Below are 230,686 nucleotides of genomic sequence, written 5' to 3'. Positions count from 1 at the left end.
TCTCGCGCGCGTTCCTGAATGCTGCGCACGGAGTCGCCCACCTGCTTGGTGGCGACCATGGTCTTCTCGGCCAGCTTGCGCACTTCGTCGGCCACCACGGCGAAGCCGCGCCCGGCGTCGCCCGCGCGGGCGGCCTCGATGGCGGCATTGAGCGCCAGCAGGTTGGTCTGGTCGGCGATGTCGGAGATGACGCCCAGCACCTGGCCGATGCCCTCGGCCTGGTTGCCCAGGGTGGTCATGGTCTCCTTCAGGGCCAGAATGCGCTCCTTCACGCGGCCGATGCTGGCCACGGCCTCGCGCACGCCGCTGGCGCCCGCCAGGGCGTTGCCCTTGGAGCGCTCCGCGCTTTCGGCCGCGCTGCCGGTGTTGCGGGCGATTTCGAGAATGGCCTCGTTCATCTGCTCCATGGCCATGGTGGTGCTGGCCACGCGCTCGCGCTGCACCTTCACGTCCTTGCCCACGTGCTCCATGTTCTCGTTCAGCTCGCGCACGGCGCCGAAGATGCGCGTGGCGGCCTCCTTGGCCTTTTGCGAGGCCGCGTTCATGTTCTCCAAAAGGTCGCGCACGTTGGCCTCGGCCGTGCGGCTTTCGCTCAGGGCGCGCTCCACCTCGGCGGAGCGGCGTTCGGCCTCGGACTCCTTTTCGCGCGCGGCGGCTATGGCCCCGTCCAGGTGCTGCACCATCAGGCACATGGCGTCGCGCAGGGCGGCGTATTCCTCGGGCATGGCGGTCATGGGGCAGGCGCCGTCCTTGCCGGTGGAGACCGCGCGGGCATAGTCGCCCAAGGCGGCCAGCGGCAGCATCATCTGGGCGTGCACGGTCCACAGCAAAAAGCCGGCGCCGAGCATGGCCAGGACAAAGAGCAGGGTATGCACCCAGGACGAGGAGTCGGACATGAGGCCGTAGGTGAAGGAGGCGGCACCGCCGCCCAGCAGCACGGCGGCGGAGATGATGATCCGGATCTTGATGCTGGAGCTTGGGCTTGGCGCCTGTGGCATGGAAGAATCTCCTTGGCGGATGGGGAACGCAATGCCGCTTGCCGAAACCGGGCGGCGGTTACGAACGGGGGTAGTAACCCCTATCATTTCGGTAGGCGGACCACAACACATTACCCCTGGCCCCCCTTGCGCGATGATTGCGCTTGCTGTACGGGATTATTGGTAGAACCAGCAAAAGTCGTCGTCCCAAGGGGTTGCGCTCATGCGGGCAGTGCTGTCCATTCGCCTCAAGCTGCTGTTTTTGGCGGTGCTGGCCTCGCTGCCGGCGCTGGCGCTGGTGCTGTACACCGGCATCGCCGAAGAACGGCAGGCCCTGCGCGAGGCGGAAACGCGCGCCGCGCACATCACCAGCGACCTGGCCCAGCGCCAGCAGCAGCTCATCGCCAGCACGCGGCAGTTTTTGGCCACCCTGGCCCTTTTGCCCTCCGTGCGCGCCCTGGACGGCAAGACGAGCGCACAGCTGTTCCGCGAGCTGCTGGGCGCGAACCCCATCTACAGCGACATCATCCTGAGCACCCCCCAGGGCGCGGTGCTGGCCTCGGCCCAGAACCACACGCCCAATTTCAGCCTGCGCGAAGCCCCGTACTTCGCCGAGCTGTTCAAGACCAGGGCCTTTGTCCTTGGCGGCTACCGCAAAAGCCTCTCCACCGGGCTCGACGTGCTGGTCTGCGCCACGCCCGTGCCGGGCCCGCGGGGCGAGGTGCTGGGCATGGTCTCCACCGGCGTGCGCCTGGACATCATCGGCGACATGGTCCGCGACATCCAGCTGCCGCCCGGCTCCACCGTGTTCATGGCCGACCGCGAAGGCCGGCGGCTGTTCAACCGCCACTACCCGGACCCCAGGCCGGACCTCTACCCCCTGGGCGGCAAGGTGACCCTGAGCCAGCGCCGGCTGCTGGCCACCGCCGCGGCCGAGAGCCCCTTCTACGCCCTTGACCTCACCGGCCTGCGCCGCCTGTACGTCGTGCAGGAGTCCCGCCTGCGGGCGGACGAGCCGCCGAGCATCTACGCAGGGATCAGCCTGCCGGAAAACACCATCATCGCCGAGGCGCGCCAAGCGCTCCTGTCCGGTCTGGCCATTCTGGCTTCGGCTGCGTTTCTGACCGCCCTGGCCGCATGGCTGGCGGGCAAGAAGATCTTCGTGGAGCGCATAGAACGCCTAGCCATGGTGGCGGGCCGCTTCGCCGAGGGCGACCTTGCCGCCAGAACCGGCTACGCCGAAACGCAGACCGGCGGCGACGAGCTGGGGCAGCTCGCCCAGGCCGTGGACCGCATCGGCGCGGAGCTCTCCGCGCGGGAGGCGGAGCGCGAGGCCACCCTGGAGCGGTTGACGCGCACCCAGTTCGCCGTGGACAACGCCGGCGACGACATCTACTGGACCGACGAGCAGGGACGCTTCCTGTACGTGAACGCGCGCGCGGCCAAGAGCCTGGGGTATGCGCCGCAGGAGATGCAGGGCCTCACCGTGTTCGATGTGGACATGGACCTGGACCCCGCGCGCTGGGCGGAGATGCTGGCCCGCCTGTCGGCCACCAGCCCCATCAGCTGGGACACGCGCCAGCGCACGCGCCAGGGCGCCACGCTCAACAAGGAGATCACCATCAGCCTCGTGGAGGGCGGCGCCTCCCGCGTCGTCTTCGCCACCGGGCGCGACATCCGCGAGCGCCAGCGCCAGGAGGCCGTGCTGCGCTCCCTGCTGGACGAGACCGCCGCCGTCACCGGGCAGGAGTTCTTCCAGGCCTTCACCGCCAGGCTCGTGTCCATCCTCGGCGTCTATGCCGCCTTCATCGGGGAATACCTCGACACCCCGCCCACGCGCATGCGCACGTTGTCCATCTCAAGCGCGGACGGAAAGGCCATGTCGCGCGACTTCTCCCTCGCCGAGACGCCGGGCCGCGACATTCCGGACAACGGGTATTTGCTGGTGCGCAGCAATCTGCTCCAGCGCTACCCGGACACGGTGTTCTTCACGGAGGTCGGGGTGGACAGCTACCTCGGCGTGCCCATGCACAATGCCGACGGGCTCAGGATCGGGCACCTGTCCATCATGGACCGGCGGGCCATGCCCGATGACCCCTCGATCATCGCCACCCTGCGGCTGTTCGCCCTGCGCGCCAGCGCGGAGGTCATGCGCCTGCGCGCGGAGCGCGACCTGCGCGCCTCGCTGCGGGAAAAGGAAGTGCTGCTGAAGGAGATCCACCACCGGGTCAAGAACAACATGCAGATCGTCTCCAGCCTGCTCAGCCTGCAGGCGCGCGACGTGCAGGACCCGGCCGTGCTGGAGCTTTTGGCCCAGAGCCGGGCGCGCATCCTCTCCATGGCCCTGGTGCACGAAGACCTCTACCAGACCGGCAACCTGGCCCAGGTGGACTTCCGCCACTATCTGGAGCGGCTGGCCCAGCGCGTGGGCGCGGGCATGGCCGGGGCCCCCGGCATCAGCATCGAGCTTGAGCTGGACGAACTCTCCCTGGGCATCGACCAGGCCATACCCCTGGGGCTTTTGTGCAACGAGCTTTTGACCAACGCCCTGAAGCACGCCTTCAAGGGCCGCGAGCAGGGCACTGTGCGGGTGCTGCTCACCCACGGACCGGGCCAGGCCCAAATCACCGTGCGCGACGACGGCCAGGGCCTGCCCGCAAACTTCCGCCCCGGCGAGGGCAACACCCTGGGGCTCGAGCTCGTGTGGTCCCTGGCGGAGCAGCTGCACGGCGCGGCCGAGGCCAAAAACGACGGCGGCGCGGTCTTCACCGTGCGCTTTCCCCTGAGTTGACAATCTGTTGCGCTCGCGACAGCTCCCCCGTGCCCACCAAGCGCAAGGCCGCTCCCAGGCCTCGCGGCGGATTTTTGTTCAGTGTCGACTCCAGGACTCGCAGCCTCCCCCGCGTTGACGCCTTGCCGCCCTCCACGTAGAATCATCCAATGAGCACAATCACCCCCGGAACAGAGGCCCTGGCCCTGCGCGAAAAGCATTCCGCCGCCCTGGCCTCGGTGTTGGCGGCCCTTGCGCTGACGGGCATGAAGCTCGTGGTGGGCATAGCCTCCGGCAGCCTGGGCATTTTGTCCGAGGCCGCCCACAGCGCCCTGGACCTTGTGGCCGCCGGCGTCACCTTCTATGCCGTGCGCATCTCCACCCTGCCGCCGGACCGCAAGCACCCCTACGGCCACGGCAAGGTGGAAAACCTCTCGGCCCTGGTCGAAACCCTGCTGCTTCTGGGCACCTGCGTGTGGATCGTCTTCGAGGCCGTGAACCGCCTGCTGCACCCCAAGCCCGTGGAGGCCACGCTTTGGGCCGCGGGCGTCATGGCCGTGTCCATCGTGGTGGACTTCACGCGCTCGCGCATGCTGCTGGCCGCGGCCAGAAAGCACAACAGCCAGGCCCTGGAGGCCGACGCCCTGCACTTCTCCACGGACATCTGGTCGTCGCTGGTGGTGCTGGCGGGCCTGGGCGCGCTGGCCCTGGCCGACAGCCTGGACCCGGCCACGCCCCTGGCCCAGTGGCTGCACCGGGCCGACGCCCTGGCGGCCCTGGCCGTGTCCGGCATCGTCCTGTGGGTCAGCATCCGCCTGGGCCGGCAGGCCGTGGACGTGCTGCTGGACGCGGGCGTGCAGGAGGCCCAGGACGGCATAGAAAAGCGCGTGGCGCATCTGCCGGGCGTGCTCAGCGTGCGCCGGGTGCGGGTGCGCCAAAGCGGCCCGGCCAGCTTTGTCGACATGCTGCTGGGCGTGCGCGCGGGGCTGGAGCTGGAGGACGGCCACCAGGTGGTGTGCCAGGCGCGCGATGCGGCCCAGGCCGTGCTGCCCGGCGCGGACGTGCTGGTGGAGCTGCGGCCGGAGGAAGACGGCGCCGCGGGGCTGCTGGACCGCGCCAAGGCCGTGGCCGACACCTACGACCTGGGCGTGCACGACCTGGATTTGCGCCACGCCGACGGCGTGCTGCTGTTGAACCTGCACGCCGAGGTGCCGGAGTCCCTCTCCCTGGCCGAGGCGCACAAGCGCATCAGCGGCATGGAGGCCCAGCTGCGGGCCGAGCTCGGCGGCGCCTGCCACGTGGTGACGCACATAGAACCGCAGGGCGCGCACCCGGAGCCGGCCCTGGACGACCCGGAGAGCGCCGAGACCCTGCGCCTGGCCATCAAGGAGGTTGTGGACGAGACCCCCGGCGTGTGCGACCTGCACGGCCTGGTGCTCTTGCGCTCCGGCGCGCGGGTGTCCGCCTCGTTCCACTGCCGCATGCACCCGCAAACGCCCATCACCCAGGCCCACGACCGCACCGTGGCCCTGGAGGCCAGCCTGCGCGCGCGTCTGCCCCAGCTCATCCGCATCACCATCCACATGGAGCCGGACGAATCCGTGCCCGCCGCACTGGAGCAACCCATCACCTGACTTGTCGGTGTCTGGCCTGCCGGAGCGTGATCCGTCAGAGCCTCGCCTCTCGACTTCCAAACAGGCGGCGTCCAAACAGGCGGCGTCCAAGCGGACAACCGTTTGACCGCGCCTCGTCCCAGCGCTCGCAGTCCGACAGCCCAGCGCCTGGAACCGCCAAGCCTCTAACCCGCCGCCGGGGCAGCCATTTGAAGCCACGCCAAGGCAACGCCAAGCCAGCGCAGGAGCACGGCAAGGCCAGCGCGCGCCCTCACGCCGAAAAACCGCCCGCTCCCCCGGCTTGACAGCCATGCCCGCGCGGGCTAGCCAAACAATAGCTCAACACTCGCCAGAAACCCATCGGGTAACGGAAGACGGTGCAAATCCGTCGCAGACGCGCTGCTGTAACCGGGAAAAACGCCGGTCGCGCCCACTGAACCGCTCGCGGTTCGGGAAGGACGCGGCCACCAAGGCCGGGGGACGTGCCCCCGCCCGGAAGCCAGAAGACGACCCGAAACGGACGATAGTGCAGGCCTCGCGACCTGGGCCGCAGGACATTGAACGCCCCCCCGTCGGCGTTTCCGCTGGATTGTTCAGACAGACGGCTCAGCGCGCTCCCGCCCCCTCCAGTCTCTTGCGCCCTCGCTTCGCCTTGTGGTTCTGGCCAAAATCGGACGACCGGAGGTTACCGCATGTTGACGCACACTTTGGGCTTTCCCCGCATGGGCGCGGCCCGCGAACTCAAAAAGGCGCTGGAGGCGTTCTGGACAGGCGGCCCGCTGCGCGACGCAGGCCGCGGAGCGGAACGCGACGCCCTGCTCGAAACCGCGCGGAACCTGCGCCTGCGCCACTGGACCAGCCAGGTCCAGGCGGGTATCGACATCGTGCCCGTGGGCGACTTTTCCCTGTACGACCACATGCTCGACATGACCCTGCGCCTGGGCGCGGCGCCGGGCCGCTTCGGTCCGGCCGATGCGGACGGCGGCCTGGAGCGGTACTTCCGCATGGCCCGGGGCGGCGGCGAGGGCCAGGACCACGCGGCCATGGAGATGACCAAGTGGTTCGACACCAACTACCACTACATCGTGCCGGAGCTCACGCGCGGGCAACGCTTCGACCCCGACGCGCGCGACCTGCTGGACCAGCTGGCCGAGGCCCAGGCCGCGGGCTTCCGCGCCAAGGTGGTCTTGCCCGGCCCCTGCACCTTTTTGCACCTGAGCAAAAGCGTGGACGCGGGCTTTGACCGCTTCGAGCTTCTGCCCGCCCTCACCGAGGCCTACGCCAAGCTCATCGGCCAGCTGGCCCTGCGGGCGGAGTGGATACAGATCGACGAGCCGGTGCTGGCGCTGGACCTGCCGCAGCACCTGCCGCGCCGGTTCCGCAGCGCCCTGGTGCGGCTCACCCAGGCGGCCAAGCCCGCCAAGCTCATGCTCGCCACATACTTCGGCGGCGTGGCTCAAAACGCGGATGTCTACTCCGGCCTGGATCTGGACGCCCTGCACCTGGACCTGACGCGCGCGCCGGAGCAGCTTGCGGGCATATACGCCCACCTGGCCCCGCGCACGGCCCTATCCTTGGGCGTGGTGGACGGCCGCAACATCTGGCGCGTGGATGCGGACAAGGCCCTGGCCCTGCTGGACCACGCGGCGCGGGCCATAGGCCCGGAGCGCCTGCTCGTGGCGACGTCCTGCTCGCTGCTGCACTGCCCCGTGGACCTGGAGGGCGAAACGCGGCTGGCTCCGGAGCTGCGCGGTTGGATGGCCTTTGCCCTGCAAAAGTGCGGCGAGGTGCGCAAGCTGGCCGACTGCGCGGGCGGACTGGACCGCAGCCTGGGCCGCTCCTGCGCGGACTGGCTGGCCGAGAACCGGGGCATCCGCATGGCCCGCGCCCACAGCCCGCTTCTGAACAACCCGGACGTGGCCCGGCGCATGGCGGCCGTCGGCCCGGACATGCTGGCCAGGCCCCTGCCCTATGCCGGTCGGGCCGGGCTGCAGCGCGCGGCCCTCGGCCTGCCGCCCTTGCCCACCACGACCATCGGTTCCTTTCCACAAACCAAAGAGGTGCGCTCGGCCCGCGCCCGGTTCAAAAAGGGCGAGCTTTCGCCCGAGGGCTACAAGGCCTTCCTTGAGGACACCATCCACGACGCCGTGGGCACGCAGGAGCGTCTGGGGCTCGACATGCTGGTGCACGGCGAGCCGGAGCGCAACGACATGGTGGAGTACTTCGGCGAACAGCTGGCCGGCTTCTGCTTCACCCAGAACGGCTGGGTGCAAAGCTACGGCTCGCGCTGCGTCAAGCCGCCGGTGATCTACGGCGACGTGAGCCGCCCCGGCCCCATGACCGTGGACTGGAGCCGCTTCGCCCAGTCCCTGACCAAGAAGCCCATGAAGGGCATGCTCACCGGTCCGGTGACCATCCTCTGCTGGAGCTTCGTGCGCGACGACCAGCCCAGGGCCGAGACCTGCAGGCAGATCGCCCTGGCCCTGCGCGACGAGGTCTGCGACCTGGAGGCCGCGGGCATCAAGGCCATCCAGATCGACGAGCCCGCCCTGCGCGAGGGCCTGCCCCTGCGCCGCGCGGACTGGGACGCCTATCTGCTCTGGGCCGTGGACGCCTTCCGCCTGGCCGTGGGCGGGGCCGCGGCGCAAACGCAGATCCACACCCACATGTGCTACTGCGAGTTCAACGAAATCGTGGAGTGGATCGCCCGGCTCGATGCGGACGTCATCAGCATCGAGGCCAGCCGCAGCCGCATGGAGCTCTTGGAGGCCTTCCGCCGCTTTGAATATCCCAACGAAATCGGCCCCGGCGTGTACGACATCCACAGCCCGCGGGTGCCCGGCACGGCGGAGATGCTGGACCTCTTGCGCCGCGCGGCCGAGGTCATTCCGGCCGGCCGCCTGTGGGTCAACCCGGACTGCGGGCTCAAGACCCGCGCCTGGCCCGAGACCCTGGCCAGCCTGACGAACATGGTCGAGGCCGCGCGCCTGGCCCGCGCGGAGCTGACGTCCCGGTAGAGCGACACCGCCCGGCGCCGCCGCCTCGGCTTGGGGGGGCTGCGCCGGGCTTCTGCGGGGCGAACTTGAATAATCGGTCAACGCCCTGCCAAGGCGCCTTCAATCAGATTGCCATGCCCGGCAAACTGCTATAAGCTTTGGCATACAGTGGCAGTATTTCCCGCAGCCGCCTCCCCACTGCGACGGAGGAAGACATGGCCAAGAAGGACACCGAGGAAAAGCCCCTCTGCGACGCCACGGAACTGGCGGGCTTGGCTCCGGTCTCCATCATGTGCTTCAACTGCCAGGGTGACATCACCTTCGTCAACGACTGGCACATCCACAACTTCGCCAAAGACAAGCGCCAAAAGGAAGACTACCTCGGCAAGTCCATCTTCGACCTGCCGGGCATCGTCAGCTCCGGGCTGGCCCAGCACATCGAGGAAGTCTTCACCGGCCAGCCCATCCAGGTCGAGAACATCTTCACCTCGGAATTCAGCGGCGGGCAAAGCGGCTATCAAAGCATGCGCGCCATCCCGGTCAAGAAGGACGGCCGGCTCATCGGCGGCATCGTCATCCGCGAGGACGTGACCAAGTACGTGCTCTCCGAAAAAAAGGTCATCGACTCCGAGCGCAAGATCAAGGCCCTGCTCAACGCCAGCCAGGAATCGGCCATCCTCGTGGACAAGCAGGGCGTGTTCCTGGCCCTGAACGACGAGGCGGCCAAACGCCGGGGCAGCACGGTGCAGGATCTCATCGGCACCTCGTCCTACGCCTGCCTGCCCGAGGAAAGCGCCGCCCAGCGCCGCGACAAGCTGCGCATGGCCCTGCGCGAAAAAAGCCCCATCTGCTACCAGGAAGACCTGGAAGACCGCAGCAGCACCGTGTGCATCTACCCCGTCATCAACGACTCCGGCGAGGTGGACGCCCTGGCCGAGTTCTCCCAGGACATAACCCAGCAGATACGCCGCGAAAAAGAGCTGGTGAACGCCAGGATCATGGCCGAGAGCGCCAACGTGATGAAGTCGCAGTTTTTGGCCAACATCAGCCACGAGCTGCGCACCCCGCTCAACGGCATCCTCGGCATGGCCCAGGTGGGGCTCGCGAGCGACCCCGACGAGGAGCAGCAGGACTGCCTGGAGGTCATTCGCGACTCCGCCGTGCGCCTCACCAACGTCATCAACAACCTGTTGGATTTGGCGGACATAGAGGCCGGAGCCATAGAACCCATCATCAAGGAGTTCGACCTCGCCGAACTCATGCGCTCCATAGCCAACAACTTTTCCGTGCAGGCCAAACTCAAGGGGCTGGTGCTGGAGCTGAGCCTGCGCCAGGGCGTGCCCCACCGCGTCTGCGGCGACGAGTTCCGCGTGCGCCAGGTGCTGGTCTGCCTCATGAGCAATGCGCTCAAATGCACGGGCGCCGGGCGCATCGAAATGGGCGTGTCCCTGGCGGAGCAGCCCGGATCCGGGCAGACGCCGGACAAACGGCCCGGCGACCAGCCGGACGAGCACGCGCCGGACGGGGTGGACCTGGTCTTTCATGTGGAGGACACGGGCGTCGGCATCGAGGCAGAAAAGATGGAATGCATCTTCGACAGCTTCACCCTGGCCGAGGACGTGCTGACCAAGCGCCGCAGCGGCGTGGGCGTGGGGCTGTGCATCGCCCGCAACCTCGTCAACCTCATGGGCGGAGAGATTGCCGCCACTTCCTCGCCGGGCCGGGGCAGCCGCTTCTACTTCCGCCTGCGCCTTGCCCTGCCCCAGACCTGCGCCCAGGACGCCAAGCCCGCCAGCCAGCCGACGCCGGAGACCGAAGGCACGCGCATTCTGCTGGTGGAGGACGAGGTGATAAACCGCATGATGACCACCACCCTGCTGCGGCGCATGGGCTACACCGTGTTCCTGGCGGAAAACGGCGTGGAGGCCCTGCGCGCCCTGGACAAGGACAAGGTGGACGCCATCCTCATGGACATCCAGATGCCGCTCATGGACGGCATCGAGGCCACGCACCACATCCGCCGGGGCGAGGTGCCCGGCCTGGACAAGAGCGTGCCGATCATCGCCCTGACGGCCTACGCCCGCGAGAAGGACCGGAAGCGCTTCCTAGAGCTGGGCATGGACGACTTCGTGCCCAAGCCCCTGGTGGCGGAGGAACTGTTCCGCGCCCTGGAGCAGTGCCTGCTGCGCCGCAAGACCGCCCCCGCAAACTGAGAAGCCGCCCGGCGGCGCAAGGCCCGGAACGAAACAGCCCCGCTAGCGGCCCACGCTGCGCTGCAAAAGCACGAAGTCGGCCAAGGTCAGCAGCAGCATGGCCTTGAGCACCGGCACAATGCGCGGAATGGCGCAGATGTCGTGCCGCCCGCCGATGGTGATGCGCGCCGCCTCGCCCTTGCTGTTCACGGTCTGCTGCTCCCGCGAGATGGAAGGGATGGGCTTGACCGCCACGCGCACAATGAGCTCCTGCCCGCTGGCCATGCCGCCCAGAATGCCGCCCGCGTTGTTGGACAAGAACCCGTCCGGGGTCATGGGGTCGTTGTTCGCGCTGCCGGTGAGCCGCGCGGCGGCGAAGCCCGCGCCCACCTCCACGCCCTTCACCGCGCCCACGCCCATGAGGGCATAGGCCAGGCGCGCGTCCAGCTTGTCGAACACCGGCTCGCCCAGGCCCGCGGGCACGCCCGCGGCGCGCAGCTCAACAATGCCGCCCAGGGTGTCGCCCTCGGCCTTCACCGTGCGCACGCGCTGCTCCCAAAGGGGCACGCTCTCTGCATCGGCGCTGAAAAACGGCCGCAGAAGCGCGCCCGCAAAGTCGCGCCCGGCGGCCGGAATGCCGCCCAGCTCCACCGTGGCCGCGCCCACCGTGATGCCCTCGGCCTTGAGCAGCTCCTGGGCGATGGCCCCGCCCGCCACGCGCGCAACGGTCTCGCGCCCGGACGAGCGTCCGCCGCCCCGGTAGTCGCGCCGGCCGAACTTGGCGTCGTAGCCCAGGTCCGCGTGACCCGGCCGGTACACGTCCATGATGGCCGAGTAGTCGCGCGAGCGCTGGTCCTCGTTCATGACGATGAAGCCGATGGGCGTGCCCGTGCTCAGCCCCTCGAACACGCCGGAGAGCAGGCGCACCGCGTCCGACTCCTTGCGCGCCGTGGCCGCGACCCCGCCCTGGCCGGGTTTGCGGCGGTCCAGCTCCCGCTGGATGAGTTCCTCGTTGATGGCGATGCCCGGAGGACAGCCGTCCACGACGCCGCCCAGGCCCACGCCGTGGGACTCGCCAAAGGTGGTGAGCCGGAAAAGGGTGCCGATGCTGTTGCCGCTCATGGTTCCGTCCTTGTGCTAATCGTCCAGAAAATTCAGGCAGGCCGTGGCTCCGGCCGCAAAGTCCGAGCCGCCCGCAAGCTCCAGCACGGGCACGCCGCAAAGGGCCTCCAGGCACTGGGCCGCGGTGAGCCGCGCGGTTTTGAGCGCGCCGGGCAGATAGAACGCTCCCGGCGGCTTGCGCAGGGCCTCCAGCAAATCGGGCCGCTGGGCCAGCTCCACCCGGCGGGCCTGCATGGCTCCGCCGCCGTGCCGCCAGTTGAGCACCACCAGCCCGGCCAGGGGGGCCGCCAGGCGGAAGCGCGAAGGCCCGCCGGAGCGCGCTCCCGGCGCGGAGTCTGCGGCAAGACCGGAGCCCCCGCCGCAGCCGGAGAACTCACGGGAAGGACCACCGGCCAAGTTGCCGGGTGCATTGCCCGACGGACGGGCGCTTGGCGCGCTCGCCGGATTCTCACGAAGCTGGCCTCCGCGGGGCGGACCAAAGCAGGCGTCGATGATGGCGTCGTACTTGTCCTCCACGGCGTACAGCGCGGCGGCGGGCAAATCCGCGTAGGCCCGGCGCGAGGCCTCGGGCAGGGCGCGGGCCAGCAGCGGCGCCAGCTCCGGGTTGCCCAGCGCCGTGCCGGGGTTCAGGCGCGGATGCTTGGGAATGCCGTGCAGCACGGGTCTGCCAATGCTCCCGCAAGCGCAGCGCGGCTCCACCAGCACCCGGTCGTTGCTCAAAAAATCGCAGCCGCGCGCCACCAGATGCAGAGCCAAGGTGCTTTTGCCCATGCCCGCGAACCCGCACAGGGCCAAGGCGCGGTCGCCCGTGGTGTTGAGCGGGCCCTCATCAGCCAAAACGGCGCGAGGCAGCGGCACGCCGGGAAGGACCACCCCCGCCGCGTGGCCCAGCACCCAGCCCTGGGCCACGCGGCGCTCCATGTAGCGCGCGCAGATAAAATTCACCAGCTGGTTGCGGTTTTGGGCGCAGGGGCCCAGGGCGATGTTCCAGCCGCCGCCGAAGGCGAAGAGCATGCCCGTGGCCTGCTTGCGCACCAGGCGGCCGCCGCCGCCCTCTCCGGGCAGGTCCGCGGCGCGCTCCTTGTCCGGCCTTTTGCCGGGCAGGTGGGGCCGGGCGGCCAGCGCCACGGGCGGAGCCGCAACCGGGCCGTCGAGCAGCAGAAAGTTCAGGTCCGCCTGAGCGTCGTCCGCAGCGCCGTCCGCATTGCCTGCCGCGGCGAGAAACGGCGCAAAGTACCCGCGCAGATCGTCGATGACCGCCGCCGAGTTGGAGCGCACGCGCAGGGTCAGCTCCTCCAGCCCCAGGCAAAGGCTGTGGGGCGCGGGTTCGCGCGCGGCCAGCGCGCGGGCCGTGGCGTCAAACGACGGCACAGAGGCCAGGGACGGGCTCACCGCGCAAGCTCCTGCAGCACATGGGCCGCGAACAACTGCGCCACGTCGAGCCCGCGCGCCTGCAACAGCCCCCGGAACCCGCCAAAGGCCGAGACCTCGAAGATGTACGGCCCGGCCTCGGTGAGCGCCACGTCCACGCAGGTGAAGTCCAGACCGAAGGGCTCCTGCGCCCGGTGCGCCAGGTCGATGATCTCCTGCGGCGGGTCGAAGGCGGCGTAGCGGCCGCCGCTGGCCGTGCTGGTGCTCCAGGCGGCCTCGGCCCCGGCCGGGCCGCCCGCGCCTTTGCGCCGGGCATAGGTGCCCAGGTACTCGCCGCCCAGAAAGCACACGCCCAGATCCTGCCCGCGCAGCTCCACGGCCTGCTGGATGTACATGACCGGATTGCCGGCGCGGAAACCCGCCAGGGCCGTGGCGATCTCGCTGGGGTCCAGGGCTTCGGCGTCCAGAAGCGCCATGCCACGGGCCTTTGAGGTGAAAAGCGGCTTGAGCACGGCGCGGCCATAGGCGCGCACGGCGTCCAGGGCCTGGTCCGGGTCCTCGGTGATGGTGGTGGGCGGCAGGGGCATGCCCGCGTTGGCCAGGGTCACGCTGCAGGCCAGGCGGTCCACCAGGCGCAGAATGCGCGAAGGGTCGGAGAAGCAGCGCACCCCGTGCGCGCTCGCCACGCGCAGCATCTCCAGCCGGTCGATCATGTGCGGCGAGTAGCCGCGGGCGACCTTTTTGACGCACAGGGCGTCGAGCCCGCACAGATCCACGTCGCGGCCGTCCTGGTCCGGGCACCACAGCTTGCCTGCGCCCAGGTCGAGCCGTGCGCGGTCCAGGTCCACCAGCAGGCGCCGGCCCGTGGCCTGGCCCACGGCGTCGGCCAAAACTTCGGAGGACCAGCCCCCAGCGATTCCCACGACGGCGATGCGCACGGCGTTCTCCCCCATGCCCTAGTAGAACAGGATGGGCCTGGGCAGGCGGTAGGTCTCCCAGGGTTTGCCCGCATGGGCCACAAGGCCTTCCATGAGGTAGTGGGCGCGCAGGAACATCTCCCGCGCGAAGTCGTAATTGAGCTCGAAGCGCGTGCTGGTCATGAGCGAGCGGCCCAGGCCCAGCGCCAGCCGGGCCTGCCAGGCCTCGTCGCCGATGTCGTCGGCGAAGGCGCGCGAATGGTCGTAGAACGAGGCGATCATGTGGTTGATGCGCCGCCTGAGGCCCGGCTCGAAAATGGGCATGCGGAAGAAGGACACCAGAAACACCGAGGCGTCCTGGATGAAGTCTCCCCTATGGGTGCGGTGCAGGTCCACGTAGTGCACGCGCGGCGCGCCCTGGTCGAAGACGATGTTGTTGGCGTTGAAGTCGCCATGCAGAAGCACGGTCATGGGCGCGCGCAGGGTGGACTCCACGGCCCGGCACTGGGCGATGAGCTCTTCCGTCGAGGGAATGGCGGCCGCGCCCAGGCTGCGCTCCTGGCGGAAGAAATCCGGATGCACGTGGCGCACGGCGGGCATGCGCCGCTCCAGCTGCTCCATGTAGTCCACGGGCGTTTCGCCGCGCTCCAGCGTGGAGCGCCAAATGTCGCCCACGGTCTGCTCGAACACGAAGATGGCGTCCTCAAGCATCTCGGCCTCGGCCGTGAGCACAACCTCGGTCCAGGTGCAGCCGGGCAGAAACTCCACCAGCATGGAGGCGCTGTCGCCTTCCTCGTGGTAGCTGAAGATGCGCGGCCCGGTGCCGGGCGAAACCTTGGCCCAGTATTCCAGATTCTCGCGCTCGCGGCGGATCTTCTTGAGGTTGCCCTCCTTGAACACGCCGCCCTGGGTCGGATCGTCCAGGGCGTCCTGGGGCGCGTCCTTGGGGCTCACCCGGCCGATGCGGCAGCCGGAGCGCGTGCCCCAGATGGAGCGGAAGTCGATGTCGGCCACGTCGCCCTCGAACCCGGCGGTGGAGAGGGTTTGCTGCAGGGCCTGGAACTGCTCGATCTTGATCTTTTCGCCGATGACCGAAAAAAGCAGCGCCTCGCCGATGTTCAAAAGCGAGTCGCCGATGCGCTCCAGGTAGCGGAAGATGAAAATGGCGGTGACGCCGTTCTGCACGTCGCGCCCCTGGCGCAGCTCCTCCATCAGCGCGTCGAAGGCGTCCTTGTACAGCCGGTCCAGGTCGAACTCCGCCCGGCAGATGCCGAGAGCCCCGTTCACGTCCGCGCGGGAGCGTACTTCAAGAATGCGCGAGAGCCCCTCGTCGATGATGTCGAACAGCGGGCCGGGGTCCTGGCGCGAAAGCACGCTCAGGTCCTTCAGGTAGCGCATTTGCCCGGCGATGTTCACGCAGTAGTCGGCAATGCGCTCCAAATTGGCGGAGATGATCTGCAGGCCGCGGATGCGGTCGATGTCGCGCTTGGAGAGCCCGCGCGCGCTGTGGATGCGCGAGTAGCAGGCGTCCTCGACGATGTTCTTCAGGTTGTCGATGTAGTCGTCGCGCGAGACGACCTTGTCGTAGCCCGCGTGGGTGGGCGCGGCCACAAAGGCGCGCGTCTCGGCCATCTGGCTCGTCACCTCGAGCACGAGAAAGCGGAAATTCTCCTCCAACCCCTCCAGACCGCTCATGTCAGGCCTCGATCTTCAGGGTTTCGCCGGCCTTGGGCGCGTCCTCCTCCGGGCAGCGCCAGGAGATGGTGAGGGAAAGCCGGCCGGAGCGCCCGCGCTTTCTGGCCTTCACGGTGAAGGTCAGCAGGTCCGTGGGCTGCAGCACGAACTGCTCCTGCCCGGCGGCCACGGCCAGCCGCCCCTTGCTCAGGCCGTCCATCACGGCCTCCAGATACTTGCGGATGCTCTCGGCGTCCTGCATGGATTCAAACACGAACTTCTGGTCTGTGCCCATGAGCCCCCCTTGGCCTGATCGTCCAGACATGATCGTCCGGCAGCTGTGCGGCCTAGCCGTCCAACCGGGCGGAATATTCTTCAATGACGCGCGCGCGGTCCATGTCCGCCACGATGAGCTTCTTGCCGATGGAGAGGTCGTCCCAGGCGGGCTGCAGGCCGATTTCGCGGCTGGCCTTGGCCGGGTCGCTCACGGGCAGGGTCTTTTCGCCCATGTGGGTGTCGTCGCCCATGAACACCAGCATGCGGCGTTCGCCGTTGCCGCGCCTGCGGTTCTTCTCGTACAGCACGGAGATGAGGAACTCCGTGTAGCGCTGCGACTGCGGGTTCCACACCTCGTAGCCGTCCACGTCGTAGCTGGCCAGCAAAATGGGCCAGAACTGCTCCGGGTGCGGAATGACCACGCCGCCGCCCAGGGCGCGCGCTTCCTCGATGAATTCCGTGGTGCGGTAAAAATACGTGAGCGGGAACTGCGCCTTGACCACGGCCTTGACCTCTTTCAAGAACACCTGCACGCGGTTGGCCGCGGCCTCGCCCAGAAGCGGGCGCAAGCCGTCCACAAAGTTGCGCACCAGCTTGTTCTTGATGGCGTCCACGGGCATGTCGCCCGCGTGGCGGTTCATGAGCGCCTCCAGCTTGAGGCAGCAGGCCCGCGCCAGGTCCACCAGCTCCGGCTCGGCGCCGGCCTCCTTGGCCGCCTGGGCCAGCCGGGCCTCGTCCGGCCGGGTGACTGTGGTCAAATAGTCGAAGAGCTGGCTTTGGCGGTAGGCGTGGGTGTGCGCCAGCATGCTTTTCAGCACATGGGCCTCGCCCAGCTTCTCGGTGCGGAAGTGCAAAAGCAGCTGCACCTTCTGGTTGAACCCGCGCGAGTAGCAGTCCACCTCCACCCCGGTGTACGGGCCGTACTCCAGCAGCTCGTTGTGCTGGGTGGGAATGATGAGGCTTTTGCGCATGGCCGGGTAGCTGGCCTCTATGCGCCGCTTGATGAGGGCCAGGGGCACGTGCTCCGGGTGCCAGTGCACGGCCAAAACGGAGTCCTGCGCGGGCTGCACCGCGCCGGGCGTCAAAATGCGCGCCTCGGCCTTGGCGTCAAGCTTCGTGTCGATGAGCCGGGCGAAAAGCCGCTCGTCGAACTCGGTCACTTCCGGCGTGACGGGTTTGACCGTCAGGGCGTTGCAGCCCTCGTGCTGTTGCTGGCGCGTCATCCGTGCTCCTTGCCCGCAATGCCTGGGTGAAATCGCGGGGTGAAATTTTCGTTGCCGGACCTTAGCGGAACTGGGCGTGGCAGGCCGACTTGCGCCGCTCCAGCCGCGCCAGCACCTCGGCCAGGGCGGCGGCATCGCGCGCGGATGCCGTCCGGCGCAGGGCCCGCGCGTCCTCCATGAACACCTGGTTGGCCCGGGCCAGCTCGGCGGCCTCCGGTCCGTGCGGCGAAAGCAGCGGCTGGGCCGTCTCGGTCATGGACTCGCACAGGGCCAGAAAGGACTCCAGCACGTCCGGCGCGGGCAGCGCTCCGGCCTGGGCGGCCTTCTGCAAAGCCTTGTAGTCCGCCTGCATGAGCTTCTTGAGCTGGCGGTACTTCTCCCGCCCGCGCTCCGCGGAGTCCGCCTCGCGCGCGCCGCCGCCCTTGCCCTCAATCCTGCGGCCCACGGATTCGTCGTCCGGCGCTCTGTCCTCGTCGCGCCGGGCCTTGAGCTTCACCGCATAGCCCGCGCCGCCGCGCAGGACCTCAAGCTCCAGCTCGCGCGGCTCGCGCGGGAACCCGGCCAAAAAACCGGCGGGCCTGCCCTCCAGGGCGTCCGCCAACTGCCGCAGCAGTCCGGGCAGGTCGGCCGCGGCGATGTTCTTCTCAAGCTTCCAGGCGCCCATGGGAACTCCTTGCCGTGGCCGGCTTCGCTATGCCGTGGCGCGCCGCATGTGGACGCGCGGTCGCACGGCGGTCCTCGTCAGGCCGCAACATGCGGTGTCCGCCGTTTCCGTGTTCCGCCCCTGCGCTGCGTGCGCCGGACCATCCGGCGCCTTCTTGACGCCCCAAGGTCCCCATTCAAGCGGGCTGACGCGCACAAGCCTCGCGAGCCGGCGCGCGCCCGCTTTCAGACACGCCTTCGGGCGCGCCTTTTGGCGCAAATGACATCCTATGAAATTCGCCCGCGTCCGGCAACAGCGGGCGTGATTCCGCCCAGGCGCGTTATCTCGGCCAGGGCCAGCTCGACCAGCTCCGGCAGGGGCGTTTCCGCCGGGAGCACGGCATGGGCGCAGGCCAGGTAGAGGGCGCCGCGCTCGGCCAGCACCTGGCGCACCTCGCCTGCCACGCCGCCGCCGGTGAGGGAGGGCCGCTGGGCCTCGAGGGGATCGCGCGCGAGCCGCCCGGCCAGCACCTCGGCCGGGGCCTTCAAATACAGCACGACGCCGCGCTCGAGCATGTCGCGGTTGTCCTGCATGAGCACAATGCCGCCCCCGCACGAAACCACCTGGCCGGAGAACACGGCCACCTCGGCCAGGGCCACGCTTTCGGCCTCGCGGAAGGCCTCCCAGCCGCCGGCGTCCACCAGGTCGGCCACGGTTTTGCCCGTGCGCAGGCGCACGCGCCGGTCCGTGTCCACAAAGGGCCGCTTGAGCCGCGCCGCCAGCTTGCGGCCCAGGGTGGTCTTGCCGCTGGCCCGCGCGCCGATGAGATATATGTTCCGCTCGCCCGACATGCTTGCGCCTCCCGCCTGTTCTTCGCCGCTCCGGAGACCGGCGGCAGCGCCGGCCTTCCGCCGGTCCGGCCACGGCTTGCCGCCGCGCCGCGCCGCCGCCTCCGGCGAGCCGCCACTGTAAGGCAAATCGTTGCCGGAGACAAACGCCTGCGCGCACCGCAAAGGGCCGCGCGCGCCCGCTCCTTGCATCCGGGCGCGCTTCAGCCTAGAATGGTCGCCTTCCGGGCTCCGCCGGACCTATTCCACACGCAAGGAACACCAATGAAAACCGCTATTTTTGGATTCTCCGGCTCCGGCAAGACCGACATGTTCGCCGCCCTGGCGGGCGAAAAGGCCGCAGTCGCCGGCAACCGCGCCATGGTCAAGGTGCCGGAGCCCCGCCTCGACCCGCTCATCAAGCTCTTCAACCCCAAGAAAATCACCCTGAGCGAGATCGAATACCTGGACGTGACCGGCGGCGGCGGCAAGGCCGGCGGCCTGGGCGAGCGCGTGCTGAACGAAATCCGCCCCTATGACTGCCACCTGTGCATGCTCGACGCCTTCACCGGCCTCTCCGATCCCAAGGAGCAGTACGGCGCGGTGGAGGCGGACCTGCTGGTGAGCGACCTGGCCGTGGTGGAAAAGCGCCAGGAGCGCATGGCCAGCGACAAGAAGAAGAACAAGGACCTTGTGGACAGCAAGGAAGAAGAGTGCCTGGCCAAGGCCCGCGCCATGCTGGAGGACGAAAAGCCCCTGCGGCTCGACCCGGCCCTGTGCGCCGAGCCCTCCATGCGCGGCTTCCGCTTCCTTTCCGCCAAGCCGATCCTCTACGTTTGGAACGTGGCCGAGACCGCCATGGACACCTACCAGGTGCCCGCCGACGGCGACGGCCAGATGCACATGATGGTCTCCGCCCGGCTGGAGCGCGAGCTCGCCGCCATCGAGGATCCCGAGGAGCGCGCCATGTTCCTCACCGACCTGGGCCTCACCGAGTCCGCCCTCGACAAGGTCATCAGCCGCACCTACAAGCTGCTGGGCCTCATGAGCTTCCTCACCGCCGGCGACAAGGAAGTGCGCTCCTGGCCGGTGCGCGTGGGCGCCACCGCCCCGGAGGCCGCGGGCGTCATCCACACGGACTTCCAGAAGGGCTTCATCCGCGCCGAGGTCATCGGCTACCAGGACTTCCTCAAGGCCGGCGACTTCAAGAAGGCCAAGGAGCTGGGCCTGGCCCGGCTGGAGGGCAAGGACTACATCGTGCAGGACGCCGACATCATCGAGTTCCGCTTCAACGTGTAGCCCGGGCGCCAGGCCCGCAACGTCCAACCCCGGAGGCCCCTATGCCCGGCGACACCTTGCACGAAGTGCTCCTCGACCTCTCGCGCTGCAACGCCTGCTCCGGCTGCGCCGAAATCTGCCCGGAAGTGTTCGGCTGGGACGAGGACATGGCCCGGCCCTACCTCAAGCGCACCTTCGCCACCCACGACGAGGTGCGCGAGGCCATCGCCCTGTGCCCCAAGCGCTGCATCAGCGCCGAGGGCTGGGAAGAGGAAGACTATTAGACAACGGCGCGCGCGCCCAATCCGCTTGCCCGTCCCCAACGAAAAAAGTCCTCCCGACGCCGCGGCGCCAGGAGGACTTTCTCGTTTCAAGGCCGGCCCAAAAGGCGGCGAGGCCTGCTCGGTCTAGTTCACGCGCTTCCAGGCGTTCAGCTCCGAAGGGCCCATGATGCGCGGGCCCATGGTTTCGCGGAAGGTGGAAAGCGGCTCGGCGGCGCTGTGCACGTCGAGGGCGGCCTGATTCTGCCAGCGCTCGTAGAAGAGCACCCGGCGCGGGTCTTCGGCGTGGACGTGGGCGGAGTACTCCAGGCAGCCCGGCTCCTGGCGCACGGCGGCAACGAGCTTGGCCAGGGCCTTCAGCACGGTGTTGTCCACGGCTTCGTGAAAGGTCATGGCGGCCGAAAGGGTGACGATATTCTGCTCCAGCATGACATTCTCCTGCTTGTTCATTTGATTTTTTCCAGGCGGCGGGAGACTACGCCCGGCCCGCGGGCAAGGCAATTCCCGTCTGGCCCTGTTGCCGAATTGTCACAAAACAAGAGGGTTCCTCCCGGCGCTTTCGCCACCGGGAAGAACCCTTCTCGTTGCACTCGTTTTTCACTTGCGGGCCGCCGCCGCAACGCGGTCCTGCCCACCCCTCCGAGTGGGCCGAGGGGCGAGGCCGGAGGGGCAGACGCTCTTCGTCTTTGCCCTACTTGCTCTTGGCGTACCAGCCGCTGGACTTGGTCAGCAGGTCCTGCACGCGGCCCACAAGCGCGTGGGGATCGGTCAGGTAGCCCTCCAGCAACAGTGCGGACTCGAAGAGCTGGCGCGCGGCCTGCTCCACAAAGGCGTCGCTGCCGTCGGCCTGGTTCAGGTCGGCCAGGTTGCGGATGAGCGCGTGGGTCGGGTTCAGCTCCAGCACCTTCTTGGGCACGGAGTTGTCGTGGTTCATGGAACGCATGATCTTGTCCATGCTGGAGGTGGTGTGGCCGTCCGGGTTCACCAGGCAGCAGGGGCTGCCCGTGAGGCGCGAGGACGCGCGCACGTCGGCCACGCCGTCGCCCAGCACGGCCTTGACGCGCACGAGCAGGGCCTCGAGGGCGTCCTTTTCCGGGGCCGGGGCGCTGTCGGCCGGGGCTGCGGTCTCCACGTCGGGCAGTTTGGCCAGGTCCTCGGGCTTGGCCACCTCGGCGGGCACCAGCTCAAAGTCCTTGTGGGTGTGCAGGGCGTCCATGACGAACTCGTCGATGGGCTCGAAGAGGTAGAGCACCTCGACGCCCTTCTTGCGGAAGATCTCCAGGTGCGGATTGAGCTTGAGGGCCTCGCGGCTGGGGCCGAAGGCGAAGTAGATCTTCTTCTGGTCCGGCTTGGCGCGGGCAATGTAGTCCTCGAAGCCCATGAGCTCCTCGGCGCTTTCGCAGGCGCTGGAGTTGAAGCGCAGCAGGCTGGCGAAGGTCTCGCGGTTCGCGAAGTCCATGTAGCCGGCCTTGAACACGCGGGCGTGCTCGCGCCAGAACTTGGCGTACTTGTCCTTGTCCTCCGCCATTTTGGAAAGCTGGCCCAGCAGCTGCTTGGTGAGGGTGGTGTTGATCTTGCGGATGAGGCGGTTGTCCTGCAGCGTCTCGCGGCTGATGTTCAGGGGCAGGTCCTCGGTGTCGACCACGCCGCGCGCGAACATGAGGTACTGCGGGATGAGGTCCTTGTTCTGGCGCTGGATGAGCACCCGGCGCACGTAGAGGTCGAGGCCCCAGTCCTCGCGGTCGAAGCCCATGAAGTCCTTGCTCTTCTCGGGGATGAAGCACAGGGCGTTGAACTGCACGGGCGCGTCCACGGAGGTGTGCAGCACATCCATGGGCTCATCCAGATCATAGGTCAAAAAGGAGTAGAACTCCTTGTACTGCTCCTTGGTGATCTGGAACTTGGGCTCGCGCCACAGGGCGGGCACGGTGTTGGCGCGCTCGCCGTTGACCATGATGGGAAAGCCGATGAAGTTTGAGTGCTTGCGGATGATGTGCTTGAGGCCCTCCACATCGGTGAACTGCTCGGCCTGGTCGTCCTTCAGGCGCACCTCGATGGACGTGCCGCGGCTGATGGCCTCGGCGCCGTCGCAGGGGGTGATCTCGCTGATGGTGTAGGCGCCCTGGCCGTCGCTGGTCCACTCCACGCCCACCGAGCCTTCGCGGTGGCTCCTGGTGCGGATGCGGACGCTGTCGGCCACCATGTACACGGAGTAGAAGCCCACGCCGAAGCGGCCGATGATGCCGTCCGCGCTGCCGCCGGACTCCTTGAGGGCCTTGAGGAAGCTGGCCGAGCCGGAGTGGGCGATGGTGCCGATGTTCTCCACCAGTTCGGCCTCGGTCATGCCGATGCCGTTGTCGGAGATGGTCAGGATCTTCTTGTCCTTGTCCGCCTCGATGCGGATCTCCAGCGGCGCGTCGTCGCCGGAGTCGGAGTCGGCGGTGGTGATGCGCAGCTTGTCCAGCGCGTCGGAGGCGTTGGACACCAGCTCGCGCAGGAAGATTTCGCGCTCGGTGTACAGGGAGTGGACGAGGATTTCGAGCAGCTGCTTGATTTCGGCTTTGAATTCGTAGGTTGCCTGTGCGGCCATGGGCGACTCCTTTCTGCTTGTGTCGATGAAACCTGCAACATTTAGCCGTCAACCGCACAAGGCCCCGCAAGAAGCGGGGCCTTGGCTGGGCTGATGGAGGATTCGAGCCGTTTGCGGGGAGGAGGATCCCCGCTGACGAAAGGTGTGGCTCTTCCGTCTTGGCCTTAGGTAGTCACGGCCTTGATCTTGTCAAGAAGGTACTTTTCCATCTCGCGGCGGTCTTTGCGCAGGCGGATGAGCTCGGACTCCAGCACGGTGAGCTTGGCCTTGAGCTCCGCGTTTTCCGCGGCCATGCGCGAAACCTCGTCCGCGCTCGCGTCCAGCCGTCCGCAGGTGTCCTGCACCACGGCCTTGATGGCGTTGAGCTCCTCGGCATCGAGCCCCGGCGGCAGCGCGCCCAGCTCTTCGCCGGGGGCCAGCGCCGCGCGGCCGGAAAGATGCTGGCGCAGGCCCTCGCCTATGCTTCGGGCGATCTCCTGGCCCATCTCCTTGCCCATGGCCGCGGCCATGCGCATGGCGGTTTCGGCCAGGGCGGCGTCGGAGGCGGCCTCACGCGGGTTGCGCGAACCACCGCGCACGGAGAACGGGGCCTCGCCGCCGGGAGCCAGCGGGTCGCCGTCCATGGACGCGGTGAGGGGAAAATTCTTGCCCAGGGTCTCCATGACATCCTGGGCGCTGTGCCCCAGGCTGAACATCTCGGCCACGACGCGGAACACCTCCACGGCCTCGGGCCGGAAGCGTTTCTGCCGTCCCGAGCCGGAGCTGGGCAGATGCTGGGCAAAACGGTTCTTCCAGTAATGCACCGTGGACTCGGGAACGCCCAGCTTACGGGCGATTTCGGCCACGGAGAGCAAGCGTTCGTCCGGCGACACTGGCAGCCTCCTCAAGAAAAATGGGCGCGAACCGGCAGGGACGGGGGGTTGGTTCCTGCAAACGCATACATCAAGCGGGCGCTGCCCACAAGAGAGGGCGGGTCGCGGCGGGAAAAAAGCCCGGCGGGCCGGGAAAAATCCGCAGCCGGAACAGGAAAAAGAGCGGCGGATGCTTGACAAGTATTTTGCTTTTGCAATATTTCTTACTTATAAATTTTCGAAACAGAAAATTTCAGGCAGGAAAATCCACCAATGAAAAATGTTCTCGATGTCGCCGACCGCAAGCTAGTGGCCGCCCTTGCCAAGGACGGACAGGCCTCGTCCGCCGAACTGGCCGAGAGCCTCGGCGTCACCGCGCCCACCATCCGGGCGCGCATGAAGAACCTCATCAGCCAGGGGCTTTTGCGCGTGGCCGGGCTAGTGGACCCCTTCCAGGTCAAGGGCCTTTCCGTGGCCCTGGTCGGCATTAAGCTCCAGACGCAGATGCAGCTTGACGAGAAGCTTGAGGAGATTTCGCTGCTGCCGGACGTGAACTGGGTGGCCGCGGTCACCGGGCGCTACGACATTTTGGTTGAGGTTGTGACCAGCGAGGACATCGCCGATCTGTACAACTTCCTCGACCAGGCGCTTTCCGGCGTGGGGGGCATCGCCTCCAGCGAATCGTTTGTGGTCATGAAGGCCAGGCGCAAGTGGATCCCACTGCCCAAGGGCGCGCGCACCTGGTTCAGCGAGTAGGCACCAACTTTTACCCACCCCAAAAGGAGCATCCCATGATCATCGGCATCCCGAAGGAAATCAAGACCCTGGAAGATCGCGTCTCCATGACCCCCGGCGCTGTTGAGACCCTTATCCGCCGCGGCAACACCGTGCTGGTGGAAAAAGGCGCGGGCGTCGGCTCCGCCCTGTCCGACGACGAGTACATCGCCGCTGGCGCCAAGATGGTTTCCGCCGCCGAGGCATGGGCCGCGCAGATGGTCATCAAGGTCAAAGAGCCCATGGCCGCCGAGTACAAGTACCTGCGCGACGACCTGCTGCTCTTCACCTACCTGCACCTGGCCGCCGACGAGGCCCAGACCAAGGCCCTGCTGGCCGCCGGCACCATCGGCGTGGCCTACGAGACCGTGCAGCTGCCCGACCGCACCCTGCCCCTTTTGCAGCCCATGAGCGAAGTGGCCGGCCGCATGGCCACCCAGGTTGGCGCGCACCTGCTGGAGAAGACCCAGGGCGGCCGCGGCATGCTGCTGGGCGGCGTTCCGGGCGTGGCTCCGGCCAACGTCATGGTGCTGGGCGCCGGCATCGTGGGCACCAACGCCGTCAAGATCGCCGTGGGCATGGGCGCGCGCGTCACCGTGTTCGACCTGAACCACGCCCGCATGCAGTACCTGGATGACATCTTCGGTTCGCGCATCGTCACCATGACCTCCAACGAGGCCAACATCCGCGCCGCCGTGAAAGAAGCCGACCTCGTCATCGGCTCCGTGCTGATCCCCGGCGCCAAGACCCCCAAGCTCATCACCCGCGACATGCTCTCCATCATGCGCCCCGGCTCCGTCATCGTCGACGTCGCCGTTGACCAGGGCGGCTGCATTGAGACCACCAAGGCCACCACGCACAGCAACCCCACCTATGTGGTGGACGGCGTGGTGCACTACGGCGTGGCCAACATGCCCGGCGCCGTGCCCCGCACCAGCACCTTCGCCCTGGTGAACCAGACCCTGCCCTACGCCCTGAAGCTGGCCGCCAAGGGCCTGGACGCCCTGCGCGAGGACGCCTCCCTGCGCCACGGCCTGAACACCTACAAGGGCAAGCTGACCTTCCCCGCCGTCGGCGAAGCCCTCGGCATGCCCGCCATCACCGCTGAAGAAGCCCTGGCGTAGTCCCCCTCCGCCAAGGCTTGCGTCTCAAGCCCCCGTCTCTGCGATGAGGCGGGGGCTTTTTCGCGTCTGGCGGCAATGGAGGCTTGCCGTGGCGGCGCCCGCGGGGGTAGAAACGCTGCCGGCGCCCGCCCCGGCATGGGGCAAACCCGCAATGAGCGCCACCACGGGACCAACGCATGCAGATCATCACCACTGCGGCCAAGCGCGCCGCCCTCATCATCACCGTCCATGTGCTCGGGCTTTTGGCCTGCGGCTGCGTGCCCAAGCAACCGGCCCAGCCCGCGCAGCCGGCGCCCCAGGCGCAGGCCCAGGCCGCGCCGCAAACCGGCCTCGCCTTCCTCGGCTATTTTACGGACAAGCACGGCAGGCAGCTCTCCGGGCACGACATCCGCAACACCCCGCCCTTCAGCACCGCCTACCGGGCGCTCCTGCGGCGCAACAAGCTCAGGGACGCCTGGCTGACGCACTTCGACGCCCCGGCCAAGCTGGTGTGCAAGGTGCGCATCAACGGCGCGGAATACCTGCACGTGGAGGGCTGCAAGGCGCACAGCTGCGGCGCGAACAACATCACCGTGCTGTACAGCCACGACGAAAAGGCCATCTACGCCAGGCTGACGCAGAACAACGAGACCCTGTGGCTGGGCGAGCCGCCGGACGACATCAAGCAGGCCTTCGGGCAGCTGCAAGGCATCGAACCGCCGAAGTAGGCCAAGCGGGAGAGGGACAAGAGAAAGCCCCCGGCTCAAGTGTGAGACGGGGGCTTTTTGCGGTGTTTACGCTGTGACTTCTGGACCGCTGTAGAACCCTACTGTTTCCCTCAGCCTATCTGTATACGTGTAGATATCGTCAATCGAGGCGATGGGGAATCGTTCTTCGACTTTGCTGGCGTTGAACAACCCAATATATTTTTGCTTGCCGTTGAAATGGAGACGGCAAATAGGCTTGCGGTTATTATCATCGAGAATCACACCGCAATAGCTCTGCGTGTCGCGCATGACTATGCGCTTTGGATCAACCGTCCGCCGCAATATCGCCTTCACTAAATAGTATCCCTCGTGCTCTTCTTCCGTTGTAACAACCTTGACAACTTGCTCGTCAGCTACTTGGCTGGCCTGCTCCTTCGCCTCTTCTAGTTCCTGTTGTTGCTGCGGAGCAATCATTGCCGAAGTCAAACGTTCATTAATCATGTCGTTTACAAGTTGCTGGAACGCTCGCCGCACTAAACCGGAAAACATTTCGCGGACTTTTGCCGTAAACGTTCCTTCATAAACCTTGCTTGCCAATTGGCGCACAAGATCATCACTTGGCTTTTGCAGTTCAGCTGCGAGAACACCCTTCAGAGCTCGAGTATATTTCAATTCTGTTGCCCCAGAAAGCGTCGCGGCCATGTCCCAGTTGGTTTTGGAAATTTTGAGCAGCTCAGGAATCAGGCTCTTGTCCGGTGCCAGCATGTCGAATTCCATAAACGGACGCTGATCCATGACATTCGGTTTGTCCAAGTCTGTAAAGAATAAATATTGTATGCCGTTTGTTAGTATTCCTATGCGGGCAGTTGTCAGTGTGTGGAAATAGCGGAACAATTGACTGCACTTCCCCGCATCAAGCTTCGCCCCACAACCTTTGCACTCGATGAGCACGACAGGCTGTCCTTCTCTAAGAACTGCGAAATCGACTTTCTCACCTTTTTTAATCCCAACATCCGCTGTATATTCGGGAACAACCTCCGCAGGATTAAATACATCATAGCCCAGCGCATGCAAAAAAGGCATAATAAAGGCACTCTTCGTCGCCTCCTCAGTCTGAACGTAATCTTTGGTTTGCCTCATTTTTTCAGACAGTTCCTGAACACGAGCCGAAAAGTCCATACGCCCTCCAGAGATTCTGTGTTTCCCTATCGATACTTTTACTTGTCGATATTGCTTCGTACAAAAACACGCATTTTATTGCAACGTCTGAGCGCCCCTTCTCTCCACCTCTCCCCTTGCCATCCCCCCCAGGGGTGGCTATAGCCTGCCCCATTATGACAAAAGATCTCATCATCGTTGAGTCACCGGCCAAGGTGAAGACCATCGGCAAATTCCTCGGCAAAGACTACGCCGTGGAGGCCTCCGTGGGTCACGTGCGCGACCTGCCCAAAGGCGACATGGGCCTGGACGAGGAGCACGGCTACGCCCCGCGCTACGAGATAATAAAAGGCAAGGAAGACGTGGTGGGCCGCCTGCGCAAAGCCGCCAAGGCCGCCGGAAAAGTCTACCTCGCACCCGACCCCGACCGCGAAGGGGAAGCCATCGGCTGGCACGTGGCCGAGCTCATCAAAGGGCAGAACAAGAACGTCAGCCGCATCCAGTTCAACGAAATCACCTCCCGCGCCGTGCACGAGGCCCTGGAGAATCCCCGCCCCATCAACCAGGACCTTGTGGGCGCGCAGCAGGCGCGACGGGTGCTGGACCGCCTGGTGGGCTACAAAATTTCGCCCATACTGTGGAAGCACGTGAAGCGCGGCATCAGCGCCGGGCGTGTGCAGTCCGTGGCGCTCAGGCTCATCGTGGACCGCGAGCGCGAGCGCCGGGCCTTCCAGGCCGTGGAGCACTGGGCGCTCAAGGCCAAGCTCGCCGGAGCCAACCCGCCGCCCTTCCGCGCCGATTTGTGGAAGGTGGGGACCAAGGCCGTGGCCCCGGGCATGAAGGACATCGGCAGCAAGGACGCGGCGGACGCGCTGGTGCAAAACGTGCGCGCCGGGCAGTTCGTCGTGGAGGCCGTGGACGAGAAGGAGCGCAGCAAAAGCGCGCCGCCTCCGTTCACCACCTCGAGCCTGCAGCAGGTGGCCAACCGGGCCCTGGGCTACCCGGCCAAAAAGACCATGGGCACGGCGCAGAAGCTGTACGAAGGCGTGGAGCTGGGCGACCGCGGCACGGTTGCGCTCATCACCTACATGCGTACCGACTCCGTGCGCATCGCCGACGAGGCGAAAAAGGCCGCGCACGACTTTATTTTGTCCGCCTACGGGCAGGACTACGCCCCGGCCAAGGTGCGCGCGTACAAGACCAAGGAAGGCGCGCAGGACGCCCACGAAGCCTGCCGTCCTGTCGATGTGACCCTGACCCCGGAATCGGTGAAGCAGTTTTTGCCCGCCGACCAGTTCAAGCTCTATCAGCTCATCTGGCGGCGCTTCGTGGCCTCGCAGATGAGCCCGGCCAAGTTCCACGACACCACGGTGACCGCCAAGAACGGCGCCACCCTGTGGCGGGCCAAGGGCGAGCGTCTGCTTTTCCCCGGCTTCCTCAAGGTGCAGGGCCTGGAAGCCCCGGACCCGGACGCCGAGACCGAGGACGGCAGCGAGCAGTTGCCCAAGCTGACCATAGGCGAGCCGCTGGAGCTGCTGGACCTCACCAGCGAGCAGAAGTTCACCCAGCCGCCCCCGCGCTTCACCGAAGCAACGCTCGTCAAGGCGCTGGAGGAGGAAGGCATCGGCCGGCCCAGCACCTACGCCGCCATCATCAGCACCCTGCAGGACCGCGAGTACGTGGCCATGGAGGAGAAGCGCTTCGCCCCCACCGAGCTTGGCAGCACCGTGAGCGACAAGCTTGTGGCCCACTTCGCCACGCTCATGGACATCGGCTTCACCGCGGGCATGGAGGCCAAGCTCGACGAGATCGCAGCGGGCGGCCGCGCCTGGGAGGCGGTCATCGAGGAGTTCATGACCGAGTTCATCCCCGCGCTGGAAAAGGCCGGGGCCGAGATGCAGCGCGCCACCATCGACTCCGGCGTGGCCTGCCCGGACTGCGGCAAGCCCATGCACGTGAAGTTCGGCAAGAACGGCGAGTTCCTGGGCTGTTCCGGCTACCCGGAGTGCAAGGCCATCCGCGAGTTCACCCGCGACGAACACGGCAACATTCTGCCCCAGGACAAGGCGCGCGACGAGATCACGGACATCATGTGCCCCCTGTGCGGCAAGCCCTTTGCGGTGAAAACCCCGCGCAAGGGCCGCTCGCACGATCCTTTCCTGGGGTGCAGCGGCTACCCCAAGTGCAAGAACATCAAGAACTTCAAGCGCGACGAATTCGGCAAGATCATCGTGCTCGAGGCGCCGGAGGAGATTCCGGCCGGCACCTGCCCGGAATGCGGCAAGCCCATGGTCATCAAGACCGCGCGCCGGGGCACCAAGTTCATCGCCTGCACGGGCTACCCGGCCTGCAAGCACACCGAGCCGCTGCCCACGGGCGTGGCCTGCCCGGAGCCCGGCTGCACGGGCCAGATGGTGGAGAAAAGCTCGCGCCGGGGCAAGGTGTTCTACTCTTGCTCGCGCTACCCGGACTGCACCTTCTCGCTGTGGGACCGCCCCCAGCCCGGCCCCTGCCCCAAGTGCGGCTTCGCCCTGCTGGTGGAGAAGCACAGCAAGGCCAAGGGCTCGTTCATCGCCTGCGGCAACAAGGAATGCGACTGGGTGAAGGACGGCGAATAGCGCGGCCTTCCAACCGCTTGCACATCACGAAAGGCCCGCTTGCGCGGGTCTTTTTTTTCGCCGCATGACCGGTGCGCGTTTGCGCGCAAAGCGCAGGAGGGGCTTGGAGCATTTGGCCGATGGGGACCTGCGGGGACGCTGCGCGGCGGCAGGACCGCGAAGCGATGGAAGGCCTGCCGGATGAAAACCGTGGACGAGAGAGTCGAGGCAAAATCCCTCGCCTGCCCTGCGGATCCGCGCGCCAAGCGCTACCGCGCAACGCACGCGCCAAACGACAAAAAGGCCGGAGGGACACGCATCCCCCCGGCCTTTCGATTGTTGCTGCGGTCGGCGGCCCGCTCTCGGGCTACAGCAGGCCCTTGGCCGATTCGAACAGCACGCCGCCGCTGCGCTTCAGGGCGGCCTCCTCGTCGGGGGCCAGGGGCGCGTCGATGACCGCCTCCACGCCGTCCGCGCCGACCATGCACGGCAGCGAGAGGCACACCCGCGGCAGGCCGTAGCGGCCCTCGGCGTCGGTGGACACGGTGAGGATGGACTTCTGGTCGTTCACCACCGCCTCCACGATGCGGCACAGGGCCACGCCGATGGCCGTGGCCGTGTAGCCCTTGCGGTCGATGATCTTGTACGCCGCGCCGCGCACGTCCAGGGCCATCTGGTCCTTGAAGGCGGCGTTGAGGGTGAGCCCCTGGGCGCGCATCACATCGCCCACCGGAATGCCCGAGACATTGGCCCGGCTCCAGATGCAGACCTCGGAGTCGCCGTGCTCGCCCAGCACCGAGGCGTGGATGCCGCGCGGGTCCGCGCCCATGACGCGCGACAGCAGGTGGCGGAAGCGCGAGCTGTCGAGCACCGTGCCCGAGCCGAACACCCGTCCCGCGGGCAGGCCCAGGGGCACGGCCACGTCCAGGGCCACGCGCGTCAGCACGTCCACGGGGTTGGTGGTCATGATGATGACCGGCTTGCCGCCCGCGGCCAGCACGTTGCGCACAATGTCGGCGGCGATGCCCGCGTTCTGCTTCAGCAGTTCAAGGCGCGTCTGGCCGGGCTTTTGGTTGGCCCCGGCGGTGATGACCACCACGTCCGCGTCGGCGCAGTCGGCGTAGGTTCCGGCAAATACGTTCATGGGGCCCACCAGGGGCAGGCCGTGTTTCAGGTCCAGGGCCTCGCCCTCGGCCCGGCGCTGGTCCACGTCGATGAGCACGACGTCCGTGGCGAGGCGGCGCAGCATGAGGGCGTAGGCAAAGGCGGAGCCCACGTTGCCCATGCCCACGATGGCGATTTTCTTGGCGTAGCAGCGGTCTTCCATATGATGGCATCCTTGTGTTGCAGCGTGATGGCGTTGCCCGGGCCGCACGCCCGGTGAACAGCACCCACCGTAACAGGAACCCGCCGCCGGGCAAGCGCAAAATGCCGAAGTTCACGCTCACGATTTTGCTTTAAACCGTGGCGCCGGGCGACGTGCGCAGGCGCGTCGGAAGGGCGCGGCGAGCGCCGGGCGCAAAAAAGGCCCGCGCTGGGGCGGGCCTTTCGCTTGCGGCAGTCGGACCGGAAGCTACAGCGTGATGCCCTGCTTCTCGGCGATGAGTTCAAAGGCGCGCTTGGTCAGGTCGGTGATGTTCGGCTTGGAGATCTGGTCGTCCGCGCCGACGCTTTCGCCCTTGTGGCGCAGCCGGTCGGTGATGAGCGAGGAGAACAGGATCACCGGCAGGTCCTTGAGCACCGGGTCGTCCTTCACGCGCTTGGTCAGGTTGTGGCCGTCCATCACCGGCATTTCGATGTCGGACACCAGGATGTCCACCAGCTCGGTCAGGGCGATGCCCTCCTGCGCGGACTTCTGCTTCAGGGCGGCCAGGGCGTCCCAGGCCTCCTGTCCGTTGACGGTCTGGGTCACCTCGAACCCGGCCTTCTCCAGCATGGTGCCGATCATGCGGCGGATGCTCGTGGAGTCGTCGGCGATGAGCGCGCGGTAGTGCTCTTTCTTCACCGGCTTCTTGGTCTCCTCGATCTCGTCGAGGGCGGACTGCTCGATCTTCATGGCCAGGCCGGGGTTCAGGTCGGCCAAAATCTTTTCCATGTCGAGGATGAGCAGGATGCGGTCATCAAAGCGCACCACGCCGGTGACGCTTGAGCCGGAGTATTCGTTGAGGTGCTTGCCCGGGGGCTCCACCTGGGTCCAGCTCAGGCGGTGGATGCGCGTGACGCCGGAGACCATGAAGGCCGAGGTGATGCGGTTGAACTCGCTCACGATGACCTTGGTGTCTTCCTTTTGCGTATTCATGGTTTTGCCCAGCCACAGGGCCAGGTCCACCAGGGGGATGATGCGCGAGCGCAGGTTGAAGGCGCCCAGAACGGAGGGATGCGGAATCTCCGGCAGCTGCGTCACCGTGGGCATGCGGATGATCTCCAGCACCTTGGCCACGTTGACGCCGTAAAAGCCGCGATATGTCTGGCCCGTCACGGGGTCCTTCTCGTCGATGAAGAACTCCACGAGCTCCAGTTCATTCGTGCCGGACTCAAGCAGGATATTCGTCTGGCTCATGGATCCTCCGCAGTGTGCGACTCAAACTTCTTATCGGAATAAAACCTATCCGACTTTACTGGGGCTGTAAACTGCGTAGTCGCAAACGATGAGAAAATTTCGGCACATGCTTGAAACAATAGCGGCACGACCCCGAAACAGGCATGGGGCATTTCCTTTCCATGCGCGCATTATCTATGTTTTCAGGAATTTTTATCCTTGACTTTAGGCGCGGCATGATTCTAATCGGTACTTGCAAACATTAAATACTTTAGATTTTTTCAAGCCAATCTTTTGCGTATTGTTAGGCTTTCCGGACCACAGCCCCCCCTGTGATGCCCGGCGCATTAAATTTCCGCACTATTTCAACCTGGTGCCGACATGGGGGCAACAGGGGCGCATGTGAATCTGAAGGAACGGCTCACCTCCACGGAAAATCTTCTGCGTTCCATACGCAGCGGGGAGGCCTTTACACCCCAAGGATCAGAGGGGCTTGAGCCAGCAAAGACCGCCAGCCAGGGCTCCATCTGGACCCGGCGCATTTCCCTGGGCGATGTTTTCACCGGTCTCACCCGGCGTTCCGGCGGCGGCAAAACGCCCGCCGCGTCCTCACCGCCCGCGTCTTCTCCCGCCGCAAGCATTGCAGCCCCGCAGGCTGCGCCCGCACCCCAGCCCTCCGCAGAGACCCCTGCCGCGGCTTCCGCCGCGCCGTCTCCCAAGCCCGCCGCAACCCCCTTCTGGGACCGCCAGATAGGCTTCCGGCACACAGGCAAGGCGCTGAGCATCGGCATCAGCACCTCCGGCCACAGCCTGTGCATCGCGGTTGTGCGCAACCCCTCCGGGGTCATTTCCTGCGCGCGCCGCTTCCCCATGGAGCCGAGCCAGGCCCCGGGAGAAAAAGGCTTCGCGGCGCTGTTGCGCTCAAGCCTCTCCGCCATGGGCCACGCCGACGCCAACGCCGACGTGTGGGCCATACTGCGTTCGCCCGACCTTGATCTGAACGTGCTCAGCGTGCCCAAGCTCTCCGGTGGCAAGCTCGACGCCGCGGTGTACTGGACCCTGCAAAAAGAAAAGAAATTCGCCGAGGCCGAGTACATCCTCGACTACCTGCCCCTGGGGCCCACCGCGGACTCCAAGGACGCCAAGCTGGACGTGCTGACCTGCCTGGCCCGCCGGGCCGACGTGGACCGCCTGCGCACCAGCTTCCGCGAGGCGGGCTACCCGCTGACAGGCATCACCGCCATTCCCAACGCATTCCTGGGGCTGTACCGTCTGCGCGGCGCCCCGGCCGGGTTCGGTCTCGCCGCCAACATCCATGTGGAGCCGGACTTCTCGGCCATCGGGCTGTACACCAAGGACCGCCTGCTGTTCAGCCGCTTCATCCGTTCCGGCGGCGTCAGCATGGCCGAAACCCTGGTGGAGCACTTTCAGGAGCTGGCCAAGCCCCGCACGCCCGACCTGGACGAGCTGGAGCTGCCCCTGCCCGGCGCAACCGCGCCCGCCCCGCCGCCCCAGGACCACGCGGCCGTGGAGCCCCTGGACGCCGAGCAGGCCCAGGCCCTGCTGCGCCACGTGCTGCTGGGCGCGCCCAAGCCGGACTTCGCCTCCCCGGCGCACCTCATGAGCCCGCTGGAGATGATCGACATCGTCGCCCCGGCCATCGAGCGGCTTTCGCGTCAGGTGGAGCGCACCCTGGACTACTTCGCCAGCAGCCAGCAAAGCCGCTGCGACGCCCTGCACCTGAGCGGCGACATCTTCGGGTCCGAGGCCATAGCCCAGGCCCTGGCCGGGCAGCTTGGCTTCCCGCCGGTCGTGTTCGACCCCACGCACATCATGAGCGGCGGCGAGCTTGTGGTCCCCCACGACCGCATGGTCATGGCCCCGGCCCTGGCCGCGGCGCTTTCGCAGCCGGGCAAGGGCATCAACCTCATCGCCAACTACAAGGTGCGCACGGCCCAGGAGGCCAAGCGCGCCGTCACCAGCCGCCTGGTGATGGGCCTTGCGGCGTGCATGGTGCTCATCGGCTGCGCCGGGTTCGTCATGGAGCGCAGCGTGGCGGCCAAGCGCCAGGCACTCGCCCAGATCAAGAGCCAGATAGCGGCCATGGGCCCGGCCTTGGACGACAAGACGCTGCAGGCCACGGCGAATCTCTTCAAGCAGCGCCAGGACTCCCTGCGCGAGGCCTCGGCCCGGCTGCTGGCCCCGGCCGCCCTGGCCGAGATCGCCCAGTGCGCCCCGGAGCGCGTGCGGCTTTTGACCTTCGCGGCGGACTACCCCGCGACGGAAACCGGCAAGGCCAACCAGCCGGCCCTTCCCGGCCAGCCCCCCGCGCCCGGCCAGCCCCAGCCCGCGCCCAGCGCCCAGGCAGGCCAAAAGGCCGGCCCCACCAACGGCGTCATCACCATCGAGGGCGTGGTCATGGGCGACAGGGCCGAGTTCGACGCCAACCTGTCGCGCTTCATCCTGGCGCTTCAGGCCTCGCCCATGTTCTTCATGCCCGTGGTCAACGAATCGGGGCTGAAAGAGCTGGGCAACGGCGGGCAGGTGCTTTATTTCAGCATGCATCTGGGGGTGAAGTGATGGCCCTCAAGCTCGACCTGAACATCACCCTGACCCCGGAAATGCGCCAGCTAGCCATACGCATCGGCGCCGGTCTCGCGGTGCTGCTGCTGACGGCCTACGCCTTGGTGGGCATGCCCTTTTTTGAGGGCCGCAAGCTCGACAAGGACATCGTCCAGGAGAAGGCCCGGCTGGAGCGGCAGCAAAGGCTCATGCCCGCCATCGCCAGCCTCACCTCCGGCGCGGGCAACGCCACCCTGACCGATTTCGCCGCGCCCAAGGCGGAGCCGCTGCCCCGCGCCCAGGCCTATCTTTTGACCGAACAGCTTTCGCACATGGGCACGGCCGCCGGGCTGGAACCCCTGGACGTGACCCTGAACACGTCCACCATGGCCCAGGACCCGGACACCATCCAGGCCCAGGGCGTGTTCTCCGGACAGATTGACGGCGTGCGCGCCATGCTTGTGGCCATAAGCCGCATGCCGAGCCTCTCGCGTCTGGAGCGGGTGGAGATACGCGCCGTGGACGGACGGCTTGAAATGATGGTGCAGATGCGCGTGGCCCTGGGCAACTAAGGCATGCGCGGCAAGGACATGGACAAAATTTTCATGATGCGAAGCGGCGGACGCGGATAAGGCATGGAGAAACGGGAAAAAATAATGCTCGGCCTCATGGCCGCCACCCTGGTGGCGGCGGGCGGCATGTATTTCTCCAGCCCAAGCACGCCCCCCGGCCCCGCGGGGCAGGCCGCGCCCGTGGTCAACATGGACGAGGTGGGCAAGTCCGTGGAGCAGGCCAAGCTGGCGCCGGAGCAGATATACCGCCTGACCCTGCTGGCCCAGAACGCCACCGGCGACCCCTTCTACGGCGGCGCCTCTGGCCTCACCCAGGACGACCCGCAGGGCGGTTCGGACGAGCAGGTCTACAGCGGCTTCATCAAGGTCGGCCAGCGCGTGCTCGCCGTCATCAACGGCATCGAATACGCCTGCGGCGACAAGCTGGCCGACGGCGGCTACGTGGTGCAGGCCATCGACAAGAGCGCGGTCGTGCTGGAGCGCACGGACAGTTCGAACGGCCGCAAGTACACAAAACGCGTCCCCCTGGTGGAGGACGACGCGGATAAAATCCGCATACGGGTGGTCAAAAAACGATGAACCGAAAGCCAACCACAATCCTGGGACTCTTGGTCGCGCTTTTGGCCGTTCTCGCCATGGGCTGCGCCGCGCAGAACAAGCCCTCCTCGCCCGTCGAGGACGCCGCCGACACGTGGAAAGCCATGGAGAAGCAGTCGCAGGGGCATTCCCCCCGCGGCAAGTTCCTGCTGGCCGAGCCGCCGGTGGTCATCGACACGCCCGAGGGCGCGGGCAAACCCGCCGCACAGCCCAAGCTGCCCACAACGCGCATGAGCCTGCGCATGCACAACGCCGACGTGGTGGCCGTGCTGCAGGCGCTTTCCCGCGCGGCGGCCCGAAGCGTCGTCATCAGCCCGGGCGTCGTCGGCACCATCAACGTCAACATCGTGGAACGCCCCTGGGATGAGATCTTCACCGGCATTCTGGCCGCCAACAGGCTGACCTACAGCTTCGACGGCGAGACCATACGCGTCATGGCCGCGGAGGACCTCAAGGGCGCCCTCGACCTGGAGACCATCCGCCGCAAGACCATTGCCGAGCGCAGCGCCGCCATGAAGGAGGAGCCGCTGGTGACCAGCGTGGCCAAGGTGCGCTTTGCCGACGCCAAGCAGCTGCAAAAGACCGTGGAGGCCACGCTGACCAAGGACAAGGACGGCAAGCCCGTGGGCAACATCCAGGTGGACGAGCTGACCAACGCCCTCATCATCCAGAGCGTCGCCCCGGACATCTCCAAGGTCAGCAAGCTGCTTTCCCGGCTGGATGCGCCCCGCGCCCAGATCAAGCTCAAGGCGCACATCGTGGAGACCACCAAGGAAGTGGCCCGCGACCTGGGCATCCTTTGGGGCGGCAGCTACACCGGCCGGGTGCGCAGCGGAAACAACGTGGGCATCAGCGGCGCAAAGTCGGTGGACACCAGCAGCACAACAGGCACCTCGACCGCAACCGTGGGCACCGGCAACCTGGGCGCCCTGGGCGTGAGCCTGCCGGCCTCGGCCGTCACCTCCAGCAGCTCCGGCGCGGCCCTCGACCTGTCCTTCGGCAAGGTCGGCGGCAACATTCTGGAAACGCAGCTGCAGGCCCTGGCCACCGAGAACAAGCTGAACATCATCTCCAGCCCGTCCATCTCCACCATGGACAACCAGAAGGCCTACACCGAGGCGGGCGAGCGCGTGCCTTACCAGACCGTCACCGGCACGGGCACCAACGTCACCTACTCCGTGAACTTCCAGGACGCCGTGCTGCGCCTGGAGATCACCCCGCACATCATCGACGACGAGTTCATCAAGCTCACGGTGCTGGTGCAGAAGGACGAGGTGGACACCTCGCGCACGGTTTCCGGCAACCCGTACATCGTGAAGAAGAAGACCGAGACCACGCTCATCGCCCGCAACGGCGAAACCGTGGTCATCTCCGGCTTGTCCAAGCTGCGCAACAAGCTCACCGAAGCCGGCGTTCCCGGCGTCATGGACATTCCCGGCGCCGGCTGGCTGGCCAAGAGCCAGAGCAAGGACGATCTGAAGGACGAGTTCATGATCTTCATCACCCCGGCGGTGCTGGCGGACTGGAAGCAGGACGAGCGCCAGAAGAGCTACGAAGAGCTGGAGCAGGAGCTCGCCTCCATCAAGAAGGCCAAGGCCGAGGCCAAGGACGGCGGCCAGGGCCAGAATGCGCGCGGCACAAGCGGGCGCACGGTCATCCAGGAGTCGCCGCTCAGCGACGAGCCCGTCATCGTGCCCCAGGCCGCGCCGCGCTCCGCGCTGGACAACGGCCCGCTGCCGCTGGCGGCCCTGCCGCAGGAGCTCCCGGCCGCGCCTTTTGCGCACAACGATGCCAACATCATCTGCGCGGCCATGGCCGGGATTGACGCGCCGCGCAAGGCCAGAGCGGCCAAGCCCGCCCTCGGAGGCCTCTTATGAGCCACTATGCCGGGCAAGAGTTCGAGCGCGAGCCGTTTTCCAGCTCGCCCGACCCCAACTTTCTGCTGGCCACGCGCCAGCACGCCACCTGCCTGCAGGAGCTGGAGATCTCGCTGCGCCTGCGCCGCGGGCTCAACGTCGTCACCGGCGACATAGGCACCGGCAAGACCACCCTGTGCCGCAGCCTGCTGCGCACCTTCGCCGAGGATGCCGCCACGGACGTGCACCTGCTGCTCGACCCGCACTTCGAGACCTGCGAGGAGTTTCTGCGCGTCATCCTGGCCAGCGTCTCCGGCCTGACGCCGGAGCCCGGCCTGGGCCTGTGGGCCATGAAGGAGGCGCTCAAGCAGCAGCTCTTCCGCCTTGGCCTGGTGGAAAAGCGCCTGGTCATCCTGGTCATCGACGAGGGGCAGAAGATTTCTCCCGCGAACCTCGAAATTCTGCGCGAGATGCTGAACTACGAGACCAACACCTCGAAGCTCCTGCAGATCGTCATCTTCGGCCAGCGCGAGCTGGAGCCGGTCATCGCCTCCATGCCGAACCTGGCCGACCGCATCAACGTGCGCCGCAGGCTCAAGCCCCTTTCCTTTTCCGAGACCCGGCGCATGATCAGCCACCGGCTGGCGGTGGCCGCGGGCGAAACCGGCCCGGCGGTGCGCTTCAGCCTGGCGGCGGTAACGGCCATCCATCTGGCCTGCGGCGGCTCGCCGCGCAAGACCGTGCGCCTGTGCCACATGGCCCTGCTGGAGATGCTGGTGCGCGGCCATGCGCGCGTGGGCCTAGCCGAGGTGCGCGCCGCGGCCCGCCCGGAGACCGAAATCGTCAAGAACCCGCGCCTGAAGCCAGGCCTGGCCGCCATCGCCGCCATCTGCATCGTCTTCGGCGGGCTCTGGTTCTCGCTCAAGGCGCAGGGACCGGTGCTCAGCCCGGGCGCGGCCATCGAGTCCGCCCTGCCCGGAGCCCAGGGAACGCAGCTGGGCGCCAACCCCACCGGATTGACGCAGAGCGCGCCGGGTCAGAATGGGCAGGGCCAGACGGGACAGGAGCAGACCGGGCAGGATATGGCCGGGGCGAGCTCCCTGCCGCAAACCCGCGACGCCAGCCTGAGCGGCGAAGGCGTTTCGCTGCGGCCCAACGCCGAGCCCGGCGCGGAAGGCGCGGCCGGCCGCGTGACCCTGCTGCCCCAGCGCGACCAGGGCCCAAGCGTGCGCAGCAAGGTCGAAACGCCGCGCCCGCCGCTGATCCAGGTGGAGACGCAGGAGCCCAAGGCCGCCACGCCGCACGCCGTGTTCGCCACGGACAAGGCCAGCCGCCTGGCCCAAAAGGTCAGCTTCACGCCGGAAAACCAGTAGGGAACCGTCGGCGCACTCCGACAGGACAGACACGTGAGACGGGAACGCAAACGACTGGGTGAACTGCTTATGGAAGCCGGGGCTCTGACAGAGGCCCAGCTCGAGACCGCGCTTTCCGGACAGAAGAAGTCCGGCATGCGTCTTGGCCAATATCTCGTCCAGTCCGGCCTCCTGAAAGAAAACATCATCATCGACTCGGTGAGCCAGCAGCTGCGCATAGAGCGCTACACGCCGGACAAACACCCCTACGACGACCGCATCGACGCCTTCCTTTCCGAGGAGCTGGCCCAAAAGTACCGCCTTGTGCCCCTTTCCAAGCGCGGGCATCTTTTGACCATCGCCATGACCGACCCCATGGACATCAACGCCCTGGACGCGGTGGAGATCGCCACCAACTTCGAGGTGGAGCCGGTCATCTGCTCAGAGAACGACTTCGACCTGCTCTTCAGCGCCATTTACGGCCGCGGCGAGCAGCCCAAGGATCTCTTCGGCGGCATGGCCGCGGTCGAGGAAGATGGCGACATCACCACCCAGGCCGGCGGCGACGAGCGCGAAGACATCGCCATCGACACCCTGCAGGACCAGGCCTCACAGGCCCCGGTCATCCGCATGGTCAACTCCATTTTGAGCCAGGCCGTGCGCGAGCACGCAAGCGACGTGCACATCAGCCCGGAAAAAGACAGCATCCAGCTGCGCTTCCGCGTGGACGGCAAGCTGCGCATGATCCCCGCGCCACCCAAGGCCAGCTTTCTGCCCCTGGTTTCGCGCCTCAAGATCATGGGCAACATGGACATCGCCGTGTCCAAGATCCCGCAGGACGGCCGCTTCACCTTCGTCACCCAGCGCCGCGAGTTCAACGTGCGCGAATCCTCCCTGCCCACGGTACACGGCGAGAACATCGTGCTGCGGCTTTTGGAGCGCAACGCCAGCGGATTGAACCTCTCCGAGCTGGGCCTAGCCTCCACGGACCGCCTCAAGGTCGAATCGGCGGTGCAGAAGCCTTACGGACTCATCGTGGCCGCCGGCCCCACCGGGTCCGGCAAGAGCACCACGCTCTACGCCCTTTTGAAGCACATCAACACGCCCGACATCAACATCGTCACCCTGGAAGACCCCGTGGAATACCGCATGCCCACGGTGCGGCAGGTGCAGCTGAACCGCAAGGCGGGCATGACCTTCGCCTCCGGCCTGCGCAGCATTCTCCGCCAGGACCCGGACGTCATCCTGGTGGGCGAGGTGCGCGACGCCGAAACCGCGGGCATCGCCGTGCAGGCGGGCCTCACCGGCCACCGGGTGCTCACCACCCTGCACACCAACGACGCGGCCACGGCCATCACCCGGCTCATCGAAATGGGCATACAGCCCTTCCTGGTCAGCTCGGTGCTGCTCGCCTCCATAAGCCAGCGCCTGGTGCGCAAGAACTGCCCCCACTGCTCCGAGGCCTACATGCCGCGCCGCGAGCTGCTGGCCGCCTTCAGCCTCAGCGAGCATATTCTGCCGCGCTTCAACTTCCAGCGGGGCACGGGCTGCCGCACCTGCCACCAGACCGGCTACTCCGGCCGCATAGCCCTGTACGAGGTGCTGCAAAACGACGAGATGGTGCAGGACATGATCATGCGGGGCGCCACGGCCAAGGACATCGCCAAGGCCTGCGTGCAGGCCAAGACCCTGCGCACGCTGAAGACCGACGCCCTGGCCAAGGTGGCCAAGGGGCTGACGACGCTGGAAGAAGCCGCCAGCGCCGTCATGATCTAGCAAGGGAGTGCGTTCGTGCCCTATTACAAATACACCGCCATAACCTCCACCGGCGCCAACACCAAGGGCATCCTTGAGGCGGTGAACCCGGAAACGGCCGAGGACATCCTCGCCGCGCGCGGGTTCATTCCCACCGGCGTGGTGGAGACCAACGCCCCGGGCACGGCCTCAAGCGGCAGTTTTCTGACGGACCTCTCCAACAGGATGCAGTCCATCAAGCCCCAGGACCTCATTCTTTTCACCAAGCAGCTCAAGACCATGCTGAATGCGGGCATCCCGGTGCTGCAATCCCTGGAGGTTCTGAAGGACCAGACCGAGAACCCCCGCCTCAAGAGCGCCATCATCAGCATCGGCGCGGACATCAAGAGCGGCGGCAGCATGTCCAAGGCTTTCGCCAAGCATCCCAGCATCTTCCCCGAGCTTTACTGCAACATGATCCGCGCGGGCGAGGTCAGCGGCACGCTCACCGAGGTGCTGGAGCGCCTCATCTACATCGTGGACCACGAGTTCAAGGTCAAAAAGGACATCAAGAGCGCGCTCACCTATCCCATCGTGGTGGTGGTCGCGCTGGTCATCGCCTTCTTCGTGCTCATCCTGTTCGTGCTGCCGCAGTTCGTCAGCCTGTTCACCAAGGCCAACATCGAGCTGCCCCTGCCCACCCGCGTGTGCCTGGGCATCTACGAAGGGCTGACGCACTACTGGTACGTCGGCCTGGGCCTGGTGGGCGCGGTGGTGTTCTCCCTTTCCGCCTTCTTCCGCACCGAGGCGGGCAAGATCGCCCGCGACGGCTTCTTTTTGCGCCTGCCCATCCTCGGCCCGGTGTTCCAAAAGGCCGCCATGGCGCGCTTCGCCAGCATCTTCGCCATCCTGCAGGCCAGCGGCATCACCGTGCTGGAGGCCATGGACATTTTGGCCGGCACCATCGGCAACGCCTACATCGCCAATGATTTCCAGCGGCTGCGCGTGATGCTCGAGGAAGGGCGCGGTCTCTCCGGCCCCTTGCGCTCCACCAAGTCCTTCACGCCCATGATGATCTCCATGGTCACCATCGGCGAGGAGACCGGCAACATGGAGGAGATGCTGCGCGAGGCCGCCAAGCACTATGATTATGAAGTGGAATACGCAGTGAGCAAGATGAGCGAGCTGCTTGGGCCTGTGCTGGTGGGCGGATTGACGGGCGTGGTTGGTTTCTTCGCCCTGGCCATTTTCCTGCCATTGGTGGAACTGATGCAACATTCCATGGCTGGGGTCAGATAAATTTTGTAACATTTTAGCAAGATAAATCGTCATAATAACATTTCGCTAGACGGCATGGAACGGCATTTGCTATTGATTTACCGCACACCCTGGGGCACTTCCCGGGAGCGGAAACTGGAACAATTTTCCGGCCAAGGCCGGGACACACCCCCAAGGAGGCTACGTATGGCGTTGAAGAAAAAGAACAAAGGTCAGGGCGGCTTCACCCTTATCGAACTCGTGTCCGTGGTCATCATCCTCGGCATTCTGGCCGCGGTCATCGTGCCCAAGTATTTTGACATGACCAGCCGGGCTCAGGACGGCGCGTACAAAGGCGCCCTCAACGAAGGCATGGCCCGCTTCAACCTGGCCTATGCCCAGTACATCATGACCACCAACCAGAAGCCCACCAGTCTCACCAACCTGGCGGATTCGGCCTACCTTGGCACCGACCTCACGAAAGTCAATATTGGCGACTACAACGTCGGGTATACCCTTGCCTCTTCAACTGTGACCATCAAGCTGGCCGACTCGGCGGGCGCGGCCGTGACCTTCACCGGCGGTTCCGCCGCCCAGATCAATGTGCCCTGGCCCCAGTAGCCGCGCACCGCATTTGACGACACGAGGGGGACGCAAGTCCCCCTTTTTTTTATGCCCCATGCTGTTGCGGCGGCTCTGTTCTCCGTGCTACGCATAGCATCATGATGGACCCAAGCGGCCAGCCTGAACCCCGGCGTCAAAACGCCGCCACTTCCGCCCCATGCTCCGGCTCCGGCATGCGAGCAATCGGCACGTCGGCAGTCAACACAGCGGCACCCGGCACCCAGCCGTCCGGCACGCGGCGCGGCGCGGCGGGCTTCACGCTCATGGAAGTCATCGCCGTGGTCATCATCCTGGCCATTCTGGCGGCGGTCGTTGTGCCGCGCTACCTGGAGTTCGTCGGCAAGGCCACGGAGAGCGTGGCCCAAAGCGTGGCGAGCGAAGGGTTGACCCGCTTCAAGAACGCCTACACCCAGTACCTGCTCGACACGGGCAAGAAGCCCTCCTCCCTGACCGACCTGACCCCGGCCGCCTATTTGAACCTCGACGGCGACGGCAAGGTGAACGTCGGCGGCTATGACCTGGCCTACACCGCCAGCAGCAGCGCCTTGACGGTCTCCTCCTACACGGCCAACGCCACAACGCCCCTGGCCAGCGCCACCATGCCCTGGCCCTAGCAAGCCACCCATAGCCAAAGCCGATACCCCAATTTCCCTCTTTGATTTCCGCAATTCCCGGAGTATAGTCCGGCACATGGCGTGGACCTTCAGCCCGGCCCGCGCTGGTGCGCGCCTCAGACGCCCGATTTCCACCCCGGAGGTCTCCGCATGGCCCAGATCAACGCCTTCTTCAACATGCTCCACGAATACGGCGGCAGCGACCTGCACCTTGCCAGCGGCTCGCAGCCGCTCATGCGCCTGCGCGGGCAGCTCACGCGCATCAAGTACAAGGTGATGGAGCATGAGGACCTGAAGACCATGCTCTACGAGATCACCCCGGAGGCCAAGGTCAAGCAGTTCGAGGAGACCGGCGACGTGGACTTCGCCCACGAGCTGCCCGGCGTGGCGCGCTACCGCGTCAATTTCTTCATGCAGCACCGGGGCATCGCCGCCGTGTTCCGCGAAATTCCGCAAGAGATCTTGAGCGTGGAGCAGCTGGGCCTGCCCGTGCGCCTGCGCGACCTGGCCATGCTGAACAAAGGCCTGGTGCTCGTCACCGGTCCCACGGGCAGCGGCAAGTCCACCACGCTGGCCGCCATCATCGACCACGCCAACAAGAACCGGCGCGACCACATTCTGACCATCGAAGACCCCATTGAATTTGTGCACCAGCCCCAGGGCTGCCTGGTGAACCAGCGCGAGGTGGGCCGCGACACCCACAGCTTCAAGGCCGCCCTGCGCGGGGCCCTGCGCGAGGACCCGGACATCATCATGGTGGGCGAAATGCGCGACCTGGAGACCATCCAGCTGGCCCTGGAGGCCGCGGAGACCGGGCACCTTGTCTTCAGCACCCTGCACACCCAAAGCGCGCACAAAACCGTCGACCGCATCATCGAGGTGTTCCCCGAGGACGCCCAGGCTCAGGTGCGCACCAGCCTGGCCGAATCCCTGCGCGCCATCGTCTCGCAAACGCTGTTCAAGCGCATCGACAAGCCCGGCCGCGTGGCCGCGCAGGAGATCCTCATGGGCATCCCCAGCGTGCGCAACCTCATCCGCGAGGGCAAGACGCACCAGCTGCCAAGCGTGTTGCAAACAGGCCGGGAGTTCGGCATGCAGACCCTGGACGACGAGATCTGCCGCCTGCTCGAAAGCGGCATAATCGCCCCGGACGACGCCCTGGTGCAGGCCCAGAACAAGGAAAAGGTTCAGGCGGGAATCGACAAGAACGGAGGCGGCCAATGAACATGACGCGCCCTCAGTTCGACGCCCTCATGGGACAGGTGCTCGACCTGCATCCCGGTGTGGCCGACATCATCATCACCACAGGCAAGCCCATCCAGGCCGAGGTGGACGGCGAGCTCAAGGACGCCGTGACCACGCCGGACCTGGGCCGGCTCTCCGCGCTCATCACCAAGGCCATGGCCCTGGCGCTGATGGGCGAGAACGCCCGCCTGCAAAAGGCGCTGGCCGCCAAGGGCTCCTGCGACCTTTCCTACGCGCTGCCCGGCCGGGGCCGCTTCCGCGTGAACATCTTCAGCCAGCGGGGTTCCCTCGCCCTGGTGCTGCGGCGTCTGCCCTCGCGCATTCCCACCATGGACGAGCTGGGCCTGCCGCAGGCCTTTCAGGAAATGGCCAAGGAGAAGAACGGGCTCATCCTCGTCACCGGCGGCACGGGCTCGGGCAAGTCCAACTCGCTGGCCGCCCTCATCGACAGCATCAACGAAACCCGCGCCGGGCACATCGTCACCCTGGAGGACCCGGTGGAGTTCACCCACCCGCACAAAAAGGGCACGGTGAACCAGCGCGAGCTGGGCATAGACTTCGACACCTTCGCCTCCGGCCTGCGCGCGGCCTTCCGCCAGGGGCCCAAGGTCATCCTGGTGGGCGAAATACGCGACCCCGAAACCATGGAGATAGCCCTGCAGGCGGCCGGCACCGGGCATCTCGTGCTTTCCACCCTGCACACCACGGACGCCGGGTCGACCATCAACCGCATTCTGGGGCTGTTCAGCCCGCAGGAGGAGCGGCTCATCCGCATGCGCCTGGCCGAGTGCCTGCGCTTCGTGGTTTCGCAGCGCCTGCTGCCCAAGGTCGGCGGGGGGCGCGTGGCGGCCTTCGAGGTCTTGAAGAACACCCTGCGCATCAAGGAGCTCGTCCTCCAGGGCGAAAGCGCGGAGCGCAGCTTCTACGGCGTGCTGGAGTCCAGCTCCACCTACGGCATGCGCACCTTCGACCAGCACTTCCTGGCGCTCTTCGAGGCCGGGGTCATCACCGAGGAGACCGCGCTGCTTTCCGCCACGGACCGCGCGCGCCTGGGCCAGATGATCGACAGGACCAAGGCCTTGCACGGCGACAGGGGCACCAGCCTGACCCTGGAAGGCATTGAGGACGACGCGCGCAAATAGCTTTGCTCTTTTTTTCTCAATCGCGGGCCGGAACCTGTTCACACCCTGTTTGTTTTGCGCTATTGAGGAGTTGAAAGACACTCCCGGCGGTCGGTCATGGCCGCGGAACCCTCAATGGAAGGAGGAATTCTCATGGCGGACTACAAGCAGGCGGATTTGCCCGTGCAGCTGCACCCCGACGACCTCTTGCGTCTGGACGACGGCACCTCCGTGCGCTGGGAATCCAGCGGCGAGGCCAAGGACATCATGCTGAACGACGATTTCAACGCCGCGGCGCAGCTTTTTCCCGGCTGCGACTACACCCTCTCGGCCAGCGGCAGGGATTTCCGCATCAGCACCGGCTACGAAGAACACATCACCGTCGAAGCCATCTAAGCACACCCGTTCCGGCGGCCGCGCAAGCATGAGCGGCCGCCGGAACGTCCCAGCAGCACGGAGCGGCAATGAACAAGCATCTGCTCGTCACCATCACCGATGATCCCAGCGCCCTGCGAGGCCTGCGCTTCGTCTGCGCCTTCTTTCAGAATAAAGAAGACGTCCGCCTGACCCTGTTCAACACCGCGCCGCAGCCGCCCGCCGTTTGGGGCGAGGAAAAGAACTTCGAAAGCCTGCGCGACAACGAGGCCAACGCCGAGACCATCATCCAGAACGGCAAGAAGGCCATGGACGCCGCCCGCGCCGTGTTCGTCAACGGCGGCTTCAACCCCGCCCAGGTTGATGACAAGATCATCGCGCGCAACTTCTCCCGCATCGACGACATCATCAAAGAAGGCGAAAGCGGCCTGTACGACGCCGTGGTCTTTGGCCGGCGCGCCATGCTCAAGCTAGAGAACTTCCTGGACAAAAGCGCCAGCGAGGAGATGCTGCAGGCCAAGTTCAACTTTCCCCTGTGGCTGTGCCGCGACGTGGAGTACGGCCGCAAGGGCGTGCTGCTCTGCGTGGACGACTCCGAGGCCTTCCGCCGCATGGCCGACCACGTGGGCTACATTCTGCAGGGCGAAACCCAGCACACGGTCACCCTGCTGCGCGTGGTGAAGAAGTCCGACCCGGCCGAAGCGCCGGAAGGGCTGTTCAGCAAGGCCATCAGCGTGCTGGAGGACAACGGCCTGCCCACCCGGCTCATCCGCACCCGCATCGAAGTGGCGGACGACGTGCCCGAGGCCATTCTGCGCGAGGCGGATCGCGGCCGCTACGCCGCCGTGGCCGTGGGTCGCACCGGCATCAAGAAGGGGCCGCTGGCCCGGCTCTTCGCCACCTCGGTCACCGTGGCCCTGTTCCACCGGCTCAAGGGCGCGGTGCTTTGGGTCAGCAGGTAGCGGCTAGCGCCCGCAGGCGCGGGCAACTACTCCCTGCTTGACCTGCGGCCGCGGCAAGGCTAGGCGCATGCCCACGGGCAAACCGCCCGCGGAGCCGCAATGACCCCGCCCCGCCCACCACTATTCACGTTCCGCTTCCTGGCCTTGTGCCTGTTCATGCTGCTGGCCTACTGCAACATCTCCGTCTTCTACAATCTTTACCCGTACCTGGAGTATCTGGGCGTGCCGCAGCAGTTGCGCGGCCCCATCATCGCCTCGTCCTCCCTGGCCACCATCGCCGGCTTTCTGCTCCTCACGCCGCGCCTCAGCGTCAAAACCGCGCCCTACGCCATCTTCGCGGGCATCGCCATGCTCATCCTCTGCGGCGTGGGCTATCTGTTCGAGCGCGACGTGCCCGGCCTCTTCGCGCTCCGGCTCATCAACGGCGCGGGCATCGCCCTCATGAGCGGCTCGGCCACGACGCTCTTGGTGGCGCACATAGCGCCGGAGCGCAGCGGCCAGGCCTTCGGCGTCTATTCCGTGGCCGCCCTGCTGCCCTACTCCATCGTGCCCAGCCTGTTCGACCACATCGGCGTTTTTCTGCCCTCGCCCGCCTGGGGCTACGCGGCCATGTCCCTGGCCCTTGTTCCCGCGGCCGTCATCAACCTGGTGCTCCTGCGCCAGCACCGCGCCGGCAGAGCCATGGAGCCCGGCAAGGGCGGCGCGGGCTACGCGGCCATGCTGCAAAGCCTGCGCACGCGCAAGACCGTGCTCATGCTGCTCCTCAACATGGTGTATTACCTCAATTTCGCCGCCCTGTTCTTCCTGTCCAAAAGCCTCTTCGCCAGCCGGGGCCTGGGCAACGTGGGGCTCTTCTTCAGCATCCAGACCGTGCTCATGCTCCTCATCCGGGTCTTTGCCTCGCGCCTGTTCGACGAGGTGAAGAAGCCCCTGCTGATTTTGTGGTGCTATGTGCTGACCGCGCTGGGCTTCGGCATGCTCTGGGCCGCCCACAGCCAGCTCATGGTGGTGGCCACGGCGCTGATGCTGGGGCTGGGCATGGGCGTGGGGCCGCCCTCACTCAACGCGCTCATGTACGCGCTTTCCGAGCAGCCCCTGCGGGCCGTGAACTCGAACCTCATGGTCATGTCGTTGCAGGCGGGCAGCTTTCTTGGCCCCATTCTGGGCGGCGTGGCGGTGGGCATGCTGGGATACCCAGGCTTTTTGGCCGTGGGCTTGGCCGCCAACCTTGGCGGCATATGGCTTTCGGTGCAGTTTCTGCGCTGGGGCTGGACAGGCGGGGCGAAGCGGGAAGCATAAGGCCCGGACACGAGCGGACAAGAAATGGCGCGGCGCGGGCGGAGTTGAATTCTCGCGGTTCGGAGCGGAAACGGCGCCGAGGGAACGCTCGCCGGAGAAGCCATGCCCGACGGGACGCCGGAAAAGGCGCACCGCTTCTCCCTCCGGGGGGTCAAGCGGGGGCGGCCAATCCGCCCCCGCAACCCCGGATGATTCCTGAGTCGGCGCTACTGACCCAGGAGGTCCTTCTTTCCTTCCACCAGGCTGGTGATCACGGTCGGATCCGCCAGCGTGGAGGTGTCGCCGAAGTCTTCAATCTCGCCCGCGGCGATCTTTCGCAGAATGCGCCGCATGATCTTGCCCGAACGGGTCTTCGGCAACCCGTCGGTGAACTGGATGACTTCAGGCGTGGCGATGGGGCCGATCTCCTTGCGCACATGGGCCACAAGCTCCTTGCGCAGCGCGTCGGACTCCTCGATGCCGCTCTTCAGGGTCACGTAGGCATAAATACCCTGGCCCTTGATGTGATGCGGCATGCCCACCACCGCGGCCTCGGCCACGCTGGCGTGGGCCACCAGGGCGGACTCGATTTCCGCCGTGCCCAGGCGGTGGCCGCTGACGTTGATCACATCATCCAGTCGACCCATTATCCAAAAATAGCCGTCCTTGTCTACCCGTGCCCCGTCTCCGGCTTCATAGAAACCGGGGAAGCGGTCGAAGTAGGTCTTGCGGTAGCGCTCCGGGTCGCCAAACACGCCGCGCAGCATACCCGGCCAGGGCTTCTTGATGACCAGATGCCCGCCCTCGTCCGGGCCGGCGTCGCTGCCGTCGTTGCGCACGATGGCCGCGGCCACGCCGGGCAGGGGCCGGGTGGCGCTGCCGGGCTTCAGCGGCGTGGCACCGGGCAGTGCGGAAATCATGATGCCGCCGGTCTCGGTCTGCCACCAGGTGTCCACAATGGGCGTGCGCTTGCCGCCCACGTGCTCGAAATACCACATCCAGGCCTCGGGGTTGATGGGCTCGCCCACGCTGCCCAGAATGCGCAGGCTCGTGAGGTCGTGCTTCTTGGGCCAGTCGGTGCCTTCGCGCATCAGCGCGCGGATGGCCGTGGGCGCGGTGTAGAAGATGTTGACCTTGAACTTGTCCACGATCTTCCAGAAGCGGTCCGGCTTGGGAAAGCTCGGCACGCCCTCGAACATGACGCTGGTGGCGCCAAGGGCCAGCGGGCCGTACACGATGTAGCTGTGGCCGGTGATCCAGCCCACGTCGGCCGTGCACATGTAGACGTCGTCGTCGTGCACGTCGAACACCCACTGGGTGGTGTGCGCGGCGTAGGTCAGGTAGCCGCCGGTGGTGTGCACAACGCCCTTGGGCTTGCCGGTGGAGCCGCTGGTGTAGAGGATGAACAGCGGGTCCTCGGCGTCCATCTTCTCATAGGGGCAGTCGCCGGTGATGTCCTCGGCCGCCATGGCCTCGTGCCACCAGATGTCGCGGCCTTCGACCATGCGGATCTCGTTGCCGGCGCGCTTGACCACCACGCACTGCTCAATGGTCGGGCAGGTCTTGAGGGCCTCGTCCACGTTGCCCTTGAGGGCGATGGCGCGCCCGCCGCGCAGCACGGCGTCGGCGGTCAAAAGCACCTTGGCCTGGCAGTCGTCGATGCGGTTTTGCAGGCTCACGGCGGAGAAGCCCGCGAACACGATGGAGTGTGTGGCGCCGATGCGCGTGCAGGCCAGCATGGCGATGGCCAGCTCCGGAATCATGGGCAGGTACAGGGCCACGCGGTCGCCGCGCTTGACGCCGAGTTTTTTCAGCAGGTTGGCGCAACGGCAAACCTCGGTGTGCAGCATCTGGTAGGTGTAGACCTTGACGTCGTCCTCGGGCTCGCCCTGCCAGATGAGCGCGGCCTTGTTGCGGCGGCCGTCGGTCAGGTGCCGGTCCAGGCAGTTGGCGGAGACGTTCAGCTTGCCGTCGCCGAACCACTTGATGACCGGGGTGGCCATGTCGGCCTCCAGCACCTTGGTGAAGGGCTTGTCCCAGGACAGGAGCTCGCGGGCGCGGTCGGCCCAGAAGCCCTCGGGGTCTTCGTCGGCGCGTTTGTAGATGGCCTCGTAGTCGGCCATGCTTTTGACGTACGCCCCGGCCGTCACGGCCTTGGGGGGATCAAAGACAAGCCCGGCCTGCTGCAAGCTTTCGATCTTGATGTCTTCGCTCATGTGCCTCACTCCTGCCTTTCGTTGGTGTGCCCGCCGCTTCACGGAACGCTCATTCCGTCGCGCCCGGCGTGCTGTGTTTCGTGCCCATTTCCTACGTAAGGTTGCAAGCCCTTGGCCCGCGTTCTTCGGTGAACGGCGCAAAAGGCGAAGTGAACGGCGCAAGCGGGCGGGTGGGGCCCAGGGGTATGCGGGGATGTCCGGATATGTTCGATTTTTCACGAAAAGCAGAACCGCCCGCGGCCCTGGTCAGGGGCGGCGGGCGGAGGCGTGGCGTGTGGCGTTCCGGTGTCTTGGCGAAGGCGGCTAGGTCAGGCTGCTGGCCATGCCCTCGGCGCTGGTGCCGCCGCTGGAGCTGGCGCTGGAGCCGGAGCTCTCGGCCTGGGCCTCGGCGAGCTGCGACTGGTACATCAGCAGCTGGGATTGCAGCTGCTGCACCTTGGCCTGCTTCTCGTCCGCGGTCAGGCTGGAGTCGCTCTTGGCCTGCTCGATCTGCTGTTGAATCTCCTTGATCTGCTTCTGCAGCTTCTCCGTGGTGCTTTCCGAGCTGCTGCTGGAGCTGCTGCTCGAACTGGAGCTGGAGCTGCTGCTCGAACCGCTGCTCGAACTGGAGCTGCTGGAGCTCTTGCCCATGGTGAGGGTGGTGCCGGCATTGCTTGTGGCGCTGCTGGCGGCCAAAGACTTGGCCTCGTCGGAGATGCTCACCGTGTCGCCGGAGTCGGACGAGCTGGAGCTGTCCGAGGCGGTGTTCAGGGTGCTCTTCGCCGTCTTCGACATGGAGCTGAGGGTGACGCCGCTTGTGGAGGTGCCGTCTGTTAGTGTGGAAGCCAAATTGGTGTAGCCGGAAATGTCCATTGCTCTTCTCCTGTGTTTCAGATGGGGGGGACACAAAAGTTTGCTTGGGTGTTGTATCGGTGTTCCGCGGCAATACCTTAAGGGCTGCCACGTATTTATTTTTTCGCTTCACGGTGTTCGAAATCATCTCTCAACATATCAATTTAAAACGATAAATTATCGTAGCATGCCTTCCATGGCATTTCCGGCCAGCAGAAATATCAATGCCGGACACGCCGGGCGGGCGTTGCTCCCACGTCCAAACAACGGCCGCAGGGCAAAGGCGCGCCTGTTGCCACCAACCCCTTGTTCGGGCTATTGGAAGCCATGTCCGGCGTTCCTGCCGGTTCATCACCGCCACTTCCGCACCCGGGGGCCGCATGAGCCTGACCAACCTCGATTCCCTCTTCAGCCCCAAGGCGGTGGCGGTCATCGGCGCGGCCAACAACCCGCAGAACATCGGCCACCTGGTGATGAAGAACCTCATGGGCGGCGGCTTCACCGGGCCGGTCATGCCCGTGAGCTGCGAGGCCGAGGCCATCGCCGGGGTGCTGACCTACGCCACCGTGGCCGACCTGCCCAAAACGCCGGACCTGGCCATCGTCTGCCGCCCGCTCATGGAGGCCCCGGCCATCATCGACGCCCTGCGCGCGCGCGGCACGCGCTCCGTTGCGCTCATGGGCCCCGGCTTCGCCCGGCTGGACGAAAAGAGCCGCCTCAAGCTGCGCGCCGAAATTCTGGAGGCCGCAAAACCCCCGGCCCTGCGCATTCTCGGTCCCAAGAGCATGGGGCTCATCGTGCCCTCCCTGAACCTGAACGCCAGCCTGGCCCACACCAAGAGCCTGCCCGGCAAAACGGCCTTCCTGTCCCAGTCCGACAGCCTGTTCACCACGGTTCTGGACTGGGCGGGCAGCCACGGCATCGGCTTTTCGCACATGATTTCCCTGGGCGCGCAAATCGACATCACCTTTGCCGACATTTTGGACCACCTGGGCGCGGACCCGCTGGTGCGCTCCATCCTCTTATATGTCGAGTCCATCCACGACGCGCGGGGCTTCGTCTCCGCGGCGCGGGCCGCCTCGCGCAACAAGCCGGTTCTGGCCCTGCGCCCGGGCCAGGCCCTGCACGCGGCCCTGGCCGAGCTGGCCAAGGCCACCAGCGCCCGCGCGGCCGAGGCCCTGGAGATCAACGCCTCCACCGACGAGGTCTACGACGTGGCCTTCCGCCGCGCGGGCATGCTGCGCGTGGGCAGCATCGACGGACTCTTCGACGCGGCGCAGACCCTTTCCGGCGGGCGGCCCGTGCGCGGCGACAAGCTCGCCATCCTGGTCAACGGCGCCTCGGCGGGCATCATGGCGGCCGATGCGCTCTTGGCCGGCGGCGGCAGGCTGGCCCAGTTCTCCGACGACACCACCCAAGCCCTGGACAAGCTGCTGGGCGGCGCGTGGGACGGCGGCAACCCCGTGGGCCTGCGCTTCGACGCGCCCGCGGCCGACTGGGTGGAGGCGCTCAAAATCCTGTTCTCCGACCCTGGCGTGGACGCGGCGCTGTTGCTGCACGTGCCCTTTGCCGGGCTCTCGGAAATCGAGGTGGCCGCGGCCGTGGCCCTGCAGGCCAAGCGCGCCAAGCGCATGGTCCTCACCTCGTGGATGGGCTCGGACTCGGCCCTGAAGGCCCGCGCGGTCTTCGCCGACGCGGGCGTGCCAACCTACGAGACGCCGGAGCAGGCCATCCGCGCCTTTCTGTACATGGTGCAGTTCCAAAAGAACCAGGAGCTGCTCATCCAAACGCCGGACTCCCTGCCCTCGGACTTCTTCCCCGACACGGAAACCGCGCGCGGCCTGTGCGCCCGGGTCCTGGCCGAGGGCCGCAGCAGGCTCACCAGCGCCGAGGCCAAGGACGTGCTCACGGCCTATGGCATTCCCGTGGTGGAAACGCGCCACGTGACCAGCGCGCGCGAGGCGGTCATCGCCGCCGACCAGCTGGGCTACCCCGTGGCGGTGAAGCTCAAGAGCCCGCAGATCAGCCGGCCGCAGGAGGTCGGCGGCGTGGCCCTCGACCTGGAAGGCCCGGACAAGGTCTGGGAGGCGGCGGCGAGCATTCTGGCCCGTGTTTCGCGCCAAAGGCCCGACGCCTACATCGAGGGCTTTTCCGTGCAGAAGATGGGCCGCCGCGCGGGCGCCCACGAGCTTTTCCTCACCGCGCACATCGACCCGGTGTTCGGCCCGGTCATCGCCTTCGGCCACGGCGGCATGGCGCGCGACCTGATCCGCGACCACGCAGTGACCCTGCCCCCGCTGAACATGAGCCTGGCGCGGGAGCTCATCTCGCGCACGCGCATCGGCGGGCTTTTGTCCGGCTCGCCGGAGCGCCCCGCCGCGGACATCGACGACATCTGCCTGACCATCATCCAGATGGCGCAGTTGCTGGTGGACGTGCCGCAGATCGCCGGGCTCGACATCAACCCGCTCTACGCCGACGAGCTGGGCGTGCTGTGCCTGGGCGCGCGCGTGCTGGTGGCGCCGGAGACGCGCGCGGGCGCGGAGCGCCTGTCCATCCGCCCCTATCCCAAGGAGCTGGAGGAGGCCGCCGTGCTCAAGACCGGGCGCAAGGTCTCGCTGCGGCCCATCCGGCCGGAGGACGAGGCCGCCCACCGCGACTTCATCAACAAGCTTTCCGACGACGACCTGCGCATGCGCTTCTTCGGCACCGTGCGGCGCGACTACGATCACAAGGAAATGGCGCGCTTCACCCAGATAGACTACGACCGGGAGATGGCCTTCATCGCCAGCGCCCACACCGAGGGCGGCCTGCCCGAGACGCTCGGCGTGGTGCGCTCGTCCACCAAGCCGGACAACACCGAGGCCGAGTTCGCGGTCATCGTGCGCTCCGACCAGAAAGGCACGGGCCTGGGCAGCATGCTCTTCCGCAAGATGATCGACTACACCAGGGGCCGCGGCACCCGGCATCTCGTGGGGCAGACCATGGTGGACAACAAGGCCATGCAGGGCCTGGCGCGCAAGTTCGGCTTCAGCATCAAAATCAACTCCGAGGAGGAGCTGGTGGATATGGAGCTGGACCTCGCCAAAGAACCCGCCGGCACGTAGCCGCTCTTCCCCGTTCCCCCAGAAAGCGCTTTTCCGCTGTGCCGCCGCCATTGCGCGGCGCGCCCGCGTTTATGCCATTTCAAACATAAAGGCGGCTTTGCAGCGGCCAGGCTATACGCCCTATAAGTAGTGCATAAAAAATATGGACCAAAGCACATCACATTTGATATTTCCCGCAAGAGTGCATGAAGGGCCATCGATAACACCTCTCACTACAGGCTGCCCACAATGAAAACCCTCACCGCCGCACGCATGGAACGCTGCATCGGCTGCCAAAGCTGCTCGCTGGCTTGCGCCCGGCTGGTGCACGGCCGCTTGTCCTGGTTCACCGCGGGCATCCGCATCGGCTCCTCCGGCGGCATCTCCACCGGTTTCGAGGCGCGCGTGTGCCTGGCCTGCGACCCGCCCCCGTGCGCGGCCGCCTGCCCCACGGGCTCCCTTTCGCCCCGCAAGAGCGACGGCGGCGTGAAGCAGGACAAGAAGCTCTGCATCCGCTGCGGCAAGTGCGTGGCCGCCTGCCCGGTCGAGGCCATTGTGCAGGACGAATTGCAGAACCCCTACGTGTGCATCCACTGCGGGCGCTGCGTGCCCTATTGCCCGCACGACTGCCTGGAGCTGGCCGAAAAGGGCAAGGCCAACGTGGTGCAGGAGGTGGCCGAATGATCCGCCAGCATTTCCGCGTGGTCGTCGTCGACCTCTCCACCCGCAAGACCCGGGCCGAGAACATCCCCGGCCGCGTCCAGTGGCTCGGCGGCTCCGGCCTGGCCGCGCTTTTGTTCGAGAAGTACGGCGACCCGGGCGCGCCCTGGACCGACCCCGCCCAGCCCCTCATCTTCGCCATCGGCCCGCTCACCGGCTATTTCCCGCTCATGAGCAAGACCGTGTGCTCGTTCCTTTCGCCCTACCACGGCCAGTACACGGAGTCGCACGCGGGCGGGCGCAGCGCCCTGGCCCTGCGCTTCGCGGACATGGACGCGCTGGTCGTGGTGGGCAAGGCCCAGCGCCCCAGCGTGCTCAGCGTGGGCTCGCAGCACATGGAGATCATCGACGCGCCCTTCTTGTGGGGCAAGGACGTGTTCACCACGGGCAAAATGCTGCGGCACATGCTGCCGGGCAGCGGCACGCGCAGCATTCTGCGCATAGGCCCCGCGGGCGAAACGGGCTGCGCCTACGCCTGCATCAACGTGGACACGTACCGCCACTTCGGGCGCATGGGCTCCGGCGCGGTCATGGGCGCCAAGAACCTCAAGGCCATCGCCATTCTGGGCGACGCATCCTTCCCCCTGCCCGAGGGCAAGGCCTATGCCGCCGCCTTTAAGGAAATCTACGGGCAGCTCACCGAAACCACCATGATGAGCAAGTACCACGACCTGGGCACCGCCGGAAACGTGGCCGCGCTCAACGAGCTGAAGAGCCTGCCCTGGCGCAACCTGCAGGCCACCACCGACCCCGGCATCGAGGGCATCAGCGGCGAGCGCTTCGCCGACGACATGCTGCTGCGCAACGCGGCCTGCGCGGGCTGCCCGGTGGGCTGCATCCACGTGGGCTTCCTGCGCGAGAAGTTCATGGCCGACCACCGCTTCCTCTACCGCCAGGTGGCCTACGACTACGAGCCAATCTTCTCGCTGGGGTCCATGCTCGGCATGACCGACGGCTTCGCCGTTTTGGGCCTCATGGACAGCGTGGAGCGCGAGGGCCTGGACTGCATGAGCTCCGGCGTGGCTTTGGCCTGGGCCACGGAGGCCCTGCAAAAGGGGCACATCACCGAGGCCGAGACCCTGACCCCGCTCACCTTCGGCGAGGCCGAGGGCTACAAAACGGCCATCCACCACCTGGGCTGCGGCACCAACGAATTTTACCGCCGCCTGGCCCAGGGCACCATGAAGGCCGCCAGCCACTACAACGGCGAGGACTACGCCTGCGTGCTGGGCCAGGAGATGGCCGGCTACGCCACGGGCGAAAGCTTCTTCGTGTCCGAGTCATTGAGCTTCCGGCACTCGCACCTGGACTCCGGCGCATATTCCGCCGACCAGAAACCCCAGGACAAGGACGCGGACAAGACCGTGGCGGGTTTTGTGAAGGACGAGGCCGGGCGCTGCGTGCTCACCAGCATGGTGGGCTGCCTGTTCGCCCGCGGGGTGTACAACGCGGAGCACCTGGGCCTGGCCCTCACGTCACTGGGCTACCAGGACGTGGCCGCCAACCTCGACGCGGCGGGAGAGGCCATCCAGCGCCTGCGTTGGCGCCTGCGCATGCGCTCCGGCTACGCGCCGCTCAAGGCCAAGATCCCCAAGCGCTACACCGAGGTCGTCACCTGGAAGGGGCCCATCGACGCGGAGTACATGGAGACCCTGCGCCAAGCCTACGCCAAGAAGCTCATGGAGCTGGGGCAGGAAGTCTAGCCCTCCGCCTCCCCGGTCAACGCCGCGCCCGCACGAAAAAAGCCGGAAGGAATCGCTCCCTCCGGCTTTTTCGCAATGGGGACAAGCCCCTTGATTCCGTTCTCAGCCTTGCTGTCCCTCGGCCCGCAGCTGGTCCGTCAGGGCCTTGAGGTTCTGCGCCTGGCGGGCCAGTTCGGCCACGGCGTCGGCGGAGCGATTCATGGCCTCGGCCGTGTCGTTGGAGATGCGGCTGATGTCCTCCACGCTGCGGTTGATCTCCTCGCTGGTGGCGGACTGCTGCTCCGCGGCGGTGGCGATGCTGCGCACCTGGTCCGAACTCGCCTCCACCAACCCCACGATGGTGTGCAGGGCCTGGCCGGACTGCTCGGCCAGGGAGGTGGCCTGCTGGATGGTCGAAACCGAGCGGTCCACGCTCTCGATGCTCTTGCGCGTGCCGTCCTGAATGCCGCGTATGGCCTGGCCGACCTCCTTGGTGGCGGTCATGGTCTTCTCGGCCAGCTTGCGCACTTCGTCGGCCACGACGGCGAAGCCCCGCCCGGCGTCGCCCGCGCGCGCGGCCTCGATGGCGGCGTTGAGCGCCAGCAGGTTGGTCTGGTCGGCAATGTCGGTGATGACGGAAAGGATGTTGCCGATGCCGTCGGCTTGGCGGCCAAGGGACGACATGTCCTGCTTCAGCTCCTCGCTGGTCTTCTGCACCAGGGTTATGCCGGTGACGGCCTGGGCCACCACCTGCGCGCCCTGGGCGGCGTTCTTACGGGCGGATTCGCTGGTCTCGGCCGCGCGCCCGGCGTTCTGCGCCACCTCCAGCACTGTGGCGTTCATCTCCTCCATGGCCGTGGCGGTTTCGGTGACGCGCTGGGACTGGTGCTCCGTGCCGCGACGCGACTGCTCGATCTGCGAGGCCAGGTCCTCCGCCGCGGAGGAGACCACGCCCACGACCTGCTCCAGCTTGCCCGCGGCCTGAAGCAGACCCTCGCGCTTGGCCTGGGCGGCCTGCTTAAGGGCGTCCTCGGCCACGGCCGTGGCGCGCCGGGCTTCCTCGGCCAGGCGCGAGGCCTCCTCGCTCTTCTGGCCGCTTTCAAGGATCATCTGCTTCAGCTTGTCCACCATGTGGCGCAGGGTCTCGGCCAGGGTGCCTATCTCGTCGGCGCGGTGCACGTCGAGCCTCTCGTCCAGATCGCCCTCGGCCACCTTGGTGGCGAAGTCGGCCGTGCGCTTGAGCGGCGTGGCCAGCGTGCGGGCGAACCACAGACCCAGCCCGCCCATGATGGCGCAGATGACCACCGCGCCCAAGGACATGGACCAGTTGATGCCGCTCTTGGTCTGCTCAATGACCTTGCGCTCCTTGCCGATGAAGAACATGCCCTCGGTCTTGCCGTTCACGTCCTTGAGGGGCCAGTAGGCGGTCTCAAAGGGCTTGCCCAAAATGACGTTGCTGGCGTGGAACGCTTCGCCCTTCTTCAACACGGCTTCAAGCACGGCCGGGTTGTCCATCTTGGTTCCCACGGCGCGCTTGCCATCGTTCAGCACCGTGGTGGAAACACGGGTGTCCTGATCGAAGATGGTCATCTCCATGCCGGTCAGGTCCTTGATGCCGTCCACGAACTTTTCGCCGGTGAGGCTGTTGCCCACGGCGATGGCGCCCACGATCTCTCCGTTCACCTTGATGGGCTGCGCGCCGCGCACGCCGAACTTGACCACGTTGCCGCGTTCGATGCCGACCACGGGCTTGTCCTTCAGGGCGCTGGCCAGGCTGATGAGGTTCAGGCCGGAATCGCCGGCCTTGTTGTCGTGGGCCCGCACAAGGATGATGCCTTTCGCGTCGGACACCAGGATGGAGTCCACCTGATTTATTTCCAGCTCCGGCTTGAGCAGGGCCTTGAGGGCCTTGGCGTCGCCCTTGCTTGTGGCCTCGATGACGGCGGGATTGTGGGAGAGCGAGGTGGCCAGTTGGAAGAGGTCGGTTTTCTGTGCCTCTATCTGCTTCTCCACCACTCCCTGGAACAGGGCGATATTGTCGCGGGCTTCGGAGTCGAAGCCCTTGCTCACGAAATAATTGGCGACGAGAAACATGCCCAGCGCCGTAGCCAAAACAGCAGCGACGACCATGGAGGTGACTTTCACGAAAATATTCAGTTTCATTGGTCCTCCTGCACTCATTGTCATAAGACTTGTTGTCCGGGGGAGTCCTGACACTTATACGTACACTATCGGAACATAATTGTTACAGCAACAGGGAAGACTGCGAGAAATAGTTCCATCAGTCATGGATATCCTCCGGTCAAAATTCCTGAATTACGCACATACAAGACCGTTTCGGGAGCAATTGCCCCCGCCGCCATGCAGCCCAGGCGCCGGGGATTGTGACGCGGGCAACTACTTTGCCCCAGCCCGGTTCTTGACCACCCTGGTCTCATTCCATATCCTCGCCACTGTCCCAATCCCGTCCCGCACCCGAACCCCGGAGGGACCATGCGCCATCGTTGTTTTTCCATTGCCCTCGCCATCGGCCTCTGCTGTTTTTCCTCCACCCCCGTCCACGCGGCGGATGCCCGCACCCAGGGCAAACAGGCCCCGAGCGCCCAGGCGGAGTCCCTGCGGCAAACCGGGGACCTGGTGCCCTACGCCCCGCCCAAGGACGTTTTGCAGGCATACTTCACCGCCAGCGAAAACGCGCCCAAAGACGTTTACGGGCCCATCGCCCTTTACGCCAAAACGCGCGCGTGCCCGGCCGCATGGCTCATAGAGAAGGGCGAGCTGGCGCGGGTGGAGCGCCTCAAGGGCTTGAAGGACATCCCGCCCTTCGAGTTCAGCGTGACCCTGGAGGAGGACTGCCCCGGCAAGGTGACGCACGCGGTGTTCGTGACCTCGCCCGGGAGCACGCCGGAGACCTGGCTCAAGTGGCGCAGCCAGTTCCACGGCGGCAAGGCCCAGGGCTACTACGGCGCGGCCCTGGCCGGGCTCAAGCGCGCCGAGGCCGCCGGGCTGGCCCCCACGGCCGAGCTGCGCTTCCTGTCCGTCAACGGCGAACTGGTGACCACGAATCTTGAGCAGGCGCTCCAACGCGAAGCACGCCTCGCCCCGGTGTTCGATCTGGAAAAGGGCGAGCGGCCGGGCAAGTAGCCCAGGAGCGGACATGGCAGGAAAGAAGATGGTCAGCCCGGCGCAGAACGCGGCCTCCTTGGCCGTGCTGGCGCTTTTGTGCGCTGTTGCCGCGTGGGTGCTGACAACACGCCAGCAGCTGAACCCGGCCGTCGAGGTGGCCCTGCGCGCCCCGGCGCTCAAGGCCGGGCAACCGGCCGGTTCGAGCGCGAACCCCGCCGCCTCCGGCGCGGAGAACGCAACCGAGGCCGGAGCCCCTGGCGCGGCGAAATCCGGCGCCCTGGCCTCCCTGCTGCCGGAGAGCGGGCCGGGTCTCAAGCCTCTGGCCCAGGCCGAATCCTTCACGCCGGTCACCCTCTCGGACAAGATCGACGGCAAGGCCGAGCTGTATTTGAGCGCGGGCTTCGCGGCCATGGCCTGCCGCAGCTACCAGGCCGGCGGCGCGCGCATCGAGGTCTATCTCTACCGCATGAAGTCTGCGGACGCGGCCTTTGCCGTGTTCAGCGGCCAGCGCAGGCCCGGCGCGGCCCAAAGCGCGTTGGCCAAAAACGCCTACCTCACGGAGAACGCGCTGTTCCTGACCAGCGGCGCGCACTACCTGGAGGTCATCGCCGACCGCGCCGGGGCCAAGGCTCCGCTGGAGGCCCTGGCCAAGGCCGTGCTGGCGGGCGTGGGCGAAAGCCCGGCCGACGCCAGGAAGACCGGCGGCGCGGCGGCGCAGCCCCAGGACCTCTTCCCCAAGGCCGGGCTCAAGGCCGACAGCGTGCGTTTGGCCGTGGCCGACGCCTTTGGCTGCCAAGGGCTCACCAGCATGTACACGGCGGAATACGACGCCGGCCCGGCCAGCGCGGGCGGCGGCGCCACGGCCTTTGTCTCGCGCCGCAAGACCCCGGCCGAGGCCCAGGCGACGGCGCAGCTGTATCAACGTTTTCTCACGGACAACGGCTACGCCGTGGCCGCCCAGGCGGGCGCTCCGGCAGGTTCCGTGGTGCTGAGCATGACGGGCAGCGTGGAGTTGCTGTTCGTGCGCGGCGCGTTTTTGCTCGGCGTGCACGACGCCGCAGACCTGTCCACAGCCCTCAAGCTGGCCGCCGCCCTGGACGCCGAACTGAAAGCCAAGGGCCTGGAGAAATAGCATGGCCGACGCGCACGAGAAATCCCCGGACCTTTCACGCCGCGACTTCCTGCGCCGGGTGGCCGGGGCCTCGGCCATCGCCCTGGCCGGGGGCGGCCTGGCAGCCGCCCTGCTGGACAGAAGCGGCCCGCCAGCGCAGCCCAAAACCGCGGAGGCCAAGGGCCTGGGCGATTATTCCATCGAGGCCCTGCGCGGCAAGCCCGGACGCATGGCCATTGTGCGCGCCGACCCGCAGGCCGCCGCAGGCCAGGCGGGACAAGTGGCCCGCAAGGCCATGCTGGAGCGCGCCCTGGCCGCCCTGGGCGGTCTGGAAGCCTTCATCAAACCGGGCGACAGCGTGCTGCTCAAAGTCAACGCGGCCTTCGCCACCTCGTCCACGCTGGGGGCCACCACGCACCCGGACCTCGTCTCGGCCATGGCCGCCCTGTGCCTCAAGGCCGGAGCCGTCCGGGTCGCCGTCACGGACAATCCCATCCATAGCCCGGAAAGCTGCTTCGCCCTCACCGGCATCACCGAGGCCGCGACAAAAAACGGCGCCAGGGTCATTCTGCCCAACGAGGATCTCTTCGCCCCGGTGAGCGTGCCCGACGGGCGGCTCATCCGCGACTGGCCCGCCCTGGCCGGAGCCTTCAAGGGCGTGACCAAGCTCGTCAACCTTTCCCCGGTGAAGGACCACCACCGCGCCGGGGCCTCCATGTGCCTGAAGAACTGCTACGGCTTTTTGGGCGGGCGCAGAAACGTGTTCCACCAGGACATCAACGGCATCATCGCCGAACTGGCGCTCTTGGCCACGCCCACCCTGTGCGTGCTGGACGGCGTCACCGTGATGATGACCAACGGGCCCACGGGCGGCTCGCTCTCCGACCTCAAGGCCGCCCACGTGCTGGCCGTCTCCACGGACCCGGTTGCGGCCGACGCCTTCGGCATGGAGCTGCTGGGCCGGGCCCTCACCGAGGCCCCGTACATCAAGCTGGCCGAGACCGCGCGGGCAGGCACCGCGGACTACAAATCCCTGAACCCGCACTTCTTGGACCTGGGGGCCTGAGCCATGCGCCCCATCCTTCGCATCGTCGCCGCCCGCCGCATCAGCCAGGTCTTCTTCGTCCTGCTCACGCTCTGGCTGTGCGCCGTCAGCACGCTGGGGGCGGGCTTCTTCCGCCTCTCCGGCTGGCCGGTGAACTTCATCCTGTCCCTTTCGCCCCTGACGGCCCTGGGCACGCTGCTCGCCACGCGCACGTGGTACGCGCCGCTCTTGTGGGCCGTGCCGGCGATTCTGCTCACGGCCTTTTTGGGGCGCTTCTTTTGCGGCTTCGCCTGCCCGCTGGGCGCGCTGAACCAGGCCGCCGGCTGGCTGGCACGGCGCGTGGGCGCGCATGTTCCCGGCGCGCGCGGGGCGGCTTTGCGCGCCCGTCTGGCGGACAACGGCCACAGCCCCTGGCAGGCCGCCAAGTACTATCTGCTGGCTTTTCTGCTGGCTGCGGCGTGCTTCGGCAGTTTGCAGACCGGGCTCTTCGACCCCCTGCCGCTGGTCTTCCGCTCCCTGAACATGACCGTGGCCCCGGTGGTCGACGCCGGGTTCCAGGCCCTGTTCACCAAACCCCGGCACTATGCCTCGGCATGGCTCCTGTTCACCGTGTTCGCGGGCGTGCTGGCGCTGAACATCCTGCGGCCCAGGTTCTTCTGCCGCTATGTGTGTCCGCTGGGCGCGCTGTTCGGCATGTTGAACCGCTTCGCGCCCTGGCGCATGGGCAAAAAGGACGACCAGGCCCACGGCGCGTGCGGCAGCTGCACCCTGTGCGACACCTACTGCGAAGGCGCGTGCCGCCCCTCCGGCGAGATCATCGGCAGCGAATGCCTCATGTGCATGAACTGCCTGGACGCCTGCCCGCAAGGCCGCATGACCTTTGCCCCGCGCGCCTCTGCCGGGGGCGAAACGCACCTGCCCGAGCCCACGCGCCGGGGCTTCGTGGTCTCCCTGACGGCCGGGGCCCTTTCCGCGCCTTTGTGGACCATCGGCGGCCTGGCCGAGACGGGCAAGAATCCGCTGCTCATCCGCCCGCCGGGCGCGCTTGACGAAACGCGCTTCCTGTCGCGCTGCATCCGCTGCGGCCAGTGCATGCGCGTGTGCCCCACAAACGTCATCCAGCCCGCCCTGGGCGAGGCCGGCCTGGAGGGCCTTTGGACCCCGGTGCTGAACTACCGCCTGGGTTCGAGCGGCTGCCAGGTGCAGTGCGTGGCCTGCGGGCACGTGTGCCCCACCGCGGCCATCCGCCCCCTGAGCCTGGACGAGAAGCTGGGGCAAGGGCCGTTTGCGGCCAAGGGCCCCCTGCGCCTGGGCACGGCCTTTGTGGACCGCACGCGCTGCCTGCCCTGGGCGTCCGACAGGCCCTGCCTGGTCTGCCAGGAGCTGTGCCCGGTGAGCCCCAAATCCATCTACACGCGCACCACCTTTGAGCCCATACGCTTCGGCCAGGCGCAGTATGTTCTGCACCAGGACGCGCGGGTGTCCCTGTCCGGCCTGGCCAAGCCCGTGGTGAACCTGGGCAGCGGCGACTACTACCTGCGCCCGGCCGCGGCTTCGGGCGCGCAGCCCATGACCGCGCCCGAGCAGGGTCTGCGGCGCATAAACGCCTGCACCTGGGCCGAAAGCGGCCAGACCCTGACCCTGGACGCCACCCCCGACCCCAAACAGGGCTGGAAGCTCACCAGCGGCGACACGCTGGAGATTCTGGTGCGGCTGCAAAAGCCTTACGTGGACCCCGCGCGCTGCATCGGCTGCGGCGTGTGCGAGCACGAATGCCCCATCGCCGGCCTGCGCGGCATCCGCGTCAGCTACGAGAACGAGTCGCGCTCCGGTCCGGGGCGCATGCTGGTCTGAGCCACATCCGGTCACAACACGCCAAAGGAGGCGCGCCATGTCCGATTCCGACACGTCCCGCAGAGCATTCCTCAAGACCCTGGGCCTTGGGGCGGCAGCCGTCGCCGCCGCTCCGGCCGCGGCGGCATTATCCGCCGGCGAGGCCCTGGCCGCGGCGCCCGCCGCCATGCCCAAGCGCATGCTGGGCAAAACCGGCGTCGAGGTGCCCGTGCTGGCCCTGGGCGGCATGTTCGACACCATCAACAACCAGCTGCTGCTGCGCCAGGCCCTCAACTGGGGCGTAACCTACTGGGACACGGCGGAGTATTACGGACGCGGCCAGTCCGAGGAGGGCTTCGGCCGGTTCTTCGGCAAAAATCCGGACCGCCGCAAGGACGTGTTCCTGGTGACCAAGCTGACGCCCAAGGGCGGCGACTTCCCGGCCCGCTTCGAAAAATCCTTGGCACGGCTGCAAACAGGCTATGTGGACCTGTTCTTCGTCCACGGCATCGACTCCATGAGCCAGCTGACGCCGGACATGCGCGCCTTTGCCGCGCAGATGAAGGCGGCGGGCAAGATCCGCCACTTCGGGTTCAGCACCCACGCCAACATGGAGGACCTGCTGCAGGCCGCGGCCAAGGAGGGCGGCCCGGCCGCCGGGTTCGACGTCATCATGCACACGTACAACACCACGGTGATGCACAAGCCCGCCATGCAGGCCGCCATCGACGCCAGCACGCGCGCGGGCATAGGCCTGGTGGCCATGAAGACCCAGGGCATGGGCCCGGCCACGGCGCCCACCCCGGCGGAGATCAAGGTCTCGGAGCAGTTCCTGAAGCGCGGCTTCACCGACAAGCAGGCCCGGCTCAAGGCCGTGTGGGAGGAAAAGCGCGTGGCCAGCATCTGCTCGCAAATGCCGTCCATCAGCATCCTTTCGGCCAACGTGGCCGCCGCGCGCGACCAGACCGCCCTTTCCAGCGCGGAGCGCGGCGCGTTGTTTGAGCTGGCCAGCGCCGAGTGCACGGGCTATTGCGGCGGCTGCGGCAGCATCTGTCAATCCGCCACGGGCGGGCTGCCGGTGAGCCACGTCATGCGCAGCCTCATGTACCACCGCGAGTACGAGGAGCCGGGACTGGGCCGCGCCACCTTCGCCGAACTGCCGGAGGCCGTGCGCGGACGCCTGGCCCAGGCGGACTACGCCAAGGCCGAGGCCGCGTGCCCGCACAAGCTCGCCATCGCCAAGCTGATGCGCGAGGCCGTGGAGACCCTGGCCTAGAGGTGACGTCGCAAGACGCCGCGCCCGGTCCTTCCGGCCGGGCCGAATGGCGGTTTGCCCGCCGCGCGGAATGATTGCTTCGAGAAGTTGTGCTTATGGAGCCGGCGGGGAGACCTGCCGGCTCCCTGCGTTTGCGGGGTGGGGCGTCAGACCAGGCGCGGCCGGGTCCAGCGGTCGATGAAGGCGCGGGTCTCGAACTTGCGCGCCGCGCCGCTGGCGGTCATGGAGCGCACGGTGCCGAACACGGCGCGTTCCGGCCAGGGCCGGTCGTGCACGCCGCCGATGCTCCAGGCGGCCCCGGCGTAGCCGTTCACGTCCCGGCCGTCCAGGGAGAGGGTGTCGTTCAAGCGCAGCACGCGGGCGAGGGCCGTGGCCGCGTCCGGCGACCAGAGCAGGATCTGCTTGGCCCAATACATGCGCAACCAGCCGTGCATGTGCCCGGTGGCGAGCAGCTGCCGCTGGGCCGCGTTCCACAAGGGATCGCGCGTCTCGCCCGCGTCCAGCTGGCCCTCGGTGACCAGATAGGGCCGCACGTCGGCCTTGTGCTTGGCCAGGGTGGCCCGCGCCCAGGCCGGAAACGCCTCCGGGGTGTCGTAATGGGGCGTATGCAGGCAGAAGTTCTCGGCCAGTTCGCGCCGCACGATGAGCTGCTCGAGGAAGGCCTCCCGCGCCTCGCCGGGGGTCTCCGCCTCGGCCAGCACGCGCAGGGCGATGCGCTGGGCCGAAATCTGCCCGAAGTGCAGATAGGGCGAGAGCAGCGACGCGGCGGGCTCCACGGGCGTGTTGCGGTCATCGGCGTAGCGCGGCAGACCGCTGGTCACAAAGCGGTCCAATGCGGCCAGGGCAGCGCTTTCGCCCGGGGGAAAATGCTCTGGCGGCGGGCCGAACTCGGCCAGAAGCGCGGGCCAGTCCGTTGCGGGCAGCGCCGCCGGCCAAGCCGTGGCCTGGGGGGCGACGGGCGGAAAGGGGTCGAGAAATTCCGGCAGCCGCCGCTGTATCTTGGGGCGGATGGTGCGGGCCATGTACTCGGCCTTGTCCGAGGCCGCGCGCGCGGGCACGACGTTGCGGGCGTCCACCTCGATGGCCGGGCACGAGAGCTTGGCCAGCAGGTCGGCCAGCCAGGCGCGCTTGGGCTTCGTGGGGTCGGCGTCTGTGACCAGGAGCCCGGCGCGGACCTGGCGGGCGTAGTCCGCCACGGCCTGCCCCGGCTCGCCGCGCAAGATCACCAGGGGAATGCCCAGGTCCGCAAGGATCGCCTTTGTTTCCGCAAGGCCGTGGACCATGAAGGCGAAATGGGCCAGGGCGGCCAGGGGGTAGTGCCGGGCCAGGCAGAACACCACGGCCAGGGGCTGGCCGCGCTCTGCGGCCAGGGCTCTGGCGTGCAGCAGGGCCCAGTTGTCCGCCGCGCGCATCTCCCGGTGCATCCAGTAAAGCACCGGGCCGGGGTGTTCCAAAGTGGTGTGGATGAGCCGGGCGCGCGCTGGATGCATGGGGTGCCTCCCTTAGGTTGTGCGCGCCACGGCCTGGCGCTGGCGCAGAATGGACAGGCCCCAGGGAACGGCCAGCAGCAGCAGGGTGCCGCCCCAGGCCAGGGCGGCGGGGTTCATGAGCCCCTCTTTGAGGGGAATGACCACGGCCCCGATGACGAAGCTGGCCACGAGGAGCCATTCCTCACGCGGGGAGCCCACGGGGCGCGGCAGCTCGCGCGTGGCGAAAAGCCGCAGGGTGAGGCACAGGGCCACGGGCAGGAACTGGGCCACGCGAAAGTCGCGGTAGCGCGGGTCCACAAGCAGCCCGAAGGTCTGGGACAGCGCGGCCAGACCGAACATCAGGTCCAACAGGCCCACGAGCTCGACGCGGCTTTTGAGGTTGCAGCGCCAGGAGCGCAGCGACTCCAGCCGCGCGATGACCGGCAGAAGCGGCTGCGGGCCAAGCCGCGGGGCAGGCTCTTTGCCGGGGCCAGCCGCGCGGTCGGCCAGTTCGGTGAAGACCAGAAAGCACAACAGCGCGCCGCCGCCGGTCATGAGCACGCCGCTGGCCGCGCCGATGGGGCCGAAGGCCAGGCGCAGGCTTTGCTCCGCGCTGGCGGCCAGCAGCGTGGACAAAAACTGCGCGGCCAGACAGATGAGCGCGGTTTTGCCGAAGCCGCGCGGCGGGCGCAGGGCCAGGGCCAGCCCGGCCAACAACGCGGCCAGGCCGGTGGAGGCGATGAAGGCCATGAGCCAGTAGGGCTTCTCGCTCACCGGGCCGGTCAGGGGGAACTTCATGTGCCGGTCCACGTCGATGAGGCCCCAGTTGCCGCCCACGGTGCCTTCCTGGTTGGCCTTCCAGGGCTCGTCAAAGAGCTCGAAGATATTGAAGTCGATGCCGCGCTCCTCGGCCGTGTTCATGATCTGGCGCACAAAGGTGGCCTGGGCCACGCGGCCGGGCACGGCGCCCTCGCGCACGCGCCCCGCGCTGGGCCAGCCTATTTCGCCTATGAGCACGGGCTTGCCGGGGTAGGCCTGGCTGATCTTGGCGTGGGCCTCCAGCATATGGCCGATGGTGCGGTCCAGCGGCGTGGGCGTGTTTTCCCAGTAGGGCAGCACGTGGATGGTGATGGAGTCGACCTCTTTGGCCACCTTGGGATACAAAAGCCAGTATTCCCAAACATCGGCGTAGGTCACGGGCTGCTTGATGGCCGCCTTGACGCGCCGGATGTAGTTGATGAGCAGGTCCGGGGTGACCTCGCCGCGCAGCAGCACCTCGTTGCCCACCACCACGCGGTCCACGGCCTCGGGGTAGTCGTTGGCGGCCTTGATGGCCCCGGCGATCTCCTCCTCGTTGTCCTTGAGGTTCGCGCCGATCCAGGCTCCCAGAATGACCTTGAGGCCGTATTTTTGCGCCAGCTCCGGCACGGGGGCGAACTGCCCGCCGTTGGAATAGGTGCGGATGCGCGTGAAGTGCTGGGCCGCCACGGCCAGGTCCTCCTCCAGCTGCTCCCGCGTGAAGGGCTGGCCAAAGGGGCTCTGCCCGGTGCGATACGGGCTGAAGGAGGCGCTCTTGATGCGCGGGGTCTTGGCGTCGGGTACGTCTTGCGGGCGGCCCTGCACCCACCAGAAGGCGAAATTGAGGGCCGCGGCCAGGGCCAGGGCGACGAGGGCCGTGGAGAACCCGGCCAGAACTTTGAAGATGGGACGCATGAAACCTCCGCAGGGGGACGTGGCTCCGTCCTCCGGTGGACGGGAGGCTTTTGCCTACCCGTTCCCGCCCGGGGATTCAAGCCCCAGGGGACAGGCTGGGCCGTCCGCGCCGGTGGCGAGGACGAAGCGGTTCTTGCCGCTGCGTTTGGCGCTGTACATGGCCTGGTCGGCCAGGGCCATGAGCTCCGCGGGCGTTTTGCCCGCCAGGGGCGCCAGGGCTATGCCCACCGAAGCGCCCACGCGCACCTCGCAGCCGTTGACGCGCACGGGCTCGTTCACGGCGGTGATGACCCTGGTCGCCAAGTCCTCCGGGGCGTAGGCCTCGCAGGGCCAGGTCTCCATGAGCACGAATTCGTCGCCGCCCAGACGCACGCAGTTTTCCGGCCGCGAGATGCACAGCCGCAGGCGGCTGGCCACGGTTTGCAGCAGAATGTCGCCCGCCTGGTGGCCCATGGTGTCGTTGATGGCCTTGAAGCCGTCGAGGTCGAGGAAAAAAAGCGCCAGCACATGGCGGAAGTCCAGCGCGCCGGCCACGAGCTTGGGCAGGGCGTCGGTAAGGAAAAGCCGGTTGGGCAGGCCGGTCAGGGTGTCGTGGTAGGCCGCGTGGTGCAGGTCGTGCACGTTGCTCAGGTCTTTGACGATGCAGTAGAATATTTCCGTGTCGGGCGAGAAGAGCACGTTCCAGTTGAAGCGCTTGTACTGCCCTTTCTCGCAGCGGAAACGAAAGTCGAAGGTGGTGCTGGCCGTGTCGCTGGTGATGAGGCTTTGCAGGGCGGCCAGGGAGCGTTCGCGGTCTTCAAATTCCATGAATTCAAGGAGGTACTTGCCGCGCAGCGCCTCGGGCCAGAAGCCCGTGGCCCGCTGCCAGGCGGAGTTGACGGCCAGGATGCAGCCGTCCATATCGAGCGCCAGGGCCATGTCGTAGGACAGGGCCATCCAGGCGTAGCGCTCGATGTCGAAGAGCCCGGCAACCTGCTCGCTGCCTGCGCCTTCTTCCATCAGTTCCTTTACATTCATAGAAGGAGTCGCTAGCATTTGTCCCTACATAAGTCCATGTCCAGACGAGTGTTACGAAATTTGTCACCGTTGCCAAGGGGCCAGGCCATGACCCGCCAGTCCAACTACGAGACCCTGTTTGTGGCCCGCCAGCCCGTGCTGGACGCCAGCCTGAAGACATGGGGCTATTTTCATTATTATCGGCGCTGTTTGGAGCACACCTACTCGGAATTCTCCGACCCGCTCCAGGCCACGCTTTCCGTCATCCAATGCCTGCCCGCCTGCATGGACACCTGCAGCGGCCCGCACAAGTCCCTCATCCACCTGCCGCCCCAGGCGCTCATGACCGGCATTCCCAAGGCCCTGGGCCCGGCGTGCGTCATGCCCGTGCTGGACTTCTATCCCGGCGACGAGCCCACGTTCCTGCAAGCCCTGCGGGGCCTCGTCGCAGAAGGCTACGAGCTGGCCCTGGACCTGCCCCTGTCCTTCGACCTGGACTCGCAGGTGCTCGACGTGTGCGGCACGGTGATTCTGGACATGCGCACGCCAAGCGCCCAAAACGGCGACCTCAAAACCGTCGTTGCGGTGCTGAAGGCCCGCGGCAAAAAGCTTTTGGCCAAGCGCGTGGAGACCCACGAAGCAGCGGACCTTGCGCGCGAACTGGGCTTCGACCTCTTTGCCGGGCATTTCTTCCGCGAGCCCGTCACCCTGACGCAGCGCAAGATCTCCGCCGCGGAGTCCACCCGGCTGACCCTGCTCGACGTGCTGGCCAAGGGCGAGCCACCCACGGACATGCTCGTCGCGGCCATCGAGGCCGACGCCTCGGTGTCGTACCGGGTGCTCGCCCTGCTCAACTCGCCGCACTTCGGCCTCATCAAGAAGGTCTCCAGCGTGCGCCAGGCCGTGCTGCTTGCCGGCTGGGTGCAGCTTTCCGCCTGGCTCCGGGTCATGGTCATGGGCGATGTGACGCCCTCCAGCAAGGCGCGCGAGCTTTTGCACCTCTCCGCCCAGCGGGCCAAGTTCTTCGAGCTTCTGGCCGTGGCCTCCGACCGGCGCGAGCAGGCCGACAGCCTGTTTTTGCTGGGGCTGTTCTCCCTCTTGCCCGCCATGCTCGACATGTCCATGGAGACCGTGCTGGAGAAGCTGGCCCTTACCGACGACCTGCACGCCGGCCTCTGCGGCAAGCAAGGCCCGTACGCCCCGTGGCTCGGCATGGCCCAGGCCATAGAGGACACGCGCTGGGACGACATGGCCCAGTACGCCCTGGAGCTGGATCTGCCCACGGGCTCCGTGGCCACGGCCTACAACGCCTCGTTCCAGTGGGCCGACACGCTCCTGGTGGCCATTCCCGAAAACGGCCGCCACAACGGAAACGGAAACGACGGAGTTTGACCCCCGGCGCGGCAGGCGCCGCACGCGCATTGGAATAAAGCTTGAGGCGAAACCCGAAGGGATTAAAATAAAGACCGCCGCATTGAGTGCCGTTTTCACTCGTTGAGCAAACGCCGAGAGGTGCCCATGCCCCCGCCCCCGGACAACGCCACCATGACCCTGGCGGGCTTGGCAGCCGCCAACCGCCCGTGGCTGTCCGTACGGCTGGGGCGTCTGGCCGAACTTTCCAACCTGCCGCTGCCGCGCGATCTGGTGGAAAGCGCCGTGGTGGGCTCCTCCAAGGTCCTGGCCGAGGTGCTGAACGCCGAAGGGCACCTGTCCCTCAACGCCGCGGCGTCCGATCCCGTCGTTCAGCTCGGCCGCGAACAGGCCGAGACCCACCAGCAGGCCGGGCTCTCCATGCCCGCCTCCCTCAAAATGCAGCGCCTGCTGCGCCGCGCCTACGACGATCTCGTCCGCGAATCCTGGGTGGAGCGCGACTCGCGCGCCCGCGCCCACGAGGACGTGGAGCATTTTTTCGAGCGCGCCCTGGCCGGTCTCGTGGCCACCTGGACCGGGCACGCCGCCGCCCCGCCCGACACCGCCCTGGCCGACCTCGTGGCCCAGCGCGAGGACGAGCTGCGCCGCGCCCTTGTGGCCGCCAAGAAAATCACCGTCATGATGCACCAGGCCCGGGCCGACACCGAAGCCGCCGCAGCGGAGCTGGCGCGCGTGCGCGAGGGCGAGGCCGGGCTGACGCGCGAGCGCGGGCAGCTCAAGGCCGCCCTGGACAAGGCGCGCACCGAGGCCCAAGCCCTGGGCGCGCGCATCCGCGAGCTGGAGGACGAGCGCACCGCGCTGGGCGGCCGCCTTGCGGACCTGGAGATGACCCTTGCCGCCCACGGCGACGCCGAACGCGCCCGCAAGGACGCGGAGAAGGAGCTGGCGCGGGTGCGCGCCGAGGCCGACAGCGCGCGGGACAAGGCCGAGCGCGCGCGCTTCGAGCTTTCGCAGCTGGAGCAGACCGCGCAGGACTTGCGGGGCCAGGCGGAGCAGCGCGGGCAGACGGCCCAGGCCGAAACCGCGGCCCTGCGCGCCGAGCTGCGCGCCCTGCGCGAGGCCCACGCCAATCTGGCCTCCGAGGCCGAGGCCATGCGCGCCCGCTTGAGCGAAACAGGCTCGCGCCTGACGGAGATGCGCCAGGCCGAGGAGCGGGAGATTCAGGCGCGCCTGGATCGGGCCGCGGAGGACCTGACCAGGGCGAAGGAGCGCATCGCCGCGCTGGAGGCGGACCTGCGCCAGGCAGGACAGGAGAGCCGCACCGCCAAGGCCGCATGGCAAGAGCGCCTCGGCCAAGCCCAGGCGGAGCTCGCCAAGGCCAAGGCCGCGCAGCAGGATGCCGCGGCCAGCGGCGCAGCCCTCATGGCCGAGCGCGACGCCCTGGCCGAAAAATTGAATGGACAAGTGGCCGGGCAACTGGACGCCCTGCGCCAGGAGCTGGCCCAAGCCCTGGCCGAGCGGAACGAAGCCGTCTCCGCCGGGCAGGCCCTGCGCGCGGAGCGCGACGCCCTGGCCGCGCGCCTCAAGGACGCCGAAACCCAGCTCATCCGCATGACCGAGGATTTCAGCCGCACGCAAGTGGAGCTGCTGAACACCCGCGCCGAGCTTGAAGCCTCCGGCAAGCAGGCCGAAGAGGCCCTGGCCCGTTGCGCGGACCTGGCCTCCGGCCGCGACGCCCTGGCCCTGCGGCTCAAGGCGGCCGAGGACGAGCTCGCCCTTGCCCGGCAGCGGGAAGCGGAGCAAAAGGCCGCGCCAACGGGCGACCAGCCTGCGCCCATGGCCGAATTCCCCGCGTTCATGCGCCATGCGCCGAACCGGGTGCCGGTTTCGGGGCAGAGCACGCCTGGAGTGGACGGCTATGTGTTCGACGGCCAGGACGAAACCCAGATGGCCTTTTGGACCTGCGCCGAGGATGCGCGCTCCAACGAGCATGTCCATGACTTCGACGAATACATGGCCGTGGTGGCCGGACGCTACACGCTGCTCATGCAGGGCCAGCGGCTGGTGCTGCTGCCCGGGCAGGAGGTCGTCATTCCGCGCGGCGTGCCCCACGCGGCCGAGGTGGCGGCCGGAACCCGGACCATCCACGCCTTTGGCGGCGCGCGCGTGCGGCGCGAAAGCTAGCCGCCGCAAGACCGCCCGCTTCGCCGCGCACGCTGGCGAACGTCAAAGCCTCATCCCTAGCCGTCAGGCTCGCGGAACCACCCGTCCCGTTACGCCCGCAGGCGCACCGGCTTCGCCAGTTCCGCCAAACCTTCGGCGCGGGTCCGCGCCCTCCGGAACGATTGGCAGCAGCCCACCGAAACCGTCAAGGGCGGGATCACCGTCCCGTGCTCCGGGCTAGGCCAGGCGGCTGCGCGTCCAGTCGACGATTTCGTTGGCGGGGCGGGCGCCCGGCAGGCGGGCGATCTCGCGTCCTTCACGGAAGAGGATGAGCGTGGGGATGGACTGCACCTGGAAGCGCGCGCCCAGGGCCTGCTCCTGTTCGGTGTCGACCTTGGCCAGGCGCACATGGGGCGCCAAAAGCCGCGCGGCCTCCTCGAAGGCCGGGGCCATTGCCCGGCAGGGGCCGCACCACGGGGCCCAGAAGTCCACCAGCAGCGGCAGGCCGTCGCGGTTCAACATGTTCTGCAAAAGCGGCGCGTCGAGGTGCGCCACGCCGCCCACCAGGGGCTGGGCGCACTTGCCGCACACGGCTTGACCCAGGCGGGTCTCATCCACACGGTTCACGGCATGACAGGCGGGGCATAGGATGTTCTTCATAACGCAGAAGGATAGGTTCTTTTCCGCCGCAGGCAAGGCCCGCCCGCGACAAACACACCGGAAGCGTATTTTCCTCAGTATTCTTGCAAGGCCATCGTGCCGCGTCCGCGCGGCTATTCTTCCGGGGTCAGCGCCTCTATCTCCGCCGCGGCCTGGGGGTAGGCGCGCTGGAGTTCGGCGCGCACGCCGTGCTCGTAGTCGGCGAAGTCGAACCCGGGGCTCACGGTGCAGCCCAGCAGGGCGAAGCGTCCGCCCGGAGCCAGCCGGGTGCCCTGCCACACGCCGCGCGGGGCCACCACCTGGGGCCGCTGCCCGGCAAGGATGTCGGTGCCGATGACATGGGTGCTGGCGTGGCCGTCCGGGTGCAGTTGCAGCATGGTCACGGGGTCGCCCAGGTAGAAGTGGAAAATCTCGGTGCTGGCCACGCGGTGCAAGGCGGAAAAGCGGGTGGGCGTGACCAGGTAGTAGATGGCCGTGGCGCAGGCGCGCGGCCCGGTCTGCTCCGGCCCGGCGGCGTATGCGGGCAGCACGCGCGCGGAGCGGTAGGTCTCGGCGTAGAGGCCGCCCTCTTGCGGCAGGGGCACAAGGCCCAGGGCGCGCACAATGGCTTCGATCTCCGGGTCGGTGGGCAGTTGGCCGCGATGCGTCATGACTTCTCCTCCTCTCCATATCCCCAGGGCAGGTCCTGGCGCAGATGCTCGCCCAGGGCGCTCAGTTCCTCCTGCAGGGCGGCGGCCATTTCCGCATAGCGCGCCCAATCCTCTTTGGCGGCGGCGTTCTCGGCGGCGGCGGCAAGGTTCATGCCCCGCGCGGCGCCGATGGAGGCCAAGGTGCCGCGGGTGCGGTGGGCCACCTCGCGCGCGCGGCGCAGGTCGCCCCCGGCCAGGCTGTCCTCGATGCTCCGCGTTATCTCCGGCAGGCTCTTGTCCTGAAACTGGCGCAGCAAAAGCGCAAGCAGGTCGTGGTTGTCGCCAAAGGAACGCGAGAGGTACTCCTGGTCCAGGCGCTCGGGCTTTTTCGCGGCCGGAGCGCTGTGCGCCGGGGCGTGCGCGGCATATACGGCCTTCGGTTCCGCAGCGGCCTGGGGCCGCCCGGCGTTCTCGCAGCGGGCGCGCCCGGCGGCCGCGGCCAGGGCCCGCTCCATGGCCTCGAACAGCGGCCGTTCCTCGGCCGGTTTGGACACGGCGTCGTCCATGCCCGCGTCGATGAAATTCTGGCGGTCCTCCCGCGAGGTATAGGCCGTGAGCGCCACCACGGCGATGTTGCGGTTCTCCGCCCCGGCCTCGCCCATGCGGATTTGCCGCGTGGCGGTGAGGCCGTCCATGCGGGGCATCTGCACGTCCATGAGCACCAGGCCGAAACGCTCGCGGCGCAGGGCGCGCAGCACCTCGCGGCCGTCGGCCACGCAGGCCACGTCGTATCCGGCGTTCTTCAGCACATGCTCCATGAGCACGCGGCCGATGGCGTTGTCGTCGGCCAGGAGCACGCGCACGGCGGCGGCGGTCGATGAGCCCGCTGCCTCACTCGCTGCCTGGCCCGCTGCCCCACTCGCTGCCTGGTCCGCTGCCGGAGGGGCGGTTTCGGCTGTGGGCAAAGCGGCCGGCGCTGTGGCCGGCGAAGCGGCAGCCGGAGAAGCCGTGGTCGACAAGGCAGGCGCGGCGGCCGGGCCCGATGCGGGCTGCCGGTCTTGCCCGGCGTTTTGCGCTGCCGCCGGTCCGGTGTTTTGCGCTGCCGCCTGCACACTGTTTGATCCGGCTGGCTGCGCGGGCGAATCTGTGTCCGGGCTGGCGTCATGCCCGGCGCCCTGCCCGGCGCCCTGGCGGACGGCGGGCCCGGTGGGCGTGGCCTGCGCCTGGGGCTGCACGTCCTGGCCAAAGGGCAGCGTGACGGTGAACGTGCTGCCCTTGCCCAGGCTGCTGCGCACCTGGATGGAGCCGCCCATCTGCTCCACAAGGCTTTTGCAGATGGCCAGCCCGAGGCCGGTTCCGCCATGGCGCTTGCCGTAGGAGCTGTCGCTCTGGCTGAAGCTGTCGAACAAGCGCGGCAGGTAGCTGGGCTCGATGCCGATGCCCGTATCCGTGACGCTGAAGAAAAGCCGGACCTCGTCGCCGCTCCTGGGCTCCGGCTGCACGGCCAGGGTCACGCCGCCGGCGTCGGTGAACTTGATGGCGTTGGTCAGCAGGTTGCGCAGCACCTGGCCCAGGCGGGCCTCGTCGCCCACAAGGGAGTCCGGCGCGCCGCGGGCCACGTCCACCTTGAGATAGAGCCCGCGCTCGCGGCCCAAAATGGCCATGGGGCCGACGAGGCACTCCAGGGTGTGCCGCAGCGAGAAAGGCGCGCTGCGCAGCTTGAACTGCCCGGCTTCGATCTTGGAGAAGTCCAGAATGTCGTTCACCACGTCGAGCAGGGCCCGGCCGGAATCAACGGCCATGTCCACAAGCTGGCGCTGGGCCTCGTCGAGGCGCGACCGGGACAAAAGCTTGGTGGTGCCGATGACCCCGGAGAGCGGCGTGCGGATCTCGTGGCTCATGTTGGCCAGGAACAGCGCCTTGGCCTCCGTGGCGGCCTCGGCCTCGGCCTTGGCCTGGCGCAGGGCAACTTCGGCCCGCTTCAGCTCGGTGATGTCCGTCACCGCGCCGACAAAGCCGGTGAAGCCCCCCTGCGGACCGCGCTCCGCCGCGGCGCGCACCAGCACCCAACGGCCCTCCTGCTGCCCCTGCGCGGGGCGGAAGCGCAGCTCGGTGACGAAGTCGTCGCCGGTGCGCGCGGTTTCGCGGAAGCCGCGCAGAATGCCCCTGCGGTCGGCGGTGTTCAGGGTGCGCAGCCAGCCCATGCCCAGGGCGGCAACCTTGGGATAGCCGCTGATGCGCGCCCACTGGTCGTTGACATAGGTGCAGCGGCCTTTCGTATCTGCCTGGAAGATGCCCACCGGCGACACCTGGGCCAGGGTGCGGAAGCGTTCTTCGCTTCTGGCCAGGGCCTCCTCGGCGCGCTTCTTCTCGGTTATGTCGCGCGCGGAGCCCACCGTGCCGATGACCACGCCCTGCCCGTTCACGAAGGGCGCCTTGCGCACGTCGAAATGCTTGATCTGACCCAGACAGTAGCCGACTTCCTCATACTGGCCGCGGCCGCGTCCATCCAGGGTCTCCAGGTCGGAGCGCAGGCACGCCTCCCACAAGGTGTGCCAGTTGGGCTCCTCCGGGTGGGCGGCCTGCTCGCGCTTGGCGTAATATTCCTCGGTCTTGCCCAGGGGCTGTTCGCCCTCCCGCAGGCACAGCAGCTGCTCGCACATGGCCTTGTTGGCGAAAAGGTAGCGGTTCTCCATGTCCTTGGCCCAGATCATGTCCGGCACGTTGTCGCACATGAGCTGCAGCATGACGGCCAGCTCGCGGTAACGCAGCTCGCCCAGGCGCAGGGCCATTTCCGCAGCCTTGCGCTGGGTTTCGTTCACGGCGTAAACATTGACGTAGCCCTTGTCCACAAAGGGGGCGACCGTGAAGGAGTACACTCCGCTGGCGTAAGAGCGCTCCGAGGTGCGGGATTGGCCGGAATCAAGCGCCAAACGCAGTTCGTGGCGCAGTTCGCGGGGGAGCCTGCCGCCCACCTTCTGCCCCCAGCTGCTCAAAAGCGGCTCGGCCGAGGGGTTGGCGTAGAGCAGCACGCCCTTGGCGTCGGCGCGCAGCACGGGGTGCGGGTTCTCCACCGGGAAGCGGGCCACCAGGGCCAGGCGCTCCTCCGTCGACTTGCGCGCGTCGATGTCGCTGAGCGCGCCGGACATGAGCAGGGGCTGGCCTTCCTGGCCGCGCTTGAACACCCTGCCGCGCACATGCACCCAGACCCAGCGGTCCTCCACATGGCGCATGCGCAGCTCCACATCGAAAAACGGCGTTTCGTCGGAGAAATGCCGGGCCAAGGCCTCGTTGCACAGGGGCACGTCTTCCGGATGGGTCACGTCCAGCAGGCTGTCCATGGTGGAGGGGAAATCGGCATCGAGGGTGCGCCCCAGGATTTGCGCCAAGCGCTCGTTGCATAAGAGCGCGCCGCTTTCGAGGTCCCACTCCCAGGTGCCGGTGTTGGTGCCTTCGATGACGTCCGTGAGCCTGCGCCGCTCCTCGCGCAGGGCTTCCTCGGCCTGCTTGCGCTCGGTGATGTCGATGGCGATGGCCGCAACGCCGGAGCCGCCGTCGGCCAAGTGCAGGTGCGACTTGAACACCAGCCAGTGGCGCTGCCCCTCGTCCGGCGCGGCAAAGGTCTCCTCATACTGCGCGCAGTCGCCGTCCTGCCGCGCAAGCACCCTCTCGTCTATCAGGCAATGGCGCTCCGCGTTGTCCAGCGGGCCGAACTCGCGCAGGGTGCGGCCAAGCACCTGGTCCTTGGCCAGGCCGTACAGCCGGGTGAACGACTCGTTCACCAGCAGGTAGCGGCCCTGGCTGTCCTTGCACACAAAGGGCACGGGCAGCGTGTCGATGAGGTTTTGCAGGAAGCGGTGGTTCCGCGCCAGCTGCTCTTCCGCGGCGCGGCGTTCGGTGATGTCGGTGAAGGTGCAGTGGGTGCTCTGGAAACGGCCCTGGGCGTCGCAGGCCACGCGGCCGTTGACGCTGACCAGATGCGTGCCGCCGTCCTTGCTGCGCAGCAGGTACTCTATGCCGCCCACGTGGCCCCGCACCTTGAACTGGGCGAACTGCTCGCGGAAATAGGCCAGGGAGTCCGGGTGCAGGAACTCCTCGAAGTTGCGGCCCAGAACTTCCTCGGCCGCGTAGCCCATGCTGTCGAGCCAGGCGGCGTTGACCAGCAGCAGGTTGCCGTCCGCGTCCAGGGACTGGTAGGGGATGGGCGCGTTCTCGAAGAGATGCCGGAAACGCTCCTCGCTCTGGGCGAGCCGCAGCTCGGCCTCGCGCAGGCGGCTCACGTCGATGTTCACGCCGACCAAGCGCAGGGGGTCGCCCTTTGGGCCCACCTGGGCCACGGCCGAGGCCTCGATGTGCGCCACGCCGCCATCGGGCCGTTGCACGCGGAACGAGGCGGCGAAGCGCTCGCCTTTGGACGCTGCGTCCACAACGGCATCGCGCACGGCATCGCGCTCCTCCGGGGCGACGCGGGAGAGCCAGTCCTCGGGCGTGCCCGTGCGGTTCTTGTCGTCCAGGCCGAAAAGCTCCTCCATGACCTTGTCGCAGTGCGCGGCGCCGCTCTTGAGGTCCCACTCCCACAGGCCCACGCGCCCGGCGCGCACGGCCCGCTGGAAGCGCTCCGTCACCTCGCGCAGCTCCTGCTCGGCGTCCTGGCGCTCCAAAATGCCCCACAGCCCGTCGGTGAAGAGCTTGAGCTGCGTGATGTCCTCGTCCGTGTAGAGGGTCTTCTTGTTGGCCACGCCCACCACGGCCCGCACCCGGCCCGCGCGTATAACCGGCACGGAAAGGAAGCGATCCAGGGCGACGTGGCCCTCCGGCTGGCCGCCCTTGCCCGGATGCGGGGCGGAGAAGTCGTTCAGCAGCACCGGTTCGCGCAGGCGCACGGCGTCGCCCCACACGCCGGTCTCGTCCAGAAGATACCGGTTCTGGCACGGCTCCACGCGGCACTGCGGCATGACATCCTTCGACCAGGCGTGCAGCGTGAACTGGCGGGAGCCGTCATCGTAGAAGCATATGTAGCCGTGCTGGCTGGAGGTGATTTGGAGCACCTGCTCCAGGGCGTAGTCCAACAGCTCCTGGCGGGGGGTGTGCTGCATCTCGTGCAGATGCAGCAGGGCCGCGCGCCGCCGTTGCCGCCGCTGCTCTATCTCCTGGGCCGCGTGCTGGGCGGTTATGTCGACCACGAGCCCGCAGGAGCCCTGGAACTCGCCGTTCGCGTCGTACAAGGGGAAGGGCATGACGCGCGCCATGAGCTCAGAGCCGTCCGCCCGAGTCAGTTTGGTCTCGTAGGCCTCGCGCGAGCCCTGGCGCCGGGCGGCGACCTGCAACGCCCGGGTCTGGGCCGCTCCAGGCATCATGACCGAGGCGGCAAGCCGGCCCACCAGCTCCTCACCGGCATAGCCCAACATGCGCGCAAAGGCCGGGTTCACGTAGGTCAGGCGGTCCTCAGCGTCGTTCAGCACCACGCCCTGGTCCGTGGACTCCACCAGATTGCGGAAACGCTCCCGGCTTTCGGTAAGGGCCGCCTCGGTGCGCACCTGATCGGTGACGTCCTGCACCGTGGACAAGATCAGCGCGCCGCCGCCGGTGTCGAAGGGACCGGAATGCACGCGCACGTTGCGCAGGGAGCCGTCCTTCAACCTGTGCACAAAATCGAACACGCCGCCCTGGGTTCCGGCCTCTCTCAAGGCCTGGACCATTTTCTCCGGCGACAGCGTGTTCAGGTCGCCCGCGTTGAGCTCCAGCAGCTCTTCAAGCGGATAGCCATAAAACGCCGCGGCGGCGCGGTTGGCGTCCACGATGCGGCCGTCGCGCGGGTCCACCAGCAGGCAAACGGAGCGGTTGCCCTCGAACATGACCTGATACAGGGCGCGGCGCGCGGCCTGGGCCTCCTCGGCCGCCTTGCTCTCGGAGGCGTCCTTGAACGCGCCGATGAGAAACAGCGCCCGGCCGTCCTCATCACGTGCAAGGCCCACGCTCAAAAGCCCGCTCACCGGCTGGCGGTCCTTGCGCAGGGCCCGCAGCTCGATGCGGTAATTCTCGCGCTCGCCGGCTATTGCTTCCTTGGCCAGGCGCGCGTGCTCCTCCCAGTCGTCCGGGTGGATGACGTCCTGCCAGAACATTTGCAGGAACTCCTCGCGGGTGTAGCCAAGCAGGTCGAGCATTGCGGGGTTGGCGTCCAGAAAGCGGTCGTCCAGGCCGCAAACGGCCACCGGCAGGATGGAATAGTGGAACACCGTGCGGTTGTAGGCTTCGCTCTGGCGCAGCTCCGCGGTCATGCCCGCGGCCAGGGCCTCGGCGCGGGCGCGGGTCACGTCGATGTTGCGGCCGATGAGCAGCACCGCGGCGGCCAGCACGCCGCCGAGGAACAGCAGCACCAGCGGTTCGCGGCGTTCGGGCGCAAAGGGCGAGAGCTGCGGGCGGCTGAACACCAGCGTCCACTTCTGGCCATAAAGGTCCAGCGTGGCGACATGGCTGGGCCCCCCCGACTCGAAGGGGCCGGAGGTGAACAGCAACGTCTCGCTGCTCCTGACGGCGCCGTCGTAAACGGCCACGCCCAGGCCCTGGCCGCCGGCGCCAAGAATGCCCAAAAGCAGGCTTTCCACGCGGAAGGGGGTGCTGAGGATGCCGCGCAGGGCGGCGCGGCGCTCCGCAACGGTGCCCGTGGGCGCGCCGGGCCGGTAGACCGGCACGATGAGCAGACAGCTCGGCTGCGCATACTCCCCCGTGGCCTTCACCAAAACAATCTTGCCGGTGAGGGAGGCCTCGCCCGTGTCGCGGGCGCGCTCTATGGCGGCGCGGCGGACGGGCTCCGAGCCCATGTCGAAGCCCAGGCCCCGCCTGTTGCGGACATTGGCGGGCTCCAAAAAGTTCAGGGGGAAGTAGTCCGGGCGGGCGCCCGAAGGAAAGACGTCATACCCCGGCGATTCGGCCCGGCGCTCCCGCTTGTGCCGGGCAAGGTCTTCGCCAGGCACATAGGGGGCGTAGCCCAGGCCCAGGGCATCGGGAAAGTAGCTGGCGTAGTCCAGCCCCTGCACATAGTCGCGCCATTGCCCGTCGCTGATGCTGCGCGCATTGTGCAGCAGGCCCTGGCCGCCGCGCAGCACGAACTCGTAGTCGCGCAGGCGCTCGGCTATGCCGGATTTGACGCGGGCCGACTCCTGCACGCAACGCGCGCGCTGGGTGCGTTCGTAGTCCAGGAACGAGGCCAAGGCCAAGCTGGCGGCCGCGCAAAAGATGAGCAGCGGCGGCAGCCAGACCTTCCACAGTGGCAAAGGCTTGATCGGTGTGACGGAACCGCCCGGGGATGACGGTTGGTTGTACGGCATGGAGCGCCCCGAACAACGCGGCCGTGGCCGCGCCGAAGGTGCTAAATGGTTACGTAAATCAAGTTCCGAATCCCACCTAGCAGGATACGTACTCCGGGGCAAGCGGCGCTACTGCGCCCACCCCGGCGTCCACAGATAATACAGCCCGGCGTGGGGCGGCATAAGGCTCTCCAACCCCAGGTTGACGACCGTGGGGCTCGGCCCGGCGAACTCGGCCCCCGGCTGATAGTACGTGGCGTTCGGGGCCGGGCGGCTGCGGTAGGCCACCACGCGGGCATCCCGCGGCAGTCCGGCCAGGCTTGCGGCCGTGGCCAGGGCGTCCTCCAGGTAGCCCACGCTGTCCACCAGTCCCAGGTCCTTGGCCTCCTGCGCGGTGAACACGCGCGCCGTGGACACGATGGTGAGCGCGGCCGGGTCAAGCTTGCGGCGCTCCTGCACCAGGCCGATGAAGCGCGCCGCCTGGGCCTTGACCATGGAGTCCGTCAGCAGCCGCTCCTCCGGGGTGGCCGCGCGGAAGGGCGAGCCCATGTCCTTTTGCGCGCCGGACTTGCTCACGTCCACGCCCACGCCGATCTTCTCCAGAAGCCCGGCCACGCGCGGCTGCAGAAAGATGACGCCCACGCTGCCGGTTATGGTGGTGGGCAGGGCGCAAATGTGGTCCGCCGGGAGGGAGACGTAATACCCGCCCGAGGCGGCCAGGCCCATCATGGCCACCACCAGCTTGTTTCCGGTCTCGGCCTTGTAGGTCATGAGCTCGTGGTAGATGATGTCGCTGGCCGTGGTGGTGCCGCCCGGGGAGTCCACCTTCAGCACCACGGCCTTGATGTCCTTGTCCTTGCGCGCCATCTTGAGCTGCGCCGCCACGTCCTCCACGGTGCTGGGCCGGGTGCGCACAAGGCCTTCCTTGCCGCGCTCGCTGATGAGCCCGTCAACGGAGAGGAGCAGGATCTTGCCCTGCCCCTTGCCGGAAAGGGTCTGCTCGCGGAAGGGCGCGGCAGGCCCGCCCAGCATGTTGAAATTGGCGGTGCACCCCCCAAGGCAAAGGGCCGCGAGGACAAGGACGGTAACGGCGGCGGTGCGGATGCGAAGCATGGGGCCTCCAGACAAGCGGGGGTTCAGGGTGCGGGCCAAAGGGGCCCGGCGGAAAGCACAAGTCCGGCCGCGGCGGCCACCTCGCCCATGATGATGGACGCGCCGAGGAAATCGCCGTTGACCCCGGCCACGGCGCGCACCAGGCGGTACAGCGGCGTCAGCAAAACCAGCGCGGCCAGCACGGCCAGCACGGCGGCCAGGGGCCACAGCCACAGGGCCGGGGCCAGGGCCAGCACAAGGGCCCAGCCAACGGCCTTGCCATCCGCGCCGGCAAGAAACAGCCCGCCCAGACCGGGACGCCCGTAGGCCTTGGCCGCCCGGCCGAAGCACACGCCGCAGGCCCGGCCGAACACAAACACCCAGGGCAGGGCCCAGGCCCGGGCATGGCCCAAAATTTCAGAAAACAGCGCCACCTGCCCCAGCAAGGCCAGCACCACGGCCACCACGCCAAAGGTGCCGCAACGGCTGTCCTTGACGATGGTCCAGAAGCGCTCCGGGCTGGTGTGCGCGGCCGCGCCGTCCATGACGTCGGACAAGCCGTCCAGGTGCAGGCCCCGCGTCAGGTAGGCGGACAGCAGCGCCACGGTCCAGGCCTGGACCAGGGGCCGCCCGGCGAAAAGTCCGGCCAGGGCCGGGGCGCAGGCCGCCGCGCCGATGACCAGCCCGCACAGGGGCAGGTGGAACATGGTGCGGCGCATGTCCGCCTCCGCGATGACGCGGGCCGGGGCCAGGCGCGAAAGGAACCCCAGGGTGGCGAGAAAACGTCCGAACACGCCGGGCTACTCCGTCCAGGCCAGGCGCAGGGCGTCGCCCCGGCGCAGGCCCAGGGCCACGGCTGCGGAGGCCTGGTTGGCCGCCAGTTCGAAAAAGCCCTGGCTGCCGGCCAGAAGGCCCACGGTCCCGGCGGGAATGTCCGCGTAGGTGCGGGCCATCTGCACCTCGCGGCGCTGGCCCCAGGGCATTTTCAGCGCCGTCACCGGTCGGGGCGGCGGCGTGCCCGCCCGCAAGGAGAGCAGGCAGTTGCCGTAGCGGTCCACATGCAGCACATGCACGTCGATCTCGCGCGGGTTCTCCGGGCGGATCCTCGTTCCGGCCCAGTCCGGCCGCGCCAGTTCATCCTGGGGCAGCTCCCGGCCCATGTCCTCCAGCGCCTCCCCGGCGGCAAGCCGTCCGGCGAGCGGCGCGAAAATATCACGGCCATGGAACGTGGCCGAGGCCGCATAGGACGAAGCCGGATCGGTGAGGTCGAACACGCGCGGCGCGGCGGGCCCGGTTTCCGCTAGGCCGGGGGTGGACAACAGCAGGCAGAGCAGGCCGTTGTCCGGGGCCAAAAAGTCTTGGCCGCCCTTGGGCGTGGGCACGTGCGCGCCCACGATGCGCCGGGTGGAGCCCACGCCGGGGTCCACCACGCAGACGAACACCGCCGAGGAGGGGAAGTGCGGGGCGCTGGCGGCCAGAAAAAACGCCGCCTGCGACACGGCAAAGGGCTCCACGCTGTGCGAAATGTCGAGCAGGGTCGCGCCGGGTGCCTGCCGCGCCAGGGCGGCGCGCAGCTGCCCGGCGTAGGGGTCGGTGAGGCCAAAGTCGGTCAGCAGGGCAATGGCGCGCATCGTCGGCACCTAATAGGCCTTGCGCTCGGAAAAGCCCTGGCCCTGCACATTGAAGCCCGAGCCCATGATGAGGAACGCGCCGGGATCGATTTCGTACACCAGCTCCTCCAGTCGTTTCAGTTCGATGTTGTTCAGCATGGTCAGCACAACCTCGCGCGGTTCTCCGCTCCAGCCGCCGCGCGCCTCCAGCAGCGTGGCCCCGCGGCCCAGGCGGTGCAGCACGGCCTGCACTATGGCGTCCGGCTGGGTGGAGATGACAAGGGCCATGCGCCGCTCGCTGAACATGGACAGACAGGCGTCCGTCACCCAGCCCACCAGAAAGTTCATGGCCACGGAGTACAGCACGATCTCCAGCTTGAGGGTGGCGAAGCCCACGGCGAACACCAGCAGGTTGAACAGAAACTCGAAGCGGCCGATGGGAATGCCCAGGCGCTCGCGGCAGACCACGGCCAGAATGTCCGCGCCGCCGGTGGAGCCCATGGACCGGAGCGCCACGCCGATGCCCGCGCCGAGCGTGACGCCGCAGGCCAGCACCGCCAGCCAGGGGTCCTCCACGGGCAGCACGTAGCTTATCTGCCCGATGAGCACGCTGGTGGCGGCCATGCCATAGAGGCTGTAGAGCACGAAGCGCCGGCTGACCATCTTGAGGCCCACCAGCATGATGGGCACGTTGAGGGCGAAATACCAGGTGCCGGTGTCGAGGGAGGGAAACACGTAATAGCCCAGCAGCGCCAGGCCCGAGACCCCGCCCGTGAGCAGCCCGTGGGGCGCGGCCACGCTCTTGATGGAAAAGGCCACCAGAAGCGAGCCCGCGGTGAGCAGGAACAGGTTCCAGGGAACCGTGAAGGCGTAGCGGCGCAGGCTGCGGCGCAGAGTGGTGGCGTGGGTTGACGTCATGGCGGGTACCTGGGGAGCTACCTACAGGATTCCTTCGCGCAGGGAAAGGGTCGGGCGCACGATTCCCCCGGCGCGCAAAGGTCTGCGCGCCCACGGCGACAGCAAAGAGACCGACGGCGCAAAGACGGCGGACCGCCCCCCTGCCGCCAAGGGCTACACGCTATGCAGCAGTCCGGAAACGCTCATGCATTCCGCGTGGTAGGCGCACTCACCCTGGTCGCAGTACCCCTGGTCCGCGCGGCCGAAGCAGTCGAAGTGCCCCTCCGTCCGCTGGGACAGGCGCACGGACTCCACACGGGCCAGCATGGCCTCGCGGCTGTTCTGCCCGCGCTTGGGCGCAACCTTGGCCGCAACCTTCGCCGGAACCTTGGCCGTTGTCTTCGTCGCCGGAACCTTGGCCGCCACAGCCTTGGCCGGAACGTTCGCCGTGGCCTTGGCCACCGCCTTCTTGGGCGCTGCTTTTTGCGCCGTCTTGGGCGCTGTTGTGGTTTTCTTCTTGGCCGGTGCGGCGGTGGGCTTCCTGGTGCTGGTACTCATGTTACTCCCAACTCCTGATTGTCTGACCCCTTTTGAATTTCAAGCCCATCCTATCCAATTGAACGCGAGACGCAAGCCCCGGGCCCCGGAAATATGCGTTTAAAATGCCGCCAGCCCGCGCGCAACCGGGCCGCCTTGCCAAAACCCCCTCTTTTCACTATCCCTGGGGCACGTAACCGCAACGTGGAGTAAGCCCGCATGAATGTGCTCGTCATCGGCTCCGGCGGCAGGGAACACGCCCTGTGCTGGAAGCTGTCGCAAAATCCCAAGGTGGACCGCGTCTTTGCCGCGCCCGGCAACGGCGGCACCAACGAAGTGGCCCGGAACGTCCCGCTGAAGGACGACGACATCGAGGGCCTGCTGGCCCTGGCCAAGGCCGAAAAGATCGGGCTGGTCGTCGTCGGGCCGGAGGCCCCGCTGGTCAAGGGCATGGCCGACGCCTGCGCCCGCGCGGGCATCCCCTGCTTCGGACCCGATGCCTTTGCCGCGCAGCTTGAGGGCAGCAAGGCCTTCGCCAAGACCATCATGCGCGAGTCGGGCGTGCCCACCGCCGCCTTCGAGGTCTTCGACGACGCCGAGGCCGCGAAAACGTATATCAGGGCCCACGGCGCGCCGCTGGTGGTCAAGGCCGACGGCCTGGCCGCGGGCAAGGGCGTGGTGGTGGCGGCAACCGTGGACGAGGCGCTTTTGGCCATCGACGACATGATGGTCAAGAGAAGCTTCGGCGCGGCGGGCGCCCGCGTGGTGGTCGAGGACGCCCTGGCCGGCGAGGAAGCCTCGTTTCTGGCCTTTTGCGACGGCGAACATTTTGCGCTGCTGCCCTCGGCCCAGGACCACAAGGCCGCGCACGAGGGCGACACCGGCCCGAACACCGGCGGCATGGGCGCTTACAGCCCGGCCCCTGTTCTGCCCCAGGACAAATACGCCGAAACCGCCGAGCTGTGCATCCGCCCCATTTTGAAGCGCCTGGCCGAGCTGGGGCACCCGTTCAAGGGCGTGCTGTACGCCGGGCTCATGTTCACCAAAAGCGGCCCCATGGTGCTGGAGTACAACGTGCGCTTCGGCGATCCCGAGTGCCAGCCGCTGCTCATGCGCCTGGACGCGGACCTGCTGGAGATCTTCTTCGCCTGCGCCGAGGGCCGCCTGACCCCGGACATGGTGCGCGTGCGGCCCGAAACGGCCCTCTGCGTCGTGGTGGCCGCGCCGGGCTACCCCGGCAGCTACCCCAAGGGCATGGAGATCACCGGACTGGCCGGAGCCGACGCCCTGCCGGACGTGAAGGTGTTCCAGGCGGGCACGGCGGCCAAGGACGGCAAGACCGTCACCAGCGGCGGCCGGGTGCTCGGCGTCACCGCCCTGGGGGCCACCCTGGCCCAGGCCAAGGCCAAGGCCTACGAGGCCGTGGCCAAGGTTCATTTCGAGGGCTGTTATTTCCGCCGCGACATCGGCGACAAGGGCATTGCCCGCAGCAAATAGGAGAGCGTCATGATCAAGGTCGCCGTCTTCATGGGCAGCGCTTCCGATGAAGACTTGATGAAGCCCTGCGCCGAGATTCTCGCCAAGCTGGGCATAGAGTATCTGTTCACGGTCACCAGCGCCCACCGCACGCCGGAGCGCACCGAGCGCCTGGTGACGGAGCTGGAGGCCCAGGGCTGCCAGGTGTTCATCTGCGCCGCGGGCATGGCCGCGCACCTGGCCGGAGCCGTTGCCGCGCGCACCACCAAGCCGGTGCTGGGCGTGCCGCTGGCCGCCTCGCCCCTGTCCGGCATGGACGCGCTTTTCGCCACGGTGCAGATGCCGCCGGGCTTCCCCGTGGGCACCCTGGCCCTGGACAAGGCCGGCGCGAGAAACGCCGCCTGGATGGCCGCGCAGATCCTGGCCCTTTCCGACTCCGGCCTGGCCCAGCGCCTGAAGGACGAGCGCGCCGGGTTCATCGCCGCCGTCGAAAAGGCCGCCGTGACCGTGGAGGAAGCCGACACCGCGCGGCGCGCCAAGAGCAAAGGCCAGTAAAACCGCCCAGACCCAGCCCGGAGCGCCCATGCCCCAGCCTCTGCTCGCAGACGACAAAGGACGCGCGGTCAGCTATTTGCGGCTTTCCGTAACGGACCGCTGCAACCTGCGCTGCCTGTATTGCGACGGCCGCATGAGCACGCGGCTCACGCACTTCGACGTGCTGCGCTACGAGGAGCTGCTGGACCTCATGGGCCTTTCGGCCAAGCTGGGCATCCGCAAGGTGCGGCTCACCGGCGGCGAGCCCTTTGCCCGCAAGGACTTCATGGAATTCGTGGAGCACGTGCGGGAGCGCTTTCCGCAGCTCACCCTGCGCCTGACGACAAACGGCACCCTGCTGGCGCCCTTTGCCCAGCGCCTGGCCGTGGCCGGGGTCGACCGCGTCAACATCTCCCTCGACACCCTTTCTCCCGCCACCTTTGCTCGCGTCACCGGGCAGGACCTTTTCCACGAGGTGCGCCGGGGCATAGACGCCTGCCTGGATGCCGGGGTGCGGGTCAAGATCAACGCCGTGGCCCTGCGCGGCGTCAACGACCGTGAGCTGGCCGGGTTCCTCGACCTCGCGCGGCAACAGCCCATCGACGTGCGCTTCATCGAGTACATGCCCATGGGCGGCGCGGACTGGAAGCCCGAGCAGGTGTGGAGCGCGGCGGACATTCTGGCCGAGGCCCAGGCGCTGGCCGCCCTCTCCCCGCTCCCGCGCGACGACGCCGACGCAGGTCCGGCCCAGATGTTCGCCATCGAGGGCGGCAAGGGCCGCTTCGGGCTCATCACGCCCCTTTCCAACCACTTCTGCGGCACGTGCAACCGCCTGCGCATCACCAGCGGCGGCGAGCTGCGCACCTGCCTGTTCAGCGACCGCACCTACCGCCTGCGCCCGGCCCTGCGCCACAAGAAGCTGGGCCTGCCCGCGGTGGAGCGCATTGTGCGGCTGGCCCTGCGCAAGAAGCCCGTGGGCGCGGAGCTCCTCGCCGCGCGGCGCGCGGGCCAGGGCGTCTCGGCCACGTCCATGTCGTCCATCGGGGGCTAGGCGGCGGCTAGGCGGCGGCCAGGCGGCGGCCAGCCGTCTGCAACGGACGGGCGGCAGGACGGCGGAAGCGCACGCACGCCACGGGTCTGGAAAACAAAGCAGTCTCAAGGGCGCATGCGCAACAGTTGCGCTGCAACGCCGCGTTTGCGGAGGATTGCGCCCTCTCCACAGCGCAACAGCTCCCCCCTGCATGGCCAAGAGCGCCGCGAGACCATGAAGAGACATGAGTGAAGGGAATAGTGCAGGGCTTTCGGCCTTGCCGCGCACAGGCGCAATCGCTGAGGCTGCTTGAAGGGTCCGGTCCTGGGCGGATGAAGTCATGCGTCTGGCGATCTGTTCGAAAGGGCCAGGGATGCGCCGCCGCCCCGGTCCAGGTGTCGGAGGATGGTTCGGGAGTAGGCTAGTTGACCGGCGCGCCTGCGATGGGAGCGCGCCCCCCGGGCGCCTTGCGCAAACGCACCACCTGTGTGCTGAAGCTCTGCTGGCCCGGCTGGCAGGCCGGGCACCCCTCGGAAACGATCATGCACTTCTCGTCCAGGGTCTGGGCGTCTATGCCCGCCCAGGCGAGAATCCTCGTCGTGTCGCCGGGGCTCCAGATCACAGGCTGTCCACACTTGGCGCATTCCACATACAAGAGTTCCGGGTCGAACTTCGTTGTTGCCATTTCCGGTTTCTCCTTGCTGCTTTCGCCCGCACGCGGCGCCCTGAACCATTCGGCCGCCTGTGCCGGAGCCTGTGTCGCTACTTCTCAAAGATAATCTTCTGCGCGCAAAGCGCAACCCCTCTTTAGAAAACCATTGCAGTATTCATATTTCAACTTGGTACCTGGCCATCGGACTCTACGTAATATTTCGTGTATGTTTTTTCCTGTTCCTTCTTTACTTCCCGCTGCCCCTTCAGTATTTTGATGCCGCAGTGCTGTTTTGAGGTCGCCAATTCGCTGCACCATGCGCCAAGACGAACGACAACCCCCTTTGAGGAGAACGCGATGGATGATTTTCTGAAGGAAGCACTGGACATCGTTAAGGCTCAGGCCACTGTGCGAACCATGACGGAGGAAGAGATTCTGTCCATGGTCCGCAGTCTGTGCAACGGCATCCGCTCCATCGGCGAGGCGACGGCTGAGGAGGAGGATGTTGCGGCTGTGCCCACCACGGACCCCAAGAAGGCTGTCCGCGAAAAGAGCATCATCTGCCTGGAATCCGGCAAAACGTTCAAGGTGCTCACCAAGCGCCATTTGGCGAAGTTTGGCCTGACTCCCGACGAATACCGCGAAAAGTGGGGCTACCCCAAGAAGATGCCCCTGGTCTGCAAGGAATTGCAGCGCCAGCGCCGCAAGAAGATGAAGGACATGAAGCTGTGGGAGCGCAGGATCAAGAAGTAGCTCCTGCTTGAGCGGCAAGCAAAAAAAGGGGGCCTGGAGGCCCCCTTTTTCGTTGCGTCGCGCCAGCGCGGCTAGTGCGCGTGGCGCTTCTGCAGCCAGGCGCGCAACAGGATGGCCGCAAGGTTCATGCCCAGCACAAGGGCGATGAGCACAAGGGACGTGCCGTACTGGATGGGCCGGGTCTTCTCGATTTCCGTGCCCGCGGTGGCCAGCACGTAGATGTGATAGGGCAGGGCCATGACGTCCGAGAAGATGCTGGTGGGCATCTTGGGCGTGTAGAACACCGCCGCGGTGAACATGATGGCCGCGGTTTCGCCCGCGGCGCGGCCCACGCCCAGAATGGTCCCGGTCAGAATGCCCGGCAGGGCGCTTGGCAGCACCACGCGCCAAATGGTCTGCCACTTGGTGCCGCCCAGGGCCAGGGAGGCCTCGCGGTAGGTGGCGGGCACGTTGCGCAGGGCTTCTTCCGCGGTGCCGATGACAACGGGCAGGCACAGCACGCCCAGGGTCAGCCAGCCCGCCGCCAGCGAAACGCCCAGCTTGAGCACCGTGACGAAAAGCCCCAACCCGAACAGTCCGAACACCACGGAAGGCACGCCCGCCAGGTTGTTCACGCCCAGGCGGATGATGCGCATGAGCGTGCCGGGCCGTGCGTACTCGTGCAGGTAGATGGCGCTGGAGACGCCCAGGGGCACGGCCACGGCCATGGCCCCCAGGGACAAGAGCAGCGTGCCCACGATGCACGGCCACACGCCGCCCTCGGTCATGTAGTTCTTCGGCGCTTCGGTCAAAAATTCCCAGCTGATGGCCGAGATGCCGTTCTTCACCAAAAAGCCGACGATGATGGCCAACGCCGCGGCCACCACGAGGATGGCCCCGCGCAGCAGCATGAACACGAACCATTCGAGCCCGTTGCGGCGCATGTCGCGTCCCTGGGCCACGCTTAACGACACAGAGGGGGCCACGGGCTGGCCAGGGGCGAGGGCGGAGGTTGCCGGAGGAGTCATGGGCTTGTTCCTCATGCTTACAGGGAGGCCGAGCCAACCTGGCGATGCTTGTGGGAAATGTAGTCGGCCAGAATGTTGAAGCCGAGCGTCACCAGAAAGAGCACCATGGCGATGGCGAACAGCGCATGGTAGTGGTTGCTGCGGAACGGCGCCTCGGCCATTTCCGCCGCGATGCTCGCGGGCATGGGCCGCACGGGGTCGAAAAGCGATGTGGGCAGCACGGCCGCGCCGCCCGCCACCATGAGCACCACCATGGTTTCGCCTATGGCCCGGCTCATGCCCAGAATGACCGCGGTGCCGATGCCGGAGAGCGCGGCGGGCAGCGTGACGCGCACCAGGGTCTCCAGGTGCGTGGCGCCCAGGGCCAGGCTCGCTTCCTTCAGCTCGCGCGGCACGGCGTAAATGGCGTCCTCGCTCACGCTGGCTATGGTGGGCACGCTCATGAAGGCCAGCATGAGCGCGGCGTTGAACAGGTTCAACCCCACCTCAATGCCCAGGAAATCTTGCAGAAACGGAGCCATGACCACCATGCCGAAGAAGCCGATGACCACCGAGGGCAGGCTCGCCAGCATCTCGATGACCGGCTTGGCCACGGCGCGCACGCGGGGGTTGGCTATCTCCGCCAGGTACACCGCGCTCATGACGCCCAAAGGAATGGCCAAGATGGACGACAGGGCCGTCACCGCGCCGCTGGCGCCGATGAGCGGCAGAACCCCGTAGTCGGGCCGGGCCTCGTCCGTGGGGTACCAGTCCATGCCGGTCAAAAAGCCCTTCACGCTCACGAAGGAGAAGGTGGGCAGCCCCTCCATGAACAGAAAGATCATGATCAGGGCCAGCACGGCCAGCGAGGTGACGGCCGTGCCCAGAAACACCTGCTTGATGAGCGCTTCTTTGGTTCGTCTGTGCATGGTTTCCTTTTCCTGCCTTTTTGCGGTCACCCGCCCCCTCCGCCCTGATGGGCTGGGGCGGAGGGGCGGGGCGCAAAGGAAGGTCTTCTTGGCGCTTTTCTTATGGAGGAGTGCCGCTTGCTACTTCTTGCCCTTCTTGGCCGGGGCGGACTTGAGGCTCTTCAGGGGAATGTAGTCCACGGAGGCCACGATCTTCTGGCCGGCGGGAGAGAGGATGTATTCAACGAGCTTGGCCACGTCGCCGGTGGGCTCGCCGTTGGTGTACAGGTACAAGCCGCGCGAAACGGGATAAGTGCCGTTCAGGGTGGTGGCGATGCTGCCGGCCACGCCGTCGACGGTCAGGTCCTTCAGGCCGGGAGCCTTGGCGTAGGCCAGGCCCACGTAGCCGATGGCGCCCTTCTGCTTGGAGACGACCTGCGCCACGGCGCCGTTGCTGGCCTGCATCTGGGCGCGGGCGAAAACGCGTTCCTTCTTCAGAACATGCTCGCCCCAGTACTCAAAGGTGCCGGAGGAGGAGTCGCGGGAGATGACGGAGATGGGGCCGGCAGCGCCGCCCACTTCCTTCCAGTCGGTGATCTTGCCGGTGTAGATGTCCTTCAGCTGGGCCATGCTCAGGTTCTTGACCGGGTTGGCGCTGTTCACCACCGGGGTGATGCAGTCATAGGCGATGACGATCTGCTTGGGGTTCACGCCCTTTTCCTTGGCCTGCTTGATCTCGGACTCCTTCATCTCGCGGCTCATCATGGCCAGCGGGGTGGAGCCGTCGATGAGGGCCTTGGCGCCGTCGCCCGAGCCCGAGGCGGAAATGGAGATGGACACGCCCTTATGCTGGGCCATGAAGGCTTCCACGGCCTTCTGCATGATGGGCTGCACGGTGGTGGAGCCCTTGACGGCGATTTCGCCGGCGAACGACGTTGCGGCAAGACCCAGGACCAGCATGGCGGCGAGGGCGAGACTTAAGCGTTTCATGGATTCCTCCGAAAGGGTTGATGTTCATGTCCGGTACGGGCATCATATAGCTGCGCCATGTGACGGTTGTGTGACGGCGGGGAGAAAGGTGGGTGACGCGAAGGCCGCGCCCCGGCCCCGCAAAACCGGCGCGCCGGGCCGGCCAATGCGGGAGGAAGCCAGCAATGCAGGTTGATTACGCCATCATCGGCGCGGGACCCACGGGCCTGGGCGCGGCGCGCAGGCTGGACGAACTGGGCTGCGGCTCCTTCGTGGTGCTGGAGAAAAACGCCTACGCCGGGGGCCTGGCCGCCAGCTTCAAGGACCCCCAGGGCTACACCTGGGACATCGGCGGGCATGTGGTGTTCTCGCACTACGAGTACTTCGACCGCATGCTCGACGACCTGCTCGGCGCGGACCAGCTGCACCACCAGCGCAAGGCCTGGGTGCGCGCCTGCGGCACCTGGGTGCCCTATCCCTTCCAGAACAACGTCCGCCACCTCCCGGCCGAGGCCAAATGGAGCTGCGTGCGCGGGCTGTTGCCCGGCCACCGGCCCGAAGCCGCGCCGCGGAATTTTCGCGAGTGGATCCACAGCGTCTTCGGCCAGGGCATCGCCGAGGTGTTCCTGTGGCCCTACAACTACAAGGTCTGGGCCATCGACCCCGCGCAGATGAACACCTCCTGGATGGGCGAGCGCGTCAGCGTCATCGACCTGGAGACCGTGCTCAAGAACATCATTTTGGAGCAGGACGAGCTTGGCTGGGGTCCCAACCGCACCTTCGCCTTCCCGGCCCACGGCGGCACGGGCGAGGTGTTCCGCCGCCTGGCCGAGCGCCTGGCAGGCAACATCCGCTACGACTGCGCCGTGACCACAATCGACGCGGCGCAAAAGACCCTCACCACGGCCGAGGGCGAGAGCATCACCTACAAACATCTGCTGAGCACCGGCCCGCTGGACCTGCTGATTGCGAATCAGCTGCTCTTTGCGCCGGAGGCGATGCGCGAGGCCGCGGCCAAGCTGAAGCACAACGGCGTGTTCGTGGCCGGGGTGGGCGCGCGCGGCCGGGCCCTGCACAAAGGCCAGGCCGACGACCGCTGCTGGATGTACTTTCCGGAGAGCGACTGCCCCTTCTACCGCGTGACGAACTTCCACAACTATGCGCCCGCCAACGTGCCCGGCGCGGACGAGAACCGCGCGGCGCTCTTGTGTGAAACAAGCTTTTCGGCCCACAAGCAGGAGGACATCTCCCGGCTCATGGACCGCACCGTGAAGGGGCTGGACACCGTGGGCCTTTTGGCGAAGGATGCGGCGGTTGAAAGCCGTTTCGAGCTCACCGTTGATTACGGCTACCCCGTGCCCTGCCTGGAGCGCGACCAGGCCCTGCGCACCCTGCAGCCCTGGCTGGAAGCCCAGGGCATTTTCTCGCGCGGGCGCTTCGGCGGCTGGAAGTACGAGGTGAGCAACATGGACCACAGCGTCATGCAGGGCGTGGAATGGGCCGAACGCATGATGCAAAACGAACCGGAGAAGACCTACCAGTGGAGCTGACCGATCCCGCCGTATTCGCCGCCAGGCGCGAACGTTTGCGCGCCAGGATGGCTGAGGAGAATGTTCCCGCGCTCTTGGTGACCCACGCCGCCAACCGCTATTACCTGTCCGGCTTCGAACTTTGCGACTCGCAGTGCAACGAGTCCGTGGGCTGGCTTGTCATTTTGCCCTCCGGGCGCGACCTGCTCATGACCGACGCGCGCTTCACCGACGCGGCCAAGCGGCTTTGGCCCGTGGAGGACACGCTCATCTACGGCGGCGGCAAGCACGCGGCCATGGCCGAGGTGCTCAAGGGCCAGGGCGTCACCGCCCTCGGCTTCGACCCGCGCGCGGTCAATGTCTTCGACTATGAGGCCCTGCGCGAACACTTCGCCCTGGCGCCGTGCTCCGGCCTGGTGGAAGACCTGCGCCGCATCAAGGAGCCCGCCGAGATCAATCTTCTGCGCGCCGCCTGCGGACTGAACCACCACGTCATGCGCGCCTTGACCGATGTCCTCGTTCCCGGCATGACCGAGGCCGAGGCCGCCTGGCAGATAGAACGCCTGTTCCGCGAGGCCGGAGCCGAGGGCCTCTCGTTCCCGTCCATTGTGGGCGTGAACCAGAACGCCGCCCTGCCCCACGCCATTCCCGGCGAGACCAGGATTCCCGGCGAAAGCCTGGTGCTGGTGGACGCGGGCTGCCGTCTGGACGCCTACTGCTCGGACCAGACGCGCACCTTCTGGGTGGGCCGCAACCCGTCGGAACGCTTTCAGGACACCAAGCGCCTGGTTATGGCCGCGCAAAAGGCGGCCATGCAGGTCATCCGCCCGGGCGTGAAATTCGCCGATGCGTACAAGGCCGCGCGCAGCGTCTTCGAGGACGCGGGCGTGGCCGGCCAGTTCACGCACTCCCTCGGCCACGGCATCGGCCTGGAGACCCACGAGGGCCCAAGCCTCGCCCCCCGGGCCGAAGGCGTCTTCGCGCCCGGCATGGTCGTCACCGTGGAGCCCGGCCTGTACGACGCCTCCTGGGGCGGCGTGCGCTGGGAGTACATGGTCGTGGTGACCGAATCCGGCTGCACAGCACTTTAACCGACAAGGACCGCATGACTACCCATCGCTTCGGCCATGTGGCCCTCATGGGCCCGCCAAACGCAGGCAAAAGCACCCTTCTGAACCACCTTTTGGGGCAGAAGCTGGCCATCGTCTCGCCCAAGCCGCAAACCACGCGCAACGCCATCAGCGGCATCCACACCACGGACGACGCGCAGATCGTGTTCCTCGACACCCCGGGCGTGCACCGCATGGCCGGACGCATGAACCGCCTGCTGCTCGAGGCGGCCTGGGGCGCGCTTTCCCAGGCGGACGCCGTGGTGCTCATCATCGACGCCCAGCTCTACGCCAAAAAGCCGCAGCTCTTTGACGGCGAGATACGCCCCCTCACCGATCCGGTCACCCGCGTGGGCAAGCCGGTGTTCATCGCCGCCAACAAGGTGGACGTGCTGCGCCCCAAGGAAAAGATGCTGCCGCTCCTGCTGCGCATCGGCCAGGCCTTTCCCCAGGCCGAGGTGTTCCCCATCTCCGCCTCCACGGGCGAGGGCGTGCCCGACCTGCTCGAAGCCATCACCAAAATTCTGCCCGAAGGCGCGGCCCAGTACCCGGACGACCAGCTCTCCACCGCGTCCCTGCGCTTCATGGCGGCGGAGATCATCCGCGAGAAGCTCTTCCTCGAACTGGAGCAGGAGCTGCCGTACAACACCATCGTGGAGATCGAGAAGTGGGAGGAGCCGGAAGCGGGCGCAGTGCGCATCAACGCCTGCATCCACGTGGCGCGCAGCACCCACAAGGGCATGGTCATCGGCAAGGGCGGCCAGATGCTCAAAAAGATCGGCACGGCCGCGCGCATCGAGCTGGAAGTGCTGCTGGAGCATCAGGTGCTGCTGGAGCTGTGGGTCAAGGTGCGCGAGGACTGGACCGAGGACACCGCTTTCCTGCGCGAGATGGGCCTGGGCGAATAACCGGCCGGCTTCCCGCGAGCCTGCGCTTCGCGCCGATGCTTCGCGCCGGCATTTCGCGCCGATGTTTCGAGCCGATGTTTCGAGCCGATGTTTCGAGCCGATGTTTCGAGCCGATGTTTTGCGCTGACGTTCGTTGCGCTGACGAGTTTTTTGCACTGGCGGTCTATTTGAATTGGCGGCTTTTCGGGCTGGCAGGCCGTACCGCTGGATTCTTCGGCCAGAACACACCTTCAGTTTCAAAATCACACCGGCCGGGGCGGAAGCTCTGGCCGGTTGTTTTTTGCGCCAAACGCCCCCTCAAGGCTGCTCAGACCATGCCGCCGATGCTCCCAGACGGGGCGCCCCCTCGACCACATTCAAAATCACATCAGCCAAGCCCACGCTCCGGCCGGTTTTCATGTGGACGACTTCCGCCAGGAGCATGCGATGAAGCATGACGCCAGTGCGGGGCGATTCCCGCCGGTGCGGCGTTCCGACGTTCTGAACGGCGGGCTGAACGGCGGGAGGATTGGCGAGGAGGATTGGCGAGTGGGTCGTCGAGCGGAAGGTCACCCAGGCGTTGCTACTCCTCGCCGGGCTGCACCTCGCGCGGGGCGATCTCCAGCGGCTCCATGGCGGGCAGTTCCTTCTCGGGCGCGGCGGCAAGCTCCTTGAAGCGCCGGGCCTGCACCAGCACCCGCGATTCCAGCGAACTCACAGTTTTGTTGTAGGCATCCACCGCGCCGGAAAGCCCCTTGCCCACGCGGGCGAAGTGCTCCGACAAGGTGACGATGCGCTTGTACAGCTCGCGCCCAAGCTCGCTCACCTGCTGGGCGCTCTCGGCCACCTTCTCCTGCCGCCAGCCATAGGCCACGGCGCGCAAAAGCGCGATGAGCGTCGTGGGCGAGGCCACGATGACGCCCTTTTCCACGCCCTCCTCAATGAGCGCGGGGTCGTGTTCCAGGGCGGAGCTGAAGAAGATCTCGCCGGGCAGGAACATGACCACGAACTCCGGCGTGGGTTTCAGGTGCTCCCAGTAGGCCTTGTTGCCGAGCTTGGTCAGGTGGTCGCGGATCTGCCGGGCGTGGCTCTGCATGTTGTGCTTGCGCGCGTCCTCGTCCGTCGATTCGTAGGCGTTCAGATAGGCTTCCAGCGGGGCCTTGGCGTCGACCACCACGTTCTTGCCGCCGGGCAGGCGCACCACCATGTCCGGCCGCAGGCGTCCTTCCTCGGTGCTGACGCTGGCCTGCTCCGTGAAGTCGCAGTAGTTGATCATCCCCGCCAGCTCGACCACGCGCCTGAGCTGCATTTCGCCCCAGCGGCCGCGCACCGTGGGCCGGCGCAGGGCCTCCACCAGCTTGCGCGTCTCCTTCTTGAGGTCCACCTGATCGCTGGCCAGAAACTTCACCTGCTGGCACAGCTCCACGTAGGCGTTCTGGCGGCTCTTCTCCATGTCCTGAATGCGCGCGTCCACCTGGGTGAGCGAGTCCTTGATGGGCTTCACCAGGCCCTCGATGCTCTTCTGGCGCAGCTCCAGGTCGCCCTTGGCCGCTTCCTGGAAGGTGGCGAGGTGGGACTTGGCAAGCTCCACGAAGCTCTGGTTGTTGTGCTTCAGCGCATCGGCGGAAAGGGCCTTGAAGGTGTCCTGCAACTTGGCCTGCAAATCTTCGAGGATGGCCTGCTTCTCGCTCGCGGCCTTGCGCTCCTCCTCCATGCGGGCGGCCAAATCGCCCTCGCGCACCTTGAGGGCCGAAAGCTCGGCGGCGGATGCCGCAAGGCGGGCCTCCAGCCCAGGCACGCGGGCGGCGGATTCCTCGGCGCTGGCGCGGCGGCCGGTCTCCTGGCGCAGCACGACGGCGCTTTCGGCGGCGGCAAGGCGCAGGCCGTCCAGCTCCGCGCGCAGGGTCTGGGCCTGGGCCATGGCCCCGCGCAGGCGCTCCACCAGGGCGGACTCGCCGCTGCGGGCCTGGGCCAGCTGGGCCTCGGCCTCGGCGCGCAGGCGCAGCGCCTCGGCGGCGAAGCGGCTTTTGAGCAGCAGGGCGGTGACGACCGCGCCCAGCGCGGCCCCAAAAACAAGGGCCAGAACGCCCAGCAGCGTCTCCATGGGCTAGTCGGCCAGCTTCTTGAGCAGCCAGGCCATGTTCTTGCCCAGCACGTGCATGGTCCGCAGGCCTTCGTCGTCGCCATTCACCTGTCCGGGCTCGCGGCCATAGCCCATGTTCCAGTAGCTGGAGCCGGGCACGATCATTTGGCTGATGAAGAAGAAGTGGTTCAGGGTGTCGAAGGTGTGGATGGCCCCGCCCCGGCGCGCGGTGACCACGGCGGCCCCGGCCTTGCGGCTGAACATGTCGTCGTTGGCTCTGGCCACCATGCCCGCCCGGTCCATGAGGGATTTGATGTTGGTGGTGACATCGGCGAAATAGGTGGGCGAGCCGAGCAGGATGCCGTCGGCCTGGCGCATCTTCTCAATGTAGCCGTTCATGTCGTCGTCGACGGCGCAGCGGCCGTCCTTGTTCTCGAAGCACTTGTAGCAGGCAATGCAGCCTTGCAGGGCCCTGGGGCCCAGCTGCACCAGCTCGGTGTCGATGTCCTCGGCCTCCAGCTCGGCCAGAGCGACCCTGAGCATGATGGCGGTATTGCCGTTCAGCCGCGCGCTGCCGTTGATGCCAAGCACCTTCATCTGCCCTCTCCTTAGGTTTCGGTGGTGACCCGCGCCGTCCAGTCCACGCCCTGGGGGGCGGCTTCATCGGCCGCGCCCACGTGGGTGAAGCCCACGGCGATGCGCCTGAGCTTGCCCTGCGGGCCGCCGGGCGCGCTGACGCCGCGCACCAGCCCGGCGTACCAGTAAGGCTTAAACTGCTTCTCCCGAAACTGGAACAGCGAACATTTGAGCACCACGGGACTGCCCTGCTCCAGCGCGCCGGGCAGCAGCCCCGCGCGCACCTCCAGGGCCAGCCCGCCGGCGGAAATGTCCGTGACGGCGTTCTCTTCGCCGTGGCGGCCGTCATAGGCGTTGACCCAGATGTCGGGCGCGGCGTCGGGGAAATACACGGGGCTCACGCCCGCCTCGGCCAGCCACAGGCGCACGCGCACAAAGCGCTGGTCGCTGACGCGCTTTCTGGTGTGGCGGCGGCGCACGATGGCCAGCAGCTCCGTGGGGGCGGCCAGCAGCATGCGCGGCGGCTCGGCCACGGCGTCCACGGCGGCGATGACCGTTTCGAAGGCGTTTACTTTGCGGCCCTCAAGCCGCTGCGGCGGGAAAAAGCAGGTGACGCGCGCGCCGGGGCCGGCGCGGCCCGGGGCGGCAATGTCCAGAAGCTCGCAGAGCAGCCCGTCCGGTCCGAGGGATATGGGCACGCAGCGGCCCAAAGACTCGCCCGCGGCCTCGGCCCCGTTGCCTGCGCCGCCGTTGCCGTTCGCCGAGCAGGAAGAGGACAGGCTGAAGTCCAGGGGCACGGCGCGGGCCGCAAGATCCTTGAGAAAAGGCGCGGTCGCCGCCAGGGGCGCATCCTGCGCGGGCACCACGCTGCGCCGCCCGGCGCGGCCCAGCGCAAAGCCGCCGGCGGCGGAAAAAGCCGCCACCAGCGCCATGCCGGTCCACCATGCCGCATCCGTCATGCCGCCTCCTGAATATCTGGTTGGCGGCAAGAATACGTGCGGCGCGCGGACGTTGTCAAACGTAGAGACGCAAGCCGGTTACAAAAGCCCCCGGCACGACGGAGAAAACCTCGGGGCCGGGTCTAGGCGGTGCGGAACACGTCGTACAGCTCCGGGCTCACCTCGATGATGAAATGCCCTTCCTCCACGCGCATGCGCACGTTGAGCTCCGGCACCAGGGCCATGTCCTCGGCCACATTGGCCCATTTGCTCATGAGAGCCCTGGGGTCGGCCTCGTCAACGGGCAGCTTCTCCGCGAAAATCCATTCTTCTTCAGCCATGATGCGCTCCTTGAACCCGGTCTAGATGTAGACCCGCCGGTTCATCCCCAGCAGGCAGAAAACTTCATAGGAAATGGTGCCCCACCAGGAGGCCAGCTCGTCGGCCGAAATGGCCAGCGGCCCGCTGCCGCCAAGCAGCACAGCCCAGTCGCCGGGGCGCACGTCGGGCACGTCGGTCACATCGGCCGCGCACAGCTGCATGCACACGCGGCCCACCTGCTGCACCCTGCGCCCGCCGATGAGCATCTGCGTGCCCTTGTTGGAAAGCCCGCGGCTGTACGCGTCGGCGTAGCCCGCGGCGACGATGGCCACCTGCATGTCGCGGCTGGCCGTGTAGGTGCCGCCGTAGCTTATGGTCTGGCCCTTTTTCAGCGGATGCACGGAAACGATCTTGGTGCGCACCTCCATGGCCGGCACAAGCCCGCGCCCCAGGTGCTCCCAGGCCGTGCCCGCAAAGGGGTTGGCGCCGTAAAGGGCGATGCCCCCGCGCTGGCTCTGGTGGTGCAGCTGCTGGTGGCCCAAAATGCCCGCCGTGTTGGCCAGGTTGGCCTCCACCTGGTGCCCGGCCTGGCGCAGCGCCGCGACCATGGTCTCGAAGCGCTTGCCCTGCTCCAGCACAAAGCCCACGGCGCCGGGGTCGTCGGCCGTGGCGAGGTGCGAGCTGGCCATGACCGGCTTGACCAAAGGCGCCTCGCGCAGGCGCTCCAAAAGCCGGGGCAGGTCGCTTTCCACAAAGCCCAGCCGGGCCATGCCCGTGTCGAACTTGACGGAGATGGCCAGGGGCTTGCCCAGGCGCGAGGCCTGGCCCGCAACGGCCTCCAACTGGCGAAAGCTGCCGATGAACGGAATGATGTCGTATTCCCACAGGGGCGGGTAGTCTTCCGGGTCCACGGGGCCCAAGAGCGACATGATGCGCGCGCTGATGCCCTTCTCGACCAGGTGCTTGCGCAGGGCCGCGCCTTCCTCCACCGAACCGATGGCGAAGGTGTCGCAGCCTTCCTGCGAGAGGGCCTCGGCCACTTCGCACAGGCCATGGCCGTAGGCGTCGGCCTTGATGACGCCGATGACCCGGCTGCCGGAGTTCTTCAAAAGCCTGTAGTTGGAGCGGATGGCCGAAAGACGGACGCTGACTTCGAACTTGTTGTACAAAATGCTCATGGGAGGCAAATCTCCTGCGCTTTTTTTGATGAGGGAAGCGCGGGGGGCAGATTGGCAGAGATTGGCCCGGGGTGCAAGGTGCGTCTTGAAGACCCGGCTGGTCGGGATTTGCGGACGCGCTACTTGCGCTTGAACATGCGCTCCAAATCGCCCTCGCCGAAGGACAGCACCACGGGCCGTCCGTGCGGGCAGTGCTCGCGCTCCGGCGCGGCCAGCCAGGCCTCCAGCAGGGCCAGGGCCTCGCTTTGGGCCAGGGGCTGCCCGGCCTTGATGGCCGACTTGCAGGATAAAAGGGTCCACAGGGAGACCAGCCCCTCGGACTGCTCATCCAGAATCTCGCGCAGGTACTGCACGGCCTTGCCCGCGGGCAGGCTGGGCGGCACGCCGCGCACCAAAAGCTGGTCCTGGGTCTCCTCCAGCACATAGCCCACCTCGCGCAGTTCGTCCGCGAACTCCGCCAGACGCAGGGCCTCGGCCGGGTGCAGGCCCAACGGCAGCGGCACGGCCAGGGGCTGGGAATCCCCGCCGCTGCGCGCCCGCCGCATGTTCTCCAGAATCACGCGTTCGTGCGCGGCGTGCTGGTCCACCAGCACCAAGCGCCCGGCGGAACCACCCTGGCGCAGCACAAGGTAGGTGTCCGCCACCTGGCCCAGGTACTCCAGGCCGTCGCGGGTCAGGGCCTGGGGCGCGCCGGCGTCGGCCACGGGGCTCTGCGGGCCATCGAGCTGCGGCCCATCGAGCTGCGGAGAGGAGACGGCTCCAGCGTCCTGCGCCGCGCCGGGCCGGGCCCATCCGCCGGAATAAGGCGTCACAGGCAGGGGGACTTCGCGCTCCGGGGACTGGAACGCGCGGTACGCGGCCAGCGGGCCGGGCTTGTCGTGGGCATCCCAGGCTCCCCGGCCGGGTGCGATCCGGCCTCCGAAGGACTGGCCGCCAAGGGATTGGCCACCGAGGGACTGGTCGCCAAGCCCCCGGTCGGAAGACGGCGCGGAGGAAAATGCGGCGGGCTGGTCAAGGGCGCCCGCGCCCGCGGCGAAGGTTGCGGCCTGGGCGTAGCCGGCGGGCGCCTCCGCCAGGGCCTCGGCCCCGGCGATGGGTTCCAGGGCATAGCGCACCAGGGAGAAGATGGCCCCCTCGTCGCGGAAGCGCACTTCAAGCTTGGCCGGGTGCACGTTCACGTCCACCTCCTCCGGCGGGAGGTCGAGGAACAGCAGCACCTGCGGATACTCGCCCGAAAGCAGCCGCCCCTTGTAGGCGTCGCGCGCGGCGCGCATGAGCAGGCGGTCCTGCACGGGGCGGCCGTTGACGTAGAAAAGCATGCGGTCCGCGCGGTTCTGCGCGTGGGAGGGCGACCCGGCCAGGCCGTGCGCGGTCATGCCGTCGCGCGCGCGGGAAAATTCCTTGAGCCCCTCCAGCACCTGCGGCGGCCAAAACTGGCCCAGGCGCGCGGCAAGGGTCTGCCCGCCCGGCAGGCGGAAGATCTCGCGCCCGCCGCTCTGCAGCGAGAACGCCACATCGGGCCGGGCCAAGGCCATGCGCATGAGCGCCTCCTGGCAGCGCTTGGCCTCGGTGGCCTCCGTGCGCAGAAACTTGAGCCGGGCCGGAGTGCTGGCGAAGAGCCGGCGCATGTCCACGCGGGTGCCCTGGGCCAGGGCGGCGGGTCCCTCGGACACCACTTCGCCGTGCTCCACCTCTATGTGCGCGGCCTCGGGCTGGGCGCTTTCGCCCTCCGCGCCGCGGAAGCGCGAGGTCAGGGTCAGGTGCGACACCGAGGCGATGCTCGGCAGGGCCTCGCCCCGGAAGCCGAAGCTGGTGACGGCGAAAAGATCGGCCGCGCTGGACAGCTTGCTGGTGGCGTGGCGGGTGACGGCCAGGGTCAGCTCCCCGGCCGGAATGCCGTCGCCATCGTCGGAAACCACGAGGCGCGTGACGCCGCCGCCCTCAAGCAGCACGTCGATGCGCGCGGCGCCGGCGTCCAGGCTGTTCTCGACCAGTTCCTTGAGCACGCTCGACGGGCGCTCCACCACCTCGCCGGCGGCGATCTGGTTGCGGAGGGTTTCGGGCAGGAGGGTGATTGCGCGGCGCTTCATGCGCCAGAGGATGCCTTTACGGCTTGCCGAAATCAAGCAGGTTGAAGCGCAGCTCGATATTCTGGTCCGTGGGCTTGCGGGCGTACTTGAGCTGGACCTCGTAGCACTGGTCGCGCCAGTTGAGCGCAACGGATTTCTCCAGGTCCGAGTGCCCGGCGATGTCCATGCGGTAGTTGCTGACGATCTTGAGCTTGTCGGTGACGTAGTAGTCCGCGCCCAGGGTGAGCACCTGCACGTCGTTGTTCCGGTCGCGGGTGTACTCGTGGATCGGGTACAGGTAGTCGTGACCGAAGCGCAGCTCGCCCAGCTTCTCCTTGTTCAGGGTCAGCTGGTGCTCGTGCTCCGTGGGGCGGTTGAGGTAGGGCGAGTAGTACGTCTTGGAGGTCAGGGTGACGAACTTCTCCGGGCGGATGGCGCTTTCCACCATGACGTCCGAGAAGGGACGCTTGGGATGGGCGGTTATATCTTCCGTGCGCGAGGCCTCGTCGCGGTTGAAGGACTGCTCCACGCGCAGGCGCAGGAAGTCCAGATAGTCGGTGGCGGCCACGGGAATGGTCGAATTGGTGCCCGGCGCGCCAGGGGCGGAAACCACGTTGGTGCGCCTGCGGTCGAACACGTTGGTCAGCGAGTAGGTGATGGCGTTCTGCCGGGTCAGGCGGTCCAGGCTGTCGAAATACGGCAGGCGCTCCTGGGACTGGGGCGCAGGCACGTAGGCGAACTCCAGGCGGGGCTCCACGCTGTGGCGTATGGCTCCCCACTCGCTCTTGCCCACGTTTTCGGGCAGGGCGGCCAGGCGCTTGTCGGACAGGTTGTACACGCGGGAAAATTCCGTAAAGCCGGTGAATCCCAGCTCGAAGAACGTGCGGGCCGGGGTCTTGTTCGTGGTGGTGGTGCTGGGCTCGTTGGTGTAGCCGCCCACGGTGTAGGCCGTGTTGCGCAGGCCGGCGGTGGGAATAAGCGTCACCGGCCCGATGGGCATGGGCAGGCTCAGCACCGGGTGGAAGTCCGTGCGCACGCCGCGCGTGCCGTATTCGCGCCAGAAATAGTTGAAGCGTCCCGAGGCCTCCAGGTCGAACGGCGTGCCGGCCAGGGCGTCCTTGAAGGCGAAGGCGTTGAGCTCCGGCAGGCTCTGGGTGGTGGGGTCCTTGGACGAGGGATTGTTGCCGTTCATGTAGTTCAGGTTCTGCGTCCAGGCCATTTTTCCCGCCACGCCGAAACGCTCCCAGCTGCGGGAGAGAAACGCCGTGCTGGTGCGGGTGAGGGAGTCCACCACATCGATGTCGCGGCCGAATTCCTTCAGGAACGTCTGGCGCGAGGACTCGAAGCCCGAAGCGCCGGAGGAAAACTCGCGCAGGTAGTTCTGGTCGCTCACCATGTCCAGGTCCAACTTGAAATTCCAGGCCGGGTCCACCACGAAGCCGTTGTACTTGCTGCGCAGCCACCAGCGGTTGCTGTTGGAGCGGGAGAGCCCGTCGGTGTGCAGGTCGGTGTCCTCGTTGTACAGCGAAGCCGCGCTCCTGCGGTCGTTCAGGAAGTCGAGCCGCCAGTCGCCCTTGGTGCGCGAGTTTTCGGCGTGGCGGTATTCCAGCCCCTGCATGACGCCGCGGCGGCTCATGACGTTCTCGTAGAACGTCAGGTCGTGCTCTTCGTCGATGGCCCAGAAATAGGCCTGGTTCACGGAATAGCCGCGCAGCGTGCTGTGCGAGATCTCCGGGGCGAGCAGGCCGCTTTGCCGCCTGCCGTTGCCGGGCAGCGACAAGAACGGCATGTAGGCCACGGGCTGGTCCAGCACGTTGAAACGCGAATTGTAGAGCTTGGTGCGGCCGTCGAGGTCGATATCGCCGTCCTTGGCCGAGAAGGACCAGGCGGGCGTTTCGCCGTCGCAGCCCGTGAACTTGGCGTTCGCGAAGCGGTAGTTCGAGGCGCCGTAGCGGCGCGCGTACTCGGTCTGCACGCGCACGTTGGACTTGCTCACAAACACCTTGCCGTGCTTGAGCCAGCCCTGCATGCTCGAAAGGTCGAACTCGGCCTCCTCGGCCTCCAGCACGTCGCCCTCCCAGACCACATGCACGTTGCCGCGCAGAATGACCCAGCGGCTGGACTGGTAGTAGCGGATGGAATCGGCCTTGAGGGTGTTGAGCCCGCGCACCAGGGTGGCGCCGCCCACGGCTTCTATGTATTCGCTGCCGTGCTGGCCGATGATGCGGTCGGCCGCGAGGTTCCACTGGTCCTCGCCCTGGAGCCCGGGCACCACGAGGGCGGGCTGGGCGCTGCCCGCGGGCCCGGTGGGCGTTGTTCCCGGCGGGGTGACCGGCAGGCGCAGTTCCGGCCCGTCGGAATCGTACCCGGGAAAAACGGGCGGGGCGGGCGGGGTTTCCGTCTGGCTCTGCAGCTCTTCGTCGGTGAACACGGGCAGGGCGATGCTCTGCGCCGTCGGAATTTCGACACCCTTGGTGAAGTCGGGCGCGGCGGGCGGATGCTTGGCCGTGATGTCGAGGCGCACCTCGCGTACGGCCCCGGACGAGGGAGCGGGCGGCGGCGTCACCGGCAGGCGCACCTCCGGCGCATCGGCGAGAGAGTCGCCGATGACCGCCAGGGTGGGCCCGACCATGAGGCTGTGCAACAGCCCCAAGGCGAGGAAGATGACGATGCGCTTATGCTTCAACCCGTTGTCGTCCTTGTGATTTAATTAAATGCCGCGGGAGTCCAGATAGGGGTCTTCCGTGGCCAGGTAGCCTGTCACATAGTCCTTCACCGCGTCCTCAAGGCTCATGAACGGGGCGGTGTAGCCCAGGCCCCTAAGCTTGCCCATCTCCGCGCGGGTCAGATACTGGTACTTGTCGCGGATGATCTCGGGCATGTCGATGTACTCGATGCTGGGCTTCTTGCCCATGGCCGCAAACACCGCATTGGCCAGATCATTCCAGGTCCGAGCAATTCCGGTGCCAACATTGATGACGCCGCCCGCCTCCGGGTGCTCCAAAAGCCACCACAGGATGTTTACGCAGTCTTTAATGTAAACGAAGTCGCGCATCTGGCCGCCATCGGGGTACTGTGCCCGGTAGGAGCGGAACAGGCGCATGCGGCCTTCCTCCTTGATCTGGCGGTGGGCCTTGCAGATGACGCTCTTCATGTCGCCCTTGTGGTATTCGTTGGGACCGAAGACGTTGAAGAACTTGATGCAGGCGATCTGGTCGAGCACGCCGGCGCGCATGGCCCAAAGGTCGAAGAGCTGCTTGGAGTAGCCGTACATGTTGAGCGGTTTGAGCCGGGCGATGCCGGCGTGGTCGTCGGAGAAGCCGAACTCGCCGCCGCCGTAGGTGGCCGCGCTGGAGGCGTTCAGAAACCGCGCCCCATGGGTGAGGGCAAACTGGCACAGCACCTGGGTGTAGCGGGTGTTGTTCTCCATCAGGAAGTCGGCGTTCTTTTCCGTGGTGCTGGAGCACGCGCCCATGTGCACAATGCCCTCGGTGCCGAAGGGGTCGTCCTCGCCGCTGACCATCTCGAGGAAGTGGTCGCGGTGCAGGTAATCCGTGTAGCGCAGGTTCACCAGGTTCTTCCACTTGTCGGTGGAGGCCAGGTTGTCCACCACCAGGATGTCGTCGATGCCCATCTGGTTGAGCTTCCAGATCATGGCGCTGCCGATGAAACCCGCGCCGCCGGTGACGATGTACATGAGTCGGCTCCTTGATGGTTATGCCCGGCCGAAAGTGGCCGGACCTGTCCCGGCGCCCCGTGGGATGCTTATGGGAACCCTTTATCCTAGCCGCTCCCAGGCCGATTGGCAACCGCCGATGCGCACGCGCCGCCGATTGAAACATTCCGGGGCGCATCGTGTTGCAAAGCCGGCCGATATTACGTATATCTGCTTCAAGGGAAGAATTTTCTCAGTGGTGGGCTTAATCCCCTCTCCAATCACTTGAAATTCAAGGAGTCTACTGATGAGCATGAAAAAACGTCTTTTGAGCGGCATTGTTCTCGCCGCCTTCATGGCACTTATGTTGGCCGGACAGGCCGCTGCCGAAACCCTGAAGCCCAAGGTCGACAACTTCGTGCTGTTCGTCGACTATTCCGGCTCCATGGCCATGAACAGCGACGTGGTGAAGGGCGTCAAGATCAAACACGCCAAGGAACTCATCAATCGCATGAACGCCGAGATTCCGGCCCTGGGCTACAAGAGCGGCGTGGCCACCTTCGCCCCGTACTCCACGCTTTTGGCCCCCACCACCTACAGCAAGGACGCCGTGGCCAAGGCCGTCGCGCCCATCAAGACCGACTACGAGATTTACGGCCGCAACACCCCCATGGGCATGGGCCTGAAGGATCTTGATCCCGTCCTGTCCAAGTTCACCGGCAAAACCGCCCTCATCATCTTCACCGACGGCGACTCCAACTACGGCTCCGACCCCGTGGCCGAGGCCAAGGCCCTGTACGCCAAGTACCCCAACCTGTGCATCCACGTGGTGAGCTACGCCGACAACGCCCGCGGCAAGATGGTCGTCGACGAGATCCGCGCCATCAGCCGCTGCTCCGTCGTGGGCGATCCCGTCGCCATGAACGACGCCGCCGCCCTGAAGAAGTACGTCCGCGACGTGTTCTACGACGTTGCCGACGACGCCCCGGCCCGCGCCATGGCTCCGGCCAAGGCCGACTGCGAGACCATCACCTTCGGCAACCTGAACTTCGGCTTCAACAAGTTCCAGATCACCAAGGAAATGGAGCCCGCTCTGGAGCAGGCCCTCGGCATCCTCAAGGATTCCAAGTGCCAGAAGTTCGTCATCGAAGGCCACACCGACAACGTCGGCGGCATTCCCTACAACCAGAAGCTCTCCGAGCGCCGCGCCGCCTCCGTGGCCAAGTGGCTTTCCGATCACGGCCTTGACGCCAAGCGCCTTTCCCCCGTGGGCAAGGGCAAGCTTGAGCCCAAGTTCGACAACAAGACCGAGGAAGGCCGCCACATGAACCGCCGCGTGGAAATCCGCAACCTGTAACAGCTTGACCAAACCGGGGCTGCGGAGCAAAGTACTCCGCAGCCCCGTACTTGAACCCCGGAGTTCCGCCGATGTTTTGCAAAGCCCGCCTGTCCGCCGCCGCTCTGTGCCTCACTTTGGCCCTGCCCTTGCTGGCCCAGGCAGGCTCCTCCTCCATGCTGGCCTCCATTGGCGATCAGGATGGCAACGAGGCCGCGCCCGCAGCGGAAGCCACCCCCCTGCACATGGACAAAGACCTGGCACGCGAGCACGAGCTCTTCTCCGACTTCGCCCGCTCCCAGGTGGAGCGCATGAACGCCACCATCATCGGCGGCAGGCAGAGCATGCACATCCACAAGGGCTCCGACGGCCTCTACCACGCCAGCTACCGCGCCATCGACCTGCCGGGCGTGGTGTGCCAGGTGCGCCGCTCCGAGAGCAATCCGCATTTCTACGTGGGCAACCTGATCTACAAGGAACAGGTGCTCGAAAGCGTGGGCAAGAGCCCCGACGCCTGCCGCAAAGGCCCCTTTGAGCCGGTGAGCGAAAAGGCCAACCGCCTCATCTACACCTCCAAGCGCGGCGGCGGCTGGCACTAAGCCCGGACGGCACCATGTCCGGCGCGCCCCTGCACGCGAACGTGCGCTTCTGGCGCGACCCCGCCCTGCCCGGCGTTGAGGCGCGCAGCGCAACCTACACCCGTCACGCCTTCCGCACCCATACCCACACGGCCTGGACCATCGCCCTGGTCGAAGCGGGCCGCACCCGTTTCAGCCTCGGCCCGCAAGACATCCGCCACACCGCCCAGACCGGGCAGATGGTCGTCATAGCCCCGCAGACGCCCCACGCCTGCAACCCGGAGCCGGGCAGCGGCTTCTCGTACCGCCTGCTGGCCCTTGCGCCGGGCTGGCTGGCGGGAGCCGCCGGAACCGAGCCGCCCCCGCATTTTTCCGGCCCGGTGCTGGACGACCCCGCCCTGTTCTCCGCCTGGCGCGACCTGCACGAGGCCTTTGTCTGGGGCGCGGCCGCGGCGCACAAGCAGGCGCTCGTCATGGCCTGCCTGCGCGAACTGGTGGCGCGCCACGCCGCTCCGGCCGCGGCAACCCCGCTGACCAATCCCGCCGTGGAGACGGCGCGCCGGGCCATAGCCGCAAGCCCCGGCGCCTGGGTGCCCCTGGACCGGCTTGCGCATCTGGCCGGACTTTCGCGGCATCACTTTCTGCGGGTGTTCAAGGCGGCCACGGGCCTGCCGCCCCACGCCTACCAGATGCAGCAGGCCATCGAGCACGCCAAGGCCCTGCTCGCGGAAGGACTGCCCATCAGCCGGGCCGCGCTCGATGCGGGTTTCGCCGACCAGAGCCACTTTTCACGCTGCTTCCGCCAGTTCACCGGGGCCACGCCGCGCCAGTACTGCGACAACGTTCCCTGCAACGCCTGGCCCGCGCCCCAAAATCCCTAGCCGCCCGCGGCCGCAATTTCATTCCATACGCCGGCTGCAAAGTGCGGCATGCTGCGGCCATGAATCCGAACCGCCCGCTCATTCCGTACCTGTGCCTGGCAGGGGCCGTGCTGCTTTGGGGCACCAGCTTCATGGCCATGAAGGTCGCCCTCACCGGCTTCGGTCCCTTGGCCGTGGTGTTTCTGCGCATGACCATGGCCTCGGGGCTCATGGCCGTGGTCTGGGGCCGCGTGCCCAAGGCCGGGCGCGCCCCCGGCGACCTCAAGTGGCTGGCGCTGGTGAGCCTGCTGCAACCCTGCCTGTACTTTCTGCTCGAAGGCTTCGCCGTCACCCTCACCACCTCGGCCCAGGCGGGCATGGTCTCCTCCCTGGTGCCGCTGCTGGTGGCGGCCGGGGCCTGGGCCTTCCTGCGCGAGCCGCTCTCCGCCCGCATGGTGCTGGGCATCGCGCTTTCTCTGGCCGGAGTGGTGTGGCTGTCTTTGGGAGGCGTTGCCGCGAGCAGCGCGCCCAATCCCGCCCTGGGCAATCTGCTGGAGCTGCTCGCCATGTGCTGCGCCAGCGGCTACATGCTGGTGCTCAAGCACCTTTCCAGCCGCTATAATTCCTGGCAGCTCACGGGGTTGCAGGTCTTCGCCGGGGCGCTGTTCTTTCTGCCCGGCGCCCTGTGGACCGAACCGGCCTGGCTGGCCGATCCCGTGCTGGCCGCGCGGGCCGTGCCCCTGCCCGCCTGGCTGGGCGTGGGCTACCTTGGTTGTGTGGTCACGCTGGGAGGGTTCGGCCTGTACAACCAGGCCGTGACGCGGCTCGCCTCGGCCCAGGCCGCCGCAGCCATCAACCTGGTGCCGCTTGTGGCGGTGCTTGCGGGTTGGCTCGCCCTGGGCGAGGCCCTGGCCCCGGCGCAGATGCTCGCCTGCGCGGTGATTTTGGCCGGGGTGCTGCTGGGCCAGACAAAGGGCGGAAGACAGGAGCGCGCGTCGGGCCCGGACTCGCCCGCGTCGGCCCGGAGGCCTTAGCCCCAGAGGGCGTAGGCCAAGGTGACCAGGGCGATGCTGCAAGCGCGCAGGGCCTGGTTGCTGATGATGAGGTTCAGCGCCAGGCCGGGCTTGAAGATGCCCGCGTAGTACGGGAACTGGTGGCGCACGGCGCGCACGGGCGAGGACAAGATGTTGCCCACCAGCAGGGCCAGCACCAACTCCTTCAGGGTCAGGCCGCCGGTGGCCACGAGCGCGCCTGCCGCGGCATATCCCGCGGTGGTCTCCGCTGCCATGTGGAAGGCGATGATGCCCATGGCCTGGGGCGGCAGCCAGGACAAAAAGGAGATGTGCTCGGCCATGTAGGCCTCAAGCTGGTCGAACACGCCCCAGCGCTTGAGGAAGAAGAACACCACGTAAATGGGGATGGTGTAGAAGATCATGCGCGGCAGGCGGCGCTTGAAGCGCTTCATGGTCTTGTCCAGGGCGGCGCGCCAGTTCCATTTGGCGTCCTCGGCCAGCAGACAGGCCACGCAGCCTTCGGGCAGGGGCGGCAGGGTCAGGCGTCCCAAAATCACGATGGCCACGGTGCGCAACAGCGCGGCCAGCACCGTGAAGCTGACGTAAAGGCCCGCGGCCGCGCCGACAAAGGGCGCGGCGATGAAGAACAGCGTGGGCAGGTGCAGAAAGTACGTGGGCAGACTGTTGAACAGGTTAGAGAGCATGACCTCGCGCTTGCTGATCTCGCCCCGCTCGTAGGCCTCGGCCAGCATGGTGTTGGCCGCCGCGCCGGAAAAGAAGGCCAGGGAGAAGCTGGCCCCGGCCACATCCTTGAGCCGCCCCAGGCGCACCAGGGGCTGGGCCACCTTGGCCACGGCGCGGGTCCACTGCAGGGCCTCGATGAGCGTGCCCACGAAAAGGCCGATGCTGACGGACAGCAGCAGGCGCGACAAGGGCACGGCCAGACCGTGCCACAGCGTGGCCAGGGTCAGCGTTTCAGATACGGCCATGCGGGCTAGGCTTCGCTTTCCGGCGTGTTGAACAGGCTCAGCTCGGCAGGGTCCATGCGCCGCGTGTTGGCCGCGGCCGGGAAGGCCCCGGCGCGCACCTCGGCGCAATACGCCGCAAGGGCGTCCTTGGCCGGCGTCCAGAGATCCGCATATTGCTTGACGAAGCTTGGCCGCAGACCAGGGCACAACCCCAGCACATCGTGGAACACCAGCACCTGGCCGTCGCAGTGCGGCCCGGCCCCGATGCCGATGGTCGGGATGCCTATCTCGGCCGTGATGCGCTGGGCCACCTCGGCGGGCACGGCCTCCAGAACCAGGGCGAAGCACCCGGCCTCGGCCAGGGCGCGGGCGTCGGCCAGCAGCTGCCGGGCCGCGCGGGCGGTCTTGCCCTGGGCCTTGAACCCGCCAAAGCGCGCCACCTGCTGCGGCGTGAGGCCGATGTGCCCCATGACCGGGATGCCAGCGGCCAGCATGGCGCGCACCACCGGCGCAAACTCCGCGCCGCCTTCGAGCTTCACGGCGCGCGCGCCGGCCTCCTGCAAAAAGCGCCCGGCGTTGGCCACGGCCTCGGAGATGCCGGTCTGGTAGGAAAGGAACGGCATGTCGGCCACCACCAGGGCGTTTTTCGCCGCGCGGCACACGGCCTTGGTGTGGTGCAGCATGTCGGCCATGGTGACGCCGAGGGTGTCGGGCAGGCCAAGGCAGACCATGCCCAGGCTGTCGCCCACAAGGATCGCGTCGGCACCGGCCGCGTCGGCCAAAAGGCCGGTGGGGTAGTCATAGGCCGTGAGCACGGCGATCTTGTCGCCGCCCTTGCGGGCCAGGATGTCGGGTGCGGAAAGCTGTTTCTGGGCCATTGGGACCTCCGTGCCGCGAGGGCTTGGTCCGCGCGAGAGGGCGGCGGGACAACCGGGACCACGAGCGGGGTCCCGCATCGCGGGCAGTGCGCTCAATTAGAACCGTGCGGGCGGCGCGTCAAGAAGCGCGCCTTTTGTCACAAGCGGGAGAGCTGCGCGGAAGGGAGGAAAGCGTGGGATGCTAAAGCGGCCAGACCGGCGCGAGCAGGCCCTTGTACAACCCCTCGGCGCTGGCGGGCACCGCGAGCAGACCGTCCGCCGCGAGCAGGGTCTTGAGGAGCCCGCTTTTGCCGAACACCGGATGGGCCAGGGGCGGCTGGCCGGGCCGGGCCTCCAGGCGCACGCGCACAAAGTCCTCGCGGCCCGGTCGGCCCGCCACGTTGCGCGCCAGCTCGGCCACGAAGGGCGGCGGCGCGGCGGCAAGGGCCCCTGCCCCGCCGGCCAGATGCCGCAGAAAAGGCTTCACCAGCACGGCCATGACCACCTGGGCCGAGGTCACCTGGCCGGGCAGGCCGAGCACGGCCTTGTTGCCCACCCGCGCGAGGATGGTGGGCTTGCCGGGGCTCATGGCCACGCCATGGGCCAAAATCTCCGCGCCGGGCTGGGCCAGCATGGCGGCGACGGAATGGTCGCGCGCGCCGATGGAGCTGCCGCCGGAAAGCAGCACCACGTCGCACGCGGCAAGGGCCTCGGCCAGGGCCGCGGTCAGGCGCGGCAGGTCGTCGGGCACGATGCCGAACTGCCGGGGCAGGCCGCCGGCCTCGACCGCCAAACAGGCCAGGGCGCTGGAGTTCACGTCGCGGATCTGCCCGGGCCGGGGCGTTGCGTCGGCGGGCACCAGCTCGTCGCCGGTGGAGAGAATGCCCACGCGAGGGCGCCTGCCCACGGCGATCACGGTCTGGCCCAGGGCGGCCAGCAGACCCACGTCCTGTGCGCGCAGCACGCGCCCGGCGGGCAGGGCCGCCTCGCCCCGGCGCACGTCCTCGCCCGGGAGCATGACGTTTTCGCCCGGTGCCGCGCTTTTGCGGATTTCGATGGTCTGCACGCCCGGCTCGCCGCTTGCGCTTTCCTCTGGCGCGCCGCCGAGAAGGCCGGTGTGCTCCACCATGACCACGGCGTCGGCCCCTTCGGGCAGGGTGCCGCCGGTGGGAATGCGCGCGGCCTGGCCCGAAGCCAGGCGCACGGCCCCTTGCGCGCCGCCGTCGGGTCCTTTGCCATGCCAGTCGATGCGCAGATCGGCCACGCAGTCCACATAGGCCGGGTTGGTCTCGGTGGCGCTGAAAACATCGCGCGCGGCAAGGGCGTAGCCGTCCATGCTGGCGCGGGCGGTCTGGGGCAGGTCCTCCGGCGCGGGCAGCTCGCGGACGAGCACACGGCCCAGCGCCTCGGCAAGGGGTGTCTCCTCCGCCGCAAGCACCGGAAAGGACGCCAAAAGCGCGCAGAACTCCGCGCGGCTCACCACGTTCAAAAAGCCGTGGCCGTCCAGTGTGTTGGAAGTGTCCGCTCTTGGCTCAGTCAATGTGGATGTCCACCTGGCCGGGGCCGAAGCCTTTGAGTTCGGAAAGCATGCCCTGGATGCCGCTTTTGAGGATGCGCTCCACAAAAGGATTGAGGGGCAGGGGCTTGCCGCCCACGGTGATGCGCAGGCTGCCGCCCAGGGCCTTGCAATCCTCCACGGTGGCCTCGCCCGCCACGATGTCCACGGCGAGGCTGCGGCAGTCCTTGCGGCCGCAGGCGCCGCAATCGAGCCCGGGCAGAAGGAAGCCGCTGCCCTTGGCGATGCGCGCCAGGCCCGCCACGTCGCGCGTGGCCATGAGCCCGTCCAGGGCGTGGTCGCCAAAGGCGGCCAGGGCCAGCTCCGGGTCCAGGTCGCGCGCGGTCTGTTCGTCGTCCGCGATGATGATGCGCGGCATGACGCCCTGAGTCTTGCCGCCCTCCAGCACCAGAAAGTCCGTGTTCACCAGGGGGATGAGATCGGCCAGGGGACGCTCGCCCGGCCAGGACACGAAGCTGCCGCCGGGCGAAAAGCCCATGACCATGTCCGCGCTGGCGCGGAAGCGCGCGGTGTCGGTCTCGGCCTTTTCGTCAAAGCCGTGGTGCGAATGTTTGACCAGGGTGACGGTCAGGCCGAGCTTTTTCAGGGCCTCGGCCAATTCCAAAGCCAGGGTGGTCTTGCCGGACTTCTTGTAACCCACGACGGCGATGGCGCGCATGTCAGCTCCTTCGATATGTTGAGGTGCCGGGGGGACCGGGGATCAGACGGATTCGTCCTCGCCGCCGCCCACGCCCAGGGCGTTGATGAGCGAGAGGAGCAGGCCGGGCCTGTCGTGCAGGTCGCTGGACTGCAAAAACACCATGCGCTGGCGGAAGCGCGAGCGCACCGTGGACAGGTACGCGGTGCGGTTCTCCACGTTGTCCGGGTGATAACGGTCGTAATAGCCGGGCAGAATGGCCTCCACGCTGGCCTTGGTGGGAATTTGCGCCCCAGGCAGAATGTCCAGGTTCTCCCACGAGAGTTCGTTCAAGAGCAGCGCGGTTTGCAGCCGCAGCGAGGTGGCCAGCGGAATGCCGTGCAGATCCACGTCGGAGGACTTCCAGAACCCGCCGGAATTGAAGCAGTAGCCCACGGCCCCCTGCTCGAAGACCTTGGCGAAGGCGCGCACGTCGCGCCACAGCTCGTACACGCGGAAGGGGTTGGCAAAGGGCACGAACACGAGCTTGGCCAGCTCTTCCTCGGGCACGTTCTCGGCGCGGTTGCGGCGCGTCATGAGGCTTGCGCCCATGGCCACGGCCAGGGACGGGCTCTTGAAGCGCAGCAGCGGCGGCAGGCAGGAGTCCTTCATGAGCCAGCAGATGAGGTCGGGGAAGCCGCAGCGGTTCACGTAGTCGCCCAAGAGGTCGCGGTCGAACAGGGCGCGGCCGTTGGAGTTGCGACGGTCCTGGCCCAGGGGCAGCACCTTGCCGTCCACCTCGATGAGGCCGTGGTTCATGACGCTGATGATGTAGCGCCAGTCGTTGTGGCCCACGGGCCGGGAGTCGGTCTTGTCGAACAGCGTGGGCTCCCACACGCGGCACACCTTCTGCTCGCAGTCGATCTGGAAGGCGTCGTCGTGCAGCACGACCTTCTTGAAGCCCGCGGGCAGAGTGCCGCCGTTGTCGGCGCTGTTTGTGTGCGAGCTTTTGCCCGTGCCGGAGAGCCCAAAAAAGGCCATGGTGCGCTTGCCCACGGCCTTTGCCTTTTCGTCCGGGCAGCCGGAGAAGTCGATTTCCTTGATGCCGCCGTGGCACGCGGCCATGCCGAGCCGCATGCCGCTGGTCCAGGCCAGGGTGAGGGTGCCCTTTTTGCGCTCGCCGAAGTAACGCATGCCCAGGTTGAAAATGACGTTGGCCGCCTCGTCCACCAGGGCCAGCTGCGGGCCGCCGTGGTTGTGGTAGTAGGGGTCGAGGTTGCTCCACAGATTGTCGCCGATGACCAGGATGTCCTGGATGGGCAGCTTGGGGCTCTTGGCATATTGCTCGGCCAGTTCGTCAAAAGGCGTGAAGTTCGCCAGCCAGTTGAAGATGTTCACCGCGTCGTCCACGGCGCCCACCAGGGTGGCCTTGATCATCAGGTCGCGGTCCAGGCCCAGAATGGCGTGGGCCTTGATGAGCGGGCGCTTCTGGAAATCGAACATGGCTTCGCGCAGGTCGCCCAGCACCTTCTGCTGCTCCGGCGGGGTGATGGCGTTGTAAAACCGCCGCGCATTGGCCGAGCGCCCCACGATGCGGCCGTGGCAGTTGTTGAGCACGCGCGCGCCTTCGGGCAGGCCCAGGCGCTTGGCCGCGGGCGGATACACGGGCATGTCCGTCACGGAGACATCGGATTGGGAAAGGGCCAGCTCATAGGCTTGCGCCGCGGAAACGGCGCGCACGCGGCCGTCCAGAATGAGCGTTTCCGCAATGGCGCGCAGGGGCGGCATTTTGGTCAGGTCGGATCCGTAAAACTCGTAGCTGGACTGGCTGGACATCCATTTCCTCCAGAGAGTGGCTATGCCGGCAAAAACGTTCACCCCCCGTCCGGCCTCTGGCGATAGGGCCAAAGCAGGGGGTATCCTTGCGCAGACTCACAGATTAGGCCAGAAACGTAGAGGTGGTCAACCAGGGAGTGGCGGCGGCGGGCTCGATACGGCATGGCCAGCGAAACTCCCCGGATCATCGACGCGAGTCGCCGTACCAGTCCGTGTCCCCGCCCTTGGCGCCAAGGGGGTCCAGGGCGGTGAAGCGGCCAGTGTCGGCGTCGTAGTCGCGCCAGACAAAACGGGTCAGGCCGGTGTCGGCGTCAAAGAGCCCACCCGCGAAGCCCAGCGGCAGCCGCACCGCATCGCCGCGCGCCGCCACCAGATTTCCGAAGGCATCATATTGCATCGTCTGTACAATACCACCGTCCAGATTGGCAAGGGCCATGGGCGTGCCCATGTGGCCATATAATTATTATATTTCAGATAGTTGTGCTGTCGAACACCACCCGATGCCGACTAGGCCAGGCGGCCAGGGCGATGGGGGCGACGCGAGCGAAAGGTAAATACATCAAGGGGCGCAGCCCCTTGGACCCCGCCAGGGGGTATGCACCCCCTGGACCCGCAAATGGGGCGAAGTGCCTGGGCCTCATGCATTGCCGGGCCTGTTCACCATATGAGGGGGACCGGGGGGAATCATTCCCCCCGGCGGAGGGCGCGGGAGGCGGAGCCTCCCGATTGGGTTACGCAAGCATAACCCCACGTTGCGGCGCCGGACAAAATCGGCAGGGATTTGGCCGGAAAAAGGACAAAAATGGCGGGTTGACAGGGGACGGGAAGACTGGCGCAAATCCGCTATGACACTCTTGCGCGGGCCCCGCCGCGGCCGCATCGCACATCCCCCCTTTCCCTTGGCCCGGTTTTGCTCTAATACTGGGTCAGGCGGGGCAAACCGCCTCCTACACTTACGCCCTAGGGACGGTATCCCCATGCGCATTTCCGACAGACTCAAGAAGCTCAAGCCCTCGGCCACGCTGGCCGTGAACGCCAAGGCCCAGGAACTCAAGGCCCAGGGACGCGACATCGTCAGCCTGGCCGTGGGCGAGCCGGACTTCGGCACCCCGGACCACGTGCGCGAGGCCGCCAAGAAAGCCATCGACGACGGCTTCACCCGCTACACCCCGGTGCCGGGCATTCCCGACCTGCGCGCCGCCATTGCCGGGTATTACGGCCAGACCTACGGCGTGTGCGCCAAGCCGGAAAACACCATCGCCACCTGCGGCGGCAAGCAGGCGCTGTATAATCTGCTCATGGCGCTTTTGAACCCCGGCGACGAGGTGCTCATCCCCGCGCCCTATTGGGTGAGCTACACCGCCATGGTGGAGCTGGCCGACGGCGTGCCCGTCATTGTGCCCACCACGCCGGAGAGCGGCTTCCGCGTCAGCGTGCGCGACCTTGAGGACATGTGCACCCCGCGCACCTCGGTGCTGATGCTGAACACGCCGAGCAACCCCACGGGCTGCCACTACCCGCAGGACGCCCTGGACGAGATAGCCCGCTGGGCCAAGGCGCGCGGCATCTTCATCATTTCCGACGAAGTGTACGACCGCCTGGTGTACGAGCCGGCCAAACCCAGCACCCTGGCGCACTTCTGGCAAAAGAACCCGGAAAGCGTAGCCATCGTGGGCGCGCTCTCCAAGAGCTTCTGCATGACCGGCTGGCGTGTGGGCTGGGCCCTGGCCCATGCCGACCTGATCAAGGCCTGCGCCAAGATCCAGGGGCAGAGCACCTCGAACATCAACAGCGTGTCGCAGAAGGCCGCCGTGGCCGCACTCAACGGGCCCTGGACGCTGGTTGACGAGATGAAGACCGCCTTTGTGCGCCGCCGCGACCTGGCGCTTTCGGTCATCAACAGCTGGCCGGGCGTCACCTGTCCCAAGCCGGACGGCGCGTTCTATCTCTTCCCCGTGGTGGAAAAGTATTACACGCCGGAGATGCCCGACTCGGCCTCGCTGTGCACCCGCCTGCTCGAAGAAGCGGGTGTGGCCCTGGTGCCCGGCAGCGCCTTCGGCGACGACCGCTGCGTGCGCTTCTCTTACGCCGTGGCCGACGAGGTGCTCATGACCGCCCTTGCCAAGGTGGGCAAGGTGCTGCTCGGCAAATAGGCGGGCGTTTTGCGCCGGGCAGCGCGCAACCACGAACCAACCCGCGAAAACCCGCAACAACCCGTCGCCGGGTGGGGAGGCTTCATGACCGCAGGTTCCAAGCATCAGGATGTTCTGGACTGGACCAACGCCTGCTGGGAGAGGCTGCCCGCCCACCCTGGCCTGCGGGCCCGCGCGGACGAGATGGCCGCAAAGCTCGCGGGCGAGGTGGCCGGCGGCAGGCTGCCCTTCCTGGCCCTGCCGTTTCTTGATGCCCTGGAAAAAGATCTGGCCGGGCTTGAGGCCGAATATCTGCCGCGGTTCGAACACATGCTGCTGCTCGGCATAGGCGGCTCGGCTCTGGGCGCGCGCGCGTTGCAAAAAGCCTTCGCGCCCGGCCAAGATTTGCCCGGCCACAAGGGCAAGAGCCTGTGGATTCTGGACAACGTCGACGCCGCCAGCCTGGAGGCCCACCTCTCGCGCCTGCCGGCGGAAAAGACCCTGGTCTATGTGGTCAGCAAATCCGGCGACACCATTGAAACCATCGGCCAGTACTTTCTGGTCAAGCAGTGGCTGAAGAACGCCCTGCCCGCGGCCTGGAAGGACCACCTGCTGCTCAACACCGACGAGCACAAGGGCTACCTGCGCCAAGAGGCCGCGCAGTTCGGCATCCGCACCCTGCCCGTGCCCGACAACCTTGGCGGCCGCTACTCGGCCATCAGCGCCGTGGGCCTCGTGCCCGCCGCGTTCCTCGGCATGGACTGGCGCGGGCTGGTGCAGGGCTTCAAAGCCGTGGCAGCGCCCCTGGCCCAGCCGAAGCTGGACGCCGCCGCGCTGACCGCACACCCGTCCTTCGAGTTCGCCGTATGGGCCAAGGCCCTCATGGACGCGGGCTACAGCGAGCTCATCACCTTCTTCTACATTCCGCAGTGGGCCAGCTTCGCCGACTGGTTCGCGCAGCTCTGGGCCGAAAGCCTGGGCAAAAACGGCCAGGGCAGCCAGCCCATTCCGGCGGTGGGCGTCACCGACCAGCACAGCGTGAACCAGATGTTCCTGGACGGTCCGCGCAACAAAGCCTGCCTGTTCGTGGAGCGGGCCAAGGGGCCTGCGGGCCTGCCCTTCCCGGCGGACATGCCGGAGATCTTCGACTACCTGCAGGGCAAGCGCTTTGGCGAGCTGCTGCCCGCCGAGGCCCTGGGCACGCGCATGGCCCTGACCCAGAACGAGGTGCCTCTGCTGGCCCTGCGCCTGGACAAGGACGATGCCCACGCCGCCGGAAAGATGATGGCCCTGCTGGGCGCGGCAACGCTGCTCACCGGCTGGCTCATGGGCATCAATCCCGTGGACCAGCCCGCCGTTGAGCTGGGCAAGCGCCTGGCCAAAGCCCGGCTCGGGGCCGCCGGTCTTGCCGAGGAAAAGGCCGCGCTGGCCGCGTTCACCGGGCAAGGGTCCGGCGCGGGCCGCGACGAGCGGGGGTTCTAGCCCTTGAGCATCTATTCCAGCCTGCTGGGCAATCACAAGCCCCTGCAGTTCGTCAAGGTCCTCACCTGGACCTTCCTTTTGCTCATCCTCGGCACCAACCTGGCGCTTTCGGTGTTCCTCTCCAAGCACGCCGAGCGGGTTCTTTTGGAAAAGCAGAAGGAATTCGGCTTGCTGCTCTCCGAAAACCTCTCGCACCAGATCTTCACGCGCTTCACCCTGCCCACCATCATCGGCTTCGGGCAGATCTCCCTGCGCATACCCGACCAGTTCGCCCGCCTCGACCAAGTGGTGCGCACCACCATCCACAGCTTCCACGTGCAGGAGGTGCGCATCTACGACCCCGAGCTGCGCGTGACCTACTGCACCGACCCCAACCTGGTGCTGCGCACCGGACTGGCCGGTGAAGGCGTCAAGCGCGCCCTGAACCACGAGGAGCCGAGCTTCGAGCTGTTCAGCAAGGTCTCGGGCTTCTCGGCCCTGTTCAAGATCGAGATGCGGCCCGGCAGCGTTGTCATGCGCGGGTTCACCCCCCTGCGCATGGAGCGCAACTTCGGCCCCGGGGCCAAAAATCCCATCATGGGCATTCTGGAGTTCAGCCAGGACATCACCGACGACTACATGGCCGTGGTCAACTTCGAGCGGCTGGTCTACTCCTCCTCGCTCATCACCAGCATGGTGCTCTTCTCGCTCATCATCAGCATTCTGCGCCGGGTGGACCGCATCAGCGCTGAGCGCCAGGCCGAGAAGGAAAAGCTCATGGCCGAGCTGCACCAGCAGGAAAAGCTCGCGGGCATGGGCCGCATGGTGGCCGGCGTGGCCCACGAGATCAGAAACCCCCTGGGCATCATCCAATCAAGCGCCGAACTGGTGCTGAAAAAGGCCAAGGCCGACAACCACCCGCACACGCGCATCATCGAAGCCATCTACGACGAAAGCCGCCGGCTTTCGCGCACGGTGAACGACTTCCTCGACTACGCCCGGCCGCGCCAGCCGCGCATGGATGAAGTGGACCTGTGCCGCATTCTGGAGCAGGCCTGCGTGTTCTTGGAGCACGAGTGCGAGGAGAAGGGCATCCAGCTCACGCGGGACTGCCCGGACAACACCTTTGTGCGCGGCGACCGCGACCTGCTGTACCGCGCGGTGTACAACGTGCTGGGCAACGCCATGCAGGCCATGCCCGAGGGCGGCCACATCGACGTGACCGTGCGCCAGGAGCCGGCGGAAGAACCGGAGCGCGAGGGCGGCCCCTGGCTGGTGCTCGACGTGCACGACTCCGGCCCGGGCTTCGACGTGAAGAACCTGGACAAGATGAAGGACCCCTTCTTCAGCACCAAGGACACGGGCACGGGCCTGGGCCTGGCCATCGTCACCAGCATTGTGGAGAGCCACGGCGGCGCCGTGGTTTTGAAGAACCACGCGGAGGGCGGCGCCATCGTCGAGCTGACCCTGCCCGCCGTGGCGAAGAACGACGAAGCCGATCCCCCGGCCCCGGCCGAAGCCTAGAACAACGACACGGAGCCAGACCATGCCAGGCAATATTCTCATTTTGGACGACGAGCAGAACTATCTGCTGGTGCTGGACGCCATTCTTTCCGACGCGGGCTACAAGGTGACGCCGCTTTCCGACCCGGAGATGGGTCTGGCCTTCCTTGAGGAGTCCGAGGTCGACGTGGTGGTGACCGACATGAAGATGCCCAAGCTCACGGGCAAGGACGTGCTGGACCACGTCAAAAAGCACTATCCGCACATCCCCGTGCTCATCATGACCGCCTTCGGCAGCATTGAGGCCGCGGTGGAGGCCATGCGCACCGGCGCCTTCGACTACATCACCAAGCCCTTTTCCAACGAGGAGCTGCTGCTCTCGCTCTCCAAGGCCATGCAGTACGCCCGCGCCCAGCAGGAAAACCGCCAGTTGCGCCGCCAGATCCAGGAGCGCTTCGGGCCGGAGAACATCGTTGGCCGCGACAAGAGCATGCGCCACGTGCTCGACATGGTGCACCGCGCCGCGCCCAGCCGCAGCACCGTGCTCGTCACCGGCGAGAGCGGCACCGGCAAGGAGCTCATCGCCAAGGCCATCCACAACGAGAGCCCCCGCAAGGACGGCCCCTTCGTCTCGGTCAACTGCATGGCCCTCAACCCCGGCGTGCTGGAAAGCGAACTCTTCGGCCACGAGAAAGGCAGCTTCACCGGCGCGGTTTCGCGGCGGCGCGGGCGCTTTGAGCTGGCCGACAAGGGCACGCTGTTTCTGGACGAGATCGGCGAGCTATCGCAAGACATGCAGGTGAAGCTTTTGCGCGTGCTGCAGGAGCGCCGCTTCGAGCGCGTGGGCGGCACGGAGGTGGTGGAGGTGGACATCCGCATCGTGGCCGCCACCAACCGCGACCTGACCAAGGCCGTGGCCGACGGCAGCTTCCGCGAGGATCTTTTCTACCGCCTGAACGTGGTGAGCATACACCTGCCGCCCCTGCGCGAACGGCGCGAGGACATTCCCTTTCTGGCCGCGCACTTCCTGGACAAGTTCGCCAAGGAGAACACGCGCGAGTTCAAGGGCTTCAGCCCCTCGGCCATGGACTACCTCTCGGCCTACGAGTGGCCGGGCAACGTGCGCCAGTTGGAAAACGTCATTGAGCGCTGCGTGGTCTTGTCCTCCTCCGACACCATCGGCGCCGACGACCTGCCGCCGGAGATCAAGGACGAGGAGTCGCAGTTCAAGAGCGCCGTGGACCTGCTGCCCACCAAGCTCGACCTCTCCGAAACTCTGGAGAAGATCGAGGCCGCGGTCATCCGCCGGGCCCTGGTCAAGGCCGACTTCATCCAGGTGAAGGCTGCGGAACTGCTGAACATCTCCAAGAGCCTGCTGCAGTACAAGCTGAAAAAGTACGCGATTTCGGCGAAGTAGCCCCCGGCCTGTTCTTGCCCCGGATAAATCGCTGTCCCCCTTGACCGACGAGGCGGGGGGCTGTTGCGCCAGCTTGGTCCGCTTACGGACTATCCTACTCTTTTAGTTGGAATCACTTCCCGCAAATTACATGTTGTCGCATTCTCGACCAGAGGCTATAGCTTCAACCTCTGGAACGTGTTTCACTATACGTGTTATTGCGAATTTCTATTTTACCATTTGATATAACGATATCTTGGGGATGAAATGAAAATACAATGTGTTGCCCTGGCGATGACACTGATGCTTTGCGGCTGTGCCACTCCCAAGTGCCCTCCCGTAGCCCAACCTCTCTTGGGCGCAGAGACAAATTTGAAGCAATTCCGGTTGAGCGGCGTTGTCGTTGAAGTGGCAAACGCCCCCCAATCGAAAGACGCATCCATAGCGGGAGACGCTGCACCCATTGGCGGCACACGAGGCCAGTTGCTCAGCACCACGGTCAAAATTCTGCGCAGTTCCTTCAAGCAGCCTGGCGAGAAGGACTACGATTCCGCCCCAGCAGTGCAGGTGCGGTGCACAGCTGATGCCTTGCAGGCCGGCAGTTTGCTGCTCTACGCTGTCAACAGGCCAGCGCAGTTCGCTGCCACCTTGGCATTCGTGGACCCGAACACAGGCGCTCAGCTATACTCCGCCCACTACAGCAAAGAGTTTGAAGCTGTGGCGACGAACTGTTCCGACGACTGCATCAACAAAACAATAGGCCAGAACGCATTCCAAAATGCGGTGCGCGATGTGGTCATCCGCTTTTCAAACAACGTCCCCCGCGCATCAACGTTCTCCAGAAGTCCAAGGGAAGCGCCCATTGACGGAACGCTGGAATATGTCGAAGGCGTGCTGCCCCTGACCGTTGCGAATATCGAAATGCTCGTGTTTGCTTCAAAAAATGGAAACCCGAGCAACATAGCCCGCATTGCGGATAATGCCATCCCGAACAAAATCCAGAGAGAGATCGACAAGGCGAGACTCTTTTCCAATTCCACAAAGGCGACGTTCAAAATCGCCTCATATGTCACCAAAGGCAGCTACAGGCCCGAAACCCTGATGGATGAGGGAATCTTCTCCTTCAGCTCAGATACTGTGGTTTTCAAGAACGGAAAAGAAATCGCCAACTTCGTCTTTGTCTCAAATTCCGTTCCCGCCAGGCAGCAAGACGCCGAGCTTGAGCGCCAAGCGGCGGCAGTACTGAAATTCGTCAAAGACAACATCGAAAAGCTCAACAAGGATGAAGATAACAATGAAAAGAATCTTGTTAATGCTCATCGCGATGCTCCTGCTCTCCGGATGCGCAAAACCATTTGAACTCAGCGAAGTCGCCGTTGCACCAATCCCTAGCCCGGTCACACCGCAATATGTTCCCGGAAGTGGACAGCTTGTCATAGAGGACTTTCTCGTTCTCAACGGAACAGAATACTCCCTCGGTTCGCTGAAGGCCCTCTACACCGTTGCCAAATCCGAGGATGGCCTCTTGTGGGCGGTCACTTTCTCTGGCGGGAAAGTAACTATTGCCGCCACTGTCCACAGCGACAAATCCGGCTCGATTTCCGACGTCGACATCCTCAACACAAAGGGTAAGGTCAACAAAGAAGATCCAGCCGTCAAAAAAGCACTGAATTCGACAGGCCAGCTCTTCAACTGTTTCTTCATGCCCTACACAAACAAAAGCACGGCCAATCTGCAGCAGATTTCCGACCATGCCCCGCTGGACATACCGGATAAGGACACGACCCAAGAAAAAACAAAGGCCATCCTCTCCGGCGTGACCACCTATAATGGAACGGAGTGCTATGTAATAAAAGCACGCACCGAGACAACGAACACGAACAAGGCGACAAGGGAAGTCATAACCTCCGTCACAGACGCCTTCATCCTCGTTGACCGATTCACGATGATGCCTGTTATCGGCGAGGCAAGGACCATAAGCAATCTGGACTCCAGATTGCTTCGCAACATCATCAAAATCAAGCGCATCAAGGCTGTGCAGCAATAGGGCAACACTCGTCATGAACCGCCAGTTGAGGCTCGCCGCCCTTTCACCTATGCTCGGCCCGGCCGGTGTGCTTGAACAGGCAAGCGATGAGCAAGGCCGTCACGACAATGGCTGGACCTCATCATTCACTCGATTTTGATCAGCAAGGAGTCCGCAGTGCCCCAAGCGACAGCCAACGGAATTCAGATCGAATACGAGACTTTTGGTGAGCGCTCCCGCCCGGCGCTCTTGCTTATCGCGGGCAATGGCGCCCAGATGCTCGTTTGGGATGCCGCCTTTTGCGAACTGCTGGTCCAGGCAGGTTTTTTCGTCATCCGCTTTGACAACCGCGATGCAGGCCTTTCGACCAAGTTCGACGCGGCGGGGATTCCGGACATGATGGCCCTCATCCAGGCCGCCATGGCCGGTCAACCGGTGGAGGCCCCCTATTCCCTGGATGACATGGCCGACGACTGCATTGGCCTGCTCACGACGCTCGGCATCGAAAAGGCGCATATTTGCGGCGCTTCCATGGGCGGCATGATCGCCCAGGTCGTGGCCTACCGGCACCCCCTGCATGTGTTGAGCCTGACCTCGATAATGTCGTGCACGGGCAATCCAAATGTTCCGCAGGGCCAGCAGGAGGCCATCGCGGCTGTTGTCGCGCCGGCGCCAGAGGGACGCGAAGCCAATATCGGGCACAATCTCAACGTATGGCGCAAGATATGGAGCCCAGGCTATCCCTTTGAGGAGGAACGGGCCCGGACGTTCCTTGAGCAGAGTTATGACCGCTCCTATTATCCGCAGGGAATGCCCCGCCAGAACGCTGCGCTGTTGGCCAATGGCGACCGGCGCGCCGCGCTTTCCGCGCTGCAAACGCCGACCCTCGTGATTCACGGCGCGGATGACCCGCTGATCTCTGCGGAAGCCGGCAAGGACACGGCCCAGGTGATACCGGGCGCAAAGCTGTTGATCATTGCCGGAATGGGCCACGACATGCCCACGGGGACTTGGCCGCAAATCGTGGCCGCCATTTCCCGGCTGGCAATGGACGCCGGAACCTCGGACTGACACGCCGAGCCCTCCTGAACAAAAGGCCGGACGGGACCGCTTTGCTCCTGCTCATTCCGCCGTGGCGCGGGGCCTTACCGCCCCCCTTCCCCCCAGCCGCCCTTTCCCCTATGCTCGGCCCATGTCCGAGCCCGTTTCTCCCGTCGCCGAATACATAAGCGCCCTCTTGGCCAGCGAGCGCCTGGGCAGGCAGGTGTGCCACCACCGCCTGCTGCCCGGCCGCGATGCCGAGTACGCCGAGCCCCGGCGGCCCTGGCCCAAGGCCGTGCGCGAAATGCTCGCCGCGCGCGGCATCGACGCCCTGTACAGCCACCAGGCCCTGGCCGCCGACCTTGTGCGCGGCGGCAGGCATGTCGTGGTGGCCACGCCCACGGCCAGCGGCAAAACCTTCGCCTTCCAGCTGCCCATCATCGAGGCCGTGCTCGCCAATCCGGACAGCCGCGCCATCGCCATCTACCCGCTCAAGGCCCTGGCCCAAGACCAGCTGCGCGGCTTCACGGAGCTCATCGACGGGCTTGAGGGCGTGCCCGCCGCGCGCCGCCCCACGGCCGCCATCTACGACGGCGACACCAAGCCCTCGCAGCGGGCCAAGATCCGCAAAAAGCCGCCCAACCTGCTTTTGACCAACCCGGAGATGCTGCACCTCTCCATGCTGCCGCACCACGGCACCTGGGCCCAGGTCTTCGCCACGCTGACGCATGTGGTGCTCGACGAAGTGCACACCTACCGGGGGGTGCTGGGCGCGCACATGAGCCAGGTGCTGCGGCGCTTCCAGCGCATTTGCCGCTACTACGGCTCGGACCCAGTGTTCGTGTTCTGCTCCGCCACGGTGGGCAACCCGGCGGAGCTGTGCCAGCTCTTGACCGGGCTTGAGCCCGTGGCCGTGACCGAGAGCGGCGCTCCGGCCGGGGCCCGGCACATGGTTTTTCTGAATCCGGAGGACAGCCCGGCGGGCGCGGCCATCCAGCTCTTGCAGGCGGCGCTCTCGCGCGGGCTCAAGACCATCGTCTACGCGCAAAGCCGCCGCATGACCGAGCTCATCGCCATGTGGGCCAGCGAAAAAAGCGGGCCGTACAAGGACAAGATCAGCGCCTACCGCGCGGGCTTTCTGCCCGAGGAGCGCCGCGAGATCGAGGCGCGCATGTCCTCGGGCGAGCTGCTCGCGGTCATCAGCACCAGCGCGCTGGAGCTCGGCATCGACATCGGCGGGCTCGACGTGTGCATTCTGGTGGGCTACCCGGGCAGCGTGATGGCGACCCTGCAGCGCGGGGGCCGCGTGGGCCGCGCCCAGCAGGAGAGCGCCGTGGTGCTGGTGGCGCAAGAGGACGCCCTGGACCAGTTCTTCATGCGCCACCCGGAGGACTTTTTCGCCCGGCCGCCGGAAAACGCCGTGCTCAATCCTGCCAACCCGGTCATTCTGCCCCGCCATCTCATCTGCGCCGCGGCCGAGCTGCCTCTCGACATCAGCGGCCAGGGCGAGCCCTATCTCGACTCCCCGGGCGCGCGCGAGGCCCTGGCGGCCCTGCTGGCCAAAGGCACGCTGCTTGAAAGCGCGGACGGCCGCGAGGTGCTCTCTCCGCGCAAGCGCCCCCAGCGCGAGGTGGACCTGCGCGGCGCGGGCTCGCAGATCACCATCGAGGCGGCGGACACGGGCGAGGTCATCGGCGCGGTGGACAGCCTGCGCGCCTGCCGCGAGACCCACCCCGGCGCGGTGTACCTGCACCGGGGCCGCACCTGGCTCATCGAGAGCCTGGACCTGCCCGGCCAGACCGTGAAGGCCAGGCCGGCGCGCGTGGGCTATTACACCCGCGTGCGCAGCAGCAAGGAGACGGAGATTCTGGAGGTCTTCGACCGGCGCGAGGTGCTGGGCACGCGCTTCACCCTGGCGCGGCTCAAGGTGACGGAGCACATCACCGGCTTTGAAAAGCGCAGCACGCGCGGCGGCACGCTGCTCGGCATGGTGCCCCTCGACCTCCCGCCGTCCGTGTTCGAGACCGAGGGCATATGGCTCGACGTGCCCGACGACGCGCGCAGAAACGCCGAGGCCGAGTACCTGCATTTCATGGGCGGCATCCATGCCCTGGAGCACGCGGCCATCGGCATTCTGCCCTTGCTGGTGCTCACCGACCGCAACGACCTGGGCGGCATCAGCACGCCCATGCACCAGCAGACCGGCGGAGCAGCCGTGTTCATCTACGACGGCATGCCCGGCGGCGCGGGCCTGACGCGCGAAGCCTTCGCCCGGGCCGAGGAGCTCATGGAGCGCACCCTGGCCGTGGTGCGCGACTGCCCCTGCGAGCTGGGCTGCCCCTCCTGCGTGCACTCGCCCAAGTGCGGCAGCGGCAACCGGCCCATCGACAAGGCCGCGGCGCTCTTTCTGCTGCGCGAACTCACGGGCGGAACGCCCGGGCCGGACATCGCGCCGGACATCGCGCCGGGCATTGCGCCCACAACAACGCCAGAACCGGCCGCAACCGCACAGCAATCCGAGGAGGCCAGCATGAGCGACCAATCCGCTGGACAGCAGACGGGACAGGCCGGAGCCCAGGCGCCCGCCGTCATCATCCCCAAACGCTTCGGCGTGGTGGACGTGGAGACGCGGCGCAGCGCCGCCGATGTGGGCGGCTGGAACCGGCCGGACCTCATGGGCATCAGCATCGCCGTCCTGTACGACTCCGGCTCCGACGAGTACATCGACTACCAGGAGCACGAGATACCCAAGCTCGCCGAGCGCCTCAAGGCCATGGACCTCGTGGTCGGCTTCAACATCCTGCGCTTCGACTACGGCGTGCTGGCCGGGGCGCATCCCTTCGCCTGGCGCAGCCTGCCGACCCTGGACATGCTGCTGCGCGTGCACGAGCGCCTGGGCTACCGCCTCAAGCTCGACAACCTGGCCCAGGCCACCCTGGACGTGGGCAAAAGCGCCGACGGCCTCCAGGCCCTGGCCTGGTGGAAAGAGGGCAGGCTCGACGAAATCGCCAAGTACTGCAGGCAGGACGTGGCAGTGACGCGCGACCTGTATCTCTTCGGCCGGGAGCACCGCTACGTGCTGTTCTCGAACAAGGCCGGGCAAAAGGCGCGGCTGCCGGTGGAGTGGTAGGGCGAAGAAAAGAGCAATAGCCTCCGGCGGCCAAAGGACCTGAGGCCCTTTGGAATCCCCATGGCGTTGCGGGGGTGCCCAGCCGTTGGGCCGCAGTACCCCGCAACGTTGAGACAGGATGTCGGAACAGCGCAGCGGACAGCGCCGGAACATCAAAACGGCGCGTCACGCTGGCGCAGGAGCGAGGAGGAGGCGGAACCTCAGCCCCCCGGCGAAAAGAAAGGGAGAAGAGCGGCCATGCAGGATTGGGCGGACTTGAACGGCGAGCACGAGAACGAGACCTTCACGAACATTGCGGGCGACAACGCCGCGCTCCATGCCGCCAGCTTCTACGACTGCGTGTTCCGCAACTCGTCGTTTCAATATGCGCAGCTCGCCAACTGCACCTTCGAGCATTGCGTCTTCGATTGCTGCAACCTTTCGCTGGCGCAATTGCGCGCAACCAGGATCATCGGCGCAAAGTTCCTGAACTCAAAACTCAGCGGCATCAACTGGAGCAACCCCAGCGGCGTCTTCTCCGCATCCTTCAACGGCTGCCTCATGGACAACTGCGCGTTCTTCTCCATGAACCTCTCGAAATACCGCTTCACCAACTGCTCGTTCCACGACGCCTCGTTCATGGACACCAAGCTCGCCTACGCGGTCTTCGACGAATGCGATCTGCGCAACTGCACCTTCCACAACGCCGACCTGAGCCACGCGGACTTTTCCTCTTCGTTCAACTATTTCATCAACGCGGACACGAACCGGTTCCAGAAGACCATCTTCTCCCTGCCGGAGGCGGTTTCGCTGCTGTCCAACTTCAACATCACGCTGAAATAATCCCACACGGCGGCTTGGTCTGGCCCGCCCACGGCTCGCCGCAGCCTGTCGGTCCCAGCGCAAGAGCCGCCATTCTCCTGCGCAAAAGGAGGAGATTTTCCCTTGCCCAGACCTGGGGGGCGCTGTATTTCTTCCGGGCTGACGCCAGGATGCGCCAGCCACAAGACTCCCCGGTCCGCACCGGTCAAGGAAGGACATGCTCGCACACAAGCTCAAGGCCGACGGCCTGCTCATGCTCACCGCGCTCATTTGGGGCGCGGCCTTCGTGGCCCAGCGCCTGGGCATGGAGCACGTCGGGCCGTTCACGTTCAACGGCATCCGCTTCGCCCTGGGCGCCCTGGCGCTGCAGCCGCTCATCTGGAAAATGCAGCAGACGCGCACGCGCGAGGGCGGCGGCGCGGGCATGGATTCGCAACGCTTGGTGCGCTACGGCGTCATCGCCGGATGCGTGCTGTTTGCGGGCGCGGCCTTGCAGCAGGTGGGCATCGTCCACACCACCGCGGGCAAGGCCGGGTTCATCACCGGACTGTATGTGGTGATGGTGCCGCTGTTCGGCCTGGCCCTCAGGCAGCGGGCGGGGGTGGGCACGTGGATAGGCGCCATCGCGGCGGCGGCGGGACTGTATCTTTTGAGCGTGAACGAGGACTTCAGCATCGCTTACGGCGACGTGCTGGAGCTCATCGGCGCGGTGTTCTGGGCCGGACACGTGCTTGTTATCGGCAAACTCTCGCCCGGCATGGACGGCACCGACGCGGTAAAGCTGGCCGCGGCGCAGTTCGTGGTCTGCTCCGCCCTGAGCCTGGGCGCGGGCTTCGTCACGGAGCCCATCACCCTGGCGGGCGTTTCCGGCGCGGCCGTGCCCATTCTGTACGGCGGCCTCATGAGCGTGGGCGTGGCCTACACGCTGCAAGTGGTGGCCCAGCGCGACGCTGACCCGGCCCACGCCGCCATCATCCTGAGCCTGGAGGCCGTGTTCGCCGCCGTGGCGGGCTATTTCATCCTGGGCGAACTGCTGAGCCTGCGCGCCATGTTCGGCTGCGGGCTCATGCTCGGCGGCATGCTGCTCTCGCAGCTCAAGCCGTAGCGCGGCAGCTTCCGCAGCGCTCAGAATTATCCGGAGGCCTGGACCTAATACAGTCCGGCCTCTTCGGGGCCATCGATGCGGTTGCAGGCTTCGTCCATGCTGCGCACCATATCCCCGTAAACCCGCTCCACCGAGACCTTGAACCGGTTCCAGCCGTCTTCCGAGGCGGCCTCGGCCTGGTGCAGCTGCTCGCGCAGCTCATCGCGCTGGGCCTTGAGGAAATAGTACGTCTTCTGGCGCTCCAAGGCGGCCCGCTCTCCCTTGGGCTTGGGCCTCGCCGCCAATTGCGCCATCTTTGCGTCAAAAGCCGTAAGCTTCGCTTCCATCTCTGAGAGAAACTCTTGTCTGGCCATGATGCGACCTCCATTTTCTCCCGCATGTCACGATGGAGCCATAGCACTCCGATTCCTTCAAAAATAAGTCCGGACGGCGGTCATGTCCATGCACCTGCCGCCCCGGCGTGCCTTTGTCCTGCAAAATTTCCCGCAGCAGCGCAAACCAACGGCCGAAGCCGCGCCTACGCCTTGATTTCGCCCACCTGCGCGGCCAGGCGCTGGGCCCGCTTGCCCACCTGTCCGGCCCACTTGGACGCCAGCATGGACCGGGCGGCACCGGCGTAGTCCCGCGCGGCCGCAAGCCCAAGGGTCTGCTTGAAAGTCAGCAGACCGCCCACGCCCATATTGAAGCCCATGTTCACCAGGGCCTCCTGCACGGGTTCCGGCGCGGCGACCAGCCAGGGCAGGGCCGCCAGCAGCCTGGTCCAGCAATCCGCAATGTCGTTGCCAAGCAGCAGCCGCGCCTCGGCTTCGGTGATGCCGCGGTCGTCCAGATTACGCCCCACGCCGATGGTCAGCTTGCCCGCGGTACAGCGGTAAGGCTTGAGGCGCAGGCCCTCGTCGACCACAAGCTGCGCCGCCACGCGCTCCGCGTTCATTTGCCCACCCCCTTGGTCTTTTCGATGGTGCGCAGGCCGCCAAGCCCGAGCATGCCGAACATGAGCTCCCACAGGCTGGAATCCAGGCCCGGCAGGGCGGGCATGCCCGGCCACCAAATGCCCGAGGCCCAGGTGGCGAGGGGCCGCACAAGGTATTGAAACGCCAAGGCCAGCGCGCACACCCAGCCGATGCCCGGCCGCCAGCCCGCCACAAAGAGCGAGTTGGAGGCCGCCTCGGTCTTGTTGATCTCGCGCTGATCGGCCTCGGCCTTGGCGGCGATGGCCAGCACGGTCTGCTGGTACTCCTCCGCCGCCTTGGCCCTGGCGTTGGGGTCGGGGATGAGGTCGAGCAGCTTCTGCACGGCTCCGCCGACAACAGGCAAAAAGTCGAGAATGCCCATGCGGTCCTCCTACAGGATGCTGCGGCCAAGGAGGAACAACACGGCCAGCGCCGCCACGGTCCAGAGCGGCACAGGGCGCAGGGCCAGAACGCCGGCGCCCTTCCAGACGGATTTGGACACCTTCGCCACCATGCTCAGCAACCGACGAGAATCAATCATTGCGTCCCCCTTGGTTTGCACCGCTCAAGGCGATGCGTTGCGCCCGCGTGCGGGCGGCAGTCCTATTTCGCCGCCAGCCGGAAGGCCAGCGGCACAAGGGTCTGCAGCACCAGCCCCACGCCCAGGCCCACGTACACATGGAAGCGCAGCTTGTTCACCGCCGCCCAAAGGTCCGCGCGCTCGGCCAGATATTCCTCGCGTTCCGCCGTGTGCGCGTCGCGGTGCAGGTCCGCGCCGCGCTCCACGGTCGTGAGGCGCGTCTCCTGCCGGGCGCACAGCTCGCGCCGGGCCACCTGGGAATCGGCGATGCGCACCAAGGTTTCGCCGTTAGCGCGGGACTGGGCGGCCACGGAGGCGATGCCTTGCCGCAGCTGATCCTTCAAATCCAGAACCGCGTCGCGCAGCTGCTCCATGCTCTGATCGTGGAAGGCGCAGGGCTGGTGCATGTCCATGGCTATTCCGCCTGGCCGACCGGATTTGCCGCCGCCCGCGCCGTCACAAAGGCCACGAACTCCTCCACCGCCGTCCAGCTCGTGGGCATGCGCAGCACCTGCACGTGGGCCGCGGCGACGCGCTTGCCCATGCCGAGGAAGCCGCCCTGCTCGTCGAGAAGCGGCACGTCCTGCATGTAGGCGGGCACGTCCACCACAACGCTGGGGTAGGCGGATATGGCGTACTCGCCCGGCTCGGCCAGCACCGCCGCGCCCTGGGGCAAGGTCGCGCGCAGCGCCCTGCCAAGTTCCGTGTTGCCGTCGTCAATCAGAATCATGGTGCCCCCTATGCGGCCTGGAAGATGTTCACAGAGCCGACGCCGCCAGCGCCGCCCGTACCATAACTGCTGGCATACGTACCCGCACCGCCGGATGCGCGCACGGTCCCACCATTGCTATAGCCCCCCGACTTGGTGCAGATGCACACGCACCCACCGCCTGCCGCGCCTCCATCAATGGTGCCAGCGCCAAAGCCATTGGCCCCGGCACTCGGAGAACCGTCTGCGGAGATTCTGCACCCGCTGGAAACCTTGAGGGCTGCCGCGAACAGCGCCAGGAGGCCACCACCCGCACCCGTTCCAGCGAGTCGATTCCCTCCACCAGTACCGGGGGGGTCGCCCGCGCCGCTATTGCAGCAAACGCCATATTCTTCAGTGCCCACGGAGCCTGGGCCGCCATATTTCCCTGCCGGATTACCAACCCCGTTGCCAACGTATCCGCTGGATGCAGCGCCACCGCAGAACGGCCCGCCTTTGCCACCAGCGCCGGAGGTGGCGGGGCCGGGGGCACCGGCTACCACCCCGGAACCGCCGCCCCCTGTCTGCATTGCCTTTGCCGCAGCACCAGCTATTCCGCTGGCGAATGCACTGCTAGAAACAGGGCCAGCACCAGCCCCCCCTTCTGCCCCCTCGCCTAGCACCACAAACGCCGCCAACGAGTCCACGGATTTGACCCTGCGTTTGATACGGGCAGGACATAGGGCGAGAATAGACGTGTCCCCGAAGTTTCCGGCCTTGCCTTTGTAGTCCATGTGCATCTGTGCACCATTTAGGAGTATGGCGCGGTCATTGGCGAAGCCGACAAGGCCCTTGCAGTTGGTCGTGGAAGTCAAACTGGCGGATGCCCCAATAAGAACGATATTCTGGCAGGAGAACACCGCCGCGCCTGTTTCAGCATCCGGGGCAACCGTGGCCGCGCCTGTGATGACGATGCAGTTCGGAATCAGCTCCCCGGCCAGCATGTAGGGTTGGGGCTGAAGCACCACGCCGCCCTGGATGATGTTGCTGGAATAGGAGCCGTCGCCGAACATGGAACCGCCGCTCGTGAAGGGGCTGCCGAAACGCAGGGTCTTGGGCCGGGGGCAGCCCGTAAGGACCGCCCCCGGTTTCGGGTTCCTGTCGCCCCGGCGCAGGCTACGCGCCAGCATACGCGCCCCAGCGGGCCTGCACGTTCATGGTCTTGCCGCTGGTGGGGGCGGCCAGCAGCGCGGCCTGGAGCTTCCAGCCCTGCGGCAGTTCAAGGAACTTGTTTCCCGCCGCGTCGATGCCCACGAACGGCGCCATGTTCGTCGCGGCCAGCAGGTTCGTCACGGCCAAGGCGTCGGCCAGGGCGATGGTGGCCACGCCATAGCAGGCGGCGCGGGTGGTCATGCTCGCGGTGCCGATGGTCATCACGGTATCGGTCAGCGTGGTAATGGCCTTGGTGCCGTCCAGGTTGTTCGCGCTGTCCGGGCAGCCGGTCACAATGGGCATGTCGCCGACCTTGAAACCGTCCGCCAGGAAGGAGCCGGCCGAGCGCGTGATGGTGGTCGCCGCCCAGGCGAAGGTGATGGCTCCGTTGGTCACGGCGTTTTTGACCGGCCGGGTCAGGGCGATGTTGCTCAAGGGGTAGGTGTTGGTCCCGTCCGAGAGCTTGAGGGCCAGCACCGCCGCCGCCACATCGTCCGTGCTCACGGCCAGGGAGTCGATGCGCACGGGGCCATTGGCGTCCGCCGTGGTGATGTCAACGAAGGTCAGGCCATTGGCGTTGGTGAATTGCGTCTGCTTGCCCGCCATGTTGCCGCAGAAGATCGCCTCTTTGTACGTGGTGCCCATGTTAGAAACCTCCATTCATTGCGTGGTTGAAGATGCGTCCGGCCACAATGGCCGGCCGCAGGGCCGGAGTGTTGGAAATCTGCGCGGCGTCGATGGACAGGCCGGAGTCGGAAAGTGCCAGCCCCGCGCCCGGGCGCACGCGCAGCAGGCCGGATGCGAATTCCAGCCCCGAAGCGGACGCAAGGGCCACGCTGAGCCGCAAGGACTCCGCCGCGCCGGGGTTCAGCCGGGTTTCGGCCAGGCCATCACCCGCTGTAAGCTTGGTGCTCAGGCTCTGGGGCTGCGTGTCGCCCGCGGAGACCTTCACCAATCCGTCCGCCGTGGCGGCAACGGCCTCGGCCGCAGCCGCGCCCAGTTCGGCCCGGTTGGCGGCGCTTGCTGCGGCGCCCGCGCTCTGCCCCGCCTTGGCGGCGCTCTCGGCCGCGTCCTGCTGGGCCAGGCGGGCTGCGGTCCTGCTGTCCTCCGCAGCGGCAAGGAAGCTTGTGGAATCGAGAATGTCCTCGTCCGGCGTGCTCACCGGATAGACGACCGCCCGGTCGATCTGCTCCTGCAGCGACTGGCAGATCATGGTCAGCAGATCCAGCGCGCCCTCGTGGGTCTCGGCCGGGAAGGCCGAATTCTCCACATAGTCCACCTCCTGCACGATGGCCGGGGCGCGGTAGACCACAAGCGTTTGGCCCGTGGCCGGCGGGGCGAGCATGGTCAGGTGCCCGCCAGCGGCGCTGCCCGCACCGGAGAGGGTGTAGTGCGTGCCCAGCACAAGCGGCGTTGCCGCGCCGTCATGGCTGACAAGGGCCTTGATGTCGGCCTCGCGCAGGAAGGGAAAAGGCAGGGGAAACGCCGTGCTGACGCCGTTGCCCAGAAACGAGGCCTTGGACATTTGGGTGGACAGGGTCATGGGTGCTCCTTGGCCGGAATTCCGGCGGCTATTCGTTGAGGGCCAGGGTGGGTGCGATGAGCAGCACGGTCATGGGCAGAGGCTGGTCCTGCACCAGGGTGAGCACGCCGTCCGGGCTCCAGCCCTGGGGGAAGCGCACGGACTTGTCGCCCGTGAACAGGGCGGGCGGGCCGTCCATGGAGTCGGCGCTGGTGCGGTAGAGCAGCGGCTCCAGGCGCGCCAGGTCCGGTCCCACCTTGCCGCCCAGGGTGCGGTACAGGCGCAGGCCCACCTCGGTGATGCGCTTGGTGCGCGTTTGGGCGCTGCCGCGCTGGCCCGCGTACTCCAGGCGCATGGGCCGCAGCACCGAGGAATAGCCCAGCCCCACGTGGACGGTTGCGGCCTCCTGTCCCAGGGTGATGCTCCCGTCCGCGGCCACGGTCTGCTCCGGCAGCACGGAGCCGTCGGCCAGAATCTGCACCCGGCGGCCGGCAAGGTGCCCCAGGCCCGTCAGCACACGCACCGGCGCGCCGGAATAGCTCAGGCCCGCGTCCACGAAGAACGCGCCCGTGGTGTCCGCCGCTGTTTCGGAGAAGCCGGGCGCCAGGGTCTCGATGCAGCGCAGGGTCCGCTCCACGCCGTTCTCAACGATGCTGCGCCGCACCACGAGCCACAGCTCGTCGCGGCAGGCCGTTTCGTTGAACACGGCGCAGGCCGCCTCCACCGCGCCCTGGGTGGTGATGCGCGAAAAGGCGCAGACATCCTGTTCCGGCAGGTAGGTCATGGCCAGCAACACGCCGTCCGCGCGCACGCAGTAGAGCATGGGGTCCGGCTCCTGCACCGCCGCCAGCTGGATGATGCCCGCCTCGCCCAAATGCGCGGACAAGAGCGTCAGGTCCTGGGAGGTGTACGAGTCCGACGCCAGGCGGTAGGCCATTTCGCGCACCTTCTTGCCGGAGCGCTGCACATACAAAAGCGAGGCCCCGGCCTGGCAGGGCGGCACCTGGGCCGAGCCGAAGGTGCCCTCGCGGTTGGCCTTGACCCCGCCGGGCGTCACGGGCGTGTTTACCGAGCTGCCGGAGACGGTCCACTCGCCGCTGGTCGATCCGATCCACAGCTTGTCGCGCGGGGCGAGAAAGCAGATGCGCCCGCCGCGCGGCGCGGAAAGGGTGATCTCCACGGCGTCGTCATCAAGCGGATCATCGCCGGGATCGGCGCCGGTGCGATCGCCGATGGCGAACATTTCCCAGACGTCCGTGCGCAGAGCCCCCCCCGCGTCCCGCACGGACTCGATCTCCGAGGCGGTGGAGGGCGTCGCCGCAAGGCTCATGCGCAGGCTGGCCGAGAGTCCGGCCGTGACGCTGCGGCTGCCGATGTAGCGGTAGTAGCAGAGGGTGCCGTCGCTCATGACGCCGGACACAGCCGTGTTCTTGAGGAACGAATCGCCCGCGAGCAGCAGGATGGTGTCGCCGGGCTTGCCGTCGGACAAACTGTCGCCGTTGGTGTCCGTGATCTCGAAATCGTCCCAATCGTCGAGGGGCACCTCGCGCGTGGCCAGTCGGAAATCAAGGTGCTCGCCCGTGCGTGAAAACCACAGGGTGAAGGGATCGTCCGGCGTGGCGGCGAAGACGAGCCTGTCCTCGTGCAGGCAGCACAGGGCGGGCCAGTTGCCGTCCTTCCATGTTTCCGGCTGGTCCACAAAGGTCATGACCGTGAGTTCGAAGCCGCCGTCCGCCCGGCGCGAAAGCCTGCGCGGCGCAAAGGCCTCGTGGGCCAGAATCAGGCTGTAGCGGTCCTGCACCCAGCGCAGTCCGTTCAGGTGCTGGGCCAGGTAGGGCGTGGCGAGCTCCATAATCGCCCCGCCGGGCGCAAGCACCCGGCCCGAGCCGGAACAGAAGCGCAGCACGCCCGCGCCAGCCTCGTTCTGGGCGAACTCCAGCACCCAGCCCGCGCCGGAGGCGTCCTCGTAGGGAACCAAGAGCGACGGGCCGCCGCTGCGCACGGCCTCGCCCACAAAGCGCATGCCGCTGCGGCGCGCCACGCCGCCATGAGGCTGCACCAGGAAGTTCTCCAGGCTTTGGCAGCCGTTGAAGTACTTGGACACGTCCACGCGCCCGGCCAGACGCGGGGAGAGCTCGCCGGAAGTGAAGTTTGTCAGGATAACGGGAACGAGCGACATGGCGACCCCCTACAAATTGATCTTGAAGGGATTGGAGGAGCCCAGGCTCTGCGCGCCCAGGCGCAGCAGCGAGCTCAAGCCTCCTTGGCGGCTGTCGGCCACGCGGCCGGAAAGCCGGATGCTCCTGGCCTGCTCCGAACCGCTGTCGAGGATGCTTTGGATGCGCAGGGCGGACTCGTCCATGATGCGGTTCACCTTCTCGTCGCCCGCGGCCTCCGCGCTGGTGAGGTTGAGCAGGGAGCTGCCGGAAAGGGCGAGCCCGGAGTTGGCCGCGGCCACCCGCGCAGAGCCCATCTTGTGCTGATTGTCCTCGCGCAGCTCCTGCACCTGCTCGCGGGTGCTGCGGGCCTGGGCCTCGGCCTGACGCCTGGCCTGGTTCTCCGCGCTCTGCGCCCGCGCCTCCGCGGCATCGCCCGAACCGCCGGAGCCGCTCGTCAACGCGCTGGAGAGCACGCTTGCGCCGGTCTTCACGGCAATGGGCATCACGCTGCTTACGCCTTCCATACCTGAAACCTCCCGTAGATCTGGTGGGTTGCCTGGTCCGGGCCATAACCTTGGCAACGGCCCTCCAGGGAAAGTCCAAGAAACCGCGCAAAACGCTGCGCCCGGTCGTCGTCCTCGCGCACGTGGGCCTGCACCCGGTGGAAGCCGTGCCCGGCGAACAGGTCTTCCACACAGGCCTTGGCCTGCCGGGCAAAAGCCAGGGCGCGTTGATTGGTCTCAAATCCGGCCCAGCACCACAGCTCGCCGACCCCGGGCCAAAAGCGCACAACGCCGCCGCACGCCAAGGGCCAGCCGCCAGCCATGAGCGTCCACGCCGGACCTGCCGCGGCATAGGTGCGCGCAAGCTGCGGCACAGGTCCCAAACGGCTCAGAATCTGCCGCGCGCCGGGCCGCAGGCAAAGAGCGTCCGCGTGCCGGACCTCAAAGGGGATGAGCTGAACGGATTGGGACATGGGCGCTCCTTTCGCCGGGCAGTTGCCCGGTGTGGAGCGAAGTATAGCCGCGCTTTATGGTAGTTGACAAAATTAGCCGGTCTTTGGCCGGTAAAAGGACAAAAATTCCGTCTTGACAGCTCCTGGGGAAAGTCTGGAGTGGCGAGGAAACGAAGCGACGCACGCACATACAAGGCTGTGCCACCAGGCCTCTGGAGGTCGGGCGCAATGCATTCCCGCAGGGCGAGATTTGTTGCCAACTGGCTATTTCATGAAGAGGGGAGGGGGAGTCTCATTCAAGGGAAGGGAGCGAGCGGTGACAGCACCACCGCAGTGCCCGTGGGCACAAAACACCACGGCCCGGAAACGCATGCAGCGCTCCGGGCCGGGAGGGGCGTGGCGTCGCCGCCCGCCGCATCAAGGCACTGGGGGGATTATTCTTCCGTCACCGAACCGCGGGTGAGCATCTTCTCGCGGGTCTTCTTGGCCGCGTCCACGCTGGCATAGGGCCCCACGAGCACCCGGTACCATTTGCCGCCGTTCAGGTTGGTGGCCACGACCTTCACCGGCAGGCCCTTCCTCTCCAAACGCTGCGCCCTGCGCTCGGCCTTCTCGCGCGACTGGAACGAGCTTTCCTGGATGGCGTACGAACCCTTGCCCGTTTTGCGCTGCACCATGTTCTGCGAGGGCTTGTCGTCGTCCGCGGGTTGCGCAACCGCGCCGCGCACCTGATTGGCCCGCATGTCCGCCACCTGCTGGGCGGCCTTGAGATCCTGGTCCTGCTGGCGCGGCGCCGTGCGCGCCAAAGAAGCGGGCAGCGCGCCGCGTCCCTTCTGCTCATCCAAAGTGGCCAGGGCCTGGCCCTGATTCACGCGCTGGAAGGCCATGTCGAGCAGCTTGTGCGTGGTGGCGGCGCGGGCGCCGGCGCTGCGCGCGCCGAGAACCACGGCCACGATGCGCGTATCGCCGCGCTTTGCGGTGACCACGTTGTTGTAGCCGGAGGCCTGCACGAAACCGGTCTTGAGCCCGTCAACGCCTTCATAGGTGGTCAGCAGGCGGTTGGCGTTGTGGTGATTGTGGTTGTTGTGCACGTAGGTGGTCATGGAATGGAAGGTCAGCGCCTGGGGAAAACGCCGCAGGTAGCTGGTGGAAAGCTTCAGCATGTCGCGGGCGGTGGTGAGCTGCCCCTCGGCGGGCAGACCGTTGGGATTCTTGAACACCGTTTCGGTCATGCCCAGTTCGCGGGCTTTGGCGTTCATGGCGTTCACGAAAGGATGGTAGTCCTCGCCGCCGGAAAGGTGCTGCGCCAGGGCGATGCAGGCGTCGTTGCCGCTGGCCACGGCGATGCCCTTCATGAGTTCGCGCACGATGACGCGCTCACCCGGGCGGATGTTCATGCGCGAGCCGCCCGCAAGCGAAGCCTGCGGGGTGACCAGCACGGTGTCGGTGAAGGAGAGACGGTGCTCCTGCATGGCCTCGAAGGCCAGGTACAAGGTGATCACCTTGGTGAGCGAGGCCGGGGGAATTTGCTGGTCGGCGTTCTGCTCGTAGAGGATGCGCCCGGTTCCAAAGTCCATGGCGATGGCTGATTTTGCTCCCAGTTCGCCGTAGGAGGAATGGCGCGCCGCCTGGACGGGTCTTGCCGCCAGCATGATGAGCAGCATTGCGAGGAAGAGAACTCTGCTTTTTTCGCGCATGGCTATCCACTGGGTTGGAGGTTTTTCGGCCCGCATCCGGCGCCTTGCAGATGGGTTATGCTATCCCCGGAACAAAGGACTGGCAACCCCGGATCGTTTTGGCCGCGCGGGAGCCAGACTGGCGCCCAAGCCGAGAGCCCTTGCAAGGCCTCGTTTGCTGTGCCCGCCGACGCAATTTGTTATAGTGATTCTTTAAGAAATGTCTAGGCATATTTTCCATCAGCTGTCAACGGATCGCCTCTTTTTTTGGCAAAATACTGACAGTAACCGCCATGCTGGACAAAGGCTCGTCGCCGTCATACATGCTTTCCGTTAGCTTCGTCATTCATTTCCTTGTTGCCCTGGAGACACATGATGCTTTCCTGCCCTGCCCTGCCCTGGCCTCCGCGCGTGCTCGTCGTCGAGGACGAAAGCATCATCGCCCTGGCCACCACAGCGAACTTGAGGCGAATGGGGTGCGAGGTGGTGGCCACTGCGGCCACAGGCCAACAAGCTGTTGATTTTGCTGTGCGAAAACGGCCAGACGTTGTCCTCATGGACATCATGCTCGAAGGTTCCATGGACGGCATCGAAGCCGCCACGCGCATCCGCGAGCGCCACCCCGACATGCCCATCATCTACTGCACGGCATACACCGATGTCGGCACACGCGTGCTGGCCGCCAGAACCAACCCCAGAGCCTTCATGGGCAAGCCTCTCGACTACGGCGCGCTCAAGGACCTCATCGACGATCTGCAATGAACAAAAAAATTCTCTCTTTCGCCCTCGCCGGCCTGCTGTTGAGCCAAAGCCCGGCGCTTGGCGCCGGCGCGCAGCCGCAAACAGCACCGGATTCCGCGGACGCGGCGCAAAACGCCACCGTGCCGACGGATGCCGACGGCTTGGCGCAGTATCAGGTTTTGCGTGAGTATTTTGAATGGCAGACGGCCCTGGACGACAGGCTGCCCACGGTGTTTTCGCGGCGGGTGCGCGACGAGGAGACCATGGCGTTTTTGGCCGCGAGGGAGACCGTCAACCGCCGGGGACAGCTGGAGCGCTTCCGGCAGGCCAAGGTGGACTTGAGCGGCCTCGTGTTCAAACGCATCACCGCGGACCCGGACCTGGCGCGCATCCAGGTCACAGGGCACTACAGCTTCACCATCTCCCCCGTGGTGCAAACCGTGGAGGAGGACGCGTTGTTCGTGCTGCTGCCCGAAATGGGCAAGTGGAAAATCTACGAGCGACGCGAGGGCTGGCGCTAGGCTTACATGCCTCCGCCCGCGCGACGCGGCAAAGGCGTGTCGTCGACCGTACGGTTCGACGCCGCCGTCTGCTCCCGGGGCATCGCGCCCTGTCCATCCGCCTCCAATCCGGCGTCCTCCGCAAGAGGCTGCTGTCCCGTCTCCGGCCCGGCCACCACGACGCGGTTGCGCCCGCCGTTCTTGGCCAGATACAACGCCTGATCCGCCAGGGACACAAGCTCCCGGCTGCGCGCGCCCGGGGCCAGTGCGGCCACGCCCGCACTCACGGTCAGGCGGACCTCCCCTTGGTTCTCGCCAAAATTGCGGACCTCCATGCGGGCGCGGATGCGCTCCGCAAGGAGCGCGGCATGGTCGCGGCTGGTGTGCGGCAAAATGACGGCGAATTCCTCTCCGCCATAGCGCGCGGGGAAGTCGGTGCTGCGCAGGCTCTCCACCAAAAGGGAGGCGGTGCCGCGCAGCACGGCGTCGCCGGTCTGATGCCCGAAGGTATCGTTGACGCACTTGAAGTGGTCCAAATCCATAAGAATAAGCGACAAGGGAAGATCATAGCGGCCATGGCGCTGGGCCTCTTCCTCCAGACGCTCCTCAAAGCGGCGGCGGTTGCCGATCTTGGTCAGCCCGTCGTGGTCGGCCATGCTCTTGACCTGCCGGAACAGGAAGGCGTTGCGCAAGGCCAGCGCCAGGTGGTTCACGGCGGCGTTCAGGGTCTGCACCTGGTCCTTGGCCAAGCGCAGCCCCTTGTGGGTCATCAGCGCCAGGCAGCCGAAGCTTTCTCCGCCGGCGGCCAGGGGCAGCATGAGCAGCCGGCCTCCGGTGGGCGGCGGCGTGGGCCGCATGTGCGCGCCGGGGGTCAGGCAGATCTGGCGGAAGTCGGACACGGGCGAGCCTCCCAGGCGCTCTGCCGCGGCGGAAAGGATCTCTTGCCAGGCGGTGTTCTCCTCCGGTCCCATGACGCAGTGCATGTACATCTCCGCCTCGAGCCCCGGCCCATTGGCGGCGCGGTTCCAAAACACGGCGCACAAGACATCCACCGGCAGCAGATGCCGCAGGTCCGTCTTGGCCTTGGACAGGATCGTGGCGGTATCGAGAGAGGCCGAGGCGCGCGAAAGCACCCGGTTCAGAAAGCTCAAGTTGTTGCTCTTGCGCTCCAGCAGCTCGCGCTCAAGCATGACCTCGTCGGTCTTGCGGCGCAAATCGGCGGAAAGCGAATCGAGCTCGCGCACGCGCAGCAGCGCGTCGCGCACGTTATAGCGCGTCAAAGGCGCGCGCACGGCGGTCAAAAAGCCCTCCGCCAGCACATGCTCGGTCTCCACCGGCTCGGCGCCCTCGGGCAGGATCAGAATCCGCCGCAGCGAGTCCATGGCCCGGCAAGCCTTGCGGCGGGATTTTGGCATCGCGCTCCACACGGTCTGAGGAATCCACGCGGCTTGGCTCTGGCCTTCGTTTCCGCGCATCCAGGCCACGGCATCGGGGGGCAGATTACGCAGGGTGAAGCCCGGTCCGGCGCTTTCCTCAACGGTGGCCGCGGTGTCTGGATCAAGACCAAGACCCCACATTATTTCAGGATGTTCTGTTCTATGCATGACCAAAAGCCTCCAGGTGACGGGCTGCGTACAGAGCCGATCTTGCAAGAAGGAGGCCAGCGGCAAGCAGTGCCGTGCGCCGGTGCGGATCATGCCGCCCGGCTTTGACAAACGACGGCAAGTGTGGCTTGGTGCGGACATGGAAAAGCCCCGCGTCTTCGGCACTCTGGACCCCTTCATGGAGGACGGGCCGATACTTGGCCGCCGGGTGGCCAATGTGGGCTTTCTGCGCGCGCTTTTGGCCCGCGATCCCTTCGAGGCCTATCATTTCTTTCTGTCCGACAAGGCCCAGCGCGACTCCGTGGCCAAGAACCTCGCGGACCTCGCCCCGGACATCGCCCGGGCCGGGCGCTTTCGCCTCATGGACCGCCGCGACCTGCCCGCCCGCCTTGCGGACACGGCCTACGCCTGCTTCCACCAGTCCGACTGCATCAATTTTCCCACGCACATAGCCCGGCTGCGCAACGCATACAGCCCGGAGATCTTCCCCATCACCGGACCGGTGCATTCCCTCTCCTACCCGGACTACCCCGTGGCGTTTCTGCGCCACCTGTGGGCAGGGGCCACCCCGCGCGACTGCATCATCGCCACCTCCGAGGCCGGAAGGCTGGCCGTGGAGGGCTTCTTCACGCACCTGCGCGCAGGCTACGGCCTGGAGCACCTGAAGGGTCCCAGCATCCGCCGCGTGCCCCTCGGCCTGGACGCGGAGAGCCTGGAAGCGCCGCTGCCCGGCCCGCAGCAAAAGGCCGAGCTGCGCCAGCGTCTGGGCCTGCCAAAGGACCGCACCCTGGTGCTGGTGCTGGGACGGGTGTCGCATGCGTCAAAAATGGACATGCTTCCGCTCATCCGCGCCATGAGCCGCCTGTTCGCGGAAGCGCAGGACAGTCCCGCGCCCCTGCCGCGCGCAAGCGTCGCCCTGGTGGTGGCAGGCTGGGCCGAGGCAGACGACCCCTTTCCGCAAACCCTGGTGGAGCTCGGCAAACGCGTCGGGCTGCTCGTGCACCTGGACCTGCGCCCAGGCGAGCGCCGCAAGAACGATCTGCTGACCGCCTGCGACATCTTCGCCTCCATCGCGGACAATCCGCAGGAGACCTTCGGCATCACCCTGCTGGAGGCCCAGGCCGCGGGCCTGCCCGTGGTGGCCTCGGACTACGACGGCTACCGCGATCTGATCGTCCACGGCGAAACCGGCCTGCTGGTGCCCACCACCGGGCCGGAGCCCAAGGACGGGGACGACCTTGTGGACAGGCTGGCGCCGGTGCTTTTCGACAACCAGTATCACCTGCTGCTGGCCCAGCGCACCGTGGTGCACACCCCGCAATTGGCGCAGGCCCTGGCCGCGCTGCTCGCAAACGCCCCCTTGCGCCAGCGCATGGGCCAGGCCGGGCGCGAACGTGTGCGCCGGCATTTCCTCTGGGCAAACGTCATCGAGCAACACCTGGCGCTTTGGGACGAGCTGCGCGCGCTGCCCACGCCGGACATCGCGACCCTGCGCCACATTCCACACCCGCTGCATTTGCCCTATGCCCGCGTGTTCGCCCCCTACCCCACGCGCACCCTGGGCCCGGCCGACAGGCTGAAGCCCGGACGCGCGGGCGCGGCCCTCTTGGCCGGACGCGAGCACCCCGTGCTGTATGCCGGGCTGGACAGCCTGCTGCGGCCCGAGGCCATCCGCAAACTGGTGTTCCTGGCGCGCAGGGGCGAGGCCGCCGACACGCTGGCCGGGCGTTTCCGCGAACTCTGCCCCGAAGTGGACGCCGAAGCCGCCGCGTACCATATTCTTTGGGCCCTGAAGCACGACCTGCTGGAGCCGGAGGGCTGAAGCCCATGAGCCGGAGCGTTCTGCACCACGCGGCCCTGCCGCACCGGGGCGGCGCCGTGCGCGTGGCCCGGCTGCTGGCCCTGGCGCAGCTTGAGGCCGGGCTGGACGCGCGCCTCTCCTACGAAGTTCCGGAAAACGATCCCGAAGCGCTGACCGCCGATGCCCCGCCCGACTCCATTCCGCTTTGCGGCCCCACGCTCCCCGGCGACCTGGGCCAAGCCTGGACCGCAACGCCGGGCGACGCCCACCTGCATCTGCACACCAGCACGGACTGGCCCTCGCTGCTCGCCGGGCTGCAGCCATACGCCGCGAATCGGCGCATCCTGCTCACCCTGCACGATGCCACGCCCCTCACCGGCGGCTGCGCCTACCCGTTGGACTGCCCGCACTTTCCCGCCTGCGCCGACCCCTGCCCGCGCCAATTTCCGGACGCCCGCGCCAGGCAAAACGCCATCGCCGAGCTGCTGACCAGTCTCGCGCAGGTGTGCGCCCTGCGGCTCGTGAGCCCCTCGCGCTGGCTGGCCGGGCTGGCCCGGCAGGTCTGGCCCGAGCTTCCGCCGCGCATCATCCCCAACGGCGTGCCCTGGCCGGAGCTGGGGGATGTTCCGTCCCGCGCCAAGGCGAGGCAGGCGCTCGGCATTGCGCCGGGAGCCCGCGTGGCGCTGTTCGCGGCCCATGGCGGCGCGCGCGCGGCGTACAAGTCCGGCCCGCGCTGGCCAAGCTACTGGCAACGCCTGCGCGAGGCTCTGCCCCAGGCAACGGCCTTTGCCGTGGGCGGCGACGAAGCCGGGACCCGGGACGGCCTCACCACCTGGCCGTACGTGGACCGCGCCAAGCTGCGGCTGCTCATGCGCGCGGCCGATGTCCTGCTCTATCCCACCCTGGCGGACAATCATCCTTTGGTGCTGCTGGAGGCCGCGGCCATGGAACTGCCCGTGGTCAGCTTCGCCACGGGCGGCGTGCCGGAAATCCTCGTGGACCGCCAGACCGGTCTGCTGGTTCCGCAAAACGACGCCGAGGCCTTTCATCTGGCGGCGTGCGCTCTGCTGGGCGACCCGGCCCTCTCCCGCCGCCTGGGGCAAGCCGCGCGCGCGCATGGCGCAAAACGCTTCACAGCCGTGCGCATGGCTGCGGACTACGCGGAATTTTTGGCGTAACCGTCGTCCCGCAAGTTCCTGCAACCAAATAGCCTTTGACGCAGCCCCGCGAATGCCGTATTTGAGCCCTCACATTCGGCACTCTGCGTTTCGCATTGTTTCAACAAATTCAGCATGTTCGAGGTTCACGCATGAGCAAACTCGCAACCCTGCCCGGTGACGACATCCGCCAAATCATGTGGCGCTACACTGACCGCTTTGAACTGCAGATGGTCGTCCAGTCCGCGCGCGGCGTGGCCCGCGGCCATGTGGCCCGCATGGTGGCCGACGGCGTGCGCAACACCCACGAGTGGACCGAGCGCAAGAACACCCTGCTCGACGCCTTCGACGCCTCGGGCCTGACCGCGCTCTACATGGACACCACGCAGGGCGGCTACATCGACGGGCCGAAAAATTTCGCCCTCTGCCTCACCACCTTCGAACTGTCGTGGGTTGACGCCGGTGCGGCCACCTGCGGCCTGGCCACCAACCTGGCTCTGGCCCCCATCCACGAAAAAGGCACCCCGGAGCAGCGCGACCACTACATGGCCATCGCCTGCCCCGGCGAAGGCCGCCAGACCAAGCGCGGCGCCTTCGCCCTCACCGAGCCCCTGCCCTATGTCGGCGTCGACACCGGCATTCTGACCAGCAAGGTGCGCGTGGCCGAATGGAAGGACGGAGAGGAGCCCATGCTCCAGGTCGACAAGCGCGGCCGCTTCATCACCGGCATGGACTTCGCCGACTTCGTCACCGCCGCCGTCATCAGCGACGACGAGCGCATCAAGGGCTCCTGCATGGTGATCCTTGAGGCGGAAGACCCCGGCACCTTCGACCGCGGCGCCGTGACCAAGAAGATGGTGCACCAGCTCTCCAGCACCTGCGACCCCATCCTGAGCCTCCAGGTTCCGGCCAGCCGCATCATCGGCGGCTACACCGTGAAGGACGGCGTCATCATTCCCAACTACAGCCACGCCGAAATCATCGGCTCGGTGTTCCACCGCACGCGCATCCCGGTCGGCGTCATGACCTCGGCCAAGCTGCTCTCCGCCGTGGAGCCCATCATCCGCTACCACCGCGGCCGCTTCCGCGGCGGCGACGCACAGCCCGGCACCCCCCGCTTTGAGCAGGGCCTGCAGATGAAGGAAGACGCCGTGCAGCGCCTGGCCGACCTCTGGGCCGTGGGCGAAGCCGGCTGCTCCCTTGGCTTCGACGCCGCGCGCAAGGCCGACCTTCTCGACCCCCTGGAAAAGGAGAAGGAAGCCCAGTTCAAGGCCCAGGGCGTCACCGGCCCGCGCGCCCAACTGAGCGCCCTCAAAAAGATGGAGCCCCTGGTCCTCGAATACCTCGACCTGGCCTTCACCCCCGAGGCCGAGCGCGACGCCGCCCGCTTCGCCGAATTGTCCGCCGACGTGTTCGTGCAGAGCATCGTCCTCGACGCCGAGACCAACGTGCTCATTCCCGCCTGCAAGCTCTGGTGCCCGGGCGTTGGCGCAAACATGATGCGCGAGGCCGTGGCGCTCGTGGGCGGCTACGGCGTCACCGAGGACTGCCCCGGCTTCCTGTTCCAAAAATGGACCGACACCCAGCTTGAGGCCACCTACGAAGGACCGGAAGTGGTGCAGCGCCGCCACATGACGGCCACCATGGCCAACCCCGTGTTCCTGGCCCTCATGGGCCACTGGATCGACGAGCTCGACGCCATGGCCGAGACCTGGCCCGCCGCTGGCACCAAGTCCCTGGCCCAGTCCATGCGCCTGTGGCTGTGGACCCTGAACCACCTGCAGAACGCCAAGGATCCCGAAGGCAAGAAGCTCTACAGCGGCAACCGCCAGGGCGTCACCTTCCCCCTGGCCGATGCGCTGGCCTGGCTCGTGGCCGCCCGCTCCTTCGTGGACGACGTGCGCGAACTCAAGGACAAGGGCCCGGAGAATCCCATGCTGGCCGAGAGCCTGGACGACACCGTGGGCTTCTTCGCCGACCTCGCCACCATCCAGAACGCCCGCACCGCCGGCGAAGTGGGCCGCCTCTGCGCCGAGCTCGTGTACGGCTACGCCGCCGAAGCGCCTGCCGACGAATTCGCCGCCCTGCGCGCCAAGCTCGACGCCAGCCTGGCTGGCGCGCGCCTCGCCCGCGACCGCGCCGGCGAAGCCATCAGCGGCGTCATGATCCCCGAGGCGCTGGACTACCCGATGTAGAACAGGCCAAAGCAAGCGAAAAGAAGCTTCAAGGGGCCGGCGGGACTATTCCTTCCGGCCCTTTTTTCATGGCGCCAGGGCCGGTTCATGGCGCATGCGCTCCCGGTTGACTCGCCAGCCCCCCCCGGATAAAGAAGTGCAAGCCGTCGTGCCAGCGTCGCGGGTGCGAGCCCGCAGCGCTTCTTTTTTGTTCCGGCGGCCCACCTGCCCACGCACGAGGAATCCGCATGACCGACGAGAACACCAGCGCCCCGGCCGGGGGCGAATTGCCCGAGGGTTTTGAACGCCAGCGCATGGACGTGGACATCGCCTGCGTCGGCTTTGGCCCGGCCATGGGCGGCTTTCTGCACACCCTGTCGCAGGGGCTGATGAACGAGGACGGCACCCCGGTGGCCGAAAGCAAGGCCATGCCCGGCATGCCGCCCCAGGTCATCTGCTACGAGCGCGCTGACGACCTCGGCTTCGGCGTTTCCGGCGTGGTCACCAAGGGCCGCGGCATCCGCGCCAACTTCCCCGATCTCGACCTGACGCAGATTCCCCTCGCCACCGAAGTGAAGCACGAAGAGGTGCTTTATCTGCTCGATCCCATCGGCGCGAGCCGCCGCCCGTTCTTGATGCGCGCGGCGGACAAGGCGCTTCGGGCCTTCGGCATGGCCAAAGACCACGCCTTCACCCTGCCCTATGTGCCGAACTTTCTGCGCAAGGAGCCGGGCATCCTGCTCTCCATGGGCCAGTTCAACCAATGGGCCGGCGGCCAGATAATGGCCCAGGGCCAGGCGCAGATCTGGCCCGGCACCCCCGTGGCCGAGCCCATCCTGTTCGACAAGGTCGTTGCGGGCGTGCGCCTGCAGGACCAGGGCGTGGACAAGCAGGGCAACCCCGAGGCGGGCTTCATGCCCGGCATGGACATCCGCAGCCAGCTCGTGGTGGTGGGAGACGGCCCGGTGGGCGCCGTGGGCCGCAAGCTCGACGAGAAGCTCGGCCTGCCGCTTGGCAACCACGCGCGCGAATGGGCCGTGGGCATGAAGATGGTGGTGGACCTGCCCGAGGGCTGCGGCCTCAAGGAAGGCACGGTGCTGCACACCCTGGGCTACCCCGAGCCCGGAATTTTCGGCTTCCTCTACGTTTACCCCGGCAATGTGGCGAGCCTGGGCATCTTCGTGCCCTCCTGGTTCGACAGCCCGGTGCGCACGGGCTACCGCTACCTGCAGCACTGGATGCAGCATCCGGCCCTGTGGAAGCACCTGAAGGGCGGCCGCATGCGCTCCTGGGGGGCGAAAAGTTTGCAGGAGTCCGGCAGGAAGGGCGAACCGCACCTCGTGGGCGACGGCTTTGCCCGCATCGGCGAGGGCAGCGGCACCACCAACGTGCTCACGGGCTCCGGCTTCGACGAGGCCTGGACCTCGGGCGTGCTGCTGGGCGTCAGCGTCCTTGAGCTGCTCAAGGAGGACAAGCCCTTCACCCGCGAAAATCTCGACAAGACCTATGTGCGCCGCCGCCGCGACTCCTGGCTGGAGCGCGAGGCCGTCATCGCCGAAAAGGCCCGCGACGGCTTCCAGACCGGCGTCATCCAGGGGCTCATCGGCATGGCGCTCACCGGCCTGACGGACGGCAGGCTCAATTCGCCCGGCATGTCCAAGAAGCCGCACGAGCGCATCCCCAGCATCGAATCCTACTACCAGGGCCGCATTCCGGCCGACGAGATCGCGGCCATCCGCAAGGACTGCACCCAGAAGGGCCTGCCCCTGCACGGCGCGCTCATGGACCGCGCGGGCTGGCCCAAGATCGAACACGACGGCCAGCTGCTCGTCTCGCACCAGGACGCGCTGCTCATGGGCGGCAAGGTCCAGGCTCCCGCGGGCTACCGCGACCACGTGACCTTCAAAAGCCACAACGTGTGCAAGGCCTGCGACGAAAAGGTCTGCATCGAGGCGTGCTCCGGCCAGGCCATCAGCACCAATCCCGAGGGCGGCGCGCCGCTGTTCGACCGCGAAAAGTGCGTGCACTGCGGCGCGTGCATCTGGAATTGCAGCAAGCCCTCGCCGGAAGGCGGCGAGTCCGCCAACGTGGACTTCCAGGCGGGCGCGGGCGGCCTGCACTCCGCGGAGAACTAACCCGCGAAAGAGGTGGGGCCGGTCATGCAGATTCTCATCATCGTTTCGAGCGACAGCCCGGAAATCAAATGGAACGCCGTGCGCTTCGGCAATGTGCTGCTCGAGGAAGGCGAGGATGTCTCCCTGTTTTTGAACGGTCCGGCGGTGGATCTGTACGCCGGCGACTCCGAGGTCTTTCCTCTCCGGCAGCAGGCCAAGATTTTCGCCCTCGGCGAGGGTGCGCTGGCGGCATGAGGCAAGTGCCTTGACCTCCACGGCGTGGAGGAAGACGAACGCATCAGCCGCTCCAACATGAAGACCCTCTCCGCCCTGGTCAAAGCGGCGGATAAGATACTGAACTACTGACGGAGCCGGGAGCATTTCGGCTCTCCCGGCAAACCAACCCCTTCCGCAAGGAGCTTACATGAAAGGATTGCAGATCGTGGTGCTCGGGTCCATCGTGCCCGACCCCTTGCAGACCCTGGAGCCCATTGCCGGCCCCACCGGCCCTGCGCTCAAGAACGAGATGATGCTGCCCGCGGTGCTGGACCCCTGGGCCGCGTGCGCGCTTTTCGAGGCCGCCAACCTCGCCAAGAAGGTCGAGGGCAAGGTGCATCTCGTGGCGCTGGGCCCCAAGGCCAAGCTGCAGCAGGTGATGATGAGCGTGGCCCAGAAGGTGCCCTTCGAGATCGTGGTGCTGGACGGCCCTGCCGGCGGCTTTGCCGACGCGGCCGAGACGGCGGCGGCCCTTGCTGGCGCGGTGGAGAAGATCCCCGGCCTGGACAAGAGCAAGCTGCTGCTGTTCGGCGGCTGGCAGTCGGCCTCGCGCAGCACGGGCGCGGTGCTCCAGATGGTGGGCGAGCTTTTGGGCATCACGGACCAGTTCCAGGGCGTGGACGAGATCGCCATAGCCGACGACGGCTCCTTTACCGTGCTCGAGCGCATCGAGGGCGGCAGCTACCAGAAGTCCTCGTGCCAGGGCGCTCCGGCGCTGCTTGGCTGGGCCACGGGCAACCTGCCCGAGCCCCCCAATAATCCGCAGGTGGGCATGCAGAACATGCGGCTCATCATGCCCGCCCTGGCCAAGGCCACGCCCGCGCCGCTTGGGGGCGAGGGGCTCAAGTACGCCAGCGTCGAGCTGCCCAGCCAGCGCCGCGAAACGCGCGTGGTCAAGAACGCGTCGGTTGACGACATCGCCCGCGAGCTCGCGGACTGGATCCGGGCCTAGGCCCGGGCGCATCCTCATAAAGGAGCGGAATATATGAAAGTGCTTTTCCTTGCGCATACGGAGAGCGACGGCGGCCTGGGCAAGGCCGCGGCCGAGGCCCTGGGCGCGGCCAAGGGTCTTGGCGGCGAGCTCGTGGTCGGCCTGTTCGGGGCCGAAGTGCAGAAGGCCGCGGACAGCGTGGCCGGCTGCGGCGCCGTGAAATTCTACGGCGTGGCCGGGGCGGACTTCGCCACCGCGCGCTACGGCTCGGACGCGGCCGCGGCGGAAGCCATCGCCAAGGCCGCCGGGGCGGAAATCATCGTGGCCCCGTCCACCTCGCGCATGAGCCGCGTTGCCGCCGGCGTGGCCCAGCGCCTGGGCGCCAAGGTCGACACCCGCCTGACCGGCCTTGAGGCTGCGGACGGCAAGGTCACGGCCACCCGCTGGTTCTACCGCCAGCGCATGCTCGGCAAGATCGAGCGCGACGCCCGGCCCTGGCTTGTCACCGTGGACACGGGCTGCTTCGCCCCTTGCGAGGCCGCCGGTTCCGCCACGGTCGAAATGCTCTCCGTCACCCCGGCAACGCGCAGCCAGGTGGTGCAGATCATCGCTCCGGCCGCGGACGCGCAGACCATCCGCCCGGACGCCAAGCTGCTTGTGGTGGCTGGCGCGGGCTGGGGCAAAAGCCAGTCCGACGGCCAGAAGCACGTGGACGAGGCCGCCCGGCTCATCCTGGGGCTGCTCTCCGCCACGCAGGCCTCCCTCGGCAGCTCCAAGTCCCTGGTGGACCAGAGCGGCGAGGGCGCGGCCCTGCCCTTCCTCACCCACATGCACCAGGTGGGGCAGACCGGCTCCACCCCGCGCCACCCCAAGGGCCTGGCCACCTGCTGCCACGGCGAGGAACCGCACGTGGTGGGCTGGCGCTTCATCGGCGAACGCCGCGCCATCAACCTGGACGCCAACTGCGGCTGGGCCCAGGGCAAGGCCGACGTGCTCTACGTGGCCGATGCCTTTGCCGTGGTCAGCAAGCTTGTGGACCTGCTGAAGTAGCCTGCAACCAAACGCAAGCACATGCGCCGGGGTGGGACCAACGTCCTGCCCCGGCTTTTTGTTGCGCCGCCGCCAGGCCGCGCAGTTTCTCTTCTATCCGCCAACGCCGTTGACAGCCCGCCTTCAGCCCGCTAGTCCTTGATGCGCTTCGCTTCACGCCTTGCGCGACATTACGTATGCCGATTTCTCAAATCCGGAGGAACGATAGATGAGCACAATCACCTTGGACTGCAAGGGCTTGGCCTGCCCCGGGCCGGTTCTGCGCTGCATGGACTGCCTGGAGAAAGACGCACCCCTGGCGCTGATCGTGCTGGTGGACGACCCGGCCGCCCTGGAAAACGTCACGCGCCTGCTTTCCGGCAAGGGCTTTGCCGTGACCTCGCAGCAGGACATGAGCGTCTGGACCATCAGCGCGACCCGCGCCGCCACTCCCGCGCAGCAAGCCGAGTCCTGCGCCGCCGTGGCCGCCGCCGCATTGGGTCAGCAGACCACCGTGTTCATCACCGCCGAGACCATCGGCAAAGGCGACGACGAACTGGGCGGCAAGCTCATGTTCAACTTTCTGGGCACCCTGCCCGAACTGGGCGAGAAGCTCTGGCGCATCGTGCTGGTGAACGGCGGAGTGAAGCTGGCCTGCGAAGGACACCCCTGCCTGGAGAAGCTCGAAGCCCTGGCCAGGTCCGGCGTGTCCATCCTGGTCTGCGGCACCTGCCTGGGCTTCTTCGGCCTCATGGAGAAAAAGAAGCTGGGCGAGACCACGAACATGCTTGATGTGGTGACCAGCCTGGATATGGCGGCCAAGGTCATCCAGGTGTAGCTCTCAAAACGCGCGCCGCCGTCTCTGGAGCGCCCCCTCGGCGCAGGAGCAGCCCGGGGCCGCGCCGACCACGCCCGTGGGACTTCGCAAAGCAAATCGCCGGAACAGGGACGCTCCCTGCTCCGGCGATTCGCATTGGCGCCAGCGGACGATTTGTGCCGGTTATTCGCCGCAGCCCGGCGTCTGTATGCCGCTGCGCGACGACGGGGCCTGGGCTTCCTCGCCCTTGGCCAGGCGGCAGCAGGTCCAGTGCAGCTGGCGGCGCATGTCCTCCAGCAGTTGCCGGTCCAGGGGCGGCAGGTCGGACGGAGCATCCGTTGTGGCTCCAGCACCCTTGATGATGCTGTGCAACAGCCCGGCCAGCTCCAACGGCGCGGCGATCATGGCGCAGTGCCCGCTCATGAGGGCGTGCATCTCATAGCCCTCCGCGCCTGCGCGCGCGGCCATGGCCCGCAGCATGGGATTTTTTGCCGGAATGCAGCTGATGTAGGTCCGTTTGGCCGCGCACGGCGCGCTGGTCTCCGGATAGGGCTCGGTGAAGGCCGCCTTGGGAAAGAGCCCCAGGCGCTGCTGGAACCATGGCAAAGCCTCCGCGCCAACGCCGAATGACGGCAGCGGCCAGGGGCGCACCAAGCCATCGCCCGCGTCGTGTTCCGCCAGCATTTTCGCAAAGGGGCAGCCGCCCATGTCGGCAAAGGACTTGCCGGGCTGCGGCAGCACGCCGTCCACCAGCACGAGCCGCGCCACGGTTTCGGGTATGGCCTCGGCCACGGCGGAGCAGATGAGCCCGGCATAGCTGTGCCCCACCAGCACCACGTCGATGAGCCCCTCGTCCGCGATGTACTGCACGATGTCGTCGACGTAGGCGCGCAGGCCGGCGCGCGGGTCCGGCCGGTGGCGATGGTGCCCGCAGCCGGTCAGGGTGGGGCGGTGCGCCGTGTGGCCGCGCTCGGCCAAGGCCTCGGCCACCCACTTCCAGACCCAGCCGCCCTGAAATGCTCCGTGCACAAGAACGATGGTGGCCATAGATCCTCCTAGCGGAACCGCTCGTCGGCCTTGCAGGTTTCCGCGGCCTCGGCCTTGCCCGCAAACCAGCCGATGCGCTCGGCCTGCCAGGAATCGAAGGCGGGCACATAGGGCTTGATGTCCAGCACCGGCGTGCCGTCGAGAATATCCACATTGCGCAGGCGTACCAACCCGCCCGCTTCGCTCAGCTCCACCCCGGCAAGCTCCAGCACGGAAAGCCCGATGGCGTTGGGCCGCTTTGGGGAGCGCGTGGCGAAGATGCCGTGGTCCGTTGTATCGAGAAACGGCCGCACCAAAAGCTCGTACCCGCGTATCTGGTGCAGGTGATACAGCACGATGACGTGGGAGAAGCCCTCCAGGTCCTTCAGCCCTGCGGCGTACTCCGGCGCCACTTCGATGTGGCCGAGGATGCCGCGCGCCCCGGTGGGCTGTATGGGCATGCCCTGGACCATCGCATGGGGCGAGCGCAGCGTGCCGATGGGCTGATAGGCCACCGCCGCCGCGGGGAAGCCCTCAAGGGCCGCTTCTTCGGCGCGATGCGGGAGAGTCACGCGCTCACCGCCTTGCGGCCGCGCCGCCCGAGCAACGCCAGCACCCCGGCGAGCAGCAGCAACCCCGCCCCTGCGGCGAACTGCGCGGGCAGCATGGCCACCCCAATGCCGAACAGGAAGATGGGCAGCGGCCGGGTCACGAATTCGCGCAGCCCAAGGCGCACGGTCTTGCCCTCATAGCCGTAAGGATCGGGACGGACCTGACCGAGCCCGACATCGACCAAGGCCAGCACGGCCACCGCCGCAAGGATGAGAAGAAAGATGGAGTACGGCATATTGCCTCCTGTCACCCAGACATTTCAAGTCTTGTGCCGCCGGGCATATTGAGAAACATTCAATTATTCCAGCGCTTCCACGTTTTCTGCCACCACACGCCACCTACACTTTTGTAGATCCAATGCATTTTTGCATTCCTGCTTCTGTAGCAGTGGCCGCGTTCTCACACGCAATTACAATTTCGCGTGACATTATGCGCATGTTGACACTGTTTTTCCGAGACTGTTATGCACCAATCCTAAGCCTTGCGTCTATTGTATTCGCAATACTGTCACGCAAAATGTTATACACGTGTGTTGGCACGCACGTTGCTTTTCTCCAGGGCACTCAAAGCGGGGGTATGATGACGGATACCAGTGGAATTGAGCAACGAGTGCTTGCGTTGACGTCGGAGTTGGAAAACGAGGCCATCGTCGATCTGCTGGGCGCCATGCGCGGGCTTCTGCGCGACCGCGGCGTGGACCCGGGCTGTGAACGGGCGAGGGACCCGCGCCCCTCGCGCATGTTCTTTGTGCCGGAGGGCGTGCGCTACCTTGACGGCATGCAGCTGGAAGCCCTGACCAGGGCCATCGACACCTGGGCCGCGGCCGCGCGCACGCCGCAGATACGCCTCTCGCGCCTGCGGCTCAGGCTGGTGTACTTGATGCTGCGGCACTCCGGCGCAAAGGTGGGCGAGGTGCTCACCCTGGACGACACCAGCGACCTGGACTTCGAGGCCAACGAAGTGGTCATCCGCGGCGCCGGGCCGGACGAACAGGACCGCCGCGTCGTGCTGCCCAAATCATTCATGGACCAGCTGCGGCGCTTTCTCGAAACGCCGGAGGCCCTCAGCCTGCGGAGCCGTGTGTTCCACCTGGACCAGGGCTTCGTGCGCCGCAAGATCAGCGAGCAATCAAGCCGCGTGCCCTTCTCGCGCGAGCTGCTGAACCCGACGGTGCTGCGCCACTCGCGCGCGGTGGAGCTTTTGCGCCAGGGCGTGCCCCTGCCCGTGGTGCAGCGGCTGCTGGGCCATGCCAGCGTGGTGCTCACCTCCGGCTATTATGCGTTCTCAGAGGGCGACAGCAAACGCATCCTGAATCACTACATCCAGAAGGAGCCCGGCATGAGAACCAGCGCCCGCAACACGTTTCTCGGCATGGTGACCGGCGTGCGCGCCGGAGACGTGCTCACCGAGGTGGTCCTCAAGACCAAAAGCGGCAAGGAGATCGTGTCCGTCATCACCAACGACAGCGCAAGAAATCTGGGCATTTCCGAGGGCAAGAACATCGCCGCCATCGTCAAGGCGCCCTTCGTGCTGCTGGCCAAGGAGGAAGGCCGGGCGCTCATGAGCGCGCGCAACCGCTTTCCCGCCACCATCAACAAGATCCACGGCGACAGCATTTCCGTGGAGGTGACCGGCACCCTGGACGACGGCACCACCATGTGCGCCCTCATCACCGATGAATCCGTCGACACCCTGTCCCTGAAACTGGGCGACACGGTCTGGTTCTTTTTCAAGGCCATGAGCGTCATCCTCATCGCCGAATAACGGCTCACTCAACCTTCGACATAGGAGTCCCCCATGCGCAAACGTTTCGCCTCCATCCCCGCCATCGTCCTCGCCCTTGCCCTGTGCCTGACTCCGGGCATGGCCTCCGCGGCCGAGCTCACCGTCTCCGCGGCGGCAAGCCTCACCGACGCCTTCAAGGTCATCAAGGCGGCCTTTGAGAAAGCCCACCCCGGCACCACGGTCACCACCAACTTCGCCGCCTCCGGCCCGCTCCTGCGGCAGATCGAAAACGGCGCTCCGGTGGACGTGTTCGCCTCCGCCGACGAAAAAACCATGGATCAGGCCGTCGGCAAGCATCTCATCATGCCCGGCACCCGCATCGACTTCGTGAAGAATTCCCTGGTGCTCATTCAGCCCGCCGACTCCAAGGTCGTGGTGAAGAGCATCGCCGACCTGACGCAGCCTGGCGTCAAGCGCATCGCCCTGGGCAACCCGGAGACCGTGCCCGCCGGACGCTACACCAGAGAGTGCCTGACCAGCGCCAAGCTGTGGGAAGCCCTGCAGCCCAAGCTTGTGCCCGGCGAGTCCGTGCGCCAGACCCTGGACTACATCACCCGCGGCGAAGTGGACGCCGGCTTCGTGTTCGCCACCGACGCCAAAATCGCCGGCGCCAAGGTGCGCCTGGTGCAAGAGGCCGCGACCACCACGCCCGTGACCTACCCCATCGCCGTCGTCGCCACGAGCAAGAACCCGCTGGCCAAGGCCTTTGTGGACTACGTGGCCGGCCCTGAGGGTCAGAAGGTCCTGCACTCGTACGGATTCAAGAAGCCGTAGCGGCGCGGCAGTAGAAAAGGGAGAGCCCGGGGCGCAGCCACCGGGCTCCGCTCATGAGTTCACCATTGCTCCGGGTCCGGGGGCGGCCAGCCCCCGGCCGCCGGAGGCGCATCCAGGCGCGCCGCCCGCGTCGCCTGAAGAATCCAGAGGCGCCGCCCCTGGAACCCGGTCAAGGGAAGAAAGGGAACACCTGGCTGGCTTGCCCAAAAACGTCGATGGGGCGTGGAGCAAAAAAGCTCCGCGCCCCGTTTTTTCTCCCTCTACCTTCCACGCATCCCCCCGGTTCAACAGGTCATCCACGCAGTAGCCGTACCAGTCCCTGTCGCCACCCTTTGCGCCCATGGGATCCAAGACGGTGAAGCGACCGGTGTCCGCGTCGTAGTCGCGCCAGACAAAACATGTAGAGCTGGTGTCGGCTTTAAAGAACCCCCCGCAAAGCTCAGCGGCAGCCGCACCATATCGCCCCCAATCTGCAAAAGATTGCCGAAGCTCTTGTCTCACATTGTTTGTATAATGTATCTTTCGAGGCCAGCAAGAGCCATCGTCGGCCCAAGCTATGGAAATAGATGAGGAACGAGTCTGCGCCGCTAGTAAAGCCCACAGGTGCGCGGCCACCATGCTCTACGTCGTAGGCCTGCCGTCACCACTCGCACTCGTCGTTGGATTCCGAGAGCCTCAGTGGCTCGAGCCAGCTACAGGCTTCCACCATGCGCTCGCCTACGCGCTTTTCCGTGCGCTGGCCGTAGGCGTCGTAAGCGTACTCACGGCACCGACCGTCGGGCATATCCACCGCCAGCAGCAGGCCCAAAGGATCGTCGTTGTACTGCGTTGTGCGACCTCTTTCGACCTTCAGGTTCCGAAAACCAGCGCTATTGTGACGTGCTGAACGGCCCCTGTCTGCCCCGGCCGGTCGCCTAGGCTGTAGTAGCTGTAGCGCCGTTCGCCGCGGAAGCGCAGCGGGTTGATGTCGGCAAGCCATCGGCCTTTGCCGTCATACCGATAGGACTCAAGCAGACCGCTCGCGCCATCGGTGAAGCAGGCAAGGCGGCCTGCGGAACCGTGGGCTAGCAACTTTCGGCCTCAGCGCTTCTTGAGCACGATCCAGCCCGCCACGGGTTCCTCTCGGGTGTACAGGGGGGCCAGCTCCTCTCCGAGGAACGCGTTGAAATTGGCGCGGGTCGTTTCGGGCGGCGCGCACGGACTGTCCGCGCCGAGCAGCACCGTATCCGGGGAGTAGGCATGCAGGTCTTTGAGCATGCGCAAATAGTTCGCCTCGGTATAGCTGTCGTTGAAAATGTCCTGCCCCGCCATGGGGACGACGATGCCGGATTCCAGGATCAGCATCCACTGGTTCACGCCGGCGAAGACCACGGTGCCCTTCTGCGCGTAGGTCCGCAGGGCCGCCACCTTCTCGCGCATATCCCGCGCGCAGTCCGCGCCGACCCGTATGCCGGAGAATACATCCTCTCCGGTGGAGGTCCGGCCGGAGGCTATGCGCTCCGCCAGGGAGCGCCAGGCGCCCTTTGTCTGCGTCAGGCCTTCGTTGACCGAAGCCGGACCGAGAATGAAGATCAGCACCAGCGCCCCCAGGGGGATTGGCGCGCGCAAAAGCCTGCCCAGCCCCCCCCGGGCGGAATCGCCCTGCGGCATCCGCCAGGGGGCCAGATCCACGATGAGGAACGTCAAGAGGTACAGGTGGGTCCAGAGGTTCCAGTGGTGCGGACGGTTGAAGTAGTAGGCCAGCCACACCAGCAGCATGATGGAGATGGCGAACTTGAAGCGTAAGCGGTCGCTCAGCCCCTTTGCCAGCCATACGCCGGTCGAGCGGATGACGAGGTAGGCGGGGTAGGGCAGCACGGGCAGCAGCAGGATCTCGAAGTACAGGGGCAGCCCCGCGAACCCCGCGGAGAAATTGCCCAGGAAGGAGAAGAGCCGCTCGACGGTGGTGCCGGGCCAGTACCCCAGCCCGACGCGGAAGAGCAGCGCGAACGCGAGGAACGACACGAGGATGCCGCAAACCATAAGCAGAAGGAGCTCCAGCATTCTGCCGATGCGGCTGGCCTTTTCGCCAAGCACGGCATAGGCGAGAAGACCCAGGCTGACGCAGATTCCGGTCTCCAGATTATTCAGCAGGGCGAATCCCGCCGTGGCGCCGAAAGCCAAGGCCTGGGCGCGCCTGGGCAGGTTGCGCGCGGAGAGCAGCACGAAGGGGGCCAGGGCGAAACCGAAAAAGCGCAGACCGGAGGAGGTGGGCGCCAGCATGCTGGGGCTTGCCGTGCCGATCCACGGCAGCCAGAGCGTCATGCAGAACAGGGCCCAAACCGGCGCGTGCGGGGCCAGGCGTCTGTAGCCCGCCAGGCTCAGCAGCGTGAAGGCGATTTGCGCCCACTGGACCGTGCGGACGTAGTCGCCCATGTGCAGAGGAGTGAGCCAGTGCTGTATGGAGGCTGAAATCGTCGGCGCCACAAAGCCGTAAAAAATGCTCGTCCGCGAGAGGACGTCCGCCGATCCGCTCTCCAGCGTTGAGCCCAAGCCGAAGACGCCGTAATAGTGCAGCACGGCTTGGTCGAGATTCTCTCCGAACGAGTAATGCCCGTAGAATCCGGGCAGCAGCAGCAGCGCGGCGTAGGCCAGGAACGCGGCGACGGCGAGCGCTCTGGCTGTTCGGCTGTGCGCAAGCCGGGCGCTGAACAGCACAAAGACCAGGGACAGGGCGATGCCGAGCAGGAACTGATCCTTGCCGGGGCCCTGGTAGGCCGCAAGCGTAGGGGGGAGCAGGAGTGCCAGCGACCAGGTCGGCAGGTGCTTGCACCGGACAATCGCTCTGGAGAGACGGCGGGCCGCGTCCTCCAGGAAAATGCCAGACCAGCGGTGCAGAGGCAGCACAAGCAGCCCGGAGACGGCGACCAGCACCAGCATGAGCTTGTGCCCCATGCGCTGTGGACCGCTGTCGGACACGGAGTAATTCACGAGATGCGGCAGGGTCTCGGGCAGGTGGGTGGGAAGAAGAAACACAAGCAGTGAGGAAAGCGTCAGCACTAAGGCGGTGAGAAGCACCGACAAAGCGTTTATGCTGATCCGAGGTTTGTCGAAGAGTCTGTCCGCCACCATGTCCTCCGCAGTATGCACTCAAGACTACAAACTTGATGCATCTAGCAGGAAACGCAAACCAAGGCAAATTCTGGGCTGTCGAGGGTTGTTGCCGAAGCTTGCCAAGCGGTTCCTCACGCCTGCGGAGCGCTGCCTAGCACAATACGTGGAGATCCTCCAAACAACGCGGGGCCACCCGGTCCATACTCGGCAAAGCTTGCTGTGCGGGTTGCTTAATCCCGCCCTCTCCAGCCATGCCCCTCGCAGCAGCAGAATATCCCGCTGTGCCCCATGCAAGACCGAGGGCGCAACACATCAGGTGGCCAGAGTCCGGCCTGTTGTTTGTCCAGCTGGCCCGCTTCCCGCAGGGCCAATAATTACGTATTGCTTCGCACCCAACCCTGGACAACATGCCGCCAATGTCATACAGGCATGTCGCTTCAGGCAAAAGCTCGCCGCGAGACCACCGCCCACGGCGCATGGTCCCAGAAAGCTCGGCGGACCAACAGCTCTCCGGAGAAGAAACACGCTCCCCGCGCCGAGCCAAAACGGTTGATGGGGCACTTCGGTTGCTGATCTACCAGCTTAACCCAATATGGTTGTCGGCAGGGCGGCCACACCGGCCCCGATGCTCAGGAATACGCTATGATTACACCAGAAATTTTAACTGAATGTGACGCCGACTGGCTCGCGAAGGGCCGTGACGGGCTTCATCGTCCGATTGTGCTTACCTGTGGCCGTTTTGAGACCCTGCACATAGGGCACATTCAGCACCTCCGCGAAGCTCGCACCATGGGCGCAACGCTCGTTGTGGCACTTTCCCCTGATGCCGACGCCGCAAAATTTGAGCTGCCCATACCCGACAGCCTGCGTGCAAAAGCGCTGCAGCACATGGGGGGCATCAACCTCATCGTCCTCGGCCTCGATCTCGATCAGGCCATGGAACGCATTCGCCCGGACATATACGCCACCATGGGTGAGGACGACGGCGAGGGCGGAACCGAGGCCGAGGAAGCCGCCTGCCTGAAATATGGCGTAGAGTTCCGCCGCACTTCCGCCCCGGACTTCCTCTCCACCTTGGGCATCAACAAGTTCTTGTCCAACTTTGGGGATGAGGTGCTGGAATACCTGAAGCTCTTCAAGACACGCTTCACTTTGGCGCAGGTTGAGGCGGCCCTCGACGCCATGAGCCAGCTCAAGGTGGCGGTCATCGGCGACACCATCATCGACGAGTACTGCTACTGCAATACCCTCGGCGTCTCCTCAAAGGATCCCATCCTGGCGCTGCGCTACCGCAGCAAGGATACCTTTGCGGGGGGCATTGTCGCCGTGGCCAACCACGTGGCCAACTTCGCGGGCAAGGTCAGCCTGTTCAGCGTGCTTGGCGACCACGACAGCTACAGTGATTTCATTCAGGAAAAGCTCAATCCCGGCGTCTCGGCGCATTTTGCGACCCAGAGCAATGCCCCCACCGTGCGCAAGCGCCGCTACATCGAAGGGTATACGCAGAACAAGCTCTTCGAAATCTACTTCATGGAAGACGCTGGACTGTGTGAAGAACGCGACGAGCGCTTCCGCCAGGCCGTTGAGGAGGCCCTGCCCGAGCACGACCTCGTCATCGTGGCGGACTTTGGCCATGGCGCGGTGAGCCCGGCCATGCGCCGCTTACTGGAAGCCAAAGCGCCTTTTCTGGCGGTGAACGCCCAGGCCAATTCCGGCAATCGCGGCTTCCATACGGTCACCAAGTACGCCCGCGCCGACTACGTCAGCATCGCCGAGCACGAGATGCGCCTGGAAATGCGCGACACGCGCGCCAGCGTGCCGGCCATGATCGACAGCCTTGCGCCCAGGCTCTCCTGCAAGGACTTCGTGGTCACCCGCGGCAAGCGGGGCAGCACCATCCGCTGCGCCGACGGACGTCACATCACCGTGCCGGCCTTCGCCAAACGCATCGTCGACCGCATCGGCGCGGGAGACGCGTTCCTTTCCGTCACCTCGCTGGCGGCGTGCCTGGCCATGGAGCCGGAGCTCATCTGCTTCATCGGCAACATCGTCGGAGCCCTCGCCGTGGAGATTCTGGGCAACCAGAAATCCATCGACAAGACCAGCGTGAAACGCCACGCAGCCTCCCTGCTGGGGTAGCCCGTGCGGGCCATCTTGCTTGCGGCGGGACTGGGAACCCGGCTTGCGCCGCTTACCAACGTGCTGCCCAAATGCCTGATGCCGGTGAACGGCGTGCCGTTGCTGGCGTATTGGCTGCAAGCCATGGACGAGGCGGGCATTGCGGACGTTCTGGTGAACACGCATTACTTGCCGGACGTGGTGCGCGGCTGGCTTGAGACGACGCGCTGGGCCGGACGCGTGCGCATGGTCCACGAGGCCGAGCTGCTCGGAACCGGGGGCACGCTGCTGGCCAACCGCGGCTTCGTCGGCGACGGGCCGGTCATGCTGGTGCACGCCGACAATCTCTGCTCGGCGGACATGGGCGCCTTTGCGGCCGCCCACGCCAACCGCACCCCCGGCTGCGCCATGACCATGATGAGCTTCCGCACCGACAGCCCGAAGACCTGCGGCATCCTGGAACTCGACGGGCAGGGCGTCGTGCGCGCCTTCCACGAGAAAGTGGAAAACCCGCCGGGCGACTTGGCCAATGCGGCGGTGTACATAGTGGAGCCGGAGGTGGTGGAGTTCCTCGCCTGCTTGAGGCGCGGCGTGGTCGACTTCAGCACCGAGGTCATCCCGCACTACATGGGGCGCATCCAAACCTGGGAAAACACCGGCTACCACCGCGACATCGGCAACGTTGCGAGCCTGCTCGCCGCACAGGTGGAATACCCCGGCCCGCCCCCGGCCGCCGCGAATTTGGGAGAGGACGTGATGCGCGGTCTGCCGGAGGCCCTTGCAAAAGCCTCCAATCTTCCTCTTGTGCCGGTGGACCCGAAGGCGAGGGGCGACCTGCCGCTTCCGGCGGTGCTTTGCGCACGCACCCCCGGCGATATCGACGTCTCGCCCGGGCTCGCCCGGCATCTTGCGCAACATGGTGACGGATGCATCTTGTTTTTCCGCACGGTGCCGCCGGGGTTTTCCTCCGCATCCGTTCGGGCCCGGTACGGAACAATGAGCTTTGCGGCCAGCGTCGCCCGGCAGTGAAGGCGCCCGGGGCGGCAGCGTCTTCTCGACAGGGCCGACCGCCGACGACAGGCAATGCTCTGAACGACGGAACAAGAGAGGAACCAAGCCTATGCAGACACAAGAAATCCCCGCACCGGGCAGCCCCCCCCATCTCCCGCTCGACCACTACCTCGCCCTGGAATACGAGGTGCGGATGGTGCGCAGGGGCGACAGATATCTGGCCGGAATTCCTGAGCTGGGGCTGCACCTCTCCGGCTCGGACCCCACGCGGTTGCTGGAGGACCTGCAAAGCGCCCGGGTGAAGTGGATCCGCGAACTCTACGACCTGCAGCTTACGGGGTGGATCATCGCACCGGGCGGACGTCCTTTCGGCTATCAGGAAGGCGCGGCCGCCGGACGCAGATCGCTCCGCGAAGCCCTCACCCCTTTCGCCATCAAGGCCTTGGTCGTCTCCCTCATGCTGCTGTTGTCCGGGTTGTACCTCGGCAGCATGCTCTCCAACGCGGGCAAGAACGTGGGGCTAGTCCTCGCCAACGTAGGCGGCGACATGGAGCGCAACGTGCACAACATCGCCAAATGGCCCGACGAAAAGGTGGAAAAGACCAGGATCGAGATGCGCGGCATCGTGACGAAGCTGACGCCGGTCGCAGCGGAGTTCGCCCCCTTGTTCCAGTCGCTGGGCGGCGCCCGGGCCGACAACGCCACGGCCAACGCGACCTCGGATCAGGGGGCGGCCAAAAAGTAGGCGTCGGGGCAGTGCCGGCGGGGGCAAGCGCCAGCGGCAAGGCCTCCAAGACTGAAGTGCTGCCTGCGCCCAGCCGCGCCGCGGCCGGCTCGGGCCATCAACATAATCGGAGAACAGGCACATGGGCTTGCGTTCGGGATCTCTGCAACCATCAGGCGACGGCCGCCTTGGCGGCGCGTTGCTGACGGCGGCGGCGCTGTGCGCGCTCTCGCTCGCTTTGCATTTGCCCTTTGTGGGCGCCGGCCTGTTCGACTTCACCCACGAGGCCGTGCTGTTCAAGCCTGCCCTGGACCTTGTCGAAGGAAAGATGCTCTTCAAAGAGAGCTACTGTTCCTACGGCCCGATTTCTGTGCTGCTCATCGCGCTGGGCATCAGGCTCTTCGGCGGATACCTGCTGGTGGCGAAGGTCGCCGCGGCCATTGCCGCATCGCTGACCGTTTCCGTGCTCTTCCTCACCTGGGACCGCTTCATGGCGCGCTGGCTGGCGCTGGCGGCCGCCCTGGCGTTGTGCCTGCTGTCATGGCATTTCGTGCATCCGTACCTGGCCTGGGCCAGCACTTTTGCCCTCTTCTTCCAGGCGCTCAGCCTGTATGGCATGGTGCTTGGCCAGCAGAAGGACAAGGCTGCGCTCTTCGCCCTGGCCGGGGCCGCCGCGTGCTTGTGTTGCTTCTCCAAGCAGAACGTTGGCGCGTATCTTTCCGTGGCCGTGGTGGGCGCCATATTTTTGCTTCTGGTCGCCCGGCAAACGCCCCTGCGGCGTGCGCTGGCGTGGGCGGCCGCGTTTTGCGCCGGGTTCGCCGCAGTGCTGGCCTCGATACTGGGTTGGCTTGCCATCAACGACGCGCTGCAGAGCTGGTGGCTGCAAAACGTGGTTTTCGCGGCGGCCTGGGCGCGCAGCTTCGGCGGTGGGTTCAAGCTGTCCCAGATGGTCAGCAACCTGCTTGTGCTCAAGGACATCAACAGCGGTCCCTGCCAAATACCGGTCATCCTGCAAATGATGCCTCTGGGCGTGCTCGCCGGATTCCTCGTCTTCTCCTTCCGGTTTCTTCGCCGCAAGCCCACGCCCCCGCGGGACACGGCGCTGTGGATGATGCTCGTTGCCTGCCTCGCCTCCTGGGCGCAGTTTTATCCCGTTCCGGGAATCGGGCACGTGTATTGGAGCTGCGCCCCCATGTTCGGCGTTTGCTTCTGGCTCCTGTACCGCGCCATCCTTTGGTGCTGGGCATACCTTGGACTCACGCGCATCACCCACATGCCCAAGGTGGTGTTTGGTCTGGTCCTTGCGGCTCTGATTATTCCCCCCGCGGCCACGCGCTACGCGGAGGCGAAGCTGCGGCTCGAATCGTTTGTCTCGCCCGTGCGGCAGGGGCCCCTGGCCGGAATACGTTTTTCGTCCCAGGAAGAGGTGCAGCGGCTGGACCGCTTCAAGGAAGCCTTCGATCGCGAGATCAACTCCCAGGCTGGCCCCCACGATGTCGTCATGCTCGGAATAAACGAACCGCTTTACCTCACAATGGTGACGAACCACTACCTGTTCCACCCGCTCTACGGAGACTATCAGCTCTACAACGACACGATCTACGGCAGCCTCAACCAAGAGCTGCATGACCATATTACAACGTTCCATCCGGCAATCTTGACGGACACTTCGAAATGGGCAAAGTTCGGATCCCAATACCCCGGCTACGTTGTGGTGTTTTCCGATCCAAGCGGGCTGCTGCTGGTGAAGTGACGTGGCGCCGCAGGATGACCCCTGTCGGCTGTCGGGCTTCGCGTGCGGCGCGGACAGGGCTGAATGCGGCCCGTCCCCCACATTCCGGCATAGGCCAATTGGGGGCGCGGCAAGCGCGCGCGGACCAAGCCTGCCGCAACCCGTCGCACCTTGACAAGGCGGACAATGCAAAATATAATTCTTTGTTGGCAATTGCCATCCTACGCATCGTGCCGCAAAGGAAATTCGGTTGTCCTGAAAACGGGTTCTGGAGACCCTTTGTGGCGCTAGCCGACTACACTCTATCGCTGACGGGGTCTTTGTGATCGAACCTATTGAGTGGCTCAAATCGCTTGGCGATATCTGCTGCAAGACAAAATCCAAAGTATGCGGCGCCGCGGCGGACCTCCCCGCCGCATACGTGGCCATCGGCGACCTTTTCCGCGCCACGCGCGAACGGGGCGGCACGGTATGGTGGGTGGGCAACGGCGGCAGCTGCGCCATCTGCTCGCACCTTTCCCAGGACGTGATGAACAAGCTTTGCATGCGCTCGCAGGTGTTGAGCGATCCCTCGCTCATGACCTGCATGGCCAATGATTTCGGCTACGCCGAGATCTACGCCAGGCCGCTGGCGCGGCTTGCGCGCGCGGGAGACCTGCTCATCGCCATTTCCAGTTCGGGCAATTCGGCCAACATACTGGCCTGCGCCGATTTTGCTGTGGCGCAGGGGCTGCGTCTGGTCACCCTCTCCGCCTTTTCCGACACGAACCTGCTGTGGAACCACGCGGCGGACGTGTCGTTCTACCTGCCTTCAAGCCTTTACGGCATTGCGGAAGTCGGGCACGAGGCCCTTCTGCACGCCGCCATCGAATGTCAATTCCTCGCAGAAAAAGGATAAAACCAATCCATGAGCGAAAAAGTCGTCGTCATCGGCAGCAATTCCTTCTCCGGCGCGAGCTTTGCCGACTACTGCCTGGAGCAGGGGCTCGACGTCATCGGCATGAGCCGCTCCGAGGAGCCGCACGCCGCCTTCCTGCCCTACAAAAAGCGCCAGGGCGCGCCCTTCCGGTTCATGAAGCTGGACCTGAACCATGACCTTGACCGCATGATCGAGGTGATGCAGGCCGAAAAGCCCGACTACGTGGTGAATTTCGCCTCGCAGTCCATGGTGGCGGAGAGCTGGGCCAACCCCGAGCAATGGTTCCAGACCAACGCAGTGGCCACCGTGGCCCTGCACGACCGCCTGCGCAAGCTCGACTGCATGAAGAAGTACGTGCACATCTCCACGCCGGAGGTGTACGGCACCTGCGAAGGCCTGGTGCCCGAGAGCACGAACTACAACCCCAGCACGCCGTACGCCGTTTCCCGCGCCGCGGGCGACATGAGCCTGATGAGCTTCTACAAGGCCTACAAGTTCCCCGTGGTGTTCACCCGCGCGGCCAACGTCTTCGGCCCGGCGCAGCAGCTTTACCGCATCATTCCCCGCACCATCCTGTTCTTCCTTACCGGCCGCAAGCTGCAACTGCACGGCGGCGGGCACTCGGTGCGCTCGTTCATCCACATCCGCGACGTTTCCGACGGCACCCTCAAGATCGCCCGCAGCGCACCCGCGCCGGAAATCTACCACCTTTCCACCACGCGCAACATCTCCATCCGCGAACTGGTGGAGATGATCGCCGCGCGGGTGGGCGTGAAGTTCGAGGACCACGTGGAGATCGTGGGCGAGCGCCTGGGCAAGGACGCCGCCTATCTGCTCGACGCCTCGAAGGCCCGCAACACTCTGGGCTGGAACGACATGATCGGCCTGGAGGAAGGCATCGACGACACCATCGCCTGGGTCCGGGACAATCTGGACGCCCTCTCGGCCCTGAATCCGAACTACGTCCACAAACCTTAATTCCATCGCAAAGGGAGCACATCCATGCGCATTCTCGTCACCGGCGGCTGCGGCTACATCGGCAACGTCCTGGTCCCCAAGCTTCTTGGCCTCGGCCATGAGGTCATCGCGGTGGACATCATGTGGTTCGGCAACATGCTGGCCCCGACCAAAGGCCTCACCGTGGTCACCGGCGACGTCCGCAACGTCGACACCATTCCCATGGACGGCGTGGACGCCATCATCCACCTGGCCAACGTGGCCAACGACCCCTGCGGCGACCTGAACGCCAAGCTCGTGTGGGAAGTGAACGCCCTGGCCACCATGCAGCTGCTGGAGAAGGCCATAGCCTGCGGAGTGAAGAAGTTCATGCTCGCCAGCTCGGGCAGCGTGTACGGCCTGAAGGAAGAGGAGCAGGTCACCGAGGAGCTCTCCCTGGTGCCGCTTTCCGACTATAACAAGACCAAAATGATCAGCGAGCGTGTGCTGTTGAGCTACAAGGATCAGATCGAGATCTTCAGCATCCGCCCGGCCACGGTTTGTGGCTACTCGCCCCGCACCCGGCTCGACGTGGCCGTGAACATGCTGACCATGCAGGCCCTGGTGAAGGGCGAGATCACCGTTCTCGGCGGCGCGCAGACCCGGCCCAACGTCCACATCCAGGACATCACCGACATCTTCATCCACTTCCTGGGCAAGGGCCACGAGTCCACCGGCATCTACAACGCCGGGTTCGAGAACATCTCCATTCTCGACATCGCCAACATGGTGGTGGAGCGCGTTCCCGCCACCATCACCATCAAGCCTTCCAACGACCCGCGCTCCTACCGGCTCAACTCCGACAAGCTGCTCAAGACGGGCTTCACTCCCAAGCACGGCGTGGCCGACGGCATAAACGACATCATCAGCGCCTACCGCGCGGGCAAGCTGGTGGATGACGACATTCACTACAACATCCGCACCATGAAGAAGCTGGGCGATCTGGATGCAGTGCTTGGCGTCGGGGCTTCGGCCTAGGAGAGCGAAATGTCGCTTGACACCGCCCTCGCCCTCGACCTGTACCGGAGGATGCTGCTCATCCGCTTGACGGAAGAGCACATCGCCACCGCCTACGCCGAGCAGCAGATGCGCTGCCCCGTGCACCTGTGCATCGGGCAGGAGGCCATCGCCGCCGGGGCCTGCGCCGCGCTGGACCCCGGCGACGTGGTCATGAGCACGCACCGCTCGCACGGCCATTATCTGGCCAAGGGCGGCGACCTGTACGCCATGCTGGCCGAGATTTACGGCAAGGCGGACGGCTGCTGCCTGGGCAAGGGCGGGTCCATGCACCTCATCGACATGCAGGCCGGATTCCTCGGCGCCGTTCCCATCGTGGGCAGCACCATGCCCATCGCCACGGGCACGGCGTTCGCCTCGCATCTGCGGGGGGAGAAGCGTGTGAGCATGGTCTTTCTGGGTGAGGGCTCCACCGAGGAGGGCGTGTTCCACGAGAGCGTCCAGTTCGCGGCCCTGCACAAATTGCCCATAGTCTACGTTTGCGAGGACAACGGCTTCTCGGTGAACACCCCGCTTGACGAGCGCCGCGCCGCAGGCCTGCGCCTGGAGGATCTTGCTCGGGCCCATACGCTGCACGTCGATTCCGGCGACGGCAACGACGCCCTGGGCGTGCACGCCCTGTGCAAACGTGCCGTGGACCGGGCGCGGGCGGGGCAGGGGCCGTCCTTCCTGCTGTTGTCCACTTACCGCTGGCTGGAGCACTGCGGCCCGAACGACGACCATCACCTGTGCTGCCGCAGCGCTGCGGACTTCGAGCTGTGGAAGAAGCGCTGCCCCGTGGATGCGCTGACCAGGGTTCTGCTGGACGCTGACGTGCCGCAGCAGGAGCTGGACGCGCTGCGCGGCTCCATCGCCGCCGCCGTCGCCGACGCCCTGGCCCGGGCCAAGGCCGCCGCGCCCGCGGATCCGGCCGTTTCCACCATGCACCTGTACGCGGAGGCGGCACACTGATGGCGCGCACCCTTTCCTTCGGCAAAGCCATTTGGGAGGCCACGGACCAGTGCCTGGCCGCCGATCCTTCCGTCTACCTGATGGGGCTTGGCGTGCCCGACCCGGGCGGCATTTTCGGCACCACCACGGCCCTGCGCGAGAAGCACGGAGCCAACCGCGTGCTGGACATGCCCGTGGCTGAAAACGGCATGACCGGCATCGCCATCGGCTCGGCCATCATGGGCATGCGGCCGGTAATGACCCACCAGCGGGTGGACTTCGCCCTGCTGGCCATGGAGCAGCTGGTGAACCAGGCCGCCAAGTGGCACTACATGTTCGCCGGGCAGGCCCGCGTGCCGCTGGTGGTGCGTCTGGTCATCGGGCGGGGCTGGGGCCAGGGGCCGCAGCATTCGCAGAGCCTGCACTCCTGGTTCGCCCACATTCCGGGCCTCAAGGTGGTGGCGCCGTTTTCCCCGCGCGACGCCAAAGGGCTTTTGGCCGCCGCCATCCGTGACGACAACCCCGTGGTCTACCTGGAGCACCGCTGGCTGCACAACATCGCCGACGAAGTGCCGGAAGAGCTGTACGAAACGCCCATCGGCAAGGCGCGCATCGTTCGTCAGGGCGCGGATGTCACCTTGGCCGCCTTCTCGCACATGACCTACGAATGCCTGCGCGCGGCAGAGATGCTGGAGCAGCTGGGCGTGCAGGCGGAGGTTGTCGACCTGCGCAGCCTGCGCCCGTTGGATTCTGACACGCTATTGGCCTCCGTGCGCAAGACCGGCAGGCTGGTTGCGGCGGAGTCGGACTGGAGCCTGTGCGGCGTGGCCGGAGAACTGGTCGCCCTTGCGGCGGAGCGCGCCTTCGCGGACCTCAAGGCCGCGCCGGTCCGCGTCACGCTGCCGGACCACCCCCTGCCGACGGCACCCTCCCTGAGCAAGGACTATTACCCCACCGCGGGCGACATCGCCGCGGCGGCCCTTTCGCAACTGGGCAGAGCCGACGCCCCGCACGCGTTGCTCTACCCGGAAAGCCCCCGTCCGCACGATGTGCCCGACCTGAGCTTCAAGGGGCCGTTCTAGCGCCATGCACACCAACGACCAAACGACTCCCGCGGCCGGGGCGGTCTGCATCCTCGGCGTCAGCAGCGGCATCGGGGCCGCCATGGCCGCGCGGTTTCTCGACCGCGGCCGCACCGTGGTGGGCACCTACCGCGACAAGGCGCGTATGGACAAGGCCCTGTCCCCTCGGCCCGGGCTGCATCTCTTGCAGTGCGACCTCGGCAGCGGCGACGGCGTGGCCTGTCTTGCGGATTCCCTACGGGGCTTAGGCCTTGCCTGGGATACGCTGTTTTCCTCCGTGGGCACCATGCAGCCCATCGGCCCGTTCTTCGAGACGGACTTCGGCCAATGGGCGCATTCGCTGCAGGTGAACGCCGTGGAGCAGCTGCGCGCGCTCCACGCCCTTTACCCGCTGCGCTGCCAGGGGCGCGAGGTCTCGGCCGTGTTCCTGGCCGGCGCGGGAACCAACGGCCCGGCCAACAACTACTCGGCCTACTGCCTCTCCAAAATCATGCTCATCAAGATGTGCGAGCTGCTCGACGCCGAAACGCTGGATCTCAAGGCCGCCATCCTGGGGCCGGGCTGGGTGCGCACGGGCATCCACGCCGAAACGCTGGCCAGCGGGGCGCTTTCCGGGGAAAACCTGGAACGCACCCGGCGCTTTTTGGAAAGCGATGCGCCCGGCACGGACATGGACGATATTTTCGGCTGCCTGGAGTGGGTTCTCCGGCAGGACCGCGCCTGCGTCGGCGGCAGGAACTTCGCCGTGGTGAACGACCATTGGCATGGGGAGAGCGAGGCGGATCTTTTGGCCGCCCTCGCCGCGGACCGCGACATGTACAAACTGCGCCGCCACAAGAACGACACAGCCCTCTGGCTTCACGCCGGGGATCAATAAGGAGGGACGCATGCCGTCCGACAAGAAGCTTAGCGCCCGCGAGGCCTACCAGCAGGGCACCTGCTACCAGTTCGACACCGAGAGCCTGCCCCTGGGCCCCTGGACCTCCTACAGCATGATCAACGACCCCAAGCACATGTCTTTTGTGCTGGCGCGCTATAAGTTCTGCGCCAAAATGCTGGAAGGCCGCGGCAAAGTGGCCGAGGTGGGCTCCGGCGACGGCTTCGGCCTGCCCATTGTGGCCAGCGCCGTGGGCGAGGTGTGCTGCCTGGACTGGGACCAGCGCCTGCTCGACGGCATGAAGGGCCGCCTGCCCTTCCTCAAGAACGTGAGCTACCATTGCGTGGACCTGAACGAGAAGCCCGCCGACATGAAGGTCGAGGCCGTGTACATGATCGACGTCATCGAGCACATCGACCCCGAGGCGGAAGAGAACTTCATGCGCCATGTGGTGGAGTGCATCGAGCCCGACGGCGTCATCATCCTGGGCACTCCCAGCATCCACGCCGAGCAGTACCAGTCCGAGCGCAGCCGCGTGCAGCACATCAACCTGAAGAGCCAGAAGACCCTGCGCGAGCTTACCGCGCGCTACTTCAAGAACGTGTTCATGTTCGGCATGAACGACGAGGTGCTGCACACCGGCTACGCCCCCATGTGCCACTACATCTGGGCGGTCGGCGCGGGACGTCGCGTCTAACGCATCGGAGGTGGGCTTGCGCCAGAAGCTTTCGGACTACGTCGCCTGTTTCGTCAGGGATCTCGGCGTCGATCAGGTCTTTGGAGTCACGGGCGGCGCCGCCGCCCACTTCTTCGACTCCCTGGCGAAGATCGACGGGGTGAGCTACGTGTGCGCCATGCACGAGCAAGGCGCGGCCATGATGGCCGACGGCTACGCGCGCTCCAGCGGCAACATCGGCGTGGCCGTTGGCACCAGCGGCCCCGGGGCCACGAACATGCTCACCGGCGCGGGCTGCGCCTACTACGACTCCGTGCCGCTGCTGCTCATCACCGGCCAGGTTTCCACCTACCGGCTGCGCGGCGACAGCGGCGTGCGCCAGATGGGCTTCCAGGAAGCCGACACCGTGGACATCTTCCGCCCCATCACCAAGTCCGCCGTGCTGATAACGGACGCGAAACGCATCCGCCACGAGCTGGAGCGCGCCGTGTTCATCGCCAAGAGCGGCCGGCCCGGGCCCGTGCTGGTGGACATTCCGGACAATCTCCAGCGCGAGATCATAGATCCTGACGAATTGGAAGGCTTTGCCCCCGAAAGCGGGCAGGCTGCCCCCGAGCCGACGGCGGAGCACGTGGCGCATTGCCAAAGCCTGCTCACCGCGGCCGAGCGTCCGGTGCTCATCTTTGGCTGGGGTGTGCGCCTGGCCGGGGCGGAGCGCCAGGCCCTGGAGCTGGCGGAGCGTTTGGGCGCGCCCTTCGTGCTCACCTGGGCCGTGCTCGACATGGCGGCGCACAGCCATCCGCTGTACGCCGGCACCTTTGGCACCCACGGCTCGCGCAACGGCAACTTCACGGTGCAGAACGCCGACCTGGTGCTGAGCATCGGCTGCCGCATGGACACGCACCACACCGCCCACCCGGTGAGCGCCTTCGCCCGCAGGGCCAAGCGCGTGTTCGTGGACATCGACAAGGCCGAGTTGGACCGCTTCGCCGGCATTGGCCTTGCGGTGGACCTTGCCGTGCATTCCGATGCCGGGACGTTCGTGGCGGCCATGCTCCGCCAGCCGACGCCGCCCGCCCAGGCCTACGCGCCGTGGGTAAAGCGCATCGGCGCCTGGCGCGAAGCCTACGGCCTGGATACCCTGTCCCCGGAGCCGGCTGGATCGGTGGACCCCTACTATTTCTTCAAAACCCTTTCGCGCTTGAGTCCGCAGGGAACCCACACCTACGTGGACACCGGCTGCGCCCTGGCCTGGACCATGCAGGCATTTGACCGCCAGCCCGGACAGCGGCTCTTCAGCGCCTTCAACTTCACCCCCATGGGCTATGCCCTGCCCGCGGCCATCGGGGCCTGCTTCGCCCTTGGGCGCGCGCAAGTGCTTTCCATCAGCGGCGACGGGGGCCTGCAGATGAACATTCAGGAGCTTGCCACGGCCAAGCGCCACGGCTTGCCCGTAAAAATCATCCTGGTGAACAACGCCGGCTATTCGATGATCCGCCAGACCCAGGACCAGTGGCTCGACAGCCGCTACGAGGGCTCCAGCGTGGAAGGCGGGCTGCCGGACGTGGACTTCGAGGCCGTGGCCGCGGCCTACGGCTTTGAGACCGTGACCGTGGAGAACAACGGCCAGGCGCGCCAAGCCATCGAAAAGCTGCTGGCCTGTCCTGGTCCCATGCTCTGCAATGTGCGCATCCACCGCGACTGCCGTGTGGCGCCGCAGGTGAAGTTCGGCCGTCCCATGGAGGACGCCGAGCCGCTCATGCCGCGCGAGGAATTCCTCGCGCAGATGATCGTCGAGCCGCTTCCCGTCTCGAGGACCATGGAGGAGTAGGTGGTGCTGATGGAGCGCAGTGTGTTGAGGAATCTGCCGCGATGAACGTCCTCGTCATCGGCACGGCCATGTTTGCTTTGGGGTTTTGCCTGCATACTTTGCTGGCGCGGCTTTCCACGGCTTGGCGCAGACCCGGACGCCTGCTTCTGGCCTTCCTGCTGGCCTACCTCGCTGCAGGGGCGCTTTTGGCGGCCTTGCCGCAACTGCCGACGGCCGCTCTGGGCCTGGAGCAGCTGACCCTCTGGCGGGGGGCGCATTTGGCGCTCTACGCCAGCACGCTGCTGGCCTTCTACTTCCTGTTCTACATGGGCGTCATCGACGACAGCCCGACCCTCACGGTGATCCGCAAGGTTTGGCGCAGCGGCGATGCCGGCCTGGACGAGGGCGATCTCGCCTCGTTCTTCACCGACGAGCGCTTTTTGCTGCCGCGGCTGGAGTACATGCTGCAGAAGAACATGATCCGTCTTGAGGGAGGCCGCTACGTGCTGGCCGAGGGCGGCAGGCGCTGGCTGGCCTGGCTGGGGCCCATCCAAAACTTCACTGGGCTGGGGAGACCGGGATGACCGGCGCCCTGGGACTCGATTTCGTCCGGCTGGCGCTGCCTGTGGCCGCGTTCCTGGTGTACGTGGTGTTGCAGCTGCTGTGCCTGCACTTCGGCTTGGCCTATGTGCGTTCCATCGCCCTGGGGTTTTTGGCTGGGCTGGCTGCCCTGCTTGCGGGCGAGGCGCTCATCCTTGCCCCGACCGCGGACGGCATGGCCCTGGTGCTTGTGAACCTCGCGATATACGGGCTTGCCGCCTACTGCTTCTGCATCTTTATGACCCTGAACGTCTCGGCGCTGCGCATCCGCATTCTTGTGGAGCTGCGCCAAAACCCGAAGGGCATGAGCGAGCAGGAGATGCTCGGGCGCTACAACGCCGAATCCATCCGCAAGGCGCGCATCGAGAGGCTGCTGGGAAGCGGTCAGATCGTGCGTCGGGAGGGACGCCTTTTCCTGGCGCGGCGGCAGCTACTGCCCCTGGTCCTTCTTATCGATGGACTGCGGTTGTTGCTCTTTGGCCGTCGCGACCTCTAGACCGGTCCCGCAAGCTCTAAAGCAGAGATTTGGGAGCTTCCTCCACAAGTTTTTTCCGCGCTTCCACCAACATAGCTTCATCCAGGCCTTCCACGTGCAGTCCAAGGCGACGGCGCGTGAACTTGCGGTGTTCCTCCAACCGCTCCGGCGTGGAGTGGTACATGCGAGCCACGCGTGCGACGCGTTCCGGTGTGGAGAAGTTGATACGGTCCCATTCGTAGGCGCGCAAAATGGCGAGCTCAAGCGGAGTGAAATCCTCGGTGGTGATGAAGCCGTAGGCGTAGCCGAAGAAGTTGGGATCGAAGAAGCTGAAGTCCTTTGGCAGGTAGCCCTTTTCTTTGCAGATCCGGTACAGGTCGGTACGCGGCAGCGGCGTGGCTATGTGGAAGTGGCTGAGGTCGAAGTCGCAGGACTCTGCGAAAGCGAAGCTTTGGCGCAGGTCGTCCCACGTTTCGCCGGGCAGGCCGATGACGAAGTTCGCGCCGCAGCTGATGCCGAGCTCACGGCATTTCTTCACGATTCCAGGAACGATATCGAGCTTCAGCGGCTTGTGGATGATTTCCGAAAGCACGCGCTGGCTGCCGGACTCGACCGAGATGGTGATCTGGTCGCAGCCGGTGTCCTTCATGATTTGGAGCAGTTCGTCGTCAAGGTGCCACGCGGCGACAGAAGCAGCCTTCCAGCGGAGATTCCAGCCACGGTCCTTCATCGTTTGCACCAGCTCGATGAGCCGCGAGCGCTTCAGGAGCAGCGCGTCATCCAGGAATACGATTTCACCGACGTTGTGCTCCCGCACAAGAAATTCAATTTCCTCCAACACATGATCAAGTGGGCGGAACACCGTGCGACGACCGCTGATGGTGCGCGAGGCACAGAACAGGCAGTTGCTCGGGCAACCATATGAGGAGATGACGAAGGCGGCGGGCCGCTCGGAGTTCATCTGGTAGGCGAGACTGTTTTGGGCAAGATAGGGTTTGAGGTTGACCAACGAGTAGTCGGGCTTGACCATCTCCTTGACTTCCCCGATGTGCTTATCCGTCGGGTGCTCCTCGACGAAGCCCAGCTCGTTGCGGAAGGCCAGCCCAGGGAACTTCCGCAGGGCCTCGACGTCTTTGGCCAGGGCCAAGCGGAGGAAGGGCTCGACACGCTCCTCGGCGTGGTTGAGGAAGATCCAGTCAATGTTGGTGTCTTTGCCGGCCTCCTCGGGCATCACGGTGGGATAGATGCCGCCCATGACGATGACGGCCTCGGGACAGGCCTTGCGCGCCACTGCCGCAGCCTCGTGCGCCTGGCGGTAATACTCGACGGAGCCCGCAGTGATGAGCACAGCCTCCGGGGCAAGGTCACCCAGGTGGGCTTCGAGTTCCGCCTGGGTGTAGTTTTCACCGTTGGCGTCCAGAACCCGGAAATCGAAAGCTTCCTTGAGCAAGGCAGTGAGCAGGAGCGCCGCATAGGGCAGGCAGAGCCATTCCCGTTTACCGAACCACCGGCTGTTAGGTATGACAAGGACCACTTTTGCTTTGCTTGAAGTGCTCACAGCTTGACCTCGCTTGGTGCTTTAGGAACGTGATGCAGGAGACTGCCTAACTTGGCAGTTACACACTGAGAAAACACGAACTTGCCTTATGGGTCCACTTAGGTTAAGCATCTGCGTTCGTCAAGCTATATTCATCTATTTCATGGCTTGCGCGCCGCAGAGGCAATGCAAACCAGCGGTTTCGGCACCACGCGCAACACCACGCCCAAATACACTATTGGGCCAATATCAAGGCGAGAAATCCAAGAATGTCCGAACAACCGACCCCAATGGTGACGGCTGCCATAATGGCGTTGAACGAGCAGAAGAACCTGAGGGCGACCGTGGACAATCTGCTCCTGGCCGCGTCGAACACCAGCATTGTCCTTGAAATCATCATCGTAAACGACGGCAGCACGGACGGAACCGGGGATTTGGCCGAAAGTCTGGCCAAAAGCCACGGCAACATCCGCGTCATCCACCACCCCGTGAACCAAGGGCTCGGCGTCAACGTGAAGGACGCCCTGGCCATGGCCAGCGCGCCGAAGTTCATCATCGTCCCCGGCGACAACGACATGTCGGCAGCTCTTCTTGAACAGCTATTCTCGTACCACGACAAGGCGGACGTCATCATGTCCTATTTCCTGAACCGCGAGGTTCGGGGGCGCATTCGCAATATCATCTCCGCGGTGTTCAACCTCATCTACATGAGCACCTTCAACGTCTTCGTCCAATACATAAACGGGCCATGCATCTACCCTACGGCGCGGCTCAAAAAGCTCATTTTGCATGCCAACCGTTTCAGCATCGTGGTGGAAATGACCATCAAGATGCTGTGCTCCGGCTGCACCTACCACGAAGTCTACGGCTACATGGGCACGGGGCTGCAAGGGAGCACCTCGCTTTCCTGGCGCAACCTGCGCGAGGTCGTGGCAATGTACCTGCGGCTGTGCTGGGAAGTGAAGGTAAGCAAGAAATCCGACTTCGCCATGAGCCCGAAGCGACTTATGCTGTAGCACGCCGACATGTAACGTAAATTTTTGCGAGGAGAACCATGGGACAGGAAATCGATCTTCTTGAGCGTTACCCCAAATCCAAGCGCCCCATCGATGAGCGCGGCAAACTCATCACCGAGGAGCACCGCGCCGTGGCCCGCCGCTTCGGCGTGGAATACTACGACGGCGAACGGCTGACCGGCTACGGCGGATACAACTACCATCCGCGCTTCTGGACCGACACCGTGCGCTTCATGCGCGACCACTACGGCCTGGCCGAAGACGCCAGCCTGCTGGACGTGGGGTGCGCCAAGGGCTTCATGCTGCACGACTTCAAGCTGCTCATGCCTGACCTCAAGATCGCCGGGGTGGACATTTCGCCCTACGGCATCGAGCACGCCATCGAGGACATGAAGCCCTACCTCCAGGTGGCCAACGCGACCGACCTGCCCTTCGAGGACAACTCCTTCGATCTCGTCATCTGCATCAACACCGTCCACAACCTTCCCCTGGACCTTTGCAAAAAGGCCCTCCGGGAGATTCAGCGCGTGAGCCGCAAGAACGCCTTCGTCACCATGGACGCCTGGCGCAACGAGGCCGAGCGCGAGCGGTTGATGAAGTGGAACCTCACCGCGCTGACCTACATGCACGTGGAGGACTGGAAAGCCCTCTTCGACGAGGTGGGCTACACCGGCGACTACTTCTGGTTCATCGCCGAATCCGCCGACGACAAACCTGCGGAAGGCTCAAAATGACCGCCCCTCGCACGACCCTTGCCGCCATCCTGGTGGAGCAGAACGCCCCCCTGGTGGTGGACGAGATACGCCTGCCGGAGACCCTGGAATGCGGCCAAGTGCTGGTGCGCATTGTGTACAGCGGCATTTGCGGCTCCCAGCTGGGCGAGATCGCCGGGGTGAAAGGTCCGGACAAGTATCTGCCCCACCTGCTGGGGCACGAAGGCTCGGGCGAAGTGCTTGAAATCGGCCCGGGCGTGCGCCACGTGCGCCCCGGCGACAAGGTGGTGCTGCACTGGCGCAAGGGCCGCGGCATCGAGGCCGCCGCTCCGGTGTATAGCTGGCGCGGGCAGAAGCTCAACGCCGGCTGGGTCACCACCTTCAACGCCCATGCAGTCATCTCGGAAAACCGCCTCACCCCGCTGCCCCAGGGCTTCGACATGGAGCTCGCGCCCTTGCTGGGCTGCGCGGTGACCACCGGCTTCGGGGCCATGGTGAACACCGCCGCGCTCAAGATCGGCGAAAGCGTCGTGGTCATCGGTTCCGGGGGCGTGGGGCTCAACGTCGTTCAGGCCGCGGCCATGACCTCCGCCCATCCCATCGTCGCCATCGACATCCATGACAACCGCCTGGAGCTTGCCCGCGAGCTCGGCGCCACCCACGCCATCAACTCCCGCGGGCTGGACGCGCAGGCGCTTTCCGCAGCGGTCAAGGCCATCGTGGGCGCTTCCGGGGCGGATGTCGTGGCGGACAACACCGGCAACACCGGGCTCATCGCCATGGCCTACGGCCTTACCCAGCCTCAGGGCCGCACCATTCTTGTGGGCGTGCCCCGCGCTGCGGAGGACATCACCATCCACTCGCTGCCGCTGCACTTCGGCAAGGTGCTTACCGGCACCCACGGCGGCGACGGCGACCCCAGCATCGACATTCCCCGCTACGCTCGCCTGGAGCAGGCCGGTCGGCTGCGGCTGTCGCCGCTGGTTACGGAGCGCTACTCCCTTGCGGACATCAACACCGCAATCGAGCGCATGCGCAACGGCCAGTCCGCCGGCCGCTGCATCATCGCCATGCCCTGAGCGGAGCGGCTGCCATGTCTGAAGATACAGCCACCGCTGCCCCCCAGGGCAGCGGCCGCCTTGCGGGGATGCTGAAGAACGCCTCGGCCTCGTTCTTGGGGAACATGCTAAGCATTCCCCTGCAGTTCCTTGGGTTCATCATCGCCGCCCGCAGCCTGGGACCGAGCGTTTTCGGCCAGTACTCCTTCGCCCAGGAGCTGACGCTCTTTGTCGTCTACGCGGCCGACGCGGGCCTCAACGTCATCATCACCCGGGAAATCGCCCTCCACCGGGATCAGGCCGGAGGCATCCACGCAACGGCCCTGCGGCTCAAGATCGGCTTGAGCGCAGCCTGCTACGCGGCGATTTTGGGCGTCGGGTTCGTGCTGAGCGGCGGCGGCCAGACCTTCGCCGCCGTGGCGATCCTGGGCCTGGCGAACATCCTGCTCTCCTACATACTTATGGCGAACGGCGTGTTTCGCGGCTGCGAGCGCATGGCATGGGAGGGCGTGACGGGCCTGCTGCAGCCGGTGTGTTTTTGCCTGTTCACGGGCTTTGTCGCCTATTCCGGCCTGGTGCCCACCAGCTTGCTGCCCATGGCCTTGGCGCGTTTAGCAAGCTTTCTGCCGGTGGTTGCCTTGGCGCTGTTCGTCTCCTTCCGGCTCGCGCCGCCGCGAATCTCCGCCGCCCCCCAAACCGGCAGGGAGTATCTCCGCCAGGGCCTCCCCATCGCTCTGGTGATGTTTGCGTTCGACGCCCTGCTGCGCATCAGCGTGCTGTTTTTGCAGGCCCGCGCCACCCCCGTGGATTTGAGCATGTTCACTGTGGCCTCGCGCATCGCCTACAGCCTGTGGCTCATCCCCTACATTTTCGCCGGGGCCTGGCTTCCTGTCATGGCCCGTTGCGCGGCCCAGGGCCACGACGAAGAATACCGCACGCACGTCATGCGTCTCACCCGCCTGTTGGGCATCGCCGCCGCGCCCATCGCCACGGTTCTCTTCCTGGCCGCGGAGCCGGTCATCCTGCTGCTCTTCGGCCCGGACTACAGGCCCGCGTCCCAGGTGCTGCGTATTCTGGCCCTGGTGGTGCCCTTCCTGTTCCTGTACTACGGCATGAAGACCAGCATGGAGGCCAGAAACCGCCAGCGGCTGCTTTACAGCATCGTTACGCTGAGCCTTGCGACCGCGCTTGCGGCCAACGCTTGGTTTGTTGGAGGCGGCTTGGGGGCGGTGGGAGCTGCCTGGGCCTATTTGTGCGGCTTGGGAGCAAGCACGGTTCTCGGGTACTCCTTCATCGCGGAGGAGCTCAACTGGGGACGGCTCGCTGTGTCCTTCCTTCGCATCGGTTGCGGCGCGGCCGCGGCTGGCGTCACCCTCCACTTTATCCTCCCAACCTCGTTTATCCTCGGTCTCGTCGCCTGCGGCGTGGTGTATCTTGCCACTCTGCTCCTGTTGGGAGAGCTTAGACCCGATGAGCTGCACATGTAGGCGGGCCGAGGTTCCGTTGCGGGTTGCACCCGGATGTGCTTTTGCCTAAAATTCCGCTCCGACAGGACGACGGCCGCACGACACGTGCAAATATCCCTCATGAGACCGTCATTTTCGATTCTTCGGCTCCGGCAAGATGGGTATGTTCGCCCCCCTCATGTAGAGTTCCGTGTTCTAAAGCCCGCAAGTAGAGGGAACTCTGGGTTGAAATTTTAGGGGTAGCCTGGAGGGCAGCGGGGACCCCCTGCGCTCCAGGCGGCGAACTCTGTCGGCGGCGTGTTCCTAAGAAATTCGTGAGACCCCGATACGCAGTAAGGCCTGACCGGAGTCTACTCCGGTCAGGCCTTACTGCGTATCGGAACAGGCGGCACCGGCCGCGGTGCTATCCGGCGATGGCCTTGCCCAGGCTGAAGGCCTTGCCCAGCAGCTCGCCCAGGCCATAGTACTGGCTGGCTCCGGGGGCATAGATGATGGGCCGCAGCTTGGCCGGGTCTATGTGCCCTTCCGGCGCGAGGATGGACTCGTCGGCCTTCACGTCCAGAATCTCGCCGATGAACTGGGTGTGCGCGCCCAGGTCCACGGTCTGAAGCAACTTGCACTCCAGAATCAGCGGAAACTCCTGCACGTAGGGCGCATCGACCAGCTCGCTTTTGACGGGAGTGAAGCCCGTGGCCGCGAACTTGTCGGCCTTGGCGCCGGAGACCATGCCCACATAGTCCGCCTCCTGCACATGCATCTGCGAGGGGATGCTCACGGTGAAGGCCTTGCGCTGCATCACCGCCGCGTAGGTGTGGCGCTCCTTGCGCAGCGAGACGGTCACGCAGGGCGGTTTGGAGCAGCAGATGCCGCCCCAGGCGATGGTCATCATGTTGGCCTTGCCCGCCTCGTCGTAGGAACCGATGACCCACACGGGCGTGGGCTGGGCCAGGGTGTTTGCGCCAAGTGATTTTTTCATGTCGTTCTCCTTCCGGTTGGGGGGACACATGCTCCGCCCCTTCTTTCTACCAAAAGTTTTTGAAGTGAGGAGGGGGGGCGGGGGGAGGGGCGAAACTTTTTGAAAAAAGTTTCGCCCCTCCCCCCGATTTATACAGCCCGCGCCGCTCAGCGCCTTACACGATCAGCCCGTCCTCCATCCGCACCATGCGGTCGGAAAGCTTGGCGTATTCCTCGTTGTGCGTGACCATGACCACGGACAGCCCGTCGCGGTGAATCTGCCCCAAAAGCTCCATCACTGTCGAGCCCGTGGCGGAGTCCAGACTGCCGGTGGGTTCATCGGCAAAGAGAATGCGCGCCTCCTTGACCAACGCGCGGGCAATGGCCACGCGCTGCTGCTCCCCGCCGGAGAGCTGGCCCGGCAGACGATGCGCCTTGTCCGCCAGCCCCACGCGCTCCAGGCACTCCAAGCCGCGCGCCTTCTGGGCGCGGGTCACGGGCTTGAGCCCGCGCATGAAGGGCAAAAGCGTATTTTCCAGGGCGGTCAGGTAGGGCAGCAGATAATGGAACTGAAAGATGACGGCGAAATCGCCGTGGCGCAAGGCATTGATCTCGGCCTCGCCAGCCGCGGCCAAGTCGTTGCCGTTGTAAAACAGCTGTCCGCTGTCCGGCTTGAGCAGCGTGGAGAGGATGCTTAAAAGCGTGCTCTTGCCCGAACCGCTGCGGCCCACGATGGACACGAACTCGCCCGCGCCGACGCGCAGGGACACGCCCTTGAGCGCCTGCGCGGCCAGACCGTCCTGGGTGAAGGACTTGCCGACGTTGACGGCCTCAAGCGCAAACGTTTCAGACTTGGTGCCCGGCATGGAGTCTTGCATGGCGGCCTCCTACAGCGTCACAAGGGCTTCGCTGGGTTCGACGCTGGCGGCCTTCCAGGCCGGGAACAGCGAGGCGAGCGAGGTGAGCAGCGCCAGCACCAGCGCCGTGGCCACAAGGTGCAGGGGCTCAAATGGCAGCGGTCCGCCGCCCTCCACCTCGAGCACGGCCAGAATGCGGAAGCTCACGAAATACCCGGCCACATAGCCCGCCACGCCGGCCAAGAGCCCCACCACGGCGGCCTCGGCGCAGAAGATGGCGAACACGGACCGGCGCGAGAAGCCCAGGCTGCGCAGAATGCCGATCTCCTTCTTGCGCTCGTTCACGGCCGAAAGCATGGAGATGCCGACCATGGAACAGCCCGTGAGCAAAATGACCAGGCTGACGGACAATATGAGCTTCTTGACGAAGTGCACAGAGACCATGCGCTGCTCCACAATGCCGCGCAGGGTCTTTATCTCCGTGCCGGGCAGCACGGTGGCCAGTTGGGCCACAATGTCGTCGATGGGACAGGCGGAGCACAAGGCCGCCACCTCCACGAAATTCACCTTGCCGGAATGCCCCGAGGCGCGCTGCAACGCGTCCATGTCCGCCAGGAGCACGTTGTCGTCCTCGCTGCCGGTGGGGGCCAGGATGCCGGCGACGACGAAGGTGTGGTGACCGAGCGGCACGGCGGAGCCCACGGAAAGTCCCAGCTTGGAGGCGGCGGCGCTGCCAGCCAGCAGGCCGTCGGCTCCGGCGGGCGCTTGCGCGGCGTCCTTGGCCGCGGTCTTGACGGGGGCTTGCGGCGTGGCTGCGGGCATGCCGGCCTCGTGTTCCGGCGCCGGGGCCATGGCCGCGCGCGCAGCGGCCTGCTCCGGCGTCTCGCCGGGAATCGCGCCCTGCTCCACCAGCCAGTAGCCCTTGAGCTGCTTCTCCTGCTCGAACCGGACCCCGACAATGGCCACAGCCGTGCCCTGCACGTGGTCCATGACCACCAGCTTCGGTGCTATGACCGAGACGTTCTTGCGCAGCTCAATGGTGTCGATCTTCGCCACCGTGTCGGCCTCGTCCAGGTAGTTCACGTCAAAGAGCATGTCGCCCAGGGCGAAGCCGCCGTAGCTCACGGTCAGCTTCTCGCTTTTGGGCGCGACGAGGATGTTGGCGCCGAAGCTGACGAGCTTCTTTTCCAGGCCCTCGCCCACCACGCGCGAAACGAAGCTGAGCGCCACGATGGACACCACGCCCAGGCTGAAGACCAGCAGCAGGAGCGAGGTGCGCACCCATTTTTTGCGGGCGTTGCGCAGGGCGATGGTCAGGATGTTCATGCGGGATATGCCTCCGGCGGCCAATGGCCTCTGGTCCTGGGCGGTGCTGTCGGCAGCCGCAATATTCGCGAAACACCACTCGCCCGGAAGCCGTTGCGAGCCATACCGAGGAGCCGCAACCCGCCCCCTTCTTGCTGCAAAGCAGCCACTGAGGGGGTCTGGGGGGAATCATTCCCCCCAGCGGGGTTCCAAGGGGCGGCGCCCCTGGATGCTCACGGCGCGCTGATAGGAAGCATGGATATGCCTCCGGCGGCCGGGGGCTGGCCGCCCCCGGACCCGGCGAAAGGAGAAGCCTGTTGTTCCCTTGGGCCGAGGGGGGGGCAAGTCGGCGTCACTGAGACTTAAAAATACTTCACTCCGGCGGCGAGGTCGGCCTCGCGGATGACGACGTTTTTGCCGTCGATGGTCCGGGCGAGGGGCGAGGGGTTGCAGCCGCCCTTCACGTCCATGACGCGGGAGGAATGGAACTTCTGGCCGCAGTTGTTGCAAACCATGTAGTCGCCCTGCTGGGTGTAGCCCTTCTTGGCCGGAAAGCAGACGTCGCAGGCATTGAGCGCCGTGCGCAGCTGGCCGTCTTTGCTTTTGATGACGAAGAACTGGACGTTCTTGCCGCCGGTCTTGAAGTTGTAGAAGTGCGCCTTACCGTCGGAGACGTCGGCCACAGGGATCTTCACAGCGCCGGCCTGGGCCTTGACCTCGGGCGGTCCGCCGAACAACCCGGCATGGGCGTGGTTCAGGTTCGAAAAGAGCAGCAGGGCCAGGGCCACGAGGGCGGCGATGATGACGGCGTGCCCAGGCCCCGCATAGGGGGTTTCGGCGGCCACGGCGATGGCGCGGGGGCGGTTCGGGCGGCGGTTCATGTCTGCTGGCCTCCTGGGTGTTGGCTTGCGGAAGAATGAAGCGGGGACGGAGGTGGAAGAGCGAAACCCCCGTCCCCGGCTGTGCAAACCCTCTCTGCACACGGCCCTGGAGAGGCAATCTTTGTGCCAAAGCATAAAACGCAGTATCTTAGTCGGATACCGTGTGCAGCCTGCAAAGTGCGCTGCAAATTTGCGCAACATGATGCACATGTCTGCACGCGAGTTTGCACAAGCCGCACGCCGAAAGACGCCGTTTGAAGCGGCGGGAGCGACTGGTTTTCTGGGCAAAACGGCTTGACGTTTTGGGGGGAGTCTGGAATAGAGTCCGGAGGTATTGTTCCCATTTTCACAATAGTTGTACAGGCGTCGGCCAGCTTTCCGCCAGCGGAAAACTCGGTGGTCGTCTTCTTTTCCGGTCTGTTGGGGGGGTGCATGGGGCTGACTGATTCTATCGCGGCGCGCTCCGAGGAGCTGGCCCAGAAGTGGGCCGACCTCGTGTTGGGCACGTACCCCGAACAGACCCAGGTGGTGTGGCGCAAGAACCGCGACCAGTTCACCAATCCCGTGGGCAGCTCCATCCTGAAGTCCACAAGCGAACTCCTCCCCCTGCTTCTTGCCTGGAACGACGCCGAGGCTGTCGCCAGGTCCCTTGAACAAATCGTCAAGATCCGCGCGGTGCAGGACTTTACGCCCGGCCAGGCGCTGAGCTTCGTGTTCCTGCTCAAAAAGCTGCTGCGCCAGGAGTTCACCAAAGAGCTTTCCGCCAGCGGCGAACTTGAGGAACTGCTGCGCTTCGAGACGCGCATCGACAATCTGGCCGTCATCGCCTTCGACCTCTACGTTGCCGCCCGCGACCAGATCGCGCGCATGCGCGTGGAAGAGGTCAAGCGGGCCCACGTGAACATCGTGCGGCGGGCCAATTTGATGAAAGAGGACGTGACGGCCCAAAAGGCCGATTAAGTTTTTTTCCGGAAGGCGCGCCCCCGCGCAAACGGCGGGCGGGCAAACTACAAGCGAGGTGACGGCAGATGAAAGCGATCTTTTCACTCCTTTTGGTCCTGGCCCTTGTGGTGATCGCCACAGTCGGGGCGGGCGCGGCAAAGATGCACACCATCTTCGCGTACTGCATCCCGGGCACGGCGTTCATCATCTTCCTGGTCGGATTCATGTGCAAGATCATCTCCTGGGCCAAACGGCCGGTGCCCTTCAGAATTCCCACCACCGGCGGCCAGCAGATGACCCTTCCCTGGATTCGCCAGAACAAATGGGACAACCCCTCCACCGGCCCGCAGACCTTCATGCGCATGGCGCTTGAAGTGCTGACCTTCCGGTCGCTCTTCCGCAACACCAAGCTTGTGCTCCAGCACGACGACGGCAAGAACCCCATCGTGGCGTATGTTTCCGCCAAGTGGCTGTGGCTCTTCGCCATCCTGTTCCACTATGGCTTCTTCATCGTCGCCATCCGGCACCTGCGCCTGTTCCTGCAGCCGGTTCCGCTGCCCATCGAGTTCCTGGACTGGAGCGACAGCATCATGCAGATTCTGACGCCCACCATCTACATTTCCGACCTGCTCATCCTGAGCGGCGTGAGCCTGCTTTTGCTGCGCCGGTTCTTCGACGCCAAGGTGCGCTACATCTCTCTGGTGAACGACTACTTCCCGCTGTTCCTCATCCTGGGCATCGCCCTTTCCGGCGCGTACATGCGCTACATCGCCAAGGTCGACATCATGTCCGTCAAGGACGTGGTCATGGGTCTGGTGACCTTCAACTACAAGGTCCCCACGGGAATAGACACCAGCTTCTTCGTGCACCTGTTCCTGGTCAGCACGCTGATGGCGTACTTCCCCTTCTCCAAGCTCATGCACATGGGCGGCGTGTTCCTTTCGCCCACGCGCAACATGCCGAACGACACCCGCATGGTCCACCATGTGAACCCCTGGAACAACCCCGCCATCAAGGCGCACAGCTACGAGTCCTATGAGGACGAGTTCCGCGAGCCCATGTTCGAGGCTGGCCTGCCCCTGGAGAAGAACCCGGAGGAGGCCGCATAATCGCGGCTTTCACGTCCCCGGTCTACGAGCACTAAACTTTTTCCGTGAGGAGAAGACATGGCAAAAATCATCAAACCCGATGAGATGCTGAAGAGTATCAACTACACGCCGCCAGCCACCAACTGGATGGATCTGCCCAACGACCTTTCGCCGGGCCGCTGGGCCTACCCGGCCAAGCTGGACAAGATCGAATACCTCATGCACGAGGTTCCCGGCGTGTTCGGCAACCCGCGCACCTGGAATCCGTCCGAGGCGGACTGGAAGCTGCCCGAGAACTGGAAAGAGATCGTGGTCAACGGCTTCCGCGAACGCCTGGACAAATACCGCTCGCTCAAGCTGTTCATGGACATCTGCGTGCGCTGCGGCGCCTGCGCCGACAAGTGCCACTACTTCATCGGCTCCGGCGACCCGAAGAACATGCCCGTGCTCCGCGCCGAGCTCATGCGCTCCATCTACCGCGGCGAGTTCACCCTGGCCGGCAAGATCCTGGGCAAGCTCACCGGCGCGCGCGTCATGGAAGAGGACGTTCTGAAGGAATGGTTCCTCTACTTCTACCAGTGCACGGAGTGCCGCCGCTGCTCGCTCTTCTGCCCCTACGGCATCGACACCGCCGAGGTGACGATGATGGCGCGCGAACTGCTGCACCTCGTCGGCATCAACATCAACTGGATCATCGAGCCGGTGGCCAACTGCACCCGCACCGGCAACCACTTGGGCATTCAGCCCCACGCCTTCAAGGACATCGTCGAGTTCATGCTCGACGACATCGAGACCATCACCGGCAAGCGCGTCAAGTGCCCGCTGAACGAGAAGGGCCACGAGGTGCTGTTCATCACCCCCTCGGGCGACGCCTTCGCCGATCCCGGCATCTACACCTTCATGGGCTACCTGCTCCTGTTCGACGCCATCGGCCTCGACTTCACCATGAGCACCTACGCCTCTGAGGGCGGCAACTTCGGTCTGTTCACCAACGCCGACATGATGAAGGCCATCAACGGCAAGATGTACAACGAGGCCAACCGCCTCGGCGCCAAATGGATCCTCGGCGGCGAGTGCGGCCACATGTGGCGCGTGGTGAACCAGTACATGGACACCATGAACGGCCACCTGCAGGGCCCCCAGATGCAGACCCCGGTGAACCCCATCACGGGCACCGTGTTCGAGAACGCCAAGCAGACCAAGATGGTGCACATCGCCGAGTTCACCGCCGACCTCATCAAGCACGGCAAGCTCAAGTTCGACAAGAGCCGCAACTCGGACATCATCGCCACCTACCACGACTCCTGCAACCCGGCCCGCGCCATGGGCATGTTCGAGGAACCCCGCTACGTTCTGAAAAACGTCGTGGACCAGTTCTACGAAATGCCGGAGAACACCATCCGCGAGCAGACCTTCTGCTGCGCCGGCGGCTCCGGCCTGAACACCGACGAGATCATGGAGATCCGCATGCGCGGCGGCCTGCCGCGGGGCAACGCCCTGCGCTACGTGCAGGACAAGCACGGGGTCAACACCATGGCCTGCGTGTGCGCCATCGACCGCGCCACCCTGATTCCCCTGGCCGACTACTGGGCCCCGGGCGTCAAGATCGCCGGCCTGCACGAGCTGGTGGGCAACGCTCTCATCCTCGATGGTGAGGAGGAGCGCACCATGAACCTTCGCCAGGAGCCCCTGCCCGGCATGGAGGAGGAGTAAGATGAAACTGTACAACGGCGGTAAAATCATCACCGGCCTGGTGATCTTCCTGGGCGTGTTCCTGGCCCCCTTCGCGTACAACGCGGGGAAGGCGGCCTACTCGCAGCCCAAGCTCAAGATGCCCGAGAACGAAAAGGAATGCGTCGAGAGCAAGGAGTTCATGCGCACCAAGCACATGCAGCTTCTGAACGAATGGCGCGACGCGGCCCTGCGCGACGGCAAGCGCGTGTACGTGAACAGCAAGGGCAAAGAATTCGAAATGAGCCTGCAGAAGACCTGCATGAAGTGCCACACCAACAAGGCGGAGTTCTGCGACAAGTGTCATAACGACGCGGCTGTTTCCCCCTACTGTTGGGATTGCCACATCCAGCCGGAGGGGGTGAAGAAATGAACAACACCAGAAGAAACTTCCTGAAGTTCCTGGGCCTTGCCGCCGCCGGGCTGTGCACCGCCTCCGCGGGCAGCGCGCTGGCCGTTGGCGGCGCAGGGGCGAGCGTCAAAGAAGGTCCGCAGGCCGTGAAGGCCAAGCGCTGGGCCATGGTCATCGACACCAAGAAGGTCGGCACCAAGGAGACCATCGACGTGCTGGCCAAGGCCTGCCACCAGGCCCACAACGTGCCGAACATCCCCACCAAGCAGAACGTCAAGTGGATCTGGGCCGCCTCGTTTGAGGAATCCTTCGACCAGCCCAACAACTACTTGGACGAGGAGCTGGAGAAGCGCCAGTTCCCGCTCTTGTGCAACCACTGCACCAACCCGCCGTGCGTGCGCGTGTGCCCCACCCAGGCCACGTATCAGCGCCCGGACGGCATCGTGGCCATGGACTACCACCGCTGCATCGGCTGCCGCTACTGCATGGCCGGCTGCCCCTTCGGCGCGCGCAGCTTCAACTTCATGGAGCCGCGCCTGCACCTGGACCTGGCCAACCTGAACAAAGAGTTCCCCACCCGCATGCGCGGCGTGGTCGAGAAGTGCAACTTCTGCGTGGAACGCCTGGCCCAGGGCAAGCAGCCCGCCTGCGTCGAGGCCTCCAATGGGGCCGTGGTGTTCGGCGACCTTGCCGACGCCAATTCCGAGGTGCGCAAGCTGCTGCGCGAGCACTACACCATCCGGCGCAAGCCGTCGCTCGGCACCGAACCGGGCGTCTACTACATCATTTAGGGGGCGGTCATGCTCGAAAAAGCACTCAAGGGTAGTCCCAAATATTACACCTGGATCGGGTTCCTGCTGCTGCTCATTGCCGGCGCCTCCACGGCGTACATCAATCAGCTCATGCAGGGCCTCACCATCACCGGCATGAGCCGCGACGTGTCCTGGGGCTTCTACATCGCCCAGTTCACGTACCTGGTCGGTCTGGCCGCCTCCGGCGTCATGATCGTGCTGCCGTACTACTTCCACCACTACAAAAAGTTCAAGGACCTCGTCATCTTCGGCGAGTTCATGGCCATCGGCGCCGTGGTCATGTGCATGGGCTTCATCGTGGTCGACATTGGCCAGCCGCAGCGCATGCTCAACGTGATGCTGTTCCCCACGCCGAACTCCATCCTGTTCTGGGACATGACCGTTCTGTGCGGCTACCTGCTGCTGAACGTCCTGGTGGGCTGGACCTGCCTGGAGTGCGACCGCCAGCACCTGCCCCACCCCAAGTGGACCAAGGTCCTCGCCTACGTGTCCATCATCTGGGCGTTCTCCATCCACACGGTCACGGCCTTCCTGTACCAGGGCCTGCCCGGCCGCCACTACTGGCTCACCGCCATTCTGGCCGCCCGCTTCCTGGCCTCCGCGTTCTGTTCCGGCCCGGCCATCCTGCTCCTGGTCATCATGCTCACCGAGAAGCTGACCACCTTCAAAGCCGAAGCCGAGGGCATCGCCACCCTGGCCAAGATCATCACCTACGCCATGTGCGTGAACGTGTTCTTCTTCCTGCTGGAAGTGTTCACGGCCTTCTACTCCAACATCCCCGGCCACATGCATTCCATCGTGTACCTGTTCAAGGGGCTTGAGGGCCACTCCGAACTGGTGCCCTTCATGTGGACCGCCGCGGTTCTCGGCCTGGGCAGCCTGGCTCTGCTGATTCCGCCCAAGCTGCGCGACAACCGCAACCTGCTGCCCTGGTCCCTGGCCATCCTCGTCGTCGCCACCTGGCTCGACAAGGGTCTGGGCCTGCTCATCGGCGGCTTCAACCCCACGCCGTTCGAGACCATCGCCCCCTACTGGCCCACCGGCAAGGAGCTCATCGTCTCGGCCATGATCTACGGAACCGGCGCCCTGGTGGTGACCATCCTGTTCAAGATCGCCACCGACGTGAAGAAGGAAACCGGAGCGAGCCAGAAGCCCACGGTTCCCTGCGAAACCGAAGCCTAAACAGCTTACGCCTCTTACGCCTCTGCAAACGAAAGCGCCCCCGAAAGGGGGCGCTTTTTTGTTGCGGTGCGGAAAGCGACAGCCACCGCGCCACACACGACAGCAACACGACGCGAAGCGCAACGCGTTGCGCAAGGTCCAGCAAACGCCGGCTCAAATCCGAGAGCCACGCAATGCCGCTGCCGTAGCGGAGCAAAGGGCGGCCGCGCGACGGCACGACTGCTGCGCGGAAGGAGGGCAGGCGCATGGGACCGGCGCAGCCGAAGGAAGCCCGCCTCTGCGCCCCGGCGGATCGCCGTCGGAACGGCGCTACTTCCCGGTCTTCCGCCTTACCGTCACGCTCTCGCCGCCGATGCCCCAGTTGTCCGTGTCCACTTCCTCGATGATGACCACAGTGGTTGCGGGGTTCTTGCCCAGGGTGTCGCGCAGCAGTTCGGTGACGCCTTTGATGAGCACGGCCTTCTGCTCCGGCGTGGCGCCCTCGCGGGTGATCTTGATGTTGACGAAGGGCATGGGGTTCTCCTGTATTGGCAGGGTGTTTGCGCAGCGGCGCGCGGTTTTGACAATAGGGTATGAGGAAGGTATATTCCCCGCCTTTCCAAACCTCAACAAGCAAACGGACTCCATGAGCGCCATCCAGAAAATCAAAGGCTTCGCCGATTTATTTCCCGAGGACGCCAGCGCCTTCACCCGCATGGAGGACACCGCGCGCGAGGTCTTCACGCGCTATGGCTTCGGCGAACTGCGCATTCCCGTGCTCGAACGCACGGAGCTCTTCGCCAAAGGCATCGGCGAAGACACGGACGTTGTGGGCAAGGAGATGTACACCTTCACCGACCGCGGCGACCGCTCCCTGACCCTGCGGCCCGAAGCCACGGCCGGAGCCCTGCGCGCCTGCATCGAGGCGGGCGTGGTGGAGCCGGGCAAGCCCTCCCGTTATTTCGCCTTCGGGCCCATGTTCCGCTACGAGCGCCCGCAAAAGGGCCGCATGCGCCAGTTCCACCAGATCGACGCCGAACTGCTGGGCAGCGCCGAGCCCCAGGCCGACGTCGAGGTCATCCTTATGCTGGAGGACTTCCTGTCGGCGCTCGGCATCGGCGACTTGTGCTTCGAGCTGAACAGCCTGGGCTGCCGCGAGTGCCGGCCCAACTACCGCGCCGCGCTCACCGCCTATTTCGAGGCCCTGGACCACGAGAAGCTGTGCGAGGACTGCCGCCGCCGCATGCACACCAACCCCCTGCGCGTGCTGGATTGCAAGGTGCCCGCGTGCAAGGAGCTGGTGAAGGACGCTCCGGCCATCGCCGACCATCTGTGCGCCGGCTGCCGCGACCACTTCAGCGCCGTGCTGGCGCTGGTGGACAAAGCCGGGCTCAAGTACACGCTGAATCCCCGCCTGGTGCGCGGACTGGACTACTACCAGCGCACCACCTTCGAGGTGACCTCGGGCGCCATCGGCTCGCAGACCGCCGTTGCCGGCGGCGGCCGCTACGACGGCCTGGTGCAGCTCCTGGGCGGCCCGGATGCGCCGGGCATCGGCTTCGCCTGCGGCATGGAGCGCCTGGCCATGCTCATGGAAAAGCCCGCCGCGCCCCGGCCAGACTTTTTCCTGGCCGTCACCGACGCGCGCGCTGTGGACATGGCCGTGCTTCTGGCGCACAAGCTGCGCAAGCGCGGCATGGCCGGAGAATGCGACTACACGGCGGGCAGCATGAAAAGCCGCCTGCGCCACGCCGGGCGCATCAACGCCAAGAAGTGCTACATCATCGGCGCGGACGAGTTCGACGCCCGCCAGGTGACCGTGAAGGACATGGAAGAGGGCGGACAGCTCCGTCTCGACATCAGCGCCTTCGATTAACGCAAAACGACACGAAACAGACACTCCGCCGCGTCTTTGCGCGGCTACATTTCGAGAAGAAGGAACCGCAATGACCGAACAGACCACCACCACAGCCGGCGACGAACGCGACTACGACGAATACCGGGTCATCCAGGACCTGGGCGGCTGGAAACGCACGCACCACTGCAACCAGCTCACCAGCGCGAACATCGGCGAAGAAGTCACCCTCATGGGCTGGGTGCAGTTCCGCCGCGACCACGGCGGGCTCATCTTCATCGACCTGCGCGACCGCGAAGGCCTGACCCAGACCGTGTTCAGCCCCGAGGAAGCGCCAGAGGCCCACGAGCGCGCCCACGCCATCCGCAACGAGTACGTCGTGGCCCTGCGCGGCATTGTGCGCCACCGGCCCGAGGGCATGAGCAACCCGGGCATGGCCACGGGCGAGGTCGAGGTCTACGTGACCGACTGGAAACTGCTGAACACCTCCGAGACGCCGCCCTTCCCCATCGAGGACCGCGTGGAGACCAGCGAGATGCTGCGCCTCAAGTACCGCTACCTGGATCTGCGCCGCCCGCGCCTGGCCAAGAATTTCATCATGCGCAACAAGGCCGCGCAGAGCGTGCGCCGCTACCTCGACGGCCTGGGCTTCCTCGAAATCGAGACCCCGGTGCTGACCAAGAGCACGCCCGAGGGCGCGCGCGACTTCCTGGTGCCCAGCCGCCTCAACCTCGGCACCTTCTACGCCCTGCCCCAGAGCCCGCAGCTCTTCAAGCAGCTGCTCATGGTCAGCGGCCTGGACCGCTATTTCCAAATCGTCAAGTGCTTCCGCGACGAGGACCTGCGCGCCGACCGCCAGCCGGAGTTCACCCAGATCGACATCGAGATGAGCTTCCCCGACGAGGAGCAGATCATGGGCATGGCCGAGGGCCTGGTGCGCACGCTCTTCAAGGAGACCATCGGCACCGAGCTGCCCGCGGCCTTCCCGCGCATGACCTACAAGCAGGCCATGGACGAGTACGGCGTGGACAAGCCGGACGTGCGCTTCGCCCTCAAGCTGGTCGACGTGAAGGACATCTTCGCGGGCGGCGGGTTCAAGGTCTTCGCGGCCGCGCCTTGCCTCAAGGCCCTGCGTGTGGCGGGCGGACTGGAGCTTTCGCGCAAGGAGATCGACGACTACACCGAGTTCGTGAAGATCTACGGCGCCCAGGGCCTGGCCTGGATCAAGATCAAAGAGGACGGCGAGTGGCAGTCGCCCATCGTCAAGTTCTTCTCCGACGACGAGAAGGCCAAGCTGGCCGAGCGTCTGGGCATGGTTCCCGGCGACATCGTGTTCTTCCAGGCCGCGCCGGTCGACGTGGCCAACGCCGCCCTCGGCAACCTGCGCCTCAAGTTGGGCGAGCGTTTCGGGCTCATCGACGAGAAGGCCTTCGCCCCCCTGTGGGTCACGGACTTCCCCCTGCTCGAATACGACCCCGAGGCCAAGCGCTGGGTGGCCAAGCACCATCCCTTCACCTCGCCCCAGCCGGGCCAGATGGACACCATCGCCAGCGATCCGGGCGGAGCCCTTGCCCGCGCCTACGACCTGGTGCTCAACGGCAACGAAATCGGCGGCGGCAGCATCCGCATCCACACCCCGGCCGCGCAGAAGTCCATGTTCAGCGCGCTGGGCATAGGCGACGCGGAAGCCGAGGAGAAATTCGGCTTCCTCATCGAGGCCCTCAAGTTCGGCGCGCCCCCGCATGGCGGCATCGCCTTCGGCCTCGACCGCATCATGATGCTGCTCACGGGCTCCAAGTCCATCCGCGACGTCATCGCCTTCCCCAAGACCCAGAAGGCCACCTGCCTCATGACCGATGCGCCGAACCTGGTGGACAAGAAGCAGCTGCGCGAGCTGGGCATCCAGCTGCGCGAGAAGGCGGCGGAAGCCGGCGAGAAGAAGGCCGAGGGCTAGGCGTATGGCGAAGCTGCACGTTCTGACCTACCCGGACCCGGTGCTGGCCAAAGTGGCCGAACCCGTGGGCGAGATCACCCCGGAGATCGCCAAGCTCATCGAAGACATGATGCAGACCATGTACGAGAGCGACGGCGTGGGCCTTGCCGCGCCCCAGGTGGGCGCCAGCATCCGGCTCATCACCCTCGACGAGACCGGCCCCAAGGAGCGCAAAAGCCCCATGGTGGTGCTGAACCCGGAGATCGTGGAATGCGCAGGCTCCAAGGAGTCCGAGGAGTCCTGCCTCAGCCTGCCCACGTTCTCCTGCAAGGTGAAGCGCTACGAGTGCGTCACCGTGAAGGGCAAGAACGAGAAGGGCGAGGACATCGAGATCAAGGCCGAGGGCCTGCTCGCAGTCATTCTGCAGCACGAGATGGACCACCTGGAGGGCAAGACCCTGGTGGACCACGCCAGCCGCCTGAAGCGCACCATGTACGACAGCAAGGTGAAGAAATGGCGCAAGGACTGATCGTCGAAGACCCGCTTGGCGGCGACATAGAGTTCAAGAACAGCGGCCCGGAGCTGGACTACCCGAAACCGCCCCTGCGCGTGGTGTTCATGGGCACGCCGGACTTCGCCGCCGCGAGCCTGAACGCGCTCATCCAATGGCCCGGCGCGGAGGTGCTCTGCGTTTACACCCAGCCCGACCGTCCCTGCGGACGCGGTCAGGAGTGCGCGCCCTCGCCGGTCAAAACCGCCGCACTGGCCGCGAACATCGAAGTGCGCCAGCCGCTCAATTTCAAGGACCCGGCGGATGTGGCCGCCCTGGCCGCCCTGTCCTTCGACGTGCTGGTGGTGGCGGCTTACGGGCTCATTCTGCCCCAGGCCGTGCTCGACATCCCCCGGCTCATGCCCATCAACGTCCACGCCAGCCTGCTGCCGCGCTGGCGCGGAGCCGCGCCCATCCAGCGCTGCATCGAGGCCGGAGACCTGGTCACGGGCATCACCATCATGAAGATGGAGCTGGGGCTCGACTCCGGGCCGATTTTGCTGCAGCGCGCCCTGCGCATTGCGGACAACGACCACGCGGGCCTGCTGCACGACGAACTGGCAGGCATGGGCGCGGAGGCCCTGCTCGACGCCCTGACCCGCCTGCCCCAGGGGCGGCTGATGCAGCTCGCCCAGGATGAATCGCGCGTGACCCTGGCCCCCAAGCTGAGCAAGGACGAAGGGCTCATCGACTGGGCCATGAAGGCCGAGAAGCTGCACAACCACATCCGGGCCATGCACCCCTGGCCGGGCGCGTTCTTCGACTGGGAACAGACGCCGGGCAAGGTGCTGCGCCTTTCCATCGAACCGGGCAGCGTGGGCGAGGACATCCCCGCCGGAGCCAAGCCCGGCGACATTCTGGGCCTTGTGCCCACGGAGGCGGGCCCCCGCCTGGCCATCGCCACGGCCGACAAGACCTACCTTGTGGCGCGCCTCACTCCGCGGGGCAAAAAGCCCCAGGACGCCAAGGCCTTCGCCTGCGGCTATCTCAAAGCCTGCCAGGGCTGACCGCCCCCGGACGGAGGACTCGCGTGGACGGCACAAGCAACAGCACTTCGCGCAAGCGGCTGTTCATCGGGCTCATCGGGGGCGCCTGCGCCCTGGTCTGCGCGCTGCTGGTGCTGCTCTGGGTCATCCCCTACATCGGGCTCAAAAACCTGCACCCATACGCGCCGCACATCCTCGGCGTGCTTGTCGCTGTTGCCCTGGCGCTGGTGCTGTGGGCCAGCCTGGGCCTGCTGCTGAGCATCGTTTTACCCAAACCGCTGCCCTTCACGGGACGCGTGCGCGGGCTCACCATCAAGCTGCTTTTGCCCCTCATGAGTCTGCTGGGCCGCGCCCTCGGCTTCTCCAAGGAAGAAATCCACACATCCTTCATCAAGGTGAACAACGAGCTGGTGCTGCGCGAACTGGACCGCTACCCCGCGCACAAGATCCTGCTGCTCATGCCCCACTGCCTGCAGAACAGCCGCTGCGACATGCGGCTGACCTATGACATGGACAACTGCAAACGCTGCGGCAAGTGCCCCATCACAGGCCTGCTGGAGCTGCGCGACCGCTACGGCGTGCATCTGGCCATCGCCACGGGCGGCACCATCGCCCGGCGCATCGTGACCCAGAAGCGCCCGGCCATCATCATCGCCGTGGCCTGCTACCGCGATCTCTCCAGCGGCATTCAGGACACGTACCCGCTGCCGGTGTTCGGCGTGCTGAACGAGCGGCCTTTCGGCCCCTGCCTGGACACCACGGTGCCCCTTGGCAGCCTGGAGGCCGCGCTGAAGCGCTTCCTCAAGGCGTAGCCGCGCAACCCCGACCGCAGACCGCCGGGACGCAAGACCTGCGAGCCGTCCAACAAACCCTCCGCACTCCATGGAACTGAGAAACGTCAAAACCTTCGCCTCCGTTGCCGGACTGCTGAGCTTCCGCCGCGCTGCGGCCGTGCTCAACTATGCGCCGTCCACGGTTTCCGCGCAGATCCAGGCCCTTGAAGAGGAGCTGCGGCTCAAGCTCTTCGACCGTCTGGAAAAGGGCATATGCCTCACCGAGGCGGGCCGGCGCTTTCTTCCCTACGCCCTGAAGCTGCTGGACCTTGCGCAGGAGAGCGTCGCCGCGGCCGCTGGCGAGCACACCGGCAAAAGCCTGCTGACGGTGCGCATGCCCGAGACCCTGGCCGCCCACCGCTTTCCGGCCCTGCTTCCCCGGTTCCGGCAAGAGCACCCCACTGTGGGCATCCGCCTGCGGGGCAGCTCAACGCACAACATCCAGCGGTATTTGGAAAAGGGGCTTGATCTGGCTTTCTTGATCGGCGAGGCCAAGGCGGCGGAGAACTGCTTTGCCGAAGTCATCGGCCACGAGGAATTGCTGCTGGCCGGAAACGCCGCCGACTGGGGTTCCGGCCCGGTCGGCATAAACAGCGCGGACCTCAGCGGCCGCCTGCTGCTCTGCGCCTCGTCGGATTCCTCGGCGCGGGGCGCGCTTGAGGGGCTCCTGCGCCAGCAGGGCCAGCCCGGATGCGTCTGCATCGACTTCAGCAGTCTCGACGCCCTGCGGCAGTCCCTGCTGGCCGTTCCCGGAGCCTGCGCCGTGGCGCCCCGCGCGGTGCTCCGGCAGGAGCTGGAGTCGGGCGCGCTGAGCGAACTCGTCTTGCCGGGGCTGCCCGGCACGCTGCCTGTAAAGATGCTCTGGCACCGCGAAAAATGGCTGTCGCCGTCGCTGCTGCTGTTCATGGAGCTGTTCCGGCACGCCTGGGACAAGGCCGCCCCTGCGGCGGAGCGGCCCATGGACAGGCGAGCGGACTAGCCCACCGGCGTCAGATTCTCCGCAAGATAGCGCGCCACAAAGGCGAGGCAGTCCTTGCAGGGCAGATTGAGAAAGCCCTTCGCTATGGCTGTGTTGCGGCCTTCCTCGGTGCTGATGTCGAGACCGAGAACGTCTCTGCAGGCGATGCTGCCGAAATGGCTCCTGAAGCCTTCCACAAGCTCCTGAGTGATCGCCAGGCAGGCCAGAAAGTCCTGGTCGTGCCCGTTGCGGCCGTGGACAAGCCCCAGGGCCATGGCCCCGCCCGTAAGCGCGCCGCAAACGTTGGCCGTGCCGCCTATGCCCGCCCCAAGCCCGGTGGCGATGGCTGGCAGCCGATCCCAGGTGATGCCCAGACGATCGGCCGCGCCCTTGAGCACGCTTTCCGAACACAAATATCCCGAGGCCATGTTGCCGATGATGCTGTCTTCAAGACTTTGCGGCATTTTCTGCTCCTTGCTGCGGTTGCCGGACATGAAAGCCGGATCAAGGCGGCAATATCCCAAAGGCAAGATGGCTGGCGAACGATTTGAATCGAAGGGGGTGTTCGGAATATGCGATCAGTGCTGGTGTTCCCTGCCCCTTGCGGCCGCCGGCAAGGTGAGCAGACACCAGGCGGGAGCGGCGGCGCAGGTTTTCGTCGCGCTGTCACTGCGGATGCGCGCGGGCTAATCGGGGAAAAGCGTCAAAAAGGGCGGGCGCAAACGAAAAGGGCCGAACTCTTTCGAGTTCGGCCCTGACAGTGCTGGCGGAGCGGACGAGACTTGAACTCGCGCCCTCCGACGTGACAGGCCGGCGTTATAACCAACTTAACTACCGCTCCGCACTGTTATCGTGGTAGGCGGAACAGGGCTCGAACCTGTGACCTCCGGCTTGTAAGGCCGATGCTCTTCCAGCTGAGCTATCCGCCCGGAGTATCTCAGGCGCCCTGTTCAAAAACGTTTCCAGGAGCTGTCCCGGTTGCGCTTTCCTTGGCTGCCCGCCACGGAGAAATTGCTTTGCCACCATCGGGCTCGGCTGTCAAAGGTTTTTTGCAAAAACTTTCATTCAAGCGCAATTTTCTGGCCGCTTCAACGGTCGGACCATAGCAGCCGACGCCCCTTGCGAGTAAGCCAGCCCAGGGGCAAGCCGCGGAAATAAAGGCCGACCAGGCCGCCGCCGGCCTGCGCGCCGGCATCTTTGCCGCGCCGCTTCTTGCCTTGGCCGCTTGGTTCCGCAAAAGACTCCAGGCTGCGCCCGGCCAGAAGGTCCACAATGACCGCGGGGTCGTCCACATCCAGACGCTGCGGGGCAGGCAGCGCCTGCGCCCGGGGCATAAGCGCCCGCGCCCGCGCCGCGGCGGCGAAGCGGCCGCCCTGCATCTGCCCCAGCAGAAAGCCCTGCCAACGCTGGTTCTCGCCGCCGAGCCCGGCCCGTTCGCAAAGGTCGAGTGCCGCCTGATGGAGAAAATAGGCCTTGCCGCCAAACTCGCGCACCTCGCCCGGCGGCAGCGCGTCAAATGCAAGCCCGGCCGCGCAGGCCTGGTCAAGCTCGCGCCCTGTCAAAGCCTGGCCGCCCAATGGCGCGGAATGTCCGCCCGCGGCTGTAACCTCTTGCGCCAGGGCCGCGTCTTTTTGAAAGCGCGCCAGGAAAAAGCCCTGGCCGATGCCGCCCGGTTTTCCCCCCACCCCCTGGTCCTGACAGCCCACTCGCAGAACACCGTCCAGGCCTGTCAGGGCCAGCGGAACCGGCGCAAAGCCCTCCGGCTCCGGCAGGGCGTCTATGGCCAGCGGCAATGTCTCTAGGGCCCAGGCGGCCTGCTCCTCGTTCTCGCGCACATTGGTGGTGCAGGTGGAGTACATGAGCCGCCCGCCCGGCTTGAGCAGCTCGGCGGCGCGCGCCAGCAGCAGGCGTTGCAGCCGCACCAGCGTCTCGGCCTTTTCCGGCGTCCACACCTCAAGCACGCGGGGGTTCTTGTCCACCGTGCCCCAGCCGCTGCACGGCGGATCAAGCAAAATGGCGTCGAAGCTGCCAGGGGCAAGCGCGAGATGCTGGCTTTCCACGCCGATGGTGGCGGCGTTCACCGCGCCCATGCGCCGCAGGTTTTGCCGCAGCGTGGCCAGGCGCTCGCGCGAGGCCTCCGCCGCCAGCACAAAGCCATCCGGCCCCACAAGCCCGGCCAGGATGCCCGTTTTGCCGCCGGGGCTGGCGCACATGTCCAGGCACACGCTGCCGGGCCGCGCGTCCAGAAACACCGGGGGCAGCATGGACGAGCGGTCCTGGATGTAGATGAGGCCGAAGGCCGCGGCCAGCGACGAGCCAAGAGGAAAGGGCTCGTGTTCCAGGCGGCGCGCCGCCCCGAAAAAGGGCTCCGGGCTGAAGACGAAGCCCTGGGCTTGCAGCAGGGCCTCCACAAGAGGCTGCTGGTCCGGGCCGGTGGTGATGCGAAAGGTTCGGCTCTGCATGCATGGCCCATAGCCCGCATGCGGGTGCCTTGGCAACGCGCCGATGGCAAAGATTTCCGCTCCAGCCCACGAACCGACGTCCCAAGGTTTCTTTTGCAAGGCGCATTTGATGATGCTATTTAAGCGCCCAGACGCGGGAAGCTCCCGCTGAAAGAGCAAACCCATCGCCCCCCTTGAGGAGGATCTTCAATGTCCCTGAAACGTCTTTCCACTCTGCTGCTGCTGTGCTTCGTGCTGGCCGTTCCGGCCTTGGCGCAGGCCCAGAGCGCGCGCCCCTTCGCCGTGCTGCCCTTCAAGGTCAACAGCGACAAATTCCAGTATCTCAGCAAGGGCGCACAGTCCCCGGTATCCAGCCGGCTCACGTGGCTCGGCTACTTCGAGTCCGTGGACGCGGACAAGATCGCCCGCGTGGGAGGCAAGCTGCCCAGCGGCGCCGTGGACGCTCAGGCCATGATGGCCACCATCGGGGTCGAATATCTCGTGGTGGGCACCCTGGACTTCCAGGACGCCGACAAGCAGATCAACGTGGAGCTCAAGATATACGACCGCAAGGGCCAGACCTGGACCAAGTCGTCCCGGGTGCCCATGGAAGGTCTGCTGCCCGCCCTGGAGCGCCTGAGCAACGACGCCCGCACCGAGGTCTTCAAGCGCCCCGGCGAAGACGCCAAGGTGGCCGAGCGCAAGGAAGCCCGCGCCGAGGCCCAGTCCAAGATGCCTGTGCCGCGCAACTCCGACTTTGTCGTCGGCGACACGGGCGAGGCCCCCATGGGCAACGCCGGCGGGCCGGTCATGAACCCGCAGTTCCGCTACGAAGGCGGCGCCGAGACTCCGGGCCGCTGGCAGAGCCAAAGCCTGCGCTACGCCTCCGTGGGCATGGCCGTGGGCGATTTTGTGGGCGACAAGAAGCAGCGCGTCATCGTCGCGGGCGAGAACACCCTGTACGCCTACGAGTTCTTTCAGAACACCCTGAAGCCCATCGGCGAGTACAAGCTCGGCATGCGCATCAAGCTTCTGCGCATCAGCATCTTCGACCTGGACCGCGACGGCAAGGCCGAGATCATCGCCTCCGGCCTGGACGATCCCGAGGGCAACGCCACTCCGCGCACCTTCATTTTGAGCTACAGCAACGGCAAGTTTGAAAACTTCATGCCGCCGCAGAAGATCTACCTCTCGGTGGTGCGCATTCCGCCCACCTACCAGCCCACCCTGCTGGGACAGATCAAGGGCAGCCACGCCCCCTTCGATGAAGCCGGCGTGAACGAGATGTTCTACCAGAACGGCAGCCTGCAGCCCGTGCGCCGTCTGCACCTGCCTTCCATCGCAAACCTCTTCAACTTCGCCTACCTGCCCGACGGCAACAGCTTCAAGATCGTTGTGCTGAACGAGTACAACTACATGAAGGCCTTCACGCCGGACCTCGAGGCCCAGTTCACCCAAGAGGACGGCTACAACAGCTCGAACAACTACATCATCATCGACGAGCGGCTGCCGGGCATGGACATGGGCCGGCGCGACACGGGCGTGGAGGAATTCTACTACGTGCCCATCCGCATGATTCCCGTGGCCTTCGACACCAACGGCAAGTATGAGCTGCTGGCCAACAAGGACATCTCCGTTGCCGCGCAGATCTTCAAGAAGTTCCGCCGCTTCTCCCAGGGCGAAGTGCACTCGCTGTTCTGGGACGGCGTGGGCATGAGCCTGGCCTGGAAGACCCGCCGCATCAAGGGCACCGTGGTCGATCTGGCCCTGGAGGACCTGAAGAACGACGGCAAGAAGCAGCTTGTGGTCTGCCTCAACAGCTACTCCGGAGCCATTGGCGCCAGCGCCGAAAAGACCGTCATCGTCACCTACGACCTGAACACCGGAAAATAGTCTTGCCCGCGGGGCTGGAAGGCGCGTCCTTCCGGCCCCGCCTCACCCCCGCCCAAGGTCTCCACCATGCCCCGCCCCACTCGCCCAGCACACGATGCCCAGACGCACGCAGAGGCACACGGCAAGCCCGGCGAAAGCGCCTCCGGCGGAGCCCTTCTGGTTCCTGCGGGCAGCGCCGCGGACATGGCAAGTCCACCTCCCGCAGCCCAGAAACCGTCAGCGGCGAAACCGGCCGGGCTGGAGCAAGCGGATTTGCCGCAGTCACAAGGCCCACGCGCGCCCCTGCTCGTCAGTCCGGAGGAAGCCGGGCAAAAGCTGCTGCAGTTCCTGCAACGCCGCCTGGGGCGCGAGGTGCCGGGTTCCGCCCTGCTGCGCATCATCCGCACGGGCGAGGTGCGCGTGGACGGCGGCCGCAAGAAACCGTTCTTCCGCCTGACCGCCGGACAGGAAGTGCGCGTGCCGCCCCTGACGCGCACGCTGAACTCCGCCGCGGCGAAGCAGACCCCGCCTCCAGCATCCGCTCCAGGCGCACAAGGCGCTCCTGGCTCCGCAAACGCCGGGCCCGCCGAAACCGGACCAGGCCTGGAGCTGCTTTTCGAATCCCCCGGCTATGTCGCCGTGCTCAAGCCTGCGGGCCTGTGCTCACACGCGGGCACGCGCCACAAGGACTCCGTGGCCGACCGGCTGAAGGCGCTGTATGCGGGCGCATCCTTTGTTCCCGTGCTGACGCACCGGCTGGACAAGGACACCTCCGGCATCTTGCTGGCGGCCAAGACCTATGCCGAACTGCGCCGCCTGAACGACCTGTTCGCCTCCAGAGGCGTCTTTAAAACCTATCTGGCCTGGGTGGACGGGCCATGGCCCGGCAAGGGGCCGGAGATGATGGAAGACCAGCTGGACCGGCTGGATCTGGCTTCCGAACAGGCCAAGGGCAATGGCGACCGGAAAAAGGTGCTTGCCGCGGCCGAGGGCGAGGGCAAAACCGCCCGGGCCGAGGTGCGGCCCGTGCTGCGCAAACGCCAGGCCACGCTGCTGCTTGTGCGCCTGCTCACCGGCCGCACCCACCAGATCCGCGTGCAGCTCTCCCTGCGCGGGCATCCGGTCATCAGCGACGCCGTTTACGGCCGCAAAGTGCGCGGGGTGCCCATGCTGCTCCACGCCCTGTGCCTGCGCCTGCCGGAGCGCGCGCTCTTCGCCCTGCCGGACTGGACCGGCCCCTTCGCCCTGCCGGAGCGGCTCGTCGAGCAGTTGCGCGCCAGCCTTGCGCCAGAACAGAAGACAGAGCAGACCCCGGCCCAGGCAGAAGACTAGCGCCCCAGGAACCCGCTGGCCTCATTTTTGCTTATTCCTATGCGTGTTGCCCCATTCCCGTCCATTTTCTGACGCACTTAACCAGGAGCATCATCCATGCGCCGTAATATCCTGATTCTTTTCTGTCTCTTCGCCCTTTCCAGCCTCACCGGCTGCGGCACCATGTACAAGGCCGCCGTGGACGAACGCGACATCGGCACCTTTGTGGACGACGGCCGCATCGAATCCTCGGTGCGCGCGCGCTTCATCAGCGACGACACAGTGAAGCTGCGCGATGTTTCCGTGAACTCGTACCTGGGCACCGTGTACATCGTGGGCGAATTCGAGGCGGACTCGCAGAAGATGCGCGCGGTCAAGCTCGCGCGCGAGGTCGCCGGCGTGCGCAAGGTGAGCGTTGTGCCCTTCCCCAAGCGCGACGACCCCACCTGCGGCACCACCGACGACATCGCCCTCTATGCCAAGATCAAGAGCGCCCTTGTGCAGGATTCCGACATCTGGTCCACCCAGGTGGACGTGAAGACCGTGCAGTGCAACGCCGTCATTCTCGGCCTGGTGGCCAGCCAGCGCGACGCCGACGCCATCGTGCGCCACGTGAACAGCGTGGGCGGCGTGCGCACCGTGCAGAACCTCGTGCGCATCATCAAGTAAACGCGGAGGGACGCAGTGATGTGTGACCGTCGCAATTCCGTCCGGGCAGGCCTGCTGCTCGTCCTGGGCCTCCTGGTCTGGGGGCTCGGCGGCTGCGCGCCCGCGCACATTTCACCGGAGCCCGCGCCAGGCATGCCCGCCGCGGGCAAGAGTTCCGTGGTCTCCGCCGCGCGCGCCCTCACCGGCGTGCGCTACAGGTGGGGAGGCGACTCCCCCCAGGCGGGCTTCGACTGCTCCGGCTTCACCTGGTGGACCTTCCGGCAAATCGGCGTGGAGCTGCCACGCATGTCTTCCGACCAGTTCGAGGTCGGCCAGCCCGTGAACCGCAGAGAAATCCGCCCCGGCGACCTAGTGTTCTTCCGCCTGGGCGGCAACCCCAAGAACATGCACGTGGGCATCGCCACGGACCGCAACACCTTCATCCACAGCCCCCGGCAGGGCGGCAAGGTGCGCGAGGACTCCATGGACCTGCCATACTGGCGCGAGCGCTTCATCGGCGCCCGGCGCGTGGTTCGCCAAGACGGGTAGGGGACAGGCAAGAGGACCTCTGCGCGCCGTCGCCTGAAGCACACCAGCCCCCGGGACCGCGCAACGGTACAAGCTGACGACGGACGCGCTGCAACCCCATGCTGCCGAAGCTGCCCGGCTCATTGCCCGCAATGCTGCGGGGGCTCCGCGCAGAGCGCTTGGGCTATCCTTCCTGTATTCATCCATAACGCAAACCGCCCGGGCTGAACGATGGTTCAACCCGGGCGGTCTTCTTGCGCGCATCCACGATGCTGCGGCGTGGCGGATCAACGAGTAGGCGAATCAACAAATCGGCTAAGCAACAAATCAAAGGATCTGCGGCCCCACCCGGCGGTCTCACTAAGGACTGCCGGCCGGGTCTGCGCGCCGCGCGCTATTCTTCCTGCTTCTTCTTCTTGTGCTTTTTCTTGGAGGCGCCGGCCTTGGCTTCCTCCGGCTCCGCCGTTTCGCTCTTGGAGACCTTGGACTTGGAACTCTTGGACTTGGGCTCCTGCACGTCCTCATCCTTGTGCTTGGAGGACTTGGATTTGGAGGCCTTCGCCTTGGACTTGGATCCCTTTTTGCCTTCCTGGGCGTCCTCATCCTGGCTCTTGGCCGCCTCGGCCTTGGATTCCCGCACCTTGGACTTGGAGCCCTTGGCCTTGGGCTCCTGCGCGTCCTGCTCGTCGCTGCTGGCCTTGGACTTCTTGGACTTCGAGCTCTTCTTGGTTTCCTGCGCGTCGTCGTCATTGGCGCGGGACTTCTTGGACTTCTTCTTGGACTTCTTGCCGGGTTTCTCCGGCGCGGCCGACTGGTCGTCCCTGTCCTCCCTGTCGGCCCGTTCAAGCCGGGCCTTGGAGCCCTTGCCCTTGCGGGACTTGCGCACCACCGGCGTCGGCTCGTCGTCCATGTCCTCGTCGTCGGTCTCCGGCGCTTTTTTGAGCGCGGTCATGCCCTGCATGGCCGTAAGGTTGCGCGGGAAGATGTTGAGCGAGCGCATGAACAGCGCCTGGGCCTGCTGGGCCTGGCCCTTGCCCATGAGCGCCCAGCCCATGCCGCCCAAGGCCGAGGCATAGGGCGTTTCCGGGTGGAAGGTGCGCAGCCAGTCGAAAACGTGCAGGGCCTTGTCGTATTTGTGCTGGTGGTAGGCGCTCCAGCCCAGCTTATCCATAAGGTGGCTCCACTTGTCCCAGGAGGGCGAGGTGAGCGGCGCGCGCGGCAGAAGCTTGTCGAAGCAGGACTCGGCCAAGGCCCAGTCGGCCTGCAGGTAGGCCGTGGCGCCAAGGCCGAACAGGGCCTCCATGCTGGTGGGCGTGGTGGCGAGGATGCGCTCGAACCCGGTGCGCGCGGCGGGCAGATTCAAGGCGTACAGCTGGCTCCAGCTCAGGTCCACGGCCAGGGCGTTCAGCTCGGCGTGCTGCGAGATCAGCTGGGAGAGTTCCTGCTCGTCGAGATAGGCCGGGTCGAGGTTCATGCCCGCCAGCAGCTCCTCGCGCGCCTGCTGGGTGTCGCCCAGCTCGACCAGGGTGAAGGCCAGGCCGTAGTGCGGCGCGGCCAGCCCGGAATCGAGCACCACGGCGCGGCGGAAATCGCGCATGGCGTCGCGCATGCGGCCCTCGCCAAGGGCGGCGAACCCGCTTGCGCTCATGCGGTCCAGACGCTCCAGCCGGGACTTGGGCGCCTCGCGCTGGGCGGCCACGGCCTCCTTGTCGCGCCCCTGCCGGTTGAGCAGCAGCACCAGCGCGCGCCAGGCCAGGGCATTTTTCGGATCAAGGCGCACGGCGTCGCGCAGATGCGGCTCGGCCAGGTCCATGTGCCCGCGCGAAAGCAGGGCCAGGCCGTCGCCCAGGTGCGCGTCCGGGTCGTCCTTGTTCACGGTGATGAGCGTTTGGAACAGGGCGTGGGCCTTGTCCTCCTGCCCGGCCCAGAAGCTGGCCCAGGCCAGGGAACGGCGGCCCGGGCGGCTGTTCGGGTTCTGGCGCAGGTATTCTTCCAGGTAGGGCGCGGCCGTGGTGGGGTAGAGCTTGCGCGCGTAGGCTTCGCCCATTTCCAGGAACAGCTCGGAATATTCCGGCCGCGAGCGCATGAGCTCCAACACTTCCGGCGTGGCGGCAAAGTCCGGGTTGAGGAAGATGGCCTCGGCCAGACGCTGGCTGGCCTGTTCGGGCTTGCCCTGCCGCGCCAGGGTGATGCCCATGCCGTACGCGCCCACGGGCAGGTTGGGATTCTGGCGGCGCGCCTCGGCAAAGGCCGCCAGGGCGTCGTCGTACTGACCCAGGCGCAGGCGCGCCCAGCCCAGGCCGTTCCAGCCCGTGGTGGAGCGCTTTTCCTGGGTGACCAGACGGAAAAACTCGGCGGCGGCGGCGTCATACTCCGCACGGTCGAAAAGAATGCGCGCCACGCTCAGGCGGCTGTCCACGTAATCGGGACGGGATTTGAGCGCCGCGCGGAAGCTGTCGAGCCCCTTTTGGGTGTTGCCCTGCGAGAGCTCCAGGTGCCCGAGGGTGCCCAAGGCCACCGCGTTGGCGGGCTCCATGGCCAAGGCGCGGCCCAGCAGGTCGCGGGCTTCGTCCGGGCGGCCCAGGGCCATGGCCGAGGCGGCAACGCCCACCAAAGGATCGGCGGACTGCGGCCTGAGCTGCATGGCTTCGCTGAACATGTCCCAGGCGCGCTGCAAATGGCCCAGGCGCAAAAAGCTCCAGCCCATGCCCATCTGCGAGGCGAAGTCCTTGGGATCGACATCGTCCAGGTAGCGGGAGAGCTTGGTCAGGCTTTCCTGATAGTCCGCGCGGTGGAAGTAGGCCAGGCCCCAGTCCTTGAGCACGGGCCGCAGCAAGGGGTCCCCGGTGATGGTCTTCTCCAGGGGATCCGCCAGATTCGGGTCTTCGTTCACCAGGCGGCGCAGCACGGGCAGAGCCTCGGCCGCGCGGCCCATGCCCAGCAGGGTGCGGGCCTGGCCCTGCAAGGCCTCGCCCTTGTAATACTTGCCGCCGCTCAGCTCCGCGTACTGGGCCAGGGCTTCCGTGGGCATGCCCCCGGACTCCTGCAGCCGCGCGGTTTTCAGACGGGAGAGCTCATCGCGGGGGGCGTCTCCGGGGAAGCGTGAACTGCGCGTGCGGACCTCGCTCCAGGCGTCCACGGCGCCTCGCGGGTCATTGCTCTGGGCACGCGCATCGCCCAGGGCGATGAACATTTCCTTGGGCGAGCCGAGGACATTCTGCCCCTTGGCCGCGGCCTCCAGCTGCTTCAAGGCCTCTTGCGGGTTGCCCCGGCCAAGGGCGATGAGCCCCAGGGCCATCCGCGCATCCGTGGGCACGGATTCGCGCAGCATGTCGGGCAGCGCCTCGGCCCCGGCGGGCGGAGCGGCCTTGGCGATGGCGTCATTGAACAGATGCACGGAGGCCGAGGTCTTGCCGCGGGCATAGGCCGCCCATCCGGCTCCCAGCACACCCACCGGAGACATGGCCGCGTCGCGGCGCACCAGGTCGAACTGCTCCTCCGCCTCGGGCAGGTGGTTGAGGCGCAGCAAGGCAAAGCCCAGCACGGCGCGCATGTGCGGCGACTCCTGCGCGTCCGCGGGCAGCGTGACGGGAGCAGGCGTGGCCGGAGCCATGCTGGTCAGCGGCGGGTGCTCCGCCGCGGGCGCCTGCATTTGCGGCAGCGCGGCGCGCAGCACCTTGACCGCTTCTTCGTATCTGCCCTGACGGTAGAGCTCCAGGCCCTGCACGTACGGCGAATCGGCCCGGGCCGGGGTGGCGAGGAAAAACGTCAGGCACGCGGCCAGCATTAAAACCGGTGCAAAAGGGATCTTCGAAAAAGACACGCGGGCGCGCATGCGGTTCTCCTTGGGGGCTCGCCCCGGCTGGCGGGGGCGGCCAGGCGGGACTATGCCTCAAGGGGAGCGCTTTCGTCCACCATCCTGGCCCTTGCAGACCGGATCAACTGCCGAAATTATGCGCGGCGGCGGCTAATTGGCGGGCGCATCCGTGGCGTTGCGGGTCTGGGTGCGGTGCAGAGACTTGTCGAGCCCCTTGCCCAGGCGGTCCAGGGCGTTGCGCGAGGCATCGAACATTTCGTGCAGGGACTGGCGCAGAGCCGCGCGCGGCGACTTGCCCGGCTTGGCGCTGCCGGTGGCCACGGGGTCCTGGCCGGAAAGCGTGGCCAAGTGCTGATTGGCTTGATCCAGCGAGGCGCGCAGCGTGTTCACGTCCTCGCGCATGGCGCCAAGATCCTCGGCCAGGCGGGCCCGCTCTTCCGCGTTCTCGCGCTCCACACGGTCTATCCGCTCGCGCAGCTCCCGCACCTCGGCGTCGCGGGTGGCGGACTGCCTGCCGCAGCCCGAAAGGATCAACACGGCCAGCAACGCGGCAAAACAAGCGGATGAAGCTCGGCGCATAGGCCCGGTTACGCCTTGGACAGATCTATGTCGTTGCTGAACTGCCCGGGGGTCTCCTTCACCAGGGCCTGCCCGGCGATGACCCGGGTGCCGTCGAAGGTGAGGGTGGGGCCGCCGTAAAGCTCCCAGCCCTTGTTCAGGGCCTCGCTCACGCGGAGGCAAAAGGAGGAATCGTCCGGGCCGGTGAAGTAGCGGTACAGTTTCATGCCATGCTCCTAGCGGTCGCGCGTGCGGTTGACGGGCACGCGGGCCACGATCTTGTCGTAGTAGACCTGCTCCATCTCCATGAACACCGGGCGGCGGCGGGTCTCGTTCAGCCGGGTGATCATGAGGTTCAAGCGCTGCATCTGGCGGTAGCGTTCGCTCTCGTCGGTCATGGCCTCCAGCAGCTCAAGGGCGGTGTGGATCTCGCGCTCGGCCTCCAGTTCCGGAGGCAGGCAGCCCGCGTTCTTCAGCACGCGCCAAGCCATCTTCAGCTCCGGCGGCACGTGGGCGTCGTCGTCAAGGTCCAGCGGCTTGCCCCGGCCGGGAAGGTCGTCGAACTCCCCTTGCTCCAAGGCTTTTTTAATGCGCTCCTCGGCGATCTGTTCGATGAAGGCCAACGAAAGACTCATGCGGGCATGGTGCGATGCCCTGGGCCGATTGTCAACTGCCGCCGCCAGGGCGGCTCATTGCAACAGTGGCAGGACTGATGTTGAATCAGCCGCAAGACCGGCCAAGGGTTCTGCTGCCGGCGCGGCTGACCGAACGCACGTCGCGCACGCCAGAAAGGACCGCGCGGCGGCTTGCGCTGGGGTTTGCGCCCGCCTGCCCGGATGCGCCCCCTCGCGGCGGCGTGCCGCAGTGAGAGAATTCACGCGTTCTGCGGCAGACCATGCGGCTCGCCTCTTTACAATGCGCTTGCAGTGCTTACCTTGAAGTCGTAAGGGACCGCAGGTCCCAGGCGATACAACAAAGAACAGGAGGGAGGTTGAGCCAGTGTGCAAAGCGCAAAAAATCTGGCGGATCGAGCCGCCCCTCGCACAAAACATGGAAAGTGCGCCGTAACAAAGAGCTCCGCAGTCCGAGCCAAGCAAGGACGGAAGCCAGCCGGGTAACCCGGCAACGGCGCACAACCTTTTTGTTTATCCGCCAAGACAAATTCCCCGCTCAAGGAGTACCCTCCCCGCATGGCACCATGGTATGTCGCTGTCCTCATGGGGCTCGTGGAGGGCCTTACTGAGTTCTTGCCCGTCTCCAGCACCGGGCACCTTATCCTGGCCGGCCACCTCATGGACTTCACGGGTCCCAAGGCCGACACCTTTGAAATCGCCATCCAGCTCGGCGCCATACTGGCGGTCGTGGTGCTCTACCGCGAGCGCTTCCTCGGCCTGCTCAAGACCGACCCGGCCAGACCCTTCTCCGGTCCGCGCGGCATCTGGCTGCTGTTCCTCACCTCGCTGCCCGCCCTCGGCATCGGCTTCGCCCTGCACCACGCCATCAAGGCGCACCTGTTCGGTCCGCGCACCGTGGCCATGGCCTTTGTGGCTGGCGCGCTCATGATGTTCGTGATCGAGGCGCGCACCGCCAAGTCCAGCCGGGTGCGCCGCATCGGCGGGCTTGATTCCGTGAGCCCGAAGCTGGCGCTCGGCATCGGTTTTTTCCAGTGCCTGGCTCTGTGGCCGGGCTTTTCGCGCTCCGGCGCCACCATCATGGGCGGCATGCTGCTGAACGTGGACCGCAAGACCGCCGCCGAATACTCATTCTTGGCCGCCGTGCCGGTCATGTGCGCGGCCGTGGGCTACGACATGCTGAAGAACTGGCGGCTCTTCGACTCCGCGGACATGGGCTTTCTGGCCGTGGGCTTCGTGGTGTCCTTCATCGCCGGCTGGGCCGCGGTCAAGGGCTTCATCGGACTGCTGACGCACATGACCCTGCGCCCCTTCGCCCTGTACCGGCTGGTCCTGGCCCCGGTGGTCTGGCTGTTCTGGCCGGGCTGATCCGCACGCAAAATGAGGGCTTGAGCCGCAGGGCCGCGTCCTGCGCCCCAGGCGCGGCCTTGGGCCTTGCAATTCCGTATTCCATACGTTAGGCTGCGCTATTCGGCGAATAGCGCCCGCAAATTTTTCTTAGATCTTTCAGGAGGATTCAGTACATGACCCGTAAGGACCGCACCGAGGGCATCTACAGCCGTCGCGAGGTGCTCGACGATTCCGAGCGCCGCCAATATTATCAGCTTCAGCTCAAAGACCTTTTGTCGTACGCCTACCGCTATTCCGAGGACGTGAAAAAGCGTTTCGACCGCGCCCAGTTCAACGTGGACAAGTTCAAGGCCTTGTCCGACCTGAAGCACGTGCCCATTCTGAAGAAAAAAGAGCTTATCTTTTTGCAGAGCATGGGCCCGCGCCTGGGCGGTCTGCTCACCAAGGATCTTGGCGAGCTGCGCCGCGTGTTCTTGTCGCCCGGCCCCATCTTTGATCCCGAGGACCGCCTTGAGGATTACTGGGGCTGGACCGAAGGCTTCTACGCCGTGGGATTCCGCCCCGGCGACGTGGCCCAGATCACCCTGCCGTACCACATGGCCCCCGCGGGCCTGATGTTTGAGGAGCCCCTGAAGAACCTGGGCTGCGCGGTCATTCCCGCCGGTCCGGGCAACACCAGCTCCCAGCTCGACATCATGCAGAAGCTGCGCGTCACCGGCTACATCGGCACGCCCAGCTACCTGCTGCACCTGGCCCAAAAGGCCGAGGAAAGCGGCCTCTCCCTGCGCAAGGACCTCTTCCTCGAAGTGGCCTTTGTCACGGGCGAAAAATTCTCCGAGAAGATGCGCACCACCCTGGAAAAGAAGCTCGACTGCGTCATGCGCCAGGGCTACGGCACCGCGGACGTGGGCTGCATCGGCTACGAGTGCTTCCACAAGTGCGGCCTGCACCTGTCTAACCGCGCCTTTGTGGAGATCTGCCACCCCGACACCGGCATTCCCCTGAAGGACGGCGAAGTGGGCGAAATCGTGGTGACGGCCTTCAACAAGACCTACCCACTCATTCGCCTGGCCACCGGCGACCTGGGCTACATCGACCGCGCGCCCTGCCAGTGCGGCCGCACCAGCCCGCGCCTGGGCAACATCGTGGGCCGCGTGGACACCACCGCCCGCATCAAGGGCATGTTCGTTTACCCGCACCAGGTGGAGCAGGTCATGGCCCGCTTTGAGGAAATCAAGCGCTGGCAGATCGAAGTCACCAATCCCGGCGGCATCGACGAGATGGTGCTGTCCATCGAGTCCGGCGCGTTCAAGCGCGAGGACGAGCTGCTGCACATGTTCCGCGAAAAGATCAAGCTGCGCCCCACGCTCAAGATCCTCGCCCCCGGCACGCTGCCCCCGCAGATCAAGCCCATCGAGGACAAGCGCACCTGGGACTAGCCCGCAACAATCTGGGAGCATCCATGCCTTCCGACATCCTTTCCCGCGCCCTGGCCTCTGCTTGCAGAAGCCGGGGCGCGGCCCGTTTGACCGCCCGTTTGGCCGCACGCCTGACAGCACGTTCAACCGCCGCCCGACTGACAGCCCGCGTGACCAGCCAAGCGGCCGGCGCGGCCGTGCTGGCCCTCATGCTGGCCCTGGCCGCGTGCGCTAGGCCCGCCCCTCTGGATCAGCCCATGGCCGTGAGCTTTCTGCCTGCGCCCGGCGAGTTTCTGACCGACGGCGGCGACCGCCTCCCGGCCGAGGCTCTGCTCACGCGCGCGCAAAACGCCACGTACGTGCTCATCGGCGAGGCCCACGGCCAGCTTTGCGACCATGAGGCCGAGCGCCGCGTGCTGACCCTGCTGGCCCACGGCAAGCAAGGGCTGGCAGTGGGGCTGGAGATGGTTCCGGCCAAGAACAGCGCCGTGCTCACGGACTTCGTGGCGGGCAAGATAGCGCCCGAGGACCTGGAGGCCCGGCTCGACTGGGCGCGCACCTGGGGGCATCCCTTCCCGCGCTACCTGCCCGTGTTTCTGGCCCTGCGCGAATGGAAGCTGCCGACCGCAGGGCTCAACGTGCCGCCCGAGGTCATCCGCAGGCTCTCCGCCGCGGCCATGGACAACGCCACGGCAGGCGATCCCGTGGCCGCCCTCTCGTCCGAGGACCAGGCGCTGCTGCCCAGGCGGATCATTGCGCCCGCGCCGGAGCAGCTGGCCTTCCTGCGCGAGGTCATGAGCGAGCACGCCAAGGGCCGCAACGCCGATGATCCCAAGCAGATCGCCCGGTTCCAGCTCATCCAGAGCGTATGGGATTCGGCCATGGCCGAAGCGGCCGTGCGCCTGCGCCAAGCCACCGGCAAACAGGTGGCCATGCTGGCGGGCACCGCGCATGTGGAAGGCGGCCTGGGCATCGCCCGGCGCATCCGCGTGCTGGACCCCGGCGCGGAGATTCTGCTCATTTCGCCCTGGCGCGGCGACGACTTCGACCCCGAGGACGCCCAGGTGCGCGTTTACTGTCCCATCAGTTTTGAAAGCCGCATGGGCATGGTGCTGGAGGACCGCCTCTCCGGCGAGGACGCCATCGTCGTCGTGACCCAGGTTCGGCGCGGCAGCCGCGCCGAAGCCGCCGGCCTGCGCCCCGGCGACGTGGTCACACGCGCGGGCGGCTACCGCATGCGCTCGCTCACCACCCTGCATATGGCGGGCAGCGACGCGTACAAGAACAAATCCAGCCTGAAGCTGACCGTCAGCCGGGGCAACGCCTGCTACACAGTGGACCTCGGCCCCCTGGGCCAGCAGAGTCCGCAACGGCACAAGCCGGAAACAAAGCCGGAAGCGGCTGCGCCCGTCGCCCCCCCTGCGACGCAGCCCACAGCGGCAAAGTAAGCGCCATGCCCGAACTTCCAGAAGTCGAAACCATCGCCCGCACCCTGGCCCCGGAGGCCGTGGGCCGCGAGATTCTGCGCGTGGAGGTGCTGGACCCCGTGGCCCTGCAGCCGGACCCGGCGGCTTTCCAGGCCCTTGCCGTGGGCCGGCGCATCGAATCCGTGGGGCGGCGCGCCAAGCTCTTGCTGCTCAATCTCTCGCCCCCCGGCGCAGCAAACGCCGGAACCGGCGCGGTCATCGCCGTGCATCTGCGCATGACCGGCCAGGTCTTCGTCCTCGCCCCGGACATGGCCATGCGGCACACCCGCGCGGTGCTGCATCTCTCCGGCGGGGCGCGCCTGGCCTTTGCCGATGCGCGGCGCTTCGGCTCCATGCACGCCTTTGCGGCGGGCAGCGGCGCGGGGTCCATCGACTCCTGGCCGTTTTACGCAAGTCTTGGGCCGGAACCGCTGACCATGACCGCGGCGGAGTTCCGCAGCCGCCTGGGCTTTGGCCGGGCGCGCATCAAGGCCCTGCTGCTCGACCAGCGCGTCATCGCGGGCATCGGCAACATCTACGCCGACGAATCGCTCTTCCGCGCGGGCATCCGGCCCGATACCCCGGCGGACCAGATTGCGCCCAAAAAGCGCGATGCGCTCTTCGCCGCCGTCCAGGCCGTGCTCAACCAAGCCATCGCCGAGAACGGCAGCTCCATCCGCGACTACCGCGACGCCCACGGCGACGCAGGGGCCTTCCAAAACCACTTCCGCGCCTATGGACGCGAAGGCGAAGCCTGCCAGACCTGCGGCGAAGCCATGCGCGCCATGCGCGTGGCCGGGCGCACCAGCACCTTTTGCCCCCGGTGCCAGCCCGCGCCCCGATAACCATTATACGCGGCCCGCTACGCAGTTCGGCCCCGGCATGGCTGCGGGCTCTTCCCTTTCGCAACGGCCAAGCGTATGCTTCAGCGCAATCATCCCCCCAGATCCAATCGGAGGAACGTCATGCTTGAAAGACCCGGCCTCGTCACCATGCGCGGCAACCCGCTGACCCTCGTCGGCCCGGAAATCACGGTGGGACAAAAAGCCCCGGACTTCTCCGTGGTCAACAACGATATGGCTCCCGTCACCCTGGCGGATTACGCCGGCAAGGCCCTGGCCCTTGTCAGCGTGCCCTCGCTGGACACGCCCGTGTGCGCGGTGGAGACCCGGCGCTTCAACGCCGAGGCCGCCAAGCTCGGCGCGGACGTGCGCATCCTCACCATCAGCATGGACCTGCCCTTTGCGCAGAAGCGCTGGTGCGGCGCCATGGGCATCGACAAAGTGGAGACCCTCTCCGACCACCGCGAGGCCTCCTTCGGCCTGGGCTACGGCGTGCTCATCAAGGAGCTGCGCCTGCTTGCCCGCTCGGTCTTCGTGGTGAACAAGAACGGCATTGTGACCTACGCGGAGCTGGTGAGCGAAATCGCCGACGAGCCCTTCTACGCGGGCGTGCTGAACGCCCTGGCCCAGGCCGCGGCCTAACCGCTCCCGGCTCCTTCCCTGACAACAAAAAGGCCGGGCGTTTGCCCGGCCTTTTGTCTTGCGATATGCTCCGGCGCTCAGCCGCCGCTCTTCATCTTCTCGATGAGTGTGCGCAGGTTGCCGGCCTGGCTGGCCAGCTCGCCCACGGCCTGGGCCGACTGGTTCATGGCGCTGGCGGTTTCGCTGGAGATGCGGTTGATCTCCTCGATGCTGCGGTTGATCTCCTCGCTCGCGGCGGACTGCTCTTCACTCGCGGCGGCAATGCTGCGCACCTGGTCGGTTGCGACCTCCACAAGGCTCACGATCTCCTGCAAGGCCTCGCCGCTCTGGCGGGCCAGGCCCGTGGCTTCCTCCACCGTGTGCACGGCGCGCTCCACATTTTCCAAATTCTTCTTGGTGCCGTGCTGAATGCCGCTGATGGCCTCGCCCACTTCCTTGGTGGCGACCATGGTCTTTTCCGCCAGCTTGCGCACTTCGTCGGCCACGACCGCGAAGCCGCGCCCGGCGTCGCCCGCGCGGGCGGCCTCGATGGCGGCATTGAGGGCCAGCAGGTTGGTCTGGTCGGCGATGTCGGAAATGACGTTCATCACCTGGCCGATGCCCTCGGCCTGCTTGCCCAGCGCACCCATGTCCTCCTTCATGGTCAGGGAGACGTTCTGCATGGTGTTGATGCCGCTGACCACCTGGGACACGATCTTTGAGCCTTCAAGGGCCTTCACGCGGGCATTGGCGGAAGACTCCGCCGCCTGGGAGGCGTTCTTGGCCACCTCGAGCACGGTGGCGTTCATCTCTTCCATGGCCGTGGCCGTTTCGCCCACGCGCTGGCTCTGCACCTCGGTGCCGCGGCTCGACTGCTCGATCTGGGCGGAGAGCTCCTCGCTGGCGCTGCTCACCACCTCCACAACCTTTTCCAGCTGCTGCGCGGCCTGCATCATGCCCTCGGCCTTGGCGCGCTCGGCCTTCGCCTTGGCCTCGTTGGCCTCGGTGGTGGCGATGCCCGCCAAGCGCGCCTGCTCCGCGGCTTCCGCCGTCTTCTGGTCAGCCTCGGCGATCTTGGCCTTCATGGTTTGCACCATGCCCTGCACCACGTGGTAGACGCCGCCTTCCTTCTTCTGCTTCTTGAAGGCCACGTTCAAATCGCCGCCGGCGATCTGGCTTGAAACCTCATACAGATAGCCGGGGTCCTCGCCCAACTGGGTCATGACGCCCCGGATGAGCACCAGGGCGATGCCCGCGCTCAGCAATCCCGCCAGCAGGATGATGGAGAGGCTGAGCGTCCTGCCACGGCCATAAGTGGCCTCGGCGGCCTTGGACTCGTCATCGGCGCCCTTGGCGTTCAGCACCACCAGCTTTTCCGCGGCGTCCAAAGCCAAGCCGAGATATTTCCGGCTTGAAGTCTCGCTTTCGGCCATGGCCTCGGCAACTTTCCCCTGGCTGACCAAAGAGACCAGCTTCTTGCTCTCGCCCATGTAATCGGACCAAACCTTCGCGAATTCCTCATAGAGAGCCTTTTCCTCCGGGGAGGAAATAAGCGGCACGTACACCGCCCGGGCCTGCTCGAATTTGGCAATGGAATTCGCCAAGTATTGCTCCGCTTCTTCCCGGTGTTCGGGTTCGGAGCGAAGGAGCATCCGCAACTCCGCCCGGCGCACATTGGTGGCGGCGAGGGAGAATTTCCCCACAGCCTGCACGCTGGGCAGCCAGTTGGTCGCCAGCTGTTCGGTGTTGGCGTTGAGGGAACTGAGCGCATTGAGCGCAATGCCGCCGCTCAACAACATCAACGCCACAAGCACCCCGAATCCCAGGCTGAGCTTGAGCGATAATTTCATGGACGAAAACATGCGGACCTCCGGGTTAGGGCTACGCGCGGGAAAGGGGGGGCAACCATGTTCCTACGTACACGAGTTATATGGTTTGAGTCAATGTGCCATCAGCTTTCCTTTGTGTATTCGGCATAAAACTGCGTAGACAATAGTCCCGGATTGTAAACATTTCGTGCACGGCAAAAAACAAAAAAAAAAGGCCGGACGTCCTAAAACGTCCGGCCTTGGCAGGCGATGGAAGGCGAGCTTACTCGCCGCTCTTCATCTTCTCAATGAGCGTGCGCAGGTTTCCGGCCTGGTTGGCCAGCTCGCCCACGGCCTGAGCCGACTGGTTCATGGCCGTGGCGGTTTCGGTGGAGATGCGGTTGATCTCCTCGATGCTTTTGTTGATCTCTTCGCTTGCGGCGGACTGCTCCTCGCTGGCGGTGGCGATGCTGCGCACCTGATCCGTGGCAACCTCCACAAGGTTCACAATTTCCTGCAAGGCGTCGCCGCTCTGGTGCGCAAGGCCGGTGGCTTCCTCCACCGTGCTCACGGCGCGCTCCACGTTCTCCAAATTCTTCTTGGTGCCGTGCTGAATGCCGCTGATGGCCTCGCCCACTTCCTTGGTGGCGACCATGGTCTTCTCGGCCAGCTTGCGCACTTCATCGGCCACGACCGCGAAGCCGCGCCCGGCATCGCCAGCGCGCGCCGCCTCGATGGCGGCATTGAGGGCCAGAAGGTTGGTCTGGTCGGCGATGTCGGAGATGACGTTCATCACCTGGCCGATGCCCTCGGCCTGCTTGCCCAACACGCCCATGTCCTCCTTCATGGTCAGGGAGACGTTCTGCATGGTGTTGATGCCGGCGACCACCTGCGACACGATCTTGGCGCCCTCGACAGCCTTCATGCGGGCATTGGCGGAAGACTCCGCCGCCTGGGAGGCGTTCTTGGCCACCTCGAGCACGGTGGCGTTCATCTCCTCCATGGCCGTGGCGGTTTCGCCCACGCGCTGGCTCTGCACCTCGGTGCCGCGGCTCGACTGCTCGATCTGGGCGGAGAGCTCCTCGCTGGCGCTCGACACCACCTCCACCACCTTCTCCAACTGCGTGGCGGCGTGCATCATGCCCTCGGCCTTGGCGCGCTCGGCCCGGGCCTTGGCCTCGTTGGCCTCGGTGGTGGCGATCTCCGCCAGGCGGGCCTGCTCCGCTGCGTGGGCGGTCTTCTCCTCGGCGTGGACGATCTTCTCCTTCATGGTTTTCACCATGCCCTGAATGACGTGGTACACGCCGCCCTCTTTCTTTTGCGGCTTGAAAACCACATGCAGGTCACCGCCGGCGATCTTGCCCGCCACCTCCGCCAAATAGCCGGGGTCTTCGCCCAGCTGGTCCATGATGCTGCGGGTGAGCAACAGGCCCAAAAGGACGGAGGCGAGGAACGCCGCGGCCATGATGACGTACATGAGCATGGCCGCGGAGCTCGCATCCTGCGAATTCTCAGCGGCAAACAGCTTGCCCTGTGCCGTCTTGATGTCCATGAGCTTGTCGATGGCGTCCTGGTACCGGCTGGAGGCCTTGCGGGCATCGCCCTGCATGAAGGCGGTCGCCTCGGCCTCCTGCCCGGCCGCCGCCATGGACAGGACCTTCTCGATGATGGCGTCATAGTCCTTGCGGGCTTCCAAAAACTCGGCATACAGCTTCCGGCCTTCATCGGTCAGCAGCGTCTTGCCGAAGGACTCGACGGCGGGCGTGATGATGCCCTGAAATTTGGCGATGCTCTTTACCGCGTCATCCAGCTGGGCCTTGTCCTTGGCGTGTGTGGCCACAAGCAGGTTGACCCGAATGCGCTGGAAGGCCGTGGAGACATCCGAGATGTCTCCCAAGGGCACTGTGACTTTTTCATAAAGCTTCGTATCATTGGCATCAAGTTTGTGAATTCTCGTCGTGCCAATGATTCCTATAAGCAACGTAAGCAGCGCCACACACAAAAAGCTGATGAGCAGTTTGGTGCGGAGCGTTACCGAGCTGAGAGATGCCATGCCTGATCCACCTTCAGTTTATTCCAGACAATTAAAGGTCCATACAAGTAAAAACACGGAACGAATTAGTTGTTTTCTTGTCACTAGTGTATTTTATTTATTAACGCAACCCGGCTCAATAGGAACTACTATCACGCGAACCTCTCTGGAATTCAATGACAAAAAATGCGTCAATGCATTCCCTACTACAGTACTGTAGGCCGGGTGCTGCCGCGCCCGGCCTACGTAAATTTCAGATGCAACGAGGAGGTTTAGGCGCCGCTCTTCATCTTCTCGATGACCGAGCGCAGATGCCCGGCCTGGTTGGCCAGCTCGCCCACGGCCTGGGCCGACTGGTTCATGGCGCTGGCCGTCTCGCTGGAGATGCGGTTGATGTCCTCGATGCTGCGGTTGATCTCTTCGCTTGCGGCGGACTGCTCTTCACTCGCGGCGGCGATGCTGCGCACCTGGTCGGTTGCGACCTCCACCAAATGGACGATCTCCTGCAAGGCGGCGCCGCTCTGGTGCGCAAGGCCTGTGGCTTCCTCCACGGTCTGCACCGCGCGGTCCACGTTCTCCAAATTCTTCTTGGTGCCGTGCTGAATGCCGCTGATGGCCTCGCCCACTTCCTTGGTGGCGGTCATGGTCTTCTCGGCCAGCTTGCGCACTTCGTCGGCCACCACGGCGAAGCCGCGCCCGGCGTCGCCCGCGCGGGCGGCCTCGATGGCGGCATTGAGGGCCAGAAGGTTGGTCTGGTCGGCGATGTCGGAAATGACGTTCATCACCTGGCCGATGCCCTCGGCCTGTTTGCCCAACACGCCCATGTCCTCCTTCATGGTCAGGGAGACGTTCTGCATGGTGTTGATGCCGCTGACCACCTGCGACACGATCTTGGCGCCGTCGGCGGCCTTGGTGCGGGCAGTTGCCGATGAATCGGCCGCCTGGGAGGCGTTTTTCGCCACCTCGAGCACTGTGGCGTTCATTTCCTCCATGGCCGTGGCGGTTTCGCCCACGCGCTGGCTCTGCACCTCGGTGCCGCGGCTCGACTGCTCCACCTGGGCGGAGAGCTCCTCGCTCGCGCTGCTGATGACCTCCACGACCTTCTCCAACTGCTGCGCGGCCTGCATCATGCCCTCGGCCTTGGCGCGCTCGGCCCGGGCCTTGGCCTCGTTGGCCTCATCCGTGGCGATCTGCGCCAACCGGGCCTGCTCGGCGGCTTCCGCCGTCTTCTGCTCGGCCTCGGCGATCTTGGCCTTCATGGTCTGCACCATGCCGCGCATGACGTGATAGACGCCGCCTTCCTTCTTTTGCGGCCTGAAGGCCACGCCCAAGTCGCCCCCGGCGATCTGGCCCGCCACTTCGGCCAGGTAGCCGGGATCTTCGCCCAGCTGGGTCATGACGTTTGCCGTGAGCAGCAGCCCAAGGCCTATGGAGCCCATAAGGCCCAGGGCGATCAGCGCGTACATGAGCTTGGCGGAGTTTTCCGCCTGGGCGTCGTTGTCCTCGCTGATGGCCTTGGCGCGCTGCACCTTCACTTCCATGGTCTTGTCGATGGCGTCGCGGAACGAACGCGCCAAGGTGCGGCCCTCGCCGGCGAGCAGGGCCTGGGCCTCGGCGTCCTTTTCCGCGGCGTCATATTCCAAAACCCTGTCCACCAACTTGTAGTAGGCTTCCTTGGAATCCTTCATCTGCGTCAAAAGCGTTTTCTCTTCATCCGTCAGATGATGCTTTTCAAACGCTTCGATACCTTTGGTGATGGACTCACGAAACTTGGCTATGGCGTCTCTGCTGGCCTGGCGATCCTTTTCCAGCTTGGCGTCAACAGCCTCGATGGTGTTGAGGCGCAGGCGAAGCATGTCGGTGGAAAGGTCGGAGACCTCGCCCAAGGGCACGGTGGCCTGCCTGTACAGTATGGTATCGGCCGCGTTCAGCTGATTGAGCTTCACCACGCCGAAGATACCGACAAAGAGCGTTATCATCGAAACCAGCAAAAAGCCTGTGATGAGTTTTGTCCGCAGCTGCAATGTTGAGAACATGGGGGGAGACTCCTTGGGTTGGGATTCTGAATGAATAGATTTAATCTATGGGTTGCGGCGGGAGAATAGGCAATAATCGAGATGATGTAAATATTGAGGACACGACGAAGTCACGCTAAGTCCTCAACATTTTACGAACAGAAGGAAAAGGGGGAAGGAGACGTCTAGCCCAGGGTTTCGCGCTCGCGGAAGCCTATGAGGTAGAGGATGGCGTCGAGGCCAAGGGTGGAGATGCTCTGGCGCGCGCCGGCCTTGACCTTGGGCTTGGCGTGGAAGGCGATGCCCAGGCCGGCCAGGCCGAGCATGGGCAGATCGTTGGCGCCGTCGCCCACGGCGGCCACCTGCTGCAGGCTGATGCCCTCGCGCTCGGCCAAGCGGCGCAGCAATTCGGCCTTGCGCGCGCCGTCCACAATGGGTCCGATGACCCGGCCCGTAAGCAGGCCGTCTTTGACCTCAAGCTTGTTGGCGTAGACGTAGTCGATGCCGAGAAGCTGCTTGAGCCGCTCGCCGAAGTAGGTGAACCCGCCGGAGATGATGGCGATCTTGAAGCCCAGGCGCTTCAGGTTGCTGATGAGCCGCTCCGCGCCCTCGGTCAGGGGCAGGTTCTGGGCCACATCCTCCAGCACGCCCGCGTCCAGGCCCTTGAGCAGCGAGAGGCGGCGACGCAGGCTTTCCTTGAAGTCGTACTCACCGCGCATGGCTCCGGCGGTGATGGCGCTCACCTGCTCGCCCACGCCGTAGCGTTTGGCCAGCTCGTCGATGACCTCCACCTGGATGAGGGTGGAGTCCATGTCGAAGGCCACCAGGCGCCGGTTGCGGCGGAACACGTTGTCCTCCTGCAGGGCCACGTCCACGCCCATTTCGGCGGAGATGTCCATGAACTCCTTGCGGATGGCGGTCCAGTCCGTGGCCGTACCGCGCACGGAGAACTCCACGCAGGCCGGACGCACGCCGCCGGGCTCGGCCAAGGAAACGCGGCCCGAGAGGCGGTTGATGATGTCGATGTTGAGCCCATGCCCGGCCAAAGCGCCGGTGATGCGCGAAATATGCGCGGCCTCCAGCCTGCGGGCCAGCAGGGTGACGATGTGCCGGGGCCGACCCTGCACGGACACCCAGGTTTCGTAGCGCTCCGGGCTGATGGGCGTGAGCTTGAGCGTGATGCCAAGCTCGTGGGCCTTGAAGAGCAGATCCTTCAGCACCGGCGCGGCCTGCGATTCATCGGGCAGCGCCACCAGCATGCCCAGGGTGAGATGGTCGTGGATGACCACCTGGCCGATGTCGAGGATATCCACCCCGCAGGCGGCCAGAACCCCGGTGAGCATCGAGGTGATGCCGGGGCGGTCTTCGCCCGTGGCGTGGATGAGAATGATTTCGCGCATGTGGCTGGCCCCTCGTGCTGAAGTGGGCGCATCCTCGCACAATTCGCCCTGCGGCTCAAGGGCAGGGATCAATAGCCTATTGACTAATAATTGTCATACGTCTATTATGCGCCCATCACAACAAACACGGGGCGCGCCCCTGGAGGATGTATGCGGGACAACAGCGATGTGCGGTGCGGCGACTGCGAGCATTTCACCGATGACGGCTGCGAGGAGGCGGCCGAGGCCCTGGTGCTGGAGGGCTGGCCCAGGGCCAGCGTGTGCCCGGAGGACTCGGCGGACGCCTCGCGCTGCCCGGAGTTCTCTTTGGCCGAAACCTTCGCCCTGGCCGTGGACGAGGACAGATCCGCCCACGAGGCCCAGGCCCGCGTGGCGGCCATAAAAAACTTCATGTCCTGGTAGGGCGTTTCTTCCCCGCCCTTGCGCAGGCGCAGCCCATTGCCTGGGGCGCGCCGCAAAGGGCCGCCGCGGCCCGGCTTGGTTCCTCCGCCCGCCCCTCGGGCATGCGATCTCGGCGTTTGACCTCCGCCGCGTGGTCGCCATGGAACCGGCCGGGCCGCGCATACCCGATAGTTGTCACATGGCAATATGCGGACGAAAGCGGATGCTCACGCTGACACCGGCGGCGCGGCTGGACAGGGTCAACTCGCCGCCAAGCTGGGTGCGCACAAGACCGAACATGAGCTTCATGCCCAGGCTGCGCGCCCGCTCCGGCACAAAGCCCTCCGGCAAACCCGGGCCATCGTCGCGCACCTCGATGCACACCTGCCCGTCTTCCTCGCGCCAGGCGCGCAGATACACGCGGCCGGACTGGCCCCCGCGCCGGCCATGCTTGAACACGTTGGCCAAAATCTCGTTCAAGGCCAATCCCAGGGGCGCGGCCTGCTCCAGCCCCAGCACCAGGCCGTCCAGCATCACCTTCATGGAAAGCTCCATGCCGCCGGAATATATCTCGCGCAGCTGGCGGAACAGGGCCTGGACGTAGCGCTCCAGGTCTATGCCGCCTGCGCTGGCGCCCGCGCTGCCCGTGCCGTGCAGTTGGGCGTGCACCAGGCTCATGGCCAGCACCTTGGCGCGCACCTCCTCCATGCTGCGGCGCGCCTGCGCCTCGGGCAGCCTGCGCCCGGCCATGTCCAAAAGCGATGAGACCACCTGGAGATTGTTTTTGACGCGATGGTGCACCTCGCGCAGCAGGGCCTCCTTTTCCCGCAAAGAGGCGCGGATGCGCTCCTCGTCGCGGCGGCCGCGCAATATGCGCCACATGCCGTCCATCAAAAGCGAGACCTGCAGACTGTCGTCCGTGGTGTAGTCCTGCTTCTTGCCCTTGAGCCCAAGAATCGCGGCGGGCTTGTCGCCATCCAATGCGGGCACGCCGAGAAAACGCTCCACCGGCACGTGCCCGGCGGGGATCTGCCGGGCGAAAAGGCTGAAGTCGTTCAGCACCAGCGGCTGGCGGGTGGCATGGACCACGGCCCAAGGGGAGTTGCCCGTGGTGGAGAAGGTTTTGGGCGGCGCATCGCCCGCGCCGCCGCGCCAAGCCATGGGCAAAAGCTCCGCGCCAGCGGCGTCGGCAAAGAACAGCACGCCCCCGGAGCTGTCCGTCAGGCGCAGGGCCTCGCGCAGGGTGAAGCCCGCCATCTGCGCCTCCGTGGCCGTGGTGAGGCGGGACAGCTCGAACAGGGCCTCGAACCGGGCCTGGTTGCGCCGCAGCTCCGCCTCCAGGTGCTTGCGCTCGGAAAGGTCCACGGCCGTGCACACAAGCCCTTCAAAGCCGCCGCTCTCGTCCAGAATGGGCGAGGCGCTCATGTGCACGGGCAGAAGGGCGCCGTCCTTGCGCTTGAACTCATAATCCGCGGAGCCGGCCAGACCCAGCCGGTGCTCCTGCATGCGCTCCAGGGCCAGCTGCCGCTGCTGCGAATCCAGAATGTCCGACGGTTGCAGCTCGCGCAGCTCGGACACGGAATAGCCGAGCATGGCGGCCATGTGCTCGTTGGCAAAGATGGTGCGCTGGTCGCGGTCCAAGGCCCAAACGCCCTCGTGCATGGATTCGAGCAGCATGCGCGCCATGCGCTCGCTCTTGCGCAACGCCCCCTCGGCGCGGATGCGCGCCACGGCCAGGGCGAACAGCGAGGCGACCCGCTCCAGATACTGCCGGGCCTCGCCCCCCGCCTCCGGACGAATGTCCAGGGCGATGATGCGTCCCACTTCCTCTCCCGCGTGGTACACGGCCAGGGAAAGCGCTCCTTCGGACGGGACCGCGGAAACGGGGTGCCCGTCCGCGCCATGGAGCAGCCCGGACTCCGGGTCCCTGTAGGCGGCAAGCACATGCCCCGCCCCGGTGAGCTGCTCGGCGCAGGCGGCGGCCAGCACCTGGGTTTGCGCCAGCTCCTCGCACTCCAAAAGCCCCTTGGCCAGGCGGCTCAGCAAGGCCTCCACACGCTCCAGGCGCTTGCGCGGGCGGATGTCGCGCGTGGTGCCGCAATAGCCCACCACGGCGCCGTCCGCATTGCGCATGGGCCGCGCCAAGATCTCTATGGGAATGGTTTCGCCCTTGCCGTCGTACAAATCGAGGGTCAGCCACAGCGGGGAGCTTTCGCCGGCAAGGGCCCCCCCTTCGCTCCAACACTCCACCCCGTGCATGATGGCCGTGAGGGATTCCGGCGGAAAGCTCTCGATGAGGGTGCGCGTGAGCAGACGCTCCAGCGGAATGCCCAGAAGCGTCTCGGCCGAGGGGCTCAGATAGGTCCACCGCAGGGTGGCGTCCAAGGCCCAGACCACGTCGACCAGATTCTCGGAAAGCAGCTTATGGCGCTGGTTCGACTCGCGCAGGGCGTCCTCGAGCAGACGGCGCTCGGTGTTGTCGAGGAGCACGGCCTGCAGCACGACGGGCCGCCCCTCCGCATCGTTGAGCAGGGAGCCGCGCAGAAGAATCCAGCGCCGCTCGCCCTTGGCGTCGAAAATCTCGAACTCATACTCCGGCCGCAGCACGCCCCGGCCGTGTTCCTCATGCCATTGCGCAAGCCGCTCCCGGTATTCCGGCGCAACGCGCTCCCACAACGCCGCGGGCGACTCGTAAAAGACGGAGGGGTCGTAGCCGAACAGCCGCTTCATGCCCGGGCTGACATATTCGAAGACGCCGAAGTGGATGTTGAAGCGCACCAAGGCCTGGTGCGTCCAGCTTTCCGCCAGTTCCCTGTACCGGGCCTCGTTTTCCTGCAGCGCGCGGGCCGCCAACTTCTGGTCGGTTATGTCGCGGAAGGTGAACTGCACCACGAGGTCCTGCCCAGGCAGGCGCGGCCGCAGCATGCCCAGTTGATGGATCCAGCGGTGCCCGCCATTCTTGTGCACCAGCTCAAACTCATACCCGGGCTCCAGCACGCCGCGTTTGATGTCCGCAATCCAGCCCCAGGCCCGTTCACGCCACTGGGGCGCGACCACGCGCATGCCGAGCCCGGGGTCGTCATAGAACTCCTGGGGCTTGTAGCCCATGACCCGCTCCATGCTCGGGCTCACATACTCGTGCCGCCCGGCATCGAGGTTGACGGCCAGCAGCACCTGGTCCGGCCAAGCCTCGATGAGCTGGCGGAAAAAATCCGTGCTGCCGTGCAGCTCTTGTTGGGCCTCGCGCAGCTCGGTCATGTCCGTGGCCACGCCCTGCACCCGCAGCCCCCTGCCGCCGGGCAAGGGCGCCTTGACCTGCCGCTGGCGGAACCAGCGCAGCCTGCCGGTCTTGTCCACAACCTGAAACTCGTACTCCTCGTCCACCTTGCCCTGGGCCAAATCCGCCAGCCAACCCCGCACCTTGTCGCGCCAGGCCGGTGCGATGCAGCGCAGCACGATGCTCGCGTCGTTGTAGAAGTCCTGCGGCGTCAGACCGAAGAGCTCCTCCACCAGGGGGCTCACATACTCGTAGCGGCCCTCGGGGAAGCACAATGAAAAGAAGATGTCGCGGGAGTTGTCGGCCAAAATCCCAAGCCACACGTCGCGCAGAGCCGCCGACGCGGCGAGCGCCTTGCGCGGACGGCGGCGGCGGCCGGTGCGGGATGCGGATGTGCTCATGACCCTTCCTGTGGGCATTTTGCCCGTAGCGCTTGGCTACCGCACTTTGCCCCGGAATGCATCCTCGGCGCGAGGCGAAATAAATCACACAAAAAACTTGACACCTCCCTGTGGCGCGGATAAAAGAACCTTCCTTCGGGGGCCGTTAACTCAGTTGGTAGAGTATATCACTTTTAATGATAGAGTCGATGGTTCGAGTCCATCACGGCCCACCAAAGCATTGTCCGTCCCCATCGTCTAGTGGCCTAGGACACTGGCCTCTCACGCCGGCAACAGGGGTTCGAACCCCCTTGGGGACGCCAGCAGATTCAGGCGCTCAGGAGCACATCCTGGGCGCCTTTTTCTTTTGCGCACCCCGTGCCGCTTCCGCTCACGGAACACCCCAAGCAGCGCGCGGCCTCTGCCCCGTGCCGGGGCCGAAATTCCTCGCAAACGTCCTGCGGGCGCTCAAGCACGCCTAGCCGCGCCTTGCGCCTCAAGACGCCACCGGCGCGCCGAAAGGCGGCACAGGCAGAAGCAAACAGTGCCGGACCGGCCAACCGCCTAGAATTTCACGCCAAAGCCGCCGCCTGCGGCAGAGGAAACACAAGCCGGAAACGCGCGCCGCCCATGTCGCCGCCGTCCGCCGTCAGCTCGCCGCCAAGCTGCCGCACTAGGCTGGCCACCAGCGTCATGCCCAGCGTCGGCGTGGCCATGACGTCGAAGTCCGGCGGCAGGCCGGGGCCGTTGTCCTCCACCTCCAGAATGACCGCGCCCTCCTGCTGGTGCAGGGCCACGCGCAGGTGCCCGCCGCCGGTCTTGCCAGGGCCGGGCCGGAAGGCGTGCTTCACCGCGTTCATCACCAGCTCGTTCAAGGCCAGGCCGCAGGGAATGGAATGCGTCACCGGCAGCCGCACCTCGTCCAGCTCAAACTGCGCGCAAACGGGTATGTCCGCCCCGGCGAGCACCCGGCCCACCAGGCGCGACACGTACTCGCGCATGCCCACGGAGGACAGGTCCACGGCCTTGTATAATTCCTCGTGCACCAGGGCCATGGCCTGAATGCGCTTCTGGCTCTCGGCGAAGAGCTCCCGGTCCTCCGGCGTGCTCACGTACTCCATTTGCAAAAACAGCAGGCTGCTGATGATCTGCATGTTGTTCTTGACCCGGTGGTGGATCTCTTTGAGCAGAATCTCCTTTTCATGCAGCGAGCGGCGCACGTCCTGCTCCGCGGTCATGCGCCCCACAACCTGCCAGCAGGCGTCCATGAGCAGCGAAAACTGCATCACGTCCGCCTCCGTATACTCGCCGTCCTTGTTGGCCACCCCGGCCACGGCCACAATCTGCCCGCCGCCGAACACCGGCACGCTCATGAAGCGCGAGAGCGGCACATGCCCCTCCGGGTAGCCGCACTTCTGGGGATGCGGGGCCTGAAAGTCGTTGAGCACAATGGGCTTGCGCTGGCGGATCACCTCGCCCCACACGCCGGTCTCGTCCAGGTCGTAGCGTTGCGAGGCGTTGCGCACCGCGCAGGCCTGCATGGCCCCCCGGGACCAGGTGTTGAGCACAAACTCCCGGCGTTCCTCGCTGTAGTGATAGATGTAGCCGTAGCGGCTTTCCGTCAGCTTCAAGACCTCCGCCAGGCAGAAGTCGAGAAACTCCTGCACGGAGTCGCAGGAGTGCTGCAGCACGCGCACCAGGCATTGCAGCCGGGCCATGTTGCGCCGCACCTCCGCCTCCGCCTGCACGCGGCGGCTTATGTCCAGGCCGTACAGATTCACGCAGCCTTCGCCCACCAGGGGCCGGGCCACAAAGGCGTAGGTGCGGCCCTGGCATTCCGTCTCGAAACGCTGCACCTGCCCGGTGGCG

Annotated in this window: 190 protein-coding genes, 4 tRNA genes and 1 riboswitch (2 of these 195 only partly in view); of the genes, 109 read left to right on the top strand and 85 right to left on the bottom strand. The window is 66.2% G+C overall.

Translation table 11 applies throughout. The features are described 5' to 3' along the window. Nucleotides 1–998: the 5' portion of a bacteriohemerythrin gene (locus tag ACYQ4W_RS14650; RefSeq protein ID WP_459858090.1), read on the bottom strand. The gene continues 739 nt to the left of window position 1, outside the view; 998 of the gene's 1,737 nt are visible here — the first part of the coding sequence; its start codon is at nt 996–998; the stop codon falls past the left edge of the window. A 202-nt stretch (nt 999–1,200) separates the two neighbouring features. Here ACYQ4W_RS14650 and ACYQ4W_RS14645 point away from each other — a divergent pair, with 202 nt between their 5' ends. The 4 genes from ACYQ4W_RS14645 (at nt 1,201) to ACYQ4W_RS14630 (ending at nt 10,569) form a co-directional block, all read left to right on the top strand. Then, nucleotides 1,201–3,768: a sensor histidine kinase gene (locus ACYQ4W_RS14645; RefSeq protein WP_459858088.1), complete on the top strand. Its 2,568-nt coding sequence runs from the start codon at nt 1,201–1,203 to the stop codon at nt 3,766–3,768. 149 nt (nt 3,769–3,917) lie between these two features. Next, complete coding sequence (locus ACYQ4W_RS14640; protein WP_459858087.1) at nt 3,918–5,381, top strand: cation-efflux pump; 1,464 nt, start codon at nt 3,918–3,920, stop codon at nt 5,379–5,381. A gap of 348 nt (nt 5,382–5,729) precedes the next feature. Further along, nucleotides 5,730–5,868: riboswitch (cobalamin riboswitch) on the top strand. 184 nt (nt 5,869–6,052) lie between these two features. Then, nucleotides 6,053–8,377, top strand: coding sequence for a 5-methyltetrahydropteroyltriglutamate--homocysteine S-methyltransferase (gene metE / locus ACYQ4W_RS14635; protein ID WP_459858086.1), 2,325 nt, complete (start codon nt 6,053–6,055; stop codon nt 8,375–8,377). Nucleotides 8,378–8,571: 194 nt separating this feature from the next. Beyond that, a complete protein-coding gene (locus ACYQ4W_RS14630; RefSeq protein WP_459858084.1) occupies nt 8,572–10,569 on the top strand; it encodes a PAS domain-containing hybrid sensor histidine kinase/response regulator in 1,998 nt (665 codons plus the stop codon). A 42-nt stretch (nt 10,570–10,611) separates the two neighbouring features. Here the strand turns inward: ACYQ4W_RS14630 and aroC are convergent, their stop codons facing one another. The 8 genes from aroC to aroL form a co-directional block, all read right to left on the bottom strand. Beyond that, complete coding sequence (gene aroC / locus ACYQ4W_RS14625; RefSeq protein ID WP_459858082.1) at nt 10,612–11,670, bottom strand: chorismate synthase; 1,059 nt, start codon at nt 11,668–11,670, stop codon at nt 10,612–10,614. Between the two features lie 15 nt (nt 11,671–11,685). After that, nucleotides 11,686–13,062, bottom strand: a complete 1,377-nt coding sequence (locus ACYQ4W_RS14620; RefSeq protein WP_459858081.1) for an HprK-related kinase B — start codon at nt 13,060–13,062, stop codon at nt 11,686–11,688. Beyond that, nucleotides 13,059–13,979, bottom strand: a complete 921-nt coding sequence (locus ACYQ4W_RS14615) for a GAK system ATP-grasp enzyme (RefSeq protein WP_459858080.1) — start codon at nt 13,977–13,979, stop codon at nt 13,059–13,061. The genes ACYQ4W_RS14620 and ACYQ4W_RS14615 overlap by 4 nt, the downstream gene beginning before the upstream one ends. An 18-nt stretch (nt 13,980–13,997) precedes the next feature. Continuing rightward, nucleotides 13,998–15,653: a PhoU domain-containing protein gene (locus ACYQ4W_RS14610; RefSeq protein ID WP_459858079.1), complete on the bottom strand. Its 1,656-nt coding sequence runs from the start codon at nt 15,651–15,653 to the stop codon at nt 13,998–14,000. Nucleotide 15,654: 1 nt separating this feature from the next. Continuing rightward, nucleotides 15,655–15,927, bottom strand: a complete 273-nt coding sequence (locus tag ACYQ4W_RS14605; RefSeq protein WP_459858078.1) for an amphi-Trp domain-containing protein — start codon at nt 15,925–15,927, stop codon at nt 15,655–15,657. A gap of 52 nt (nt 15,928–15,979) precedes the next feature. Next, nucleotides 15,980–17,131 carry a hypothetical protein gene (locus ACYQ4W_RS14600; RefSeq protein WP_459858077.1) on the bottom strand — a complete coding sequence of 384 codons (1,152 nt, stop codon included), beginning with the start codon at nt 17,129–17,131 and terminating at the stop codon, nt 15,980–15,982. A gap of 61 nt (nt 17,132–17,192) precedes the next feature. Continuing rightward, complete coding sequence (locus tag ACYQ4W_RS14595; RefSeq protein ID WP_459858075.1) at nt 17,193–17,795, bottom strand: GAK system XXXCH domain-containing protein; 603 nt, start codon at nt 17,793–17,795, stop codon at nt 17,193–17,195. Nucleotides 17,796–18,061: 266 nt separating this feature from the next. Next, nucleotides 18,062–18,625 (bottom strand): shikimate kinase AroL, encoded by a 564-nt coding sequence (gene aroL, locus ACYQ4W_RS14590; RefSeq protein ID WP_459858072.1) that lies wholly within the window; start codon nt 18,623–18,625, stop codon nt 18,062–18,064. Between the two features lie 261 nt (nt 18,626–18,886). On the opposite strand from aroL, the gene ACYQ4W_RS14585 reads away from it, so the two are divergent. After that, nucleotides 18,887–19,900, top strand: a complete 1,014-nt coding sequence (locus ACYQ4W_RS14585) for a DUF933 domain-containing protein (RefSeq protein ID WP_459858070.1) — start codon at nt 18,887–18,889, stop codon at nt 19,898–19,900. Between the two features lie 41 nt (nt 19,901–19,941). Next, nucleotides 19,942–20,163, top strand: coding sequence for a ferredoxin (locus ACYQ4W_RS14580; protein ID WP_459858067.1), 222 nt, complete (start codon nt 19,942–19,944; stop codon nt 20,161–20,163). A 123-nt stretch (nt 20,164–20,286) separates the two neighbouring features. Here ACYQ4W_RS14580 and ACYQ4W_RS14575 read toward each other — a convergent pair whose 3' ends face one another. The 3 genes from ACYQ4W_RS14575 to ACYQ4W_RS14565 all read right to left on the bottom strand — a co-directional run bounded on the left by ACYQ4W_RS14575 (nt 20,287) and on the right by ACYQ4W_RS14565 (nt 23,622). Further along, the gene (locus ACYQ4W_RS14575) at nt 20,287–20,589 is read right to left on the bottom strand and encodes a putative quinol monooxygenase (RefSeq protein WP_459858064.1); all 303 of its coding nucleotides are present in this window, start codon (nt 20,587–20,589) and stop codon (nt 20,287–20,289) included. Between the two features lie 262 nt (nt 20,590–20,851). Then, complete coding sequence (htpG, locus tag ACYQ4W_RS14570) at nt 20,852–22,750, bottom strand: molecular chaperone HtpG (RefSeq protein ID WP_459858062.1); 1,899 nt, start codon at nt 22,748–22,750, stop codon at nt 20,852–20,854. 164 nt (nt 22,751–22,914) lie between these two features. Next, complete coding sequence (locus ACYQ4W_RS14565) at nt 22,915–23,622, bottom strand: MerR family transcriptional regulator (protein ID WP_459858060.1); 708 nt, start codon at nt 23,620–23,622, stop codon at nt 22,915–22,917. A gap of 252 nt (nt 23,623–23,874) precedes the next feature. Here ACYQ4W_RS14565 and ACYQ4W_RS14560 point away from each other — a divergent pair, with 252 nt between their 5' ends. The 3 genes from ACYQ4W_RS14560 to ACYQ4W_RS14550 all read left to right on the top strand — a co-directional run bounded on the left by ACYQ4W_RS14560 (nt 23,875) and on the right by ACYQ4W_RS14550 (nt 26,206). After that, nucleotides 23,875–24,357, top strand: coding sequence for an Lrp/AsnC family transcriptional regulator (locus ACYQ4W_RS14560; protein WP_459858058.1), 483 nt, complete (start codon nt 23,875–23,877; stop codon nt 24,355–24,357). A 35-nt stretch (nt 24,358–24,392) separates the two neighbouring features. Then, nucleotides 24,393–25,499 carry an alanine dehydrogenase gene (gene ald / locus ACYQ4W_RS14555; RefSeq protein WP_459858056.1) on the top strand — a complete coding sequence of 369 codons (1,107 nt, stop codon included), beginning with the start codon at nt 24,393–24,395 and terminating at the stop codon, nt 25,497–25,499. 176 nt (nt 25,500–25,675) lie between these two features. After that, nucleotides 25,676–26,206, top strand: a complete 531-nt coding sequence (locus tag ACYQ4W_RS14550; RefSeq protein WP_459858054.1) for an Ivy family c-type lysozyme inhibitor — start codon at nt 25,676–25,678, stop codon at nt 26,204–26,206. 66 nt (nt 26,207–26,272) lie between these two features. Here ACYQ4W_RS14550 and ACYQ4W_RS14545 read toward each other — a convergent pair whose 3' ends face one another. After that, entirely contained in the window at nt 26,273–27,364 is a 1,092-nt protein-coding gene (locus tag ACYQ4W_RS14545) for a type I restriction endonuclease (RefSeq protein ID WP_459858052.1), read from the bottom strand. 155 nt (nt 27,365–27,519) lie between these two features. On the opposite strand from ACYQ4W_RS14545, the gene topA reads away from it, so the two are divergent. Continuing rightward, the gene (topA, locus tag ACYQ4W_RS14540; protein ID WP_459858050.1) at nt 27,520–29,961 is read left to right on the top strand and encodes a type I DNA topoisomerase; all 2,442 of its coding nucleotides are present in this window, start codon (nt 27,520–27,522) and stop codon (nt 29,959–29,961) included. A 346-nt stretch (nt 29,962–30,307) separates the two neighbouring features. Here topA and ACYQ4W_RS14535 read toward each other — a convergent pair whose 3' ends face one another. Further along, entirely contained in the window at nt 30,308–31,267 is a 960-nt protein-coding gene (locus tag ACYQ4W_RS14535) for an L-lactate dehydrogenase (RefSeq protein WP_459858047.1), read from the bottom strand. Nucleotides 31,268–31,513: 246 nt separating this feature from the next. After that, nucleotides 31,514–32,500, bottom strand: a complete 987-nt coding sequence (locus ACYQ4W_RS14530; RefSeq protein ID WP_459858044.1) for a chemotaxis protein — start codon at nt 32,498–32,500, stop codon at nt 31,514–31,516. Between the two features lie 381 nt (nt 32,501–32,881). Between ACYQ4W_RS14530 and ACYQ4W_RS14525 the strand changes: the two genes are divergently transcribed. The 14 genes from ACYQ4W_RS14525 (at nt 32,882) to ACYQ4W_RS14460 (ending at nt 48,649) form a co-directional block, all read left to right on the top strand. Further along, the gene (locus ACYQ4W_RS14525; protein ID WP_459858041.1) at nt 32,882–35,059 is read left to right on the top strand and encodes a hypothetical protein; all 2,178 of its coding nucleotides are present in this window, start codon (nt 32,882–32,884) and stop codon (nt 35,057–35,059) included. Continuing rightward, nucleotides 35,059–35,613 carry a hypothetical protein gene (locus tag ACYQ4W_RS14520; protein WP_459858038.1) on the top strand — a complete coding sequence of 185 codons (555 nt, stop codon included), beginning with the start codon at nt 35,059–35,061 and terminating at the stop codon, nt 35,611–35,613. Before ACYQ4W_RS14525 ends, ACYQ4W_RS14520 begins: the two co-directional genes overlap by 1 nt. Before the next feature lie 63 nt (nt 35,614–35,676). Continuing rightward, nucleotides 35,677–36,192, top strand: coding sequence for a hypothetical protein (locus tag ACYQ4W_RS14515; protein WP_459858036.1), 516 nt, complete (start codon nt 35,677–35,679; stop codon nt 36,190–36,192). Next, a complete protein-coding gene (gene pilQ / locus ACYQ4W_RS14510; protein WP_459858034.1) occupies nt 36,189–38,087 on the top strand; it encodes a type IV pilus secretin PilQ in 1,899 nt (632 codons plus the stop codon). Before ACYQ4W_RS14515 ends, pilQ begins: the two co-directional genes overlap by 4 nt. Then, a complete protein-coding gene (locus tag ACYQ4W_RS14505; protein ID WP_459858031.1) occupies nt 38,084–39,439 on the top strand; it encodes an ExeA family protein in 1,356 nt (451 codons plus the stop codon). Before pilQ ends, ACYQ4W_RS14505 begins: the two co-directional genes overlap by 4 nt. A gap of 33 nt (nt 39,440–39,472) precedes the next feature. Beyond that, nucleotides 39,473–41,194 carry a GspE/PulE family protein gene (locus ACYQ4W_RS14500; RefSeq protein WP_487247255.1) on the top strand — a complete coding sequence of 574 codons (1,722 nt, stop codon included), beginning with the start codon at nt 39,473–39,475 and terminating at the stop codon, nt 41,192–41,194. Between the two features lie 15 nt (nt 41,195–41,209). Further along, nucleotides 41,210–42,451: a type II secretion system F family protein gene (locus tag ACYQ4W_RS14495; RefSeq protein ID WP_459858029.1), complete on the top strand. Its 1,242-nt coding sequence runs from the start codon at nt 41,210–41,212 to the stop codon at nt 42,449–42,451. Nucleotides 42,452–42,616: 165 nt separating this feature from the next. Continuing rightward, nucleotides 42,617–43,030 carry a type II secretion system protein gene (locus tag ACYQ4W_RS14490; protein WP_459858027.1) on the top strand — a complete coding sequence of 138 codons (414 nt, stop codon included), beginning with the start codon at nt 42,617–42,619 and terminating at the stop codon, nt 43,028–43,030. 176 nt (nt 43,031–43,206) lie between these two features. Further along, entirely contained in the window at nt 43,207–43,647 is a 441-nt protein-coding gene (locus tag ACYQ4W_RS14485; RefSeq protein WP_459858024.1) for a type IV pilin protein, read from the top strand. A gap of 150 nt (nt 43,648–43,797) precedes the next feature. Beyond that, the gene (locus ACYQ4W_RS14480; protein ID WP_459858022.1) at nt 43,798–44,871 is read left to right on the top strand and encodes a type IV pilus twitching motility protein PilT; all 1,074 of its coding nucleotides are present in this window, start codon (nt 43,798–43,800) and stop codon (nt 44,869–44,871) included. Beyond that, entirely contained in the window at nt 44,868–46,034 is a 1,167-nt protein-coding gene (locus ACYQ4W_RS14475; RefSeq protein ID WP_459858019.1) for a type IV pilus twitching motility protein PilT, read from the top strand. The genes ACYQ4W_RS14480 and ACYQ4W_RS14475 overlap by 4 nt, the downstream gene beginning before the upstream one ends. Nucleotides 46,035–46,166: 132 nt before the next feature. Next, entirely contained in the window at nt 46,167–46,409 is a 243-nt protein-coding gene (locus ACYQ4W_RS14470) for a hypothetical protein (protein WP_459858016.1), read from the top strand. 68 nt (nt 46,410–46,477) lie between these two features. Then, the gene (locus tag ACYQ4W_RS14465; protein WP_459858013.1) at nt 46,478–47,350 is read left to right on the top strand and encodes a universal stress protein; all 873 of its coding nucleotides are present in this window, start codon (nt 46,478–46,480) and stop codon (nt 47,348–47,350) included. A 99-nt stretch (nt 47,351–47,449) separates the two neighbouring features. Further along, complete coding sequence (locus ACYQ4W_RS14460; protein WP_459858010.1) at nt 47,450–48,649, top strand: MFS transporter; 1,200 nt, start codon at nt 47,450–47,452, stop codon at nt 48,647–48,649. A gap of 206 nt (nt 48,650–48,855) precedes the next feature. Here ACYQ4W_RS14460 and acs read toward each other — a convergent pair whose 3' ends face one another. Beyond that, the gene (gene acs, locus ACYQ4W_RS14455) at nt 48,856–50,844 is read right to left on the bottom strand and encodes an acetate--CoA ligase (RefSeq protein ID WP_459858008.1); all 1,989 of its coding nucleotides are present in this window, start codon (nt 50,842–50,844) and stop codon (nt 48,856–48,858) included. Nucleotides 50,845–51,147: 303 nt separating this feature from the next. Further along, on the bottom strand, nt 51,148–51,696 hold the full coding sequence (locus ACYQ4W_RS14450; RefSeq protein ID WP_459858006.1) for a FlxA-like family protein: 549 nt from the start codon (nt 51,694–51,696) through the stop codon (nt 51,148–51,150). A 359-nt stretch (nt 51,697–52,055) separates the two neighbouring features. Here ACYQ4W_RS14450 and ACYQ4W_RS14445 point away from each other — a divergent pair, with 359 nt between their 5' ends. From ACYQ4W_RS14445 to ACYQ4W_RS14435, 3 genes are all read left to right on the top strand, one after another. After that, complete coding sequence (locus ACYQ4W_RS14445) at nt 52,056–54,782, top strand: bifunctional acetate--CoA ligase family protein/GNAT family N-acetyltransferase (protein ID WP_459858004.1); 2,727 nt, start codon at nt 52,056–52,058, stop codon at nt 54,780–54,782. Between the two features lie 228 nt (nt 54,783–55,010). Beyond that, a complete protein-coding gene (locus ACYQ4W_RS14440) occupies nt 55,011–55,445 on the top strand; it encodes a 4Fe-4S binding protein (RefSeq protein ID WP_459858002.1) in 435 nt (144 codons plus the stop codon). After that, nucleotides 55,442–57,184: an aldehyde ferredoxin oxidoreductase N-terminal domain-containing protein gene (locus ACYQ4W_RS14435; RefSeq protein ID WP_459858000.1), complete on the top strand. Its 1,743-nt coding sequence runs from the start codon at nt 55,442–55,444 to the stop codon at nt 57,182–57,184. The genes ACYQ4W_RS14440 and ACYQ4W_RS14435 overlap by 4 nt, the downstream gene beginning before the upstream one ends. Nucleotides 57,185–57,286: 102 nt before the next feature. Here the strand turns inward: ACYQ4W_RS14435 and ACYQ4W_RS14430 are convergent, their stop codons facing one another. Next, on the bottom strand, nt 57,287–59,326 hold the full coding sequence (locus ACYQ4W_RS14430) for a methyl-accepting chemotaxis protein (protein ID WP_459857998.1): 2,040 nt from the start codon (nt 59,324–59,326) through the stop codon (nt 57,287–57,289). Between the two features lie 330 nt (nt 59,327–59,656). Here ACYQ4W_RS14430 and ACYQ4W_RS14425 point away from each other — a divergent pair, with 330 nt between their 5' ends. The 5 genes from ACYQ4W_RS14425 to ACYQ4W_RS14405 are packed head-to-tail and all read left to right on the top strand — an operon-like array spanning nt 59,657 to nt 65,554. Continuing rightward, nucleotides 59,657–60,307: a hypothetical protein gene (locus tag ACYQ4W_RS14425; RefSeq protein ID WP_459857995.1), complete on the top strand. Its 651-nt coding sequence runs from the start codon at nt 59,657–59,659 to the stop codon at nt 60,305–60,307. A 13-nt stretch (nt 60,308–60,320) separates the two neighbouring features. Continuing rightward, the gene (locus tag ACYQ4W_RS14420) at nt 60,321–61,421 is read left to right on the top strand and encodes a DUF6599 family protein (RefSeq protein ID WP_459857992.1); all 1,101 of its coding nucleotides are present in this window, start codon (nt 60,321–60,323) and stop codon (nt 61,419–61,421) included. Nucleotide 61,422: 1 nt separating this feature from the next. Next, nucleotides 61,423–62,466 carry a DUF362 domain-containing protein gene (locus ACYQ4W_RS14415; RefSeq protein ID WP_459857990.1) on the top strand — a complete coding sequence of 348 codons (1,044 nt, stop codon included), beginning with the start codon at nt 61,423–61,425 and terminating at the stop codon, nt 62,464–62,466. A gap of 3 nt (nt 62,467–62,469) precedes the next feature. Continuing rightward, entirely contained in the window at nt 62,470–64,299 is a 1,830-nt protein-coding gene (locus ACYQ4W_RS14410; RefSeq protein ID WP_459857988.1) for a 4Fe-4S binding protein, read from the top strand. A 37-nt stretch (nt 64,300–64,336) separates the two neighbouring features. Continuing rightward, nucleotides 64,337–65,554: an aldo/keto reductase gene (locus tag ACYQ4W_RS14405; protein ID WP_459857985.1), complete on the top strand. Its 1,218-nt coding sequence runs from the start codon at nt 64,337–64,339 to the stop codon at nt 65,552–65,554. Between the two features lie 146 nt (nt 65,555–65,700). Here the strand turns inward: ACYQ4W_RS14405 and ACYQ4W_RS14400 are convergent, their stop codons facing one another. From ACYQ4W_RS14400 to ACYQ4W_RS14390, 3 genes are read right to left on the bottom strand one after another with little or no spacing between them, the layout of a single operon-like run. Next, a complete protein-coding gene (locus ACYQ4W_RS14400) occupies nt 65,701–67,044 on the bottom strand; it encodes a deoxyribodipyrimidine photo-lyase (RefSeq protein WP_459857983.1) in 1,344 nt (447 codons plus the stop codon). 12 nt (nt 67,045–67,056) lie between these two features. Then, nucleotides 67,057–68,736 carry a glycoside hydrolase family 17 protein gene (locus ACYQ4W_RS14395; protein WP_459857981.1) on the bottom strand — a complete coding sequence of 560 codons (1,680 nt, stop codon included), beginning with the start codon at nt 68,734–68,736 and terminating at the stop codon, nt 67,057–67,059. A 54-nt stretch (nt 68,737–68,790) separates the two neighbouring features. Further along, complete coding sequence (locus tag ACYQ4W_RS14390; protein WP_459857979.1) at nt 68,791–69,735, bottom strand: PAS domain-containing protein; 945 nt, start codon at nt 69,733–69,735, stop codon at nt 68,791–68,793. Nucleotides 69,736–69,840: 105 nt separating this feature from the next. On the opposite strand from ACYQ4W_RS14390, the gene ACYQ4W_RS14385 reads away from it, so the two are divergent. Both ACYQ4W_RS14385 and ACYQ4W_RS14380 read left to right on the top strand, forming a co-directional pair. After that, entirely contained in the window at nt 69,841–71,124 is a 1,284-nt protein-coding gene (locus ACYQ4W_RS14385; RefSeq protein WP_459857977.1) for an EAL and HDOD domain-containing protein, read from the top strand. 126 nt (nt 71,125–71,250) lie between these two features. Further along, nucleotides 71,251–73,287, top strand: coding sequence for a cupin domain-containing protein (locus ACYQ4W_RS14380; protein ID WP_459857975.1), 2,037 nt, complete (start codon nt 71,251–71,253; stop codon nt 73,285–73,287). A 216-nt stretch (nt 73,288–73,503) separates the two neighbouring features. Here the strand turns inward: ACYQ4W_RS14380 and trxC are convergent, their stop codons facing one another. The 8 genes from trxC to ACYQ4W_RS14340 all read right to left on the bottom strand — a co-directional run bounded on the left by trxC (nt 73,504) and on the right by ACYQ4W_RS14340 (nt 86,019). Then, a complete protein-coding gene (gene trxC / locus ACYQ4W_RS14375; RefSeq protein ID WP_459857973.1) occupies nt 73,504–73,926 on the bottom strand; it encodes a thioredoxin TrxC in 423 nt (140 codons plus the stop codon). A gap of 113 nt (nt 73,927–74,039) precedes the next feature. Next, on the bottom strand, nt 74,040–74,576 hold the full coding sequence (locus tag ACYQ4W_RS14370; RefSeq protein ID WP_459857971.1) for a cupin domain-containing protein: 537 nt from the start codon (nt 74,574–74,576) through the stop codon (nt 74,040–74,042). Next, on the bottom strand, nt 74,573–81,883 hold the full coding sequence (locus tag ACYQ4W_RS14365) for a PAS domain S-box protein (RefSeq protein ID WP_459857969.1): 7,311 nt from the start codon (nt 81,881–81,883) through the stop codon (nt 74,573–74,575). Before ACYQ4W_RS14365 ends, ACYQ4W_RS14370 begins: the two co-directional genes overlap by 4 nt. A gap of 108 nt (nt 81,884–81,991) precedes the next feature. After that, nucleotides 81,992–82,975 carry a signal peptide peptidase SppA gene (gene sppA / locus ACYQ4W_RS14360; RefSeq protein ID WP_459857966.1) on the bottom strand — a complete coding sequence of 328 codons (984 nt, stop codon included), beginning with the start codon at nt 82,973–82,975 and terminating at the stop codon, nt 81,992–81,994. Nucleotides 82,976–82,998: 23 nt separating this feature from the next. Further along, on the bottom strand, nt 82,999–83,748 hold the full coding sequence (locus ACYQ4W_RS14355; protein WP_459857963.1) for an adenosylcobinamide-GDP ribazoletransferase: 750 nt from the start codon (nt 83,746–83,748) through the stop codon (nt 82,999–83,001). Nucleotides 83,749–83,754: 6 nt separating this feature from the next. Then, the gene (locus ACYQ4W_RS14350; RefSeq protein WP_459857960.1) at nt 83,755–84,585 is read right to left on the bottom strand and encodes an SAM hydrolase/SAM-dependent halogenase family protein; all 831 of its coding nucleotides are present in this window, start codon (nt 84,583–84,585) and stop codon (nt 83,755–83,757) included. Between the two features lie 9 nt (nt 84,586–84,594). Then, entirely contained in the window at nt 84,595–85,482 is an 888-nt protein-coding gene (locus tag ACYQ4W_RS14345) for a YitT family protein (protein WP_459857957.1), read from the bottom strand. Between the two features lie 153 nt (nt 85,483–85,635). Beyond that, nucleotides 85,636–86,019 (bottom strand): hypothetical protein, encoded by a 384-nt coding sequence (locus ACYQ4W_RS14340; RefSeq protein ID WP_459857955.1) that lies wholly within the window; start codon nt 86,017–86,019, stop codon nt 85,636–85,638. Between the two features lie 198 nt (nt 86,020–86,217). On the opposite strand from ACYQ4W_RS14340, the gene purD reads away from it, so the two are divergent. The 3 genes from purD to moaA are packed head-to-tail and all read left to right on the top strand — an operon-like array spanning nt 86,218 to nt 89,059. Further along, the gene (gene purD, locus ACYQ4W_RS14335) at nt 86,218–87,495 is read left to right on the top strand and encodes a phosphoribosylamine--glycine ligase (protein WP_459857952.1); all 1,278 of its coding nucleotides are present in this window, start codon (nt 86,218–86,220) and stop codon (nt 87,493–87,495) included. 9 nt (nt 87,496–87,504) lie between these two features. Continuing rightward, nucleotides 87,505–88,029: a 5-(carboxyamino)imidazole ribonucleotide mutase gene (purE, locus tag ACYQ4W_RS14330; protein ID WP_459857949.1), complete on the top strand. Its 525-nt coding sequence runs from the start codon at nt 87,505–87,507 to the stop codon at nt 88,027–88,029. 28 nt (nt 88,030–88,057) lie between these two features. Beyond that, entirely contained in the window at nt 88,058–89,059 is a 1,002-nt protein-coding gene (moaA, locus tag ACYQ4W_RS14325; RefSeq protein ID WP_459857946.1) for a GTP 3',8-cyclase MoaA, read from the top strand. A gap of 400 nt (nt 89,060–89,459) precedes the next feature. Here the strand turns inward: moaA and ACYQ4W_RS14320 are convergent, their stop codons facing one another. Continuing rightward, on the bottom strand, nt 89,460–89,723 hold the full coding sequence (locus ACYQ4W_RS14320; RefSeq protein ID WP_459857943.1) for a hypothetical protein: 264 nt from the start codon (nt 89,721–89,723) through the stop codon (nt 89,460–89,462). A 324-nt stretch (nt 89,724–90,047) separates the two neighbouring features. On the opposite strand from ACYQ4W_RS14320, the gene ACYQ4W_RS14315 reads away from it, so the two are divergent. Continuing rightward, nucleotides 90,048–90,443, top strand: coding sequence for a Ros/MucR family transcriptional regulator (locus ACYQ4W_RS14315; RefSeq protein ID WP_459857941.1), 396 nt, complete (start codon nt 90,048–90,050; stop codon nt 90,441–90,443). 71 nt (nt 90,444–90,514) lie between these two features. Here the strand turns inward: ACYQ4W_RS14315 and pstA are convergent, their stop codons facing one another. From pstA to ACYQ4W_RS14300, 3 genes are all read right to left on the bottom strand, one after another. Next, complete coding sequence (pstA, locus tag ACYQ4W_RS14310; RefSeq protein ID WP_459858564.1) at nt 90,515–91,366, bottom strand: phosphate ABC transporter permease PstA; 852 nt, start codon at nt 91,364–91,366, stop codon at nt 90,515–90,517. Nucleotides 91,367–91,467: 101 nt separating this feature from the next. After that, nucleotides 91,468–92,358: a phosphate ABC transporter permease subunit PstC gene (pstC, locus tag ACYQ4W_RS14305; RefSeq protein WP_459857939.1), complete on the bottom strand. Its 891-nt coding sequence runs from the start codon at nt 92,356–92,358 to the stop codon at nt 91,468–91,470. A 120-nt stretch (nt 92,359–92,478) separates the two neighbouring features. Continuing rightward, nucleotides 92,479–93,327, bottom strand: a complete 849-nt coding sequence (locus tag ACYQ4W_RS14300) for a PstS family phosphate ABC transporter substrate-binding protein (RefSeq protein WP_459857937.1) — start codon at nt 93,325–93,327, stop codon at nt 92,479–92,481. 164 nt (nt 93,328–93,491) lie between these two features. On the opposite strand from ACYQ4W_RS14300, the gene ACYQ4W_RS14295 reads away from it, so the two are divergent. From ACYQ4W_RS14295 to era, 3 genes are read left to right on the top strand one after another with little or no spacing between them, the layout of a single operon-like run. Continuing rightward, nucleotides 93,492–94,856: a protoporphyrinogen/coproporphyrinogen oxidase gene (locus ACYQ4W_RS14295; protein ID WP_459857935.1), complete on the top strand. Its 1,365-nt coding sequence runs from the start codon at nt 93,492–93,494 to the stop codon at nt 94,854–94,856. Next, a complete protein-coding gene (locus tag ACYQ4W_RS14290; protein ID WP_459857933.1) occupies nt 94,847–95,926 on the top strand; it encodes a M24 family metallopeptidase in 1,080 nt (359 codons plus the stop codon). Before ACYQ4W_RS14295 ends, ACYQ4W_RS14290 begins: the two co-directional genes overlap by 10 nt. A 14-nt stretch (nt 95,927–95,940) precedes the next feature. After that, complete coding sequence (gene era, locus ACYQ4W_RS14285; RefSeq protein WP_459857931.1) at nt 95,941–96,852, top strand: GTPase Era; 912 nt, start codon at nt 95,941–95,943, stop codon at nt 96,850–96,852. Nucleotides 96,853–97,414: 562 nt separating this feature from the next. Here the strand turns inward: era and ACYQ4W_RS14280 are convergent. From ACYQ4W_RS14280 to rfaD, 8 genes are all read right to left on the bottom strand, one after another. Continuing rightward, nucleotides 97,415–98,935: a DNA recombination protein RmuC gene (locus ACYQ4W_RS14280; protein ID WP_459857929.1), complete on the bottom strand. Its 1,521-nt coding sequence runs from the start codon at nt 98,933–98,935 to the stop codon at nt 97,415–97,417. A 3-nt stretch (nt 98,936–98,938) separates the two neighbouring features. Then, on the bottom strand, nt 98,939–99,511 hold the full coding sequence (locus ACYQ4W_RS14275) for a flavodoxin family protein (protein ID WP_459857927.1): 573 nt from the start codon (nt 99,509–99,511) through the stop codon (nt 98,939–98,941). 11 nt (nt 99,512–99,522) lie between these two features. Further along, nucleotides 99,523–100,449, bottom strand: coding sequence for a PilZ domain-containing protein (locus ACYQ4W_RS14270; RefSeq protein WP_459857925.1), 927 nt, complete (start codon nt 100,447–100,449; stop codon nt 99,523–99,525). A gap of 122 nt (nt 100,450–100,571) precedes the next feature. Beyond that, the gene (locus ACYQ4W_RS14265; protein ID WP_459857923.1) at nt 100,572–100,769 is read right to left on the bottom strand and encodes a hypothetical protein; all 198 of its coding nucleotides are present in this window, start codon (nt 100,767–100,769) and stop codon (nt 100,572–100,574) included. A gap of 21 nt (nt 100,770–100,790) precedes the next feature. Next, nucleotides 100,791–101,927: an alanine racemase gene (gene alr, locus ACYQ4W_RS14260; protein ID WP_459857921.1), complete on the bottom strand. Its 1,137-nt coding sequence runs from the start codon at nt 101,925–101,927 to the stop codon at nt 100,791–100,793. A 119-nt stretch (nt 101,928–102,046) separates the two neighbouring features. Then, nucleotides 102,047–104,017, bottom strand: a complete 1,971-nt coding sequence (mutL, locus tag ACYQ4W_RS14255; RefSeq protein WP_459857919.1) for a DNA mismatch repair endonuclease MutL — start codon at nt 104,015–104,017, stop codon at nt 102,047–102,049. 16 nt (nt 104,018–104,033) lie between these two features. Beyond that, nucleotides 104,034–106,682 (bottom strand): LPS-assembly protein LptD, encoded by a 2,649-nt coding sequence (locus ACYQ4W_RS14250; protein ID WP_459857917.1) that lies wholly within the window; start codon nt 106,680–106,682, stop codon nt 104,034–104,036. A 24-nt stretch (nt 106,683–106,706) separates the two neighbouring features. Further along, nucleotides 106,707–107,693, bottom strand: a complete 987-nt coding sequence (rfaD, locus tag ACYQ4W_RS14245; RefSeq protein WP_459857915.1) for an ADP-glyceromanno-heptose 6-epimerase — start codon at nt 107,691–107,693, stop codon at nt 106,707–106,709. Between the two features lie 265 nt (nt 107,694–107,958). On the opposite strand from rfaD, the gene ACYQ4W_RS14240 reads away from it, so the two are divergent. The 4 genes from ACYQ4W_RS14240 (at nt 107,959) to ACYQ4W_RS14225 (ending at nt 111,459) form a co-directional block, all read left to right on the top strand. Next, nucleotides 107,959–109,008: an OmpA family protein gene (locus ACYQ4W_RS14240; RefSeq protein WP_459857913.1), complete on the top strand. Its 1,050-nt coding sequence runs from the start codon at nt 107,959–107,961 to the stop codon at nt 109,006–109,008. A gap of 71 nt (nt 109,009–109,079) precedes the next feature. After that, nucleotides 109,080–109,586: a hypothetical protein gene (locus tag ACYQ4W_RS14235; protein ID WP_459857912.1), complete on the top strand. Its 507-nt coding sequence runs from the start codon at nt 109,080–109,082 to the stop codon at nt 109,584–109,586. Between the two features lie 14 nt (nt 109,587–109,600). Next, nucleotides 109,601–110,446, top strand: coding sequence for a helix-turn-helix domain-containing protein (locus ACYQ4W_RS14230; protein WP_459857910.1), 846 nt, complete (start codon nt 109,601–109,603; stop codon nt 110,444–110,446). 59 nt (nt 110,447–110,505) lie between these two features. After that, nucleotides 110,506–111,459: a DMT family transporter gene (locus tag ACYQ4W_RS14225; protein WP_459857908.1), complete on the top strand. Its 954-nt coding sequence runs from the start codon at nt 110,506–110,508 to the stop codon at nt 111,457–111,459. Here the strand turns inward: ACYQ4W_RS14225 and ACYQ4W_RS14220 are convergent. From ACYQ4W_RS14220 to ACYQ4W_RS14195, 6 genes are all read right to left on the bottom strand, one after another. Beyond that, nucleotides 111,456–112,427 (bottom strand): hypothetical protein, encoded by a 972-nt coding sequence (locus ACYQ4W_RS14220; protein ID WP_459857906.1) that lies wholly within the window; start codon nt 112,425–112,427, stop codon nt 111,456–111,458. The two genes, ACYQ4W_RS14225 and ACYQ4W_RS14220, sit on opposite strands and share 4 nt — an antisense overlap. 5 nt (nt 112,428–112,432) lie before the next feature. Continuing rightward, complete coding sequence (gene panB, locus ACYQ4W_RS14215) at nt 112,433–113,284, bottom strand: 3-methyl-2-oxobutanoate hydroxymethyltransferase (protein WP_459857904.1); 852 nt, start codon at nt 113,282–113,284, stop codon at nt 112,433–112,435. A 181-nt stretch (nt 113,285–113,465) separates the two neighbouring features. After that, nucleotides 113,466–114,803 carry a molybdopterin molybdotransferase MoeA gene (locus tag ACYQ4W_RS14210; protein ID WP_459857902.1) on the bottom strand — a complete coding sequence of 446 codons (1,338 nt, stop codon included), beginning with the start codon at nt 114,801–114,803 and terminating at the stop codon, nt 113,466–113,468. Beyond that, on the bottom strand, nt 114,796–115,497 hold the full coding sequence (locus ACYQ4W_RS14205; RefSeq protein WP_459857900.1) for a molybdopterin-guanine dinucleotide biosynthesis protein MobB: 702 nt from the start codon (nt 115,495–115,497) through the stop codon (nt 114,796–114,798). The genes ACYQ4W_RS14210 and ACYQ4W_RS14205 overlap by 8 nt, the downstream gene beginning before the upstream one ends. A gap of 42 nt (nt 115,498–115,539) precedes the next feature. Next, nucleotides 115,540–117,291, bottom strand: coding sequence for a phosphoenolpyruvate carboxykinase (ATP) (locus ACYQ4W_RS14200; RefSeq protein WP_459857898.1), 1,752 nt, complete (start codon nt 117,289–117,291; stop codon nt 115,540–115,542). Between the two features lie 184 nt (nt 117,292–117,475). Next, entirely contained in the window at nt 117,476–117,739 is a 264-nt protein-coding gene (locus tag ACYQ4W_RS14195; protein WP_487247254.1) for an RHS repeat-associated core domain-containing protein, read from the bottom strand. A 529-nt stretch (nt 117,740–118,268) separates the two neighbouring features. Between ACYQ4W_RS14195 and ACYQ4W_RS14190 the strand changes: the two genes are divergently transcribed. The 10 genes from ACYQ4W_RS14190 (at nt 118,269) to ACYQ4W_RS14145 (ending at nt 131,886) form a co-directional block, all read left to right on the top strand. Beyond that, the gene (locus ACYQ4W_RS14190) at nt 118,269–119,444 is read left to right on the top strand and encodes a pyridoxal phosphate-dependent aminotransferase (RefSeq protein ID WP_459857894.1); all 1,176 of its coding nucleotides are present in this window, start codon (nt 118,269–118,271) and stop codon (nt 119,442–119,444) included. A gap of 84 nt (nt 119,445–119,528) precedes the next feature. Beyond that, nucleotides 119,529–120,905 (top strand): glucose-6-phosphate isomerase, encoded by a 1,377-nt coding sequence (locus tag ACYQ4W_RS14185; RefSeq protein ID WP_459857891.1) that lies wholly within the window; start codon nt 119,529–119,531, stop codon nt 120,903–120,905. Between the two features lie 3 nt (nt 120,906–120,908). Then, the gene (locus ACYQ4W_RS14180) at nt 120,909–122,408 is read left to right on the top strand and encodes a sensor histidine kinase (RefSeq protein WP_459857888.1); all 1,500 of its coding nucleotides are present in this window, start codon (nt 120,909–120,911) and stop codon (nt 122,406–122,408) included. 22 nt (nt 122,409–122,430) lie between these two features. Beyond that, nucleotides 122,431–123,804, top strand: coding sequence for a sigma-54-dependent transcriptional regulator (locus ACYQ4W_RS14175; RefSeq protein WP_459857886.1), 1,374 nt, complete (start codon nt 122,431–122,433; stop codon nt 123,802–123,804). A gap of 351 nt (nt 123,805–124,155) precedes the next feature. After that, nucleotides 124,156–125,142 (top strand): hypothetical protein, encoded by a 987-nt coding sequence (locus ACYQ4W_RS14170; protein ID WP_459857884.1) that lies wholly within the window; start codon nt 124,156–124,158, stop codon nt 125,140–125,142. Then, nucleotides 125,096–125,830: a hypothetical protein gene (locus tag ACYQ4W_RS14165; protein WP_459857882.1), complete on the top strand. Its 735-nt coding sequence runs from the start codon at nt 125,096–125,098 to the stop codon at nt 125,828–125,830. Before ACYQ4W_RS14170 ends, ACYQ4W_RS14165 begins: the two co-directional genes overlap by 47 nt. 135 nt (nt 125,831–125,965) lie before the next feature. Then, on the top strand, nt 125,966–126,880 hold the full coding sequence (locus ACYQ4W_RS14160) for an alpha/beta fold hydrolase (RefSeq protein ID WP_459857880.1): 915 nt from the start codon (nt 125,966–125,968) through the stop codon (nt 126,878–126,880). Nucleotides 126,881–127,001: 121 nt separating this feature from the next. Next, complete coding sequence (locus ACYQ4W_RS14155; RefSeq protein ID WP_459857878.1) at nt 127,002–129,980, top strand: DEAD/DEAH box helicase; 2,979 nt, start codon at nt 127,002–127,004, stop codon at nt 129,978–129,980. A gap of 237 nt (nt 129,981–130,217) precedes the next feature. After that, complete coding sequence (locus ACYQ4W_RS14150) at nt 130,218–130,802, top strand: pentapeptide repeat-containing protein (RefSeq protein WP_459857876.1); 585 nt, start codon at nt 130,218–130,220, stop codon at nt 130,800–130,802. Nucleotides 130,803–130,998: 196 nt separating this feature from the next. Next, nucleotides 130,999–131,886, top strand: coding sequence for a DMT family transporter (locus ACYQ4W_RS14145; RefSeq protein WP_459857874.1), 888 nt, complete (start codon nt 130,999–131,001; stop codon nt 131,884–131,886). A 44-nt stretch (nt 131,887–131,930) separates the two neighbouring features. On the opposite strand, the gene ACYQ4W_RS14140 is transcribed toward ACYQ4W_RS14145, so the two are convergent. The 13 genes from ACYQ4W_RS14140 to ACYQ4W_RS14080 form a co-directional block, all read right to left on the bottom strand. After that, complete coding sequence (locus tag ACYQ4W_RS14140; RefSeq protein ID WP_459857872.1) at nt 131,931–132,239, bottom strand: sll1863 family stress response protein; 309 nt, start codon at nt 132,237–132,239, stop codon at nt 131,931–131,933. A 164-nt stretch (nt 132,240–132,403) separates the two neighbouring features. Then, nucleotides 132,404–132,820 carry a glycoside hydrolase family protein gene (locus ACYQ4W_RS14135; RefSeq protein ID WP_459857870.1) on the bottom strand — a complete coding sequence of 139 codons (417 nt, stop codon included), beginning with the start codon at nt 132,818–132,820 and terminating at the stop codon, nt 132,404–132,406. Then, nucleotides 132,817–133,221 carry a 3TM-type holin gene (locus ACYQ4W_RS14130; protein WP_459857868.1) on the bottom strand — a complete coding sequence of 135 codons (405 nt, stop codon included), beginning with the start codon at nt 133,219–133,221 and terminating at the stop codon, nt 132,817–132,819. The genes ACYQ4W_RS14135 and ACYQ4W_RS14130 overlap by 4 nt, the downstream gene beginning before the upstream one ends. A 9-nt stretch (nt 133,222–133,230) precedes the next feature. After that, nucleotides 133,231–133,380 carry a hypothetical protein gene (locus tag ACYQ4W_RS14125; protein WP_459857866.1) on the bottom strand — a complete coding sequence of 50 codons (150 nt, stop codon included), beginning with the start codon at nt 133,378–133,380 and terminating at the stop codon, nt 133,231–133,233. A 62-nt stretch (nt 133,381–133,442) separates the two neighbouring features. Next, nucleotides 133,443–133,832 (bottom strand): hypothetical protein, encoded by a 390-nt coding sequence (locus ACYQ4W_RS14120; protein ID WP_459857864.1) that lies wholly within the window; start codon nt 133,830–133,832, stop codon nt 133,443–133,445. A gap of 2 nt (nt 133,833–133,834) precedes the next feature. After that, nucleotides 133,835–134,149 carry a hypothetical protein gene (locus ACYQ4W_RS14115; RefSeq protein WP_459857862.1) on the bottom strand — a complete coding sequence of 105 codons (315 nt, stop codon included), beginning with the start codon at nt 134,147–134,149 and terminating at the stop codon, nt 133,835–133,837. Nucleotides 134,150–134,157: 8 nt separating this feature from the next. Beyond that, nucleotides 134,158–135,180: a hypothetical protein gene (locus ACYQ4W_RS14110; protein WP_459857860.1), complete on the bottom strand. Its 1,023-nt coding sequence runs from the start codon at nt 135,178–135,180 to the stop codon at nt 134,158–134,160. Nucleotides 135,181–135,283: 103 nt separating this feature from the next. Beyond that, complete coding sequence (locus ACYQ4W_RS14105) at nt 135,284–135,964, bottom strand: hypothetical protein (RefSeq protein WP_459857858.1); 681 nt, start codon at nt 135,962–135,964, stop codon at nt 135,284–135,286. A gap of 1 nt (nt 135,965) precedes the next feature. Then, on the bottom strand, nt 135,966–136,862 hold the full coding sequence (locus ACYQ4W_RS14100; protein ID WP_459857856.1) for a hypothetical protein: 897 nt from the start codon (nt 136,860–136,862) through the stop codon (nt 135,966–135,968). A gap of 28 nt (nt 136,863–136,890) precedes the next feature. Beyond that, nucleotides 136,891–139,020 carry a phage tail protein gene (locus tag ACYQ4W_RS14095; protein ID WP_459857854.1) on the bottom strand — a complete coding sequence of 710 codons (2,130 nt, stop codon included), beginning with the start codon at nt 139,018–139,020 and terminating at the stop codon, nt 136,891–136,893. Nucleotides 139,021–139,029: 9 nt separating this feature from the next. Next, nucleotides 139,030–139,524, bottom strand: coding sequence for a hypothetical protein (locus tag ACYQ4W_RS14090; protein ID WP_459857852.1), 495 nt, complete (start codon nt 139,522–139,524; stop codon nt 139,030–139,032). Then, on the bottom strand, nt 139,512–139,976 hold the full coding sequence (locus ACYQ4W_RS14085; RefSeq protein WP_459857850.1) for a hypothetical protein: 465 nt from the start codon (nt 139,974–139,976) through the stop codon (nt 139,512–139,514). Before ACYQ4W_RS14085 ends, ACYQ4W_RS14090 begins: the two co-directional genes overlap by 13 nt. A 413-nt stretch (nt 139,977–140,389) precedes the next feature. Next, nucleotides 140,390–141,652, bottom strand: a complete 1,263-nt coding sequence (locus ACYQ4W_RS14080; protein ID WP_459857848.1) for an SPOR domain-containing protein — start codon at nt 141,650–141,652, stop codon at nt 140,390–140,392. 351 nt (nt 141,653–142,003) lie between these two features. Between ACYQ4W_RS14080 and ACYQ4W_RS14075 the strand changes: the two genes are divergently transcribed. Both ACYQ4W_RS14075 and ACYQ4W_RS14070 read left to right on the top strand, forming a co-directional pair. Beyond that, complete coding sequence (locus ACYQ4W_RS14075) at nt 142,004–142,393, top strand: response regulator (RefSeq protein ID WP_459857846.1); 390 nt, start codon at nt 142,004–142,006, stop codon at nt 142,391–142,393. Then, nucleotides 142,390–142,893, top strand: a complete 504-nt coding sequence (locus ACYQ4W_RS14070) for a hypothetical protein (RefSeq protein WP_459857844.1) — start codon at nt 142,390–142,392, stop codon at nt 142,891–142,893. The genes ACYQ4W_RS14075 and ACYQ4W_RS14070 overlap by 4 nt, the downstream gene beginning before the upstream one ends. A 2-nt stretch (nt 142,894–142,895) precedes the next feature. Here ACYQ4W_RS14070 and ACYQ4W_RS14065 read toward each other — a convergent pair whose 3' ends face one another. Next, the gene (locus ACYQ4W_RS14065) at nt 142,896–144,476 is read right to left on the bottom strand and encodes a GGDEF domain-containing protein (protein WP_459857842.1); all 1,581 of its coding nucleotides are present in this window, start codon (nt 144,474–144,476) and stop codon (nt 142,896–142,898) included. A 139-nt stretch (nt 144,477–144,615) separates the two neighbouring features. Between ACYQ4W_RS14065 and ACYQ4W_RS14060 the strand changes: the two genes are divergently transcribed. From ACYQ4W_RS14060 to yedF, 8 genes are all read left to right on the top strand, one after another. Further along, complete coding sequence (locus tag ACYQ4W_RS14060) at nt 144,616–146,298, top strand: glycosyltransferase family 4 protein (protein WP_459857840.1); 1,683 nt, start codon at nt 144,616–144,618, stop codon at nt 146,296–146,298. A gap of 5 nt (nt 146,299–146,303) precedes the next feature. Continuing rightward, nucleotides 146,304–147,455, top strand: coding sequence for a glycosyltransferase (locus ACYQ4W_RS14055; protein WP_459857838.1), 1,152 nt, complete (start codon nt 146,304–146,306; stop codon nt 147,453–147,455). Between the two features lie 131 nt (nt 147,456–147,586). Continuing rightward, nucleotides 147,587–149,629: an acyl-CoA dehydrogenase family protein gene (locus tag ACYQ4W_RS14050; protein WP_459857836.1), complete on the top strand. Its 2,043-nt coding sequence runs from the start codon at nt 147,587–147,589 to the stop codon at nt 149,627–149,629. A gap of 227 nt (nt 149,630–149,856) precedes the next feature. Next, on the top strand, nt 149,857–151,743 hold the full coding sequence (locus tag ACYQ4W_RS14045) for an NAD(P)/FAD-dependent oxidoreductase (protein WP_459857834.1): 1,887 nt from the start codon (nt 149,857–149,859) through the stop codon (nt 151,741–151,743). A gap of 24 nt (nt 151,744–151,767) precedes the next feature. Then, a complete protein-coding gene (locus ACYQ4W_RS14040) occupies nt 151,768–152,088 on the top strand; it encodes a DsrE family protein (RefSeq protein WP_459857832.1) in 321 nt (106 codons plus the stop codon). Nucleotides 152,089–152,146: 58 nt separating this feature from the next. Continuing rightward, a complete protein-coding gene (locus tag ACYQ4W_RS14035; protein ID WP_459857830.1) occupies nt 152,147–152,950 on the top strand; it encodes an electron transfer flavoprotein subunit beta in 804 nt (267 codons plus the stop codon). Nucleotides 152,951–152,983: 33 nt separating this feature from the next. Next, the gene (locus tag ACYQ4W_RS14030; protein WP_459857828.1) at nt 152,984–153,979 is read left to right on the top strand and encodes an electron transfer flavoprotein subunit alpha/FixB family protein; all 996 of its coding nucleotides are present in this window, start codon (nt 152,984–152,986) and stop codon (nt 153,977–153,979) included. A gap of 208 nt (nt 153,980–154,187) precedes the next feature. Continuing rightward, the gene (gene yedF / locus ACYQ4W_RS14025; RefSeq protein WP_459857825.1) at nt 154,188–154,796 is read left to right on the top strand and encodes a sulfurtransferase-like selenium metabolism protein YedF; all 609 of its coding nucleotides are present in this window, start codon (nt 154,188–154,190) and stop codon (nt 154,794–154,796) included. 162 nt (nt 154,797–154,958) lie between these two features. Here yedF and ACYQ4W_RS14020 read toward each other — a convergent pair whose 3' ends face one another. The 3 genes from ACYQ4W_RS14020 to ACYQ4W_RS14010 all read right to left on the bottom strand — a co-directional run bounded on the left by ACYQ4W_RS14020 (nt 154,959) and on the right by ACYQ4W_RS14010 (nt 156,648). Then, complete coding sequence (locus ACYQ4W_RS14020) at nt 154,959–155,822, bottom strand: alpha/beta fold hydrolase (protein WP_459857823.1); 864 nt, start codon at nt 155,820–155,822, stop codon at nt 154,959–154,961. Nucleotides 155,823–155,830: 8 nt separating this feature from the next. Next, the gene (tsaA, locus tag ACYQ4W_RS14015) at nt 155,831–156,274 is read right to left on the bottom strand and encodes a tRNA (N6-threonylcarbamoyladenosine(37)-N6)-methyltransferase TrmO (protein ID WP_459858561.1); all 444 of its coding nucleotides are present in this window, start codon (nt 156,272–156,274) and stop codon (nt 155,831–155,833) included. A 95-nt stretch (nt 156,275–156,369) separates the two neighbouring features. Further along, complete coding sequence (locus tag ACYQ4W_RS14010) at nt 156,370–156,648, bottom strand: hypothetical protein (protein ID WP_459857821.1); 279 nt, start codon at nt 156,646–156,648, stop codon at nt 156,370–156,372. A gap of 374 nt (nt 156,649–157,022) precedes the next feature. Between ACYQ4W_RS14010 and ACYQ4W_RS14005 the strand changes: the two genes are divergently transcribed. Continuing rightward, nucleotides 157,023–158,177, top strand: a complete 1,155-nt coding sequence (locus ACYQ4W_RS14005) for a TOBE domain-containing protein (protein WP_459857819.1) — start codon at nt 157,023–157,025, stop codon at nt 158,175–158,177. Nucleotides 158,178–158,210: 33 nt separating this feature from the next. Next, nucleotides 158,211–158,972, top strand: coding sequence for a molybdate ABC transporter substrate-binding protein (gene modA, locus ACYQ4W_RS14000; protein WP_459857817.1), 762 nt, complete (start codon nt 158,211–158,213; stop codon nt 158,970–158,972). A 1,080-nt stretch (nt 158,973–160,052) separates the two neighbouring features. Here modA and ACYQ4W_RS13995 read toward each other — a convergent pair. Further along, on the bottom strand, nt 160,053–162,083 hold the full coding sequence (locus ACYQ4W_RS13995; protein ID WP_459857814.1) for a hypothetical protein: 2,031 nt from the start codon (nt 162,081–162,083) through the stop codon (nt 160,053–160,055). A gap of 624 nt (nt 162,084–162,707) precedes the next feature. Between ACYQ4W_RS13995 and ACYQ4W_RS13990 the strand changes: the two genes are divergently transcribed. The 14 genes from ACYQ4W_RS13990 to ACYQ4W_RS13925 all read left to right on the top strand — a co-directional run bounded on the left by ACYQ4W_RS13990 (nt 162,708) and on the right by ACYQ4W_RS13925 (nt 177,053). After that, on the top strand, nt 162,708–164,204 hold the full coding sequence (locus ACYQ4W_RS13990) for a PfkB family carbohydrate kinase (protein ID WP_459857810.1): 1,497 nt from the start codon (nt 162,708–162,710) through the stop codon (nt 164,202–164,204). 3 nt (nt 164,205–164,207) lie between these two features. Then, nucleotides 164,208–165,212 (top strand): nucleotidyltransferase family protein, encoded by a 1,005-nt coding sequence (locus ACYQ4W_RS13985; protein WP_459857808.1) that lies wholly within the window; start codon nt 164,208–164,210, stop codon nt 165,210–165,212. A gap of 91 nt (nt 165,213–165,303) precedes the next feature. Then, complete coding sequence (locus ACYQ4W_RS13980; protein WP_459857805.1) at nt 165,304–165,939, top strand: hypothetical protein; 636 nt, start codon at nt 165,304–165,306, stop codon at nt 165,937–165,939. 121 nt (nt 165,940–166,060) lie between these two features. Further along, nucleotides 166,061–167,671: a hypothetical protein gene (locus ACYQ4W_RS13975; RefSeq protein ID WP_459857802.1), complete on the top strand. Its 1,611-nt coding sequence runs from the start codon at nt 166,061–166,063 to the stop codon at nt 167,669–167,671. 301 nt (nt 167,672–167,972) lie between these two features. Then, entirely contained in the window at nt 167,973–168,548 is a 576-nt protein-coding gene (locus ACYQ4W_RS13970) for an SIS domain-containing protein (protein ID WP_459857799.1), read from the top strand. A gap of 9 nt (nt 168,549–168,557) precedes the next feature. Continuing rightward, nucleotides 168,558–169,547 (top strand): NAD-dependent epimerase/dehydratase family protein, encoded by a 990-nt coding sequence (locus tag ACYQ4W_RS13965; protein ID WP_459857796.1) that lies wholly within the window; start codon nt 168,558–168,560, stop codon nt 169,545–169,547. Between the two features lie 24 nt (nt 169,548–169,571). Next, on the top strand, nt 169,572–170,543 hold the full coding sequence (locus ACYQ4W_RS13960; protein WP_459857793.1) for an NAD-dependent epimerase/dehydratase family protein: 972 nt from the start codon (nt 169,572–169,574) through the stop codon (nt 170,541–170,543). Between the two features lie 9 nt (nt 170,544–170,552). Next, entirely contained in the window at nt 170,553–171,533 is a 981-nt protein-coding gene (locus ACYQ4W_RS13955) for a thiamine pyrophosphate-dependent dehydrogenase E1 component subunit alpha (protein WP_459857791.1), read from the top strand. Beyond that, complete coding sequence (locus ACYQ4W_RS13950) at nt 171,533–172,594, top strand: alpha-ketoacid dehydrogenase subunit beta (RefSeq protein WP_459857788.1); 1,062 nt, start codon at nt 171,533–171,535, stop codon at nt 172,592–172,594. The genes ACYQ4W_RS13955 and ACYQ4W_RS13950 overlap by 1 nt, the downstream gene beginning before the upstream one ends. Nucleotides 172,595–172,598: 4 nt before the next feature. Continuing rightward, nucleotides 172,599–173,471 (top strand): SDR family NAD(P)-dependent oxidoreductase, encoded by an 873-nt coding sequence (locus tag ACYQ4W_RS13945; RefSeq protein WP_459857786.1) that lies wholly within the window; start codon nt 172,599–172,601, stop codon nt 173,469–173,471. A gap of 10 nt (nt 173,472–173,481) precedes the next feature. After that, nucleotides 173,482–174,168, top strand: a complete 687-nt coding sequence (locus ACYQ4W_RS13940) for a class I SAM-dependent methyltransferase (protein WP_459857784.1) — start codon at nt 173,482–173,484, stop codon at nt 174,166–174,168. A 16-nt stretch (nt 174,169–174,184) separates the two neighbouring features. Further along, nucleotides 174,185–175,978, top strand: coding sequence for a thiamine pyrophosphate-binding protein (locus ACYQ4W_RS13935; protein WP_459857782.1), 1,794 nt, complete (start codon nt 174,185–174,187; stop codon nt 175,976–175,978). Nucleotides 175,979–176,019: 41 nt separating this feature from the next. Next, nucleotides 176,020–176,541 carry a hypothetical protein gene (locus tag ACYQ4W_RS13930; protein ID WP_459857780.1) on the top strand — a complete coding sequence of 174 codons (522 nt, stop codon included), beginning with the start codon at nt 176,020–176,022 and terminating at the stop codon, nt 176,539–176,541. Further along, nucleotides 176,538–177,053, top strand: a complete 516-nt coding sequence (locus tag ACYQ4W_RS13925; protein WP_459857778.1) for a hypothetical protein — start codon at nt 176,538–176,540, stop codon at nt 177,051–177,053. Before ACYQ4W_RS13930 ends, ACYQ4W_RS13925 begins: the two co-directional genes overlap by 4 nt. 16 nt (nt 177,054–177,069) lie before the next feature. On the opposite strand, the gene ACYQ4W_RS13920 is transcribed toward ACYQ4W_RS13925, so the two are convergent. Next, entirely contained in the window at nt 177,070–178,590 is a 1,521-nt protein-coding gene (locus tag ACYQ4W_RS13920; RefSeq protein ID WP_459857776.1) for a B12-binding domain-containing radical SAM protein, read from the bottom strand. 248 nt (nt 178,591–178,838) lie between these two features. On the opposite strand from ACYQ4W_RS13920, the gene ACYQ4W_RS13915 reads away from it, so the two are divergent. Genes ACYQ4W_RS13915 through ACYQ4W_RS13900 form a run of 4 tightly spaced genes read left to right on the top strand, consistent with a single transcriptional unit; the run spans nt 178,839 to nt 182,843 of the window. Then, the gene (locus tag ACYQ4W_RS13915; RefSeq protein WP_459857774.1) at nt 178,839–179,585 is read left to right on the top strand and encodes a glycosyltransferase family 2 protein; all 747 of its coding nucleotides are present in this window, start codon (nt 178,839–178,841) and stop codon (nt 179,583–179,585) included. Nucleotides 179,586–179,623: 38 nt separating this feature from the next. Beyond that, nucleotides 179,624–180,319, top strand: coding sequence for a class I SAM-dependent methyltransferase (locus ACYQ4W_RS13910; RefSeq protein ID WP_459857772.1), 696 nt, complete (start codon nt 179,624–179,626; stop codon nt 180,317–180,319). Continuing rightward, nucleotides 180,316–181,377, top strand: a complete 1,062-nt coding sequence (locus ACYQ4W_RS13905) for a zinc-binding dehydrogenase (RefSeq protein ID WP_459857770.1) — start codon at nt 180,316–180,318, stop codon at nt 181,375–181,377. Before ACYQ4W_RS13910 ends, ACYQ4W_RS13905 begins: the two co-directional genes overlap by 4 nt. A 14-nt stretch (nt 181,378–181,391) precedes the next feature. Continuing rightward, nucleotides 181,392–182,843, top strand: coding sequence for a flippase (locus tag ACYQ4W_RS13900; protein ID WP_459857768.1), 1,452 nt, complete (start codon nt 181,392–181,394; stop codon nt 182,841–182,843). A 382-nt stretch (nt 182,844–183,225) separates the two neighbouring features. On the opposite strand, the gene ACYQ4W_RS13895 is transcribed toward ACYQ4W_RS13900, so the two are convergent. The 4 genes from ACYQ4W_RS13895 to ACYQ4W_RS13880 form a co-directional block, all read right to left on the bottom strand. After that, nucleotides 183,226–183,798, bottom strand: coding sequence for a flavin reductase family protein (locus ACYQ4W_RS13895; RefSeq protein ID WP_459857766.1), 573 nt, complete (start codon nt 183,796–183,798; stop codon nt 183,226–183,228). Nucleotides 183,799–183,952: 154 nt separating this feature from the next. Next, nucleotides 183,953–184,654: an ABC transporter ATP-binding protein gene (locus ACYQ4W_RS13890; protein WP_459857764.1), complete on the bottom strand. Its 702-nt coding sequence runs from the start codon at nt 184,652–184,654 to the stop codon at nt 183,953–183,955. 9 nt (nt 184,655–184,663) lie between these two features. Then, entirely contained in the window at nt 184,664–185,959 is a 1,296-nt protein-coding gene (locus ACYQ4W_RS13885) for an ABC transporter permease (RefSeq protein WP_459857761.1), read from the bottom strand. Between the two features lie 341 nt (nt 185,960–186,300). After that, complete coding sequence (locus ACYQ4W_RS13880) at nt 186,301–186,819, bottom strand: Fe-S-containing protein (RefSeq protein ID WP_459857758.1); 519 nt, start codon at nt 186,817–186,819, stop codon at nt 186,301–186,303. Between the two features lie 432 nt (nt 186,820–187,251). Between ACYQ4W_RS13880 and ACYQ4W_RS13875 the strand changes: the two genes are divergently transcribed. The 6 genes from ACYQ4W_RS13875 (at nt 187,252) to dsrP (ending at nt 192,926) form a co-directional block, all read left to right on the top strand. After that, a complete protein-coding gene (locus tag ACYQ4W_RS13875) occupies nt 187,252–187,779 on the top strand; it encodes an RsbRD N-terminal domain-containing protein (protein ID WP_459857755.1) in 528 nt (175 codons plus the stop codon). 68 nt (nt 187,780–187,847) lie between these two features. After that, nucleotides 187,848–188,870 carry a sulfate reduction electron transfer complex DsrMKJOP subunit DsrM gene (gene dsrM, locus ACYQ4W_RS13870; protein ID WP_459857753.1) on the top strand — a complete coding sequence of 341 codons (1,023 nt, stop codon included), beginning with the start codon at nt 187,848–187,850 and terminating at the stop codon, nt 188,868–188,870. A gap of 57 nt (nt 188,871–188,927) precedes the next feature. Next, nucleotides 188,928–190,562 (top strand): sulfate reduction electron transfer complex DsrMKJOP subunit DsrK, encoded by a 1,635-nt coding sequence (gene dsrK, locus ACYQ4W_RS13865; protein ID WP_459857751.1) that lies wholly within the window; start codon nt 188,928–188,930, stop codon nt 190,560–190,562. Between the two features lie 7 nt (nt 190,563–190,569). Next, complete coding sequence (dsrJ, locus tag ACYQ4W_RS13860) at nt 190,570–190,953, top strand: sulfate reduction electron transfer complex DsrMKJOP subunit DsrJ (RefSeq protein WP_459858559.1); 384 nt, start codon at nt 190,570–190,572, stop codon at nt 190,951–190,953. Further along, a complete protein-coding gene (dsrO, locus tag ACYQ4W_RS13855; RefSeq protein ID WP_459857749.1) occupies nt 190,950–191,723 on the top strand; it encodes a sulfate reduction electron transfer complex DsrMKJOP subunit DsrO in 774 nt (257 codons plus the stop codon). The genes dsrJ and dsrO overlap by 4 nt, the downstream gene beginning before the upstream one ends. A 9-nt stretch (nt 191,724–191,732) precedes the next feature. Next, entirely contained in the window at nt 191,733–192,926 is a 1,194-nt protein-coding gene (dsrP, locus tag ACYQ4W_RS13850; RefSeq protein ID WP_459857747.1) for a sulfate reduction electron transfer complex DsrMKJOP subunit DsrP, read from the top strand. Between the two features lie 309 nt (nt 192,927–193,235). On the opposite strand, the gene ACYQ4W_RS13845 is transcribed toward dsrP, so the two are convergent. Next, entirely contained in the window at nt 193,236–193,439 is a 204-nt protein-coding gene (locus tag ACYQ4W_RS13845; RefSeq protein WP_459857745.1) for a 2-hydroxymuconate tautomerase family protein, read from the bottom strand. A 112-nt stretch (nt 193,440–193,551) separates the two neighbouring features. Here ACYQ4W_RS13845 and hisS point away from each other — a divergent pair, with 112 nt between their 5' ends. From hisS to ACYQ4W_RS13815, 6 genes are all read left to right on the top strand, one after another. Then, nucleotides 193,552–194,781, top strand: a complete 1,230-nt coding sequence (gene hisS / locus ACYQ4W_RS13840) for a histidine--tRNA ligase (protein ID WP_459857743.1) — start codon at nt 193,552–193,554, stop codon at nt 194,779–194,781. Nucleotides 194,782–194,851: 70 nt separating this feature from the next. Then, entirely contained in the window at nt 194,852–196,714 is a 1,863-nt protein-coding gene (gene aspS, locus ACYQ4W_RS13835; RefSeq protein ID WP_459857741.1) for an aspartate--tRNA ligase, read from the top strand. 4 nt (nt 196,715–196,718) lie between these two features. After that, on the top strand, nt 196,719–197,222 hold the full coding sequence (gene def / locus ACYQ4W_RS13830) for a peptide deformylase (protein WP_459857738.1): 504 nt from the start codon (nt 196,719–196,721) through the stop codon (nt 197,220–197,222). Then, entirely contained in the window at nt 197,207–198,250 is a 1,044-nt protein-coding gene (gene fmt, locus ACYQ4W_RS13825; RefSeq protein WP_459857735.1) for a methionyl-tRNA formyltransferase, read from the top strand. The genes def and fmt overlap by 16 nt, the downstream gene beginning before the upstream one ends. A gap of 23 nt (nt 198,251–198,273) precedes the next feature. Beyond that, nucleotides 198,274–199,041, top strand: a complete 768-nt coding sequence (locus tag ACYQ4W_RS13820) for a DUF116 domain-containing protein (RefSeq protein WP_459857733.1) — start codon at nt 198,274–198,276, stop codon at nt 199,039–199,041. A 70-nt stretch (nt 199,042–199,111) separates the two neighbouring features. Then, a complete protein-coding gene (locus ACYQ4W_RS13815) occupies nt 199,112–200,041 on the top strand; it encodes a LysR family transcriptional regulator (RefSeq protein WP_459857729.1) in 930 nt (309 codons plus the stop codon). Here the strand turns inward: ACYQ4W_RS13815 and ACYQ4W_RS13810 are convergent. The 4 genes from ACYQ4W_RS13810 to ACYQ4W_RS13795 all read right to left on the bottom strand — a co-directional run bounded on the left by ACYQ4W_RS13810 (nt 200,038) and on the right by ACYQ4W_RS13795 (nt 202,482). Further along, nucleotides 200,038–200,484 (bottom strand): C-GCAxxG-C-C family protein, encoded by a 447-nt coding sequence (locus ACYQ4W_RS13810; RefSeq protein ID WP_459857726.1) that lies wholly within the window; start codon nt 200,482–200,484, stop codon nt 200,038–200,040. The two genes, ACYQ4W_RS13815 and ACYQ4W_RS13810, sit on opposite strands and share 4 nt — an antisense overlap. Before the next feature lie 300 nt (nt 200,485–200,784). Beyond that, nucleotides 200,785–200,861: transfer RNA gene (locus ACYQ4W_RS13805), tRNA-Asp, on the bottom strand. Nucleotides 200,862–200,873: 12 nt separating this feature from the next. Further along, nucleotides 200,874–200,949, bottom strand: a tRNA-Val gene (locus ACYQ4W_RS13800). Between the two features lie 159 nt (nt 200,950–201,108). Beyond that, nucleotides 201,109–202,482 carry an NOL1/NOP2/SUN domain family protein gene (locus ACYQ4W_RS13795; RefSeq protein ID WP_459857724.1) on the bottom strand — a complete coding sequence of 458 codons (1,374 nt, stop codon included), beginning with the start codon at nt 202,480–202,482 and terminating at the stop codon, nt 201,109–201,111. A 189-nt stretch (nt 202,483–202,671) separates the two neighbouring features. On the opposite strand from ACYQ4W_RS13795, the gene ACYQ4W_RS13790 reads away from it, so the two are divergent. The 4 genes from ACYQ4W_RS13790 (at nt 202,672) to ACYQ4W_RS13775 (ending at nt 206,841) form a co-directional block, all read left to right on the top strand. Beyond that, entirely contained in the window at nt 202,672–204,354 is a 1,683-nt protein-coding gene (locus tag ACYQ4W_RS13790; RefSeq protein ID WP_459857721.1) for an FG-GAP repeat domain-containing protein, read from the top strand. A gap of 252 nt (nt 204,355–204,606) precedes the next feature. Continuing rightward, nucleotides 204,607–205,665 carry an RluA family pseudouridine synthase gene (locus tag ACYQ4W_RS13785; protein WP_459857718.1) on the top strand — a complete coding sequence of 353 codons (1,059 nt, stop codon included), beginning with the start codon at nt 204,607–204,609 and terminating at the stop codon, nt 205,663–205,665. 96 nt (nt 205,666–205,761) lie between these two features. After that, nucleotides 205,762–206,313: a BON domain-containing protein gene (locus ACYQ4W_RS13780; RefSeq protein ID WP_459857716.1), complete on the top strand. Its 552-nt coding sequence runs from the start codon at nt 205,762–205,764 to the stop codon at nt 206,311–206,313. 18 nt (nt 206,314–206,331) lie between these two features. Further along, nucleotides 206,332–206,841, top strand: a complete 510-nt coding sequence (locus ACYQ4W_RS13775; protein ID WP_459857714.1) for a C40 family peptidase — start codon at nt 206,332–206,334, stop codon at nt 206,839–206,841. Nucleotides 206,842–207,214: 373 nt separating this feature from the next. On the opposite strand, the gene ACYQ4W_RS13770 is transcribed toward ACYQ4W_RS13775, so the two are convergent. The 4 genes from ACYQ4W_RS13770 to ACYQ4W_RS13755 form a co-directional block, all read right to left on the bottom strand. Continuing rightward, complete coding sequence (locus tag ACYQ4W_RS13770; RefSeq protein ID WP_459857711.1) at nt 207,215–210,655, bottom strand: tetratricopeptide repeat protein; 3,441 nt, start codon at nt 210,653–210,655, stop codon at nt 207,215–207,217. A gap of 132 nt (nt 210,656–210,787) precedes the next feature. Next, the gene (locus ACYQ4W_RS13765; protein ID WP_459857709.1) at nt 210,788–211,216 is read right to left on the bottom strand and encodes a hypothetical protein; all 429 of its coding nucleotides are present in this window, start codon (nt 211,214–211,216) and stop codon (nt 210,788–210,790) included. Between the two features lie 8 nt (nt 211,217–211,224). After that, nucleotides 211,225–211,422, bottom strand: a complete 198-nt coding sequence (locus tag ACYQ4W_RS13760) for a DUF1737 domain-containing protein (RefSeq protein WP_459857706.1) — start codon at nt 211,420–211,422, stop codon at nt 211,225–211,227. Between the two features lie 9 nt (nt 211,423–211,431). Then, on the bottom strand, nt 211,432–211,830 hold the full coding sequence (locus ACYQ4W_RS13755; protein WP_459857704.1) for a DnaJ family domain-containing protein: 399 nt from the start codon (nt 211,828–211,830) through the stop codon (nt 211,432–211,434). Between the two features lie 555 nt (nt 211,831–212,385). On the opposite strand from ACYQ4W_RS13755, the gene ACYQ4W_RS13750 reads away from it, so the two are divergent. From ACYQ4W_RS13750 to tpx, 5 genes are all read left to right on the top strand, one after another. Then, nucleotides 212,386–213,195: an undecaprenyl-diphosphate phosphatase gene (locus ACYQ4W_RS13750; protein ID WP_459857702.1), complete on the top strand. Its 810-nt coding sequence runs from the start codon at nt 212,386–212,388 to the stop codon at nt 213,193–213,195. A 155-nt stretch (nt 213,196–213,350) separates the two neighbouring features. Continuing rightward, a complete protein-coding gene (locus tag ACYQ4W_RS13745; RefSeq protein ID WP_459857700.1) occupies nt 213,351–214,616 on the top strand; it encodes a phenylacetate--CoA ligase family protein in 1,266 nt (421 codons plus the stop codon). A 149-nt stretch (nt 214,617–214,765) separates the two neighbouring features. Next, entirely contained in the window at nt 214,766–216,043 is a 1,278-nt protein-coding gene (locus tag ACYQ4W_RS13740) for a ChaN family lipoprotein (protein ID WP_459857698.1), read from the top strand. A gap of 5 nt (nt 216,044–216,048) precedes the next feature. Then, entirely contained in the window at nt 216,049–216,906 is an 858-nt protein-coding gene (gene mutM / locus ACYQ4W_RS13735) for a bifunctional DNA-formamidopyrimidine glycosylase/DNA-(apurinic or apyrimidinic site) lyase (protein ID WP_459857695.1), read from the top strand. A 120-nt stretch (nt 216,907–217,026) separates the two neighbouring features. Then, nucleotides 217,027–217,545 (top strand): thiol peroxidase, encoded by a 519-nt coding sequence (tpx, locus tag ACYQ4W_RS13730; RefSeq protein ID WP_459857692.1) that lies wholly within the window; start codon nt 217,027–217,029, stop codon nt 217,543–217,545. Between the two features lie 77 nt (nt 217,546–217,622). Here tpx and ACYQ4W_RS13725 read toward each other — a convergent pair whose 3' ends face one another. From ACYQ4W_RS13725 to serB, 4 genes are all read right to left on the bottom strand, one after another. Beyond that, the gene (locus tag ACYQ4W_RS13725) at nt 217,623–219,386 is read right to left on the bottom strand and encodes a methyl-accepting chemotaxis protein (RefSeq protein ID WP_459857690.1); all 1,764 of its coding nucleotides are present in this window, start codon (nt 219,384–219,386) and stop codon (nt 217,623–217,625) included. Nucleotides 219,387–219,615: 229 nt separating this feature from the next. Continuing rightward, entirely contained in the window at nt 219,616–221,385 is a 1,770-nt protein-coding gene (locus ACYQ4W_RS13720) for a methyl-accepting chemotaxis protein (protein ID WP_459857687.1), read from the bottom strand. A gap of 251 nt (nt 221,386–221,636) precedes the next feature. Next, entirely contained in the window at nt 221,637–223,400 is a 1,764-nt protein-coding gene (locus ACYQ4W_RS13715; RefSeq protein WP_459857685.1) for a methyl-accepting chemotaxis protein, read from the bottom strand. 164 nt (nt 223,401–223,564) lie between these two features. Further along, entirely contained in the window at nt 223,565–224,779 is a 1,215-nt protein-coding gene (serB, locus tag ACYQ4W_RS13710; protein WP_459857683.1) for a phosphoserine phosphatase SerB, read from the bottom strand. Nucleotides 224,780–224,929: 150 nt separating this feature from the next. On the opposite strand from serB, the gene ACYQ4W_RS13705 reads away from it, so the two are divergent. After that, on the top strand, nt 224,930–225,181 hold the full coding sequence (locus ACYQ4W_RS13705; RefSeq protein WP_459857680.1) for a hypothetical protein: 252 nt from the start codon (nt 224,930–224,932) through the stop codon (nt 225,179–225,181). Between the two features lie 174 nt (nt 225,182–225,355). On the opposite strand, the gene ACYQ4W_RS13700 is transcribed toward ACYQ4W_RS13705, so the two are convergent. After that, nucleotides 225,356–228,838, bottom strand: coding sequence for a PAS domain-containing sensor histidine kinase (locus tag ACYQ4W_RS13700; protein ID WP_459857678.1), 3,483 nt, complete (start codon nt 228,836–228,838; stop codon nt 225,356–225,358). Between the two features lie 139 nt (nt 228,839–228,977). Between ACYQ4W_RS13700 and ACYQ4W_RS13695 the strand changes: the two genes are divergently transcribed. Then, a tRNA-Lys gene (locus ACYQ4W_RS13695) sits at nt 228,978–229,053 on the top strand. Nucleotides 229,054–229,064: 11 nt separating this feature from the next. Then, nucleotides 229,065–229,140, top strand: a tRNA-Glu gene (locus ACYQ4W_RS13690). A 249-nt stretch (nt 229,141–229,389) separates the two neighbouring features. On the opposite strand, the gene ACYQ4W_RS13685 is transcribed toward ACYQ4W_RS13690, so the two are convergent. Next, a protein-coding gene (locus tag ACYQ4W_RS13685; protein ID WP_459857675.1) for a GAF domain-containing protein crosses the window boundary here: on the bottom strand, nt 229,390–230,686 show its 3' portion. The gene runs 887 nt beyond the window's last position; 1,297 of the gene's 2,184 nt are visible here — the last part of the coding sequence; its start codon lies off the right edge, out of view — the gene reads right to left on this strand; the stop codon is at nt 229,390–229,392.

Source organism: Humidesulfovibrio idahonensis (assembly GCF_054657715.1).
Note: the sequence above shows the minus strand (reverse complement) of the source record. Positions and strands in the feature narration are given on the sequence as shown.

Coding starts and splice junctions, on each gene's coding strand:
- ACYQ4W_RS14645 (WP_459858088.1), top strand. CDS start 1,201: ATGCGGGCAGTGCTGTCCATTCGCCTCAAGCTGCTGTTTTTGGCGGTG.
- ACYQ4W_RS14640 (WP_459858087.1), top strand. CDS start 3,918: ATGAGCACAATCACCCCCGGAACAGAGGCCCTGGCCCTGCGCGAAAAG.
- metE (WP_459858086.1), top strand. CDS start 6,053: ATGTTGACGCACACTTTGGGCTTTCCCCGCATGGGCGCGGCCCGCGAA.
- ACYQ4W_RS14630 (WP_459858084.1), top strand. CDS start 8,572: ATGGCCAAGAAGGACACCGAGGAAAAGCCCCTCTGCGACGCCACGGAA.
- aroC (WP_459858082.1), bottom strand. CDS start 11,670: ATGAGCGGCAACAGCATCGGCACCCTTTTCCGGCTCACCACCTTTGGC.
- ACYQ4W_RS14610 (WP_459858079.1), bottom strand. CDS start 15,653: ATGAGCGGTCTGGAGGGGTTGGAGGAGAATTTCCGCTTTCTCGTGCTC.
- ACYQ4W_RS14605 (WP_459858078.1), bottom strand. CDS start 15,927: ATGGGCACAGACCAGAAGTTCGTGTTTGAATCCATGCAGGACGCCGAG.
- ACYQ4W_RS14600 (WP_459858077.1), bottom strand. CDS start 17,131: ATGACGCGCCAGCAACAGCACGAGGGCTGCAACGCCCTGACGGTCAAA.
- ACYQ4W_RS14595 (WP_459858075.1), bottom strand. CDS start 17,795: ATGGGCGCCTGGAAGCTTGAGAAGAACATCGCCGCGGCCGACCTGCCC.
- aroL (WP_459858072.1), bottom strand. CDS start 18,625: ATGTCGGGCGAGCGGAACATATATCTCATCGGCGCGCGGGCCAGCGGC.
- ACYQ4W_RS14585 (WP_459858070.1), top strand. CDS start 18,887: ATGAAAACCGCTATTTTTGGATTCTCCGGCTCCGGCAAGACCGACATG.
- ACYQ4W_RS14580 (WP_459858067.1), top strand. CDS start 19,942: ATGCCCGGCGACACCTTGCACGAAGTGCTCCTCGACCTCTCGCGCTGC.
- ACYQ4W_RS14575 (WP_459858064.1), bottom strand. CDS start 20,589: ATGCTGGAGCAGAATATCGTCACCCTTTCGGCCGCCATGACCTTTCAC.
- htpG (WP_459858062.1), bottom strand. CDS start 22,750: ATGGCCGCACAGGCAACCTACGAATTCAAAGCCGAAATCAAGCAGCTG.
- ACYQ4W_RS14560 (WP_459858058.1), top strand. CDS start 23,875: ATGAAAAATGTTCTCGATGTCGCCGACCGCAAGCTAGTGGCCGCCCTT.
- ald (WP_459858056.1), top strand. CDS start 24,393: ATGATCATCGGCATCCCGAAGGAAATCAAGACCCTGGAAGATCGCGTC.
- ACYQ4W_RS14550 (WP_459858054.1), top strand. CDS start 25,676: ATGCAGATCATCACCACTGCGGCCAAGCGCGCCGCCCTCATCATCACC.
- ACYQ4W_RS14545 (WP_459858052.1), bottom strand. CDS start 27,364: ATGGACTTTTCGGCTCGTGTTCAGGAACTGTCTGAAAAAATGAGGCAA.
- topA (WP_459858050.1), top strand. CDS start 27,520: ATGACAAAAGATCTCATCATCGTTGAGTCACCGGCCAAGGTGAAGACC.
- ACYQ4W_RS14535 (WP_459858047.1), bottom strand. CDS start 31,267: ATGGAAGACCGCTGCTACGCCAAGAAAATCGCCATCGTGGGCATGGGC.
- ACYQ4W_RS14530 (WP_459858044.1), bottom strand. CDS start 32,500: ATGAGCCAGACGAATATCCTGCTTGAGTCCGGCACGAATGAACTGGAG.
- ACYQ4W_RS14520 (WP_459858038.1), top strand. CDS start 35,059: ATGGCCCTCAAGCTCGACCTGAACATCACCCTGACCCCGGAAATGCGC.
- ACYQ4W_RS14515 (WP_459858036.1), top strand. CDS start 35,677: ATGGAGAAACGGGAAAAAATAATGCTCGGCCTCATGGCCGCCACCCTG.
- pilQ (WP_459858034.1), top strand. CDS start 36,189: ATGAACCGAAAGCCAACCACAATCCTGGGACTCTTGGTCGCGCTTTTG.
- ACYQ4W_RS14505 (WP_459858031.1), top strand. CDS start 38,084: ATGAGCCACTATGCCGGGCAAGAGTTCGAGCGCGAGCCGTTTTCCAGC.
- ACYQ4W_RS14490 (WP_459858027.1), top strand. CDS start 42,617: ATGGCGTTGAAGAAAAAGAACAAAGGTCAGGGCGGCTTCACCCTTATC.
- ACYQ4W_RS14485 (WP_459858024.1), top strand. CDS start 43,207: ATGCGAGCAATCGGCACGTCGGCAGTCAACACAGCGGCACCCGGCACC.
- ACYQ4W_RS14480 (WP_459858022.1), top strand. CDS start 43,798: ATGGCCCAGATCAACGCCTTCTTCAACATGCTCCACGAATACGGCGGC.
- ACYQ4W_RS14475 (WP_459858019.1), top strand. CDS start 44,868: ATGAACATGACGCGCCCTCAGTTCGACGCCCTCATGGGACAGGTGCTC.
- ACYQ4W_RS14470 (WP_459858016.1), top strand. CDS start 46,167: ATGGCGGACTACAAGCAGGCGGATTTGCCCGTGCAGCTGCACCCCGAC.
- ACYQ4W_RS14465 (WP_459858013.1), top strand. CDS start 46,478: ATGAACAAGCATCTGCTCGTCACCATCACCGATGATCCCAGCGCCCTG.
- ACYQ4W_RS14460 (WP_459858010.1), top strand. CDS start 47,450: ATGACCCCGCCCCGCCCACCACTATTCACGTTCCGCTTCCTGGCCTTG.
- acs (WP_459858008.1), bottom strand. CDS start 50,844: ATGAGCGAAGACATCAAGATCGAAAGCTTGCAGCAGGCCGGGCTTGTC.
- ACYQ4W_RS14450 (WP_459858006.1), bottom strand. CDS start 51,696: ATGGACATTTCCGGCTACACCAATTTGGCTTCCACACTAACAGACGGC.
- ACYQ4W_RS14445 (WP_459858004.1), top strand. CDS start 52,056: ATGAGCCTGACCAACCTCGATTCCCTCTTCAGCCCCAAGGCGGTGGCG.
- ACYQ4W_RS14440 (WP_459858002.1), top strand. CDS start 55,011: ATGAAAACCCTCACCGCCGCACGCATGGAACGCTGCATCGGCTGCCAA.
- ACYQ4W_RS14435 (WP_459858000.1), top strand. CDS start 55,442: ATGATCCGCCAGCATTTCCGCGTGGTCGTCGTCGACCTCTCCACCCGC.
- ACYQ4W_RS14430 (WP_459857998.1), bottom strand. CDS start 59,326: ATGAAACTGAATATTTTCGTGAAAGTCACCTCCATGGTCGTCGCTGCT.
- ACYQ4W_RS14425 (WP_459857995.1), top strand. CDS start 59,657: ATGCGCCATCGTTGTTTTTCCATTGCCCTCGCCATCGGCCTCTGCTGT.
- ACYQ4W_RS14420 (WP_459857992.1), top strand. CDS start 60,321: ATGGCAGGAAAGAAGATGGTCAGCCCGGCGCAGAACGCGGCCTCCTTG.
- ACYQ4W_RS14415 (WP_459857990.1), top strand. CDS start 61,423: ATGGCCGACGCGCACGAGAAATCCCCGGACCTTTCACGCCGCGACTTC.
- ACYQ4W_RS14410 (WP_459857988.1), top strand. CDS start 62,470: ATGCGCCCCATCCTTCGCATCGTCGCCGCCCGCCGCATCAGCCAGGTC.
- ACYQ4W_RS14405 (WP_459857985.1), top strand. CDS start 64,337: ATGTCCGATTCCGACACGTCCCGCAGAGCATTCCTCAAGACCCTGGGC.
- ACYQ4W_RS14400 (WP_459857983.1), bottom strand. CDS start 67,044: ATGCATCCAGCGCGCGCCCGGCTCATCCACACCACTTTGGAACACCCC.
- ACYQ4W_RS14395 (WP_459857981.1), bottom strand. CDS start 68,736: ATGCGTCCCATCTTCAAAGTTCTGGCCGGGTTCTCCACGGCCCTCGTC.
- ACYQ4W_RS14390 (WP_459857979.1), bottom strand. CDS start 69,735: ATGGAAGAAGGCGCAGGCAGCGAGCAGGTTGCCGGGCTCTTCGACATC.
- ACYQ4W_RS14385 (WP_459857977.1), top strand. CDS start 69,841: ATGACCCGCCAGTCCAACTACGAGACCCTGTTTGTGGCCCGCCAGCCC.
- ACYQ4W_RS14380 (WP_459857975.1), top strand. CDS start 71,251: ATGCCCCCGCCCCCGGACAACGCCACCATGACCCTGGCGGGCTTGGCA.
- trxC (WP_459857973.1), bottom strand. CDS start 73,926: ATGAAGAACATCCTATGCCCCGCCTGTCATGCCGTGAACCGTGTGGAT.
- ACYQ4W_RS14370 (WP_459857971.1), bottom strand. CDS start 74,576: ATGACGCATCGCGGCCAACTGCCCACCGACCCGGAGATCGAAGCCATT.
- ACYQ4W_RS14365 (WP_459857969.1), bottom strand. CDS start 81,883: ATGCCGTACAACCAACCGTCATCCCCGGGCGGTTCCGTCACACCGATC.
- sppA (WP_459857966.1), bottom strand. CDS start 82,975: ATGCTTCGCATCCGCACCGCCGCCGTTACCGTCCTTGTCCTCGCGGCC.
- ACYQ4W_RS14350 (WP_459857960.1), bottom strand. CDS start 84,585: ATGCGCGCCATTGCCCTGCTGACCGACTTTGGCCTCACCGACCCCTAC.
- ACYQ4W_RS14345 (WP_459857957.1), bottom strand. CDS start 85,482: ATGACGTCAACCCACGCCACCACTCTGCGCCGCAGCCTGCGCCGCTAC.
- ACYQ4W_RS14340 (WP_459857955.1), bottom strand. CDS start 86,019: ATGAGTACCAGCACCAGGAAGCCCACCGCCGCACCGGCCAAGAAGAAA.
- purD (WP_459857952.1), top strand. CDS start 86,218: ATGAATGTGCTCGTCATCGGCTCCGGCGGCAGGGAACACGCCCTGTGC.
- purE (WP_459857949.1), top strand. CDS start 87,505: ATGATCAAGGTCGCCGTCTTCATGGGCAGCGCTTCCGATGAAGACTTG.
- moaA (WP_459857946.1), top strand. CDS start 88,058: ATGCCCCAGCCTCTGCTCGCAGACGACAAAGGACGCGCGGTCAGCTAT.
- ACYQ4W_RS14320 (WP_459857943.1), bottom strand. CDS start 89,723: ATGGCAACAACGAAGTTCGACCCGGAACTCTTGTATGTGGAATGCGCC.
- ACYQ4W_RS14315 (WP_459857941.1), top strand. CDS start 90,048: ATGGATGATTTTCTGAAGGAAGCACTGGACATCGTTAAGGCTCAGGCC.
- pstA (WP_459858564.1), bottom strand. CDS start 91,366: ATGCGCCGCAACGGGCTCGAATGGTTCGTGTTCATGCTGCTGCGCGGG.
- pstC (WP_459857939.1), bottom strand. CDS start 92,358: ATGCACAGACGAACCAAAGAAGCGCTCATCAAGCAGGTGTTTCTGGGC.
- ACYQ4W_RS14300 (WP_459857937.1), bottom strand. CDS start 93,327: ATGAAACGCTTAAGTCTCGCCCTCGCCGCCATGCTGGTCCTGGGTCTT.
- ACYQ4W_RS14295 (WP_459857935.1), top strand. CDS start 93,492: ATGCAGGTTGATTACGCCATCATCGGCGCGGGACCCACGGGCCTGGGC.
- era (WP_459857931.1), top strand. CDS start 95,941: ATGACTACCCATCGCTTCGGCCATGTGGCCCTCATGGGCCCGCCAAAC.
- ACYQ4W_RS14280 (WP_459857929.1), bottom strand. CDS start 98,935: ATGGAGACGCTGCTGGGCGTTCTGGCCCTTGTTTTTGGGGCCGCGCTG.
- ACYQ4W_RS14275 (WP_459857927.1), bottom strand. CDS start 99,511: ATGAAGGTGCTTGGCATCAACGGCAGCGCGCGGCTGAACGGCAATACC.
- ACYQ4W_RS14270 (WP_459857925.1), bottom strand. CDS start 100,449: ATGACGGATGCGGCATGGTGGACCGGCATGGCGCTGGTGGCGGCTTTT.
- ACYQ4W_RS14265 (WP_459857923.1), bottom strand. CDS start 100,769: ATGGCTGAAGAAGAATGGATTTTCGCGGAGAAGCTGCCCGTTGACGAG.
- alr (WP_459857921.1), bottom strand. CDS start 101,927: ATGAGCATTTTGTACAACAAGTTCGAAGTCAGCGTCCGTCTTTCGGCC.
- mutL (WP_459857919.1), bottom strand. CDS start 104,017: ATGAAGCGCCGCGCAATCACCCTCCTGCCCGAAACCCTCCGCAACCAG.
- rfaD (WP_459857915.1), bottom strand. CDS start 107,693: ATGTACATCGTCACCGGCGGCGCGGGTTTCATCGGCAGCGCCATGATC.
- ACYQ4W_RS14240 (WP_459857913.1), top strand. CDS start 107,959: ATGAGCATGAAAAAACGTCTTTTGAGCGGCATTGTTCTCGCCGCCTTC.
- ACYQ4W_RS14235 (WP_459857912.1), top strand. CDS start 109,080: ATGTTTTGCAAAGCCCGCCTGTCCGCCGCCGCTCTGTGCCTCACTTTG.
- ACYQ4W_RS14230 (WP_459857910.1), top strand. CDS start 109,601: ATGTCCGGCGCGCCCCTGCACGCGAACGTGCGCTTCTGGCGCGACCCC.
- ACYQ4W_RS14225 (WP_459857908.1), top strand. CDS start 110,506: ATGAATCCGAACCGCCCGCTCATTCCGTACCTGTGCCTGGCAGGGGCC.
- ACYQ4W_RS14220 (WP_459857906.1), bottom strand. CDS start 112,427: ATGGCCGTATCTGAAACGCTGACCCTGGCCACGCTGTGGCACGGTCTG.
- panB (WP_459857904.1), bottom strand. CDS start 113,284: ATGGCCCAGAAACAGCTTTCCGCACCCGACATCCTGGCCCGCAAGGGC.
- ACYQ4W_RS14205 (WP_459857900.1), bottom strand. CDS start 115,497: ATGCGCGCCATCGCCGTCGTGGGTTACAAGAAGTCCGGCAAGACCACC.
- ACYQ4W_RS14200 (WP_459857898.1), bottom strand. CDS start 117,291: ATGTCCAGCCAGTCCAGCTACGAGTTTTACGGATCCGACCTGACCAAA.
- ACYQ4W_RS14195 (WP_487247254.1), bottom strand. CDS start 117,739: ATGGGCACGCCCATGGCCCTTGCCAATCTGGACGGTGGTATTGTACAG.
- ACYQ4W_RS14190 (WP_459857894.1), top strand. CDS start 118,269: ATGCGCATTTCCGACAGACTCAAGAAGCTCAAGCCCTCGGCCACGCTG.
- ACYQ4W_RS14185 (WP_459857891.1), top strand. CDS start 119,529: ATGACCGCAGGTTCCAAGCATCAGGATGTTCTGGACTGGACCAACGCC.
- ACYQ4W_RS14175 (WP_459857886.1), top strand. CDS start 122,431: ATGCCAGGCAATATTCTCATTTTGGACGACGAGCAGAACTATCTGCTG.
- ACYQ4W_RS14165 (WP_459857882.1), top strand. CDS start 125,096: ATGCTCATCGCGATGCTCCTGCTCTCCGGATGCGCAAAACCATTTGAA.
- ACYQ4W_RS14155 (WP_459857878.1), top strand. CDS start 127,002: ATGTCCGAGCCCGTTTCTCCCGTCGCCGAATACATAAGCGCCCTCTTG.
- ACYQ4W_RS14150 (WP_459857876.1), top strand. CDS start 130,218: ATGCAGGATTGGGCGGACTTGAACGGCGAGCACGAGAACGAGACCTTC.
- ACYQ4W_RS14145 (WP_459857874.1), top strand. CDS start 130,999: ATGCTCGCACACAAGCTCAAGGCCGACGGCCTGCTCATGCTCACCGCG.
- ACYQ4W_RS14140 (WP_459857872.1), bottom strand. CDS start 132,239: ATGGCCAGACAAGAGTTTCTCTCAGAGATGGAAGCGAAGCTTACGGCT.
- ACYQ4W_RS14135 (WP_459857870.1), bottom strand. CDS start 132,820: ATGAACGCGGAGCGCGTGGCGGCGCAGCTTGTGGTCGACGAGGGCCTG.
- ACYQ4W_RS14130 (WP_459857868.1), bottom strand. CDS start 133,221: ATGGGCATTCTCGACTTTTTGCCTGTTGTCGGCGGAGCCGTGCAGAAG.
- ACYQ4W_RS14125 (WP_459857866.1), bottom strand. CDS start 133,380: ATGATTGATTCTCGTCGGTTGCTGAGCATGGTGGCGAAGGTGTCCAAA.
- ACYQ4W_RS14120 (WP_459857864.1), bottom strand. CDS start 133,832: ATGGACATGCACCAGCCCTGCGCCTTCCACGATCAGAGCATGGAGCAG.
- ACYQ4W_RS14115 (WP_459857862.1), bottom strand. CDS start 134,149: ATGATTCTGATTGACGACGGCAACACGGAACTTGGCAGGGCGCTGCGC.
- ACYQ4W_RS14110 (WP_459857860.1), bottom strand. CDS start 135,180: ATGTTCGGCGACGGCTCCTATTCCAGCAACATCATCCAGGGCGGCGTG.
- ACYQ4W_RS14105 (WP_459857858.1), bottom strand. CDS start 135,964: ATGGGCACCACGTACAAAGAGGCGATCTTCTGCGGCAACATGGCGGGC.
- ACYQ4W_RS14100 (WP_459857856.1), bottom strand. CDS start 136,862: ATGACCCTGTCCACCCAAATGTCCAAGGCCTCGTTTCTGGGCAACGGC.
- ACYQ4W_RS14095 (WP_459857854.1), bottom strand. CDS start 139,020: ATGTCGCTCGTTCCCGTTATCCTGACAAACTTCACTTCCGGCGAGCTC.
- ACYQ4W_RS14090 (WP_459857852.1), bottom strand. CDS start 139,524: ATGGAAGGCGTAAGCAGCGTGATGCCCATTGCCGTGAAGACCGGCGCA.
- ACYQ4W_RS14085 (WP_459857850.1), bottom strand. CDS start 139,976: ATGTCCCAATCCGTTCAGCTCATCCCCTTTGAGGTCCGGCACGCGGAC.
- ACYQ4W_RS14080 (WP_459857848.1), bottom strand. CDS start 141,652: ATGCGCGAAAAAAGCAGAGTTCTCTTCCTCGCAATGCTGCTCATCATG.
- ACYQ4W_RS14075 (WP_459857846.1), top strand. CDS start 142,004: ATGATGCTTTCCTGCCCTGCCCTGCCCTGGCCTCCGCGCGTGCTCGTC.
- ACYQ4W_RS14070 (WP_459857844.1), top strand. CDS start 142,390: ATGAACAAAAAAATTCTCTCTTTCGCCCTCGCCGGCCTGCTGTTGAGC.
- ACYQ4W_RS14065 (WP_459857842.1), bottom strand. CDS start 144,476: ATGCATAGAACAGAACATCCTGAAATAATGTGGGGTCTTGGTCTTGAT.
- ACYQ4W_RS14060 (WP_459857840.1), top strand. CDS start 144,616: ATGGAAAAGCCCCGCGTCTTCGGCACTCTGGACCCCTTCATGGAGGAC.
- ACYQ4W_RS14055 (WP_459857838.1), top strand. CDS start 146,304: ATGAGCCGGAGCGTTCTGCACCACGCGGCCCTGCCGCACCGGGGCGGC.
- ACYQ4W_RS14050 (WP_459857836.1), top strand. CDS start 147,587: ATGAGCAAACTCGCAACCCTGCCCGGTGACGACATCCGCCAAATCATG.
- ACYQ4W_RS14045 (WP_459857834.1), top strand. CDS start 149,857: ATGACCGACGAGAACACCAGCGCCCCGGCCGGGGGCGAATTGCCCGAG.
- ACYQ4W_RS14035 (WP_459857830.1), top strand. CDS start 152,147: ATGAAAGGATTGCAGATCGTGGTGCTCGGGTCCATCGTGCCCGACCCC.
- ACYQ4W_RS14030 (WP_459857828.1), top strand. CDS start 152,984: ATGAAAGTGCTTTTCCTTGCGCATACGGAGAGCGACGGCGGCCTGGGC.
- yedF (WP_459857825.1), top strand. CDS start 154,188: ATGAGCACAATCACCTTGGACTGCAAGGGCTTGGCCTGCCCCGGGCCG.
- ACYQ4W_RS14020 (WP_459857823.1), bottom strand. CDS start 155,822: ATGGCCACCATCGTTCTTGTGCACGGAGCATTTCAGGGCGGCTGGGTC.
- tsaA (WP_459858561.1), bottom strand. CDS start 156,274: ATGGTCCAGGGCATGCCCATACAGCCCACCGGGGCGCGCGGCATCCTC.
- ACYQ4W_RS14010 (WP_459857821.1), bottom strand. CDS start 156,648: ATGCCGTACTCCATCTTTCTTCTCATCCTTGCGGCGGTGGCCGTGCTG.
- modA (WP_459857817.1), top strand. CDS start 158,211: ATGCGCAAACGTTTCGCCTCCATCCCCGCCATCGTCCTCGCCCTTGCC.
- ACYQ4W_RS13995 (WP_459857814.1), bottom strand. CDS start 162,083: ATGGTGGCGGACAGACTCTTCGACAAACCTCGGATCAGCATAAACGCT.
- ACYQ4W_RS13990 (WP_459857810.1), top strand. CDS start 162,708: ATGATTACACCAGAAATTTTAACTGAATGTGACGCCGACTGGCTCGCG.
- ACYQ4W_RS13980 (WP_459857805.1), top strand. CDS start 165,304: ATGCAGACACAAGAAATCCCCGCACCGGGCAGCCCCCCCCATCTCCCG.
- ACYQ4W_RS13975 (WP_459857802.1), top strand. CDS start 166,061: ATGGGCTTGCGTTCGGGATCTCTGCAACCATCAGGCGACGGCCGCCTT.
- ACYQ4W_RS13965 (WP_459857796.1), top strand. CDS start 168,558: ATGAGCGAAAAAGTCGTCGTCATCGGCAGCAATTCCTTCTCCGGCGCG.
- ACYQ4W_RS13960 (WP_459857793.1), top strand. CDS start 169,572: ATGCGCATTCTCGTCACCGGCGGCTGCGGCTACATCGGCAACGTCCTG.
- ACYQ4W_RS13955 (WP_459857791.1), top strand. CDS start 170,553: ATGTCGCTTGACACCGCCCTCGCCCTCGACCTGTACCGGAGGATGCTG.
- ACYQ4W_RS13950 (WP_459857788.1), top strand. CDS start 171,533: ATGGCGCGCACCCTTTCCTTCGGCAAAGCCATTTGGGAGGCCACGGAC.
- ACYQ4W_RS13945 (WP_459857786.1), top strand. CDS start 172,599: ATGCACACCAACGACCAAACGACTCCCGCGGCCGGGGCGGTCTGCATC.
- ACYQ4W_RS13940 (WP_459857784.1), top strand. CDS start 173,482: ATGCCGTCCGACAAGAAGCTTAGCGCCCGCGAGGCCTACCAGCAGGGC.
- ACYQ4W_RS13930 (WP_459857780.1), top strand. CDS start 176,020: ATGAACGTCCTCGTCATCGGCACGGCCATGTTTGCTTTGGGGTTTTGC.
- ACYQ4W_RS13925 (WP_459857778.1), top strand. CDS start 176,538: ATGACCGGCGCCCTGGGACTCGATTTCGTCCGGCTGGCGCTGCCTGTG.
- ACYQ4W_RS13915 (WP_459857774.1), top strand. CDS start 178,839: ATGTCCGAACAACCGACCCCAATGGTGACGGCTGCCATAATGGCGTTG.
- ACYQ4W_RS13910 (WP_459857772.1), top strand. CDS start 179,624: ATGGGACAGGAAATCGATCTTCTTGAGCGTTACCCCAAATCCAAGCGC.
- ACYQ4W_RS13905 (WP_459857770.1), top strand. CDS start 180,316: ATGACCGCCCCTCGCACGACCCTTGCCGCCATCCTGGTGGAGCAGAAC.
- ACYQ4W_RS13900 (WP_459857768.1), top strand. CDS start 181,392: ATGTCTGAAGATACAGCCACCGCTGCCCCCCAGGGCAGCGGCCGCCTT.
- ACYQ4W_RS13895 (WP_459857766.1), bottom strand. CDS start 183,798: ATGAAAAAATCACTTGGCGCAAACACCCTGGCCCAGCCCACGCCCGTG.
- ACYQ4W_RS13890 (WP_459857764.1), bottom strand. CDS start 184,654: ATGCAAGACTCCATGCCGGGCACCAAGTCTGAAACGTTTGCGCTTGAG.
- ACYQ4W_RS13885 (WP_459857761.1), bottom strand. CDS start 185,959: ATGAACATCCTGACCATCGCCCTGCGCAACGCCCGCAAAAAATGGGTG.
- ACYQ4W_RS13880 (WP_459857758.1), bottom strand. CDS start 186,819: ATGAACCGCCGCCCGAACCGCCCCCGCGCCATCGCCGTGGCCGCCGAA.
- ACYQ4W_RS13875 (WP_459857755.1), top strand. CDS start 187,252: ATGGGGCTGACTGATTCTATCGCGGCGCGCTCCGAGGAGCTGGCCCAG.
- dsrM (WP_459857753.1), top strand. CDS start 187,848: ATGAAAGCGATCTTTTCACTCCTTTTGGTCCTGGCCCTTGTGGTGATC.
- dsrK (WP_459857751.1), top strand. CDS start 188,928: ATGGCAAAAATCATCAAACCCGATGAGATGCTGAAGAGTATCAACTAC.
- dsrO (WP_459857749.1), top strand. CDS start 190,950: ATGAACAACACCAGAAGAAACTTCCTGAAGTTCCTGGGCCTTGCCGCC.
- dsrP (WP_459857747.1), top strand. CDS start 191,733: ATGCTCGAAAAAGCACTCAAGGGTAGTCCCAAATATTACACCTGGATC.
- ACYQ4W_RS13845 (WP_459857745.1), bottom strand. CDS start 193,439: ATGCCCTTCGTCAACATCAAGATCACCCGCGAGGGCGCCACGCCGGAG.
- hisS (WP_459857743.1), top strand. CDS start 193,552: ATGAGCGCCATCCAGAAAATCAAAGGCTTCGCCGATTTATTTCCCGAG.
- aspS (WP_459857741.1), top strand. CDS start 194,852: ATGACCGAACAGACCACCACCACAGCCGGCGACGAACGCGACTACGAC.
- def (WP_459857738.1), top strand. CDS start 196,719: ATGGCGAAGCTGCACGTTCTGACCTACCCGGACCCGGTGCTGGCCAAA.
- fmt (WP_459857735.1), top strand. CDS start 197,207: ATGGCGCAAGGACTGATCGTCGAAGACCCGCTTGGCGGCGACATAGAG.
- ACYQ4W_RS13815 (WP_459857729.1), top strand. CDS start 199,112: ATGGAACTGAGAAACGTCAAAACCTTCGCCTCCGTTGCCGGACTGCTG.
- ACYQ4W_RS13810 (WP_459857726.1), bottom strand. CDS start 200,484: ATGCCGCAAAGTCTTGAAGACAGCATCATCGGCAACATGGCCTCGGGA.
- ACYQ4W_RS13795 (WP_459857724.1), bottom strand. CDS start 202,482: ATGCAGAGCCGAACCTTTCGCATCACCACCGGCCCGGACCAGCAGCCT.
- ACYQ4W_RS13790 (WP_459857721.1), top strand. CDS start 202,672: ATGTCCCTGAAACGTCTTTCCACTCTGCTGCTGCTGTGCTTCGTGCTG.
- ACYQ4W_RS13780 (WP_459857716.1), top strand. CDS start 205,762: ATGCGCCGTAATATCCTGATTCTTTTCTGTCTCTTCGCCCTTTCCAGC.
- ACYQ4W_RS13775 (WP_459857714.1), top strand. CDS start 206,332: ATGTGTGACCGTCGCAATTCCGTCCGGGCAGGCCTGCTGCTCGTCCTG.
- ACYQ4W_RS13770 (WP_459857711.1), bottom strand. CDS start 210,655: ATGCGCGCCCGCGTGTCTTTTTCGAAGATCCCTTTTGCACCGGTTTTA.
- ACYQ4W_RS13765 (WP_459857709.1), bottom strand. CDS start 211,216: ATGCGCCGAGCTTCATCCGCTTGTTTTGCCGCGTTGCTGGCCGTGTTG.
- ACYQ4W_RS13760 (WP_459857706.1), bottom strand. CDS start 211,422: ATGAAACTGTACCGCTACTTCACCGGCCCGGACGATTCCTCCTTTTGC.
- ACYQ4W_RS13755 (WP_459857704.1), bottom strand. CDS start 211,830: ATGAGTCTTTCGTTGGCCTTCATCGAACAGATCGCCGAGGAGCGCATT.
- ACYQ4W_RS13750 (WP_459857702.1), top strand. CDS start 212,386: ATGGCACCATGGTATGTCGCTGTCCTCATGGGGCTCGTGGAGGGCCTT.
- ACYQ4W_RS13745 (WP_459857700.1), top strand. CDS start 213,351: ATGACCCGTAAGGACCGCACCGAGGGCATCTACAGCCGTCGCGAGGTG.
- mutM (WP_459857695.1), top strand. CDS start 216,049: ATGCCCGAACTTCCAGAAGTCGAAACCATCGCCCGCACCCTGGCCCCG.
- tpx (WP_459857692.1), top strand. CDS start 217,027: ATGCTTGAAAGACCCGGCCTCGTCACCATGCGCGGCAACCCGCTGACC.
- ACYQ4W_RS13725 (WP_459857690.1), bottom strand. CDS start 219,386: ATGTTTTCGTCCATGAAATTATCGCTCAAGCTCAGCCTGGGATTCGGG.
- ACYQ4W_RS13720 (WP_459857687.1), bottom strand. CDS start 221,385: ATGGCATCTCTCAGCTCGGTAACGCTCCGCACCAAACTGCTCATCAGC.
- ACYQ4W_RS13715 (WP_459857685.1), bottom strand. CDS start 223,400: ATGTTCTCAACATTGCAGCTGCGGACAAAACTCATCACAGGCTTTTTG.
- serB (WP_459857683.1), bottom strand. CDS start 224,779: ATGCGCGAAATCATTCTCATCCACGCCACGGGCGAAGACCGCCCCGGC.
- ACYQ4W_RS13705 (WP_459857680.1), top strand. CDS start 224,930: ATGCGGGACAACAGCGATGTGCGGTGCGGCGACTGCGAGCATTTCACC.
- ACYQ4W_RS13700 (WP_459857678.1), bottom strand. CDS start 228,838: ATGAGCACATCCGCATCCCGCACCGGCCGCCGCCGCCGTCCGCGCAAG.